Annotated in this window: 181 protein-coding genes, 6 tRNA genes and 6 rRNA genes (2 of these 193 only partly in view); 120 read left to right on the top strand and 73 right to left on the bottom strand. The window is 43.2% G+C overall.

What is annotated here, in order from left to right:
* Positions 1–885 carry the 3' portion of an HlyD family secretion protein gene (locus tag DEO27_RS20745; RefSeq protein WP_112575063.1) on the top strand. It extends 405 nt beyond the left edge of the window, so 885 of the gene's 1,290 nt are visible here — the last part of the coding sequence; the start codon falls outside the window, past its left edge; the stop codon is at positions 883–885.
* A 328-nt stretch (positions 886–1,213) separates the two neighbouring features.
* Here the strand turns inward: DEO27_RS20745 and DEO27_RS20740 are convergent, their stop codons facing one another.
* From DEO27_RS20740 to DEO27_RS20725, 4 genes are all read right to left on the bottom strand, one after another.
* Positions 1,214–1,477, bottom strand: coding sequence for a helix-turn-helix domain-containing protein (locus DEO27_RS20740; RefSeq protein WP_091220957.1), 264 nt, complete (start codon positions 1,475–1,477; stop codon positions 1,214–1,216).
* Positions 1,478–1,634: 157 nt separating this feature from the next.
* The gene (locus DEO27_RS20735; protein WP_112575105.1) at positions 1,635–2,642 is read right to left on the bottom strand and encodes a YhcG family protein; all 1,008 of its coding nucleotides are present in this window, start codon (positions 2,640–2,642) and stop codon (positions 1,635–1,637) included.
* A gap of 45 nt (positions 2,643–2,687) precedes the next feature.
* Positions 2,688–3,902, bottom strand: coding sequence for a site-specific integrase (locus DEO27_RS20730; RefSeq protein WP_112575062.1), 1,215 nt, complete (start codon positions 3,900–3,902; stop codon positions 2,688–2,690).
* 250 nt (positions 3,903–4,152) lie between these two features.
* Positions 4,153–4,240 (bottom strand) — tRNA-Ser (locus DEO27_RS20725).
* Between the two features lie 261 nt (positions 4,241–4,501).
* Here DEO27_RS20725 and DEO27_RS20720 point away from each other — a divergent pair.
* The 4 genes from DEO27_RS20720 to DEO27_RS20705 all read left to right on the top strand — a co-directional run bounded on the left by DEO27_RS20720 (position 4,502) and on the right by DEO27_RS20705 (position 7,735).
* On the top strand, positions 4,502–5,473 hold the full coding sequence (locus DEO27_RS20720; RefSeq protein ID WP_112575061.1) for a polyprenyl synthetase family protein: 972 nt from the start codon (positions 4,502–4,504) through the stop codon (positions 5,471–5,473).
* 77 nt (positions 5,474–5,550) lie between these two features.
* Complete coding sequence (locus tag DEO27_RS20715) at positions 5,551–6,021, top strand: group II truncated hemoglobin (protein ID WP_112575060.1); 471 nt, start codon at positions 5,551–5,553, stop codon at positions 6,019–6,021.
* Positions 6,022–6,123: 102 nt separating this feature from the next.
* The gene (gene cdaA / locus DEO27_RS20710) at positions 6,124–6,915 is read left to right on the top strand and encodes a diadenylate cyclase CdaA (protein WP_112575059.1); all 792 of its coding nucleotides are present in this window, start codon (positions 6,124–6,126) and stop codon (positions 6,913–6,915) included.
* A 97-nt stretch (positions 6,916–7,012) separates the two neighbouring features.
* On the top strand, positions 7,013–7,735 hold the full coding sequence (locus DEO27_RS20705) for a sterol desaturase family protein (RefSeq protein ID WP_223818009.1): 723 nt from the start codon (positions 7,013–7,015) through the stop codon (positions 7,733–7,735).
* Here DEO27_RS20705 and DEO27_RS20700 read toward each other — a convergent pair.
* Complete coding sequence (locus tag DEO27_RS20700; protein WP_112575057.1) at positions 7,725–8,114, bottom strand: hypothetical protein; 390 nt, start codon at positions 8,112–8,114, stop codon at positions 7,725–7,727. The two genes, DEO27_RS20705 and DEO27_RS20700, sit on opposite strands and share 11 nt — an antisense overlap.
* 151 nt (positions 8,115–8,265) lie before the next feature.
* Here DEO27_RS20700 and frr point away from each other — a divergent pair, with 151 nt between their 5' ends.
* Both frr and DEO27_RS20690 read left to right on the top strand, forming a co-directional pair.
* On the top strand, positions 8,266–8,829 hold the full coding sequence (gene frr, locus DEO27_RS20695) for a ribosome recycling factor (RefSeq protein ID WP_112575056.1): 564 nt from the start codon (positions 8,266–8,268) through the stop codon (positions 8,827–8,829).
* A 73-nt stretch (positions 8,830–8,902) separates the two neighbouring features.
* On the top strand, positions 8,903–10,663 hold the full coding sequence (locus tag DEO27_RS20690) for an ABC transporter ATP-binding protein (protein ID WP_112575055.1): 1,761 nt from the start codon (positions 8,903–8,905) through the stop codon (positions 10,661–10,663).
* A 149-nt stretch (positions 10,664–10,812) separates the two neighbouring features.
* On the opposite strand, the gene DEO27_RS20685 is transcribed toward DEO27_RS20690, so the two are convergent.
* The 7 genes from DEO27_RS20685 to DEO27_RS20655 form a co-directional block, all read right to left on the bottom strand.
* Positions 10,813–11,418 (bottom strand): biliverdin-producing heme oxygenase, encoded by a 606-nt coding sequence (locus DEO27_RS20685; protein WP_112575054.1) that lies wholly within the window; start codon positions 11,416–11,418, stop codon positions 10,813–10,815.
* A gap of 13 nt (positions 11,419–11,431) precedes the next feature.
* A complete protein-coding gene (locus tag DEO27_RS20680) occupies positions 11,432–11,788 on the bottom strand; it encodes a response regulator (RefSeq protein ID WP_162997120.1) in 357 nt (118 codons plus the stop codon).
* 4 nt (positions 11,789–11,792) lie between these two features.
* A complete protein-coding gene (locus tag DEO27_RS20675) occupies positions 11,793–12,212 on the bottom strand; it encodes a response regulator (protein ID WP_112575052.1) in 420 nt (139 codons plus the stop codon).
* Positions 12,213–12,214: 2 nt separating this feature from the next.
* Entirely contained in the window at positions 12,215–14,437 is a 2,223-nt protein-coding gene (locus DEO27_RS20670) for an ATP-binding protein (protein ID WP_112575051.1), read from the bottom strand.
* A 270-nt stretch (positions 14,438–14,707) separates the two neighbouring features.
* Positions 14,708–15,445 carry a LytR/AlgR family response regulator transcription factor gene (locus DEO27_RS20665; RefSeq protein WP_112575050.1) on the bottom strand — a complete coding sequence of 246 codons (738 nt, stop codon included), beginning with the start codon at positions 15,443–15,445 and terminating at the stop codon, positions 14,708–14,710.
* 55 nt (positions 15,446–15,500) lie between these two features.
* A complete protein-coding gene (locus tag DEO27_RS31515; RefSeq protein WP_190295159.1) occupies positions 15,501–16,835 on the bottom strand; it encodes a DUF1080 domain-containing protein in 1,335 nt (444 codons plus the stop codon).
* Positions 16,836–16,853: 18 nt separating this feature from the next.
* A complete protein-coding gene (locus DEO27_RS20655) occupies positions 16,854–17,909 on the bottom strand; it encodes a sensor histidine kinase (protein ID WP_112575049.1) in 1,056 nt (351 codons plus the stop codon).
* 241 nt (positions 17,910–18,150) lie between these two features.
* On the opposite strand from DEO27_RS20655, the gene DEO27_RS20650 reads away from it, so the two are divergent.
* From DEO27_RS20650 to DEO27_RS20640, 3 genes are read left to right on the top strand one after another with little or no spacing between them, the layout of a single operon-like run.
* Positions 18,151–18,363 carry a hypothetical protein gene (locus DEO27_RS20650; protein WP_112575048.1) on the top strand — a complete coding sequence of 71 codons (213 nt, stop codon included), beginning with the start codon at positions 18,151–18,153 and terminating at the stop codon, positions 18,361–18,363.
* Entirely contained in the window at positions 18,357–19,256 is a 900-nt protein-coding gene (locus DEO27_RS20645; RefSeq protein WP_112575047.1) for an ABC transporter ATP-binding protein, read from the top strand. Before DEO27_RS20650 ends, DEO27_RS20645 begins: the two co-directional genes overlap by 7 nt.
* A 3-nt stretch (positions 19,257–19,259) precedes the next feature.
* Complete coding sequence (locus DEO27_RS20640; RefSeq protein ID WP_112575046.1) at positions 19,260–20,060, top strand: ABC transporter permease; 801 nt, start codon at positions 19,260–19,262, stop codon at positions 20,058–20,060.
* A 227-nt stretch (positions 20,061–20,287) separates the two neighbouring features.
* Here DEO27_RS20640 and DEO27_RS20635 read toward each other — a convergent pair whose 3' ends face one another.
* From DEO27_RS20635 to DEO27_RS20625, 3 genes are all read right to left on the bottom strand, one after another.
* Positions 20,288–21,634 carry a M28 family peptidase gene (locus tag DEO27_RS20635; RefSeq protein WP_112575045.1) on the bottom strand — a complete coding sequence of 449 codons (1,347 nt, stop codon included), beginning with the start codon at positions 21,632–21,634 and terminating at the stop codon, positions 20,288–20,290.
* A gap of 280 nt (positions 21,635–21,914) precedes the next feature.
* Positions 21,915–25,085 (bottom strand): ATP-dependent DNA helicase, encoded by a 3,171-nt coding sequence (locus tag DEO27_RS20630; RefSeq protein WP_112575044.1) that lies wholly within the window; start codon positions 25,083–25,085, stop codon positions 21,915–21,917.
* Positions 25,086–25,290: 205 nt separating this feature from the next.
* On the bottom strand, positions 25,291–27,003 hold the full coding sequence (locus DEO27_RS20625) for a glycoside hydrolase family 3 protein (protein ID WP_112575043.1): 1,713 nt from the start codon (positions 27,001–27,003) through the stop codon (positions 25,291–25,293).
* 198 nt (positions 27,004–27,201) lie between these two features.
* Here DEO27_RS20625 and DEO27_RS20620 point away from each other — a divergent pair, with 198 nt between their 5' ends.
* Positions 27,202–27,885, top strand: a complete 684-nt coding sequence (locus DEO27_RS20620; RefSeq protein WP_112575042.1) for a porin family protein — start codon at positions 27,202–27,204, stop codon at positions 27,883–27,885.
* Positions 27,886–28,134: 249 nt separating this feature from the next.
* Here the strand turns inward: DEO27_RS20620 and DEO27_RS20615 are convergent, their stop codons facing one another.
* Positions 28,135–29,541, bottom strand: coding sequence for a methyltransferase RsmF C-terminal domain-like protein (locus tag DEO27_RS20615; protein ID WP_223818008.1), 1,407 nt, complete (start codon positions 29,539–29,541; stop codon positions 28,135–28,137).
* A gap of 180 nt (positions 29,542–29,721) precedes the next feature.
* On the opposite strand from DEO27_RS20615, the gene DEO27_RS20610 reads away from it, so the two are divergent.
* The 7 genes from DEO27_RS20610 to DEO27_RS31510 all read left to right on the top strand — a co-directional run bounded on the left by DEO27_RS20610 (position 29,722) and on the right by DEO27_RS31510 (position 36,782).
* On the top strand, positions 29,722–29,904 hold the full coding sequence (locus DEO27_RS20610) for a hypothetical protein (RefSeq protein WP_149301880.1): 183 nt from the start codon (positions 29,722–29,724) through the stop codon (positions 29,902–29,904).
* A gap of 306 nt (positions 29,905–30,210) precedes the next feature.
* Positions 30,211–31,730 (top strand): 16S ribosomal RNA (locus DEO27_RS20605).
* 208 nt (positions 31,731–31,938) lie between these two features.
* Positions 31,939–32,013 (top strand) — tRNA-Ile (locus tag DEO27_RS20600).
* Between the two features lie 85 nt (positions 32,014–32,098).
* Positions 32,099–32,172 (top strand) — tRNA-Ala (locus tag DEO27_RS20595).
* 265 nt (positions 32,173–32,437) lie between these two features.
* Positions 32,438–35,314, top strand: a 23S ribosomal RNA gene (locus DEO27_RS20590).
* Between the two features lie 249 nt (positions 35,315–35,563).
* A 5S ribosomal RNA gene (gene rrf, locus DEO27_RS20585) occupies positions 35,564–35,675 on the top strand.
* Together the 16S, 23S and 5S rRNA genes with 2 tRNA genes alongside form the textbook arrangement of a ribosomal RNA operon.
* Before the next feature lie 291 nt (positions 35,676–35,966).
* Positions 35,967–36,782: a glycine-rich domain-containing protein gene (locus DEO27_RS31510; protein ID WP_190295157.1), complete on the top strand. Its 816-nt coding sequence runs from the start codon at positions 35,967–35,969 to the stop codon at positions 36,780–36,782.
* A 9-nt stretch (positions 36,783–36,791) separates the two neighbouring features.
* Here the strand turns inward: DEO27_RS31510 and DEO27_RS20575 are convergent, their stop codons facing one another.
* The 3 genes from DEO27_RS20575 to DEO27_RS20565 form a co-directional block, all read right to left on the bottom strand.
* Positions 36,792–37,094 carry a hypothetical protein gene (locus tag DEO27_RS20575; RefSeq protein WP_112575692.1) on the bottom strand — a complete coding sequence of 101 codons (303 nt, stop codon included), beginning with the start codon at positions 37,092–37,094 and terminating at the stop codon, positions 36,792–36,794.
* 4 nt (positions 37,095–37,098) lie between these two features.
* Positions 37,099–37,815: a pirin family protein gene (locus DEO27_RS20570; RefSeq protein ID WP_112575691.1), complete on the bottom strand. Its 717-nt coding sequence runs from the start codon at positions 37,813–37,815 to the stop codon at positions 37,099–37,101.
* 157 nt (positions 37,816–37,972) lie between these two features.
* Positions 37,973–38,557 (bottom strand): Crp/Fnr family transcriptional regulator, encoded by a 585-nt coding sequence (locus DEO27_RS20565; RefSeq protein WP_112575690.1) that lies wholly within the window; start codon positions 38,555–38,557, stop codon positions 37,973–37,975.
* A 284-nt stretch (positions 38,558–38,841) separates the two neighbouring features.
* Between DEO27_RS20565 and DEO27_RS20560 the strand changes: the two genes are divergently transcribed.
* Genes DEO27_RS20560 through DEO27_RS20540 form a run of 5 tightly spaced genes read left to right on the top strand, consistent with a single transcriptional unit; the run spans position 38,842 to position 44,207 of the window.
* A complete protein-coding gene (locus DEO27_RS20560) occupies positions 38,842–40,014 on the top strand; it encodes a glycoside hydrolase family 172 protein (RefSeq protein ID WP_112575689.1) in 1,173 nt (390 codons plus the stop codon).
* On the top strand, positions 40,014–40,865 hold the full coding sequence (locus tag DEO27_RS20555) for a fumarylacetoacetate hydrolase family protein (protein WP_112575688.1): 852 nt from the start codon (positions 40,014–40,016) through the stop codon (positions 40,863–40,865). Before DEO27_RS20560 ends, DEO27_RS20555 begins: the two co-directional genes overlap by 1 nt.
* Before the next feature lie 5 nt (positions 40,866–40,870).
* The gene (locus tag DEO27_RS20550) at positions 40,871–42,088 is read left to right on the top strand and encodes a DUF6786 family protein (RefSeq protein ID WP_112575687.1); all 1,218 of its coding nucleotides are present in this window, start codon (positions 40,871–40,873) and stop codon (positions 42,086–42,088) included.
* A 33-nt stretch (positions 42,089–42,121) separates the two neighbouring features.
* Positions 42,122–43,399, top strand: coding sequence for an L-fucose:H+ symporter permease (gene fucP, locus DEO27_RS20545; protein WP_112575686.1), 1,278 nt, complete (start codon positions 42,122–42,124; stop codon positions 43,397–43,399).
* A gap of 19 nt (positions 43,400–43,418) precedes the next feature.
* Positions 43,419–44,207 (top strand): SDR family oxidoreductase, encoded by a 789-nt coding sequence (locus tag DEO27_RS20540; protein WP_112575685.1) that lies wholly within the window; start codon positions 43,419–43,421, stop codon positions 44,205–44,207.
* 231 nt (positions 44,208–44,438) lie between these two features.
* Here the strand turns inward: DEO27_RS20540 and DEO27_RS20535 are convergent, their stop codons facing one another.
* From DEO27_RS20535 to DEO27_RS20510, 6 genes are all read right to left on the bottom strand, one after another.
* Positions 44,439–45,218, bottom strand: coding sequence for a GLPGLI family protein (locus tag DEO27_RS20535; protein WP_112575684.1), 780 nt, complete (start codon positions 45,216–45,218; stop codon positions 44,439–44,441).
* Positions 45,219–45,224: 6 nt separating this feature from the next.
* On the bottom strand, positions 45,225–48,026 hold the full coding sequence (locus DEO27_RS20530; protein WP_112575683.1) for an outer membrane beta-barrel family protein: 2,802 nt from the start codon (positions 48,024–48,026) through the stop codon (positions 45,225–45,227).
* Between the two features lie 290 nt (positions 48,027–48,316).
* Positions 48,317–49,534, bottom strand: a complete 1,218-nt coding sequence (locus DEO27_RS20525) for an ABC transporter permease (protein WP_112575682.1) — start codon at positions 49,532–49,534, stop codon at positions 48,317–48,319.
* 12 nt (positions 49,535–49,546) lie between these two features.
* Positions 49,547–50,296, bottom strand: a complete 750-nt coding sequence (locus DEO27_RS20520; RefSeq protein WP_112575681.1) for an ABC transporter ATP-binding protein — start codon at positions 50,294–50,296, stop codon at positions 49,547–49,549.
* On the bottom strand, positions 50,296–51,621 hold the full coding sequence (locus tag DEO27_RS20515; protein ID WP_112575680.1) for an efflux RND transporter periplasmic adaptor subunit: 1,326 nt from the start codon (positions 51,619–51,621) through the stop codon (positions 50,296–50,298). The genes DEO27_RS20520 and DEO27_RS20515 overlap by 1 nt, the downstream gene beginning before the upstream one ends.
* 12 nt (positions 51,622–51,633) lie before the next feature.
* On the bottom strand, positions 51,634–52,980 hold the full coding sequence (locus DEO27_RS20510) for a TolC family protein (RefSeq protein WP_112575679.1): 1,347 nt from the start codon (positions 52,978–52,980) through the stop codon (positions 51,634–51,636).
* A 383-nt stretch (positions 52,981–53,363) separates the two neighbouring features.
* Between DEO27_RS20510 and DEO27_RS20505 the strand changes: the two genes are divergently transcribed.
* The gene (locus tag DEO27_RS20505) at positions 53,364–55,928 is read left to right on the top strand and encodes a kelch repeat-containing protein (RefSeq protein ID WP_112575678.1); all 2,565 of its coding nucleotides are present in this window, start codon (positions 53,364–53,366) and stop codon (positions 55,926–55,928) included.
* Between the two features lie 744 nt (positions 55,929–56,672).
* On the top strand, positions 56,673–58,592 hold the full coding sequence (gene nagB, locus DEO27_RS20500; protein ID WP_112575677.1) for a glucosamine-6-phosphate deaminase: 1,920 nt from the start codon (positions 56,673–56,675) through the stop codon (positions 58,590–58,592).
* Positions 58,593–58,963: 371 nt separating this feature from the next.
* On the opposite strand, the gene DEO27_RS20495 is transcribed toward nagB, so the two are convergent.
* Both DEO27_RS20495 and DEO27_RS20490 read right to left on the bottom strand, forming a co-directional pair.
* Positions 58,964–61,231 (bottom strand): aconitate hydratase, encoded by a 2,268-nt coding sequence (locus DEO27_RS20495; RefSeq protein ID WP_112575676.1) that lies wholly within the window; start codon positions 61,229–61,231, stop codon positions 58,964–58,966.
* A 366-nt stretch (positions 61,232–61,597) separates the two neighbouring features.
* Positions 61,598–64,783, bottom strand: coding sequence for a S41 family peptidase (locus DEO27_RS20490; RefSeq protein ID WP_112575675.1), 3,186 nt, complete (start codon positions 64,781–64,783; stop codon positions 61,598–61,600).
* 37 nt (positions 64,784–64,820) lie between these two features.
* On the opposite strand from DEO27_RS20490, the gene DEO27_RS20485 reads away from it, so the two are divergent.
* On the top strand, positions 64,821–66,104 hold the full coding sequence (locus tag DEO27_RS20485) for a glycosyltransferase family 4 protein (RefSeq protein ID WP_112575674.1): 1,284 nt from the start codon (positions 64,821–64,823) through the stop codon (positions 66,102–66,104).
* Positions 66,097–66,849, top strand: coding sequence for a glycosyltransferase family 2 protein (locus tag DEO27_RS20480; RefSeq protein ID WP_112575673.1), 753 nt, complete (start codon positions 66,097–66,099; stop codon positions 66,847–66,849). The genes DEO27_RS20485 and DEO27_RS20480 overlap by 8 nt, the downstream gene beginning before the upstream one ends.
* 198 nt (positions 66,850–67,047) lie before the next feature.
* On the opposite strand, the gene DEO27_RS20475 is transcribed toward DEO27_RS20480, so the two are convergent.
* From DEO27_RS20475 to DEO27_RS20450, 6 genes are all read right to left on the bottom strand, one after another.
* Entirely contained in the window at positions 67,048–69,525 is a 2,478-nt protein-coding gene (locus DEO27_RS20475) for a hypothetical protein (RefSeq protein ID WP_112575672.1), read from the bottom strand.
* An 85-nt stretch (positions 69,526–69,610) separates the two neighbouring features.
* Positions 69,611–69,904, bottom strand: a complete 294-nt coding sequence (locus DEO27_RS20470; RefSeq protein ID WP_112575671.1) for a hypothetical protein — start codon at positions 69,902–69,904, stop codon at positions 69,611–69,613.
* A 16-nt stretch (positions 69,905–69,920) separates the two neighbouring features.
* The gene (locus DEO27_RS20465) at positions 69,921–70,175 is read right to left on the bottom strand and encodes a DUF4834 family protein (protein ID WP_112575670.1); all 255 of its coding nucleotides are present in this window, start codon (positions 70,173–70,175) and stop codon (positions 69,921–69,923) included.
* A gap of 266 nt (positions 70,176–70,441) precedes the next feature.
* Positions 70,442–72,466 carry an excinuclease ABC subunit UvrB gene (uvrB, locus tag DEO27_RS20460; RefSeq protein WP_112575669.1) on the bottom strand — a complete coding sequence of 675 codons (2,025 nt, stop codon included), beginning with the start codon at positions 72,464–72,466 and terminating at the stop codon, positions 70,442–70,444.
* 285 nt (positions 72,467–72,751) lie between these two features.
* Positions 72,752–73,231, bottom strand: a complete 480-nt coding sequence (locus DEO27_RS20455; protein ID WP_112575668.1) for a MarR family transcriptional regulator — start codon at positions 73,229–73,231, stop codon at positions 72,752–72,754.
* A gap of 10 nt (positions 73,232–73,241) precedes the next feature.
* Entirely contained in the window at positions 73,242–73,739 is a 498-nt protein-coding gene (locus DEO27_RS20450; protein WP_112575667.1) for a GNAT family N-acetyltransferase, read from the bottom strand.
* A gap of 132 nt (positions 73,740–73,871) precedes the next feature.
* On the opposite strand from DEO27_RS20450, the gene upp reads away from it, so the two are divergent.
* From upp to DEO27_RS20360, 18 genes are all read left to right on the top strand, one after another.
* Positions 73,872–74,516 (top strand): uracil phosphoribosyltransferase, encoded by a 645-nt coding sequence (gene upp / locus DEO27_RS20445; protein WP_112575666.1) that lies wholly within the window; start codon positions 73,872–73,874, stop codon positions 74,514–74,516.
* A gap of 76 nt (positions 74,517–74,592) precedes the next feature.
* Entirely contained in the window at positions 74,593–75,171 is a 579-nt protein-coding gene (locus DEO27_RS20440; RefSeq protein ID WP_112575665.1) for a hypothetical protein, read from the top strand.
* A gap of 132 nt (positions 75,172–75,303) precedes the next feature.
* Positions 75,304–75,999 carry a YjjG family noncanonical pyrimidine nucleotidase gene (locus DEO27_RS20435; protein WP_112575664.1) on the top strand — a complete coding sequence of 232 codons (696 nt, stop codon included), beginning with the start codon at positions 75,304–75,306 and terminating at the stop codon, positions 75,997–75,999.
* Positions 75,996–76,529 carry a DinB family protein gene (locus DEO27_RS20430; RefSeq protein ID WP_112575663.1) on the top strand — a complete coding sequence of 178 codons (534 nt, stop codon included), beginning with the start codon at positions 75,996–75,998 and terminating at the stop codon, positions 76,527–76,529. The genes DEO27_RS20435 and DEO27_RS20430 overlap by 4 nt, the downstream gene beginning before the upstream one ends.
* Positions 76,530–76,786: 257 nt before the next feature.
* The gene (locus DEO27_RS20425) at positions 76,787–77,641 is read left to right on the top strand and encodes a UDP-2,3-diacylglucosamine diphosphatase (RefSeq protein WP_112575662.1); all 855 of its coding nucleotides are present in this window, start codon (positions 76,787–76,789) and stop codon (positions 77,639–77,641) included.
* Positions 77,642–77,764: 123 nt separating this feature from the next.
* On the top strand, positions 77,765–78,757 hold the full coding sequence (locus DEO27_RS20420; RefSeq protein ID WP_112575661.1) for a glycosyltransferase family protein: 993 nt from the start codon (positions 77,765–77,767) through the stop codon (positions 78,755–78,757).
* Positions 78,758–78,817: 60 nt separating this feature from the next.
* Positions 78,818–79,804: a DUF6427 family protein gene (locus DEO27_RS20415; protein WP_112575660.1), complete on the top strand. Its 987-nt coding sequence runs from the start codon at positions 78,818–78,820 to the stop codon at positions 79,802–79,804.
* A 100-nt stretch (positions 79,805–79,904) separates the two neighbouring features.
* Entirely contained in the window at positions 79,905–80,597 is a 693-nt protein-coding gene (purQ, locus tag DEO27_RS20410; RefSeq protein ID WP_112575659.1) for a phosphoribosylformylglycinamidine synthase subunit PurQ, read from the top strand.
* Entirely contained in the window at positions 80,597–81,340 is a 744-nt protein-coding gene (locus tag DEO27_RS20405; RefSeq protein ID WP_112575658.1) for a type III pantothenate kinase, read from the top strand. Before purQ ends, DEO27_RS20405 begins: the two co-directional genes overlap by 1 nt.
* Positions 81,333–82,655, top strand: a complete 1,323-nt coding sequence (locus tag DEO27_RS20400) for a hypothetical protein (protein ID WP_112575657.1) — start codon at positions 81,333–81,335, stop codon at positions 82,653–82,655. The genes DEO27_RS20405 and DEO27_RS20400 overlap by 8 nt, the downstream gene beginning before the upstream one ends.
* A 9-nt stretch (positions 82,656–82,664) precedes the next feature.
* Complete coding sequence (lptC, locus tag DEO27_RS20395) at positions 82,665–83,243, top strand: LPS export ABC transporter periplasmic protein LptC (protein ID WP_112575656.1); 579 nt, start codon at positions 82,665–82,667, stop codon at positions 83,241–83,243.
* A gap of 126 nt (positions 83,244–83,369) precedes the next feature.
* Entirely contained in the window at positions 83,370–85,469 is a 2,100-nt protein-coding gene (locus tag DEO27_RS20390) for a peptidylprolyl isomerase (protein WP_262714149.1), read from the top strand.
* A gap of 163 nt (positions 85,470–85,632) precedes the next feature.
* Complete coding sequence (locus DEO27_RS20385; RefSeq protein ID WP_112575696.1) at positions 85,633–86,148, top strand: DUF2480 family protein; 516 nt, start codon at positions 85,633–85,635, stop codon at positions 86,146–86,148.
* 93 nt (positions 86,149–86,241) lie between these two features.
* Positions 86,242–87,036, top strand: coding sequence for a DUF3108 domain-containing protein (locus DEO27_RS20380; protein ID WP_112575654.1), 795 nt, complete (start codon positions 86,242–86,244; stop codon positions 87,034–87,036).
* A 10-nt stretch (positions 87,037–87,046) separates the two neighbouring features.
* Positions 87,047–87,610, top strand: a complete 564-nt coding sequence (locus DEO27_RS20375) for a DUF3109 family protein (protein WP_112575653.1) — start codon at positions 87,047–87,049, stop codon at positions 87,608–87,610.
* Between the two features lie 146 nt (positions 87,611–87,756).
* A complete protein-coding gene (gene gmd, locus DEO27_RS20370) occupies positions 87,757–88,893 on the top strand; it encodes a GDP-mannose 4,6-dehydratase (protein ID WP_112575652.1) in 1,137 nt (378 codons plus the stop codon).
* Between the two features lie 27 nt (positions 88,894–88,920).
* Positions 88,921–90,507 (top strand): gliding motility protein RemB, encoded by a 1,587-nt coding sequence (locus DEO27_RS20365; protein WP_112575651.1) that lies wholly within the window; start codon positions 88,921–88,923, stop codon positions 90,505–90,507.
* A gap of 703 nt (positions 90,508–91,210) precedes the next feature.
* Positions 91,211–94,546, top strand: coding sequence for a glycosyl hydrolase family 28-related protein (locus tag DEO27_RS20360; protein WP_112575650.1), 3,336 nt, complete (start codon positions 91,211–91,213; stop codon positions 94,544–94,546).
* Positions 94,547–94,632: 86 nt separating this feature from the next.
* Here the strand turns inward: DEO27_RS20360 and dxs are convergent, their stop codons facing one another.
* The gene (dxs, locus tag DEO27_RS20355) at positions 94,633–96,564 is read right to left on the bottom strand and encodes a 1-deoxy-D-xylulose-5-phosphate synthase (RefSeq protein WP_112575649.1); all 1,932 of its coding nucleotides are present in this window, start codon (positions 96,562–96,564) and stop codon (positions 94,633–94,635) included.
* 211 nt (positions 96,565–96,775) lie between these two features.
* On the opposite strand from dxs, the gene DEO27_RS20350 reads away from it, so the two are divergent.
* The gene (locus DEO27_RS20350; protein ID WP_112575648.1) at positions 96,776–98,068 is read left to right on the top strand and encodes a hypothetical protein; all 1,293 of its coding nucleotides are present in this window, start codon (positions 96,776–96,778) and stop codon (positions 98,066–98,068) included.
* A 65-nt stretch (positions 98,069–98,133) separates the two neighbouring features.
* Positions 98,134–98,895: a segregation and condensation protein A gene (locus DEO27_RS20345; RefSeq protein ID WP_112575647.1), complete on the top strand. Its 762-nt coding sequence runs from the start codon at positions 98,134–98,136 to the stop codon at positions 98,893–98,895.
* Between the two features lie 202 nt (positions 98,896–99,097).
* Here the strand turns inward: DEO27_RS20345 and DEO27_RS20340 are convergent, their stop codons facing one another.
* Positions 99,098–99,994: a helix-turn-helix domain-containing protein gene (locus tag DEO27_RS20340; protein WP_112575646.1), complete on the bottom strand. Its 897-nt coding sequence runs from the start codon at positions 99,992–99,994 to the stop codon at positions 99,098–99,100.
* A 151-nt stretch (positions 99,995–100,145) separates the two neighbouring features.
* On the opposite strand from DEO27_RS20340, the gene DEO27_RS20335 reads away from it, so the two are divergent.
* From DEO27_RS20335 to DEO27_RS20310, 6 genes are all read left to right on the top strand, one after another.
* A complete protein-coding gene (locus DEO27_RS20335) occupies positions 100,146–100,997 on the top strand; it encodes an aldo/keto reductase (RefSeq protein ID WP_112575645.1) in 852 nt (283 codons plus the stop codon).
* Positions 100,998–101,011: 14 nt separating this feature from the next.
* Complete coding sequence (locus tag DEO27_RS20330; RefSeq protein ID WP_112575644.1) at positions 101,012–101,470, top strand: cupin domain-containing protein; 459 nt, start codon at positions 101,012–101,014, stop codon at positions 101,468–101,470.
* A 30-nt stretch (positions 101,471–101,500) separates the two neighbouring features.
* Positions 101,501–101,986 (top strand): nuclear transport factor 2 family protein, encoded by a 486-nt coding sequence (locus tag DEO27_RS20325; protein WP_112575643.1) that lies wholly within the window; start codon positions 101,501–101,503, stop codon positions 101,984–101,986.
* An 11-nt stretch (positions 101,987–101,997) separates the two neighbouring features.
* Positions 101,998–102,597: a flavodoxin gene (locus DEO27_RS20320; RefSeq protein ID WP_112575642.1), complete on the top strand. Its 600-nt coding sequence runs from the start codon at positions 101,998–102,000 to the stop codon at positions 102,595–102,597.
* Between the two features lie 260 nt (positions 102,598–102,857).
* The gene (gene glyA / locus DEO27_RS20315) at positions 102,858–104,144 is read left to right on the top strand and encodes a serine hydroxymethyltransferase (protein WP_112575641.1); all 1,287 of its coding nucleotides are present in this window, start codon (positions 102,858–102,860) and stop codon (positions 104,142–104,144) included.
* Positions 104,145–104,147: 3 nt separating this feature from the next.
* Positions 104,148–107,276 carry a PAS domain S-box protein gene (locus DEO27_RS20310; RefSeq protein WP_112575640.1) on the top strand — a complete coding sequence of 1,043 codons (3,129 nt, stop codon included), beginning with the start codon at positions 104,148–104,150 and terminating at the stop codon, positions 107,274–107,276.
* 126 nt (positions 107,277–107,402) lie between these two features.
* On the opposite strand, the gene DEO27_RS20305 is transcribed toward DEO27_RS20310, so the two are convergent.
* Both DEO27_RS20305 and rlmN read right to left on the bottom strand, forming a co-directional pair.
* On the bottom strand, positions 107,403–108,101 hold the full coding sequence (locus DEO27_RS20305; protein WP_112575639.1) for a ComF family protein: 699 nt from the start codon (positions 108,099–108,101) through the stop codon (positions 107,403–107,405).
* 23 nt (positions 108,102–108,124) lie between these two features.
* Positions 108,125–109,192, bottom strand: a complete 1,068-nt coding sequence (gene rlmN / locus DEO27_RS20300; RefSeq protein WP_112575638.1) for a 23S rRNA (adenine(2503)-C(2))-methyltransferase RlmN — start codon at positions 109,190–109,192, stop codon at positions 108,125–108,127.
* A 157-nt stretch (positions 109,193–109,349) separates the two neighbouring features.
* On the opposite strand from rlmN, the gene DEO27_RS20295 reads away from it, so the two are divergent.
* Entirely contained in the window at positions 109,350–110,519 is a 1,170-nt protein-coding gene (locus DEO27_RS20295) for an amidohydrolase family protein (RefSeq protein ID WP_112575637.1), read from the top strand.
* Between the two features lie 191 nt (positions 110,520–110,710).
* On the opposite strand, the gene DEO27_RS20290 is transcribed toward DEO27_RS20295, so the two are convergent.
* Positions 110,711–111,232 carry a YceI family protein gene (locus DEO27_RS20290; protein ID WP_112575636.1) on the bottom strand — a complete coding sequence of 174 codons (522 nt, stop codon included), beginning with the start codon at positions 111,230–111,232 and terminating at the stop codon, positions 110,711–110,713.
* A 227-nt stretch (positions 111,233–111,459) separates the two neighbouring features.
* Between DEO27_RS20290 and DEO27_RS20285 the strand changes: the two genes are divergently transcribed.
* From DEO27_RS20285 to DEO27_RS20215, 15 genes are all read left to right on the top strand, one after another.
* Positions 111,460–111,741, top strand: a complete 282-nt coding sequence (locus DEO27_RS20285) for an acylphosphatase (RefSeq protein ID WP_317132970.1) — start codon at positions 111,460–111,462, stop codon at positions 111,739–111,741.
* A 13-nt stretch (positions 111,742–111,754) separates the two neighbouring features.
* Positions 111,755–113,275, top strand: a complete 1,521-nt coding sequence (locus tag DEO27_RS20280) for a polysaccharide biosynthesis C-terminal domain-containing protein (protein ID WP_112575635.1) — start codon at positions 111,755–111,757, stop codon at positions 113,273–113,275.
* The gene (dut, locus tag DEO27_RS20275) at positions 113,272–113,706 is read left to right on the top strand and encodes a dUTP diphosphatase (protein ID WP_112575634.1); all 435 of its coding nucleotides are present in this window, start codon (positions 113,272–113,274) and stop codon (positions 113,704–113,706) included. The genes DEO27_RS20280 and dut overlap by 4 nt, the downstream gene beginning before the upstream one ends.
* Positions 113,707–113,778: 72 nt before the next feature.
* Entirely contained in the window at positions 113,779–115,578 is a 1,800-nt protein-coding gene (locus tag DEO27_RS20270; RefSeq protein WP_112575633.1) for a tetratricopeptide repeat protein, read from the top strand.
* Positions 115,556–116,341: a DUF4292 domain-containing protein gene (locus tag DEO27_RS20265; protein ID WP_112575632.1), complete on the top strand. Its 786-nt coding sequence runs from the start codon at positions 115,556–115,558 to the stop codon at positions 116,339–116,341. The genes DEO27_RS20270 and DEO27_RS20265 overlap by 23 nt, the downstream gene beginning before the upstream one ends.
* 17 nt (positions 116,342–116,358) lie before the next feature.
* Entirely contained in the window at positions 116,359–117,669 is a 1,311-nt protein-coding gene (locus DEO27_RS20260) for a murein hydrolase activator EnvC family protein (RefSeq protein ID WP_112575631.1), read from the top strand.
* A gap of 59 nt (positions 117,670–117,728) precedes the next feature.
* Complete coding sequence (locus DEO27_RS20255; protein ID WP_112575630.1) at positions 117,729–118,166, top strand: twin-arginine translocase TatA/TatE family subunit; 438 nt, start codon at positions 117,729–117,731, stop codon at positions 118,164–118,166.
* A 32-nt stretch (positions 118,167–118,198) separates the two neighbouring features.
* Positions 118,199–118,375, top strand: a complete 177-nt coding sequence (locus DEO27_RS20250; RefSeq protein ID WP_091219083.1) for a twin-arginine translocase TatA/TatE family subunit — start codon at positions 118,199–118,201, stop codon at positions 118,373–118,375.
* Between the two features lie 103 nt (positions 118,376–118,478).
* A complete protein-coding gene (gatA, locus tag DEO27_RS20245) occupies positions 118,479–119,903 on the top strand; it encodes an Asp-tRNA(Asn)/Glu-tRNA(Gln) amidotransferase subunit GatA (RefSeq protein WP_112575629.1) in 1,425 nt (474 codons plus the stop codon).
* A gap of 66 nt (positions 119,904–119,969) precedes the next feature.
* Positions 119,970–121,247, top strand: coding sequence for a lytic transglycosylase domain-containing protein (locus tag DEO27_RS20240; protein ID WP_112575628.1), 1,278 nt, complete (start codon positions 119,970–119,972; stop codon positions 121,245–121,247).
* Between the two features lie 316 nt (positions 121,248–121,563).
* Positions 121,564–121,932 (top strand): iron chaperone, encoded by a 369-nt coding sequence (locus DEO27_RS20235; protein ID WP_112575627.1) that lies wholly within the window; start codon positions 121,564–121,566, stop codon positions 121,930–121,932.
* A 147-nt stretch (positions 121,933–122,079) separates the two neighbouring features.
* On the top strand, positions 122,080–124,359 hold the full coding sequence (locus tag DEO27_RS20230) for an NADP-dependent malic enzyme (protein WP_112575626.1): 2,280 nt from the start codon (positions 122,080–122,082) through the stop codon (positions 124,357–124,359).
* A 210-nt stretch (positions 124,360–124,569) separates the two neighbouring features.
* Positions 124,570–125,154 carry a Holliday junction branch migration protein RuvA gene (ruvA, locus tag DEO27_RS20225; RefSeq protein ID WP_112575625.1) on the top strand — a complete coding sequence of 195 codons (585 nt, stop codon included), beginning with the start codon at positions 124,570–124,572 and terminating at the stop codon, positions 125,152–125,154.
* A 24-nt stretch (positions 125,155–125,178) separates the two neighbouring features.
* Positions 125,179–132,189 (top strand): cell surface protein SprA, encoded by a 7,011-nt coding sequence (sprA, locus tag DEO27_RS20220; protein ID WP_223818007.1) that lies wholly within the window; start codon positions 125,179–125,181, stop codon positions 132,187–132,189.
* 231 nt (positions 132,190–132,420) lie between these two features.
* Positions 132,421–132,630, top strand: a complete 210-nt coding sequence (locus DEO27_RS20215; protein WP_112575624.1) for a DUF2683 family protein — start codon at positions 132,421–132,423, stop codon at positions 132,628–132,630.
* A 277-nt stretch (positions 132,631–132,907) separates the two neighbouring features.
* Here the strand turns inward: DEO27_RS20215 and DEO27_RS20210 are convergent, their stop codons facing one another.
* Positions 132,908–134,710, bottom strand: coding sequence for a hypothetical protein (locus DEO27_RS20210; protein ID WP_112575623.1), 1,803 nt, complete (start codon positions 134,708–134,710; stop codon positions 132,908–132,910).
* Between the two features lie 259 nt (positions 134,711–134,969).
* On the opposite strand from DEO27_RS20210, the gene DEO27_RS20205 reads away from it, so the two are divergent.
* The 6 genes from DEO27_RS20205 (at position 134,970) to secG (ending at position 141,064) form a co-directional block, all read left to right on the top strand.
* Positions 134,970–135,827: a hypothetical protein gene (locus tag DEO27_RS20205; protein WP_112575622.1), complete on the top strand. Its 858-nt coding sequence runs from the start codon at positions 134,970–134,972 to the stop codon at positions 135,825–135,827.
* Between the two features lie 147 nt (positions 135,828–135,974).
* The gene (gene miaB, locus DEO27_RS20200; RefSeq protein ID WP_112575621.1) at positions 135,975–137,408 is read left to right on the top strand and encodes a tRNA (N6-isopentenyl adenosine(37)-C2)-methylthiotransferase MiaB; all 1,434 of its coding nucleotides are present in this window, start codon (positions 135,975–135,977) and stop codon (positions 137,406–137,408) included.
* 108 nt (positions 137,409–137,516) lie between these two features.
* Positions 137,517–138,776, top strand: coding sequence for a sigma-54 interaction domain-containing protein (locus DEO27_RS20195; RefSeq protein WP_112575620.1), 1,260 nt, complete (start codon positions 137,517–137,519; stop codon positions 138,774–138,776).
* A 98-nt stretch (positions 138,777–138,874) separates the two neighbouring features.
* Positions 138,875–139,306 carry an LptE family protein gene (locus DEO27_RS20190; protein WP_223818006.1) on the top strand — a complete coding sequence of 144 codons (432 nt, stop codon included), beginning with the start codon at positions 138,875–138,877 and terminating at the stop codon, positions 139,304–139,306.
* A 21-nt stretch (positions 139,307–139,327) separates the two neighbouring features.
* Positions 139,328–140,683 carry a hypothetical protein gene (locus tag DEO27_RS20185; protein WP_112575618.1) on the top strand — a complete coding sequence of 452 codons (1,356 nt, stop codon included), beginning with the start codon at positions 139,328–139,330 and terminating at the stop codon, positions 140,681–140,683.
* Between the two features lie 9 nt (positions 140,684–140,692).
* A complete protein-coding gene (secG, locus tag DEO27_RS20180) occupies positions 140,693–141,064 on the top strand; it encodes a preprotein translocase subunit SecG (RefSeq protein WP_112575617.1) in 372 nt (123 codons plus the stop codon).
* 300 nt (positions 141,065–141,364) lie between these two features.
* Here the strand turns inward: secG and DEO27_RS20175 are convergent, their stop codons facing one another.
* The 3 genes from DEO27_RS20175 to DEO27_RS20165 all read right to left on the bottom strand — a co-directional run bounded on the left by DEO27_RS20175 (position 141,365) and on the right by DEO27_RS20165 (position 145,241).
* Entirely contained in the window at positions 141,365–141,703 is a 339-nt protein-coding gene (locus DEO27_RS20175) for a hypothetical protein (protein WP_112575616.1), read from the bottom strand.
* A gap of 88 nt (positions 141,704–141,791) precedes the next feature.
* Positions 141,792–142,661, bottom strand: coding sequence for an aldose 1-epimerase family protein (locus DEO27_RS20170; RefSeq protein WP_223818005.1), 870 nt, complete (start codon positions 142,659–142,661; stop codon positions 141,792–141,794).
* A 132-nt stretch (positions 142,662–142,793) separates the two neighbouring features.
* Positions 142,794–145,241: a bifunctional YncE family protein/alkaline phosphatase family protein gene (locus tag DEO27_RS20165; RefSeq protein WP_112575615.1), complete on the bottom strand. Its 2,448-nt coding sequence runs from the start codon at positions 145,239–145,241 to the stop codon at positions 142,794–142,796.
* A gap of 150 nt (positions 145,242–145,391) precedes the next feature.
* On the opposite strand from DEO27_RS20165, the gene DEO27_RS20160 reads away from it, so the two are divergent.
* Positions 145,392–145,841, top strand: a complete 450-nt coding sequence (locus tag DEO27_RS20160; RefSeq protein WP_112575614.1) for a hypothetical protein — start codon at positions 145,392–145,394, stop codon at positions 145,839–145,841.
* 64 nt (positions 145,842–145,905) lie between these two features.
* Positions 145,906–146,331, top strand: coding sequence for a DUF2846 domain-containing protein (locus tag DEO27_RS20155; protein ID WP_112575613.1), 426 nt, complete (start codon positions 145,906–145,908; stop codon positions 146,329–146,331).
* 6 nt (positions 146,332–146,337) lie between these two features.
* Here the strand turns inward: DEO27_RS20155 and DEO27_RS20150 are convergent, their stop codons facing one another.
* The 6 genes from DEO27_RS20150 to DEO27_RS20125 form a co-directional block, all read right to left on the bottom strand.
* On the bottom strand, positions 146,338–147,228 hold the full coding sequence (locus tag DEO27_RS20150) for a helix-turn-helix domain-containing protein (RefSeq protein ID WP_112575612.1): 891 nt from the start codon (positions 147,226–147,228) through the stop codon (positions 146,338–146,340).
* Between the two features lie 68 nt (positions 147,229–147,296).
* The gene (locus DEO27_RS20145; protein WP_112575611.1) at positions 147,297–148,115 is read right to left on the bottom strand and encodes an SDR family NAD(P)-dependent oxidoreductase; all 819 of its coding nucleotides are present in this window, start codon (positions 148,113–148,115) and stop codon (positions 147,297–147,299) included.
* Between the two features lie 149 nt (positions 148,116–148,264).
* Positions 148,265–149,041: a helix-turn-helix domain-containing protein gene (locus DEO27_RS20140; RefSeq protein WP_223818004.1), complete on the bottom strand. Its 777-nt coding sequence runs from the start codon at positions 149,039–149,041 to the stop codon at positions 148,265–148,267.
* Between the two features lie 101 nt (positions 149,042–149,142).
* Positions 149,143–150,114: an aldo/keto reductase gene (locus DEO27_RS20135; protein WP_112575609.1), complete on the bottom strand. Its 972-nt coding sequence runs from the start codon at positions 150,112–150,114 to the stop codon at positions 149,143–149,145.
* A gap of 134 nt (positions 150,115–150,248) precedes the next feature.
* The gene (locus DEO27_RS20130; protein ID WP_112575608.1) at positions 150,249–151,136 is read right to left on the bottom strand and encodes a DMT family transporter; all 888 of its coding nucleotides are present in this window, start codon (positions 151,134–151,136) and stop codon (positions 150,249–150,251) included.
* Between the two features lie 6 nt (positions 151,137–151,142).
* Positions 151,143–151,667 (bottom strand): GNAT family N-acetyltransferase, encoded by a 525-nt coding sequence (locus tag DEO27_RS20125; protein WP_112575607.1) that lies wholly within the window; start codon positions 151,665–151,667, stop codon positions 151,143–151,145.
* 72 nt (positions 151,668–151,739) lie between these two features.
* Between DEO27_RS20125 and DEO27_RS20120 the strand changes: the two genes are divergently transcribed.
* Positions 151,740–152,603, top strand: a complete 864-nt coding sequence (locus tag DEO27_RS20120; RefSeq protein ID WP_112575606.1) for a LysR family transcriptional regulator — start codon at positions 151,740–151,742, stop codon at positions 152,601–152,603.
* Here DEO27_RS20120 and DEO27_RS20115 read toward each other — a convergent pair.
* The 3 genes from DEO27_RS20115 to DEO27_RS20105 all read right to left on the bottom strand — a co-directional run bounded on the left by DEO27_RS20115 (position 152,584) and on the right by DEO27_RS20105 (position 155,905).
* Positions 152,584–154,119 carry an FAD-dependent monooxygenase gene (locus tag DEO27_RS20115; protein ID WP_112575605.1) on the bottom strand — a complete coding sequence of 512 codons (1,536 nt, stop codon included), beginning with the start codon at positions 154,117–154,119 and terminating at the stop codon, positions 152,584–152,586. The genes DEO27_RS20120 and DEO27_RS20115 overlap by 20 nt on opposite strands.
* 41 nt (positions 154,120–154,160) lie before the next feature.
* The gene (locus DEO27_RS20110) at positions 154,161–154,982 is read right to left on the bottom strand and encodes an AraC family transcriptional regulator (RefSeq protein WP_112575604.1); all 822 of its coding nucleotides are present in this window, start codon (positions 154,980–154,982) and stop codon (positions 154,161–154,163) included.
* Positions 154,983–155,092: 110 nt separating this feature from the next.
* Complete coding sequence (locus tag DEO27_RS20105) at positions 155,093–155,905, bottom strand: class I SAM-dependent methyltransferase (RefSeq protein ID WP_190295155.1); 813 nt, start codon at positions 155,903–155,905, stop codon at positions 155,093–155,095.
* A 153-nt stretch (positions 155,906–156,058) separates the two neighbouring features.
* Here DEO27_RS20105 and DEO27_RS20100 point away from each other — a divergent pair, with 153 nt between their 5' ends.
* On the top strand, positions 156,059–156,958 hold the full coding sequence (locus DEO27_RS20100; protein ID WP_112575602.1) for a helix-turn-helix domain-containing protein: 900 nt from the start codon (positions 156,059–156,061) through the stop codon (positions 156,956–156,958).
* A gap of 49 nt (positions 156,959–157,007) precedes the next feature.
* Here the strand turns inward: DEO27_RS20100 and DEO27_RS20095 are convergent, their stop codons facing one another.
* Both DEO27_RS20095 and DEO27_RS20090 read right to left on the bottom strand, forming a co-directional pair.
* Positions 157,008–159,179, bottom strand: a complete 2,172-nt coding sequence (locus DEO27_RS20095; RefSeq protein WP_112575601.1) for a TonB-dependent receptor — start codon at positions 159,177–159,179, stop codon at positions 157,008–157,010.
* A 53-nt stretch (positions 159,180–159,232) separates the two neighbouring features.
* Entirely contained in the window at positions 159,233–159,631 is a 399-nt protein-coding gene (locus DEO27_RS20090; RefSeq protein WP_146750145.1) for a hypothetical protein, read from the bottom strand.
* Positions 159,632–159,942: 311 nt separating this feature from the next.
* On the opposite strand from DEO27_RS20090, the gene DEO27_RS20085 reads away from it, so the two are divergent.
* The 4 genes from DEO27_RS20085 to DEO27_RS20070 all read left to right on the top strand — a co-directional run bounded on the left by DEO27_RS20085 (position 159,943) and on the right by DEO27_RS20070 (position 166,963).
* Positions 159,943–160,551: an RNA polymerase sigma factor gene (locus tag DEO27_RS20085; RefSeq protein WP_112575599.1), complete on the top strand. Its 609-nt coding sequence runs from the start codon at positions 159,943–159,945 to the stop codon at positions 160,549–160,551.
* Between the two features lie 115 nt (positions 160,552–160,666).
* Positions 160,667–161,752 carry a FecR family protein gene (locus tag DEO27_RS20080; RefSeq protein ID WP_112575598.1) on the top strand — a complete coding sequence of 362 codons (1,086 nt, stop codon included), beginning with the start codon at positions 160,667–160,669 and terminating at the stop codon, positions 161,750–161,752.
* 234 nt (positions 161,753–161,986) lie between these two features.
* Positions 161,987–165,388 (top strand): TonB-dependent receptor, encoded by a 3,402-nt coding sequence (locus DEO27_RS20075; protein WP_190295153.1) that lies wholly within the window; start codon positions 161,987–161,989, stop codon positions 165,386–165,388.
* Between the two features lie 12 nt (positions 165,389–165,400).
* Entirely contained in the window at positions 165,401–166,963 is a 1,563-nt protein-coding gene (locus DEO27_RS20070; protein WP_190295151.1) for a RagB/SusD family nutrient uptake outer membrane protein, read from the top strand.
* A gap of 208 nt (positions 166,964–167,171) precedes the next feature.
* Here DEO27_RS20070 and DEO27_RS20065 read toward each other — a convergent pair whose 3' ends face one another.
* From DEO27_RS20065 to DEO27_RS20045, 5 genes are read right to left on the bottom strand one after another with little or no spacing between them, the layout of a single operon-like run.
* Positions 167,172–167,579 (bottom strand): very short patch repair endonuclease, encoded by a 408-nt coding sequence (locus DEO27_RS20065; RefSeq protein WP_112575595.1) that lies wholly within the window; start codon positions 167,577–167,579, stop codon positions 167,172–167,174.
* Positions 167,580–167,639: 60 nt separating this feature from the next.
* A complete protein-coding gene (locus DEO27_RS20060) occupies positions 167,640–168,272 on the bottom strand; it encodes a hypothetical protein (RefSeq protein ID WP_112575594.1) in 633 nt (210 codons plus the stop codon).
* Between the two features lies 1 nt (position 168,273).
* Entirely contained in the window at positions 168,274–168,903 is a 630-nt protein-coding gene (locus tag DEO27_RS20055) for a response regulator (protein ID WP_112575593.1), read from the bottom strand.
* Positions 168,904–168,907: 4 nt separating this feature from the next.
* Positions 168,908–171,028, bottom strand: a complete 2,121-nt coding sequence (locus tag DEO27_RS20050) for a sensor histidine kinase (protein ID WP_112575592.1) — start codon at positions 171,026–171,028, stop codon at positions 168,908–168,910.
* Positions 171,012–172,121, bottom strand: coding sequence for a DNA cytosine methyltransferase (locus tag DEO27_RS20045; RefSeq protein WP_112575591.1), 1,110 nt, complete (start codon positions 172,119–172,121; stop codon positions 171,012–171,014). The genes DEO27_RS20050 and DEO27_RS20045 overlap by 17 nt, the downstream gene beginning before the upstream one ends.
* Positions 172,122–172,433: 312 nt before the next feature.
* Here DEO27_RS20045 and DEO27_RS20040 point away from each other — a divergent pair, with 312 nt between their 5' ends.
* Entirely contained in the window at positions 172,434–173,390 is a 957-nt protein-coding gene (locus tag DEO27_RS20040) for a helix-turn-helix domain-containing protein (protein WP_112575590.1), read from the top strand.
* A 390-nt stretch (positions 173,391–173,780) separates the two neighbouring features.
* On the opposite strand, the gene DEO27_RS20035 is transcribed toward DEO27_RS20040, so the two are convergent.
* Positions 173,781–173,854 (bottom strand) — tRNA-Met (locus DEO27_RS20035).
* Between the two features lie 163 nt (positions 173,855–174,017).
* Between DEO27_RS20035 and DEO27_RS20030 the strand changes: the two genes are divergently transcribed.
* From DEO27_RS20030 to DEO27_RS20020, 3 genes are all read left to right on the top strand, one after another.
* Positions 174,018–174,398, top strand: a complete 381-nt coding sequence (locus tag DEO27_RS20030; RefSeq protein WP_112575589.1) for an START-like domain-containing protein — start codon at positions 174,018–174,020, stop codon at positions 174,396–174,398.
* A gap of 108 nt (positions 174,399–174,506) precedes the next feature.
* Entirely contained in the window at positions 174,507–175,961 is a 1,455-nt protein-coding gene (locus tag DEO27_RS20025; protein ID WP_112575588.1) for an LptF/LptG family permease, read from the top strand.
* A gap of 138 nt (positions 175,962–176,099) precedes the next feature.
* A complete protein-coding gene (locus DEO27_RS20020) occupies positions 176,100–177,305 on the top strand; it encodes a bifunctional 3,4-dihydroxy-2-butanone-4-phosphate synthase/GTP cyclohydrolase II (RefSeq protein ID WP_112575587.1) in 1,206 nt (401 codons plus the stop codon).
* Between the two features lie 526 nt (positions 177,306–177,831).
* Here DEO27_RS20020 and DEO27_RS20015 read toward each other — a convergent pair.
* Positions 177,832–182,265, bottom strand: a complete 4,434-nt coding sequence (locus DEO27_RS20015; protein ID WP_112574791.1) for a translocation/assembly module TamB domain-containing protein — start codon at positions 182,263–182,265, stop codon at positions 177,832–177,834.
* Positions 182,266–182,468: 203 nt separating this feature from the next.
* Between DEO27_RS20015 and tsaD the strand changes: the two genes are divergently transcribed.
* Both tsaD and DEO27_RS20005 read left to right on the top strand, forming a co-directional pair.
* Positions 182,469–183,470, top strand: a complete 1,002-nt coding sequence (gene tsaD / locus DEO27_RS20010; RefSeq protein WP_112574792.1) for a tRNA (adenosine(37)-N6)-threonylcarbamoyltransferase complex transferase subunit TsaD — start codon at positions 182,469–182,471, stop codon at positions 183,468–183,470.
* Between the two features lie 99 nt (positions 183,471–183,569).
* Positions 183,570–183,755, top strand: coding sequence for a hypothetical protein (locus DEO27_RS20005; protein ID WP_112574793.1), 186 nt, complete (start codon positions 183,570–183,572; stop codon positions 183,753–183,755).
* 18 nt (positions 183,756–183,773) lie between these two features.
* Here the strand turns inward: DEO27_RS20005 and DEO27_RS20000 are convergent, their stop codons facing one another.
* Complete coding sequence (locus DEO27_RS20000) at positions 183,774–184,133, bottom strand: MmcQ/YjbR family DNA-binding protein (RefSeq protein ID WP_190295149.1); 360 nt, start codon at positions 184,131–184,133, stop codon at positions 183,774–183,776.
* Positions 184,134–184,264: 131 nt separating this feature from the next.
* Entirely contained in the window at positions 184,265–184,624 is a 360-nt protein-coding gene (locus DEO27_RS19995; protein ID WP_190295148.1) for an MmcQ/YjbR family DNA-binding protein, read from the bottom strand.
* A 70-nt stretch (positions 184,625–184,694) separates the two neighbouring features.
* On the opposite strand from DEO27_RS19995, the gene DEO27_RS19990 reads away from it, so the two are divergent.
* From DEO27_RS19990 to DEO27_RS19920, 15 genes are all read left to right on the top strand, one after another.
* A complete protein-coding gene (locus DEO27_RS19990) occupies positions 184,695–185,315 on the top strand; it encodes a class I SAM-dependent methyltransferase (protein ID WP_112574796.1) in 621 nt (206 codons plus the stop codon).
* Between the two features lie 175 nt (positions 185,316–185,490).
* Positions 185,491–186,054 carry an adenylyl-sulfate kinase gene (locus DEO27_RS19985; protein ID WP_112574797.1) on the top strand — a complete coding sequence of 188 codons (564 nt, stop codon included), beginning with the start codon at positions 185,491–185,493 and terminating at the stop codon, positions 186,052–186,054.
* Between the two features lie 7 nt (positions 186,055–186,061).
* A complete protein-coding gene (locus DEO27_RS19980; protein ID WP_112574798.1) occupies positions 186,062–186,937 on the top strand; it encodes a sulfotransferase in 876 nt (291 codons plus the stop codon).
* A 263-nt stretch (positions 186,938–187,200) separates the two neighbouring features.
* Positions 187,201–187,839 carry a DUF4291 domain-containing protein gene (locus DEO27_RS19975; protein ID WP_112574799.1) on the top strand — a complete coding sequence of 213 codons (639 nt, stop codon included), beginning with the start codon at positions 187,201–187,203 and terminating at the stop codon, positions 187,837–187,839.
* Between the two features lie 342 nt (positions 187,840–188,181).
* Entirely contained in the window at positions 188,182–190,602 is a 2,421-nt protein-coding gene (locus tag DEO27_RS19970) for a TonB-dependent receptor (protein ID WP_223818003.1), read from the top strand.
* Between the two features lie 143 nt (positions 190,603–190,745).
* Entirely contained in the window at positions 190,746–191,432 is a 687-nt protein-coding gene (locus tag DEO27_RS19965; protein ID WP_112574801.1) for a porin family protein, read from the top strand.
* 54 nt (positions 191,433–191,486) lie between these two features.
* The gene (locus tag DEO27_RS19960) at positions 191,487–192,446 is read left to right on the top strand and encodes a zinc-dependent alcohol dehydrogenase family protein (RefSeq protein WP_112574802.1); all 960 of its coding nucleotides are present in this window, start codon (positions 191,487–191,489) and stop codon (positions 192,444–192,446) included.
* A gap of 86 nt (positions 192,447–192,532) precedes the next feature.
* Positions 192,533–193,366 (top strand): universal stress protein, encoded by an 834-nt coding sequence (locus tag DEO27_RS19955; protein ID WP_112574803.1) that lies wholly within the window; start codon positions 192,533–192,535, stop codon positions 193,364–193,366.
* An 87-nt stretch (positions 193,367–193,453) separates the two neighbouring features.
* Positions 193,454–194,023: an NADPH-dependent FMN reductase gene (locus tag DEO27_RS19950; RefSeq protein ID WP_112574804.1), complete on the top strand. Its 570-nt coding sequence runs from the start codon at positions 193,454–193,456 to the stop codon at positions 194,021–194,023.
* A gap of 139 nt (positions 194,024–194,162) precedes the next feature.
* The gene (locus tag DEO27_RS19945; RefSeq protein WP_112574805.1) at positions 194,163–195,008 is read left to right on the top strand and encodes a class I SAM-dependent methyltransferase; all 846 of its coding nucleotides are present in this window, start codon (positions 194,163–194,165) and stop codon (positions 195,006–195,008) included.
* 69 nt (positions 195,009–195,077) lie between these two features.
* On the top strand, positions 195,078–195,455 hold the full coding sequence (locus DEO27_RS19940) for a hypothetical protein (protein ID WP_112574806.1): 378 nt from the start codon (positions 195,078–195,080) through the stop codon (positions 195,453–195,455).
* A 152-nt stretch (positions 195,456–195,607) separates the two neighbouring features.
* Positions 195,608–196,300 (top strand): helix-turn-helix domain-containing protein, encoded by a 693-nt coding sequence (locus DEO27_RS19935; protein ID WP_112574807.1) that lies wholly within the window; start codon positions 195,608–195,610, stop codon positions 196,298–196,300.
* Positions 196,301–196,407: 107 nt separating this feature from the next.
* Complete coding sequence (locus tag DEO27_RS19930; RefSeq protein WP_112574808.1) at positions 196,408–197,895, top strand: alpha-amylase; 1,488 nt, start codon at positions 196,408–196,410, stop codon at positions 197,893–197,895.
* A gap of 58 nt (positions 197,896–197,953) precedes the next feature.
* Positions 197,954–198,253, top strand: coding sequence for a GNAT family N-acetyltransferase (locus DEO27_RS19925; RefSeq protein WP_112574809.1), 300 nt, complete (start codon positions 197,954–197,956; stop codon positions 198,251–198,253).
* A 1-nt stretch (position 198,254) separates the two neighbouring features.
* Positions 198,255–199,100, top strand: coding sequence for an NAD-dependent epimerase/dehydratase family protein (locus DEO27_RS19920; protein WP_112574810.1), 846 nt, complete (start codon positions 198,255–198,257; stop codon positions 199,098–199,100).
* Between the two features lie 56 nt (positions 199,101–199,156).
* On the opposite strand, the gene DEO27_RS19915 is transcribed toward DEO27_RS19920, so the two are convergent.
* From DEO27_RS19915 to DEO27_RS19905, 3 genes are all read right to left on the bottom strand, one after another.
* Positions 199,157–199,591 (bottom strand): hypothetical protein, encoded by a 435-nt coding sequence (locus tag DEO27_RS19915; protein WP_146750106.1) that lies wholly within the window; start codon positions 199,589–199,591, stop codon positions 199,157–199,159.
* 145 nt (positions 199,592–199,736) lie between these two features.
* Positions 199,737–200,504 carry an SDR family NAD(P)-dependent oxidoreductase gene (locus DEO27_RS19910; protein WP_112574812.1) on the bottom strand — a complete coding sequence of 256 codons (768 nt, stop codon included), beginning with the start codon at positions 200,502–200,504 and terminating at the stop codon, positions 199,737–199,739.
* A 14-nt stretch (positions 200,505–200,518) separates the two neighbouring features.
* A complete protein-coding gene (locus DEO27_RS19905) occupies positions 200,519–202,234 on the bottom strand; it encodes an IlvD/Edd family dehydratase (protein WP_112574813.1) in 1,716 nt (571 codons plus the stop codon).
* Between the two features lie 1,166 nt (positions 202,235–203,400).
* Here DEO27_RS19905 and DEO27_RS19900 point away from each other — a divergent pair.
* The 6 genes from DEO27_RS19900 to DEO27_RS19875 all read left to right on the top strand — a co-directional run bounded on the left by DEO27_RS19900 (position 203,401) and on the right by DEO27_RS19875 (position 209,896).
* Positions 203,401–204,920, top strand: a 16S ribosomal RNA gene (locus DEO27_RS19900).
* Between the two features lie 207 nt (positions 204,921–205,127).
* Positions 205,128–205,202 (top strand) — tRNA-Ile (locus DEO27_RS19895).
* Between the two features lie 89 nt (positions 205,203–205,291).
* Positions 205,292–205,368: transfer RNA gene (locus DEO27_RS19890), tRNA-Ala, on the top strand.
* Between the two features lie 225 nt (positions 205,369–205,593).
* Positions 205,594–208,470, top strand: a 23S ribosomal RNA gene (locus DEO27_RS19885).
* Between the two features lie 249 nt (positions 208,471–208,719).
* Positions 208,720–208,831, top strand: a 5S ribosomal RNA gene (gene rrf / locus DEO27_RS19880).
* Between the two features lie 825 nt (positions 208,832–209,656).
* A complete protein-coding gene (locus DEO27_RS19875; protein WP_146750056.1) occupies positions 209,657–209,896 on the top strand; it encodes a hypothetical protein in 240 nt (79 codons plus the stop codon).
* Between the two features lie 337 nt (positions 209,897–210,233).
* Here DEO27_RS19875 and DEO27_RS19870 read toward each other — a convergent pair whose 3' ends face one another.
* The 3 genes from DEO27_RS19870 to DEO27_RS19860 form a co-directional block, all read right to left on the bottom strand.
* Positions 210,234–211,187 (bottom strand): acetyl-CoA carboxylase carboxyltransferase subunit alpha, encoded by a 954-nt coding sequence (locus DEO27_RS19870; RefSeq protein WP_112572848.1) that lies wholly within the window; start codon positions 211,185–211,187, stop codon positions 210,234–210,236.
* A gap of 47 nt (positions 211,188–211,234) precedes the next feature.
* Positions 211,235–211,738 carry a hypothetical protein gene (locus tag DEO27_RS19865; RefSeq protein WP_112572850.1) on the bottom strand — a complete coding sequence of 168 codons (504 nt, stop codon included), beginning with the start codon at positions 211,736–211,738 and terminating at the stop codon, positions 211,235–211,237.
* Positions 211,739–212,153: 415 nt separating this feature from the next.
* Positions 212,154–213,908 (bottom strand): family 43 glycosylhydrolase, encoded by a 1,755-nt coding sequence (locus tag DEO27_RS19860; protein WP_112572852.1) that lies wholly within the window; start codon positions 213,906–213,908, stop codon positions 212,154–212,156.
* A gap of 186 nt (positions 213,909–214,094) precedes the next feature.
* On the opposite strand from DEO27_RS19860, the gene DEO27_RS19855 reads away from it, so the two are divergent.
* Entirely contained in the window at positions 214,095–216,179 is a 2,085-nt protein-coding gene (locus DEO27_RS19855; protein ID WP_223818002.1) for a beta-galactosidase, read from the top strand.
* On the opposite strand, the gene DEO27_RS19850 is transcribed toward DEO27_RS19855, so the two are convergent.
* Positions 216,180–216,548, bottom strand: a complete 369-nt coding sequence (locus DEO27_RS19850; RefSeq protein WP_112572854.1) for a hypothetical protein — start codon at positions 216,546–216,548, stop codon at positions 216,180–216,182.
* 298 nt (positions 216,549–216,846) lie between these two features.
* Here DEO27_RS19850 and DEO27_RS19845 point away from each other — a divergent pair, with 298 nt between their 5' ends.
* Genes DEO27_RS19845 through DEO27_RS19835 form a run of 3 tightly spaced genes read left to right on the top strand, consistent with a single transcriptional unit; the run spans position 216,847 to position 218,943 of the window.
* Positions 216,847–217,413: a pentapeptide repeat-containing protein gene (locus DEO27_RS19845; protein WP_112572856.1), complete on the top strand. Its 567-nt coding sequence runs from the start codon at positions 216,847–216,849 to the stop codon at positions 217,411–217,413.
* A 46-nt stretch (positions 217,414–217,459) separates the two neighbouring features.
* The gene (locus tag DEO27_RS19840) at positions 217,460–218,185 is read left to right on the top strand and encodes a M23 family metallopeptidase (protein WP_190295146.1); all 726 of its coding nucleotides are present in this window, start codon (positions 217,460–217,462) and stop codon (positions 218,183–218,185) included.
* Positions 218,182–218,943 carry a DUF4846 domain-containing protein gene (locus DEO27_RS19835; protein ID WP_112572863.1) on the top strand — a complete coding sequence of 254 codons (762 nt, stop codon included), beginning with the start codon at positions 218,182–218,184 and terminating at the stop codon, positions 218,941–218,943. The genes DEO27_RS19840 and DEO27_RS19835 overlap by 4 nt, the downstream gene beginning before the upstream one ends.
* A gap of 132 nt (positions 218,944–219,075) precedes the next feature.
* On the opposite strand, the gene DEO27_RS19830 is transcribed toward DEO27_RS19835, so the two are convergent.
* A complete protein-coding gene (locus DEO27_RS19830; protein ID WP_112572866.1) occupies positions 219,076–220,095 on the bottom strand; it encodes an aldo/keto reductase in 1,020 nt (339 codons plus the stop codon).
* A gap of 90 nt (positions 220,096–220,185) precedes the next feature.
* Entirely contained in the window at positions 220,186–220,482 is a 297-nt protein-coding gene (locus tag DEO27_RS19825; RefSeq protein WP_223818001.1) for a GIY-YIG nuclease family protein, read from the bottom strand.
* 298 nt (positions 220,483–220,780) lie between these two features.
* Between DEO27_RS19825 and DEO27_RS19820 the strand changes: the two genes are divergently transcribed.
* Positions 220,781–221,107, top strand: a complete 327-nt coding sequence (locus DEO27_RS19820) for a hypothetical protein (protein WP_112572869.1) — start codon at positions 220,781–220,783, stop codon at positions 221,105–221,107.
* Positions 221,108–221,173: 66 nt separating this feature from the next.
* Positions 221,174–222,784 carry a mechanosensitive ion channel family protein gene (locus DEO27_RS19815; RefSeq protein WP_112572871.1) on the top strand — a complete coding sequence of 537 codons (1,611 nt, stop codon included), beginning with the start codon at positions 221,174–221,176 and terminating at the stop codon, positions 222,782–222,784.
* 159 nt (positions 222,785–222,943) lie between these two features.
* Here the strand turns inward: DEO27_RS19815 and DEO27_RS19810 are convergent, their stop codons facing one another.
* A complete protein-coding gene (locus DEO27_RS19810; protein ID WP_112572873.1) occupies positions 222,944–223,924 on the bottom strand; it encodes an acyl-ACP desaturase in 981 nt (326 codons plus the stop codon).
* Between the two features lie 55 nt (positions 223,925–223,979).
* The gene (locus tag DEO27_RS19805; RefSeq protein ID WP_112572875.1) at positions 223,980–224,987 is read right to left on the bottom strand and encodes a glycoside hydrolase family 5 protein; all 1,008 of its coding nucleotides are present in this window, start codon (positions 224,985–224,987) and stop codon (positions 223,980–223,982) included.
* 178 nt (positions 224,988–225,165) lie between these two features.
* Here DEO27_RS19805 and DEO27_RS19800 point away from each other — a divergent pair, with 178 nt between their 5' ends.
* From DEO27_RS19800 to DEO27_RS19785, 4 genes are all read left to right on the top strand, one after another.
* Entirely contained in the window at positions 225,166–226,512 is a 1,347-nt protein-coding gene (locus DEO27_RS19800; RefSeq protein ID WP_112572877.1) for a sensor histidine kinase, read from the top strand.
* 12 nt (positions 226,513–226,524) lie between these two features.
* Positions 226,525–228,612 (top strand): cellulose biosynthesis cyclic di-GMP-binding regulatory protein BcsB, encoded by a 2,088-nt coding sequence (locus DEO27_RS19795; RefSeq protein WP_112572879.1) that lies wholly within the window; start codon positions 226,525–226,527, stop codon positions 228,610–228,612.
* A 131-nt stretch (positions 228,613–228,743) separates the two neighbouring features.
* Positions 228,744–230,597, top strand: coding sequence for a glycosyltransferase family 2 protein (locus DEO27_RS19790; RefSeq protein WP_112572881.1), 1,854 nt, complete (start codon positions 228,744–228,746; stop codon positions 230,595–230,597).
* Positions 230,594–230,686, top strand: partial view of a hypothetical protein gene (locus tag DEO27_RS19785; RefSeq protein ID WP_112572883.1) — the beginning only. The gene runs 1,476 nt beyond the window's last position; only the first 93 of its 1,569 coding nucleotides appear in the window; its start codon is at positions 230,594–230,596; the stop codon falls past the right edge of the window. The genes DEO27_RS19790 and DEO27_RS19785 overlap by 4 nt, the downstream gene beginning before the upstream one ends.

The raw sequence follows: 230,686 nt of genomic DNA, 5'->3' as shown, positions 1-230,686 counted from the left end.
AATACCGAAAACTTGGGAGAATTGGAAGGGGCCTATCAATCATTTCAGGAAGCAGTACTGTTATATAAGGCCTCAATTGGGGAAGGTTTATATTTAAAGAAAAGAAATTTATTGTATCAGGATTTGAGAAACCTGGCCATTCAAAAAAATCATCTGGAAGATCAGAAAAAGGTTCAACAGCAAGATTTGAAGATTGCTGAAGAGGAATTCGTCATGCACCAAAAGCTGATGAACCAAAAGGTTGAGGCCACATCAGAATTCAGGCAGCAGCAGAGCAAATACCTCAATAAAAAGATGCCGTTAATGCAAACAGAGAGCTCTTTAATTAGTAGCAACGCTGAATTAGCGGCTAAACAAAAAGAGCTTCTGGAATTAAATAATCAGGTCTCTGAAGGAAAAACTAAATTTTTACTGGCGATTAACAGTATGATCAGTCAATGTGAGGACTGGCGAGCTAAATATGTGATATGCTCAACTGAAAGCGGCACGGTAATTTTCAATGGACTTTTGCAGGAAAATCAAATCCTAAATTCCGGACAAACCCTATTTTATATATATAACCAAGGTCAAGAAACATTAGGGGAAATGTATATTCCACAATACAATATGGGGAAAGTCCATATAGGGCAACAGGTATTAATCAAACTAAGGAGCTATCCGTTTGAAGAATATGGCATGTTGCAAGGAAAAATTAAGTCAATTGGAGATGTTCCGTTAAAAGACAGTCTCTATTCCGCCTTTGTTGATATTGATAAGATTGACAAAAAAGGCAATGAGATCACGTTGAAGCAAGGTATGCTTGCAGATGCGGAGATTATTACCAAGGAAGCGTCTTTATTTCAAAGATTTAAATATAACATTATCAAAAGTACAAACACTCGCTAAAAAGACGGTATCCCTCAAAATTGTATTTCAATTTGGTTGCACCGTTAGAGCAGCAGGCGGATTTCAGAGCCTTTATAAGAATTGAAAGAAGGGCGATATTCGAAGTATCCGAAGTCAGTTAAATCTTTTATGCATTTATGATACGTTACAATTGAGTTGATATGTGAAAGTGCCATGAGTTCCTTCCTTGCTATCTTTAATTTTGGTGAAAACTCATTGATGCTCCAAAGCCATATCAGTCCGAAATATAAACTGATATGGCTTGGCAGAAGGCGACTGTCCCGGTTGGCCCTGTCATAAAAGCGCTGCAATTGCCTGAATGCTTGACTCAATTCTCGCCCTCCAATAATTTCAGAATATCGTCATTTTTATAATACATGATCTTGCCGACACGTGAAAACCGGATAGTTCCGTTAATGCGAAGGGTTTGCAATGTGCTTGAAGATATACTGAGCAATTTACGGACTTCCGCGCTTTTAAGCCATTGCTTTGCTTGTACTTTTGGTGCCGAGATGATGGATTTAATATCCTCTAACAATTGCAGCCGAAATTGCTGCAAGTCGTCTCTGGTAAGTAACTCGATTGCCGCCATAATATTTAATTAAGAATTATGAAGCAAAAATCGCAGCAGTGACCGTTCCTGTTATCCGATGTTATCCGAGTCGGATGTGATTTCTTTAAAGTATATTTTAGGTTTAAACATTTGATGCCGCAAACAACCACATCAAATTCGAGGGATTACATAGCATTTATTGGTCATTTAATCTTTGCTGCTTCTTCAATTCCTTTTGAACTTCTGTCAGTAACTGATCCGCAGTAGGCAGATATAATTGATAACGGGTCGCGAAAATGTTGCTGTTTTCCGGCAAAGAAAATTTGACGACAGTATCGTTTTTTTCCAGGCATAAAAGTATACCGACCGTAGGCGTTTCATGTGCCAGCTTTTCAACCCGGTCAAAATAATTTACATACATCTGTAGCTGCCCTATATCCTGATGAGTAATTTTATGTGTCTTCAGTTCAACGATCACGAAACATTGAAGCAGCCTGTTGTAAAAAACCAGATCGATAAAAAAATCATCACCGTTCAGATGTATCCGTTTTTGACGCGCTACAAAAGAATATCCATTTCCGAGTTCCAGCATAAATTCCTGAAGATGCGTGATCAGCGCGGACTCGATGTCCCTTTCAAAGTAAGCTGCTTCCTGTTTGAGGCCCAGGAACTCTAAAACCATCGGGTCTTTGATGATCTCCTGTGGGGCTTCGGATTGCTTTTCATTTCGGGCTACCGAGAGGACTCTGTCTTGATCCGTGCTTAACAGCAGACGTTCATACAACTGGCTATTGATCTGACGCTCCATTTGCCTTGATGTCCAGTTGTTCTTAACTGTTTCACCTATGTAGAAATCTCTTTTTTCCGCTGTTTCCATACTTAAAAGGGAGCGGTAATGCGTCCATGTCAATTGTGTACGCAGTGCGTTCACAATTGGAAAGCTCCTGTAAAATTGCCTGAAGTGATTAAGGTTCCTCGCAGAGAACGCAGTCCCGAATTGAGGCATGAGTTTTTCGGAAAGGTATGGGATCAGGCGTTCGCCATAAATGGCGCGTTCCTGACCATCTTGCTCTTCTTCGAAGATACGTCGGCCAATGTACCAGTACATCCTGACACGTTCAAAATCTACAGAGCGAACTGCCGATTCTCTCGCCGTACTTATTATCGATTGTATATCACCGATGATCGATTTCGATGCTTCCATATAATATTTTGTATTTTTAAGTTGTTGGTAGACAGGCATCAATTTTCATGAGCCAATTTTTGATCGAAGGGCGCTCATGTCCCTGCTTAGTTTCAGATTTAGCACTTTAGCATACTCCTGTGTGGTTTTGATACTCGCATGGCCCAGCATAACAGACACGCTTTCTATAGGCACATCGTTGGCCAGCGTTATCGTAGTAGCAAAAGTATGTCGTGCGATATGAAAGGTAAGGGGCTGCTTGATCTTACAGAGTTCAGCGATCTCCTTCAGGTAGTCGTTGACCTTTTGATTGGAGGGTACCGGGAAGAGCAGCCCGGTATTGGCGCACTTCGGATGATACTCATATTTTCGTATGAGCTCAATAGCCTGCGGTAAAAGCGGGACCCGGGTTGGGATATCAGTTTTTTGGCGATTGGTCATGATCCATATTTCGCCGTCGTAGCGGTTAGTCAGGTGCTCACGGTGTAGATTCTTAATGTCAATGTACGCCAGGCCCGTGTAGCAGCTGAACAGGAAAATATCCCTGATCTGTTCAAGTCGTGCAGACGAAAAGTTCTTTTCGGCAATACGGTTCAGGTCGTCTTGTTCCAGGCATACCCGGTGAACCCGTTTCGTTTTGCCTTTGTATTTCAGGAATGGGTTGCGATCAATCCAGCCGTTATCCAGGCAGATGGTGATGATCTTTTTAAAGTTCCTCATGTACTTAACGGCCGAATTATTGCCGCAATTGCGCTCTGATCTTAGCCAGAAATCATAATCCGTAATGAATTGGTGATCTACTTTTTTGACAGGAATATCTGAAAGATTAAAACGCCACTTGAGAAAGCGCTGTGTATGGCTCAACGATATTTTATACCGGCTTAGTGTACCTTTTGAATTTTCTTTGCCGACGAGCTTACCGAATTTCTGGTTGTGATTTTTAAAGATTTCGATGAGCATTTTCGGGCTTTCTTCTTTGCCCAGGAAACGACATTTCAAACTCTCTGCGGTAATGTCATCTCCCGCTTTGATCATTGCCGAATGCGCGTCATCGATCTTCGCGCGTAGGGTGTCGAGGTAATTATTGAGCGATTTTACGGTTTCTTTCGTTCCCTTCATTCGCCCTGCTGATGGGATCCACTGCGAAGGTTCACATTCACGACCGGTGGTGATTTCTGTGCGCTTACTGTCAATCGTAATGCGCATGTAGATAGGCATAGGACCTGTCTGATAGCCCTTTGGTCTCTTCAAATAAAAGAGCACACTGAAAATTGTCTTCATAATGACTCACTAAATGGTTAAACAAATATCGGTTTGCGGCCATTTTCTGACAAGATGTTCATTTTTTGAACTGGCTGTCAATCAGTATTTTAGTGCCTTTCTGGTGAGTTAATCAATTGATTAACTTTACTCACCGAATTACTCACCAGAATCATGCGAAACGGCGTATAAAACAGCTTGTTGGTTTAAAGCAAAAAGCCTGTTTTCGTGCGAAAAACAGGCTTTCAGTCATTTTTGGTATGAAAATCAGCGGAGAGGGAGGGATTCGAACCCTCGATACCCTTTTGGAGTATACACACTTTCCAGGCGTGCTCTTTCGACCACTCAGACACCTCTCCGTGTAAATAGTGGAGTGCAAAGGTAAAATATTTGCCTTTACAATCAATAAAAAAGCGAAGCCCGTTTTAACCGGCCCCGCTTTCACAAAAACTTAACTCTACTTACAAAAATTGCACTCGCATTAGTATGACGGTAATTGTATGCTTTGGTTTAATTTGAGTAAAAAATAGTAGGCTTTAATGCAGATAAATAATTTTAGCTTATGTTTGCTCCGCACTGTCACATGGCGGTGGTTAACATAAAATACTGTTTTGGTTGCAATGCTGAGCATCAACGACATTAAAAAACCTATTGCTGCTGATATTGATGCGTTTGAGGAGAAATTCAGAACCTCGATGAAAAGTTCTGTCCCGCTGCTTGACCGTATCACGCATTATATTGTAAAGCGTAAAGGAAAGCAGATCCGCCCGATGTTCGTGTTTTTTTCGGCCAGCATTTGCGGGGGCATCAACGAGGCTACGCATCGCGGGGCTGCATTGGTTGAGTTATTACATACTGCGTCGCTTGTGCATGATGATGTAGTTGATAACTCTTATCAGCGTCGTGGATTTTTCTCTATCAACGCTTTATGGAAAAACAAGATAGCCGTTTTGGTAGGAGATTACCTGCTGTCCAAAGGCCTGTTACTTTCTATAGATAATAATGATTTCCAGTTGCTCCGCATCGTATCTGACGCCGTTAAGCAAATGAGCGAGGGCGAGCTGATGCAGATAGAAAAGGTGCGCCGCATGGATATTGGCGAACCTGTTTATTACGATGTGATCAGGCAAAAAACGGCCTCGCTTATCGCGTCATGTTGTGCCTGTGGTGCTGCATCTGCCGGAGCAAGTGATGAGGTAGTTGAGAAAATGCGCCTTTTTGGCGAAAAGATAGGTATCGCGTTCCAGATCAAGGATGATATGTTTGATTTTGGTACCGATGATGTGGGTAAACCATTAGGTATAGATATCAAAGAGAAAAAAGTTACCCTTCCGCTTATTTACGCGCTGGCCAACTGTAGCAGTTCAGAAAAAAAGCGTGTGATAAACTTGGTGAAAAACCATAACGAGGATCCAAAAAAGATAGCAGAGATCATCAAGTTTGTAAAAGATACCGGCGGCCTTCAATATGCCGAAACGCAAATGAAACGTTTCCAGGATGAGGCTTTCGAGATTCTGAATACTTTCCCCGATAGTGATTCGCATCGCGGATTGGAGCAACTGGTAAGGTTTACGACCGAGCGCAATAAATAATTCAATTTATTGCTGCAAGTAATTACTGGCTTTTTAAAATAGGGTACCTATCTTTATCATAACCGGTTTTTACAATTATGACAGCTACAATCCCTACACTGTTTGAATGGGCGGGTGGTACACTTGCTTTTGAACAGCTTTTCAATAAGTTTTATGATAAGGTTTTGGCCGATGAGCTGCTGGAGCCTGTATTTAAGCATATGTCGCCCGAGCACCGGATGCATGTGGCACATTTTGTAAGCGAAGTTTTTGGCGGTCCCAAAACTTACAGTGAAACCGAGGGCAGCCACTACGCTATGATCAATAAACATTTGCAGAAATATTTAACCGAAGCGCATCGCAAACGCTGGATTGAATTGTTGCTGCAAACTGCCGATGAACTTTCACTTCCAGATGACCCCGAGTTTCGTTCGGCCTTTATGGCTTACCTGGAATGGGGGACACGCATAGCCGTGTTGAACTCGCAAACAGATACTACGACAGAAAGCGCCGATACGCCGATGCCTGTATGGGGTTGGGGCGTGCCGGGAGGCCCGTACATTCCCTGAAACAATACCACCGGTATGTAAAATGACTACGGTTACCGGGAGGTTGATCATATTTACCACCCTTCCGGCGTTTATGTTCGGGTAAACTTATTAACTTCGTAAATGCAGTCCTTACAATCCCTCTTCCCTAAAATAGGTTTCTTCTCCATTCTTGATGTATTGCTGGTGGCATTGATCATTTACCAGTTATATAACCTTATCAGAGGCACCATCGCGGCCAATATCTTCATCGGTTTCGCGGTGATATTTGCTTTGAATTTTGTGGTGAAAGCTTTGGACATGAAGCTGCTTACTATTATACTGGGTAAGTTTGTTGATGTGGGGATCATTGCTATCATTGTAGTGTTTCAGCAGGAAGTGAGGCGGTTTTTATTGTTGGTAGGTAAAAATGCTTCTTTACAACGCAATAAGGCCTGGTGGCAATATTTCTTCGGAAAATCTGAAGTAGAGAAAAATAATTATGCCCGTATTAAACCAATAATTGATGCCTGCAAAAGCCTGAAGCAAACCCGTACAGGAGCGCTTATTGTTTTCGCTAAATATTATGACGAACAGTTTTACCAAAACAGCTGCGAGGTTGTGGAGGCTAAAATATCAAAACGTTTGCTGGAAAGCATTTTTCAAAAAACCAGTCCGCTGCACGATGGCGCCGTGGTGATCTCGGAGAATAAGATTAAATCGGCAAGCTGTATTTTGCCGCTTACCGAAAAAACAGATCTGCCGGCACAGTTCGGTCTGCGTCACAGGGCAGGCATTGGTGTAACCGAGGCAAATGAGGCAACGGCAATCATTGTATCTGAAGAAACCGGCGAGATTTCTTATGCCAAACAGGGGCGGGTTAAAATGAATATCAGCTTCGCGGAACTGGAAAAAGTTTTGAATAAGGATTTTTAAAATATCCATCGAAAAAATAATAGAAGTTTCCAGGGTTCTGCTTTCAATAGCCGGACGCTATCTTGTATTTGCAGGTGCGTTTTATCTGTTTTTTTATGTGTGGCGCAAAAGGGCATATTGGTATGCGAAGATTCAGCAGCGTTATCCCGAAAATAAGCACATCCTTAGAGAAATAGTTTATTCCTTTTTTACGATACTGATATTCGGCGCTGTGATCATGCTGGTGATCTTCGCCAGTAAGCAGCATTTAACAAGGATCTACCCAAGCATCAGCGATAAAGGATACGCTTATTATTTTTTGAGTATCGGGCTGATGATCCTGATGCATGATACCTATTTTTACTGGACCCATCGCGCTATGCATTGGAAGCCCTTGTTTAAGCTGATGCACAAAACGCACCATTTATCTACCAATCCAACACCATTTGCCGCTTATGCTTTTCATCCGCTGGAGGCTGTTGTAGAAATAGGTATAGTGCCACTTATTGCTTTTACCATTCCTTATCACGGCACCGCGCTCACTGTATTTTCATTGTATTCGTTATTGCTAAACGTGACCGGGCATTTAGGATATGAACTTTTCCCCCAAGGTTTTACTACGCACAAGTTGTTCAAATGGCATAATACGTCAACCCACCATAATATGCACCACCGCCTGGTGAAGTGTAATTACGGCCTGTATTTCAATATCTGGGACAGACTGATGGGCACCAACCACCCCGATTACGAAAAGAGTTTTGATCAAATAGTAGAGAAAAGGAAAAAAGCGAAGGGTAAGGAAGGCATTGCTTTATTGCCTGACGAGCTGGCTACGGAGTAACTTTTTCTTTCCTAATCCTAACTGTGTCCGGATTAACAATATCTATCCTTTTAATCAGCATATGATATTTTACACCCGGCTCGTCTGTTTTAACAATCGGCATATTGTCCTGCGGATAGGTTTTAACAACCGGCATACGACTGTAAACCGTTTCATCAGCAATAAGCTCACGGGTGTTTAACAAAGCGCTGTTATTATTTAAAAGTCCTTTTTGCGGAAGTACAGGGATTAATTTAGATAGGTTGCTATCTGCCTTTAAAGGTTTCAGGTTAAAAAATTTATCGAAAGCGTTATTGTTGTTAGGCACCTTATTGATGCTTTGTGCTTTGAGCTGGCCTGCACAGGCTATGATTGTGACAAGGAGTAAGGTTTTTTTCATGGCGATAATATTTTATACTAATATACCCATCGTTTAATAATATATAAATGTTAAATAATGTTATTTATTGTTAAATGCTTTTTAATTGAACCCAAATACCAAAGCCGTAAACTGATAGATTTTACTATTTTTGTTGAAAATTTAAAAACCGATGAGCGAACTCATTAAAAAACAAGTGAACGATGCAAAGGCTTTAATGGATAAAGCCATTGACCATGCAGATAGCGAATTAAATAAAATACGTGCAGGTAAGGCAAGCCCTTCATTACTTGACGATATCAGGGTTGATTACTATGGTACCCCAACACCATTAAGCCAGATAGGCAGCGTTAACACCCCTGATGCCCGTACCATTGTTGTTCAGCCTTGGGAAAAATCATTGTTAAACCCTATCGAAAAGGCTATTAAAGAAGCTAACTTAGGTGTTAACCCACAAAACGACGGTATCATAATCCGTATCAATGTACCGCCACTTACTGAAGAGCGTCGTCGTGACCTGGTTAAGAAAGCAAAAGCCGAAGCTGAAACCGGTAAGGTAGCTGTTCGTAACATCCGTAAAGATGCTAACGAGAAGATCAAAAAATTAAAATCAGAAGGTGTTTCTGAAGACGAAATAAAAACAGGCGAAGCTGAAGTTCAAAAACTTACCGATGCTTACATCGCTAAAGTTGATCAACTTTCAGAAGCTAAAGAGAAAGATATCATGACGGTTTAATATTAACCTTATGTCAAATTAAAAGGGAATGAGCTACTTAGCCGTTCCCTTTTTTTATGTTTGCTGTTGAAACATGAATGTATTAATCTCTTACTTAAAAAAACACCGCTGGATTGTAGTATTTGCACTTTTCCTGGCGGCAATGAATATAGGCTTTTCGCTGTTGGATCCATGGATAACCGGTCGTATTGTTGACCGTGTTATTGAGCAACGCACATCTCTCCACTATGACGAATATTTGAACAAAGTATTATTACTTGTTGGGGCGGCCATAGGTGTTGCTATGGTATCGCGGATAGCAAAAAACTTCCAGGATTATTTTACCAATATCATCACCCAAAAAGTGGGTGCCGAAATGTATGCAGACGGTTTAAAACACTCGCTTGAATTACCATACCAGGTATTTGAAGACCAGCGCAGCGGCGAAACCCTGGGCATACTGCAAAAGGTACGCTTGGATTGCGAAAAGTTTATCACCTCTTTTATCAGCATCCTATTTGTTTCGCTCATCGGGATGGTGTTTGTAATTGTTTACTCGGTAAGCGTAAGCTATAAAGTTACGCTGGTGTATTTCGCGGCAATACCTATCATCACATTTGTGAGTATGGCTATGAGCCGCAGGATCAAAAAAATCCAGAAGACCATCGTAGCCGAAACAACTGCCCTTGCAGGTTCAACAACCGAATCATTAAGGAATATCGAGTTGGTGAAAAGTTTAGGTTTGGCCAAACAGGAAATAGCCCGGTTAAACAATACCACCTATAAAATCCTCGACCTGGAACTGATGAAAGTGAAGTACGTGCGCAGTATGAGCTTTGTGCAAGGTACTACGGTAAACTTTGTGCGCAGCGTAATGGTAGTGGTTTTGTTAATGCTCATCTTTAAAGGAACTATTTCACCGGGCCAGTATTTCAGCTTTTTATTTTACTCATTCTTTTTATTTAATCCGTTGCAGGAGTTGGGTAACGTGATCCTTTCATGGCGTGAGGCCGAAGTATCACTTGGTAACTTCAACAGGATATTGAGCATCCCAATTGATAAAAAACCGGAAAAGCCGGTATTGCTTGAAAAGGTAGATACTTTAACTTTTAACGATGTTAGCTTTAAACACCTAACTGCAAACCGTAACGCGCTTAATCATATCAGTTTTGAAACTAATTCAGGCGAGACTATTGCGTTTGTAGGCCCTTCGGGTTCAGGTAAAACAACGCTGGTGAAATTACTGGTAGGCTTGTATCAACCTTTGCAGGGGGATATTTTGTATAACGGCACATTAAGTAAAGAAATTGACCTTGATCAGCTTCGCGAAAAAATTGGTTTTGTAACCCAGGATACACAGTTATTTTCAGGCACCATCCGAGAAAACCTGCAATTTGTGCGCCCGAACGCTACCGATGAGGAATGTATGGATGTGTTGCAGCGTGCCGCCTGTCAAACCCTGCTGGCCCGTGCCGATAAAGGTTTAAGTACAGTAATTGGTGAAGGTGGTGTGAAAGTTTCGGGTGGCGAAAAGCAGCGCCTTTCTATAGCACGAGCATTATTGCGCCGGCCGGATATCCTGGTATTTGACGAAGCTACCTCATCGCTTGATTCTATTACCGAAGAGGAGATCACAGAAACTATCCGTAATGTATCCGAAAGGGAAAATCATATTACTATCCTGATAGCCCACCGTTTGTCAACCATTATGCATGCTGATAGTATTTATGTACTGGAAAAAGGCCGCATTATTGAAGGCGGCAAACATGCCGATCTGATAGCCCAAAAAGGTTTGTATTACGCTATGTGGCGTCAACAGATAGGAGAGAAGGACACAGCTGACGCGCTGGATTAAGATATCCTAAACAAGAAAGGCGATGCTTCAGCATCGCCTTTCTTGTTTAACCTCGTCATTGCGAGGAACGAAGCAATCCCAGATGGGCAGAGCCGCTCTGTATAGTTCGCGATTGCTTCGTTCCTCGCAATGACGGGGGTTAATATTTTTTATACCTCCGGCGGCACAAGCGTTACCGTAGTAGTTGCTACTTTGGTATTTGCCATGTACTCAAATAGGCTTACTGCATTTTGTATCGCGGCTTCGTGTTCAGTTTCAGGTAGCGCGTTGAGCACTTCCAAAAATTGTTTCCATTTTAAACCAAGCTGATCTCCGTAAACCTGGTAATAATGATAGTTCAGATTGTACGGGAACAAATGCTCATTAGTTTTAAGCCGTTTTACGATCACATTGCCTCCAAGGGTGGCCCCCTCCAATACATACATTGGACCAAGGATTGCTGCATCGCTGCTGAGATCAATAAAATCAGGAGTATTTTTAGGAGAACTGCCTGTTGCTGAGTTGATCTCCTCCAAATCGCGGAGAAGAGAAGGTAGTTTTACCCTGTTTCCGATATCCAGTTTTTGACGGAATTCATCGCTGAGACCGTCAAATAAAAACTCTTCTACTGTAAGGTGCGTAGCATAGTTTACCGTCAATATAGTTTGATATTGTTCAAATGTAAGCGAGCCATTCATAATTTGCCCAACAAACATTTTTTGTTCAAGCTGATCATGCAGATGTGCTGTAGCTTGTTTTATTTTTTCATGAAGCATAAAGTATGCGTTTTTACGCCGCTAAAATATTATCAATGCACTTATAAAGATCGTCAAGTGCAAAGGGTTTAGCGAGGTAAGATGTAGCGTTTAGATTTTCAGCCAGTTGAATAATGTTTTCATGGCCTGAAAATAATACAAAGGGTATAGTTCTGTGGTCATCAACCTCGCGGATCTCTTTGATGATTTCCCGGGCCTGCCGTTGTCCTATATAGTTATCAAGTAAAATCAAATCCGGCGCAAAGCGTTCTATTTGTGCTACAACTTCATAGCCGTCGCGTTTTACCTCAACTTCATATTTGTCGCATAAGGCAATTCCCATGATGTCGGCTATATCGGCATCATCCTCAATAACTAATATTTTTTTCAACGTTTTAATTGACATTCAGGTTTTTAGTGAACCAAAAATTGTACAGTGATTCAACGCAGTTCACCAGGTTTAAATAGCCGGCAGGCTTGGTTAAATAAGCATTAGCGCCAAATTCAAGCGATGCTTTGACATCTTTTGGATTATCGGATGTAGAAAAAAATACAACCGGCGTATATTTTAAAAACGGGATTTCACGGATGCGTTTCACCAAATCGAGGCCCGAAAGGCCCGGCAGGTTAAGGTCAAGCAGTATAAGTTTCGGTTTTACCCTTGCTTCGGTAAGCTGCTTTAGCTGTTCCAACGCATCTTTCCCATTGTCAATGATCTTAACGGTAAGTCCGTCTTTCACTTCTTGTACGGCATGCTGCATTATGAATGCAAAATCCTCGTCATCTTCAACATATAATATATCGGGCGAACTCACAACTAACTAATTTTAAAAGATATATAAAAAACCGTGCCAAATCCTAACTTGCTCTCAAACCAAATACGCGCTTTGTGTTTTTCAACAATACGTTTTACAATGGCAAGGCCAACGCCGGTGCCCTCAAATTCCAGAGCATTATCCATGCGTTTAAATAGTTCAAATACACGGTTATAATAATTTACGTCGATACCAACGCCATTATCAGATACCGAATAAACGATCTCGCTGTTCCTGACTATCCCCTCAACCTTAACTTTTGATGGTGTTGATTTTGAAGAGTATTTAACAGCATTGTTAATCAGGTTAGTAAAAACCTGGGTTATCATCACGCTGTCGCCTTGAATGGATGGTGTTTCACCAATGGTAAATTCAATATTTTCGGGATTAAGGGCCGATAGTACCTCCCTTTTAATTTCATTTAGTAACAGGCCCATGTCAATTGGCGTTGTCTCTATTTCGGCACGGCCCACGCGCGAATAATGCAATATCTCTTTAATGAGCATGTGCATTTTATCGGTACCCTTAATGATCCTGTCGAGCATTTTCTTAGCCGGTTCATCCAGACTTTTATTGCTCGCCAGTAAAAGCTCCGAATAGTTTTTTATGGATGACAGCGGGGTGCGCAGGTCATGTGATATGGTATAGCTAAAAGTATCCAGCTCGTCATAGGCCAATTGCAGGCGCTCATTCAGAATCCTGATTTCATTGGCTTTGCGGTTGATGGCATAAATAACATCTTCCCGTACTTTTAAAACCGCGGTGATCTCGTCATGTTTCCACTTTTCGGACGTGTTTTTAACAATTTGAGTCCAGCTGTCAAATGATTTTCGCGGCGAAAGTTGTAACAGACCATCGGCGGTTTCCTCAACCGGTTTTTCGGGATTGCCCGCCCATGTGATAGATTTTACCTGTTCTGGTTTAAACCAGATTATCATTTCGCCAAGTTCGCGCGACAGGCTGCAGGATAAAATGCCAGTGGCAACATCGCTGTAATCTTTTGCCGCCGGGAATATTTCAGGAAAACGGTAAGTACTATAAATAGTATCCACCATATTTACCTTAAGCCATTCAACTATATCGGCAATTTGCCCTTCTGTAGGTGTTTGTCCAATGGTGTTTATTTCGCCGTCATATATCAGTGCCGCCCCTGTGGCGGTAGTAACATCTTTTATCGTGACTTTATTGCGGGTTAACGCGAAAGTAAAATCAGTATCCTTTTTAATATAATCGGCAATGGTGTTGGCAGCCTCGCCCAGTTCATGAAGTTTTGCCGAATCTTCCTCGTCCTGCCGGTACTCCAATGCCGACGAGAGGATCTGGCCTATCAGTTTAGAGGCATCGCGCGATTTATAGTCGATAAACCTTGGCGAATAATTATGGCAGGCGATGAGCCCCCAAAGTTCACCATGAGCGATAAGCGAGATACTAAAGCTCGACCCGACGCCCATGTTTTTTAAATACTGGATATGGATAGGCGACACTGCCCTCAATACCGAATGGGTAAGATCAAGCGGTGCTGCCCCTTCCTCGTAAGTAATAATAGCCGAGCTGTCTGAATTTACATCGGCTATGATACGGGTAAGATTGATCTTATAAAGCTCGCGGGCCTGTTTGGGGATATCCGATGCCGGGTAATGTAAACCTAAAAATGGTTCCAGGTCATCGTTCTTTACTTCGGCAGTAACCTCGCCATGGCCGTCTTCATTAAATTTATAGATCATCACCCTGTCGTAATTGATGATCTTTTTTATTTCGAATGCCGCGTTTTGCAGCAGTATGGATAAGTTTTTACCACTCAGGATCTCGGCTACCGAACGGCCAATGGTTTTCTGAATATCATAACCAAGATCTGATTTGGTTGGCTCAAACTCCAGCACCAGGTCATTTACCGAATGGCTGATGATAAGGTTGTAATTACTTCCCTTTACATCAATAGCCAATGGGTTGATGGTGTCGGAACTTTTTGAGCCTTTTGCCAGGTTTAACAACTGCTGTAATGATGCGGTATCGCTCGCTATAGCTAATTGCTCTTCAAGCTCAGTAATATTTTTACCTAATAACCCGGTGGCATTGACACCGGTATAGCTTTCAATATTTTGGCTGATATAGGAAATGTTGTACGACTTGCTGTTCACAGCGATCAAAAAACCGTGCGATTGAATTTTTCCGGGGATGTGGATGGGTTCTCTGTCGCAATTGGTCAGGTCTACCTGGTAACTCATAGTGTGTTTTATAGGATGAATGACCGCGTAAAATACAAAAAATACACTTCTATGAAATATATTTTTTAAATAGGTAAGTTGTAAAGTAAAGGATTATTTGAAGAATAAATAAATCATGTCATTGCGAGGAGCAGGGGTGGTAAAAGCACTGGGGCGACGTGGCAATCTCGTAGCTATACAGGGCGGATATGCATTGGCTACAAGATTGCCACGCTTCGCTCGCAATGACATATTAATTAGGTATTCGGACTTATCGCGAAAATTTAACCCCTAAATATTCTTATTCTCAATCATCCTGAAAAACTCGTCGCGATAGGTATCGCCTACGGGGATGATCTTATCGCCTATCTGGATGCGGCTTCTTTCAATGCTATCTATTTTATTGAGGGCAACAATGTACGATTTATGTACGCGTACAAAATGTTTTTCGGGCAGGGCATCTTCCATTTTCTTCATGCCTTGCAGGGTAATGATCCGCTCGGCAGAGGTAAAAATGCTGATGTAATCTTTTAAACCTTCTATGAACATGATATCGTGCAGGTAAACCTTCTGAATTTTATGCTCGGTTTTTACAAAGATGAAATCCGTCGAAAAGTCATCCTGCTGCACAGGTTCGGCCTGTACAACCACCTGTTGTGGTTTGGCCTGCACCGGCTGAATAATGCCTTGAGCTTTTTGTACCGATTTGAAAAAGCGATCAAACGCGATAGGTTTCAGCAGGTAATCAACCACATCAAGCTCATAGCCTTCAAGCGCGTATTGCGGATAAGCTGTGGTTAAAATGACCTTGGCTTTGCCGTTGGCAATTTTTAAAAACTGGATGCCGGTAAGTTCGGGCATCTGCACATCTAAAAATACCAGATCAGCTTCGGCGGCCTGCACCATGGTAAGCGCCTCGATAGGGTTGGTTGTGGCTTTAACCAATTGCAAAAAAGGCATTTTGGATATATAATCTTCCAAAATATGCAGCGCCAAAGGCTCATCGTCAACTACCAAACATCTGATCATAGCGTAAAAATAATGTAATAATGGTTATTCTAAATTTTTTAGTGAGCTGTTTTTGTTATAACGGCGTCAATTCAACAGATTTATACCAGATTTCGGCCCCTTCAGATTGTAAAAGGATGCGGCCATGCGATAAAGAGGCTACTCCCCAGTTTACCAGGTGCCCGTTAACATAGTGCTCAATCTGATTGCCGTTACAAATAATTTCAATAGTGTTCCACTCGCCCCGTGGGTTTTCAAAATTGGCGGTTCGGTAAACGCGCTGTTGGTCCCACTCAATAGCCGATTTATTTGGCGTAACAACGCTGGTGTGTTGTACGCACCAGATATCGCCGCAATCGCCCTCCTGGATCTGGCATTCTATTGATCGTGGCCATACCACATCTTTATCCTCTTCGCCAAAATGGTATAAAATACCCGCGTCACGGGCTCCCTTTTCGCGTGGGTGGTATTGTTTGGTCCCCCATTTAAATACCACTTTCAGGTAATAATTATCGTACGATTTTTGGGTGGCCAGGTAACCAAAGTATTTACCCATAACATGCACCATGCCGTTTTCAATAGCAAAGTTATTATGTATGTCGTTATCCTTGCCCAAAGTATCCAGATAGGTATACCAGCCTTTTTTATCCTTACCGTTCAACAACTTTTGAACACCAAGCTCCCTGATCCAGATATTACGGAATGATACCGGAAACTCATGCTCCTGTATTAACAATGGTAAGGCGAAGGGATGTTTTTGATATTTTGGCTGGCCCACATGTGCCACAGTGCCTTTTATAGCTACGTGGTTTTGCACCAATACGCCATTGTGCAGTACCGTAATATAAGCAGGTGTTTTTACCGAGCTGTCAATATTAAAGCGCGGGGCTGTATAAATGATATCATACTTTTGCCACTCGCCCGGTTTAAGCGAAGCATTTACCTGTGGTACGTATTGTTTATAAATAGAACCGGCCTGTCCGTTTGAATAGGTACGGTTTTTATAGCTGTCCAGGATTTGCAATTCGTAATGGCTTTGCATAATTACACCGCTGTTGCCGCGTTCCTGACCTTCGCCTTTAACAACGGCGGGTGTGCGCCATTCGATATGCAGCTGGCAATCGGCAAAGTTTTGTTTGGTAATGATGGAGCCGCTGCCTGGTTTAACGGTTGCAATGCCGTCTTTTACAATCCAGCCCGGCTTATTACCTTTCTGATCTGTCCACTTATCAAGGTTTTTGCCATCAAATAAAATAATGGCATCTGATGGGGCCTTGTTGCCAACACCCGGTAAAACTACTTCGGGTTCCGGGTCCCAAACTTCGGTTGCCTTTGGATCGGTTTGTGCGATAGCTGGAATGGCCGATATCGCTAAAAGCAGGGCTGTAAACAAATTTTTCAGATAGGTCATGGTTATAATGGGTTATAACTATAAATCTATTGATAATTCGCAAGTGTAGGTATATTCTTCATCTCTGATTTTTAAGGAATACCTGTCAGGATAAAGCAAATCGAGCCGTCGTTGTACATTTATTAAACCAATCCCGCCCACCGCGTCGCGGTTATTGTTGTGTTTTTTGTTTTGAATGTAGAAATGAAGTTTGCCATCGGCCACGTTGATAAGCAGTTTAATTGGCGAGTTAATATCATTGGCAACGCCGTGTTTAAAAGCATTTTCAATAAAGGCGATGAGCAACAGTGGCTCTATTTTCTGATCGGTAATGTTGCCATCAACCTTAAAATCAATAAAAGCCTTGCTGCCAAAGCGGATCTTTTGCAGGTCGATATAGTTTTGCAGGTATTGAAGTTCTTTACTCAGATCAACTTTATTATCGTTACACTCATAGAGCATATAACGCATAATTTCCGAAAGCTTTAAAATGGCCTCCGGGGTGGTTTCTGAACGCTGATAGGCCAGTGAGTAAATGCTATTTAAAGAGTTGAACAGAAAATGCGGGTTGATCTGCGATTTCAGAAAAGCCAGCTCGGCAATTAATCGCTGGTTTTCCAGGTCGCGCTGAATCCGTTCGTTCAGGAACCAGTCGGTACTGAATTTTAAGGCCGTGCTCAAAAACACAAATATGAGGCTGGTAAATATGCTGCTGTAAAAATAAGTAGCAAAACCGGTTACATGGCCTTTTTGATGAACCAGTACAATATCTTTAAATATAAGCCCAACACCGTATTTACCTATACCATAAATCACAATGCTTGCCAGCACCGCAGCGGCGTATTTCCAGTATTGTTTTTTATTAAGAAAATTGGGTATGTAAATGAGATAGTTAAGGTAAAACAGACTGATATTGATGGTAGGATATAATAAAAATATCACCAGTAGCTCCTTGCTGCTGAGCTGCGCATCGTTTAATCGGGCAAGGAAAACAAAAAAGGATATAATGGCCGTCCAGAAAAACAGGTGCCAAAAAATTATCCAGGCAGTTTTAATGCCGGTTCTGGGTTTTGGTAATGGTAATGAAGCCTCCATTCGCTGTTTTTAAATCCTCTTTTTGTTTATGGGTATGGCATCTAATTTAATATTTTGATAATGATATCGGCCGGTTATTTATATGTAGCCGCCCTTTTTTTCGATGAACTGGCTTTTATTATCGATGAACCGGTTAAAAGGTATATAAAACCGTTCATCTATAAACAAAGTGAGTTGGTCTAAATGATTTTAGCAGGTTATTTTTTTGATATTCCTTTGTTGTATAAAATCACCACTCACAATGAAAACGCTTATCAAAAATTCAAATCCTTTTATCATGTTATTGATCCCGGTAATGTTTGCCCTTATTTTGGGTGTAACTTACCAGTTCGAGCAAAAAAAGGAAACAGCAATAATTGGCCGCACAGCAGTACATGCTACCTCATTGTTTCATAAAGGTTTTGTAATGGTTAAAACCGTTTGCTCAGTAGCAAAAAACAATAATATATGGTAATTAGTACCGAAGGGCTTTCCTTCACCTTTGGTAAGCAGCAGGTAGTTAAGTCGCTGGCGCTGCAAGTTCCGGAAGGAAGTATATATGGTTTTCTCGGGCCTAATGGTGCCGGGAAAACCACTACCATCAAATTACTGCTCAACTTGCTTAAACCGGATGCAGGTAACATCAACATCTTTGAGCAGGATATCAAAACAAACCGCATCAACATACTTTCAAAAATAGGTTCGCTTATTGAGCAGCCTGCTTTATATCAGCATTTAACCGGGAGGGAAAATTTATTGAACAGGGCCTTATTATTACAGGTGCCTGCTCAGCGCGTTGAAGATATGCTTGACCTGGTGCAGCTAACCCATGCCGCCAATAAAAAAGCCGGGCAATATTCATTAGGGATGAAACAACGCCTTGGCATTGCGCTGGCCCTGCTGGCCGATCCTAAATTGTTAATTTTAGATGAGCCCACCAATGGCCTCGACCCGAACGGGATCATTGAGATTCGTGAATTGCTGAAAAAATTGGTTGCACAACATGGCAAAACCGTTTTTATATCGAGCCACCTGCTGGCCGAAATTGAGCGGATGGCAACCCACGTAGGCATCATCAACAATGGCGCGATGCTTTTTCAGGGTAGCATAGCCGATTTACAAGCCATCAGCAAACCGCTTGTGCGTATTGAAGCGGAAAATACGGTTGATGCCGCCAACCTGCTAACCCGTAACCATATTAATGTTACCGAAGTAACAGACGATCATTTAATGATACCCTACATCTCCAAACAACAAATGGGCGATATCAATACTATGTTGAACAAAGGCGGCCAAACCGTTTACAGCATTGGTAAACAACAAAAAGATCTCGAAAAATTATTCTTAGATATAACCCAAAGCGCCTAAGCCATGAAAGGATTTATATTATCGTTCCGTTCGGAGTTTTACAAAAGCCGTAAAACGCTTGGCTTCTGGGCTTCCGTAATGCTGCCTTTGCTGATAGGCGTTTTGCTGTTTATTGGCTTTTACACTAAAAGCGAAAAATTGACATCAATGCCGCCAATGATGCTTTGGCTGCAGTTTGCAGGTGCTATCCTGGGCATTATGGGCTCGTTGGTGTTGCCGATGTATATCATCTTTATTGCATACTCCGTAAACAGTATTGAGCACAGGGCCGATACCTGGAAAACTTTGTTTAACCTGCCAATCCCGCGCTGGTCGGTGTATGCGGCTAAGTTTTTTTACGCCGTTTTTCTCGTATTTATGTGCCTTGCTTTATTTGTGTTGTTCACCATAGGTTTTGGCAACCTGCTCAGTATAGTAAAGCCCGAATTACGGTTCGATGATTTCCATATGGAAAAAGAACTGGCGCAGATCTATTTCAAACTATTTCTGTCGTCATTGGGCATTCTTTCTATCCAGTTTTTACTCAGTCTGTTTTGGGCCGATTTTTTAAAGCCGATGGGGATCGGTTTTGTATGTACCATAGCCGGTGTTGTGGCCGCTACAAAAGGCTGGGAGTATAGTTACCTGTTTCCGTATGCGCATCCCATGGCCGCCATCAGCAGCATGTTAAAAAATAATCACGGCGATCCAGCTCATTCATTACAAATTGATGTTTTTACCAAAGATGTATTTGTAAGCATGGCTGTAGCCCTGGTGGTATTTATTACCGGATATTTTATTGTTCAGCGCAAGAGTGTGAAGTAGTTGTTGGTGATTAGGTAGCTTGCTTCTGAGATAATGGCTGTTCTCGTTTTCTCTCGGGAGCTGGAGCATAATAATATGGGAAAGATGAAGGTTACTGAAAAAATAAACACAACCATGTCATTGCAAAGCGTGGCAACCGCGCAGAAGCAAAGCCGCTCTGTATAGCATGCGATTGCTTCGTACCTCGCAATGACATCTTTTCGTTATAGCCTCTAATCTCTCTCAAACTATCTAACCGGCTTAGGAAACACCGGTAAACTCTCATGCCCATCCGCATCAACCGACTGTACTGCGAAAAAATAATTGTCCTTTGAATAATTGAGCGTGGCGGCAGTATCTGTTACATAAAACTTCTTTTCCCAATAAGGGCTGATGGTTTCACGCATTAATACATAATAACCGACCGGCTTTTTTCCGGTAGCCGGAACTTCCCATTTCAATTTGGTTTTGTTGGTGAGATCGCTGGTGATAACGCCAACGTTTTGGGGTTCGGCAGGGGCCGAGGCAAGATTGGCCAATACTGATAGATTCATACGCGCCACCTTTTGTACATAATTAAAATCTACAAAGTCGGGCAGATCGCCATATTCAACACCATTTTCGGTACGGATATTCTGGTGCTGGCGGTTAAAGTTCTCGTTCATTTCGGTAAACCTCACAGCTGTAAAGCCCTGCTCTAAAAACGGCAGGTGATCGCCACCGCGCAGGTAACGGTCGCGGCGATAAATAAGCTTCACATCCAACTGATCGACATAGCGTTCCCCAATTTCTTTGGAGTACCTTGCCAACTCTCTCGACGGGCTGTCATTTTCTCCACCTAATGATTTTAGTGCCGCCACTTGTTTATCAGTAGCCGCGGTAGGCACGCCATCACTGAAAACCCGTACACTGCGGTTATCCTTCAGGTCGGTTTCCATGCCATAGGTATTGCCTACAATATCATTATTTAGCATGGCATCCACATTCCAGTTTTCGGCTTTGGCCCGTTTGGCAACATTGGCCGATCCGTAAAGGCCTTGCTCTTCGCCAACCACCGCCATAAAAATAATGGTAGCCGGAAACGGCCGTCTGGCCATTACCCTGGCCAATTCCATAGAAAGTGCCGTGCCCGAGGCATCGTCATTGGCGCCCGGCTCAACACCATTGGTATCCATCACATCATTAATACGTGAATCATAATGGCCGGATACAAGGTACACCCGGGTATCATTAGGATCGGTACCTTTTAATATAGCCAATACATTTTTGAGTTTGATGGGTTTATCAATCCGCGTGCCCTTAGGCTGGGTAAACGTATCAAACTGAACGGTCATTCTCCCGTTGGATTCCGCAGCATATTTCTCCATTTCAGCCTTGATCCAGTTACGAGCCGCTCCGCTGCCGGTAGTTTTGCTGGTGGTATCGCTGAGCGTATGCCTGCTTTTAAAGCTAACCAGTTTCCGAATAGTACCTTCAATGTTTTTGGCCGATACCTCATCAACCATTTGCTTGATCCCCGCATCCTGTTTTACAATGGTTTGCGCGGTGGCCGGGAGGGTTAGGATGAGGAGGAGGAATGGGAGGATGTGTTTCATAAAATGATGTCTGAACCCGAATTTATGGAATTAATGAATTTACAGAATGAAACGTATTGTAATAATCCAGTGATGGTGTTTTTTAATTACGTCGCACGTTCAAGAGGTCACGCAATAGCCGTTAACTCAAGGAAGCAAAAGCGTGGGATTGTGCGATTCCCCTCTTGAGAGGGGCGGAGGGGTGTGTTTCTGCTTTGATAAACTTATAGCAGAAACACACCCCTGCTACCACTCGTTCCTACGCGCCCCCTCTCGAGAGGGGATTTTGAAAATATTCTTTTTATTCTCCTTCCTCCTCTGCAACAATCCCTAAAATCTCATCGGCCTGTTTAAAATTACTTTTTACAAAATGGCACCAGTCGCACTCTTTTTTACCGCATCCGGTGCTGAAGTTGTGGGCCATGATCTGCTCGTACGTATCCTTGATCTGCCCGGTTACTATTTCCACATCTTCGGGTGTAATGACAAATTTTTCGCGGTAATATTCACCATCGTTTATCGGCTCAACAAAATCAAAAATGGTGCTGATCACCTGCCAGTCGGTAGTGCGGTCATGATCTATCAGTATTTTATAAAAAACAGCTTGCCTCCAGTAGTCACCTCCGTTTGGCGCATCGTTGGTTGGGCGCAACAATTTATCTTTTGCATTTTTGGGTTTACCTGTTTTGTAGTCAACAACGGTGGCTTGTTTGCCATCAAATTCAATTTTATCCAGGTTACCTTTAATAGGCACGCCAACCACTTCAATATTTTTTATTGAACGTTCAGTTACTGCTATTTTATTCCAGTGAGGTACGTTTTGTTCATAATATGGCGGCAGGATCTTTTCGCCATAAGCCGAGCGCAGCTTAAACTCATCTTTGGTAAAAGAATCGCGGTTGCGGGCCATGTACCACCTGAATTCGCGCATGAAATTTTCGGTGCTCAGGAACTCGTTATCATTGTCCTTCAACTGCCTGTAAGTTTTATTAAGCGCCCAGTGCACCGCCTGGCCAAAAGTAGCCGACGGACTCTTACCTGCCGGTACACGGATAAGGCATTGAAAATAAAACCTTAACGGGCAATCCAGATAATTGCTCAGGTGGGTTACCGATAGCGTATAGTTTTGCAGCAGCTGGTTAATGTAGTTTGTGTCCAGTAGTTCAACTTTTGGTTTATCGGTTTCACTGAACTGCGTTGCCTGAAAATCAATCATCGTATCGGCATCAACCTTAGGATATTGTACCTGTATGCTGGTACTGGCCAGTATTTCGCCTACAAATTGGCTCGCTTCCTGATCTTTATCTTTTTTATCCTTGGCCGCATATGATATCACAAGGTGCTGCTTAGCGCGGGTTACTGCTACATAAAATAAGCGGCGGGCTTCCTCTTTCTGTGCGATCTCATCTGATGCCGATTGGGTAAGTGTATCCGGGTAGCTGAAACCGCTGTTCCGGCCTTTGCTGTCCCAGGTACGTTTATCGCAACCAATAAAAAACACATCTTCAAATTCAAGGCCTTTGGAGCCGTGTGCTGTAAGGAAGTTAACACCATTTTCAGAAAAAATGCTTTGGTTAAGCTCCATCCGTATTTGGTGCTTCTTCATCATCTCAATGGTCTGGATCAAATCATTGAGGCTGATGTCGGGCTTCTTGCGGCTTTCATCCTTCAGGAAATCAAAAAAGCTGGTAAGCATTTGCATGTAACTTCCTTTGTCCTGCTGCTGCATGATGTATTTCAGGATACCCATTTTAGAGATAACGCTCTGAAAAAGCTGTTGTAGCGTAACGCTTACAGCTTCTTTCAACAGGTAATCCACATTGTTTATGAGGTACCGCATCTCCTGTTGCTGATCTGGTTTAAAGAGGTCAGGCTGTGCGAGCGGCTTCATTTCACTCACATAACGGCGAATAGATGTTTTAGGCTGATTATAAGCCAGGGTACCAAAGTTTTCTTTAAATACTGCTACACTTGCCTTGGCAATTTCGATAGGAGGGATGTTAAAGAAATCATAGTGCATGATCTCGAACAGCAGTTCGTCGCCGCTGTATGGCGAGTCGAGTTCCATGGCCAGGTAACGCAATATGTTGATGATCTTTTCGCCAAAGGGCTGGGTAAGTACATCTATCTTGCGTTTGGTGTTTACCTGGATCTTTTGCACATCCAGGAATTTGATCATTTCCTCAACCTGGTTGTGGTTGCGATAGATCACGGCTATTTCGCCCGGAGGTACATTTTGTTCCACCAGCTTTTTGATCTGCAGGGATACATCAACCAGTTCTTTATCCGGATTTTCATATTCGCGGATCACTGGATCGACCAACAAATCGCTAAATCGCGGATGTGACGATTTTAATGCCTTATCTAATTTAAGCTGACTGGTTAATCGTTCAAAGTTATTATCGATAAGGGCTTTTGAAATATCAAGGATCTGCTGGTTGGAGCGGTAGTTGTGTTTCAAAACCACGGTATGCAGGGTGTCTACATAATCGTTGGCGAAATCAAGGATGTTTTTCATGTTGGCACCCTGAAACTTAAAGATCGACTGATCATCATCGCCCACCACAAAAACGTTTGGCGTATCCCAATAATTAAGCAGGAAACGCAGTAGCTCGTTTTGCGATCCGCTGGTATCCTGAAATTCATCAACCAAAATATATTGGTAACGCTCCTGGTAACGGCGCAAAATTTCCTCATTATCCCGGAAAGCACGAAGCACCCAAATGATCATGTCGTCATAATCATAGCGACCGCGGGTCTTCATCTTTTCGGTATAATTTTGATACTCGCCTACGGCTGCCAGCAATTTTTTCATTACCTCGTGCGCCGCATCGATATCTTTTTGTTTAGGATCTCCGACCTTAATACCTGCTTTAGCGTTGGCGCGTTTATAAATAAACTCCTCACGATTCGGTATATCCTCCAAATACTCGCCTACCGCCCGCTCAATCATAGCGGCATCCCAGTTTTCCCGTTTCATAGTACTGAACAGGCTTTTGAGGCGGGGCACGTCGTAATAAATATCGCCGGTGAAGCGCTTCAGCAGGTGATCGTTCGGGAACTCATCAACCAGCTCACGAAAAAGCATGGCCGATTCCAGATCCGACAATGACTCCAGGTTCAGCTTGCCAAAATATTCCAGGTTTTCCTGGATGATCTCGTTACAAAAAGCATGAAAAGTATATATATTAATACGGTAAGCATCGGGCCCTATAAACTCAAACAGACGTTTGCGCATGGCCACCGCACCGGCATCGGTATAGGTCAAGCACAATATCTCGCTGGGCGAGGCATCAGTATCGGTCAGGATTTTGCCAATGCGGGCCGCCAGGATCTGGGTTTTACCCGTACCGGGGCCTGCTACCACAAGCACAGGGCCATCCATTTTATTTACTGCCGCTAACTGCTCGGGGTTTAGCCCGGCCAGCGCCTCTTGAAACTTGTTATTATATTTATTGAATGTAGATTGCATAAGCCCCCTCTAAATCTCCCCCTAAAGAGGGGAGACTTCTAATTTGGTTATTAAAATTCTTTGTATTCTGATGTTTGATAACCTGGCATACTTAAGGTACTTATTCGAACCTAAAAGCCGCCGATACCAAAATTAGGACTTAAAATGGAAATTGATTGCCTCCGCTATTATTATACTTGAACTCCCCCTTTAGGAGGCTGGGGGGCTACAACCCCATCCCCGTTGTAAAAAACGCGTTCACACTTACAGGCAGCTTCCCCGTAGGTTTTAAACGACCGCTAAGCACTTTGGCTGCAGATTGCTGCAACTCCGGCGACATCTGATAGCAAACTATTAAGTTGCCAGCTTTTTCAAGCCCCGGTAAACCGGCTATAGTATAAGCATTGGCAAATACGCTGAATGCTGTATTTTTCCTCGATGCCAGATCGGCAATCAGCAGTTTTACATCGCTGCTGTAATCAAGTTTGCTTTGCGGGCGCAGGCGGGTATCATGTATGCCCACAATGATCTGCTGGTATTGTTTAAGCCAGTTAAGGATATTGGTAACTTCAAGTGCCGGGGCATCTTTATTAACTATAAATATACGGCTGTTAGGAAAGCTTTTTACAACCTCCATCTGGAAAAGCGTTGGCGAGCTCACACCGATACTTACTATCGCTGTTTTTAAAAAAGGATTAAATGCCGGGTTATTGTTTTTTAAACGGGTTACCGAGGCATCGCTCAATTGCTGCACCAATGTTTTAGCGGCGTCGCTGTTGATGTCCTGGCTTAAATTGTTGAGGGCAGTTGGTTTGTATTGATTAAGCCCTGCCCAGTATTTAGCAACTAAAATCTTTTTGATGCGGGCTTCAAATTCGGCCGCGCTAACACTACCGTGCCTTACAGCCTTACGGATCAGGTCGATGGCCCGGTCGGAGTTTTCAGACAGCTCGATAATATCATTACCGGCAATAAAGGCCCTTACATCGGCTTCGCCATTTGGGAAATATTTGGTAACGCCTTTCATTTCCATCGCGTCGGATATCACCAGGCCTTTAAACTTCAGTGAATCTTTCAAGATACCGGTGATAATAGGGCGCGAAAGGGTAGAAGGGAGTTTTGGCGTGTTATCTAACGAAGGTATATTCATGTGCGCTATCATCACACCACTAATACCGGCGTTGATAGCTTCCCGAAATGGGTACATCTCCAATGAATCTAACCTCGCACGGCTGTAAGGTAGTAATGGCAAATCAAAATGCGAATCGACATTGGTATCTCCGTGCCCCGGAAAATGTTTGGCCGAAGTAAGCAAGCCTGCATCCTGCATCCCCTTAAAATAGGCGATGCCCTTTTTTGCTACGTTATACATGTTGTCGCCAAAAGAGCGGTAATTGATAACCGGATTGTTAGGATTGTTGTTCACATCCATATCTGGCCCGAGGTTCATTTGCATGCCCAGCCGCTTAAAATCATAGGCTACCTGCTGACCCATTTTGTAGATCAGGTTGTTATCCTGTATAGCGCCAAGCGTCATTTGATACGGATATGATATGGTAGAGTCCAGGCGCATGCCCAATCCCCATTCACCATCCATAGTTACAATTAAAGGTACTTTGGCCAGTTTCTGGTATTTATTAATAAGGTTAGCCTGGCGCACCGGTCCGCCTTGGAAGAAAACCACACCACCTAACTGCTGCTCTTTAATTACTTGCCCAACCGAGTCTTCATAAACTTTCCCCTTATTGGTATGCGCCCTTACAAACAGTAATTGTGCTATCCGTTGCTTGCGGCTCATTTTATTATATACCGAATCAACCCAACGGTTTTGCTTACCCAGTAATTGGATATAACTCTCCTTTTGAGCGAAAGCATCGGCAGTAAAAAATGTGAAGATGATAATTAAGGGGTAGAAAAAACGGTTTTTAGAAGCTTGCATAGGTCAAATGTAGCGTTATTCTGAATTTTTGATGAAAATGATGTTACAACTATTACAAAAAACAAACCACAAATAAACCTTTACGTTTTTCAGTAATCTATCAATTTATTAACATACATACAGGGAGAAGTTAATGGCGGCCCATGCACAAATCGGCCTGAGGCTTTTCCCGTCACTTATTTAAAACAGAGAAAAACGATGAAAAAATTACTTTTTTTGGCGATGTGCCTTTTTACCGTTGGTACAGTTAGTGCGCAGGGATATTATTATGGCCCGCGTCACCGCCGTCCGCCACGCAGGGTTGTTGAACGGCAACAGCCACAGCGCCGTTATGATGATTTTTATACGCCGAAGGTAGGTGTTGCGGTAGGTTTAAATGTTTCAAACACGGTTGATGCTTATAACAGCAATTACAGTTCAAGCTCACTTGCCGGCTGGCATGCAGGTTTAACGTTTGACGTGCCTATTATCTACCCGCTATCGTTTGCGCCCGAAGTATTGTTTTCGCAAAAAGGTTATGAGGTAAATGACAGGGACGGGAAATTTACGCAACGTACCAATTATATCGATGTGCCGTTGCTGGCTAAGTTTAGGGTAGTACGAGGTTTTAACCTATTGGTTGGTCCGCAACTTACCTTTTTAACATCAACCAAAAATACTTATGAAAGCGCTGTAGGTACCAGCATCGATCATATCGACAATGATGCCGAACATAGTTACGTGGCCGGTGTAGTGGGAGTGAGCTTTGATATTAACCGTAATGTGGAGATACGCGGCCGTTACAATATCGACCTTGGCGAAAACCGTCCTTATGCCGATCAAAATCTGCCTAACTATCGTAATCAGGTATGGCAAATAGGTTTAGGTTTTAAATTTCAATAAGCAATAAAGTATTTAAATCAGGAGTAAATCTCCCAGTAATTGATTCATGCAAAGGTTTAAAGGGAAATAACCCCGTTGATTTGAATCTTTGCATGAATTTTTAATTTTAAGGCATTGAGAGCCAGCATACTCATATGGGCGTTCCCGTCAGCTGACGGGCGGGCTATTCGCTCATACTGCACAGGCATTAATCACGGGCCGGTATCCGCTACTATCCCTAACGCTGGAATCGGTTTGATTTATAATTGATTACCATTCCCTCGGCGGATGTGCAGACAGGATCCTTATTTCTTTAGGGTAATAATTATTGATACGGTTAGGCAAAAGTTTGGCCCAACCAAGCGGGTGTCCTTCGTAGGTCATCAATGTCCAACCTTTATCAGTTGTACTTAAATCTATATTATCCCGGCGCAGGTATTGGATGGCCTGGTCTTTATTAAGGGGCGTTTCCAGAACGGCATCTTTATTCACTATCAGACTTAGCGCCAGTTCATGATCCGGAATCAAGTCTTTCCCGGCAAGCTTTCCAATAATCACCCCTGATTTTTTAATATAAAGGTGTCGCTGTAATATATTCAGGCTTTCTTTGTGGGCACGGTTAATAGCCATCCAGTCGTCGTTTACTTTGAAATAGTAAAAATCATCCGGTTCATTGATATATGAGCGTACCTGGTCAAGCTCTTTGCCCGGTAACTTTTGCTGAGTATTATTTTTAAATGATGCCAGATCGCCGCTGTGTTCTTTTTTACGCAAACAGGAAGCAAATAAGCCCTCGCCTTTTACTTTACCGGGATAGAAACGATAGCCCCAGGCTTTTTGCTGCGGCGATTGGGTTTCAACAATTCCCCATTCATTATGAACAGGTATACGAACGCTTTCCAGTTCAAACTCGGCACAAAGCCAATCCAGAATATCCTCGTTTTCCTGGTGCGAGTAGGAACATGTACTATATATAAGATAGCCATCTTCTTTTAGTGCCGGATAAATGTCGGCCAGGATACGTTCCTGTCGCTGGTGGCAAAGGTTCACGTTGCTTTCCGACCATTCGTTCATCGCGTCTGGATCTTTGCGGAACATGCCCGAACCTGAACATGGCGCGTCAACCAGTATGATATCAAAAAAGCTTTTCAACCTTCCGAAATCTTTGGGATCATTATTGGTAACAATAGTATTGGCCGTGCCCCAGCGGTTTAAATTATCTGTTAATATAGGTACGCGGGTTTTGATGATCTCGTTTGCCACCAACAAATCGGTAGGCTGCAGGGCCGAATTAAGGAGTGTGCTTTTACCTCCGGGCGCAGCACAAAGGTCAAGTACTTTGATCTCTTCGTCACTATTTGAGTTGATAGTTTTAAAAATATGATCAATAAACATCGACGATGCTTCCTGTACATAGTAGCACCCGGCATGAAAAAGAGGATCAAAAGTGAACGACGGACGGCTCTCCAGGTAATATCCATTTGCACACCAGGGTACATTTTGTGTGCTTTTTAAGGTTGATGGCTTAAAAGGATTCACCCTGATAGAGGTTGGAGCGTCTTCAAACTGGTGCGCTTTTACAAAGTTTTCTTCGTCAAAACCGTTTTCTGCACCTAATGACGCGATGAAATGCGGTGGAAAATTAAGCTCGTTCATATTCATTTCAAATATACGCATTAGGAAAATGACCGTCCTTGCCTAATTATAACAGTAACTTCACATTTATTTAACGTTAATTTTCAGTGAGTTGCGAAAGGGGTATCGATTATTTGAAAATATGTCTTGGTTGGAAGCTGGTTTTCTGCGTACATTTGTGACCGCCTTTGAGAAAAAGGTGTTGTTTTTTGAAGATTAAGGTTGAATGAAAAGGTTTTAAAAAGTAAAATTTTACTTGCTAAAACAAAATATAATTCACACCTTTGCAGCCCGCAAACGGGGAGAAGAGAGAAGGGATTGAGTCCAAAACAAAAAGAAAAAAAAAGTTTTGGAAAAGAGAAAAAGGTTGTTACCTTTGCAGCCCCAAGCGGGGAAGAAGTTTAAAAGCTTCTAAAAAGAAGAGGATGAGGGTTTTAGGCCTTTGGAATCAAAACGGAAAGAGAGCGATTCTCACCGGATAAACTGACAAATCAAAACGGTTAACACCGAAAGATTATATAGCTGAACTGAGATGGGGAAGCGAGCAAGTTCTTTTAAGAAATGGAAATCATGTAGCGTAACGGGAGGCGCGTAAAGGCTAAGGCCAATACAAGCTGAAGAGTTACAAAAAAAGCAAGCGAACTGTATAAAGATATAATAATACAGATTCTATTAATTAATAATAGGGTCAGTGAACAAACAAAACATTTTACAATGGAGAGTTTGATCCTGGCTCAGGATGAACGCTAGCGGCAGGCCTAATACATGCAAGTCGGACGGGATTTGGGAGCTTGCTCCCGATGAGAGTGGCGCACGGGTGCGTAACACGTATGTAACCTACCTTAGTCAGGGGGATAGCCTCTCGAAAGAGAGATTAAGACCGCATAACATCATTGAATGGCATCGTTTGATGATCAAATATTTATAGGACTAAGATGGGCATGCGCAACATTAGCTAGTTGGTGTGGTAACGGCATACCAAGGCTACGATGTTTAGGGGATCTGAGAGGATGACCCCCACACTGGTACTGAGACACGGACCAGACTCCTACGGGAGGCAGCAGTAAGGAATATTGGTCAATGGACGGAAGTCTGAACCAGCCATGCCGCGTGCAGGAAGACGGCCCTATGGGTTGTAAACTGCTTTTGCAGGGGAATAAACCTCGGTACGTGTACCGAGTTGAATGTACCTTGAGAATAAGGATCGGCTAACTCCGTGCCAGCAGCCGCGGTAATACGGAGGATCCGAGCGTTATCCGGATTTATTGGGTTTAAAGGGTGCGTAGGCGGCCTGTTAAGTCAGGGGTGAAAGACGGTAGCTCAACTATCGCAGTGCCCTTGATACTGATGGGCTTGAATGTACTAGAGGTAGGCGGAATGTGACAAGTAGCGGTGAAATGCATAGATATGTCACAGAACACCAATTGCGAAGGCAGCTTACTATGGTATGATTGACGCTGAGGCACGAAAGCGTGGGGATCAAACAGGATTAGATACCCTGGTAGTCCACGCCCTAAACGATGAACACTCGATGTTGGCGATATACGGTCAGCGTCTAAGCGAAAGCGTTAAGTGTTCCACCTGGGGAGTACGCCCGCAAGGGTGAAACTCAAAGGAATTGACGGGGGCCCGCACAAGCGGAGGAGCATGTGGTTTAATTCGATGATACGCGAGGAACCTTACCCGGGCTTGAAAGTTAGTGAATGTGACAGAGACGTCACAGTTCTTCGGAACACGAAACTAGGTGCTGCATGGCTGTCGTCAGCTCGTGCCGTGAGGTGTTGGGTTAAGTCCCGCAACGAGCGCAACCCCTATGTTTAGTTGCCAGCATTTAAGGTGGGGACTCTAAACAGACTGCCTATGCAAATAGAGAGGAAGGAGGGGACGACGTCAAGTCATCATGGCCCTTACGTCCGGGGCTACACACGTGCTACAATGGATGATACAGAGGGCAGCTACCTGGCAACAGGATGCCAATCTCACAAAGTCATTCACAGTTCGGATCGGGGTCTGCAACTCGACCCCGTGAAGTTGGATTCGCTAGTAATCGCGTATCAGCAATGACGCGGTGAATACGTTCCCGGGCCTTGTACACACCGCCCGTCAAGCCATGGAAGCTGGAAGTGCCTGAAGTGCGTAACCGCAAGGAGCGTCCTAGGGTAAAGTCGGTAACTGGGGCTAAGTCGTAACAAGGTAGCCGTACCGGAAGGTGTGGCTGGAATACCTCCTTTCTGGAGCAGATTTGCGAGCAGTGACTCAGGACTGTTACCTACATGATAATTTCTTAAAACACAAAAAAAAGACAAAAGGAAACCCAGAAGATGAAGCCATCGATGTGGGCCGGCCGTTGAGGCCAGGACACGAGTGGCAGTAAGCAGTGGCAGCAGCAGTAGGCAGAAAAGTCCTGCGTACTGCAACTGATAACTGCAACTAAAAAAAAGTCCTGTAGCTCAGCTTGGTTAGAGCACTACACTGATAATGTAGGGGTCAGCAGTTCAAATCTGCTCGGGACTACTATAAAGGCGGAAAGGGAAAAGGATAAAGGCGAAAGGTAAGAAACCTTTTAGCTTTAACCTTTCAGCTTTCACCTCATCCGAAAGGGGGATTAGCTCAGCTGGCTAGAGCACCTGCCTTGCACGCAGGGGGTCAACGGTTCGAATCCGTTATTCTCCACATTGAACCGGAAGTCATTAAATCATCAGGTCATTGAGTCATTGAAAAATGATTTAATGAAAGAATGAAAGAATGACGGAGGATCAAAACGTTCTTTGACATATTGGAAGAAGTAATTGAAAACAAGAGAAAACAACAGATAGAGACGTTGTTGAGTTCAGAAGCTTCAGGAGATCAAAACCGCAAGGTAATGAGCAAATGAAACAATGACTTAATGACAGATCTAAATAAAGACATACCTTGCGGCGCAAAAGGCGCAAGAGTAGAAGAAAGTAAGAAAGGGTACACGGGGGATGCCTTGGCTCTCAGAGGCGAAGAAGGACGTGATAAGCTGCGATAAGTACCGGGGATTTGCAAATAAGATTTGATCCGGTAATTTCCGAATGGGGAAACCTAGTTATTTGAAGAATAACTGCAGAATGCGCTAACCTGCCGAACTGAAACATCTAAGTAAGCAGAGGAAGAGAAAACAAAAGTGATTTCCAGAGTAGTGGCGAGCGAAATGGAAGAAGCCCAAACCTATATTGTTACGGCAATATGGGGGTTGTAGGACCACAACATGAATATTAAAGAGAACCGGAACGGGGTGGGAAACCCGGCCATAGAGCATGAGAGCTGCGTACGGGTAATTGATAGTAGGATAGTGGAATCCTGAGTACCGCGAGGTCGGAGACGCCTTGTGGGAATTTGCCGGCACCATCCGGTAAGGCTAAATACTCCTGAGAGACCGATAGTGAACCAGTACCGTGAGGGAAAGGTGAAAAGAACCCGAACAGGGGAGTGAAATAGAACCTGAAACCGTGTACTTACAAGCGGTCGGAGCCTGGCAACGGGTGACGGCGTGCCTTTTGCATAATGAGCCTACGAGTTACTCTTCCCTGGCAAGGTTAAGTGTTTAAGACACGGATCCGAAGCGAAAGCGAGTCTGAAAAGGGCGTATAGTCAGGGGAGGTAGACGCGAAACCTTGTGATCTACCCATGGGCAGGTTGAAGGTGCCGTAACAGGTACTGGAGGACCGAACCGATAAACGTTGAAAAGTTTCCGGATGACTTGTGGGTAGGGGTGAAAGGCTAATCAAACTGGGAAATAGCTCGTACTCCCCGAAATGTTTTTAGGAACAGCCTGGCGGTTGAGTTATAAAGAGGTAGAGCTACTAATTGGGTGCGGGGGAGTCAAATCCTACCAAATCCAGATAAACTCCGAATGCTTTATAATATACGCTGGAGTGAGGCTATGGGTGCTAAGGTCCATGGCCGAGAGGGAAAGAACCCAGACCATCAGCTAAGGTCCCTAAATTATTGCTAAGTTGAACTAACGAGGTCCGATTGCACAGACAGCTAGGATGTTGGCTTGGAAGCAGCCATTCATTTAAAGAGTGCGTAACAGCTCACTAGTCGAGCGATCGGGCATGGATAATAAACGGGCATCAAGCAGTATACCGAAGCTATGGATTCACAGTAATGTGACTGGTAGGGGAGCATTCTATTATCCGGCGAAGCAGGAAGGTAACTGACTGTGGAGGGAATAGAAAAGCAAATGTAGGCATAAGTAACGATAAGGCGGGAGAGAAACCCGCCCACCGAAAGACTAAGGTTTCCTGATCAACGCTAATCGGATCAGGGTTAGTCGGGGCCTAAGGTGAAGCCGACAGGCGTAGCCGATGGACAACTGGTTAATATTCCAGTACTTTTTAATACTGCGATGCGGTGACGGAGTAGTGACACTGACGCGAACTGACGGAATAGTTCGTTAAAGGCTGTAGGTATAGAGTTTGTAGTTAAGTACGCAAATTTTGCTGAAAGCTGATAGTACACCAAATCTTCGGACGAGGTGATAGTTCAGGTAATCAGACTTCCAAGAAAACCCGCTAAGCTTCAGGTATTAAAAACCCGTACCGTAAACCGACACAGGTAGTCGAGGAGAGAATCCTAAGGTGCTCGAGTGAATCATGGCTAAGGAACTCGGCAAAATGGCCCTGTAACTTCGGGAGAAGGGGCGCTGGCAGCAATGTCAGCCGCAGTGAAAAGGCCCAGGCGACTGTTTAACAAAAACACATGGCTATGCAAAATCGCAAGATGACGTATATGGCCTGACACCTGCCCGGTGCTGGAAGGTTAAGAGGGGATGTTAGTCGCAAGGCGAAGCATTGAATCGAAGCCCCAGTAAACGGCGGCCGTAACTATAACGGTCCTAAGGTAGCGAAATTCCTTGTCGGGTAAGTTCCGACCTGCACGAATGGTGTAACGATCTGGGCGCTGTCTCAGCCATGAGCTCGGTGAAATTGTGGTATCGGTGAAGACGCCGGTTACCCGCAACGGGACGGAAAGACCCCATGCACCTTCACTATAGCTTAACATTGATATCGGATACAGGATGTGTAGGATAGGTGGGAGACTGTGATCCAGCTTCGCTAGGAGTTGGTTAGTCAACGTTGAAATACCACCCTTTCTGTATTTGGTGTCTAACTCTACGATGTGGAGAACATTGTTTGGCGGGTAGTTTGACTGGGGTGGTCGCCTCCAAAAAGGTAACGGAGGCTTTCAAAGGTAAGCTCAGTACGCTTGGTAACCGTACGCGGAGTGCAATAGCATAAGCTTGCTTGACAGTGAGACAGACAAGTCGAGCTGGGTCGAAAGACGGATATAGTGATCCGGTGGTTCTGCATGGAAGGGCCATCGCTCAAAGGATAAAAGGTACGCTGGGGATAACAGGCTGATCTCCCCAAGAGCTCATATCGACGGGGAGGTTTGGCACCTCGATGTCGGCTCGTCACATCCTGGGGCTGGAGAAGGTCCCAAGGGTTGAGCTGTTCGCTCATTAAAGTGGCACGCGAGCTGGGTTCAGAACGTCGCGAGACAGTTCGGTCCCTATCTGTTGTGGGCGTAGGAAGTTTGAGTGGGGCTGACCTTAGTACGAGAGGACCGGGTTGGACTAACCTCTGGTGAATCTGTTATGCCGCCAGGTGTACTGCAGAGTAGCTACGTTGGGAATAGATAAGCGCTGAAAGCATCTAAGTGCGAAACTAGCCACAAGATGAGACTTCCATTGAGGGTCGTAGGAGACTACTACGTTGATAGGTTACAGGTATAAAGGTGGTGACATCATAGCCGAGTAATACTAATTGCCCGAAGCTTTCTTCGTGAAGAAACGTTCACTGGTTCATTTGTTCAGTAGTTCATTGGTAGTAATATTGATGATAAGCAGGATAGATGAGCCGGTGAGAAACACAAAAACAGATAATGAACAACAAGTGCTGTTGTTTTCTCTTAAATTCAATCACTTCTTTCAATAATATGTCATTTATAAAGGCTGAAAGGCCCAAGGATAAAGGCGAAAGGTAATAAACCTTTGAACTTTAACCTTTAAGTTTTCACCTTAATAAAAAGAAATTCAGGTGCCTATATCGGCGGTGTCTACCTCTTCCCATTCCGAACAGAGAAGTCAAGCCCGCCAGAGCCGATGGTACTGCGGTAAAACGTGGGAGAGTAGGTCGGTGCCACCCTTTATCACCTTTAATGGTGCAACATTGCAAAAGCCTTAGCTAATCACTAAGGCTTTTTGCGTTGATAATACTTTCCTATTCCTACTACTCCAACAGCTATAACAACCATCCAACCTAATCAACTACTGACTATTCTCCACTCACCCGCGACAGCGAAGAAGATCCTTCGCGCCTCAGGGTGACAATAAAATTGATAATGGCAAGCGGTGAAAAACATCATCATATAACCCAACCATTCACCATTTATTTGTGAAAGTAATTTTGCTACCTTAGTGCATATACCTAAACAATATGCTCACAGCACAACAAGCCTTACTTTGGCAAAAGATCCTCGATTTTCAATTGGATGACGCTGAGGCTGCTTTTAAATTTTCAGAACGTCTTGCCCGTGAAAATGGCTGGAATGTTAATTATGCTCTCCGCGTTATATCCGAGTATAAGAAGTTCATTTTTCTTTGTTGCATATCTGATAACGGTGTAACGCCATCCGATGCTGTTGATCAGGCCTGGCACCTGCATCTGACTTTTACGCACTCATATTGGATTGATCTTTGCCGTGATACGCTTGGCCGGGAGATTCATCATAATCCTACTAAGGGTGGGGATAGTGAGGCTGTTAAATATGATGCTTTTTATACAGATACCAATAAAATATATACAGATGTATTTCAACAATACCCTCCACCCGATATTTGGCCTGAAAATAATGCCCGGTTCTCAGATATTGATTTTCAGCGCGTTAACAAACGACGTAATTGGGTAATTCGTAAACCCAGGGCAAATAAGATATGGCCGGTACTTTTGATTTTTACTTTTGGTTTCGGCGTGATCGCGATGAAGTCGGGAGATGGGGCGATGTTTGTTTTATGCTTTTTAGCGTTTTTTGTTGTTCTTCTGGTAGTTGTTTTTAAACGGGAAAGTTGGAACAAAAACGATGCCGGCGAAACTTCTGGTTGTAATACCGGGGGCTGCGGAGCTTACGGCAATCTGGATACGGGCCATCATGGGCACTCCGGTCATGGCTGTCATAGTGGCTGCAGCGGGCATAGTGGATGCGGTAGTGGCTGCTCCGGATGTTCGTCATCAGGGTGCAGCAGTGGACATTAATTTAATGTGTTATTTGCTCAAGGCTTCAAATATTTCGGCACTAAGCAGCCCGCTACCTCCGCCAAAATGTTGCACTACCTTAATGTTGGGGTTTCTGTTATAAAAGTACTCGTTCAGTTTTCCTTCCGATCTTTCATCAACTCCACCACCCATCAGAACCACTTTAAAGTCTTGCGTAGGGAACGCCGCAATGGCTTCCTCATCGCTGAGGCAGCCTGTTGCGTTCCAGTCAGGATTATTGTTTACCAGTCTTACTACAGTGGCCAGTATTTCGGGGTGCCGGCCAATTACCAGTATCTGCGTCTTTTCCATGATTTTAAAATTTCATTGGTACATCTATCAGTAAAAACTCAGCATCGGTGCCGGCCCCAATAGTGAATTTATCAGTATCCCAAATGCCTAATGCATCGCGGCTGCTTAATGTTTCGCCATTGATGATCACTTCTCCACTTAAAATAAAAACGTAAACACCGTTACCTTCTTTTTTAATGGTATATTCAGTACTTAAGCCTTTGTCAAATTTTCCTAAATGAAACCAGGCATCCTGGTGAATCCATACACCAGCGTCGTTGGGATTTGGAGATAGTATCTGTTGCAGTTTATTATGACGGTCTTCAAGATTTAGCGAGATCTGATCATAACGCGGTTCAACATTCCGTTTGTTAGGATAGATCCAGATCTGTAAAAATTTAACTTCGCTGGTACGGTCAAAGTTGTATTCGCTATGAAAGATCCCGGTGCCAGCACTCATGGCCTGAATGTCGCCGTTTTTAATAACAGCCACATTGTTCATGCTGTCTTTATGCTCCAGGTCACCTTCCAGCGGAATGGAAATGATTTCCATATTATCATGTGGGTGTTTGCCAAAGCCCATGCCCGGATCAACTGTATCATCATTTAATACCCTTAAAGCACCAAAGTTCATTCGTTGAGGATTATAGTAACCTGCAAAACTGAATGATTGATAACTATGCAGCCATCCGTGATCTGCATGTCCACGGGTATTAGCTTTATGTAAAATGGTTTGTGCCATGATGTGTTTCCTTTAAATTATAATACAAATTTAAGGGAGCGTTATCCGGGGGCACTTGATGTAGGTTAAGAAATGGTGATTGGTTGATTAGGTGAGTGGAGAATAGTTATTTATGGCGCATAAACCACTCACCTAATCAACCCAATCAACCATTCACTTACTTCTTCCTCACTATCACACTTTTCATCCGGCTAAAAAACTCGGGGGTTACACCAATGTATGATGCTATTTGTTTTTGGGGCAAATGATCGATCAAGGTGGGATAACGTTTGCAAAAGTTGTTATAGCGTTCTTCGGCAGTTAAGCTTAGGCTATCAATTAGTCGTTGTTGGCTGGCTACTAAGGAGTTTTCGGTCAGGATCCTGAAAAAATGCTCAAACTTGGGGATTTGTGTATATAGCTTTTCCTGGTTTGCCTTAGAAAGTAGCAGCACATCGGTATCTTCTAAGGCTTCAATATTCTGGATGCCTGGCTTTTGCGAAATGAGGCTGTACATATCGGCAATCCACCAATCGGCGGGGGCAAAACTCAGCACATGTTCAATTCCACTTTTGTCTACCGTATATCCCCTCAAGCATCCTCCTGTAACAAAAGCCGAGTACTTGCACACTTCGCCATAGGTGAGCAAAAATTGCTTGCGTTTTATCTTTTTCGGTTGCAGATAGGCCGTGAAAATTTCCTGTTCTTCGCGGGTTAAGTGGATGTGTTTTTCGAGATTATGTAGTATCAGATCAAGCGGCATATGCAAAAATGTGTTTTATTTGGCTCATTATCGAAGATTGGTCAATTAATCTATCCGGTTTTTTACAGGATGGGGCATGTATTTAATAAATTTTAAATTAGCTTTATCAACCGCCAAACAAGCCATGCCAAAATATGCGCATGTTATGCTTATAAAGCGGTATGGATAGCGAAAAATTATCAATATGATTGTGAATGGCTTTTTAAACAAGGCCTGAAGCATAAACAAATAAACCTGGAACGCATTACCAATTACTGCGTTAATTGATTTTAAAGATAAATTTTATGGTGAAAAATTATTTTTTAACGATCTGCCTGTGTGTTATTGTGGCTTCATTTGCTAATGCGCAACAAAAATTTAATGGGCTTGACGTAGGGCTTGGAAATCTTTACCGTACGTCTGATGCCAAAACAAGATCTATCAGTCCGGAAAATTTTACGGGCGAAAAGGGTAAAGGCGGCATGGCTACAATCGGAACCGGTGCTAACGCTTCGCGCGATTTGGGCCAAACCTGGAAGGTAAGCCCAAGCGTTATCATCAAAAAGCATACAACATTTACCGTTGCCGAAATTAATGGCTCAGGAGCTATCCAACATATCTGGATGACACCTACCGGTAACTGGCGTTATTCGATACTTCGTTTTTATTGGGATGACGAAACTACTCCATCGGTTGAGGTGCCGGTAGGCGATTTCTTTTGTATGGGCTGGGGTAAATATGCGCCGGTAACTTCGTTAGCCGTGGCGGTTAATCCAGGCAGCGCTTTTAACTGTTACTGGCCAATGCCATTCCGTAAAAAGTGCCGCATCACCATGGAAAACATTGACGATGAGGATATGGTGCTCTATTACCAGGTTGACTATACGCTGACCGATGTACCTGAAGATGCAGGTTATTTCCATGCGCAGTTTCGCCGCGTAAACCCATTGCCTTATAAAAAGGATTTTGTTTTAGTAGATAGCATTAAAGGAAAAGGACAATATGTTGGTACTTATATTGCTTACGGCTCAAACAAAAACGGATGGTGGGGGGAAGGAGAGATCAAGTTTTTTATGGATGGCGACACTAAATTCCCTACCATAAACGGTACAGGCACCGAAGACTATTTTTGCGGATCGTACGATTTCGACACCCGTCATAAAGATGCAGATGGCAAAGAGAAACCAGGTACCGAATACACCGAGTTTTGCAGCCCTTACAGCGGTTTGCCACAGGTGATCCGGGGCGACGGACATTACAATATCGCCCAGCGCTTCGGTTTGTACCGCTGGCATATTGTTGACCCTATCCGCTTTGAAAAAAGTTTGAGAGTTACCATACAGGCTTTGGGCTGGCGGCATGATGGCCGTTACATGCCTTTGCAGGATGATATCGCCTCAACCGTGTTCTGGTATCAAACCGGCGAACATGGCCCTTTCCCTAAATTTCCCTCAAAAGACGAATTGGAAGTAAACTGATGAAACTATATAAACTGGCAAAAGGCAGCTTACTGCAACATAACGGTTCATCATTCATAATTGATGATGAATGGGACAAACTGATCAACCGTGATGATTTGGCTGCTTACCTGGAATCGGTTACCACCGATACGACAGCTTTAAGCACCGAAGTAGAGGCCGAACATTTAAATGGCAACATATTGCCGCCGATAGGCAGCCAGGAAGTATGGGCAGCCGGTGTCACTTATTTACGCAGTCGTGATGCACGGATGGAAGAATCTGAAACAGGCGCAAGTTTGTATGATAAGGTTTATGACGCGCTCCGGCCCGAGTTGTTTTTTAAGGCGCTTGCTCATCGTGTATCCGGACATAATGATGAGGTTTATATCCGCAAAGATTCGGAATGGAATGTGCCTGAGCCTGAGCTTACGCTGTTTGTGAATAGTAGCGGCAATATCCAGGGATATACTATCGGTAATGACATGAGCTCACGCAGTATTGAGGGCGAAAATGCCTTGTACCTACCGCAAGCCAAAGTATACGAAAAAAGTGCTGCCCTTGGACCTTGTTTATATATTACGTCGTCGCCAATCCCTGGTGAAACAGTGATTAGTATGAATATCAGGCGTGCCGGTGAGCTTGTTTTTGAAGATGAAACTACAGTTTCCCGTATTAAACGTTCATTTACCGAACTCACCGGCTATTTATACAGCGAATGTGATTTCCCTCACGGATGCTTTTTAATGACAGGCACTTGCTTAGTACCGCCGCCAAGTTTTACTTTACAGGCCGGCGATGTGGTAGAGATCTGTATTGATCATATAGGTACGATGGTGAATGTGATTGGTTTAAACCCTAAACATAAATAAGCGGTATGGTGCAGCTTTTAAAAAAGTCATCATTAGTTTTGCTGCTTGGCGGTTTAGCGTCATGTACAATGCGCAACCCTCAATTACCTATGAAAGGCACTTTTGGATCAGATCTTGATTTTTTAAAAGCAAAGGATAGCGTTATCGTTTTAAGAGACGACAGCGGTTTGGGGCAGGTTATTGTTTCGCCCAAATACCAGGCAAAGGTTTTTACATCGACTGCTGATGGTTTAAATGGGAAAAGCTTTGGCTGGATCAAATATGAAACTTTTGATCTGAAGCAGCCCGATCCGCATATGAATGCCTTTGGTGGTGAAGACCGCCTGTGGCTCGGTCCGGAAGGCGGGCAGTTTTCGCTCTTCTTCAAGCCAGGCACCAAAATGGAATTCGATAACTGGCATACACCAGCTGCGGTTGATAATGAAAGCTGGGAGCTTGTTTCATCCTCGCCTAAAAAGGTATCGATGAGCAAAAGCACACATCTGCAAAATTATGCCGGCACCGAATTATCAATAAAGCTGGAGCGGGATGTAGAGATAATGGAGCCCAAAGCAATACAGCAGCTATTGGGTATTGATGCCGATGCAGCTGTAAAATCGGTTGGGTTTAACACCGTAAATTCCATCAGTAATGCAGGGGATAAAGCCTGGGACAAAACAACGGGGGCACCATGCTTGTGGAATTTAGATATGTTTACCCCTTCGTCAAAAGTGGTGATCGTAGTTCCGTACGATGAAAATGCTGCGGGTAAAGTTGCTACAACCAATTATTTCGGTGAGATTCCGAAAGACAGGATCACGTATAAAAACGGGATACTATTGTTTAAGGCTGATGGCAAAAGCCGGGGCAAGCTGGGTATTCCACCTCATCGGGCAAAAAATATGGCCGGTAGCTACGATGCGGAGAATGATGTTTTAACAATAACTATGTTTGATGTGGATAGCACTGCATCGTACTTAAACCAGGAGTGGAAGACGGATACCGCACCTTACAGTGGCGACGCGGTAAATGCCTATAACGATGGCCCACTGGCTGATGGTAAACAAATGGGGCCGTTTTACGAAATAGAAAGTGTATCGCCTGCCGCTTTCCTAAAACCGGGCGAAAAGCTAATACATAAACACAGCGTATTCCATTTTACAGGTGATAAAGCCGCATTAAATAAAATAGCATTAAAAACGCTGGGGATTTCCTTAGATGACATCTCGGCAGCATTTAAATAACAGATCAATATATAACCAACCAATAAATACTCAATGTCAAAAAACAAAGCCCTGTTCGCAGTAGCATTAATTACCTCCCTGTTCTTTATCTGGGGATTTGCACTCAATCTTAATCCGATACTTATTCCACACTTAAAAAAAGCCTGTCAACTTAATGATTTTCAATCGTCACTAATCGATTCGGCATCCTATATTGCTTATTTTCTGTTGCCAATTCCTGCAGCCCAGTTTATGAAGAAATACGGCTATAAAGGCGGAATCCTTTTAGGTCTTGTGCTGTTTGCCACCGGCGCATTTTTGTTTTATCCGGCGGCCGCTGTACGCAACTATGCATTTTTCCTCGGTGCATTGTTCGTGGTATTTTCGGGTGCGGCTTTTTTAGAAACAGCTGCAAACCCATACATTACTGTATTGGGCGATCCAGCAGGAGCGACAACCCGTATCAACTTTTCGCAATCATTTAACGGACTGGCCGCAACGCTTGCTCCTTACCTGGGCGGCTTGTTCATATTGTCGGGCAAAAATTTAACTGAAGCCGAAACAAAAAGCATGTCGGCAACAGAATTGAACAATTATTTAAATAAAGAAGCGTCGTCGGTACAGCTGCCTTTCATTATAATTGGCATAGTTGTATTGGTGGTTGCATTCTTGATCTATAAAACCACTTTCCCGCCAATTGTTGAAGAAACAAGCCATGAGTTGGAGGACGATAAGCGTTCGCTGATGACCAGGATTGGTGAACTGTTGAAAGAAAAACAATTGATGCAGGGTGTACTGGGCGAATTTTTTTACGTAGGTGCACAATCATGTATCAGCAGCTTTTTTATCCGCTTTTCAGAAAAGGTAGCAGGTTTTGCTGAAAAACCGGCATCTTTCTATTTATCGATGGCTTTGCTGAGCTTTATGATTGGTCGTTTATTAGGCACAGCACTTATGCTGATTATTAACCCGGTTAAGCTGTTGATCACTTATGCAATTATCAATGTTGCATTATTGTTTGTGGCCGTATCTGTACACGGTGCTTTGGCGGTATACGCTTTAATGGGCGTGTTCTTCTTTATGTCCATCATGTTCCCTACTATATTCTCGCTTAGTATCCGCGGCCTTGGTGCTAAAACCAAATTAGGTTCATCACTGGTGATCATGGGGATTGTTGGTGGCGCTATCTTCCCGCCAATTATGGGGCGTATTTCTGATTTAACCAACATTCAAACATCTTATTTGGTACCTGTGGTTTGCTTTGTGTACATAGGTTATTTTGCGATAATAAACCTTAAAGTAAAAAAAGTGGAGATGGTTACAGCTCATTAATATATCTATCATAAATAAAATGAATTTACAACTTACAGATAAGGTAATTATAGTTACCGGCGGCGCCAAAGGCATAGGCGAGGGCATAGTGAAGGTGTTGGCAGCTGAAGGTGCTATTCCTGTTGTGTTAGGTCGTAACGAGGCTGATAACCTGAAAACAGTTGAAGCTGTTGAAGCGGCAGGGCACAAAGCCCACCAGGTTGTTGCCGAGTTGACAGAACCCAGCGCTTGCGAAAAAGCGGTAAAAGAGGTTGTAGCCAAATTTGGCCGTATTGACGGTTTGGTGAACAATGCCGGTGTAAACGACGGTGTTGGTTTGGAAAGCGGCGATTACGAAGGTTTCATGGCATCGTTACATAAAAACGTAGTACATTATTACCTGATGGCGCATCATGCCCTGCCCGAACTAAAAAAATCAAAGGGCGCTATCCTGAACATTACCTCAAAAACTGCTGATACTGGTCAGGGGAATACTTCAGGTTATGCAGCCTCAAATGGTGGCCGTAACGCACTAACCCGCGAGTGGGCCGTTGAGCTTTTAAAATATGGTATTCGCGTAAACGCGCTGGTAGTAGCCGAATGCTGGACGCCGCTATATGCCAACTGGATTAAAACCCTGCCCGATCCGGAAGCTAAGCTAAGAGAGATTGAATCAAAAATTCCGCTGGGTAACCGCATGACCACTGCCGAAGAAATTGCCAATACCGTGGCGTTTTTATTATCGCCGGCATCAAGCCATACAACCGGTCAGTTAATTTATGTTGATGGCGGTTATGTGCATTTGGACAGGGCGCTCGCTAATGCGTGAGGAATATCCCTAAACAAGTCCTTTCCCCGTTGACCGTGTCCTCACGGTCAACTTACTTATATAAAAAAAGCGCCCGTGGGGACACGGGCGCCGGGTATGAGTTTCAAAAAGGCTTCTCCATCACGTCATTGCGAGGTACGAAGCAATCCCCATTTAGCAGGTTCGCTCTGTAAAGTTTGGGATTGCTTCGTGCCTCGCAATGACGTAATTATGAATGAAGCGCTCTTCTTTCTACAACGAAAATCCTTTTAAATACTGTTTTGCATAAGTTTCTCCCCAGTCTTTCATGGCGTTTTGCAGTACAGTAAGAAAGCTTTTATTATTTCCCGCTTTTCCTTTTTTGGGTGCCATGAACGATTTTTCGTCTACCGGTTGTTCGGTAACTTTGGTAGCAAACCAGGTTATGTTTTCATGTGGTAAGGCAACACCCAATATCATGCCGGGTAAACCATTAAATGATTCCGGCCCGCCGGAAACAGGAATTTCATCGGTATAAAAAGCAACTACATAAATTGAATCGAGAATGAGGCCGTTTGCCCGGCGGCAGTTATAGCCTGCAATCTCCCTGCTTTCGCCGGTTAGTTTCCATTTAATGTGCCTTGTGGTGTCCTTTACCAGGAAAGTTTCTTCAAATACCTTTTTTTGGCTGGTGCTTATTCCCGTATTGTAGTCGGTGAATATGGTATTATTCTGCACGGCCATTGGCAGCTCATCTCCAAAATTGTTGGGTGTGTATTCCGGTTCTATAGGGGTAAATAGTGTTTGATTATCGGCAAATTTTAACGTGCTTTTCAAAACCTTAAACTGCGGTTTGTTTTTCTTGTACTGATCAAACATGGGCTGGTACCAGCTTTCATTATCCTTATTGATCAGTTTTTGCAGCATAGCCCACATATTTGATGATTTATCATACTCAATGGTGCCGTGAAAAGTGAAGTGCTTATTGCCCTGTGCCAACAAAAGGTTTGCACTCAGGAACAGTATGGTTGTTAGGGTTAAAATCTTTTTCATGATAGGTTATTTTTTAGGTGCTCCGCCGCCAACTTTGTTAAAATCCCAGGTTAGTGAAAACATAAAGTATCTCCTGATAGTGGTATAACGTTCCTGGGTAAGTACATTGGCCGATCCCGTGCGGTTATAACCGGTATTTTGGTTTAACAGGTCATTGCCCGTAACAGAAGCTTTTAAAGCATCTTTAAAGAATGTTCTTGAAATGTTCGCGTTCCACAAAAATCTTTTGAAATCCTGCGGGAACGATTTTGTTGGCGCGTTATAAGTATAGTTGCCATCTGAACCAATCTGGAATTTGCCCGGCAGATAGATATTAAATCCTCCGTTGGCATTAAATCCTCGGCCGTTATTGTTAAGTACGGTATTAAGCGACGATGAGTTGATGGTATAAGTGGGCCCGGCTGATACCCATGCGTCATACTTCTTTTCCTTGTATTTAGATAGCCTGACACTGCCCGAATAGCTGTATGATTTGGTTTCGTTCAGTACATCGTTAGACATATTGTAATAGGTATTACCATTAGCATAAACCTCCAGGCCTGCATTAATTCCTATTCCCGGAATCTTCCTTTCAAAATAAGTATTCACCCAGAAATTGTTTGTCGATTTATTTTTTAGGTTTGATGATTTATAGGTGCTGATACCGGTTGTAGTATCGCGCATAACATTGCTAACGATAGGGTTGCTGGTAGTTGAGTATGATCCGCTGATCCAGATATATTGATTACTGATCACCTTGTACGAGTTATAGCTGATGTTATATCTGTTGGTGAAAGACGGCTTTAAATCAGCGTTACCCTCCTGTATATTCAGCGGGTCGGTATTTATTCTCACCGGCTGAATTTGATCGATATTAGGTTGGGTGGTATTACCATTATAGCTTACACGGATGCTTGATTGCTTGGAGAACTTGTACTGGAAGGAAGCCTGCGGATACCAGTTGGTGAAGTTGCGCACCAGGTCAGAGATTCGTCCAAACTCATCAACCTGTTTAAACTTCACGCTGGCTACCTTGGTGCCAAAGTTGAACGAGTATTTTTGCTTTTGCATGTTAAATACCGCGCCTCCCTGGTTTGAAAGCTGGTTCAGTTTATAATCACTGCTGTAAACACTGTCTAAAGCGGTGTAAATGGCAGCCGAGCTAACCGGTTTGTTGAACGTGCGCCTGTCGGCGGTGGCATTATTAACCGCTAAGGCATAGCTTAGGGCAAGGGTGAAATCCTTGGCCAATGGTTCGGTATAGGTGATGTTGGTATTGATATTGGTGCTTTTGGTTTTATTTACCTTGTACTGGTCAATCGTGTCTTTGTTTACATAGGTACCAACAGAATCATAGAATTGGGTGTTTGACTTTAAGAAACCTTTGGAGTCACTTTCGTTATAAGCAGTTCTGAAGTTTACCGAAAGTGTACGGCTTTTTTTCTTGAATTTTTTGGTGTAGAAAGCATTCGCGTTAAATACTTTGCCATCAACATTGGCGCTGTTTTCACGATCATTGCTGTTGATCAGACTTCCATCCAAACGACGGGTTTGCGTGGCGAAATTGCTGCGGGTATTACTGTTTTTTAATGTTCCGTCGGCGGTAATCTTCAGGTTCTGCATCGAATCGATCTTTACCTGGTAATTTACATCCAGCTTTTGGCGGAACATATAATTATGATTGCTCTGATCGCTGTTAACGTTTGATATATTACCAGGGAAGTTATTTTGCTGCTGGGTGTTCTTGGTACCGTCAACAGTAAGCGAGCCTATTTTATAGTTGGTGTTTATCGATTCCTTATCATTATTCCATTTAGTATCATAATGTGCGCCACCGGTGCGGGCTACAGGTTTACCTTCGCCATTGTACCTGCCATCGAAGCTATCAAGGTCATCACCACCGCCGAAGATATAGAAGCCACCATCATCGCCAAACTCCATGCCGCCACCGCCGCCGTACTTGTTATTGTCTTCCCAGCCTAAACCTGTTTTGCCGGTATTGCCAAGCGTGCCGTACACCGAAAATTTCTGTTTGCCCTTAAAACGGTTAAACAAAGCCTGGCCCTGGTAATAACCATCGGTACCTATGCCACCATCCAGCTTACCGAAGTAGCCGTTCTTTTTATCTTCTTTAAGTTTAATGTTAATGGTTTTATCTTTCACGCCATCATCAATGCCGGTAAATGCGGCCTGGTCACTTTTTTTATCATAAAGTTGTACTTTATCCACCATATCGGCACGCAGGTTTTTGGTGACAAGGGTAGGGTCATCCCCAAAAAATTCCTCGCCGTCAACCAATACTTTTTTTACGGTTTGCCCCTGAGCGGTGATTTTACCGTCTTTATCTACCTCGATGCCAGGCAACTGTTTCAACAGGTCTTCAACTTTTGAGTTTGGCTGGATATTGTAAGCGGCAGGGTTAAACTCGGTGGTATCCCCCTTTATTTTGATAGCCGCGGCTTTGCCTTTTACAATTACTTCTTGTAAAAGCCTTTCTTTAAGCAGCATGCTGATACGACCGAAATTGTGAGTAGTGTGTGCCGAATCCAAGGCGAAATGTTCAACAAAATCGGCATAACCGGGGTATGTTGCCACCAAAATAAACTTGCCTTTATTAAGATTGTTGATGGTAAATGTACCATCGTCCTTAATGCGGGTGAATTTTTGCAGGATAGAATCTTTGGCGGTAATTACGCTTACGCTGGCGTTGATAAGGTTTGTGTTGGCTACCGTGTCGGCTACTTTTCCTTTAATACTATAACCGGTTTGAGCAAATGAAGTTGTCCAGCTCAGGCAAAGCAGGAGTATTCCAATAAATGTGATTTTCATAAGGTTCGTTATGAAAGCCAAAATATAACTAAATGGTTAGTTATGCAAGCGATTTAACATTTTATACTGTAGATTTAACATTTCATCGCTAAAATTTAACATTTGGTCGTGGATGGAAGTGTTAAATATTTATAAATGATTGGGGTAGATTGGTCGGAGGCATATAACGTTATGTCATTGAGGAGGGACGACGAAGCAATCGCACGGAAGCATAGCCGCTCTGTATAGCATGCGGTTGCCACGCTTCGCTCGCAATGACATGATGGTGAGCACGCCCCCCGCCGGCGATTTTATTCATATCTCAACGCCTCAATAGGATCAAGTCTTGCGGCTTTTTGTGCCGGGTAATACCCAAAGAAAATCCCCGTAATGGCACAAACCACAAACGACAGCAGCACCGATGATTCAGATACGATAGTTGGCCATGATAAGGTGAGCGTAACCAGGTTTGATGATACAATACCAAGCACCACGCCAATAATACCGCCTGTAATACTGATCAGGATAGCTTCCATTAAAAATTGGAGCATAATATCTTTTCCGCGGGCACCGATAGACATGCGCAGACCTATCTCGCGGGTGCGCTCCGTTACCGAAACATACATGATATTCATGATGCCTATGCCTCCTATCACCAGCGAAATGCCCGCGATTACGGTAAGCAATACCGTAAGTAAGCCGCTGGTTGAACTCAGGGTATTGATTAGCTCGGCCTGGGTACGAACGGTGAAATCATTATCCTCACTGTCGCGCAAACGATGTGAATCGCGGAGGATTTGCGTCATTTCGGATACGGCTGCATCGGTTACCTGCTCGCTGGCGGCAGAGGCGTAAATGTTTTGGTAATAAATAGTAGCCAGGATCCTTTTTTGAATAGTAGTATAAGGCGCTATCAAGATATCATCCTGATCCTGCCCGAAGGCGTTTTGCCCTTTAGGGTTAAGAATGCCAATGATCTGGAAAGGGATTTTATTAAAGCGGATCACTTTTCCTATCGGGTTTTCGCCGTTGGGGAATAAATTATCGATCACTGTCTGCCCGATCAAACAAACTTTAGCCGAGGTTAAGATATCTTCTTCGGTAAAAGCTATACCATCCTTCAGGCTTAATTTGCGGATATCTAAATAATCCGGACTTACGCCCTGGATACTGGTAGGCCAGTTAAGGGCACCATTAATTGCCTGTCCTTTTGACGTTATTGATGGAGATAGCTCGGTGATATACTGAGCCTTTTTTAAGGCCACGATATCTTTTTGAGTAAGGGTTTGAAAGCTTGATCCGGCTATCCTCACACCGCCGTTAAGGTTACTGCTTGGCAACACGGTGATCATGTTAGATCCCATGCTTGATAGCTGGTCGTGAATGCTTTGCTTCGATCCCTGACCAATAGCCACCATTGCTATCACAGACGCTACGCCGATAATGATACCGAGCATGGTTAAAAAGGCCCTTAGCTTGTTGCGCTGCAGGGCTTTGTAAGCTATCCGTATCAGGTTAAAAAAATTCATAGCTGCTTCGCTTTAATAATCATCGGTAATAGGCAAGCCTGCAAGTACTTCTTTTGCCGACCGCTTGTTGGCATTTTGTGTATCCTTCTGGATCCTGCCATCGCGCAACTGTATAGTACGGCTGCTGAATGAAGCTATATCCGGTTCGTGGGTTACAAACACAATGGTTTTGCCCTGCTGCGAGTTGAGTTCCTGCATCAGCGACATAATTTCGTACGATGTGCGGCTATCCAGGTTACCCGTAGCTTCATCGGCCAGGATCATCACCGGCTCATTCACCAGGGCCCGTGCAATGGCCACACGCTGCTGCTGCCCGCCCGAAAGCTGGCTTGGAGTATGATCTAAACGCTCGGCCAGTTTTACGGCTTCCAAAGCGTGAATGGCCCTGTCGCGGCGTTCACTTACGCTGATCTCCTTATTGTACAAAAGTGGGAGCTCTACATTTTCAAGAGCAGATGTACGTGGCAGCAGGTTATAGGCCTGGAACACGAAACCTATTTTACGATTGCGTAATTGTGCCAGCTCATCTCGCGAGAGTTTTTTTACATCTACACCATCCAAAAAATAATCGCCTATAGAGGGTTTGTCCAAACAACCTAAAATATTAAGCAGGGTGGTTTTGCCGCTGCCGCTGCTGCCCATGATGGTTACAAATTCACCGGCTTCTACTTCAAAAGAGATCCCTTTAAGCGCACGTACGGTTTCGCTTCCCATCTGAAACTCGCGTTTCAGTTCACGTATATCTAAAATTTTCTTGCTCATTACCGGCGTCCTCCCCCTCCGCCACGTGGCCTTTGCGGCATAAACGGACTTGCCCCCGGTTTAGCTGCCGCTGTTGATGAACTGGATGATCCGCCGGTAACACCAGTGATCACAGCGTCATCAACTGTTAAGCCCGATAAAACTTCAACCTGTGTATTATCATTCAAGCCGGTCTGAATTTTTTTGCGGACTATCTTTTTACCCTGCAATACCCATACTATAGCTGTTTGTTTATTTACACCACTGCTATCCTTGCGGCTTTTAGCAGTGTGCAGTGCCTGGGAATTATCATTGGCTCCACCATTCCCCGCACTACCCGCAGGGGCATTTCCGCCTTGTCCGCCACTTCTTTTCTTGTTCCCTTTATGTCCTACTTTACCTACTATTTCATAATCTTTCATTAATGCCGAATCGGGAGTAAAGCTCAATGCTTTGGCCGGGATCAGCAGGGCATTGTTAACCTCTTTGGTGTAAATAATGATGCTGGCCGTCATGCCGGGTTTCAGTTTCATATCATCATTAGGAGCATTGATAATGGTGGTGTAAGTAACCACGTTTGACGACACCGATGGGTGCAGCCTGATATCTTCAACAGTACCTGCAAACTGGTCGTTAATAAAAGCATCTACCGTAAATGAAGCACGGTCGCCTGATTTTACATCACCGATATCAGCCTCATCAACATTAGCCTCAACTTCCATTTTGGTAATATCTTTTGCCAGTACAAAGAGCGTAGGGGTACTGAAACTTGCTGCAACGGTTTGGCCTACACTCACGTTTCGGTTAAGCACCACACCATCAATGGGCGAATAAATATCAGCATAAGATAAATTCTTCTCTGCCGAGCGGACCTGCGCTTCTGCACTTTTAACCTGGGCTTTTGCAGCGTTTAAGGTGTTAAGGGCGGTATCATAATCGGCCTTGCTAATGGCGTCGGTTTTAAATAGCAGGTTTTGCCTGCCAAAGTTGTTTTGTGCAAATACCAGCTGACTTTGGGCATTAAGCAAGGTTCCCCGTGCCTGGTCAAGCGTGGCCTGTAACAGCGATTTATCAAGCTCGGCAATAAGCTGGCCTTTCTTCACTTTTGAATTAAAATCGGCATAAACATATTTAATAATGCCCGACACCTGGGTACCTACTGTTACAGTATCAACCGGCTCAATGCGGCCTGTGGCGGTTACACTTTGGGCTATATAACCTTTAGCCGGCTTTTGAGTTTGCAGCACAACAGGCTCCTCTTTTTTCCTGATGAACAGGAACCAGATGAGCACCAGTGCCACCACTATGCCTGCAATAATGAGTATCTTTTTATAACTGCTTTTCATGATAAACCGGTATTATAATGTAATAGGTACTCCCCTGTAAAAGTCATAGATTTTTAATGTAAGCAGGGCGTTATATTTGGCCTGCACAAATGATTGCTGCGCCTGTACAAACAGGTTTTTCTGCAACAAAAAGTCGACGGTATTGGCTACGCCAACTTTAAGTTGTTCGCTGGCAATGCGGTAGCTTTCCTTGCTGAATTTATATTCTTCGGCAGCGGCACTAAACTGGCTGCGCGCGTTTTGTACATTGATGTAAGCCCGCTCAACAGTTTGCGAAAGTGTGATCTTGGTGTTTTTTAGATCAAGCTGCGATTGCTTGACGTTGATCTTCGCTTCTTCGACCTGCGTTTTTACTACGCGTTTGGTGAATATGGGTATCGACAGGTTGACCCCAAGTTGCTGATAAAAGTTATTATTGATCTGGTTGCCGAATGAAACACCTTGTCCGTTGGCATACCCCGTATTAAGTGAAGCACCGGCAGTAAGTGTGGGTTTATAACCTGCTTTGGCTTTATCTACATCAAACTGCGCAATCTTAACGCCTAACTCACCATTTTTTACTTCTGGTCGATTTTGCAGGGCTGTTTGCTCTGCTTCGGGGAAGGAGGAAACACTGTCTATAGGGGCCATCACTGTATCGGGCTTCATAATGTCGAAACTCAGATCGGTTGGCAGTACCAGTAATTGTTTCAGGGTAAGCAGATCATTACGGACGGCGTTTTGTGAATTAACCAATGTGTATTGATCAGTTGCTTGTTGTGCCTGTAACTGGATCAGGTCCTTACGGGCTACGCTGCCCACGTTATACCGTTGTTGCTGTAATTTAACCTGCGCCTGAGTGGTACTGAGCAAATCGGTGTTATAAATAACGGATTCCTTATCCAGCAGTACGGTAAGATACGCCTGGGTTATCTGCAGTACAATATCATTTTCCTGTTGCAGGATACTCAGGTTAGCCGATTGTACCTGCAGGTTTTTTTGAGAAATGTTATTATTAATATAACTGCCGTTGTACAGCGTTACGTTGGAGCTTAAGCCATACGAGCCGGAAACGTTGTAACCCGAATGCCTGCCATTATCGCCATTGCTGAAATTATTGCCGTGCGCAAAGGTTTGTGACCCCGTAGCCGAAAGATCGGGCAGGCGGGCGGCTTTGGCCAGTAAATATTCCTGCTGACTGGTTTGCTGCGACAGGCGCAATGAATTGATCTGGATGTTGTTCTTTTTTGCATAGTCGATACACTTAGCCAGGTCCCATTTGAGTGATTGCCCAACCAGCGTGCTATCCTGTGCACGGAGTTGCGAACCAACTGCGAGCAAAAAAAAGAACGTTATGATATGTTTTACTTTAATTGGCATAGTTTTAAAATTATACCTGTAGCGGCTAATACCTGCTCATTTTGCAAGTAAGAATATCGCCTTTGGGCAAAATGTTTTAGTATGACTACGCTTATCCCCGTAAGTAATGTATTATTTTTATTACTGTAAATAGCTGATAAGTAGGTTTGTAGCTAATAAAGTGCCTTTGAGCATATTTGAAGCAGGTTTAGTGTGATTATGTAAAAAGTTTTTTACGCTTGATAAAAAAGAGTTTCGGAGGTTGATAAAATGAATGCCAGTACAATAAGGCATAGCCGAAATGATGAAAATCTACCTCGTCCGATACCCAAAAAATCTATATTTTAGCACATTATTCTAACCTACAACGCTGCCTGATCAGCGAGTTTAAACATGTATTGTAAATGATAAAAAAAAGTAAGGTTTTAATGCTTTCCAAAAGGGCATATAAGCTTGTATTGCTTTTTGTTTTACTGCTGCCCGCGATGAAAGGCATGGGGCAGGGTTTACAATTCGGTTCAAACGATAGCCTGATGAGCAAACGCACCTCGTACCAGGTTTTTAAAGAAGATTTACCTACTTTTCATGATCGCCTGGTTATCGGGTTTGATCTTTCACTGTGGGATAACCAACATCTCGGCTATATTTTAAATTTAACGGACGATAAGGGCAACTCATACAGCCTGAGTGCTATTTACGATCAGGGCTCGTTCCTTAATTTTAATATTGACAGCCGGAGCAATAAACTCAACATTCCCCTTGCCAATGCCCTGCTGAAAAGGCGTAAATGGTTTAAGGTGATTGTTGATCTTGACCTGAAAGATGATAAGGTAGGGATCTCCGTGAACGGGAAATGGTACCGGGCCAATGAACTGGGTTTTACCGGTAAAATAAAGGCCAAGATCACGTTTGGTAAAAACGAGCATTACTCGGATGTGCCCAATATGGCCATTAAAAACCTGGTTGTTAGCAATGATGATAAAACCTATACTTTTCCGCTTAACGAATGGGCTGGGAATGATGTTTTTAACAGCGATGGCGACAACTTGGGCTATGTGGATAATCCCGCCTGGCTTATCAACGAATCCTATTATTGGAAGCAAAAGTTTGTACACACTTTTAATGAGGTGGCGGGTATCAACTTTAATGAAAAAAATGAGCAGTTCTTTATTTTCAAAAGTGATTCGCTCATGTTTTATGATGCTGAACGTGACGCGGTCTGGTCGAAACCGTTTAAAAGTAAGTTGGAAGTGCCTTTGCATTTGGGCAAGAGTATTGTAAACCTAAAGGAGAATAAATGTTATCTGTATGAAGTACTCCGTGCTTCGCAACCGGCGCCAAGTATCGCATCCTTCAACCTTGATAGCCTTAACTGGGATTATTATGGTAAATCTACTATAATGGAGCAAAGGCATCACCACAACATTTTTTATGATAAGGACTTTAATAATTTTTACCTGTTTGGTGGCTATGGGTCTTTCAAATACTATAATAACTTTTTCAAATACGATAAGGCGACCGATAACTGGCAAAAACAAAGCTTTACCGGCGATGTAATTAATCCCCGTTTTTTCTCGGCGGCCAGTACTGCCGATCAAAATAATGATGTTTATATCTTCGGTGGATATGGCAATCAGTCAGGTAACCAGGTAGTAGGAGGGATGCATTATTATGACCTGTACAGGGTAAATCTTGGCAATCATACCATTAAAAAGTTATGGGAGATCAAGCCCGATGAAGAAGCATTTGTACCGGCTAATAATCTCATTGTTTCAAAAGATAAGCAGTTTCTTTACGTGCTGTGCTATCCGCACGAGCGGCCAAAAACAAGTTTGCGCCTGTATAAATTTTCAATAAAAGATGGTTCATACCAGGTGGTAAGTGGCACTATCCCGGTTGTATCTGAACGTATCGAAACAGATCATAACCTGTTTTACAACGCTAAACAGGATGTGTTTTATTGTACAACGCAAGAGTTTGAAACCCCATCCCGGTCAACCATAAAAATATTCGCGCTTTCTGCGCCACCTGTAAGCCAGGCCGAGTTTACGGCTGCACATCAGCCTAAAAGCAAATCTTTTACTTTGTACAGGGTATTAGGTGGGGCATCTGCATTGATTTTACTGGGTGGTGTTGTGGCGTTTTTCTTAAGGAGGAAAAAGGCCGATGATGAATCTGCACCTGCAGCTCCGGAAGAAATTATTGTTGAAGAAGTTACCGAAGCAGTTGTAGATAATAAAGCCAACGCGGTTTACCTGTTAGGCGAGTTCACCGTATTTGATAAGAATAAGCGGGATATTACCTACCTGTTTAGCCCCAAGATTAAACAGTTGTTCATCCTTATTCTGTTAAACAGCCGAGAAAAAAATGGGGTTGTATCTAAAAAGATCTCGACTACGCTTTGGCCTGATAAAGATGTGGTTAAAACCAAAAATATCCGTGGCGTAACCATCAATCACCTGCGCAATATTCTTTCGGATATTGAGGGACTTGAGCTCGCGTTTTTGAACGATACCTATAGCTTTATTATTACCGAAGGCTTTTACTGCGATTACTTTGTAGTTAGGGATTCACTTAAACAAGCCGGCAATGTCGAACCCGCTGTGTTTAATTCTTTTGATCTGGTTTCCCGCGGCGGTTTGCTGCAGCATATTCCGGAAATATGGCTCGATGATTTTAAACAGGATTATGAGGAAGCGCTGATGCCTGTTATTTTACCGGTGATAAAAAAGGTTTATGATGCCCAGGATTATAAAAAGGCGCTGGAAATTTCACGTGTTGTATTGAACATTGACCCTTTCAATGATATTGGCATTAAGTTTAAACTCAAAGCCCTGCGCCGTACCAAAGGCATTGAACATGCCCGGAAAATTTACGAGGAATTTAGCGCCGAGTATGAGAAATCATTAGGTGAAGAATACCCTGTTCCTTTCGAAAAGATTTGCTCCAATAAGTCTGACCAGCGTTAATTATAAAATTAAAATGCCTGATAGTTAAGAGGTTTTTAGGAAGGATGAATGTTTTATGAATAAATTCTATTAAGTATATAGATTTAATAGAATATTTATATATTTGCAACAGATTAGTTTGCAAATGGGGTTCATTTTTAAACTAAATGGCAGGTGCTGGCCGGCAGCAAGCGGATGGTTCGACTCCACCCCTGCATCTCTTCTCCTCTCATGATTTATGTTTTATAATTGGTTAGCAAAAAGAGTATTCCTGCCCATCAGGAACTCTTTTGCCTTTTTGGAGAAGTTTCTATTTATAATAATTGTCATTTCGAACCAGGAAAGAGGAAAAATCTTATACCATATGTAGGCGAACTAATTGGTTGGATTTTCATGGCGTATAGGATTTCTCTTTCGCCCCATGTTTATGCCCTCGCTTGTTCAATCGAAATGACAATTTCGGATGAGAAGAGATGAAATCTATAACAATGCAAATTTTAACCAAACTCCTTATCAAAACACATATTTCCGGATAAAATACTTATTAAAAAAATTTAAAAAGTTCTTTTAATTCAAATTTTGTTTTAGTAAGTTTGTGTTGATAATGCACAGCATATTATTATACGCACTTTACTTTACCCTCATGTCGGTGAGGATAAACATTTTTGTTAATTGGTTTGATAAAAATCCTCGCCCATGGCGGGGGTTTTTTGTATAGTGACTTTTTTAAACTTTAACATATAACATATAGGTTCTGAACAAATTATGGCACGATTAAATTTATTGGAAGAGACGCGTTACGAGAAGTTACCTGTGAGCGTGTACAACAACCAGCAAGAAGCCTCAGTGGCGGTAGCGAACCGGATAGCAGATCTGATCCGCTCAAAACAAGCCAAAGGCGAAAAAGCGGTATTGGGACTTGCTACCGGTGTAACTCCTATCGGCGTATATGCCGAATTGGTAAGGCAACACAAAGAAGCAGGTTTAAGCTTTAAAAATGTGATCACTTTCAACCTGGATGAGTACTACCCGATGAAACCCACAGCAGCGCAAAGCTATGTGACATTCATGTACGAAAATTTGTTCAGCCATATTGATATTGAAAAGGAGAACGTTCACATTCCCGACGGTACACTGGATAAAGACGAAGTTGTAGCATTTTGTTTAGCCTATGAAAAGCAGATTGAAGAACTGGGCGGGTTAGATCTTCAGATCCTGGGGATCGGTCGTACAGGTCACATCGGTTTCAATGAGCCGGGCTCTGCACCGAACTCTGGTACCAGGATGGTTACTTTAGATGACCTGACCAGGCGTGACGCCGCCCGCGATTTCGGTGGTAAAGCTGATGTGCCAACTAAGGCCATCACGATGGGTATCGGTACCATCTTCAAGGCAAGGGAAATCATATTGATGGCCTGGAACAAAAAGAAAGCCCCGATCATCAAAAAAGCGGTAGAAGGCGAGATCTCTGGTGAAGTACCTGCAACTTACCTGCAATTATCACAGCATGTGGAGTTTGTACTTGATGCAGATGCGGCTTCAGAATTAACCAGGTTTGATACCCCATGGTTGGTAAAAGATTGCGTATGGGAAAATACGCTGAAAAAGAAAGCTGTAATTTGGTTAGCAAATGAGGTTAACAAACCTGTGCTAAAACTAACCGAAGAAGATTACAATAACCATGGTATGGCTCAACTTGCGGTAGAGCAGGGCCCGGTATACAATATCAACATTGATATCTTTAACCAGATCCAGCATACCATAACCGGCTGGCCAGGTGGTAAACCGGATGCGGATGATTCACAAAGGCCGGAAAGGGCATTGCCAGCCAAAAAACGCTCAATTATTTTCTCACCACACCCTGATGATGACGTGATTTCAATGGGCGGTACATTCATTCGTTTGGTAGACCAGGGGCACGACGTTCACGTAGCTTACCAAACTTCAGGTAATACCGCGGTATGGGATGATGATGTTTTGAGGTATATGGAATTTGCCATCGACTTCACAAACAGCATTGGCGAAGATACCACTCATCTTCAAAAATCATATGAAGATATGCGTGCCTTCTTCCCAACAAAACAGCCTAACGAAATTGATACGCAAGAAATCAGGAATGTAAAAGGTTTCATCCGGAAAACAGAAGCGATTTCAGGTGCAAGGTATGCAGGCTTACAGGATGATCATATCCACTTTATGGCCTTACCATTCTATGAAACAGGTAAAACCAAAAAGAACTCAGTCGGCGAAGAAGATATCCAGTTGACTATTGAACTGCTTCAGAAAATTAAACCACAACAGATTTTCGCGGCAGGCGATTTTGCGGATCCTAACGGTACCCACCTCGTGTGCTTCAAGATCATCTTAGCTGCATTAGACAGACTGAAAGGTAAAGAAGCCTGGGTTGAAGATTGCTGGTTATGGATGTATCGTGGTGCATGGCACGAGTTTGAAACCTACGAGATAGAGATGGCCGTACCATTATCTCCACAAGAGGTGATCCGCAAACGTAACGCTATCTTTAAGCACCAGTCGCAAAAGGATACACCTGTATTCCCGGGTGATGATGCAAGGGAGTTCTGGGTACGTGCAGAAGACCGCACCCGTGACACGGCCCAGCGCTACGACCGCCTTGGCCTTGCCGAATACGAAGCTATGGAGGCGTTTGTTAGGTATAAATTCTAATATTTTAATACATATCCAGACTTAAGAAGTTTTAATAACTTCGTAAGTCTTTTCTCCGAGCGTCATTGCGGTACGAAGCAATCCCCGATCAGCAGGTTCGCCCTGTATAGTTCGTGATTGCTTCGTACCTCGCAATGACGTTTTTTCTTTCCCCAGCGCCCGTATCCCCACGGGCGCTTTTTTATTGAAGATAGTTGGCCGTGGGGACACGGCCAACGGGAGAACGAGCACCAAACTATATTTTTCCCCAGCGCCCGTGTCCCCACGGGCGTTTTTTTAATTACAACGGGGAAAATAACCAACAAAAAAGCCTCCCCAATAGGGAAGGCTTTCAAATATTAAATCCGAAATCAAAATTCCGATATCCGAAATTAAGATGCCATTTGTTTACGGATGATGTTTAATGCACCCCCTGCTTTAAACCACTCAATTTGCTGCGCATTGTAAGTGTGGTTTACAGGGAATGATTCGGTTGAACCATCTTTGTGGTGTAATACAACGGTTAACTGTTTGCCAGGAGCAAAAGTAGTTAAGCCGGTGATATCGATGGTATCATCTTCCTGGATCTTATCATAATCGTTGTTATCAGCGAAAGTGATACCAAGCATACCTTGTTTTTTAAGGTTGGTTTCATGGATACGGGCAAATGATTTTACCAATATGGCACGTACACCAAGGTGACGAGGCTCCATAGCCGCGTGCTCACGTGATGAACCTTCGCCATAGTTTTCGTCGCCTACTACTATCGAACCGATACCTGCTGCTTTGTAAGCACGCTGAGTAGCCGGAACCGGACCGTACTCGCCGGTTAATTCGTTTTTAACGCTATCGGCAGTAAGGTTAAAGTAGTTGATAGCACCGATCAGCATGTTGTTTGAAATGTTATCAAGGTGACCACGGAATTTCAACCATGGACCGGCCATTGAAATGTGATCGGTAGTACATTTACCTTTAGCTTTGATCAGCAATTTCAGACCTGTAATGTCGGTACCTTCCCAGGCTTTGAATGGCTCAAGCAATTGTAAACGTGATGAAGTTGGAGAAACGATAACTTCAACTTTGCTGCCATCTTCGGCTGGTGCCTGGTAGCCTGCGTCTTCAACCGCGAAACCTTTTACCGGTAATTCGATACCCTGAGGCTCATCAAATTTAACCTGCTCACCGGCTTCGTTAGTTAACGTATCGGTAAGTGGGTTGAAAGTTAAATCGCCTGCGATAGCAAAAGCGGTAACAATTTCTGGTGAAGCTACGAAAGCATGTGTATTAGGGTTGCCATCCTGACGTTTAGCGAAGTTACGGTTAAACGAAGTGATGATAGAGTTTTTACGAGTAGGATCATCAGTATGACGAGCCCACTGGCCGATACATGGTCCGCAGGCGTTAGCCAATACCACACCGCCCATTTGAGCAAATGTATCAAGGTAACCGTCACGGTCAACAGTGTAACGTACTTGCTCAGAGCCCGGAGTGATGGTAAACTCGGCCTGAGTTTTTAATTTTTTATCGATAGCCTGTTTAGCGATAGAAGCTGAACGGGTGATGTCTTCGTAAGATGAGTTGGTACATGAACCAATCAAACCAACCTCTAATTTAGTAGGCCAGCCGTTTTCTTTAACAGCAGTAGCAAATTTAGAGATAGGCCATGCTAAATCCGGAGTGAACGGGCCGTTTACGTGTGGTTCAAGCTCGCTCAGGTTGATCTCGATAACCTGGTCGAAATATTGCTCAGGGTTAGCGTAAACTTCGTCGTCGCCGGTTAAGTGTTCAGCAATGGCGTCAGCTAACTCAGCGATATCAGCACGTTTAGTACCTTTTAAGTAAGCGGCAGCTTTTTCGTCGTAACCGAAGATAGAGGTAGTAGCACCGATTTCGGCACCCATGTTACAGATAGTACCTTTACCGGTTGCAGACATTGAACGCGCGCCTTCGCCAAAGTACTCAACAATAGCACCGGTACCACCTTTTACAGTAAGGATACCAGCAACACGTAAGATTACGTCTTTAGCTGAAGTCCAGCCAGAAAGTTTACCGGTTAGTTTAACACCGATCAGTTTAGGGAATTTAAGCTCCCATGGTAAACCGGCCATTACGTCGCAGGCATCAGCACCACCAACGCCAATAGCAATCATACCTAAACCACCTGCATTAGGTGTATGTGAGTCGGTACCGATCATCATACCACCCGGGAAAGCGTAGTTTTCTAACACTACCTGGTGAATGATACCCGCACCGGCTTTCCAGAAACCGATACCATATTTATCAGATACTGAAGCCAGGAAGTCATAAACTTCGCGGTTAACGTCAACAGCAGTGCTTAAATCTTCAACAGCGCCAATTTTAGCTTGTATAAGGTGATCGCAATGCACGGTAGACGGAACGGCAACCTGCGGGCGGCCAGCTTGCATAAACTGCAAAAGGGCCATTTGTGCCGTAGCATCCTGCATAGCTACACGGTCTGGTGCAAAATCAACATAGTCCACTCCACGACCGAATGCTTTTTGAGCATCGCCTTCGCTAAGGTGGGCATATAAAATCTTTTCGGTTAAAGTTAGGGGTTTACCGGTCGCTTTACGGGCAGCATCAACACGTGTGCTGTAGCGGTCGTAAACCTTTTTGATCATATCTAAATCAAAAGCCATTTGTATTTGATTTTTAGGTGAAAAGTAAAAGAAATTGACGTTAAGCCCATTAACTGGTCTTAGAGCGGCGAATTTACAAAAAATAACATTTGAAAGCGGTTAGTGCTTTATACAAATGTTATTTGGATATGTTCTAAATAAGTTATTACAGGTTAGTGGCAGTTTGAAGTAGCAGTTGCAGTAAGGATTGGTTAGTTGCAGGTTTTAGTGGCAGTGACAGTAAGAATTAGTTAGTTGCAGTTTTAGTAGCGGAGCTTGAATTGCTGCTACTTTGAACTGCAACTGCCACTAAAACCTGCCACTGCCTGTGCGGAGGCTAAATCACTGCTACTGCGAACTGCAACTGCCACTAAAACCTGCCTCTAATTATTTCAACTGTTTCAGAATCTCCTCAATAGCTCTGTCCAATTGCGGATCTTTATTTTCAAGCCTGTCGGCGAAATCTGTTTTTACATAAATGTCGGGTGTTACACCGGTTTTTTCAATGTCTTTACCATCAAGTGTATAGCATCCCCAGGCCGGGATACGGTAGAACGAGCCATCAACCAAGCCTTTGCCGCTGGTGAAAATGATCCATCGGTAGGTTTCGGTACCTATGATCCTTCCCAAGCCCAATTGTTTAAAGCCCTGCGATGTCATTTCGCCGTCGCTCAGGGTTTGCTCATTCATGAGCAGGATAATTGGTTTTGCTGCCGGAGCAAAGTTTGATTGCTGTGCTTTTTTGCCATCACGATAAGCCCATTGCAAATAAGGTTTTTGCGACAGAAATTTCAAAACATTATCATGCACATTTCCGCCGGTATTATACCTCAGGTCAAGGATGAGGGCATCCTTGTTATAAGCATCATCAACCATATCCTCCAGGAAATCTTCCAATGCGCCATCACCCATGTTTTTCATGTAGGAGTAAGCTATGCGGTTTTTGCTTTTTTCGGCAACAGTTTTGGCGTTGGTCTTGATCCAGTCGTCGTAGAGGTTACCTGACAGGTCACCGGTTGATTCGGGGTGTAGCTTTACCTTAATTTCTTTACCACCCCGGTTAAAGGTTAGTTCAATTTCTTTATCAAGTGATGGTTTGCTGAAGTAATAGTTGCGGTCTTGTTTTTCATCAACGGTAACACCATTAACTGCTTTTAATATATCGCCTGATTTTACGTCAACACCTGCTTTATCGGCATTACTGCGGGTGGCTATGCCGCTAACTTTGTATGGCGAATCGTTATCAAAAATGATCCCCGTTTCCATGGTGCGGTAGGAGAGTGTTTTCTTTTCCTCACTGCCATTGGAATAGAAGCCCTGGTGCGATGAGTTGAGCTCACCAAGCATATCATTCAATAACAGGCGCAGATCCGAGCGGTTATTGATGTAAGGCACAAAAGCTTTATAGGTGTCATGTACCTTTTTCCAGTCGGCTCCATGAAAATTGCCGTCATAATAGTTTTCATCCAAGCCTGCCCAGGTTTCATCAAACATCTGCGCAAATTCGCCGGCCATGTTGCGGGTGAAGCTGTAGTTGATTTCTACTTTATCAACTTTATTGGCATCAATATTTAGGGTGTAAATATTACCGCCTGCCAGTAAAAAGTATTTATCGCTGTTGCCAAAAATGTCAAAACTGCCAAAGTCGCCACTGCCAACTTTTTCGGTTTTAGGCTGCTCAAAGTTTTCGAGGGTTGTGCGATAAAGTGCTGCTTTGCCCTCGCTGTGGTTGGATGCGTAGTATACCAGCGTTTTATCGCCTTTTTGAATTACATATGAACCTTGTGCCTGTCCAAATTCCGGGCTGATACGCTCCAGGCGTTTCATCGGCTCTTCGGTATCTATGGTGATATCGTCTGGTGCTTTAGGAGTAGGCTGCTCAGATAAAGGTTTCTTTTTGTTAGATGCTTTTTTGTCTTTATCCTTTTTGTCTTTATCGTCGTCTTTTTTCTCTTCCTTAAATAAAGCAGTGAACTTATCCATCTTAAACGGATCGTCATACTTTTGCAAAGGCATCCGGTAGATGTGAGAATCTTTTGAGCCGTAAGGGTATTCCGGTTGAGTACGCGATGAAGTAAAATAAATATACTTACCATCTGGCGACCAAAACGGTGCCGCCTCAGTAACACCGCTGTTGGTAAGGTTAATGATCTTCCCGGTTTTTATCTCGTAAACAAAAACATCCATTTCAAAATTGCGGTATGCGTTATAAACCACATACTCTCCATTCGGCGAAAACCTCGGCGCGAGATTTTCAAAACCCCAAAACTCATCGGTAACAATAGTTTTTGATGTAAGCGTTTTGCTGTCTAAAAGCTTCAACTCGTTTCGGCCGCTCAAATAAATAGCTTTTGATCTGTCTTTATTCATGCTTAGCATACGGTTGCTGCCTTTATCGGTAGTAAGCTGTTTTTCTTCGCCCGTACCGTCGGCAGCTATGGTGTACCAGTTTGGAAAGCCACCCAGCGTTTGACCAAAAATTAAGGTTTTATTGTCGTTTAGCCACTCAACTTCGGTAACACGTTCGCTGGTATTACGCTCCAGTTTTTTTATGAATTTGCCTTCAGCGTCGCTTACAAATAATTCGCCGCGTGATACAAAAGCCAGTTTTTTACCGTCCGGCGATAAATCCGCCGCTCCAATTTTGCCGCCTGTTTCAAACGATTGGTCTTTAGGTAATACATTGTTACGGAACAGGTTTAAGCTTAACTTCTGCGTTTGTTTGGACGCGACATCGTAAACAAAAATCTGGTAATCTTTTTCAAACACCACCTTGCTGCCGTCGGCACTTACCTGCGGGCGTTTAATAGATGTTGGGAACTGGGTTAAAGGAGTTTTTTTACCATCGATAAATGTGTACAGGTTATATTCCTCGTTACCCTCGTCGGATACAAAATAGATGTTGCCTTTTTGATCAATAGTAGTCCAGAAATCCTTACCCTGCCAGTCGGTATATTTTTTATATGCTTTAGTTTTAGGATTGTATGATTGAATATCGGGGTTATAAGCTCCTTTATAATGTTTGCGGGTTGGGAAATAGATACTTTCCCAGGTATTGCTGAAAAACAGTTCGCCGGTTTGCGGGTGCTCAACTACCCCATGTATAGTATTGAAGTAATGGCCAAACAAGCGCACCGGTGTGCCGCCTGTAGCGGCTACCTTATACTCGCTAAAGCCGTTATAACGGGTGGAGTTAAAGTAGATAGATTTAGAATCCCAGGTCCACGAGTCCACATTGTCGGCCCCATCATTAAAGGTGATCTGTTTGATATCGCCACCGGCAAGAGGCATTACGTATACATCATTGTTGCCAAACTGGTTTGACGAAAAGGCCAGCCACTGCCCATCCGGAGATACTCGCGGATTGCTTTCATCGCCTTGCATGGCGGTTAATCGTGTGGCGGCGGGACTATTGATATCGGCTTTCCACAGGTCGCCCTCGTAAGTGAAAATTACGGTTTTGCCATCGGGTGTAAGGGTTGGGTTGGATGTGAAATAGTTTCCAGCGGTTTGTGCTTTAAGATTTGTTTGACACAATACTGCCGAGAACAATACGATGTATAGTTTCTTCATATGGTTTAAGTGTTATGAATAAATGTATTTTTGAGCCATGTTAAAAGTGGTGCACCTCAATACGTATGACGGCAATGGCGGCGCGGGCAGGGCCTGCATGCGCCTTAACCGGGCATTACTAAGCCAAAATATCAATTCTAAAATTATAGTACATTATAAATTTGGAAATAATCCTGATATCAAGACTTTTAACCGTAGTATTATCCAGAAATCATATGCCGCCGCTACTATTATTCTTGAACGGATTTTGGCTAAACGGTTTTTAAAACCCGATAGCCGTACACCGTTTTCCTTCACCTGGTTTGGCCGTTCGGTAATTAAACATCCCGATCTTAAAAATGCTGATGTTATTCATCTGCACTGGATCAACCATGGATTTTTAGATCCTAAACATTTAGCCGAAATCAAAAAGCTGGGCAAGCCCGTGGTGTGGACTTTTCATGATAGCAACGCCTTTACCGGCGGATGCCATGTGCGCTACACTTGCGATCATTATCAGCAGCAATGCGGTAATTGCCCGCTGTTGATCAATGCCGGAGATAATGATATTTCGCACCGCATCTGGCAGCAAAAAAATAAGGCCTACCAGCAACTCGGCTTTAACATCATAGCACCAAGTTTATGGATGCAAGCTTCTGTAAACAAAAGTAGTCTGATGCAGGGGAGGGCTGTCAGTAATATCCCCAACACGCTGGAGACCGATATTTTTAAGCCTATTGATAAAAAGCTGGCAAAACAACAAGCCGGGTTACCGACTGATAAATTCATTTTTTTAAGCGGATTTATGCCATCGCGCAAGGATCTGCATAAGGGTACACAATATCTGCTGGAAAGTATGGAGTTGCTTAGGCAACGTTTAGGTGCAGATACAGATCAGATAGAATTGGTGGTGTTTGGAAACCGGGGTACAGAAAACCTGCCCGATTTTCCTTTTAAAACCAGTTTTTTAGGAACCATCAATAACGATGAAAAACTGGCCCTGCACTATGCCGCGGCCGATGCCTTTTTGATTCCTTCGCTTGAGGATAATTTGCCTTACACCGTGATGGAAAGCCTGAGTTGTGGTACTCCGGTAATTGCCTTTACTACCGGCGGGATCCCCGACATGGTGCAGCATCAATATAGCGGCTACTTAGCTACCTATCGCTCGTCCGAAAGTTTTACAGATGGGATGGAGTGGATCATTAAACATCCTGAAAAGGACAAGTTGAACCAGCAGGCCCGGCAAGCCATTATGGATAACTTTTCGGAAGATGTGATCGCAAAAAAGCACGTCGAAGTTTATCAACAATTACTGAATAATGGAGGTAATAATGTCTAATCCCCGGTTAAGCGTTATCACCATTGTTTATAATAATGTAAGGGATATTGAGCGTACTATCCGGTCGGTGGTTAATCAAACTTACCCCAATATTGAGTATGTTATTGTTGATGGTTTATCCAACGATGGCACTTTACAGGTAATTGATCGGTACAAAAGCCAAATAACAAAATTCATCAGCGAAAAAGACGAAGGTATTTATGATGCCATGAACAAAGGCCTTGCTTTGGCTACCGGCGATTACGTGATCTTCATGAACTCGGGCGATGAGTTTTATGATCGTGAAACTGTAGCCGCGGTTTTTGCTTCGGCAGATGATGCCGATATTTACTATGGCGAAACCGAAATGATTGACGATGATGGCCATAGTTTAGGCCAGCGTCGGCATAAAGCCCCCGCTAAGTTTACCTGGCGCGGTTTTAAATATGGCATGAGCATTAGTCACCAGGCTATTTATATCAGGCGTTCGCTGGCCGAACCTTACGACCGCCGCTATCAATTAAGTTCGGATATCGACTGGATAATCCGTGCGGCAAAAAAGGCCAAAAATATTGTCAACGTTAACCGTTACGTAGCTAAATACCTGGTAGGGGGCATGTCGAAGAAAAAGCATCGCCAAAGCCTGATGGAGCGCTTTGACATCATGAAAAGGAATTATGGCTTAATCCCCACTGTTTTTAACCATGTTGTTATTGCCTTTAATTTAGCCTGGTACTGGTTGAAGAACAGGAGGACGAATGATTAACCGAATATAACAATTTAAGATCTGGCGCAAGTATGTAGGGCCGTTTGTGGGCAATCGCTACTTGTCGACGATGGCACAAGTAGCCTTTACGCAATTCCCATCCCTTCATACTTGCGCCAGTAAAAGAGTTGATTGAGTAAATCCCACAAAAAAAGCGATGAGCATTGCCCATCGCTTTTTTCTTTCTAAGCTTAATGTTTATGCTTTTTTATCAGCCGGTTTTGCAGCCGGAGTTTTCTTTTTGTTTTCGGTATAAGCGGCACCACCTAAGGCAAGTACCAGCAGGATTGAACCTGCTAAAGAGATATTCTCGCCGGTGTAGTATGATGCCGGGTGGAATATAAACTCAATTTTGTGGTTACCAACAGGGATCTGAGCGGCGCGTAAAAGGTAATCGGCACGGAAATAAGGTTTTTCAACACCGTCGATATACATTTTCCAGCCTTTATTATAGTATACTTCAGAGAATACCGCTATCTGTGATGCAGTAGAACCACTTTGGTAAACCATGTGATCTGGTGAGTAGCTGGTAAGCTCAATTTTTCCTTCACCGGCTCCGGCACCTAAAGTTTTTTCGTCGATAATGCTTTTGTATTGTTTATCAACAATGGCCTCATCTTTTGGTGTAAAGCTGCTGATGGCAACCATTTCCTGATCGGCATTATCAGCATATTTAATACTCTTAACAAACCACGCGTGACCACAAGCGGTTTGGTTTACCTGCATGCCTACATTTTGTGTTTTTGGATCAGAATTGATGATGTATTTAACGTTCATCATATCCAAAACATCCTGGTTAATACTTTTGCTTAGCTGGTTGTCAACAAGTTCTTCCCAGCGTTTTAACCTTGCGGCCGAATAGCCACCTAATGATTTATAGAAGAACGGTGTCAGTCCATCGCCCTTGATTGATTGGGTAACGTCAAATACTCTGAAATCAGGATCTTTATCTTTCATGATAAACTGGTCAACCTCGCGTGGCTGTGGTGTTTCGTTATCCTGTTTTGGCGCAAAGCTATCATGGTTTAAATAGCGTTTATCGATACCCCAAAGATCAACAAGGATCAAGGCTAAGAAAGCAAGAGAGGCAACTGTTGGGTTGATCTTCTTTTTAAGGAAAGCCCATGCAATACCAAATGCCACCGCAAGGAAAATAAGCGAACGGATAGCATCAGCCTGTGCCATTGATTCCCTGTCGGCAATTAACGCACGGGTTATCGCTGAGCTATCGGTTTTCAATGCCTGGCCAATTTGAGCGATAACGCCAGCCTGTTGTTCGCTAACGCTGAATGATAAAAGCAGGGATGGTACCGCGGCTACAATCAGCACAATGCCACCAGTTATATAAAACGCGATTTTTAGTTTTTTGAACAGGTTTGCCTTGTCTTCATTCACTATAGCTTCGTTAACTGCCAGCACGGCAAGAATTGGGAAGCAGAAACCGGCAACTGCCAGTATAGATTCAACCGCGCGGAATTTATTATAAAGCGGGAAGTAGTTAAAGAACAGATCAGATAGATAAGGCCAGTTCCTGCCGAATGACAGCAACATCGTTAATACAACCGCACCCAATAACCACCATTTAATGCGGTTTTTAACGATCATTAAGCCCCATACAAACAGTAAACAAATTACAGCGCCAAAATAAAACGGACCTGCAGTAAATGGTTTGTTACCCCAGTACAGTGGCAAATAATTAGCAGAGATACCGGCAACCTGGTTAGGATCAGCACCACTTGCACCAAGTGTTTTGATAACGTGCGAATCCGGATCAGTAGAACCTTGTTCGCCGCCACCGTAAGCGTTAGGGATCAGGAAGGTGATACACTCGCCAACACCCTGGCTCCATTCATAAGCATAGTCGCGGGCTAAACCGTTGTTGGGCTCTGCCGCTTGCCTGGTAAGGTTTGATTTACCACGAATGGTTTCATTACCGTAATCAGCAGTGCTCCACAGGATAGACGCATTTACAGCAACGGCAAGTAGTACCGCAGCAGCAACATAGCCTAATGATTTTAAAAAGTCATTCAGCGTTTTGTTTTTTATAGCATGGTAAAGCTCAATACCCACCATGATTAATAGGGCCAGCATCAAATAATAGGTCATTTGTATGTGGTTGGCCCTGATCTCTAATGCCAGGAACAACGCGGTTACTGAAAAGCCTAATAAATGTTTGCCGCGAAGTGTAAGGATAATACCTGCGAGTATCGGCCCGAAAAATGCAATAGCAAAGGCCTGGTTTGCGTGACCGGCAACCAGCAAAATAATATTATAGGATGAAAAGGTGAACGCTACCGCACCCGCCGCCGCAAGCCATGGATTCACCTTTAACACTATAAATAAAAAGTATGTACCTAATAAGAATAACAGTACTGTACCAACAGGGGTTGGGAAAGTGTAATTAATAGCGCTAACTACCCATGTAGTTAAATTAGCTTTATAAGGCGCCCATACCTGGTAGGTTGGCATACCCCCATAAATCTGGTTGGTCCACAATATGGTGGTATCTTTGGCCTTATAATCATTAATTTCTTTTTGGGTTGATTGTGCCCTTGTAACGTCATTACCGCCTAACGTTTTTCCCTGGAAAGCCGGGGTTAAAAATATAAAGCAGATCACTAAGAAAATTGCAGCTATGGCAAAATGAATGCCGTTACGCTTAAACCAGTTATTCATTTAAATTTTTTGAAATGGATATTATATTCCTCAAAAATAGAAATTACAATGAGAATAGGAATTATAAGTTTTGTTAAGGAATTTGTTAGCAGTGTTGTGCGTACCGCAAAACAAAATATAAGCCTATCATTACAACAAGGCTCACCACGTAGGCTATGACCTGGGGTTTGTCATAATCTTCGCGGTATTTACGAATGGTAAAGTAATTATATACAGCCAAAGCCGCCAAAACCACCCAGAAAAAAGTGTTAATGCCGGCACACGAAGTGAACATTTGGGTGGACAGGCCAAATACAATAAAGTTGGTGATAATAAGTGTTACCGAGGCGGGCGTATTGTTATGGTTATGACGCCTGTTAAATACCGGGTTGGTGTCCATGATTTATTGATTTAGGTTATTTTACTTCTTCGTAATCAACAAACTCACCTTCGCTATCGGGCACACTGCCTTTTTTAGGCTGCGGAATATGGTCAATCCTCACTTTGCCGTCAGGTTTTGGACCTTCGTTATAATTACGTTGCTGCTGTTGATATTGTTGTTGCGCTTTATTTACAACGCTTTCAAAAAGGAATGGCAACAGGTAACGCGCCAGGCTGCGTACTATGTATAATATACAGATAGATATGATCAGGAAACGAATAAGAATCATACTGTTAATTTTGAGCTTACAAATATAAGGTATATAACGTTAAAAATGTTTTATTATGATTTGAGTCGTTAATGTGCAAATTTCAAATGTGCAGATGTGCAAATTAATGGATATGCAGATTATAGATGTGCAAATATGCAAATGAAAAAAACAGCTGCTAATTCTATCAATCCAAAAATCCGATAAATCCAGGTTCAGACAATCATCTGCACATTTGGAATTTGCACATCTGAAATTTACCTATTTGCACATCTGAAATCTGTAATCTAAAACTTCTCCTCCATCATTTTTTCCAAAGCAAACATTTCGTCGCGTAGCTTGGCTGCCAAAAGGAAATCCATATTTTTTGCGGCGGCAAGCATATCTTTTTTGGTATTGTCGATTGATTTTTTCAGATCGGCCTTGGTCATGTATTGAACAATAGGGTCGGCAGCAAGGGTAACGGTATCTGTTTCCACATAGGCCTGTTGTACGCCACCTTTAAAGTCAACCACCGATGTTTGCTCCATAATTTCCTCGCGCGTTTTGCCAACGGTTAGCGGTGTAATGCCGTGTAATGTGTTGTAGGCTATCTGGATTTCACGGCGACGATTGGTTTCATCCATCGTTATCTGCATCGAATCGGTTATGGTATCGGCATACATGATCACCCGGCCACGGTCATTACGGGCGGCGCGACCGATGGTCTGGATCAATGAACGTTCCGATCTTAAAAAGCCTTCTTTATCGGCGTCTAAAATGGCTACTAATGATACTTCTGGTAAATCAAGGCCTTCACGAAGCAGGTTGATACCTATCAGTACATCAAATTCGCCAAGGCGCAGGCCCCGTAAAATTTCCACACGCTGCAGGGTTTTAACCTCTGAGTGGATGTAACGGCATTTAATGCCCAGCCTGTCCATGTATTTGGCCAATTCTTCGGCCATACGTTTGGTAAGCGTAGTTACCAATACACGATCACCTTTTTTAATGGTTTTATCTACTTCGTCAAGCAGGTCGTCTACCTGGTTTATTACCGGGCGAACATCGATAACCGGATCAAGGAGTCCGGTAGGGCGAATAACCTGTTCAACCACAACACCACCCGATTTTTCCAGCTCAAAATCGCCCGGGGTAGCACTTACGTAAACAGTTTGCGGGGCCAGGTTTTCAAACTCCTGGAAATTAAGCGGACGGTTATCCAAAGCGGCCGGCAAGCGGAAGCCATAATCTACCAATGAGATCTTGCGCGAACGGTCACCGCCATACATGGCCCTGATCTGCGGAACGGTTACGTGACTTTCGTCAATCACCATCAGGTAATCTTCCGGAAAATAATCAAGCAAGCAGAATGGCCTTGCGCCGGGCTTACGTCCGTCAAAAAAGCGGGAATAGTTCTCGATACCTGAACAGTAACCCAGCTCACGGATCATTTCTAGGTCGTAATTAACCCTTTCTTCCAATCGTTTAGCTTCCAGGAAACGGCCATCGTCAATAAATTGCTTTTTACGGGTTTCCAGTTCTTCCTGTATGGCCCATATGGATTGCAGGAAACGCTCACGGGGCGCCACGTACAGGTTGGCCGGATAAACCACCATGTGCGTCATTTTTTCCAGGGTTTTCCCGGTGCCAATATCAAAGGTGCTTAACTCTTCAATGTCATCGCCAAAAAAGGAGATGCGGTAGGCGTAATCCAGGTAGGCCGGAAAAATATCCACCGTGTCGCCTTTTACCCTGAATGTTCCGCGTTTAAAATCGGCAGTGGTGCGGGCGTATAAAATCTCCACCAAGCGGTGCAAAAAAGCATTCCTGCTGATGCGGGTACCCACGGCAAATTTGAAAACCGAATCTGCAAAGTCGTCAGGGTTACCCATACCGTAGATGCATGATATAGAGGAAACCACGATAACATCGCGCCTGCCCGACATTAAAGCTGACGTAGTACGTAAACGGAGCTTTTCTATCTCTTCGTTGATCTGCAGGTCTTTTTCGATGTAGGTATTTGTAGTCGGGATAAACGCCTCCGGCTGATAATAATCGTAATAAGATACAAAATAGTTCACAGCGTTTTCGGGGAAAAACTGTTTGAATTCGCCGTACAGCTGTGCCGCCAGTGTTTTATTGTGGCTCAGGATGAGTGTAGGCTTTTGCGTTTGTGCTATAATATTGGCAACTGTAAACGTTTTGCCCGATCCGGTAACACCCAAAAGGGTTTGATACTGGTCGCCATTGTTGATACCTTCAACCAGCTGCCGTATAGCTTCGGGCTGATCGCCGGTGGGTTTATATTGAGATGTTAATTGAAAATCCATGTTGTTATGTAAAAATACAAATAATCCAGAAACAGGGTTTGTAAATCAAAATAAGTACATGGTAATGACAACCGTATGTCAACATTGTTGTGCCGGGGGTAATAAAATAGAAAGTTATGTCATTACGAGCGATAGCGTGGCAATCTCGTAGCTATGCTTAGCGGCTTTGCATACCGCACAGGCATAACGACGAGATTGCCGCGTCGCCCCATTGCACGGCCCTGTCTGCTCCTCGCAATGACATGGTTTTTAAGATGATTTTAACTTGTGACCAGTGGTAATCATTTACATCTTCGCTTTCAACCGCAGTGCCCTATCCAAAAAACTTTGCTGTTTTAATTTTTCTTCGGCTTCGGTAATGGCCTTCATCAGGTTGTTCTGGGTATCGGCAATTTCGGCGGCGGCTGCTTTTATAATTTCCCAAACCGGTTTCATACGTTCTATAAGTTCCTGGCCTTTTGTTGTTAACGTAATAAGCCGCTTCCTTTCGTCGGCCTTATCTTTTTTTGAGCGGATGAGTTTTTCTTTTTCCAACTCTTTTAACAGGCTTATTGTTGAAGGATGAGTGTATCCAATTTCGGCTGCAATTTCTACCACGCTCAGCATCGGCTTAAAATGCAACGTATAAATAACCGGGAACCATTTGGGTTCAAATTCAATATTGTTGGCTTTGTAAATGAGTACGCCTTCTTTACGCAGCTGCTCGGCCAGGCGCTGCAGCCTTGTTGAAATCGCTAAAATTCCCGATTCGTCAATAACATTCATTATTCCGTTGTTAATTGTTCAAATGTAATTCATAAAAAATAGTATCCGCAGCCATAAGCGGGAATGATTCTGGTAAATCATGCTTGGCAAGCCGTGTAAAGCCATTTCTTTCATAAAAGCGATGAGCGGCTTTCAGCACTTCAACAGTCCCTAAGTAAATGGATGTAATATTGTTTTGCCTGCAATAGGCTATGAGATTATCCAGCAATAGTTGCGCAATGCCCAGCTCCTTGCCGCGGTATTCTTTAAGCACAAACATTTTGCGGATAGCCGCGGCATTATCTCCAAAAGCAATCAGGGCTATAGTGCCAACAAGTTGTTCATTATATGTAGCTCCCCAAAAATTGCCGCCGGTTTGGTGGTAGTTTGATTCAATATCCAACAAGTCGGGCTGGGCTTCAAGTGTAATGGGCACGTTAAACTCTATTTGCTGAATTGGCAAAATGATATCAATGATTTGCTGGCAATAGGTATTGTTTAATGAGCTTATAACCGGTGTAGTATTCATGACTTTAATATTTATGTACAAATCTACGTAGTTGACTACATATATTCAAAATAAAATTTGTTACGGACGACCCGATATGACATTTAATAAACAAATAATGATGCTATTGCCGAAAAACGCTTAAATTTAAGCATGATTTTCGTCCTCAATAAAACCGATACCATTGCCAACCAGTTTCTGGCCGAATTGCGGGATGCAGTTATCCAGCAGGATAAAGAGCGCTTCAGGCGCAACCAGGAGCGGTTGGGCGCTATACTGGCTTATGAGCTAAGCAAATCATTACATTACGAAACAAAAGAAATTCAGACCCCGCTTGGCACTGCCAGCGTTAACATGCTGGCCGACGAGCCGGTATTGGGCATTATATTAAGGGCTGGTTTGCCGTTTCATCATGGCTTTATGCAATTTTTTGACCAAGCGTCATCGGCGTTTATTACCGCGTACCGCAAAGTGAAACGCAATGGCAGCTTCCTGATCCAGGTTGATCATATCGCTACACCTAACCTTGATGATAAGATTTTTATTTTGTGCGATACCATGCTGGCCACAGGGCAAAGCGTTGTAGCCGTTTGCAAGGAGCTGATGGCCCAATACTCCATAAAAGAACTGCATATTGCTGCCGTAATTGCCAGTACCGAAGGCGTGGCGCACGTAAAAGCAAATCTGCCCAAAGCCAAAATTTGGGTTTGCGCTGTTGATGACGAAATGACCAGCAAAGCTTACATTGTACCAGGCTTAGGCGACGCCGGAGATCTGGCCTTTGGAGAGAAAGCGTAGGTTTGATTTTAGAGTTTAATATTGCTGTTTAATCGTATTTTGTTTTCCATTATATTGATCTTATGCCTAAATCTTCATGAAACCTATTTTCGCGTTTATAATTATTGTTGTTTGTTTTGTCAGTACTTGTGATGCTCAGGGTAAAAGCAAAAGCCTTCAGGACATTGCAAACCTCGTGCAAAAGAAACTCACCTGGGACGTTCAAACAGAAGCTAAAGGCTCAATTATGTTTTTAGATGTGCCGTTTGATTATGATGGAGCAGCAGAATATTTGACAATGACGGTAGCCAAAAATAAATCAGTTGCCCGGCCCGCATTTATATCCGTCATCATACCGAGCGATATAAATCAAGCCAACGGCATTTTTATAACCTTTGCCCGTACCGTAAAAAATTCAGCAGGGGAGTTTAATATACAGATTGAGAAAGGCTTAACGGCAAGATTGAAATTTGAGAAATGTGATGATAGCGACTGTACCGCCAGAATGGTTAATGGTTATGCGAATGATAAAGAAGGTAATAGTCAGATAGATGTATTGAAAAACTTCTTAAACTATGACCATGTCGTGTTTTTGTTTCTTTATAAAAATGGTACACATAAATCAGTAATAGTGCCATTATCATCATTTAAGCAGCAATACAAGAAGCTATTGTAGTTGCTGATTTATTTGGAATTCAAATTTCGGAATTTGGATTTCGGATTTAGCAATTAAGATTTTTTAATTTTGGACTTTCGATTTTAAATCAAGGAATTAAACAAATCCGAAATCGAACATCCGAAATCCGATATGAAACAATATAAACACATCTTCTTTGACCTTGACCATACCATTTGGGATTTTGATAAAAATGCTGAGGAAGCTTTGCAGGAGTTATATGTTATCCATCAACTTGGTGAGATAGGGCTGCAATCTGCCGAATTGTTTATTGAAACTTATACCCGCAATAATCACCGGCTTTGGGCGCAATACCATGTTGGAGAGATCACCAAAGATGAATTGCGCGAAGCCCGTTTCAAGTCAACTTTTATTGATCTTGGCCTGCACCCCGACCTGATGCCGCTTGATTTTGAGGATGAGTACGTAAAACTTTGCCCTACTAAAACCAACCTGTTTCCGCACGCGCACGAAACCTTGCAATACCTGCAATCGAAGTATATCCTGCACCTGATCTCAAATGGATTTAAAGATTCAACCCGCATAAAAATCGCTGGAACAGATCTTGCAAAATATTTTCAAAACATCATCATTTCTGAAGATATAGGTGTCAATAAACCCGATAAAGCGATATTTCAGTATGCGCTTGACCTGGCTGGCGCGTCAAAAGCCGAAAGCGTAATGATAGGGGATAGCATAGAGGCCGATATTCGCGGGGCGTTGAATTTTGGTATGGACGCCATTTATTTTAACCCTTTTAACCTCGAAAAGCCGGATGATGTAACCGTGCAGATTGCTCATTTAAAAGAGTTAACTTTACTTTTATGAGTATTGCCAAAGAACGTAAAGCTATTGATGCAGCCCTTGATGAATACCGCAAACAACTGGATATCATACCCGATGAGTTGTTTGATGTTACTCCGCCAAACGGCGGCTGGTCGTTTGCGGAGGTGTATAGTCACATTATGCAGGCTACGCTTGGTTCATCAATAGCGCTTGAACGTTGTACGCATGGTAATTGCGAGCCCACCAAAAAAGGCATTAACTGGGAAGGTAGGATCTTGCTGCTGCTGGGTAAGTTTCCGCCCGTTAAAACAACCGTTCCTAATACGGTAAGCGATAAAATGGCTGCCAATAAAATCAGTAAGGAAGATGCTAAAAACCTGATCATAAAATGCCGTAAACGGGTTGACACTACCATGCCGCTTATTGCAGGTTCTTCGCCGGCCAATAAATACAAACATCCCCGCCTGGGTATGCTTAATGCCAAACAATGGTTTAAGTTTATCCGCATCCATTTACAGCACCACTTAAAACAGCTCGACAGGATAAAAAATAAATTTAGCGCAGCAAAGTAACCTTTTACATTTAATGTAGTCTTAACAGTAGGATAATGTTAGATTTCAGACATTTGTAAAAATCTTTGTAATGAATTTTGAGTATGCTTATTTGGTAGTTATAGGGTTGCTGATACTTGTCGGCTGCTTCTACGCAAGTCCATATGAATTGACAGTTAACGAAGATGAGGACGACGAGTAATCGTTGCTTTATTAATAACATATTGTTTTTCCGGCTAACCAAATCATGCCGGCCTGTAAAATAGCCCCTTAATTTAATGGCAAAACGCGAAGTTGATATTGTAGTAATATCTGATGTGCACCTTGGTACTTACGGCTGTCACGCAAAAGAATTGCTTAAATATTTAAAAAGCATCAAGCCCAAAATCCTTATCCTGAACGGCGATATTATTGATATTTGGCAATTTAGTAAATCGTACTGGCCCGAAGCACACATGAAAGTGGTGCGCCGTATCCTCAAGTTTGTTACTGATGGTATCCCGGTTTATTATTTAACCGGCAACCATGACGAAATGCTGCGGAAGTTTACCGATTTTAACATGGGCACTTTTCAGCTGCTTGATAAACTTGTGCTCAATATCGACGGAAAAAAAGCCTGGATTTTTCACGGGGACGTGTTTGACGTTACCATGCAGCACTCTAAATGGCTTGCCAAACTGGGTGCGGTGGGTTATGATACGCTTATTTTGATTAACAGTTTTGTGAACTGGTTCCTGACAGCTATTGGCAGGCAGAAAATGAGCTTTTCGCAAAAGGTGAAAGCCAGTTTTAAAGAGGCTGTAAAATTCATAAACCAGTTTGAACAAACCGCGGCCGACCTGGCTGTTGATAAGCAATACAGCTATGTAATTTGTGGCCACATTCACCACGCCGAGATCAGGGAAATTACATCAACCCAAAATAACGGTTCGGTACTTTATCTAAACTCTGGCGATTGGGTAGAAAGCCTGAGTGCACTGGAGTATAACGACGGAAAGTGGGAAGTATTCAGGTATAAGCCTGATGATTTCAATACCGATGCGGATGAAGAAGATAAAACCGATTCGGAAGATTTGAACGCCATGCTTGATGTTAAAAACCTGCTGGAGCGTTTTAAGCACGAACACGATTAAATTACACGGCGAAAACATTTTTCTTTACTAAATTAACGCCCTGAATATTGACGGAGGTAAACCAGCACGTCTGCTACACCTGTGCCGCGCAATCATCATCCTTTTTGAAAAGAAATTATTTTAATGAAGATACTGTTTGGTATACAGGGAACAGGTAATGGCCATATCAGCCGGGCAAGGGAAATTGTGCCCCTGCTGCAACAATACGGTGAAGTTGATCTGCTGGTGAGCGGCACCGAAGCGGAAGTCTCGTTATCTCAGCCCCTGAAATATAAGTTTCATGGCGTAAGTTTTGTATTTGGCACTAATGGTGGCGTAGATAACTGGGCCACCTGGAAAATCATGAACCTGCGCCAGTTTCAACGCGATTTGCGGAGCCTCCCCCTGAAACAGTATGATCTTATCATCAACGATTTTGAACCTGTAAGTGCCTGGGCCTGCAAATTAAAAGGCGTGCCGTCTGTTTCATTAAGCCATCAGTGTTCATTTGTTTCACCCAATACGCCGAGGCCCGAAAAAAAGGACCCTTTTGCGCAATGGCTTTTAAAAAACTATTCACCTACTACTTATCATGTAGGGTTCCATTTTGAGCGTTATGATACTTTTATCAATACGCCCGTGATCCGCAGCGAGATCAGGCAGATGGAAACTTCTGATCTGGGGCATTATACCGTTTATTTACCGGCATATGACGATAAAACCCTGCTGAAGTACCTGAGTACACAAAAAGAGGTTAAATGGCAGGTGTTTTCAAAACGGCAAAAACAAGCCTATCAGTCTGGTAACGTGGAGATCTTCCCGGTAAATAATGAGGCTTTCAATAAAAGTTTGGCCAGCTGCACCGGCTTGCTTACCGGCGGTGGCTTTGAAGGCCCTGCCGAAGCTTTGTTTTTACAAAAGAAGGTAATGATGATACCCATGAAAGGGCAATATGAGCAGCAATGCAACGCGCTTTCGGCGTCTAAACTGGGCGTTCCGGTGGTGAGTGAAATCAATGAAAAATTCAACGGCCATTTAAGTAATTGGATAAACGACAGCAAAAAAATCATCGTTGATTTTCCTGACGAAACAGCCGCTATTGTTGATAAACTGGTAAAGCAATACGCAAGAGTTTAAAGCATTGCAACGTAAGCTGTTTTTCTGCTAATTTTGCAACCGCAAATACGGCCGCATAATATGATCAATCTTTTCCGGAACTATAACCCCCTTAATATTTTATGGCTGGCTATTTTGCTGTTCGTGCTCCGGGTGGGTTATATGGCACAAGTCCCCGAAAAGGTTGAATTTATTTTTGTTGAACCATTTGCCCGGCTGCTGGTCCCGGTAAAATATGAATACGCGTTTTCGCCCCTGTTGAATGTGATAATCGCGGGCGGACTTGTATTCGCGCAAGCATTATTGCTTAATTCACTCATCAATCACCACAACTTATTAGGCAAGCCCACATTTTTACCCGCGCTAATGTATATTACGCTGTCGGGACTGTTCACACCTTTTTTAACGCTAAGCGCCCCGCTCATTTGTAATTTCCTGCTCATCTGGATGCTATTTAAATTATTCAACCTTTATAAGGGGGAGGATGTTAAATCGGCTACTTATGATGTGGGCATGATTGTAGCGGTGGGCTCGCTTGTGTATTTCCCGTTTATTTATTTGTTTTTAGCTATCTGGGTCGCGCTTATCGTGTACCGTCCGTTTAACTGGCGGGAGTGGGTGATTTCGATACTGGGCTATGTAACGGTATTCTTTTTCCTGGCGGTTATCTATTTCCTGAACGATATGCTGCCCCGCTTTACACATATCTGGCTGCCTTTAGGTAAAAAGTTTCCGGATCATATCAGCATAAACTCTTATAACTACCTTTTGCTGGCACCGGTTATTTTGATATTGGTGTTGTGTTTTTTTAAACTGCAGCAAAATTTCTTTAAAAGTTACGTACAGATCCGCAAAACATTTCAGTTGTTGTTTTTTATTTTTCTGACTACGGCGCTTTCATTTTATCTTAATTCAGAGTTTCGCCTGAGCCATTTTTTGCTTTGCGCGGTACCCGCAACGGTGTTTTTTGCCTATTATTTTTTGTATGCAACAAAGCGCTGGTTTTATGAAATACTGTATTTACTGTTGTTTATCAGCATCATTTACTTTCAGTTTAACAAATTTTAACTTTTACATTCGTCCTTATTTCGGCGGTTATGTTAGTTTTGTAGCCTGAAACTATAATAATTAGCTATTTAGGTTCAACCCATTTTAAAAAATAATTCTGATGAAGTTTGGAGTAGTTATATTTCCCGGTTCTAATTGTGATGAAGATATCATTTATGTATTAGAGAAAGTAATGGGTCAGCAAGTAGTAAGGTTATGGCATAAAGACCATGATTTGCAAGGTGTTGACTTTGTTGTTTTACCCGGTGGTTTTTCATTTGGCGATTACCTGCGTTCAGGCGCTATTTCCCGTTTTTCGCCAATTATGCAGGAGGTGATCCAGTTTGCCGCAAAAGGTGGTTATGTGATGGGTATTTGCAATGGCTTCCAGATCCTGACCGAAGCTGGTTTGTTGCCAGGTGCTTTATTGCACAACACCAACCGCAAATTCATTTGCCGCAACATTTACTTAAAACCGCAAACATCACAGTCGCTGCTTACAGCGCAACTTGATCCTCAGCAACCATTAAGGATCCCGATTGCGCATGGTGAAGGTAATTACTTTGCCGATGCCGATGTAATTAAAGCCCTTAATGATAATGACCAGGTAATGTTCAGGTATTGCGATGAGGCCGGTAATATCACCGCCGATTCAAACCCTAACGGATCATTGGAAAACATAGCTGGCGTAACCAACCTAACCAGGAATGTGTTTGGCTTAATGCCGCACCCTGAGCGTGCTGCCGATGGTTTGTTAGCCAACGAGGATGGTTTAGCTATTTTTGAATCAATATTATCAATAGTTAGGGCCTGATGACCAGTTTGGTTATCGATATTGGTAATACCCTCATAAAAATCGCGGTTTTTAAACTGGATGTAATGCTCGAGGCGAACCAATATGAAACCATTGACGAGCCGGCTCTTGATGTTTTACTTAGCAAATACAACCCTGTTAAGGCAATTGTATCATCGGTAAAAAAAAGTAAAGAAGCCTGGCAGGTCGTACTGGGGCAAAAAATCCCGCTGATTCAGTTTAATACAGTAATGACCAGCGGAATAAATAACCATTATTTAACCCCCGAAACCCTTGGGCCCGATAGGCTGGCGGCTGTTATAGGCGCATATCACATGTTCCCGGGGCAAAACAGCCTGGTAATAACCGGCGGTACGGCCATTACTTATGATGGTGTTGATGCCGAAGGGAATTATTTTGGCGGGAGTATATCGCCGGGCTTAAATATGCGTTATAAGGCTTTGAATCATTATACGGCAGGTTTGCCGCTTATTGAGGCCGACGCTGATTTTGATACAGCATACGGTAATAATACAACAACCGCCATCCGTTCGGGAGTACAAAACGGAATAAAATATGAGCTTACCGGTTTTATTGAAAGTTATAAAACCGGCGGGGAGCAACTGAACATTATACTAAGCGGGGGCGACAGCATTTTTTTTGATACTCTATTGAAAAATAGCATCTTTGCCCGCTACATAAAAATTGAACCATATTTGGTTTTAAAAGGATTAAACGCAGCTATACAAAAGCATAATGATTAAATATACCCGGTTTTTTATAACACTTTTATTGGCTGTTGCCGCTTTTTCTGCACACGCGCAATCAACGGCAACTTCAAGCTCTCCATATTCACGTTACGGTATTGGCGATATTGATCCTCAACTCATGGGCCAGAATATAGGTATGGGCGGTATAGCTGTTGCTACCAACAAAATAGGTTTTTTCAATAACATCAATGTTATAAACCCGGCATCATATGGTGCGGTTAACCTTACCACTATTGATGTGGGCTTGTATGCAAACTTTTTAACACTGAATCAAACAGGCGCGGCAAGTCAAAAAAATAGCAATTTCAGGCTTAATCATATCGCGTTCGCTATCCCTACATCAAAGCGTTCGGCATTAAGCTTTGGTTTGTTGCCATACAGTGAGCGTGGTTACAACTATAAAAGAACGGTTAATAAAATGGGAAATTCAGGCTCGCCTGCTGATACCAACGTAACCAATTACAGCTACAGCGGTGATGGTAGCTTATCAAAAGCGTATTTTGGATATGGTTTTGGTATAGGCAAGCACTTGCTATTAGGCGCAAACGTGTCATACATATTTGGTAATATCAAGGATATTGCCACCACCGAAATCCCTAATCTTGCAGGTGCAATAAATTCAAAAATTGAATCGAGCAATGCCATTGGTGGTATCAACTACGATTACGGTTTGCAATATTCATTTGATTTTTCTGAAACAAAACACCTGGTTTTTGGCTATTCGGCTTCGGCAGGTACAAAGCTGCATACGCAAAGCAGCTTTGTTGTTAGCCAGTATTTTAATGATGCCAACGGTAATCAGGACATAGCTGCCGATAGTGTGGTGAGTACAACCGGCCCAAAATCAAAACTGAAACTACCGCAGATCAACAGGTTTGGTATCTCTTTTCAAAACGACGGCAAGTTTCTTGTTGGTGCCGATTACTCGATGGGTAAATGGTCTGATTTGTCAATTGCCGGTGTAAACCAGGGCTTACAGGATAGCAAAACATTCAATATTGGTGGTTCATATACACCTAATATCTCAACCATCAGAAACTACCTTGCCACTGTTGATTACCGTTTAGGCGCTCTTTATGATGAAACCTATATGCACATCAATGGCCGCACCATTAAAAGGTATGCCGGTACTATTGGTTTAGGCTTACCGCTTCGCTCAAACAATGGTAGTTACTACAAAATCAACATCGCTGCAGAAGTTGGTCAGCGAGGTTCATTGGTTAATGGTTTGGTTAAAGAAAACTACGTTAACATCCACCTTGGCTTTACGCTTAACGATAAGTGGTTTACCAAGTATAAATTTGACTAATTCGCTGTCATGAGCCGCCCTGCAGTTAACATACCGGCACTATGCCTGTTATTGTTGCCATTGGCGGCTTTCCTGTCCTCGTGCGAAAACGATCTGAAAAAAGTTAGGGAAATATCGGCTAATGAAGTTGATACCGTAGCCCAGCGCACTACCGGGCTCGATGTGATCATGAGCGATTCGACCAAAGTAGAGATCCATCTTACGGCGCCGCTTATGGTTGAGTACCAGATCAAGAAGCCTTATAAAATTATGCCTAAAGGTGTCAAGATCGATTATTATGATCGGGCTACAGGCGATTTTGCGGGAAATATCATTGCCGATACCGGCATTCAGCGGGAGAAGGAAAAGCTCATAGAATTTCATGGCAACGTGGTTGCAACCAATGCCAAAGGCGAAACCTTTAAATCAAAAGAATTATTTTGGGACCAGGTAACCAAACGTGTTTACTCCAATAAACCGGTACAAGCCACCCTTAGCGGAGGCAATGTCATGAACGGCGATACCTTTGAAAGCGATGACAAGCTATTAAATCCTTCCTTTAAAAGTAGTACGGGCATATTCCATGTGGATGAAAAAGCGACACAATAATGACTTTTTTTAACGAAAATTTTGTGTTATAGAATTTTAGTAAAAATTGTATCTTGCGCCCTCTTTAAAAAAGAATAGAATAATTATAAATGTAATATGGGTATAATGGGTTTTTTGCGCGAAAGAATGGGGAAGATTCTCGCATTCTTTATTGGCCTCGCGCTGCTTGCATTTATTGTGAGCGAAGTTGTAAGATCGGGCGGTTCCTTTTTCAGGGACGATAGTAACGAGCTTGCCGTTGTAAACGGCGAAAAAGTGCCCTATGACAAATTCAACGAAAAGCTGGAGCAAAATTCAGCACAGTTTAAACAACAGGGACAGAGCATTTCTCCGCAGATAGCAAGCTATTTGCAGGAAACTACCTGGAACCAGTATTTAAGCCAGATGCTGATAGGCAAAGAAATTGAAAAACTTGGCCTTACAGTTGGTGACGACGAAATGAGCGTGATGATTGGCGACAATAATCCCGACCCTCAGATTGCCCGTCAGTTTGCCGATCAGCAAACAGGCCAGTTTGACCGCAGCAAGTACAACCAGTTTAAAGCCTACCTTCAATCAGGTAAAGCCGATCCTGCTCAAAAAGAAGCATGGCATAACTTTGTTGTTGATTTAATTGAAGCTAAAAAAGCAACCAAATACATGACATTGGTTACCAATGGCCTTTATGTAAACTCGCTTGAAGCTACGGATGACTACGAAGCAAAAAACAAGCTGGTTAACTTTAAATATGTATCACTTGATTATGCTTCAATCCCCGATGCTAAAGTTACTTTAACCGATGGCGATTACAGCGCATATTATGATGCTCACAAAGCCCAGTTTAAAACTCCACAGGAGTTAAGGGACTTTGAATACGTTACTTTTAACGCCGCTCCTTCAAAAGAAGACTCAGCTGCTGTTAAACTACAGGCAGAAAAATTAGCGAACGAATTTAAGACAACTAATAACGATTCGCTTTTTGTTCAGATCAACGCCGAAACAAAAGCACCTTTAGCTTATCAGCGTAAAGGCAGCCTTGATCCTAAACTGGATACAACCATGTTTAGCGCTGCCAAAGGATTTGTATACGGGCCTTACATTGAAAACGGAAGCTACAAAATAGCTAAACTGGTTGACAGCAAAACTACTTTTGACTCAGTTAAAACAAGGCACATCCTGATCGACCTTGCATCTGCAGGTGGCGAGGATAAAGCAAAAGCTAAAGCGGATTCAATCAAAAAATTAATTCAGGGCGGTAAGTCATTTGCCGAATTGGCAACAACTTTCTCTGCCGATAAAGGCAGCGCTGTAAAAGGCGGTGAAATTCCATCATTTGATGCCAATGGCGTTATGGGTGGTGGCCAGGGCGCATTAGTTCCTGAATATTACAATGCTGCTTTCAAAGCAAACAAAGGCGACATCCTTGTTGTAAAATCGCAATTTGGTTACCATGTTATCCAGGTTGAAGATCAAAAAGGCTCTGTAAAACTGGTTAAAGTTGGTGTGGTTGATAAACCTTTAACTGCAAGCAGCAAAACCCAAACTGTAGCTTACAGCAAAGCACAAGCATTTTTAGCTTCGTTAACATCTGATAACTTTGAAGCTGAGGCAAAAAAAGAAGGTTTAAAATCTCGTACTGCCGAAGATGTTACCGCTATAGCTTCTGGCCTGCCAGGTTTGGATAACGCCCGTGATGTAGTTAGATGGGCTTACAAAGCCGAAAAAGGCGATATCACTGATAAAGTATTTACTGTAGGCGATCAATATATCGTAACCCGCCTTACCGAGATCAAGCCTAAAGGTACATTAGCTCTTGAAGCTGTTAAAAAGCAAATTGAGCCAATGGTACGTAACGAGGTTAAAGCTAAACAACTGAAAGAGAAATTTGACTCTGCCCTTGGCGGTGGTGCTTCTATCGATCAGGTTGCTCAAAAGGTAAACAGCAAAGTGGTTCCGGTTGAAAACATTGTTTTCGCTAACCCGATCATCCCTGGCCAATCTGCAGAATACAAAGTTATTGGTTCTGTATTTGGTTCTGCGGTTAACAAAATTTCAAAACCGGTTGACGGTACTCAAGGTGTTTATGTGTTTGTGGTTAATGGTTTCACTAACCCACCTGCACTTGGTAATGCCGTTAAACAAAAAGAACAAATTGGCCAGGCCTTGTTACAACGTTCACAAGGCTTAGTTCTGGATGCATTAAAAGATAATGCAATTGTAAAAGATAACAGAGCTAAATTTTTCTAAATAAAATTTAAAGTAAATTTGTATCCGGGAGTAGCGTTAAGCCGCTCCCGGATTTTTTGTTTTATATAGTGCCTGTTATTAGGGGCAAATAATTAATATTTAAAATCAAGCTAAGCAGCTTTAGGCTCTACGCATTCGGCTTTTGGCTTTCATGATAAACGGTATGGATATCCAGGAAAACATAGTAAATAAGGTAGCCCAGAGTGGCTTGGTTACCTTAGACCCGGCAGACTTTTATCCGGCAGGTGATCGCGTTATATACGATATAAAAGATAACCTTTTCCACGGCCTTATTTTAAAGGAGAAGGATTTCAGGGACTTTATAAAAGAATATGACTGGGCGCAATACGAGGGCAAGAACGTGGGTATTACCTGCTCTGCCGATGCTATTGTACCTGCATGGGCGTATATGCTGCTGGCTAACCGTATGGCCCCTTACGCCCGCGAAATAGTTTTTGGTGATAAAGAGGTGCTTGAAACTGTGCTTTTTGAAAAGGAGATAGCTAAAGCCGATTTTGAGCAATACCGCGGGCAGCGCATTGTACTTAAAGGTTGCGGCGATACGGAGGTGCCGGTATCTGCTTATGTTGAGATCACTAAAAGGCTAACTGCCGTGGTGAAAAGCCTTATGTTTGGTGAGCCATGCTCAACCGTTCCTATCTATAAGCGTAAGGACTAAGTTTTTAAGCTGCAGCAGGCAATAAAAATAGATTTAAACCATTTATAATAGCAGTTGTCTTATCACCAGTCCCGCAAAAGGGGCTATTAATCAATGAAAAAACTGCTGATAAATAAATATTTTTTTACTGTACTGCTTTTTATAGTCTGTTGTTCCGGGGGTTCTGCCCAGGAGTTGAAGAAGATCAACGAATCGATTTTCAAGGCTGGCGAACAACTGGATTACAAGATGAAGTACGGTTTTTTTACGGCTGCCGAGGCTACCATTAAGGTAGAGGCCAGCGATAAGAAATATAATGACCGTCCAACTTTCCACCTTGTTGCTGAGGGAAAAACTGCGGGCTCTTTCGACCTGTTTTACAAGGTGCGTAACCGTTATGAGTCGTACGTTGATCAAACAACGCTGATGCCTTATTTTTATACCGAGAACAGGAGGGAAGGTAAATACAGGCATACAGACAATGTTACCTTTGATCAGAAAGATAAAAAGGTAACGGCGAATAAGGGAACGTTCGGGTATAAGGGAGAGTCCTTTGATTTTGTATCGGCCTATTATTTCGCGCGGGCTATCGATGTTTCAAAATTGCACGAGGGTGATACATTTGATCTGCAATACTTTTTGGAGGATGGCTTTCACAGTATGCAGATAACCTATGTGGGTACCGAAACGGTTGAGTGTTCGCTTGGTAAGTTTAATTGTCTTAAATTTAGCCCGGCAATTATTCCGGGACGTATTTTTCGGAAAAACAGTAAGTTGTACCTTTGGGTTACTAATGACAAAAACAGGATACCGGTAAAAGCCCATGTTGAAGTGCTGATTGGTAGCGTAACGATGGACCTGAAATCGGCATCGGGACTTAAGTATCCGTTAAATCCTATTAAAGATTGATTTTAAAAAGATGATTGAGGTTGGCAATGTGTTATTACACGAGGATGTAGTAAAGGAAAATTTTGTATGTAACTTAAATAAGTGCAAGGGAGCCTGCTGCCTTGAAGGTGATTCGGGTGCCCCGCTTAATGCCGACGAGCTTGATATCCTGAAAGAGATCTACCCTAAGGTAAAACCTTATCTTACTGCAAAAGGCATCAAAACCATTGAGCAGGACGGTGTATATGTAACCGATTTTGAGGGCGATTATACAACTCCTTGTGTTGATACCAATAAAGAATGCGCTTACGTAATATGGGAAAATGGTATAACAAAATGTGGTATTGAAAAAGCCTACGAAGAAGGTGCCGTTAGCTGGAAAAAACCTATCTCCTGCCATTTGTATCCTATCCGTATCACCTCATATCCTGAGTTTGATGTTTTAAACTACGACCGCTGGAATATCTGCAGCCCAGCATGTTCATTTGGCGACGAGTTGAAAGTGCGTGTTCACGAGTTTCTAAAAGATCCGCTTATTCGTAAATACGGTGCCGATTGGTATAAGGAACTGGAAGATACCGTAGCCGGAATTTAATTATCCCGCAAGCTTATTTTAATATCCTTATCAGTCATTTAACAGTAGCATCAACCGCTGCCTGTCTTATATATTAAGCGTTATGGACGTAATTACAATAAAATTGGATATTATTGTATTGCACAATACATGTGCGCTATTTATTAATGAAAAAGGCTTTAATAACAGGAATAACAGGGCAGGATGGCGCTTATTTAGCAGAGTTTTTGCTGAAAAAGGGTTATGAGGTGCATGGAGTTAAACGCCGATCGTCATTATTAAATACAGATAGGATTGATCATTTATACCATGATCCGCATGAACCCAACGTTAAATTCAGGCTTCATTACGGTGATCTTACCGATTCAACTAACCTGATCAGGCTTATACAAGAAGTTCAGCCCGACGAAATTTATAACCTTGCCGCTCAAAGCCACGTGAAAGTGAGTTTTGAAACACCCGAATATACCGCCAATGCCGATGGTGTTGGCACTTTGCGCATTCTTGAAGCCGTCCGGCTTCTTGATCTTACTAAAAAAACGCGGGTTTACCAGGCTTCCACGTCTGAGCTTTATGGCTTGGTGCAGGCAGTACCGCAAAGTGAAACTACCCCTTTTTATCCACGCTCGCCGTACGCTGTAGCAAAACTATATGGTTATTGGATTGTAGTTAACTATCGCGAAGCTTATGGCATGTACGCTTGCAACGGGATCCTTTTTAACCATGAGAGCCCGGTACGGGGCGAAACTTTTGTTACCCGTAAAATTACACGTGCGGCATCCAAAATAGCGCTTGGCCTGCAAAATTGCCTGTATGTTGGCAATCTTTCGGCGCAACGTGATTGGGGGCATGCCAAAGATTATGTAGAAGCCATGTGGCTGATGCTGCAGCAGGAAACTGCCGAAGATTTTGTAATAGCGACAGGTGTAACAACCACCGTACGCGACTTTATCAGGATGGCATTTTTGGAACTGGGTATAGAAGTTGAGTTTAGCGGGAAGGATGAAAACGAACGTGGCGTGATCATTGATATTGATGAGGAACGTGCCACTACGCTTGGATTGAATTTGGATGCCTTAAGATTTGGGCAGACAGTAGTTAAGGTTGATCCCCGTTATTTCAGGCCAACAGAAGTTGATCTGTTAATTGGTGATGCTGCCAAAGCGTATAATAAATTGGACTGGAAACCTAAATATGACCTGCAGGCGCTGGTAACTGATATGGTACTTGCCGATTTGCATTTGGTGAAAAAAGACGAATACCTGAGAAAAGGCGGTTTTAACACGCTTAATTATTTTGAATAATCAACGACCAAAACATATAACCTACATATGAAGAGAATATTTACAAGCATTATTTTACTGTTTTTGATAAGTGGATTGGCGGAAGCACAGTCCGAATATCAATCTTATAATTACCAGTTTTACCAAAAACTTAATGAGGATGTTTATTCAACCAAAACAAGGGTACATAGTTCACTAAAGCCTTTTATGGTTGATGATTCGCTTTTGAAGGAGCACTACGATTCATTAATGAACCTGAACGGGCTTAAAGGTCGTTTTTTTAACGAACATCAGATTGATGTTAAGAGCAAGAACTCCACTTTTTATGCCGATCTGTTGCCCGACTTTAACGTTAGCCGCGATTTTTCCGGGAAAAAGAATACCAATTTTGGTACGCTTGGCATCCAGTTCGGCGGTACTTTCGGTAAAAACTTTTCATATAATGTTGCAGGTTATGAAAACCGTGCAGAATTGCCCAATTACCTGCAAACCTACGTTAACCAGGTTGGCATAGCTCCAGGGCAGGCGTACGCAGGTATTTATGGTAACGAATACCGCTGGTCATACATCACAGCCAATGTTTCTTATACGCCTGTAAAGTTTTTGAATATCAGTGCCGGTCGTGATAAAACCTTTGTGGGCGATGGGTATCGCTCATTGCTGTTATCTGATTATGCGTCACCATATCCCTTTTTTAAATTAACGGCTACACTGGGTAATGTGCGGTATATGGCCATGTGGGCTTATTTCGATGACCCGCTTTCCATAAAAGTGGATAATGGCGACAGGAAGAAATTTGGTGTGTTCCATTACCTGGACTGGAATGTAACTAACAGGTTATCGCTCGGTTTCTTTGATGCTGTAATCTGGGCCGCTAAAGACGACTTGGGTCATCAGCGCGGCTTTGATTTCACTTACATAAACCCGGTGATATTTTTGAGGCCGGTTGAAGCCTCAAACGGTTCGCCCGATAATGCTTTGATTGGCTTTACCGCTAAATATAAATTAACCGATGGTATTACTGCTTACGGACAGTTTGCGCTTGACGAGTTTGAGTCATCAAGCTTTTTTTCAAGTAAGGGCAGCTCACGTAATAAATATGGCTTTCAATTGGGTATAAGAGGAGCAAACCTGTTCAATGTTAAGGGTTTAAACTATTTGCTTGAAACAAACAATGTTAAACCTTATACCTACTCAGAACGTACATCTGTAATTAACTATACTGAAAATGGAGAGCCAATCGGGCATCCGTGGGGTGCTAATTTCCGTGAGGCGGTAGGCTTGCTGAATTATTCATATAAAAGGTTTGACTTTACAGGCGAGATTGACTATGGCCATTATGGCCTCGATGTCAACGGTCTAAACTATGGTAAAGATCCTTATCAGGGCTATCGCGACCCGGCGCGCGAATTTGGCAATTATACAGGTCAGGGTTTAACTACAAACATGGTTTATTTTGAAGGAAAGGTAGCTTATTTAATTAATCCTAAATACAACTTAAGGTTTGAGCTCGGCGGTTTAATCCGCAGGGATAAAAATGATCAGTTTAATGACAAAACATCTATGCTGACTTTTGGTATCCGCAGTTCTTTCCGTGCCATATACAACGATTTGGCAAGTTATAAGGTTCATTGATAACCGTATCCCGCAGGATTAAATCTTGCAAATGACAATTGACTGAGCAAGCCCTCTTAGGAGGGCTTGCTTGTTTTATTAGAATCTTGACGCGCATTAAGTTAGACAATTGAAACTCGCTTCATTAGCTACCCGTGCTTTGCGGTTAATCAAAGCTGCGCTTTGGTCTAAAGAGTTATAGCTGTATAAGTAATAAACAGTATACCGCAAGCCAGCTCAAATAAGCCTACCTGTACCGGGACATCTTCAGGCAAACGTACAAGGGGATTTTTCGACACTATTCCTGATCCGGAAATGTTAACGTAGTATAATATCGCATCTTAATTGCAGAGCTCTCCCCGGCCTGTAAGCGATTAGTAAAACTAAATTTGGTCACAAAGGCCCTGTGTAAAAACACATAGTCTTTGTTGTTAAATTGTGTTAACTTATTAATTTTAAGTTGCACGAAACAGAAATCTTTACTACATTCATAGTATAAAATTAAACCTAACCTACTTCTTAAAACAGCCCTTCTGTTTATGTATCACAAATTTTCACCCCAACCACTCCGTTATTTAAAATTTGATATAAAGGATGATATCTTACGTCTGATCACGTGGCCGAATCTTTCCCCATAGATGCTCAGTTACAATTAATTTCAAGTTCGAGGCAGCATCTGCCATACTCAACAGCGAATTATCAATTCATAAATTAATACTATACCATGACAACAATTGCTAACTATGCAGCCTTGCGTAGCTATGTCTACAGCGCGGGCAATGAATCAGTATTTGTACAAGGAAGAGCAGCGACCGGAGACGGCGGCCAGGGAATATTTTTCTGGGACTCGGGTAATACCTTGACAGACAATGACGGTTTTATCATCAAGGTGAGTTCTGTTACTACCGGCAGATGGAAACGTGTTTATGATGATTATATCAGCGTGGCCTGGTTTGGTGCTATAGGTGACGTTAAAACTGTAACAGGGACAATAGTTGCAACAGGCACCGGTGCCACCCCGACCAAACTTACATGTACCGGATCAAATTTTACATCGGCAGATGTTGGTAAAAAGATAACAATTAACGGCGCCGCTGCCCCGGTGAATATACTTAACGAATTCGGTTCAGACGATATTCCGCAAGCACTTTCAACCACTATTGTAACTGTAAATTCGGCAACAGAAGTAATATTACAAGATGCGGCCGCTACCAACGTAACAGCCAGTGAGGTAAATTATGGTAGTGATAATATTACTGTACTTCAAAGTGCCATCAATGCAGTGGCTGCGATAGGCGGTGGGAGTGTGTTTTTTCCTGCGGGTAAATATGCGATATCAGGAAAATTGCAGATCAAAAATTACACTCACATCTTGGGCGAAAGTAAATACAACAGTATCATTTATGCAATTTCAGACAATTTCACACTGATTGAATGGGATTACATGGCTGCCTTGCCGGCACCGGGAAATATATCCGTTAAAAATATATGCCTTTGGGGCTACGCCGACAGGTTTACATATCAAAATGTGCCTGCTACAGCTACAGTAGTTAGATGCTATCTGATGAAATTGAGTAACTACCAATTTGTCGAAATAGATAATTGCTATGGCAAGTGGTCACGGGAAATGGGCTTCGCGCTAAGTGGTGGCACAGTTACTATTACTAACAATATTCTTGAGAATATATTAAGGGATGGTATAAATGCAGGTGATGCACAAAAGGTTATTATGACCGGGAACAGGGGGAGGTTTATTGAAGATGATTTCCTTGCAGTAGATTGTTCAGGAATGTCAAATGGGTCGGATCCAACAGGGGCTGTGGATAATATAGCTATTGTATGTGATAATGAAACGTTCGGTTCGCAGGGTATAACTGTTGGCGGAGCCAGAAATGCTATAATCGCAAATAATAATCTGTCCTTTATAAAAGGTCGGGCTATCAGATGTTCGGTGGAAACTGCCTCGGGCGGCCAGATTGAATCATTAAATGTGGTAATAGCTAACAATAACATAAAAGATGTGCTAAAGCTGTGTACACCGGAGTTGAATTATGGTGTTGTAGATGGCCATAATACATACCCTAACGAGAATAGTACGCCAAGATATATTCCGGGTGCATCGGCAGATGGTATTGAGTTAGGATTTACGATAATGAAATCAACTTCATTAAGCAATAATGTATATCCTGGTACCTTTAGCACTTTGCTTAAACAATACGTAAAACCTGAGATTTTTTGGAATCTTGAAGGGGTTAATCTGGCTCATGGACAAAGTAGGGGGGTAATTGTGGCTCACAATTCTATTATGCAATCGTTTAGTGGATTAACTAAAATATCAGATGCTTATGGCTATGGTTTGTGGACAAGAAAAGGTAACACTGACGTTTTAGGATACCAGGGAACTATTTGTATGGCTAACGGAGGTTCGCAGCAAAATGCTTATTATAAATCATATGGCATCACTGTGGGCGGGCCTAATAAAGGATTAAAAATTATTAATAACTACATTTATGGTTTTCAGCGGAGTATTTACTTTGACCCTCAATACTGGAGAGAGGATATCACTATCAGCGATAATACCATAGAAAGGACACTGGAAGGTATTTTTCTGGATGTTAATGTTAGTTCTCCCGCGCAATATCCTGTTGACATGAATATCACCGGGAATAGTTTTGATCCTGATCCGTATTTAGAAGCCACAGATAGGGCCGATACCACTTCAGCAGGAGGTACCGGTATTGCTGATGCTAATATTGTTGCCGGGACTACACTATTGACCACTACCACATCTACGCCGTTTTCATCATCTGATGTAGGGAAAATTGTTCAGATTACGGGGGCGGGTTTTTTGGGGTTGTTAAACGGACCAACTGCCGATCCTTTAGTTGCTCAGATTGTTGCCTATAACGCCAATAACAGTGTTACTTTATCTACGCCCGCAATGACTACTGTTAATGGGCAAACGTTGACTAAATTTGGGATGCTAACCGGGGGGTGGGCAAATGATACCGGAACGTTTTATCATGCGGTTTTTGCACTATATGCAGTTGGCCTTAAGGTAACTAATAATAACTTTAAGAACACCAAGGATATTGTTGAGGTAAATACATATACCCAGGCATTTGTTTATTCAAATAATTACTACTGTGATCCGGTTAGCCAATATGGTATTAAAACGCTTACTAATATTACCTCAAATCGGGTTTTCTGGATAGACAGCACTCCCGGGAATTTTAGTGACCAATTACTTGCCATCAAAAATACCGATTTGCAAGAGGCGGCAGCGCAACCAACTTCGGGTTATTTTATCAAAAATCAGATAGTCAGGAACACTAACCCAGTTATTGATGCAAACGGATTTATCCTTTATGGCTGGCTGCGTTTAACAACAGGCTCTGACCCTGCAGACTGGCAGCCGATGTATATCTCAACTACCAGCTTAAAAGGCGCCATCTTTAATCAAACGGCAACAACGCAAACAGCTGCATTTAAAATTTCAGGTGCCGGAACAATACTTGGAGGGCTTACGGTTGGAACAGGCTTAAATCCGTCTGTTGATAATGGATATAACTTTGGGGGCCAGACTTTAAGGTGGCGACAAATTTGGGGCGGATTTGGGCATATCGGCGATCCGAATGCACTTGACAACTCAGCGATGTTCCAGATCGACTCGGGCACAAGGGGGTTCCTGCCGGTAAGAATGAACAAGGCTCAGCGTTTAAATGTAACCAGTCCTGCCGATGGTCTGTTGATCTATCAAACGGATGACCTATCCGGTTTGTATGAATACAATGCGGCTACATCAGCATGGAGGCGCATTTACCAAAATGTTCCTGCTATAAAAGCCGTAACAGCATCAGGAACGGGAAGCGCAACAGTTATCAGCATTCCTCATTCGTTAGGAACCACCCCAAGCTGGTTTACAGCGGTTGCTACGAACGGTGCAGCTGGTAATATCGGCTACATAACTGCGGATTCAACTAATATAAACATCAACTATGCTGTGGCACCCGTTGCGGGGACTAATAATTTAGCATATAATATATCTTTTATAGCCTGATTATTATTGGGTAGAAATTTAAAAAGCCGCCTCATAAGTAATTATGAGGCGGCTTCATTATATCGGCGTACTATAGTCGTATTTGATTACGACGCAATAGTATTCATGCTTCTTTTTTCGGCCATGTTACGTACCTGCTCAGCTATCCCGTTGGCATTAAAACCACAATCGGCCCAAAGCTCGGGCTGGTCGCCATGTTCAATGAAAGTATCGGGAATGCCCAGGCGTTTCACCTGAATATTGGTGTAACCATTATCTGCCATAAATTCAAGCACCGCGCTACCTGCACCGCCTTCAATACAGCCGTCTTCAACAGTAATTACTTTATTAAACTTGCTGAATACATCATGCAATAAAGCTTCGTCAAGCGGTTTTACAAACCGGAGATCGTAATGGGCCGGGTTATAACCTTCGGCATTAAGTTCGGTAATAGCTTTAACCACTTCATTACCGATAGCGCCGATAGATAGGATTGCTACATCGTCGCCATCGCAAACCTTACGGCCTTTGCCTACCGGGATGGCTTTGAACGGACGCTGCCAATCAACCATAACACCGTTGCCACGAGGGTACCTGATCACGAATGGCCCCATGTTTTCCTGCTGGGCAGTGAACATCAGGTTACGAAGTTCTTCTTCGTTCATTGGGGCAGAAACTACCATGTTTGGTATGCAGCGCATGTATGCCATGTCATAAGCTCCGTGGTGTGTAGCGCCATCAGCCCCGGCAAAACCGGCGCGGTCAAGACAAAATATAACGTTGAGCTTTTGTATTGCCACGTCATGGATCACCTGGTCATAAGCCCGCTGCATAAAGCTGGAGTAAATGTTACAGAACGGAACAAGCCCCTGGGTGGCTAAACCCGCTGAGAAAGTTACGGCATGCTGCTCGGCAATGCCCACGTCAAACGCGCGGTTTGGCATGGCCTTCATCATAAGGTTTAATGAACAACCTGAAGGCATGGCCGGAGTGATCCCCATGATCTTTGGGTTTTGCTCTGCCAGTTCAATTATGGTATGCCCAAACACATCCTGGAATTTAGGAGGTTGAGGCTTGTCGTATTTAGTTTTCTTGATTTCGCCGGTAATTTTATCAAACAAACCGGGAGCGTGCCATTTGGTCTGGTCTTTTTCGGCAAGGGCATAACCTTTACCTTTTACCGTGATACAATGCAGCAGTTTTGGCCCTGGAATATCGCGCAGGTCTTTCAATACTTTTATCAGGTGGTTTACATCGTGCCCATCGATGGGGCCAAAATACCTGAACTTAAGTGCTTCAAAAAAGTTACTGCGTTTAAGCAGGGTGCCTTTAATGCTTTTTTCAAGCTTTTGGGCGATTTTAAACGCATCAGGGCCAATAGATGATAGTTTGGCCAATACATGCGCAATATCGTCTCTGAAGCGGTTGTATGGCTTTGAGATAGCGATGTCTGTCAGATATTCTTTCAAGGCACCAACGTTAGGGTCGATGGCCATGTTATTATCGTTCAGTATCACCAGTAAGTTTGAATTCTCGATACCTGCGTGGTTAAGGGCTTCAAAAGCCATACCCGCGGTCATAGCGCCATCGCCAATTACAGCTACGTGCTGCCTGTCGGTTTCGCCTTTGTATTGAGATGCGACAGCCATACCGAGCGCCGCAGATATTGACGTTGATGAGTGTCCTACACCAAATGTATCATATTCACTTTCCGAACGTTTTGGGAAACCGCTGATACCACCGTGAATACGGTTTGTATGAAACTCATCCCGGCGGCCCGTAAGTATTTTATGGCCGTAAGCCTGGTGGCCAACGTCCCAAACCAACTGGTCGTAAGGGGTATTAAGCACATATTGTAGCGCTACCGTAAGTTCAACTACACCCAGGCTGGCGGCAAAGTGCCCGCCATTAACGGATACCACGTCAATAATATACTGGCGTAGTTCTTTGCATACCTGTTCAAGCTCATTTTCGTTAAGTAGCTTTAAATCAGATGGATAATTTATTTTTTGTAATAAATTCCCGGCCGGTACCTGCATTGACATTCGTAAGGATATTTAACCTGCAAAATAAGGTAATTATTGTTAAAATAAGGACATATAAATGTATTAATTGTTTTGCGACTGTGCCGAATACGGTATAAAGTGCAATAATAGCCTCATAGCTACAGGCTATAAACATTTAGCTCACAGATGCTACCGCAAATTATTATATTTAGCTTTCCTCAAACCATTGACCTTGTTATAATTTATGACGGAGACAAATGCCAGCCCGATTTATTGGTCGGCCCCGCAAAAAATAGCTTTTAGGTTTATCCTGCAGCTGTTTACTTTGTACATTATTTTTAATCCAAATGGCGTACTGCCGTACACCGAAGTTATCGCCGAATACTACATTAAACCGTTCCATACGCTAATCCCCTGGCTGGCCCAACACGTTTTGCATTTAGCACAACCCATAATCGTTTTTACTAACGGCAGCGGTGATACTACTTACGATTACATGATGATTTTGTTTATAGCAACTGTTGCAGCAATAGGAACCCTAATATGGTCAATTGCCGACAGGAGGTCCCGGAATTATAATAAGCTGTTTTATTGGCTGTGTGTTATTGTAAGGTATTACGTGGGGATAACCATGCTGAGTTACGGTTTTGTGAAAATTATTAAATTACAGTTCCCCTCGCCGTCACCAGGCCGGCTGGTGCAATCAATAGGTAATGCTTCGCCCATGGGATTGGCCTGGACATACATGGGATACTCAAGGGGCTTCAATTATTTTACTGGTATAGCTGAGGTGAGCTGTGGGTTATTGCTGTTTTTTCGCAAAACTACCACGCTGGGCGCTGTGTTGGGGCTGGTAGTTGCCGGCAATATTATGGCCATCAATTACTGCTTTGATGTGCCTGTTAAATTATTGTCGACCACACTTGTGCTTATGTCGCTGTTTCTCCTTTCAAAGGACGCAGGTAGGCTCATTAACTTCTTTTTTCTTAATAAGACTGCGCCACCGTCAGAGATTGAACCACATCGTTTCCGGCTTAAATGGAAAAATGTTACGCTTTCCGTTTTTAAATATATTTTGCTGGTTTATCTGTTGGTGTCAAATATCAATGATGATATTAAAGCAGCCACCCAATACGGCGATGCCGCTGTAAAGCCGCATCTCTATGGCATTTATGATATTCAAACCTATGTGTTAAATAAAGATACTGTTGCTCCCTTAACTACTAACATCAACCGCTGGCGTAAACTGATGGTAGGCGCTTCGGGCCGTGCCATGGTGAAAAAGATGAATGACAGTACGGAAAATTACACTTTTAGATCAGATATTAAAGCGCATACCATAGTGATGTTTACTGATGCCGATACGGTAAATAAATACTACTTTAATTATGCGGAATCCGGCAAAACCAAATTGATTTTGACCGGGAAGTGCGGCATTGATTCGCTCCACATCAGCCTCGAAAAATTTGATCTGAATAAATTCAGGCTGAATAACCGTGGCTTTCATTGGATTAATGAATATCCGTACAACAAGTAAGGGTTTGGTAAAGGCGGCTGATTTGTAATTATTTGATGTTGTAAAATGTTTATTTTTGACGCTTTATGACCGACGATAGTTTTGCCATTAGGTTACCCCAGTTTGAAGGCCCGTTTGACCTGCTGCTGTTTTTCATTGAGCGTGATGAACTGGATATTCACGATGTCCCTATCGCAAAAATTGCCGATGATTTTCTGAGCTACCTGCACCAGATGACGAGCCTTAATATGGAAATTGCCAGCGAGTTTATTTTCGTTGCGGCAACGCTTATGCGTATCAAGGCCAAAATGTTATTGCCGCGTTACGGTACCGAAGAAGCGGGCGATGATCCGGATACCAAAGAAAACCTGATCAGGAAGCTCATCGAATACAAAAAGTTCAAGGAGGTTTGTGAAGAGATAAGGCCCATGGAAGATGAGCGCTTTAAACAGGAAAAGCGCGGTAACATTAAGCTTGACCTGGAGCAGGTTGAAAAAGTAGCTGTTCCCGGCGAAGAACTATCTGAACTAACCCTTTACCGCCTGATGGTGGTTTATGAGCGGATGCTCCGCAATTTCACCCGCCGCAGCGAAGAGGTGAAACATACGGTAGTACAGTATCCCTATACCATCGAAAAGCAAAAAAAGGCGGTTGCCGATCTGCTCCGGATCAATAAAATGCTCGACTTTAAGGCCATCGCCAAAGAGTCTGAAAACAAGGTGCATTTTGTATACAACTTTTTAGCAGTGCTTGAAATGCTGCAGCAGGATTTGATAGACATTCAGATAGGATTAGGGTATAATAATTTCTGGATTTCACCTAAAGGCGAGCTGGAAGCAGAAGGCTAAAAGCCTAAAATTCGGCGCTTTTTTGGAACTGATGTAGAAGCTTTATGCTTTCAATTTTTTAAACATATAAATTAAAAATGTTCCGGATCTCAGCCCGGAACATCGTTACCGTTCGGAAATCAACTAAGTCACCAATCTCACACTAATGATACCTTGATACTTATCACAGACAAAACTCATTTATCTGATAAGCATTTGTTTTTTAATTTAATGACCGGTACTCCTGTGGTGTATGGCCTACTCTTTTTTTAAACAGGCGGGCAAAGTGTTGTGGGTATTTAAATCCTAATTCATAAGCCACCTGGTTGATGGTTTTATTTCCGTCAAAGATTTTCTCCTTTGCCATGTCAATCAGTTTAGCCTGGATATATTCCTGGGCAGTTTTCCCTGTTTCTTTTTTAACCAGATCGCCAAAGTAGTTTGCCGAAAGGTTCAGTTGCTCTGCACACCAGGCAACGGCAGGTAAACCAATAGTTTGCGGCTTGTCTGATCCAAAATAATCGTTCAACAGGTTTTCGAACTTTGCTAAAATGCCTTGATGCACATGATCGCGAGTGATGAACTGGCGATCGTAAAAACGGGTGCTGTAATCCAAAAGCAATTCAATATTGGCAATAATCAGGTGTTTGCTATGCTTATCTACGCCCCGCTCCAGCTCATAATCTATTTTGGAAAAACAATCTAAAACGATGTTCCGTTCACGTTCGGACAGGTGCAATGCCTCGTTCGACTGGTAACCGAAAAAGCTGTATCCGTGGATTCGTTTGCCGAGCGAAGTGCCATGTATGAGGTCGGGGTGGAAGGCCAGGGCATTACCTTTTGGCTGATAGGATTCGCCATTGCTGTTTATACCGGCTACCTGCCCCGGTGCAAGTAAAACCAATGTTCCTTCCTGGTAATCATAGGTGTTTCTGCCATACACCATATCGCCGCATTTAACATCTTTTAAAAAGATAATGTAAAAGCCGAAATACATTTTGGAGCCCTGCCTTGGATCGGCTTTGGACAGATCGACAACACTTACCAATGGGTGTTTGGTTTCGTTGTTGTTAAATGCATTATACTCACTTATTGTATTGAAACGGCGCATGCTATCCATATCCACTCTGTTTTAATTCCCGAATTTACGCTATTAATCAATGTATTGACACCACAATGGGCCCGATCAGTAATAATGGTATAAACATCCGTAATCTGTATCCTGTTTCTACAGGCAAAAGGCCTCAACTTTGTCTTAGTAAATATCAGCTATGCAAAAAGTTAAATTAAATAATGGTGTCGAAATGCCAATTCTCGGATTTGGTGTATTCCAGGTAACGGATCTGGCGGAGTGTGAAAGAAGTGTAAGCGATGCCATAGAAACAGGCTATCGTTTGATTGATACCGCGGAGTCTTACATGAACGAAGAAGCTGTGGGCCGGGCTATCAAAGCAAGCGGTATAGCCAGGGAAGAATTATTTATTACCACTAAGCTTTGGATCCAGCGGGACGGTTATGCAGGGGCAAAAAAGGCTTTTGAAAGTTCATTGAAAAAGCTGCAGTTAGATTACCTGGACCTATACCTGATGCATCAGCCGTATGGCGATGTGTACGGCGAATGGCGGGCTATGGAAGATTTATATAAAGAAGGCAAAGTAAGAGCTATAGGTGTGAGTAATTTCCACCCCGACAGGTTGATTGACCTTATCGTCCATAACGAGATTGTTCCGGCTGTAAACCAGGTTGAAACACACCCTTTTCATCAGCAAAATGAAGCGCAGCAGTTCATGATTGATAACAGGGTACAAATAGAATCGTGGGGCCCATTTGCCGAGGGCAAGAACAATATTTTCCATAACGAATTGCTGCAATCTATTGCCGGGAAGTACAATAAATCAATAGCTCAGGTTATCCTTCGCTGGCTTACGCAAAGGGGAGTTGTGGCCATTCCCAAGTCGGTACGCAAAGAGCGAATGGAAGAGAATATCAACATCTTCGATTTTGAACTGAGCGCCGAAGATATGGATGCTATTAAAGCATTGGATACTAAAACAAGCAGCTTTTTTGACCATCGCGATCCGGCAATGGTGAAATGGCTTGGAGAAAGAAAATTGAATAATTAAACCTGCAAAAAATCATGAAAAAAGTTTTGTATGTAATGATGTTGTTGGGAGTTGTTACTTCTAACCGCGTGATGGCCCAAACGGCCGCCATCTTCACAAAAGGCGAATTGTCTAAAACCAATAATCATACGGGGGATGTGTGGCTTCGGGAATTAAATAAGGCTGATAGTGTAATTGATTGCAATGTAGCTACCGCGACGTTTGCACCGGGTGCTAAACTCGACTGGCATATCCACCCGGCAGGGCAAATTCTGATGATTACAGAAGGAACAGGTTATTACCAGGAAAAGGGAAAGCCAATTCAGGTGGTTCATAAAGGGGATGTGATTAAATGTGTTCCCGGTGTAGCCCACTGGCACGGCGCATCGCCTGAATCAGCCTTCACGTACATTGCGGTTAGCACCAATGGGGCAACAAATAAAACCCAATGGCTGCAAAGGGTAACCGACGCGGAATATAACAGCGCGAAATAGTTTATTAATACCAATAAATCCTGTAAAATCATGAGAGTATCAATTATCACATTATTCCTGTTAATTGCCGGGGTGCGGTTAGCCGGTGCGCAAACGCAAAGTACATCACCTGCACCTACAAAAGCAGAGCAGGAGATCATTAACCTGTCTAAAGCCAAGTGGACATGGATGGCCGACAAAAATGTTGATTCGCTAAATGTGCTGTTTGATGAAAAAGCTGTGTTTGTTCATATGGGCGGAAGCTGGGGGAAACCACAGGAGATCAATGTAATCAAATCAGGAGGGATCTGGTATAAAAAGGCAGACGTCTATTCCACTTCAGTAAATATTTTTGGTGGCACGGCCATCCTGTTAAATGATATCGACTTGCTGGCGGTAGTAGGCGGAAACGAAGTTGTACATGCTTTCATGGTAACAGAGGTATACGTTAAAGAAAACGGTAAATGGAAGATGGGGTCACTCACCTTTTCGCAATTGTTGAGGCCGGTTAAGATGGAAGTGCCGGGCAAGAAATAAAAATTGGGTGTATGAAAAAAGTGTGTTTTGCTTTGATTTTAATTGCGCTCTGCAGTATTTCTGCCTGTTCTAACGCGCAATCTATATCAACAAAAAAAGTGCTGATTGTATACCTGTCCCGCACCAATAACACAAAGGCCATAGCCAATATAATCCACGATGAGGTTGGGGGAAAACTGGTAGCATTGGAGTTGGAAAGGCCGTACCCGGAAAACTACCAGGCCATTGTTCAGCAGGTTGCCAAAGAAAATGAAACCGGCTACCTGCCGGCATTAAAAACAAAGATCGATAGTATCGATCAGTATGATGTGGTGTTCGTTGGCTTTCTTACCTGGGGAATGAAACTGCCGCCTCCTGTAAAAAGCTTCCTGAAGCAATATGACCTGAGCGGAAAAACAATCGTTCCATTTAATACCAATGCCGGTTACGGCATTGGCAGCACTTTTGAAACGGTAAAAGAACTGTGCCCCAAAAGCAAGGTATCAGATGGCTTTACCACCAAAGGCGGCATTGAACGCGACGGCGTTTATTTTGTTATACAGGGCGAAAAGGAAAAACAGGTACGTGAGGAGGTTAAAGCCTGGTTGAGGAAAATAAAAATCCAGAATTAACAAATCGTTTACATGTGCTTAAAATGAAACTTTGATGTATTCATGAAATAAGATACGTAAATCCTACATATATCAGCCTTTACCTGTTTTAAGCTTGGTGTCTATTTTGCAGTAATTAGTTCGTTGTAAAGAGTTGAGTAGCAAATAATATTGTGTTTACTTTTGAATAAGTAAAATCTAACATTGCTTACCTCTCAAATCTCATATCTCATATCTCAAATCTATCTTTTTCGCTAACTTAGCGCCGTTAAAAACACACAATGAAAAGAGACAAACTGATATTTAAGCTATTGGATGAAGAGCAACAACGCCAGGAAGAGGGCATTGAGCTTATTGCATCTGAGAATTTTGTAAGCAGGCAGGTTATGGAAGCTGCAGGTTCTGTTGCAACCAACAAATATGCCGAAGGTTTACCGGGCAAGCGCTATTATGGCGGCTGTCAGGTGGTTGACGAAATTGAAACCATAGCTATCGAGCGCGCTAAGCAATTGTTTAATGCCGAGTGGGTTAACGTACAGCCACACTCTGGTGCACAGGCAAACGCGGCAGTTATGCTTGCGGTATTGCAGCCGGGCGATAAAATATTAGGTTTCGACCTTTCTCATGGTGGTCACTTAACACATGGTTCACCTGTTAACTTTTCGGGTAAATTATATGAGCCTCATTTTTATGGGGTTAACAAAGAAACAGGTTTGGTTGACTATGACCAGCTGAAAGAAGTTGCCCTGCGCGAAAAACCAAAATTGATCATCGCCGGTGCTTCTGCATACTCACGCGATTGGGATTATGAGTTTATCCGTAAGGTAGCTGATGAAGTTGGAGCTTTGGTACTGGCCGATATTTCACACCCTGCCGGTTTAATTGCACGTGGTTTGTTAACAGATCCGCTTCCGCATTGCCATATTGTTACTACTACCACCCACAAAACATTACGTGGCCCACGCGGTGGCTTGATTATGATGGGTAAAGATTTTGAAAATCCATGGGGCCATAAAACACCAAAAGGCGAAATCAGGATGATGTCGTCATTATTGGATATGGCTGTGTTCCCGGGTACACAGGGTGGTCCGCTTGAGCACATTATTGCTGCTAAAGCCGTTGCTTTTGGCGAAGCTTTGAGCGAAAACTACATGAAATACATTGTACAGGTTAAAAAGAATGCCGATGCTATGGCCGAGGCATTTGTGAAACTGGGCTACCAGATCATTTCTGGCGGTACCGATAACCACTTAATGCTTATCGACCTGCGTAATAAAAACATCACCGGCAAAGCAGCAGAAAATGCTTTGGTAACTGCTGATATCACCGTGAACAAAAACATGGTGCCTTACGATGATAAATCACCATTTGTAACTTCAGGTATCCGTGTGGGTACTGCCGCTATTACAACCCGTGGCATGAAGGAAAAGCACATGGAGCACATTGTTGAATTGATAGATGCTGTAATTTCTGATCCTGAAAATGAACATTCTATCAAAAAAATCCGTAAAAGGGTTCACAAGTTAATGTACGATTTTCCGTTGTACAGAGATAAGGACTCAGAATAAAAAATGACACTAAGGCAGGAAGATCCATTAAACATAGAAGATAAGCGTTTAGCCGCGCTCCAATCATATCATGTTTTGGACACCATGCCCGAAAAGGAGTATGACGCTATTACGCGTTTAGCTTCTTATATATGCCAGGCTCCTATAGCGTTAATTACGCTGCTGGATGCCGACAGGCAATGGTTTAAATCAACATACGGCGTCGACGCGGAGGAAACACCCCGCGCCGACGCTTTTTGTAACCGCACCATCCAATCTGACGCGCTTCTTGAAATTCCAGATTCGAATGAAGATGAAGAATTCAGAGATAACCCTATTGCTAACGGAATGGGCGTACGCTTTTACGCCGGTGCGCCACTGATTAATCCCGACGGTCTCCGCTTGGGCTCATTATGCGTAGTTGATACCAAACCCCGCAAGCTTACTGCCGAACAGCGCGATGCCTTACGTGTACTGGCCGATGAGGTAATGTCTCACCTGGAGCTCCGCAAGCAAAAGCTTAAGCTGGAGCAAAGCCTTGCCGTTCGCGAAGAATTTTATGACCTTTTTGATAGTTCGCCCGATATCCATTGCATTATGGACAGGGATTTTAAAATCGGACATATTAACCGCGCGGTAAAATCTGTTTTAGGTTATTCCGCAGACGAGGTATGCGGGATGCCTATCTGGAATTTTTTTCCGGAGGAGGCGCGTGAGCAATCATTAGCTGTATTAAAAAAGGGCATCAGCAAACAGCAACGCAAATTTGAAATTGAAACTCCCGTAATTACTGTTGAAGGGGATAATAAGTGGATAAGCTGGTCGGTAACTTTTAAAGACGATAAATGGTTTGCCAGCGGGCGCGATATTACCTATCAGAAACAGGTGGCCCAGGATCTTGAACTACTTTCATTGGTGGCCAGTAAGGTGAGCAATGGGGTAGTGATAAGTGATGCCGATGACCAGATATTATGGACAAACGACGCGTTTGAAAATATAACGGGTTATGCTTATGCAGATGTTAAGCAACTTCGCCTGCGTGATGTTATAAAGGGGAAGCCGTTAAGTCCTGAGGCTATGGAAAAGCTGGAAGAGGCTATCCGAAACAAGATATCATATGAGGTAGAGCTTTTTTTTAATGCAAAGGATGGTTCGCCAAAGTGGATCTCGGTAATGAATTCGCTCATTTATAATACCGATGGTAGCGTTGATAAATCCATCAGGGTAATTATAGATATCACCAAACGTAAACTGGCCGAACAGGAGGTAGAGATATTATCGTTCGCGGCACGTAAATCACCAAGCGGTATCCTGATCCGTGATGCCGAGGGGAAAGTGATCTGGATGAACGAGGCCCTTGAAAACATAACAGGTTATACATTTACCGAAATGCAGGGCCGGGCCTTTGGCACCATGTTGCTGGGTGAGGATACCGACCTGGAGGTTTTTAAAGATGCTGTTAAAGCAGTTGAAGAAAAGCGTTCGTACGAGGTAGAGATCAAGATCTATAAAAAAGATCAAACTCCTATCTGGGCATTCCTGTCAAACAGTCCTTTGCTTAACGAGACCGGCCAGGTTGAACGGCAGATAGGGGTGATGGTTGATATCAACGAGCGTAAAGCTACCGAAGAGCAGTTGAAGCAACTATCGTTAGTAGCAAGCAATACTACCAGTGGAGTAGTGATCAATAACAGCGATGGTAAGGTAGAGTGGGTTAACCGCGCGTTTGAAAATATTACAGGTTATACCCTTGATGATGTAAAAGATGTGCACCTGGGCGATATATTGAAGGGTGAGCTTACCGATGTATCTATCATACAAAAAGCCCGGGAACTGTCCAGGCAAAAGCAATCATTTGAGGTGGACCTGCTGGTTTACCGTAAGGACAGGCAGCCTTTGTGGATCTCGGTTATCAACTCGGTTATACTGAACAGTAAAAACGAGGTTGACAAATACATTGAAGTAATCATCGATATCACGGCTAAGAAGAAGGCCGAGATTGAGCTTATTTCGGCAAGGGAAGAGGCAATACAGCTTAACCGGGCCAAAGATATGTTCATATCAGTGATGAGCCACGAAATCCGTACGCCGTTAAATGCCGTAATTGGTATGTCGCACATATTGCTGGATGATGATCCTGCCGAGTCGCAAAAGGAAAATCTTAATATCCTTAAGTTTTCGGCCGAGAACCTCATGACGTTGATTAACGATGTGCTGGATCTGGCTAAAATTGAAACAGGCAACGTTGAGCTTGAAAAGGCCACGGTTAACCTGCGCGAACTGGTTAATAGTATAACAAGTTCGATGCAGTTTAAGGCTGCCGAAAAAAAGATTTATATTAGCAAAAGCGTTGAGGAGGTTGTTCCCGATGAGGTGATTGGCGACCGGACACGCCTTATCCAGATATTACTTAACTTAGTAGGTAACGCGGTTAAGTTTACGCACCATGGCGGCGTTAACATCGATTTAAAGGTTATTCAGGAAACGGAGCGGGATGTACGCATCAGGTTTGCCGTAACTGATACCGGCATTGGTATTCCGGCAGACAAACTGGGTACCATATTTGAACAATTTAAACAGGCCGATACGGATACAACCCGCAAGTATGGTGGTACCGGTTTAGGTTTGGCTATCAGTAAACGCCTGATCGAATTGCATGATTCACGGATAAACGTGGATAGTGTGCCGGGGAAAGGTTCGACATTTTGGTTTACCATTGGATTTAAAAAAGCTGATATAAAGCAACAGAGAAAAAATAATAACGTGGAAGAAGGACTTAAAATAAACGTTTTAGTAGTAGACGACAACCAGATAAACCGCTTGCTTATCAATAAAATATTAAAGAAGTGGGGTGCTCATGCCGATTTTGCTGAAAACGGTATTGAAGCTATTGAAAAGGTTGAAGCCAACCGCGGCTATAACGTGGTGCTGATGGATATCCACATGCCTGAAATGGGCGGCCTGGAGGCTACCGGCATAATCCGTTCTAAAACCGATCCTTATTTTAAACAGTTGCCCATTATAGCACTTACCGCATCCATGCTCAGCAATCAAATGGGTGAGATCAACAACGCCGGCATGAATGACTATATTCTTAAGCCTTTCGATCCAAGGGTGCTTTACGATAAACTAAGCAGGTATCAGCAGCAGTAGGTAAAAAGCTATGTCATTATAAGCGAAGCGTGGCAACCGCAGGGAAGCACGGCTGCTCTGTATAGCATGCGATTGCTTCGTCGTTCCTCCTCGCAATGACATGGAAAATAAAGCTTTAATACACTTCTACACCGCATAAGCAATCGCAGCAATACTCAATTTTACTCCGGGAACTTTCAATAACTCCGCTCCGCAGGCCTCAACGGTTGAGCCGGTGGTTACAATATCATCAACCAGCAATATATGCTTGCCCTCAAGTGCGGCAGGATCTTTAACAGCGAATACATTCTGCATATTTTCAAACCGGGCAAAGCGCGACCGTTGGGTTTGTGTTTTGGTAGCCACCGTTCGCACAAGGCTATGTTCATCAACCGAAGCATTTAGTTTCTCGGCAAGGCCATGAGCAAAGCAGGTACTTTGGTTATAACCGCGTTCGCGTAGGCGGCGTTTGTGCAAAGGGACAGGGATAATGAGATCTGTCGAGCTGAAAATGTCATTTGAGGCAAGTTGCGCGCCTGCAATGGTGCCAAGCAAATTGCCTATCTGCTGCATACCCTTGTATTTAAAGTGATGCATCAGGTTTTGGATTTTGCCACCTTTATGAAAATAATAAAGCGCATAGGCAGCCTCAACGTTAATTTTACCCCAAAACTGCTGGGCAACAATGTTGGCAGGCTGTTGATGGAAATTGGTAAAAGGCAAATTAAAGCGGCAATCGCTGCAAATGATATACTCGCCCGCCACTAAACTTGCCTGGCAGGCCGGGCAAAGCTCCGGAAATAGCAGGGCGGCAAAATCAGCAAGGTAGGCACGCAGTAATTTCATGCCCTCAATTTAAGTCGGATTTTTTAAACTTCGGCCAGTTTATCTTTTTCTTTGATGGCAAGCTGTCCGCAGGCAGCATCAATATCTTTACCGCGGCTTCGGCGCAGGTGGGTGTTGATACCCTGTTTGGTAAGGTAATCGGCAAATGCTTCAACCTTATCTTCGCCGGCGTTAATGTAGCTTGCAAAAGCAATGGGGTTATATTCAATGATATTAACCTTGCAGGGCAGGTGCTTGCAAAATTTGGCCAGCTCCATAGCATCCTGAATGCCGTCGTTTACACCATCAAAAATAATGTACTCGTAGGTTACTGGGTTTTTGGTTTTGGCGTAGTAGTATTTTAAAGCCTCGGCCAGTGCCTTTAACGAGTTTTGCTCGTTGATAGGCATAATGGTATTACGCTTTTCGTCGTTTGCGGCATGCAGGGAAAGTGCGAGGTTAAATTTAACCTGGTCGTCGCCCAGCTTTTTGATCATTTTGGCAATACCGGCAGTTGATACGGTGATCCGCTTGGCTGCCATGTTAAGCCCATCTTCGGAAGTGATGCGTTCGATTGACTTCATCATATTGGCATAGTTGAGCAGTGGCTCGCCCATACCCATGTAAACAATATTTGATAAAGGCTGACCGTAGTTTTCACGCGCCTGCTGATCAATCAAAACTACCTGGTCGTAAATTTCGTCGGGGTTAAGATTTCTTTTACGCTCCATATATCCGGTAGCGCAAAATTTACAGGTGAGGCTGCAACCTACCTGTGATGATACACAGGCTGTCATACGGCCGGGGGTGGGAATCAAAACACCCTCAATTAAGTGGTTATCGTGTAAAATAAAAGAATTTTTTATAGTTTTATCAGCACTAACCTGTGAAGAATTAATTTTTACATTATTAATTACAAAATTTGCATCCAGTTTAGCACGGAGTTCTTTTGAAATATTGCTCATCTCGTTGAAAGAAAAGCAAGATTTTTTCCAAAGCCATTCATATACTTGTTTTGCCCTGAAGCCTTTTTCATCCATGCGGATGAAATGCTCCTGTAAAGCATTCAGACTCAGGCTACGGATGTCAATTTTATCTTTTGTATTGTTCACAGTGCAAAAGTACTTAAATTTAAAAAAATCTATCTTTTTTTAAAGTCATTCTTTTTGGCTGAATAAAAAACAATAACTAAAAGTTAATTGTACTTATTTTTGCAGGATAGTTTGTTTTGAAAAACGTTATGTGTTACGATACCAAGTTTAAATTTTAATGAAAAGTTTTAGAGCCGATTACGTTTTTCCTATTTATGCCGATCCGATTAAAAATGGAGTAGTCACTGTTGATGATCATGGTAAGATCATATCCGTTTCCGATAGCAGCAAGTCCCCCGGCGGGAATGTACAGCAGGTAAGCGGTATCATCTGCCCCGGCTTTGTCAATACCCACTGCCATACCGAACTTTCTCATTTAAAAGATAAAGTAAAACCCAAAGGCGGTCTGGTAAATTTTATAAAGGATATTCAATCTTTACGTAATGCCGATCAGCAGGAGGTTCTTGATGCCATAGCTAAAGCCGATCAGGAAATGTATGATAACGGCATTGTAGCCGTTGGCGATATCTCCAACACCAATAATAGTGTTGCGATGAAAAAGCAAAGCAAGTTGTACTACCATACCTTTGTTGAAACTTTTGGCTTTTTACCTGAAAAGGCCAACGAGGTTTTTGAAAAGGCATTGGCTTTAGTTAATGAGTTTAAACCAGGCTCATGCTCGGTAACGCCCCACGCTCCTTATTCGGTATCAAAGGAGTTGTTCAAGCTCATCAAAAAGCATAGTGATACTGCCGACGATAACCTCATCAGCATTCACAACCAGGAATGTGAGGATGAAAATAAATTTTACCGTTATAAACTTGGCGCGTTTTTAGAGCTATATGAGCATTTTGGTATGGATATATCCTACTTTAAGCCCCAGGCCCGTAACTCGGTACAATCCATCATTCCGCTGCTCACCAATAAACAAAAAGTACTGCTGGTACATAATACCTGTACCAACCTGAAGGATATTTATTTTATCAAACGGTTTGACAGGAAAATCAACTGGTGTTTTTGTCCTAACGCCAACCTTTACATTGAGGGCCGTTTACCTAAAATAGATCTTTTTGTTGATCAGGGCTTTAATATTACCCTGGGTACGGATAGCCTTGCATCTAACAATAAATTATGTATCCTGAGCGAGATGCGTGCTATTCAGCAAAAATTCCCGTCGATAAGTTTACCTCGCCTCGTTGAATGGGGTACCCGCAATGGTGCCGAGTACCTGGGTATCGACGATGAAAAAGGGACGCTTGAAGTTGGCAAAACTCCCGGTCTTAATCTCATCAGCGGTTTGGACGGATTTAAGATCACACCCGAAACCAAAGTGAAGAAATTGATATAAAACGAGAAACCGGCGAAAAGCCGGTTTCTTTGTTTTATATCAATGTATTTTTATGTCATTGCGAGCGAAGCGCGGCAATCTCGTAGCCAATACATCTCCGCTCTGTAAAGCTATGAGATTGCCACGTCGCCCCGTGCTTTGCCCTTGCCGCTCCTCGCAATGACATGGATTTTTGCCTTTACCGTTTTTACTTACCCCTTACTCACCGGTACAGTCAAATGAATAGTAACCTCGGGCGGGGTTCCGCTTCTGTCGATGCCGTATTTTGGAGGCAGCACTTTAAAATCTCCTTTAAATACACCTTCGTTGCCTTTATCTTCAAATGTGAAATGGATAGATTCAGGGTTGGTTTTCCCTTTCATGGTTAACTTACCATTGGCCACATAACCATTGCCGCTTTTTGATACCGAGGTCGATTCAAATTTAATTGTCGGGTAATCATCGGCACCTAAGGCCGATTTTACGTGGCTGGTTTTAATGAAAAAACCAGTTGCCGCTGTAGTTACATCAATGGTAGCCGAAATTTTAGCAGCCTCGGGATGGTCCTTGTCAAAACTAATCTCGGCTTTTAGTCCGCTGAATGAGCCGCTTACCCTGTGCCCTTCAAAAGTTACCTGGGCTTCGTCTCCCTTAACCTTCCAGTTGCTAAAAATCGCGAATGCCGAAAAAGCTGTAAAAGCGACGATCAGCGCGGAAAAAATAATTTTTTTCATAAAATAGATTTTTTAATGTTATGTCGATCCCGTTTAAATTGTGATACTTTTACTGTAAGTACGCTTGTTAAGTTAAACGGGTTGCTTAGCAGGAAAAAAGTTAACTTTGCAACAGTTGTACATAATCTGTTAACGTTTTTCAGATAACACAATTGTCAATACCGGTCTGTTAGCTTTAGGCTTTGTGCATTAAGCTTTCAGCTGCTATCAAATATCTATAAATACTGATGATAAAACATCTTAATATTACAGTTAAAGGCAAAGTACAGGGCGTTTTCTACCGTAAATCAACCAAAGCGGTTGCCGATCAGCTTGGTGTACGTGGCTTCATATTAAATGAGCCTAACGGCGATGTGTACATGGAAGCCGAGGCCGATAATTCCACACTTGATATGTTTCTGGACTGGTGTAATGAAGGCCCGGAAGATGCCGAAGTAAGCGCTGTTGAAAGTCATGAAGGCGAATTAAAAAACTATCGTAATTTTGAGGTTGTTAAAAGACGCTCATAAATAAATATCATCATTGTCTACTATAAAAAAATTTGCCGGGCAAACCGCTATATATGGTTTAAGTACCATTATTTCCCGGATGATCTACTTCGTTTTAACGCCTATTTATACTCGTACTTTACCGGTTAATGCCAACGGTGTTTTTACGTCTGTATATGGAAGCGCTTCTATCATCAATGCTATTTTGGCCTTTGGGATGGAGACCACCTATTTCAGATATCTTCAAAAGCGTTCGGATAATAAGCAGCAGGTTTATAACAACGCATTTGGGGTTGTTATTATGGTGTCAGTGCTATTCTTGATTTTTTGCTTGCTGTTTTTAGATCCCATAGTTAATTACATGCAGGCCGGTGTAGCAAAAGATCATGCCGACTACACTTTTTATGTAAAATGCTTTCTGGTGATCTTAGTATTGGATGCTTTTTGTGTTATCCCATTCGCGCGTATTCGTGCCGAAGGCCGTCCGGTTAAGTATGCCGTAATTAAGTGCTCAAACATTGGTTTGGTAATGGCGCTCAATCTGTTTTTTCTTTTCGGGGTTCCGTTTATATTAAGTCATCATTTACCTGGTGCAACTTGGATGGCTGGTTGGTACAGGCCAAACTGGGTTGGGTACGTATTTTTAGCCAACGCCATAGCAAGTGGACTTACCGTTTTGTTGTTGTTACCTGAGGTAATACAACTGAAATTGAAATTTGACGGCACTATGTTAACAGAAATGTTTTCATACAGCTGGCCCGTATTGATAGCCAATATATCGTTTATCATAAACGAATCCCTGGATAAGGTGATGTTGAAACAGATGCTGCCTCAAAGTATTGCTGATACGCATGTTGGTATTTATGGTACCTGCGCTAAAATAGCATTGTTTTTGAGCCTTTTTGTGCAGGCCTTCAGGTTGGGAGCCGAACCATTTTTTTTCAGCCATTCCAAAAACAAAAACTCTGGCGAAACCTATGCCCGCATCATGACCTACTTTGTAATTATGATAGCGGTTATTTGTGTAGCGCTTACCGCCAATGTTGATATCCTGGCAACTATTATTGTTGGGAAGGAAACACATATAATAAAACATCACATAGTTCATAATCCGTTTTGGCAGGGCTTGGGCGTTGTGCCGCCGCTATTGTTTGGTTACCTGAGCCTTGGTATTTATATGAACCTTTCGGTGTGGTATAAATTATCTGATCAAACCAGGTATGGCTTATATATATCAGGCATAGGAGCAGTACTTACCATAGCGTTAAACTGGTTGCTGATCCCTAAATACAGCTACATCGCTTCGGCATGGATCTCCTTTGCGGCTTATGCAACTATGATGGTGCTTTCGTATTTATGGGGGCAAAAAAATTATCCAATTCCTTACAACATAAAAAAGAACCTTGCGTATATAATTGTCTCAATAGTGTTTGTTTTTCTGTCGTTTACGGTATTTAAACGTAATATTTTTGTTGGTAACGGGCTTTTATTGTTATTTGCGGCCGGAGCTTATTACTTTGAACGCAAGGAGTTAAAAGCTATATTTAAACGATGAACATCAGGGTAATTAATAAATCAAAAAATAGTTTACCGGCCTATGAAACCGCTCACGCGGCAGGTATGGATTTGCGTGCCGATGTAGAAACTGCCGTAGTGCTTAAACCAATGGAGCGTAAACTCATTCCAACAGGTTTGTATATCGAATTGCCCGAAGGTTTTGAAGCGCAGATTCGCCCGAGAAGTGGTCTGGCATTTAAGCATGGTATCGGCATTGTTAACTCGCCGGGTACTATTGATGCCGACTATCGTGGTGAGATCAAAGTATTGCTGATCAATTTTTCGACCGATGATTTTGAGATCAATACCGGCGACCGCATAGCCCAGATGGTAGTTGCCAAACACGAGCGTGTTAACTGGGAACAGGTAGAAGTACTGAACGAAACCCAAAGGGGCGAAGGCGGTTACGGACACACAGGGAAAGTTTAGAACCAAGACTTTAAGAGTCAAGAGACAAGAAAGAAATAGAATCAAGACAGTTAGAGTAAAGACGCAAGAAGAATGAAGATTAAGGAAGAGAATATTAGGTTGAGCGGTATGCAGAAAGCACGTTTGTTTTCTACTCCGTTTTTTGCTTCTTTATTCTTGCCTCTTGCCATCTTGCCGCTGTCCTTACGCGCTCAGCATAAAAAAACTGCCGATAATAAAACGCTTGCATCTGCGGGTAAGGTAATGAGCTATCAGGATAGCGCTCTGGTTAAGCAGCTTTTCTTTTCGGCCCTGCGCGAAAAAACAATCGAGAACTATAAGCTTGCTACAGAAATGTTTGAGCGTATTTTACAGGCCGATCCTGCTAATGACGCATCGATGTATGAGTTGGCAAATCTTAAACGTCAGCAAAATGATTTTGCAGGATCTGAGCCGCTTCTGGAGCAGGCTGTAACTTTAAATAAAGATAATGAATGGTATTGGGCGGCACTGGCTGATAGCTATGAGAAAACCAATACCATTGATAAACTCGAAAATGTTTTCAATCAACTTATCAGGCTTAACCCCGACAGATCGGAATATTATTTTGATAAGGCAAACGCGTTAAATATCCTGAAAAGGTATGATGATGCACTAAAAGTGTATGATCAGATTGAAAAGCTTTACGGCCCGAGCGACGACCTTTTAGCAAACCGCCAAAAGATCTATTTAAAACAGGGCAAGGTTGACCTTGCCGCTTCCGAATTGGAAAAGCAGATAGCCGCCAATCCTAATGAAATTCGCTATTACCTGGCGTTGGGCGAAATCTATAATTCGAACGGGTTTAGTGATAAGGCACTCAAAATATTACAGCAGGCCGAAAAGCTTGACGCGCGTAATGGCTTAGTTCATTTTGCCCTTGCCGATATCTATCGCGATAAAAAAAATAACGAAGCCAGCTTTAATGAGCTTACACAGGGATTTGCCATTCCTGATATCGGTATCGACCAGAAACTGAATATCATTTCGGGGTATTTTCCAAAATTTCCGGATGCTAATGCCAAGGCAAGCGCCCTTGAGCTGAGTCGCATTTTAACTGTTGCACACCCGGGCGATGCCAGGGCTTTTGCCATTTATGGCGATATGCTGATTCAGAATGCCAAATACAAAGAGGCAAAGCCTGTGCTTAAAAAATCGGCGCAACTTAATGACCAGGTATATAATGTTCAGGAGCAACTGGTACGACTGGAATTGGGCGATAATGATCTTGACGCTGCTATAAAGGATGGCGAAAACGCTTTGTCGTTATTTCCGAACCAGGCCTGGATGAATTACCTGGTTGGTGTGGCCTGGGCGCAAAAAAAGGATAATAACAAAGCTGTTGGTTACGTTAAAAACGCTACTTCATTAGAACTTCAGGATAAGGAACTACTTTCGTTAAGTTTTTCATTATTGGGCGATTGCTATCATGAGTTAAAGAATATTAAAAGTTCTGACGAGAGTTATGATAAGGCCTTGACCTACAATCCGGATAATGCATTCACTTTAAACAATTATGCTTATTATTTATCGTTAAGGAATGAGCAATTGGAAAAGGCGGCTACTATGTCGGCACATTCCAATGAGCTACAGCCTAACACAGCATCGTTTGAAGATACTTACGCCTGGATCCTGTTTAAACAGAAAAAGTATGCCCAGGCAAAAGAGTGGATGGAGAAGGCCCTGGCTCATGATAAAGAAAATAGTGCGGTTAAGTACGAACATTATGGCGATATATTGTTTTTTGTAGGGAATACCGATGCTGCCGTAACTAACTGGAAAAAGGCTAAAGGCTTTGGTGAACAATCACCTGTTTTAGATCGTAAAATAAATGAAAAAAAATATAGCGAATAGTTTACTTATAGTTTGCTGCCTGCTGGTAATGGCAAGCTGTAAGGCACGTAAGCAGGTGTTGGTTGCCCGCAAGGCAGATTCGACAGCGAAGCCCAATGATGTTGCCAGTAAACTGGCGGCCATACGGGCAAGCCAGGTGAATTTTACCACATTTGCAGGTAAGGCAAAAAGTAAGCTCAGCATTAATAATAACAGCAATGATGTTACGCTGAACATCAGGATTGCAAAAGATAAAATGATCTGGGTGTCCATTACCGCGGTATTGGGCATTGAAGCCGCCCGTGCGGTAATAACTCCGGATAGTATTCTGGTTATTAACCGCCTGCAAAGTGTTTATATTAAAAAGCCGTTCAGCTACATATATACTTATGCAAGTAAACAGGTTAATTATAAAACGCTGGAATCATTGCTGATAGGCAATGCCGTGCCCGAGCTTGTTAACGAGCAGGCAAACATTGATCATGCCGAAGGTAATACCACCTTAAGCGGCACGCTGAATGACCTGGTATACAAGCTGATACTTGGTCCGGATAATAAGGTTACGCAAACCAATCTGGATAATCAAAGCCAGTCCCAATCGTTACAGGTAACCAATAATGCCTTTATCCAGGCAACAAACAGGATACTGCCATCACAAATAGATATAGCTTCAGTAGTAAAAGATAAAAAAATACAAGTTAATTTGCATTATACTAAGGCCGATTTTGAAGTACAGCAAAACTATCCTTTCAGCATTCCTGAAGGATACGAGCCTGGCAAATAATTAATAAAGTTTATTTGATGAAGTTTTTTAAAGCAGTTTTCTTTTTATTATTGGTGTTTGCAGCGGTTACAGTACGTGCCCAAAGCAGTGACGAATTAAAACGCCGCAAAGCTCAGCTAAACAAAGAGCTTGAACAATTAAATGAAGATTATCAGGAAACTTTAAATAATAAAAAAGCTTCATTGAAGCAGTTAAGCATCCTCAAGGCGCAAATAAACCTGCGCCAGGAAAAAATTGAGAATATCAACTCGGAGGTAAGAAATTTGGATAACCAAATCTCTGAGAGTAATAATAACGTACGTAGTTTACAATCACAGTTAGACCAACTTAAAAAGGAGTACGCGGCCATGATCCTGTTTGCATACCGCAATCAGAGCGCGTATAATAAAATGATGTTCCTTTTTGCATCAAAAGACTTTAACCAAGCCTATAAGCGTTTAAAATATTTACAGCAGTTTGGTACCTACCGCGAGCGGCAGGCCAATTATATACAGGGAACGCAAAAGGAGCTGCACGTTAAGATCAATGAGCTTGATCGTACAAAAGATGAAAAAAATAATCTTTTAAAAGATCAGCAAAAAGAAAAAGAAACGCTGGGTAATGAGCGCACCAACCAGGTTAAGCTGGTAAGCGATTTGTCGCAGCACGAAGGGATCCTGAAAAAACAACAAAAGGACCTGCAGGCTAAGATTGTAAAAACCAACCGTGCTATAAACGACGCGATCCGGAGGGAAATTGAGGAAGCAAGGCGCAGGGCTGAAGAGGAAGAAAGACGCCGTGCGGAAGAAGCTGCAAGGCTGGCTGCTGCCAAGGCAAAGGCCGAAAACAAACCGGCTCCTGCCGCACCTGCTCCGGTTAAACCAGCTGCAACACGCAGTACATCAAGCGTGCTGAATGCTACGCCTGAAGCAGCCCGATTGTCAAACGACTTTTTGGGTAACCGTGGTAGTTTGCCATGGCCGGTTGCTAATGGTATTGTAACGCAGGGGTTTGGTATTTATACAACCCCTGAAGGTATCCGCAGTGAAAGCAATGGTCTGGATATCCGGACTAACTCGGGTAGTGCGGTAAGGGCTATATTTGACGGTACCGTTGTAAAAGTGATGGATGTGAGCGGTACTTACCTGGTGGTTATTGTACATGGTGAATACTTTACCGCATACAGTAATTTACGCTCGGTTAGCGTTGCAAGGGGCCAAAAAGTAAGCACCAAACAAGCCATTGGTGTGGTGGCAACAGATCCATCAACAGGCGAAACAGAGGCTCACTTTGAAATTTATAAAGGAGCTACACCTGTTAACCCTAAGATCTGGCTGGCGCCTAACTAATTAGTTATGAACGATAAGAAATTTTAATTGTATATATTTGTATCCTTAAACAGAATGCTATGTTAAGTTCAGTTTTGTTATTTTTAAATATTGGTACAGGCGAGATGGTACTGATACTTTTTGCAGCATTGATGCTATTTGGCGGCGAAAAACTGCCTGGCCTGGCAAAAAGCCTGGGTAAAGGCATCCGCGAATTCAAAGACGCCTCCGAAGATGTTAAACGTGAGATCAACAACCAGATCAATAATTACGAAGACAAAAAGCCGGAACCTAAAAAAGAGGAAACTCCGCTTTTAGATGAAAAAGCTTCAGAAGCCCCTGAAACAGCCGAGCATCACGTGCCCGTTGTTGAAAACAATGTTCCAAACACAATGCCAATGAGCGGTTACCATGTAAATACTCCTGCCGAGCCGGAACATGAGAGCCATATTAATTTAACTAAAGCTACTACTGAAAATCATTCGGAGGCAGAAAAACACGAAGAGTACAAATCTTAATATAATTTAATCATACATAAAAACTTAAAATCATGGGTGGATTAGGCGCACCAGAAATTATTCTGATCATCATTGCGATACTTTTATTATTCGGCGGTAAAAAAATCCCTGAACTAATGAGAGGCTTAGGAAAAGGCGTTAAGGAATTTAAAGACGCGCAAAACGGCGAAGGATCATCTTCATCATCATCTGAAGAAAAAAAAGCTTAATTCCCTAACAGGGATTAGGTTTTAATGCCGCTTTTACTTAGTATATGAACTTATCTGTTGATTTATTTCTTATTTCAACAGATAAGTTTTTTATTTTAGCCCCATGGCTAATATTTATTCCACTTTATCCGAGATAAAGAGTGGGTTACAACGTGCGGAAATTACTGTTGAAAGTCTTGTAAAAGGCTATTTGATCGAGATTGAAAAAAATGCTCATCTGAATGCTTTTAATGAAGTGTTTGCTGATGAGGCTTTACTTGCCGCACAACATGTTGACAATAAAATAAAAAATGGCACTGCCGGTAAGTTAGCCGGTATGGTTATCGGCATAAAAGATAATATCTGCTACAAAGGACACGAGGTTAATGCCTCCTCAAAAATCCTGACCGGTTTCACCTCAATTTTTTCATCAACTGTGGTTGAACGCCTGCTGGCCGAAGACGCGGTGATCATCGGTCGTTGCAATTGCGATGAATTTGCTATGGGCGCTACCAATGAGTCATCATATTTTGGCCCGGTAAAGAACCATGCAGATGAAACTAAAGTTGCCGGCGGTTCGTCTGGCGGTTCGGCTGTGGCCGTGCAGGCCGGGATGTGTCACGCGGCATTGGGTACCGATACCGGTGGCTCGGTAAGGCAACCTGCCTCTTTTTGTGGCGTTGTTGGTTTAAAGCCAACTTACGGAACAATTTCAAGGCATGGCATTATCGCCTATGCATCATCGTTTGACCAGGTTGGCCCAATCACCAAATCGGTTGAAGATGCTGCTTTATTGCTTGAAGTACTTGCCGGGCCTGATGAGTTCGACAGCACACTATCGCAAACGCCACCTCCTGCATCATATACCAATCTTCAAAAGCCGGGCAAAAAGAAAATAGCCTACCTTCAAGAAGCTATATCAAGCCCTGGTGTTGATAACGAAGTAAAAGAAAACCTCATACAATATATAGACAAGCTGCGTGCCGATGGCCACACGGTTACCCCAATTGCTTTTGAACTGCTGGAATACCTTGTGCCGACCTATTACATCCTGGCGATGGCCGAAGCCTCATCAAACCTGGCAAGGTATGATGGTGTGCATTATGGCTACCGCAGTCCGCTGGCTACCGATCTGCAATCGACATATAAACGTTCGCGTTCTGAAGGCTTTGGTAAAGAAGTGAAGCGCCGTATTATGACGGGCACCTTTGTACTGAGCGCGGGATATTATGACGCCTATTATGCCAAGGCACAAAAAGTACGCCGACTGATACAGGAAAAAACCAACCAGATACTGGAAGAGTACGATTTTATATTGGTGCCATCGGCTCCTGAACCGGCCTTTGAAATAGGTAAGGAAGAGAAAGATCCGGTGGTAATGTATCTTTCTGACATATTTACCGTACAAGCCTCTTTAACCGGTGTTCCGGCTATATCAATCCCTACGGGCAATAACAGCAATGGTTTGCCGTTAGGTTTACAGTTATTAACAAAGCACTTTGGCGAGCAGCATCTATTAGATTTTGCCAAATATTTTCTTGAACTGTAATAAAAATGATATTTTAGTAAAATGCTGATGCTTTGGGCATTATAAATTAATCAAATCCCTGAATAAATGAAGAGATTATTTACGCTGACCATTTGCCTTTTATCACTCCAAATTTTACAGGCCGAATCGATAACAACCAATTCGGCAAAAACAGTTAAGCAAGTAAACCTGGTAACCAGGGTTAACTCAGATGCTATAAATGCTGATACCACCATTTTACCGGTACTTAATCAGCCAATGCCCTTAAGTTCATACGGTGGTATCTATAAACGCAGGTTAGATTCTATCCGTAAGGATATCCAGCTTGATTACAACGAATATGTACAGGCGTATATCGACTTGTATATGCACAACCGCGATGAAATGGGACAGGTTGCCGGCTTAACCAAATATTACTTCCCCATTTACGAAAAAGCTTTTCGCGAGGCCGGTATCCCCGATGAAATAAAGTTCCTGTCTATTGTTGAATCAAAACTTGATCCTAACGCCGTATCAAGGGTTGGGGCAACAGGTCTTTGGCAATTTATGGGTACTACGGCAAAAATTTATGGCCTTAACATGGATAACTATGTTGATGAACGTCGTGATCCAATCCAGTCGAGCTATGCGGCTGCGGCCTACCTAAAAGATGCCTACCAGGAATTTGGCGACTGGCTGCTGGCCATCGCATCGTACAATTGCGGTAAAAGCAATGTAGAGCGCGCTGTTGAAAAAGCAGGTGGCGTAACTGATTTCTGGAGTATCCGCCAGTACCTGCCAGTTGAAACCCGGGGCTATGTACCGGCTTTCATTGCCATGAATTATGTAATGAACTATTTTAATAAGCATAACATTGTGGCGCAGGCCTGTAACTTCTCTACCCGTACCGATACGGTAATGGTAAAAAGGGTAGTGCCTTTGAGCAATGTTGCCCAGGCACTTGATGTTAGCTTAAGGGAAATCACTATCCTTAATCCATCGTACCGAATGGCTGTAGTTAACGGAAGCCCTAAAACACCACGCAGGCTTATTATTCCGCAAACTGCAAAAGGTAATTATGCTGCTTTGTACAATGTATTAAACGGCGTTGATGCTCCAATATCAACAGTTGCGGCTAAACCGGCTACATATGCTGCTGTTCAATACTCACCTGCTAAATCTGAGCGCCATATTCCAACCCATCATAAAGTAAGAAAAGGCGAAACCCTTGCCTCTATAGCTGATAAGTTTGGCTGTGAAGTATCAGACCTGAAAGTATGGAATCATCTTAAAACTAACCGCGCACCGGTAGGCGCTATGCTGAAAGTATCAGTTGGTGAAGTTGCCGCCAATGTGCAGGATGACGGAGGATATTCGAAGAATTAAGTTTTTATATTAGTATATAATAGAGTTATAAAAGGCGTCATTGCGAGGAACGAAGCAATCCCCGATCAGCAGGTCTGCCCTGTATAGTTTGGGATTGCTTCGTTCCTCGCAATGACGCCTTTTTGAAGAAAGTTTATTGGAAAATAAGAACCTTCCGCAACTGTTATCTGGGATGTAAACAAATCCATGTCATTGAGCGAAGCGTGGCAATCGCACGGAAGCATAGCCGCTCTGTATAGCATGCGGTTGCTTCGTCGTTCCTCCTCGCAATGACATGTTTTTTTTGTAGATTTATTTCAACCAATCACCCATCAACATGGAAAAGCCAAAGGAGAATATTGATGAATATATTGCCGGTTTCCCGGAGGATGTTCAACAAAAACTACAATTGGTACGGGCCACGATAAAGGCAGCTGCTCCGGAAGCCGAAGAGGCTATCAAATACGCTATTCCCACGTTTATCCTTGACGGCAACCTGGTACATTTCGGCGGCTTTAAAAATCACATTGGTTTTTACCCGGCCCCGCAAGGCCTGGAAGAATTTAAAGAAGAACTTTCGGGCTACAAAGGGGCCAAAGGCTCGGTTCAGTTTCCGTTAGATGAGCCGATGCCATTGGAACTGATCACCAAAATTGTAAAGTTCAGGGTACAAAAGAACATGGAGAAAGCAAAAAAGAAAAAGTAGATATTTTGCTAAATACAATCTTTTAAACGCATCTTATCAAAACATTAACCGTATTTTATCCTCTTTTTAACATAATCGTAAAAAGGGGCTTTTTTATGCTTGTTCCGTAAAAAGAATTGTAATTTTGGGCGCTTCAATTTGAAAAAAATGAATAAAACTAACCGAAAACAGGACGCGCTGAATTACCACTCTCAAGGCCGTCCCGGGAAGATACAAGTTGTACCTACCAAACCAACAAATTCGCAGCGCGACTTAACTATGGCCTACTCCCCGGGGGTAGCTGAACCATGTTTAAAGATTGCCGATAATACCGAAGATGTTTATAAATATACCGCCAAAGGCAATCTGGTTGCTGTGATCAGCAATGGTACCGCCGTGCTTGGTTTAGGCAATATCGGTCCTGAGGCCAGCAAGCCTGTAATGGAAGGTAAGGGGCTGCTTTTTAAGATCTATGCGGATATCGACGTTTTTGACCTTGAGCTTAACGCCAAAAGTGTTGATGATTTTGTAAATATAGTTAAGGCGCTTGAACCCACTTTTGGTGGTGTAAACCTTGAAGATATCTCGGCCCCAACCTGCTTTGAAATCGAACGCAGGTTGAAAGCGGAAATGAATATCCCGGTAATGCATGACGATCAGCATGGTACCGCCATTATATCGGGCGCAGCTTTGATGAATGCCTGCGAAATACAGGGTAAAAAGCTGGATAAGATAAAAATGGTAGTTAACGGCGCGGGTGCCGCCGCGGTATCATGCTCAAAAATGTATTTGTCATTAGGAGTTAAAAAAGAGAACCTGGTGATGTTTGACATCAATGGCGTTTTAAACCATGACCGTACCGATCTTGATGATATCAGGATGGAATTTGCTACCACCCGCACCGATGTTAAAACACTGGCCGATGCTATGAAGGATGCCGATGTGTTTGTTGGTCTTTCGGCTGGTAATGTGGTAACGCCGGATATGTTAAAGGCGATGGCTAAAAAACCTATTGTTTTTGCAATGGCCAACCCGGTGCCCGAAATTGATTATGACCTTGCAGCCGGCACCCGCAACGATATCATTATGGCAACTGGTCGTTCAGATTTTCCTAACCAGGTAAATAATGTACTTGGTTTCCCTTATATTTTCCGCGGAGCACTTGACGTTAGGGCAACTGCTATTAACGAAGAAATGAAAATAGCGGCCACGCACGCTATCGCCGAGATGGCTAAAAAGCCGGTTCCGGAAGCTGTTAACCTGGCGTATAACCTTACCAACCTTAAATTTGGCAAGGATTATATTATCCCGAAACCGATGGATCAAAGGCTGATCACCGAGGTATCTATGGCGGTAGCAAAAGCAGCTATAGCATCTGGAGTAGCCCGTAAGGTGATCACTGATTGGGATGCTTATCAGGAAGAATTAAGGTCACGTTTGGGTACAAATGATAAATTACTACGTAACCTTACCGCTAAAGCGAAACAGGACCCTAAGCGTGTTGTATTTGCCGAGGCAGATAATTATAAAATCCTGAGATCTGCTCAGATTGTAAAAGAAGAAGGTATTGCTACTCCTATTTTATTGGGTAATGAAGCAAGGATCAAAAAGATTATCCAGGATAACGACCTTGATTTAGGAGATGTTCACATCATCGACCCGCGCGAGGGTTGTGAACATATGGACGAGTACGCTGAGTTTTTATACAATAAACGCCAGCGCAGAGGGATAACCCTGTACGAGGCTAAAAAGCAATTGGTAGACCGTAACTACTACGGCGCATGTATGGTGCAGTTTGGCCGTGCCGATGCTTTAATCTCCGGCTTAACCAAAAACTATGTAACTACAGTGAAACCTGCATTGCAGATTATTGGTACAGAGGAAGGGGTGAACCGTGTTGCAGGTATGTATATGATGATTACAGCTAAGGGGCCGGTGTTTTTTGGCGATACCACGGTGAACGTAAACCCTTGTGTTAACGACCTGGTAGATATTACAGTACTCATAGAACGCTCGGTAAAGCAATTTAATATCAGCCCAAGAATCGCGGTGTTATCTTACTCAAACTTTGGTTCAAATGAGGGTGAGGTTCCTGAAAAAACGCGGGAGACGGTAGCTATCCTGCATGAAAAGTATCCGGATATGGTAGTTGATGGTGATATGCAGGCCAACTTTGCGCTCAATGCAGATTTGCTTGCAGATAACTTTCCGTTCTCAACGCTTAATGGAAAACCGGCAAATACGCTGATTTTCCCTAACCTGGAATCGGGCAATATAGCTTACAAACTTTTGCAGGAGATAGGTGGCGCCGAAGCGGTAGGGCCGATATTAGTTGGCTTGAAGAAGCCGGTACACGTATTGCAATTAGGCAGTTCGGTGCGCGAAATTGTAAACATGGTTACCATTGCTGTGGTTGATGCACAGGCAAAAGCCGCTGCTAACAGTTAATATTTAACTTAATAAATAAGTATATCTTTTGATAAAGACGCTGGCATTGAAACGCTTAGCGTCTTTATTTTTTTAACTGATGATACCGCAGCTTTTTGTTTGTCTTTATATTAATATAATGACGCCGGAATTTTATCTTTGGATAATCACTGTAGAGGCAGTTTAGCCTGCAAAATCTTTGTTTTAATAAACTTAATAAAGTAATAATATATGTATGATTATATTAGTGGGAAACTAATGTTTAAAAGCCCGTCGTATGTGGTTATAGATGCAGGAGGGGTAGGGTATCATATCAATATTTCTGTAAATACCTATTCGGGTATAGGCGAAGACGAAAAATGCAAACTCTTTGCGTGGTTACACGTAAAAGAGGACGCGCACACCCTTTACGGTTTTGCTACCGAAGGTGAGCGCAGGTTGTTCTTACATTTGATCTCCATTTCGGGCATAGGGCCAAATACGGCAAGGATGATGTTATCATCCATAACCCCGGCCGAAATCCAGGCGGCTATTGTAAACGGTAATGTTTCGTTGATCCAGCGGATAAAAGGCATTGGCCCTAAGTCGGCCCAGCGTATTATCCTGGAGCTTCAGGATAAGCTGCGCAAGGAAGGACCAGATACATTAACCGTTGTACCGGTAAGCCAGACCGTTAAGGATGAAGCCTTGTCGGCATTGGTGATGCTGGGTTTTGCGCGCAACACGGCCGAAAAAGTATTGGATCAGGAGATTAAGAAAAATAATGGCGAATTAACGGTTGAAGAGCTTATTAAGTTCGCTTTAAAAACTCTATAATTACGGATATATATCTACTAACTTTTGACCAAAGTATTTACTTATAAGACACTTATAAGTGTGTTGTTCATTGTGGTGTTCGGGGGGCTGGGTAATGTGTATGCACAACAAAAGCCTACTCCTGCGGCCAAAAATGATACAACCAAATCAAATGTACCAATAAACCTAACCGCGCCACGAAGCCAGCGGATGAGGGAAGGTATTTTCAATGCTGACCCGGCCAACCTGGTGCGTACCATTGAATATGATCCGGCCACAAACCGTTATATTTTATATGAAAGAGTAGGGAACCTGCTCTATCGCCCACCGCAATACCTTACGTTTGAACAATATTTAAGACTTAAGGAACGGTCAACGCAGCGCGGGTATTTTCAGCAACTGGCCGATAATTATGCTTACGACTCTCAGCAACCGGGCTTTATACCGCCTATAAAAGTGAGGAGCCACACGTTTGAACAGATCTTTGGCAGTTCGGTGATTGATATCCGGCCGCAGGGTTCGGCGGAAATGATATTGGCCGGGCAGGTAAATAAAAATCAGAACCCGCTTTTTAATACCCGTCAACGGAGCCAGTTTAATTTTAATTTCGATCAGCGTATCCAGCTTAATGTAACAGGTAACATAGGCGATAAATTAAAAATTACGACCAATTACAACACCGATGCGCAGTTCCAGTTTGAAAACCAGATCAAGCTTGACTATACAGGTTCGCCCGATGAGATCATTCAAAAAATTGAGGCTGGTACGGTTAGCATGCCGCTTAATACAACATTGATTACCGGTAGCCAGGCGCTTTTTGGCGTTAAAACCAAACTGAAATTTGGCCGGTTAGATGTTACCAGTATCTTTTCGCAACAGCGGTCGCAATCAAAAACTATCACGATTACCAATGGCTCTCAGCAGGGCGAGTTTAGGTTAACACCTGCGGATTACGAGGCTAACAAACACTTCTTCCTATCACAATATTTCAGGAACAATTACAACCGGGCCTTAGCCAACATCCCGATCATTAGCTCCAATATCAACATTACTAAAATTGAGGTTTGGACAACCAACCGTACCAACGTAACAACTGACTCCCGCGATATATTAGGCTTTATTGATTTGGGCGAAAATAACCCGTACAATAAAACAAGGATTGTTGGCGGTGGCAGCGCCTTACCTGCCGGTTTTAAAGGCCCTGGTTTTGCACAGCAGTCTAATAACCTGTTATCGGTTTTGCCTCAAAATGCAAGGCTTACCAACTCTAATGATGTCGCTAATTTTTTCCAGGGATCGGGCAGTACAGATAACTATTCAAAACTAACCTACGCCCGCAAGCTAACTGATAAAGAGTATACCCTGCACCCGCAGTTAGGTTATATCTCCCTAAATTATCCTTTAAATAATGATGAGGTACTGGCAGTGGCCTACCAGTACACAGTTAACGGTGTACAGTACCAGGTAGGCGAGTTCAGTAGCGACGTTGCTGTTAACCCCAATACGCCAAACGTACTCTTTGTAAAGTTGCTGAAAGGCGAGTTGCTGAAAACCAACCTGCCAACCTGGGATTTGATGATGAAAAACATTTACTCCCTTGGTGCTTTCCAGATAGCTCCAACCAACTTTAAATTAACTGTTACCCGTCTTGATGATAAATCGGGTATCGAAAAAACGGTAATGGAAGAGGGGCAAAATACCAAAGGTAAATTATGGTTGCAGATAGCAGGGCTTGATAACCTGAACCAGCAAAGTGATAAAAAGCCCGATGGTTACTTTGACTTTTTGGAGGGCATCACTATCGATTCGCAAAACGGACGCATTTCATTCCCGGTAGTGGAACCTTTTGGTTCGGATCTGGCCGCACAATTTACCCCCGGCGAAACCGACCTGACTAAACGATATGTTTACCAGGCCTTGTATGATTCAACCAAAACCATCGCGCAGCAATATTTCCCGGCTTTAAACAGGTATGTTATTAAAGGTACGTATACTTCAACGGGAGGTTCAGAGTATCAGCTGAACGCGGTTAATATTCCGCAGGGCTCGGTAAACGTTACTGCCGGTACAGTGAAATTACAAGAGGGAAACGATTATACAGTTGATTATAATGCCGGTCGGATCAGGATCCTGAACCAGGCGCTGTTATCGTCCGGTCAGCCTATTACCGTGAAGTTGGAGAATAACGAGCTGTTTGGTGTTCAGCAAAAATCGTTATACGGTACAAGGCTTGATTACCATGCCAGTGATAAGCTTCAATTAGGTGCCACCCTGATGCACCTTACCGAGCAGCCCCTTACCCAAAACGAAGTGGCAGGCGAAGAATCTATTTCAAATACAATCTGGGGTTTTGACGCTAACTACAGTTCAAACTCACGTTTCTTAACAAGGCTCGTTGACAAGATCCCAGGTATCCATACCAAAGTGCCGTCATCTATCAATTTCTACGGTGAGTTTGCCAAACTGATGCCGGGTAGTCCCGGAGCGTTGAACTTCGCAGGTTCAAAAAATGGAACATCGTATCTTGATGACTTTGAAAATAGCCAGTCGGTAATTGATGTTAAGGCCGCCAACGCCTGGCAAATTTCGGGTACCCCGCAACTGTTTACCGAATCGACTTTGTTTGATAACCTGAGCTATGGTTACAACCGTGCGAGGCTGGCTTTCTATAATATCGACCCTATATTTTATACCAATACAGGTTCTATCCCAGTGTCAAGAAGCGAGCTTTCCAATCACTACGTAAGGCAGGTGATTGAGCAGGAAGTATTTCCTTACAAGCAATCGGCCACCGGCCAGCCGCTTAGCCTGGCCACGTTGAACATGGCTTTTTACCCAACCATTCGTGGCCCTTACAACTATACAACAACAGGCATTAATCCCGATGGTACCTTACAAAATCCTAAAACCCGTTGGGGCGGTATGTTCAGGAAATTGGAAACCAACGATTTTGAATCATTAAACGTATCATACATTGAGTTTTGGGTGCTTGATCCATTTATTTACAAGCCAAACTCGGCAGGTGGTGATCTTTATTTTAACCTGGGATCCATCTCTGAGGATATCTTGAAGGATGGACGCAAAAGCTTAGAGAACAGTTTACCTGTTGATGGCGACATGACCAAGGTTGACGAAACCAACTGGGGCAGGGTATCTAAATTACAACCGGTTGTTAACGCTTTTGATAACAATCCCGATGCCCGTAAACTGCAAGACGTTGGTTTAGATGGTATGAACGATCAGGACGAGCAAACTAAATTTGCGCCCGTTGTTCAGCAAATAAAAGGTCAGCTGAACGCGCAAGCTGCAAATACTTATGCGGCCGACCCTTCATCTGACGATTATCAATATTACCAGGGCCCCGCGCTCGATCAGGCCCGCGCCGGCATTCTTGACCGTTACAGCAAATACAACGGTACCGATGGCAACTCTAAAACGGCTCAGCAATCGCAGGCCGAACTTGGTTTGCAAAACTCGGCCTCAACCTCACTGCCCGATGGCGAGGATATTAACCGCGACAATAACATGAGCCAGGAAGATTCCTACTTTCAGTATAAAGTGTCTATGCGTCCGGCCGATATGGTGGTAGGTCAAAATTATATCAGCGATAAAGTTACCGCACAGGTAAAGCTGCCCAATGGTACAACGCAGGCTGTTAACTGGTACCAGTTCCGGATCCCAATTACCGATTATCAGTCGAGGGTGGGTAACATCCAGGATTTTAAGGCCATCCGCTTCATGAGGATGTTCATGACCAATTTTGCCGATACCGCGGTGCTCCGCTTTGCGACCCTTGAACTGGTGCGTGGCGAATGGCGTGCTTTCAACACCGAAAAAAATCCGCTGAATGTAATTGCTGATCCGGCAATTCAAAACCCGCCTATAGACAATTCGACCATTGACGTACAGGCTGTAAATATTGAAGAAAACGGTAACCGTACGCCTATTCCTTATGTGGTGCCACCGGGTATCAACCGTCAGCGTAATTACAATAACCTGCAAACCAATACCAAGCTTAACGAGCAATCTTTATCGATCAACGTAAAAAGCCTGCGCGATGGTTATTCAAGAGCCGCCTTCCGCACGTTTTATAACGACCTGCGTAAGTATAAACGGCTGCAAATGTTTATCCATGCCGAGGGTGATTACGTAAAAGATAATGATCTGAACGCGTTTATCCGTTTGGGAGTTGATTACCAGGATAACTATTACGAGTACGAGTTGCCACTAAAAATAACCCAGCCGGGTACCAGCGATCCGGGAGCTATCTGGCCCGATGTTAACGAAATGGACCTGGAACTTGACCTGCTTGTACGCGCCAAGCTTGCACGCAATCACTCCAACGTGGCGTACAACCAGTTGTTCAAATACACAGAGGGAGATAAGGTGGTTTACATAAAAGGCCAGCCCGATTTAAGTAAACTGCGTACCATTATGCTGGGCGTACGGAACCCTTATAAAGGCACTAATGCTATTCCGGATGATGGTTTGGATAAATCAGGAACGGTTTGGTTTGATGAGTTGCGCCTTACCGATTTTGATCAGCGTGGTGGATGGGCGGCCACCGCAAGGATTGATGCCAAGCTTGCCGACTTTGCCGATATCACCGTATCGGGAAGTAAAACAACCATTGGTTTTGGTACTTTGGATTCAAGGTTGAATGACCGTAGCCAAAGCGATGATCAAACTTATGATGTATCAGCTAATGTGGAGCTGGGCAAGTTTTTCCCGGATAAAAGTGGTATTCATATTCCGGCGTATATCAATTTATCATCGCAAAGGAGCATGCCGCAATACGATCCCGGCGCGCCGGATGTTGAATTAAAGGCGTCGCTGGCGGCTGCTACCAGCACCAAAGAACGTGACTCTATCAGGAACGCGGCTATTGATATTACTACCCGTAAAAGCATCAATTTTACCAATGTGCATAAGGCCAGAACAAACCAAAATGCCATTAACCACATTTGGGATATTGAAAACTTTAACGCCACTTACGCCTATACCGAATACAACCATCATGATTTTGTGACGCAGAACGATGTGGAGAAAACATATAATCTTACACTCGCTTATAACTATACCAATCAGCCAAAATATTATAGTCCGTTTGCCAAGATCATTAAAAGCAATATGTTGGCCCTGTTCAGAGATCTTAACTTTAGCTTGTTGCCGTCGAGGTTGAATTTCAGTATTAACTTCGATCGTTTTTACTCGGAGAATACCCTGCGCGATAATGATCCTAATAATTATATCCCTATCCCTACAACTACATTCAATAAGTATTTCAACATAACCCGTGTATATGGTATCGGCTGGAACCTGTCGAAATCTTTACAGATGGATATTGACGCTACCAATTTATCGGTGGTGGATGAGCCTGCCGGCCGTATCAACGGTTTAAAACGTGATACCCTTTGGGACAACCTGAAAAAGCTTGGCCGTACTACCAATTATAACCACACCATCAACTTTAACTATACTGTACCTATCAATAAAATTCCGGGGTTGGATTGGGTATCGGCCGTGGCGCGTTACAGTACGCACTTTAACTGGCAAACCCAGCCATTGTTTGCTATTAACAGCACCAATTATGATGTGGGTAACAGCATTCAAAACTCAAGAGCTATTCAGCTTAACCCAACCTTAAACATGGTTTCGCTGTATAATAAGTTTCCTTTTATCCGTAAGGCAAATAATCCTAATAAAAAGAACAACATCCTGATTGGCTTGCTAACCAGTGTTAAAAACCTAAGCGCCACTTATACCCGTACGCAGGGCACCTTTTTACCGGGATACTTACCACAGTCGGGCTTTTTTGGCGCGGACGGCAGCGCTCCTGGATTGGGCTTTTTGTTAGGCAGCCAGACAGATATCAGGACCAAGGCAGTTGCCAACGGCTGGATTACTAAAGATACCCTGCAAAATCAGCTGTATACTACGTCGCTTAACGAGGATATGCACTTCAGGGGTATCATAGAGCCATTTAAAGATCTACGGATTGAGCTTACCGCATTTAAAACGCAGGATCATAATTACCAGGCTAACTTTAAATACCTGGCATCAAGTAATAGTATTGAAACACTGAGCCCGGTTACATCGGGGAACTATAGTGTATCATTCCTTACCATTGGTACAGCGTTTGAATCGGCAAAGGGGATTAACAATGTATCCAGTACCTTCCAGAAATTTTTGGATGCCCGTACCGTGATCTCACAAAGATTGGGGCGTACCAATCCAAACTCAAGCGGCGTTACCGACGGATATGCGGATGGTTACGGGCCAAATTCACAAAACGTATTGGTGCCGGCGTTTCTGGCAGCTTATGCGGGTAAAAATGCTTCGGGTAGTAACCTGTCGCAGTTTCCTAAAATCCCGATACCTAACTGGCAGGTTACTTACAACGGCTTAAGTAAAATCTCCTGGTTCCAGGATATTTTTGATTCGTTTGATTTAAGCCACGGCTACCGCTCCTCATATAACGTAAGTGGCTTTACCTCTTTATTGCAATACCAGCAAGCCAACGGAGCTTCGTCTGCCCGCGACCTGAATAATGATTTCCTGCCGCTGTACCAGTTTTCGCAGGTTACCATTTTTGAACAATTTGTACCATTACTGGGCGCAAGTATGCGTTTCAAAAACAGCATGACCGCCAATGCCGAGTACCGCCAAAGCCGTTCGTTAAGCTTAAGTATGCTTAACAGCCAGTTGGCGCAGCAAAATGAAAAGATCATTGTTTTGGGCTTTGGCTATCACACTAAAGATTTTCATTTCCCGTTTGGCTGGTTTGAAGGCATTCAGCATAAGGACGTAAACTTTAAGCTTGATTTTTCGCTCCGCGATAACAAAACACTCATTTACCGTGCAGATGTTGAATCGGCCGAGATCTCATCCGGAGCCCAAAATATAACCGTGAGGCCGTCTATTGATTATGTGATCAATCAGCGTTTCAACCTGAATTTATTTTACGACTCGAACCTTACCAAGCCTTACACTTCGCAAACCTTTAATACGTCGTTCACCAACTTTGGCATTAATTTGAAGTTGTTGTTGCAGTAGGACTGAGCGAAACGTGATGTATAATGTCAAAGCGTCATTGCGAGGCACGAAGCAATCCCCGATTTACAAGGCCGCTTTGTATAGTTCGCGATTGCTTCGTGCCTCGCAATGACGCTGTTTATGATCTCTTTCAAAAGGTATACCATCTCATCAGAGGTCTCAGAGAGGATTCTGATAGCACGCGCGTTGTACCAAGCTTAAATTTTTTCTATCATTAGTATATTTGTTAATATGGATGCATTAATTGTTTACCCAAAGAATAAGGAACAGATGGCAGCTTTAAAGGCAGTTATGAAAGCCATGAAAATTTCTTTTGAGCAAAAAAGTGAAGTTTACCCCGATTATGTGATTAAAGGTGTCAAAGAATCCTTAAAGCAAGCAGAAGAAGGTAAGCTAACTCCATATATCGGATTTAGAGACGTGCTTAAGGTTTTCCGTTAATTCAAAATTTCAGTAGGAGACACCTACGGAGTCAAAAAGGTATATTTTTATTGCTATAAACACGTTGCCCCGCTGGGGCTGGTAAATGTTTATTATATAATCTGCATGCTTGATGAGATGTTGGGCCTCAGAGAGGCCTCGTGTTTATAGTCGAAGTTCAAAGAAAGGGTGGACTCCAGCGGAGTCTCGTAGTCGTAAACTTCTATTGTCCCTCAGGCTCTCTGAAACGACTCAAAGGGGCTTCATTTTCAAATCTTCGAACCGGACAATTTTCAAATCAAAACTTCCCCTGATCCATCAGCTTCTTACGCTCTGCTTTTCTTTTCTGGCGTTCTGCTTTATTCTTTAAGCGCTCCTCTTTGTTTTTATTATGCTCGTCAATGCGGTCTTTGGTGGCTTTTTGTTTTTCCTCGTCAAGGCCGATGCATGGCTTTATGCCGGTAAGCAGCGTTTTCCAGATGGTTTTAAAAAATGGCGAATCTTTTGGACGTTTATAGATCACTAAGGATGAAGTAAGCTTACCCTTATCATCCGGATTGCTGCGCCTGATCACAAACAGGTTGGCAAATATCGACATGATCGATTTTCTTTTGAAGCGGTCGTTAGCCGTGTCGGGCTTTAGCAAAACCACCTTTAAATCGTTATATAAAAAATCAACTTTTCCTTTAAATACTTTGCTGTTGGCCTGGATATCAAAACTGAATTTTTTAACGCTGCCCGATGTCATTTTTACCATGGCTAACGGCATTGTGGCTGGGTTTAGCCGGCTAAATTCCATAGGTCCTAATGTGCCTTTGTAGCTGAAGGCAGCATCATCGTCAGTTAAATTAAATTTCATCTGAACATCGAGCCGGCCGCGGTTCATGAAATATGTTGTCAGATCAATAGTGGTAAAATTATTTTTGGCTATGGCCGATGGATTATTGGTAATGTTATAAATATTGCCGCTGGTATTGTTAAATGCAACCGTACCTGTTTTCTGTGACTTTTTATCAAATTCATTATAGATCACATCCATATGACGGAGTTTCAGGGTGTCGATCCGCAGATCAAGATTTAATTTCCTGATCATCATGTTAGGAAAGGTTTTAACCTTATCCGTTAGTGAATCGGGCTTTTTACCAGGGTTAGTGAAAGCGGTTACCTTGCCATTGGCCAGGGTTAAACTTGATGCAGAAACGGTACGGTATTTATGATAATTTAAATAATCAAAATTATTGAGCTGTACAGAATCGGCCAGCAGGCCCAGCCGGTCTTTTTGACTTTTGCCAAAGAATACATCTGATTTGGCCGGTTGCATGGCAAGCCCTTCGATATTAAGCTTTGAAGTAAGCGTTGAAAGTTTAAGATGCCTGATCTTATAGGTATATAAGCCGCTCGGCGTTTCTCCGGTGTAATTATTTACTTCGGTTATAATATCCTTACAGTAAAGCAAGCGCGATTTATCGTACTGCGTAGCCGAGTCTATCAACAGGTCGGTAGCGCTAAAGTTCAGCTCTTTCAGTCGGGAAATGGCTACTTTATTACCCGAGTAATCCTCATATTTTAAGTTAACATCATTCAGTAAAATAGTACCGATTTGGATACATTTCAGGCTTTTGGAAATGCGCTGCCAGGCAGTACGGCGGTCTTTAACAACAGTATCTTTAGTATGGTTTAGCTGGTAACTTACGTTCAGTTGCGGCTCATTCAGGATGATCTGGCCAATATTTAATTTTTTCTGAAAATACAGGCTAAAGGGATGCACGTGGTTAAGCACCAATCGCTTTACCTTAAGTTCAACCAGTGTATTTGGCGCCAGGCGTAAGCGTTTTTTTTTATTGTAAACGGCGGTATCCGGCTTGAGCGTTATATTATAAATGATAATTTTCCCCTGTAGGATATGCAATTCCGCATCCGAAAAATCGGCTTTATAAAGGCTGTCGCTGCTGCTTAATACAACATCCTTTACTTTTCCGGCCAATATGGGCGACCAATACCTGTTTACAACTACGGCCAGCAGCAATATCACGATTACCGGTATCAGCACAAATTTAAATGTCCTTTTTTGCCACTTGTGCTTTAAAAAATTTAGCGCCATTTACCGGTTATTAATTTTACTTGTGTCTTAATGCTTTAACAGCAAGTTAGCAACTTTTGTTACAGTGTGATGGAAGGATAGGTTAAATTTTGTTAAAACTCATACTTAATTCATCGTTCGTCAGGAATCGTTTCAATATGGTTTACAGCTGCGAGGATAGCTAATGTTGTGGTTTTGCTTAACCACGAAGCAACCCCCGGGAATTTCATGGCGTTATATCTAAACAATAACCATTATTAACATCTAATTAGGACTCCCGATGAAAACAAAAATGTACTTAGCCCTGACGGGCTCAATTGCCTTAACTTTACTAACGGCATCGTGTAAAAAGAATCACGACAATAACCCAACCAAGTCTACCGTTGTTACCGGTGTGCAGCTTACTTCAAACAGCACTTTTGGTAGCATTATTACAGACAACAACGGCCGTGCGCTTTATTTTTTTTCTGACGATGCTGCTAACGTTTCAACCTGTACCGGCGGCTGTGCTGTGGTTTGGCCCGCCTTTTACAAAGAAAATCCATCAATAGGCACCGGCCTGGCGGCTACCGATTTTGGTGTCATCACCAATACGGATGGAAACAAACAAACCACCTATAAAGGCTGGCCTTTGTATTATTATTCAAAAGATGTTGCAACTACAGACGTTAACGGCGATGGCGTGGGCAAAACATGGTTTATTGCTAAAGCGGATTATAGTGTAATGGTTTCTTACGCGCAGCTGATAGGCAACGATGGAAACCAATACACCAGCAAAGGTATTGCCGGTACCGAAAACTCGCAGTACATTACCGATGTTAACGGCCGTACTTTGTACATGTTTACAAAAGACGCGTTTAAAACAAACAAGTTTAGCACCGGCGTTGCGGCGCATGATGCAAACTGGCCAATTGATGGGGCAACGGCAGTTCAAAACGTTCCATCTATTTTAAATAAGGCCGATTTTGATGTGATCACCGTATTTGGGCAAACACAACTGGTGTACAAAGGGCATCCGCTGTATTATTTTGGCCAGGATAACGGTGTTAAAGGTAGTACCAAAGGTGTTAGCTTCCCTACCCCGGGTGCAGCTATATGGCAAATTAATAATACAACTACCGTGGCTTTAACACAGTAAGCTTAACTGAAACCGAATTTAATGAACGGGTAATACAAGCGTATTACCCGTTTTTTGTAAAGTAACCCATGATTTTATTTAATACTGACAATATGTCATTTAGGTATTTAAATTTTGTTTATTTTTGCAAACTAATTTTTTATATAAATGATGGATTTGCTTATTCCGGATAAAACACATGATGAGAGCAGGCAGGGTGAGGCGTTAATGTTAAAAGCCGAAGCAGCTAAAAATAATGGCCGTAAGCTTTATATTGAAAGCTATGGCTGCGCCATGAACTTTTCTGATAGTGAGATCGTAGCTTCTATTTTAGCCGAGCGTGGTTTTGAAACCACGTCCGACTATAGCATTGCCGATGTTATTTTCATCAATACCTGTTCTATCCGCGAAAACGCCGAACAGCGTGTTCGCAACCGTTTAAAAGAGTTCACCGTTGCCAAAGTAAAAAATCCGGGATTGGTTGTGGGCGTACTGGGCTGCATGGCCGAACGTTTGAAATCAAAATTCCTGGAAGAAGAAAAATTAGTTGACGTTGTTGTTGGTCCGGATGCTTACCGCGATTTGCCAAACCTGATTGACCAGGTTGATGATGGGCAAAAGGCAGTTAACGTATTGCTATCGCGCGAGGAAACTTACGCCGATATTAGTCCGGTGCGTTTAAACAGCAATGGCATCAATGCCTTTGTATCTATTATGCGCGGATGCGATAACATGTGTTCGTTTTGCGTAGTGCCATTTACCCGTGGCCGTGAGCGCAGCCGCGATCCTTTATCGATAGTAGCAGAATGTCGCGATCTGTTTGATAAAGGTTACCGTGAAGTAACCTTGTTGGGCCAAAATGTGGATTCATACAAATATTCAACCACCGGAGAAGAGGTTATAACTACAAACTTTGCTAACCTACTGGAGATGGTAGCGCTGATAAATCCCGACCTGAGGGTTAGGTTTTCAACCTCGCATCCGAAGGATATTACCGATGATGTGCTTTATGCCATCAATAAATACGATAACATCTGTAATTATATCCACCTGCCGGTACAATCGGGCAATAGCCGCATCCTTGATCTGATGAACCGCACTTACGATCGCGAGTGGTATATCAACAGGATAGACGCTATTCGCCGTATCATCCCTGATTGTGCGATATCAACCGATGTAATTACCGGTTTTTGCAGCGAAACCGACGATGAGCATAAGGAAACGGTAAGCATGATGGATTATGTGAAGTACGACTTTGCTTACATGTTTAAATACAGCGAAAGGCCAGGTACTTTGGCTGCAAAACGTTATGCGGATGATATTCCAGAAGAAGTGAAGCAAAAGCGCTTAACCGAAATAGTAGCAAAACAGCAGGAATATTCATTTTACAGGATGCAGGCCCGCATAGGCAGGGTAGAGCGCGTGCTGATAGAAGGTTTTTCTAAAAAATCTGATAAAGACTATTGCGGCCGCAGCGATCAAAATGCGATGGTAATTTTCCCGGTTGGCGAAAATTACAAGCCAGGTCAATACGTAAACGTACTTATCGAGCGCAGCACAACGGCTACTTTGATAGGGAAAGTTATCCCCCAAACCCCCTAAAGGGGAGTTACATCCTGATGGTTTGGGGTGTAACAAAAAACGTGGGGACTATGATAAACAAGAATTATAAACATTTACAATAACTCCCCCTTTAGGGGGCCGGGGGGCATGGAAGTACAGGAAATTAAACAACGCTTCGGGATCATTGGCAACTCGCCATTGCTTAACCGGGCTATAACTATAGCAAACCAGGTTTCGCCTACAGATATTTCGGTGTTGATTACCGGGGAGAGTGGTAGCGGTAAGGAGGTTTTTTCGCACATCATACACCAGATGAGCCCGCGTAAGCACGGCCCTTTCATCGCGGTTAACTGTGGCGCTATACCAGAAGGTACTATCGATTCAGAACTTTTTGGCCACGAAAAAGGCGCTTATACGGGTGCTGTTGGCGAACGTAAAGGTTATTTTGAAACTGTAAATGGCGGTACCATATTTTTGGATGAGATTGCCGAAATGCCGCTGGGCACGCAGGCCCGTTTGTTAAGGGTGCTTGAATCAGGCCAATATATTAAAGTAGGCTCGTCAAAGGTTGAAAAAACTAACGTGCGCGTTATTGCAGCAACTAACGTTGACGTGTACGAGGCGGTAAAAAACGGCAAATTTCGTGAAGACCTTTATTACCGTTTAAACACTGTTCCATTAAAAATACCACCATTGCGCGACAGGAAAGAAGATATCTTTTTGCTGTTCCGCAAGTTTACCGCCGATTTTACCGATAAATACCGTACGCCGCCAATTCAGCTGGATGATGAGGCCCAGCAGGTGTTATCAAACTATTCGTGGCCGGGTAACGTAAGGCAGCTAAAAAATATGGCCGAGCAGCTGGCCGTATTGGAGCGCGACAGGATCATTACCGCACAAACACTGCTTACTTATATTCCGCATGAGGCCGGTGCCCGTAACCTGCCTATGCGCGTTGAAAATCAGCCTAAGGAAGATTTTTCTGAACGCGATATATTGTACAAAGTACTGTTTGATATGAAACGCGATATGGTGGAGTTGAAAAAACTGGTAGCCGATATTATTGAACATGGTGGTGTTTCGCCGCATTATGCAAATAATCCGCAGACCTTAAACCAGCTTTATCGTGATATTGAGCTGCATGGTAATAACGAGCCACAATTTACTTTACAACAACCCGTTAATACGGTTACAAATAGCAGCAGTAACAACTCCAACACTATCGATGGCTTTAATATAACGCATGATGCCGAAGAAGTAGAAGAGTCGCTGTCGCTGATTGAAAAGGAATCAGATCTGATCCGTAAGGCTTTAAAAAAACATAAGGGCAAACGCAAGCTGGCCGCTAATGAACTGGGAATATCTGAGCGTACGTTATACAGAAAAATAAAAGAACTAAACTTATAAAATTGATGAAAAAACTTTTGGGAATTATTTCTGTGTGTGTGCTGGTACTTATATGCCCATCATGTTACACCCTCAAAAATCAATCAATCCCGCCCAGTTTGAAAACCATTAATATACAGTTTTTTGAAAATAACGCGGCTTTGGTGGTAAATAACCTGAGCCAAACTTTCACCGAAGCGTTAAAAGACAGGGTCCGTACACAAACCAGCCTAAGCTTAGTCCGCGGTGAGGCCGATGCAACCATGTCGGGCGCTATCACCGGTTATTCTATCGCTCCGGCATCTATTCAGGCTACTGCAAATAATGTGGCTCCAATTGCTGATGCTAACAGGCTTACTATCACCGTCAGGGTTAAATTTTCATTTGATGCCGCGAAAACTCCGGCAGATAAAAAGCTTAGTTTTGAGCAAAGTTTTACTAAGTTTGCCGATTACCGGGGGGATATTTCTTCGCAGGAACAGAACCTGATACAGCAAATTAATAAGCAGTTAATTGATGATATTTTTAACGCAGCCTTTTCTAATTGGTAGGCAATTTGTATTTTCAACCACGTGGATCAATATTTGAATAGCAGGCAATACGAAATATTAGATGAACTGTTGGCCAATCCGGCCGAAACAGGTTCTTTTTATGGTTATAACCTGCAGCAGTTGGTTGATGCCTATCCTCAAAGCGGGATTTTGCGCGCTTTACTTGCGCATGCCGGTACAAACAAAGATGTGCAGAAGGCGGCCGTTTACTATCAGCCTGTTTTACTACATAAACTGATTCACGAACCCGATGGGCTTGCTCCAATAAACGCGTCGCAGATCATTAACCTGGTTAAGGCTGAGGCCACCGTTAATACCCCGGTTACCGAAAACTACTTTAATATAGGCACGGCTGACGATCAGGAGGACACTTTACCTCCAATACCGGAAGATACATCATCTGGTTCAACTGAGGATCCAACCAGTTTTGATTTCAGCATTGCCGACGAGCCTGAACAGGATGTTATAGTCGATGCACCGGTAATAACTGAACCGGAAGTTGTTGCATCTGCACATGATATAGATGACGAGGTTTACGATGAAATTGTTGGGATTGAAAGCATAAGTATCGCTCAGGCTAATGCGAACGAGCTTGTTAACCATGTTGAGGCAGAGCCGGAACCAAGCAATAAAAATGAAGACGTTGCCGATCCTGAACTTTTGACGCCGCCGCCGGTTCCAAATGAAACCAGGCCGGTAAAAGACGATGTAACTGAAAAATGGATCATAGGCAATATCGCATCAACCGATTACTTTTTATTTGATAATTCGGTTGCTGATACACGCATTGAGGATAAGGCCACAGCGCAGGAGTATGTTTCGCAGTTGGCAGAGATCGGAGCTCCCGAACAGCCGGAAGTTGTATCAAAATATCATGATGAAAAAATGCCGTATACCTTTATGTGGTGGTTAGATAAAACCCGTAAAGAATACGCATCTACTTATCAGCCTTATAATATTGAAACCATTGCACCGGCAAACGCACAGGTTGCCTCGGATGATCGGCCTGCCGACGCTTTACAGCATCAGTATTATGAAAATATTTTCCATGCACAATCGCTGGAAGAACTGGAGAAAACCCCTCAGCCCGATGTTCCGGAGATAAAAAGCAAAGAAGATCTTATTATTGAGAAATTCATTAAGGAAGAACCTCAGATCAGGCCACCATCAATTGAGAAAATTGATAATGAGAATAAGGCAAAGAAAAGTTCGGAAGACAGAAATGACCTGGTAAGTGAAACTTTAGCGCAGATTTACATCGATCAGATGCTATATCACAAGGCTATTGCAACTTACAAAAAATTGATGTTGAAATTCCCGGAAAAAAGCCGTTACTTTGCAAGCCAAATTGAGCAGTTAGAAAAGAAAACTAATTAATATAAAGAAATGTATATCGTTTTAATCATTGTTACCGTAATTGTATGCGCTCTGTTAGGGCTTATCGTACTTATCCAAAACCCTAAAGGCGGTGGTTTGGCATCAAATTTTTCAAGTTCATCACAATTAATGGGTGTACAAAAAACTGGCGATTTCTTAGAAAAAGGTACCTGGGTGTTAGCTATAACCCTTATGGTATTGTCACTGGCTATTAACGTAGCTGTAAAAGGTGGTTCATCATCAAGCAATAATGATAACCCGGCTTTGCGTGAGCAAATTGAAAAAGCTTCAAAACCAACTAACTCGGTTCCATCAGCAACTCCGGCGTTAACGCCATCTGCTACACCGGCTCCAAAACCGGCAGACAGCAGCAAAAAATAATAAAGTAATTAACTAAGATATATTGAAGGCCTCTGGAAATATCCAGGGGCTTTTTTGTGTTTCTTTTAGAAGAGGGTAGTGGTATTCGTTGTATCTGATAAGGTGTATAAAAGACGTCATTGCGAGGCACGAAGCAATCCCCGACTTTACAAGGAAACTTGCATGGCTACTCTGCGAATTGGGGATTGCTTCGTGCCTCGCAATGACGTAGGGGAAATGCTTTTGTGAAATAACCCCAACAAAAAAACGCCCCTGACGAAAATCAGGGGCGTTTTTTTGTTATTATATAAGTTATTCAGATTATAATATCAGGATCAATACTAAAATAATGATGATGATAGCGCCCAGTGAAAGGTAAATGCCGCCGCCGCCAAGGGCATTAGCTTCTTTTTTCATGCTTTTAAGCTCGGTACGCAATTCTTTACGCTCTTCTTTGTTAAGCTGCGATTTGTCCATTGCTTTGATCTCGTTTACACGGGCTTTTATCTCCTCAACACGGGCTTGCTTTTGCTCGGTTGTCATGGTTGAAATCTCTTCTTTGCTTAGCGGGGTAAGCGCGTGACTATCGGCAGCAAAAGTATTCAAGGCTGTAAATGACAGCAATAAGGTGAGGGCTAATAAATAAACTTTCGTTTTCATAGTTTTAATATTTAAGTGATTTCTCTATGAAAGAGAAAAACTGTGAAAAATGTTTTAACCAAATCTAAATTTTTTGTAACGCCAATGTTTACAAACAAATAAAATAGGCCGATTCAAACACGTGGCCAACACTTAGTTTTTGAATAGCTTCTTTCTCTTTAATATCAACATGTTTGCCCTCGGTATCAGCACAGCCCAACCACGGTTCTATGCAAATAAAATCGGCCCCGGGTTTGGCCCATAAACCAAGATAATTGAAATGCGGAAACTCAAGCGCAAGGGTTTGGTCATGCTTGTCACTTTTGATGGTTATCATGCGCGATTTCACATCTTTAAAAACAAGGGCATCGTCATTAAACAGATCGCGGGTTAAATAAAGTTTTTTATTGGGAGTAGGTACCGGATGTGTTACGCCATTAAAAAAGCCATCTTTCGATAAAAGGTGGGTGTTAAAATGTTCTTCGGCTTCAAACTCAAGATAGTAATCCTCATAATTTTCGCCCTTGTTGAACGGTACGTTAAAAGCCGGGTGCCCCCCAACCGAAAAATATATTGATTTTTTATCAAGATTGATCACTTTATAGGTAACACGGAGGGCATTGTCAATAAGGTGGTACAGGATCTGGAAATCGAATTTAAAAGGATAAACTTTTAGGGTGTTTTCGCAATTAGGTAACGAATAGCTTGCTGATGTTTCATCCGACTCTAACAAAAAAAACTCCGACTGCCGCGCAAACCCATGACGGGACATGGCATATTTTTCACCACCTACCAAAAGCTCATTATTAATGAGGCCGCCAACCACCGGGAAAAGGTTTGGTGCATGCCATGGCCAGATTTTTTCATCGGCCTGCCACATATGCTCAACGCCGGTGGCTTTGTTAATAAATGAACTTAGCTGTGCGCCTTTGGTGTCAATAGCTACTTTAATGTGCTCGTTTTCTAAATGAGTGATCATAGGAGTATAATTAGTTATCTGAACCGGAATTTTAAGAAATTATTCGAATTTCACGAATTTTCAATTGCTATTAAATTTAATTCGATAAATTCTTTAATTCTAAAAATTCGAGTTCAGACACAAGTTAACAAATCAATCATCATCCTGTTCTTTTTTAGGTTCTAAAATTACAAAGGCGCTCCTTTTTGGCGCAGGCATGACAGACGACTCGCCTTTTACGTACTTCCAAACCACCTCATTCAACTCAATATCCGGTGCCGCGTCTTCTTTAGCAAAATTAAATAGCTCGGAGCGTTTGCTGCTTTCGTTTACAGCTATGTTGCGCTGTTCAAGGTCAACCTGTGCTGCTTTTGCGGTGTAAGGTGTAAAGTCGGGCTTGCTGGTAAAGCAATCATATAACGGCATAGCTGCGGCATCATACTGGCTCATTGGCGGAAGGCCTAAAATAAGCTCCATGGTACGCAAAACGCCCGAGGTTGAATACATCCCATGAATCACCGCGTTCCGCTTTACATACGGCCCTGCAACAAACACAGGCGAACGGTGAGCGTCGATATGATCGGGGCCGTTTTGAGCGTCATCTTCCAAAATAAAAACTACCGATTCTTTCCAGATAGGGCTGTGCGATAAATGCTCAATAAACTGGCCTATGGCAAGGTCATTATCGCCAACCGCTGCAATAGGAGATATGGCACCTTTACGTTGTCCGCTGGTATGGTCGTTCGAAATACGTACCGTGTTGAAATGCGGTACAGCATTTATAGTCAGTAACGAATCAAAATCATGCGCCCAGATCTCAGTACGTTTTACATCTTTAACATTTAGATCGAATCCCGGCGATTTTACACAAAAATGCCCTTCAAGCGATTTTAAGTTTGCCTTGCCCGGGTTGCCATCGCTCACAAACTCGCCATAAGTACGGTAGCTTACGCCTGCACGTTTACAATAATCCCATATAAAGCCATCGCGTGGATAGGCTGCTTTGCGGGTGCCTTCAAAATCATAATTACCACCGCGACCGCCATAACTGGTTGGCCAGGTTTTTTCCACAAAATCCGTAGCATAAGCCGCCATGCTCCAGTTGTGGCCGTCGGCACTTACCTCGGCATCAACATAAAAGTTATCCAGCAACACAAACTCGTTGGCTATGGCGTGGTGATTAGGTGTTACTTTATTACCGAAAATACACAGCGATGTATCACCGTTACCCTGTGGCATGTCACCTAAAACCTGGTCGTAAGTACGGTTTTCTTTAATGATGTAGAACACATATTTAATTGGCGATTTTTCACCTACCCGGCGGGGGATTGGATTGCCTTCTTCGCCCTTGGCTGTTTTTTCAACTTTGGCGGTAAATGGTGTATTGGCATAAACCTGCTTGGTATAAGTTTTCAGCTCGGCATCGGTTGGCGTATTGATGAAGGATAAGGTACCTTTAAACAAGCCACCGATATACTGCTCACGGCTGTTTATTGCGCCTTGTTTGTAACCGCTGTTATCCGTTTTTTTCACAGGTTGTGGCCCTCTTGGGTTAGCCATTGATGAAAAGCCTTTGCCGTTTGATACCAGGATTTTATCACCTAACATTTTTACGTTGGTTGGGTACCAGCCAACCGGGATAAAGCCCTTGCTTTTGCTGCTGCCGGGCATAGTAACGTCAAATACGGCAAGGCAATTGTTATCGGCATTGGCTATGTATAATGTTTTTCCGTTAGCTGAAAGCGCAAGGCCGTTACTGGTTGAACCGGTAAGGCGGGTAGGATAAAGGGCCGTAGAAATGGTTTCGATTATTTTATGTGTGGTTGTATTTACTACAGATACCGCATTGTCGTTAGCATCGGCCACGTACAGGAATTTTCCTTTTTTATCTAAAAGCAGTTCGTTGGGGTGGCTGCTGGTTTTGATAGTACTAAAGCTTTGGGTTGCAATGTTATAAAAGCCAAGCATATCGCCACCCCATAAAGAAATATAGAGCGTTTTTTCATCCGGAGATAAAACGCAGCTGTAAGCTTCGGCCGGAAGTTTTACCTGTTTAAGGATCTCTTTTTTATCAGGATCGATAATATAAAGGGTACTGTCTTCTTTGGTAACCGAATACAGGCGGCTGTTGCTTTTGTTGGTTACCATGCCTGTAGGGCATGCCTTGTTTTTAGGCCATGCATTTGGGGCTAACTTAATGGTATCAGGTGTTCCCAGTTTGTTATTGGCGATGTTGAATACCAGGATCCAGTTATCGTTTCCGCCCGATGCATACAATTTTTTCTCGTCGCGGCTGAAAGCAAGGCCATACCATGATTTTTTTACCACCACTTCGTCAAGCAGTTTTTCATTTTTAGGGTCGATCAGCTGTACCGATTGTGTGCTTTGGCCGTTATTGGTAACTGCCAGTAATTTGCCCGATGACGATAGCTGCATATTAAGCGGCAGGTCGCCAAGAGGCAGTGAACGCCCGGCGGGACTAAGCTTCCATCCGTTAGGTAATAATACCTGTCCTGTTTGCTCGATTTTACCCGGAGTTTGGGCGAACGATTGTAGCGCCGCACTTAAAAGGGTAATGCCGGCGATGAATTTTAGTTTCATAAGAAAACGATTGTAGCCAAAATTACAAATTCGTTTTATTCTGAAAGGCTTATTAACGGAAACTTAACATGACTTTTGAACTACAGATTTCCTACAGAATTTAAAATGGTTATTTTAGTAAACTTGAAATGTTGAACAAAAGTCCCTGCCATGTTTAATTTATTCAGAAAGAAGCAAATACCACTCATAATACATCAATATAAAAACTTGATTATTGCCCTTCCTGCGCATTGGCAGTATGAATCTGAAGGCGAGGATCAGGAGGCTTGTTTTGACCCGAAATCGAATAGTACCCTGCGTTTTAATATTATTGAGGCAATACCTCCACCGGGAATAACTGAAGAGGAAAATTTGAAATTGCTGATCGCTGATCTGCCTTACGCAACCACAGTACATGGAAACCTTTTAGCAGGGCCTGCTTATAAAGAGTCGGGCGATAATGGTACGATGATTACGCTTATTACCTGGCGATTGATAAAGCCTGAAAGAACGATGGCGGTTATTACCTATACTGTTTTATCTGCTGAGAAGGATTCATCATCAGAAAATGAAACGCTTAAGCTGATCAGAACCTCGTTGCTAAATGCGCAATTAACGTAGTTAACAAGGTTTTGAAGTTTTAAAATGCTATATTGAACATACTTACTACTTAAACTTTATATCTATGAAAACTATTAAATTCTTCGCTTTTTTAACATTTATGCTGGCTGTGTCCTTTAAAGGTTTTTCACAAACTAAAACAGGACAGGTCTACCTGATCCGGGTAACGGGGTATGCAGGATCGGCGGTTAATTACAGGTTTTATGTTGATGATAAACTTGTCTGCAAAATGAAAAATAAAACTTTTTCCATACATGATATAGCTCCCGGTCAGCATACGGTTAGCGTAGTTAGCGGCGGCCTGTCAAATGGAAAAAAATCGGCACCATTAACAATAACTGTTGAAGAAGGAAAAGTGAATTATGTAAGCGTTGTTAGTACCGAGGCCGGATATGTAAACAAAATAACCTGCCAGGAAATTACCCAAAACTCAGCGGATCCGCTATTAGCAAAGGTCAAACAGAAAAAAGATTGTGAAACAGCAGAGTAAAAGCCGTTAATTAACCAACTGCTTTTTAAACTGGTTGGGGCTGATGCCTGTTTCCTTTTTAAACAACCGCGAAAAATATGGCAAATTTTCAAAGCCGAGTTCATACGCAATTTCAGAAACGCTTTGGTAATCACTTTTGAGGCGGTTTTTGGCTTCGTTTACCAGGTAAATATGGATCAGTTCAATAGCTGTTTTCCCTGTTTCCTGCTTAAGTAAGTCGCTTAGGTAACGCGGCGACAGATTGAGTTGCGAAGCTAACACGTTAACAGATGGCAGTCCCTGGGTTAACAGTAATCCATTTTTAAAGTAGGCGGCCAACACTTCATTGAATTTTGATACAGTTTTACCCGAAAGTTCGGTACGGTTAATAAACTGGCGTTTGTAAAACCGTTGGGAGTATTTCAGGATCGAGTCAATATGGGTGAGCATAATATCGCGGCTGTACTCGTCGGTATTATTGCGGTATTCGGCTTCTATCTTGTAATAAAGGTCCCACATGATCTGCTCTTCTGAGGGCGAAAGGTGCAGGGCTTCGTTGGCCTCGTAATCAAAGAAAGCATATTTGCTTATCTCGGTATGCAGAAAGTGCCCGTTCAGAAAATCCTCATGAATGAACATGATAAACGCATCTTCATCATATTCAACACTGTTAAACTGAATTACCTGCCGGGGTTTGATAAACATCATGCTGCCGTTATCATGGTCATATTTGGTGCGGCCATACATGATCTGCCCTGCTTTAAGCTTTTTAAACCCGATCATATAAAAATCGGATGTAAATTCCCTCTCGCCAAACCCGCAGGTATGGGTACACCTGTACAAACTGAAAAGCGGGTTCTCCGGCATCGGAAAACCGTTAGACCGGTGCATGTCGGTCAAATTTTTAAAATGCTGCATGATGAATAAAGTTAAACAAATCTACGCCGGAATACGGCGTAGATTATGTCAGGATAATACCATTTATATTATTTACCGTGTGCTGCCGAGGCAACTTCATTCCAGCTGTCCCATTCTGTAGTACGGCCTTCATAAGTTTGTTTAACCCAAGGGTAAGCGTATTTACCAAGGAATAAACGCAAAGGAGGATTATCGCTGTCAATCAATTGAAGTACAGCATCGGTAGTTGCTTCTGGTACACCGAAAATTTCGTCGGTTAAACCAGCCTGGAAAGCAGCGCGTACAGCGTCATACTCCGGCATTGCCACAGTTTGCGCGGCAGATGCACCTGCCCAGTCGGTTGCAAAGCCATTTGGTTCAATTAATGATACCTTTATCCCAAAGTCTTTTACTTCGGTAGCTAATGTTTCACTTAAACCTTCCACTGCAAATTTAGAGGCATTGTATATACCCAGCACAGGCAGGGTAATGAGCCCCAGCACGCTTGAAAGCTGAATGATATGGCCGTGACCCTGCTCACGCATAACCGGTAATACGGCTTGCGATAACCATAGCAAGCCAAAAAAGTTGGTTTCCATCTGCTCGCGGGCTTCCTGCTCGGTGGTTTCTTCTATGCTACCAAATAAGCCGTAACCTGCGTTATTGATCAGTACATCAATGCTGCCGAAATGTTCTTTGGCTTTGTTGATAGCTGCAAAATCAGCAGCACGGTCATTAACGTCTAACTGTAGCGGTAAAATATTGTTGCCATATTTGTTAACCAGATCGTCCAGCGAGCTTAAGTCGCGGGCGGTTGCTACTACTTTATCGCCTCTTTGCAATAGTGCCTCGGCCCATAGTTTACCGAAGCCACGTGATGCGCCGGTAATGAAAATTGTCTTTGCCATTTTTGTTGTTTTTAAATGATAAGACAAAATTAAAGCGGCAACTGCAGAGCCATTTATACAGAAGTAGGGAACACTGATACATTTTTACGCAGGCGCTTATAATTGGTAATGGGAGTGTCATTAGCGTGAAAAGTAAGCGGTAAAGCTTATCAAATTAAAGAGCTTCCTGGCTCCAATATCCATTCGGTAGGGGCCTTGCCGAATTTTTTCTTGAAGGAGTAGGAAAAATGAGCGAGGCTTTCGAAGCCAAGGTCGAGGTATATGGCGGATGGTTTTTTGTTTCTTTTTTCTATCAAACGGCGGGCTTCCGTTAGCCGCTTTTCCTGCAGCCAGTGCCGGGGCGCCATACCGAATATTTTTTGAAAATCGCGCTTAAACCCGGCAAGGCTTCTTCCTGTTAACCTCGCGAATTTTTCGACAGGGATATTGAAATGGAAATTGCTGTGCATAAACTTTTCCAGGTCCATTTTATAAGGCTCCGAAAAATCAAACAGGAAATTCTTTAGTTCGGGCATCATATTGATAAGGAGGTATACCGCCTCCTTTACTTTTAATATGCCCATGGCATTGGTAATCTGTTCGTTCGGGTGATGAACGTACGGGATTACTGATTGAAAAAAAGCATGCAGGAAATCATTTTTAGGAATAAGTATGTTGGGCGGGCCATCATACTTATTCCCTATTTCTATTTGTTCGTCAAGCGCGATTTTCCTGAGCAGGTCTTCTTTTAAACAAATAACAATAGTTTGATATTCCTCCCCGTCAAGCGGTGTCTTGGTGAGCTCGCCCAACTGGTTTCTATGGATCAGCAGCATCTGGCCTTTTTCCATCGAAATTTTCTCGCTGGCAGTCTCCATCGTAAAACGACCGGAAACCTGCAATACCAGGGTAGTATGTTCCAGGAATGCTACTTTATCTTTTCTCATTGCAGAGAGGTAAGAGTAAAAGAGCACGCCCGGAATAATTTCAGTTGGGTTAACCATTAATGTAAAGATATAAAATGAGGAGGGCTTATCGTAACAAGCTGTTATCGCTGCAAATAGGTACTGCCCAATATCGCGCCAGGCGCAAAGGTTGTATTAAGCGCGTCCATTTCTGCCGCAGTAAACTCAATACCCATGGCCGCTATGTTTTCGGGCAGGCGCGAACGGCGGCTCATGCTTACCAGTGGCATCATATGATCGCCCTGCGCGTTAACCCAGGCTATGGCTACCTGCGTAGGCGTAAATCCTTTATCTTTTGCTATATGTTTTAATACCTCAACTTTCTCCAGGTTTTTAACCAGGTTTTCGCCCTGAAAACGTGAAAAATGGTTATGATAACTATCGGCCGGAAGAGGTGCTTTCATGTCGCCGGTCAGCAGGCCTTCGGCTGTGTTGGCAAAGGCAACAACGCCAATGCCTAACTCTTTTGCAGTTGGCAGCAGGTCGCTTTCAATTTGCCTGTCGGCTAAAGAATAGCCTATCTCCAATGCTGATACAGGATATACACTATTGGCCTTGCGCAATTGCTCTGATGTGATTTCAGAAACGCCAAGGTGACGCACTTTTCCTTCTTTAATGAGGTCGGCAATGGTGCCTATCACATCTTCTACCGGAACACTGTTATCTAACCTGCATGGCTGATAAAGATCAATAGTATCTATACCCAAACGTACTAAAGAGTAATTGATGAAGTTTTTGATAGCTACCGGGCGCAGATCAAGCCCAAGCCATTGGCCGCCATAAAATATCGCGCCAAATTTTACGCTGATAAAGGCATCATCCCTGCGGCCTTTAATGGCTTTACCTACCAGCAGCTCGTTATGGCCCGCGCCATAAAAATCGCCGGTGTTCAGAAAATTAATGCCATTATCCAATGCCTCCTGAATGGTGGCAATACTTTCATTTTCGTCGCCGGCGCGGCTTCCCCAAACTGAAGACATGCGCATGCAGCCTAATCCAAGTTTAGAAACCAATGGTCCGTTTTTGCCAAGGGCTATTTTTGATATTGTTGTCATCGTTGTTTTGTTTTATGAATAACAATACAAAGATGCAGGTTGTTCGCTCCCGGCCGATTTCTTCTACGGCTCAAATTACTTACCTGTATGGCTCATGACTGTAGCGCGTATCCCACTGTAGTTATTGTTGATTGCTACAATGAAGATTTTTTAAGGCTTGCCTGCTTCCCGAAAAACTTAACTTCGGATATAAGTGTTGCCAAAAAAATAAGGCTGCCACCTAAAAGTAAACGCCAGGTAAACCCTTCGCCCAAAATGAAAAAGGCGGCTATAGCTCCGAATACCGGTTCAAAAAGATAAATGATGGATACCCTTTCGGCGCTGATATGTCGTTGCGCGATATTTGATACCGTGTACATGTAGGCCGTAGAGAACAGGGAACAGTAGGCAATCCCTATCCAGAAGGTGTTGCTTTCCGGCAACCAGTTGGTATTAACATCGCTTACAGCAATGCAACCGGTAAATAATGCACATGCGGCAAACATCGGCACAATGGTGTTTACTATATCTTTTGACCGGGAATGCGTTTCTACTTTGATGAGGTAAACGGCAAAGGCAACAGCCCCGGCAATGGTGTATAAATCGCCAATGTTAACCGAAAAATCTTTATTGATTGAAATGATGGATAAGCCGATTAGAGCAATAGTTGCCGCAATCCAGATTTTGGCCGGGGCGACGGTTTTGTACAAAATAATTTTGAGTAAGGGAATAATCACCACACACATACCCGCCACAAATGAGCATTGCGAGGCGGTACTGTACTTAATACCCAGTGTTTGAAAATAGATGCCGGCAGTGAGCGGAACAGCTAAAGCAACCCCTATTTTTACAGAAATCCACTTGATTGCTTTTAAACGTTTCCAAAAGATGATGGAAAGTACTGTTGTTGCAGCTAAAAAACGATAAAACAAAAACGCCGATGACGATGCCTGGCCTATAGCCAGTTTGGTCACCGAAAATGAGATACCCCAAAACGCGGTACCTAATATCAATAAAACAAGCAATATATTTTTTTTACCCATCTCTTATCAGTCTGTTAATATTTTTTTCATCATTAAATCAATTTGCTCATCAGCACCTAACCGGAAGATATGCTGATCAAATTCTATAAAACCATTCTTTTTATAAAAGCTGATAGCCCTTTGATTTTTTTCCCATACCCCAAGCCATACATATTTAGCGCTGATCTCGTTTGCTATCTGGATAGCCTTGTTGTAAAGCAGTTGGCCTACTTTTTTACCATGAAAACCCTGCAATACATAGATCCGCTCAATTTCGAGCGCGTAGGTATCTTTAATTTCTGTTTGCGCCTCCCCGAGGTTTAGCTTCAGGTAACCAATTACTTCGCCGTTTAATGCCGCGAAGTAAAATTGAGACAGGTCGTTACTTAGTTCGGTGGTCAATTTTTCTGCGGAAAGGCTTTCGTTGAGATAAGTATTCATATCCTCTTCAGTATTAACTGCCGAAAAGGTTTCAAAGAATGTATTTACACTTATTTGCTGAAGTTGAATGACATCGGCTTGTTCAACCTTATCAATCGTTAAATTTTCCATAGCACAAATTTACTGTATCGTTATATGCTATAAAATGCTATTTTTTGATCTATTAATGCGTAAATTGCATTAATGGATTTTCAGCAGATCAGATATTTTTTAGCCTTAGCACAGGAACTTCATTTTTGGAACACGGCCGGTAAAATGAATATTACCCAATCGGCGCTTAGCCGTCAGATCCAGTCGCTTGAGAGTGAGCTGGGGGTACTGTTATTTGAGCGTAATAAGCGAAATGTTAAACTAACCCCGGCGGGTAAGTTTTTAAAGGATAAGTGGGAGGTGGAGCTGAACGAACTGGAATTTATTCATCAGTTTGCCCGTCAAATACATTTGGGCGAAAGGGGAACGATAAGGATAGCACATCCTGACTCTATCTCCGCGTCGATTATTCCCGATATTATGGCGAATATCTCTAACGCGTTTCCTAAGTTGCAGATAGAACTGGTACAGGTACTGTATGAAAATCAGCAGGAATTTTTACTGAACTATAAAATTGATCTGATCATTACCCGGGATATGAATAGCGCTCCCGGTATCCGGTCGGAGAAAATTTACACCGATAACCTGTCGATCGTTGTTCCGGAAAACCACCCATATCGCACTATAGACGATCTTTCTAAAGAAACACTCCGGCAACAAAAATTTATACTGCCAATAAAAGATGAGGGCAGCAGCTATAGTGATATTATTCATCAAATGTTTAAGGCGCTGGAGGTTGTGCCTGATGTTTACCTGCATTCAGAATTCGGGTCGACCATTATAGCGTTGGTACGGAAAGGCCTTGGCGTAGCGATACTGCCCGATTCTTATATGTATCATGAAAGCCCGGGATTACGGTTTATTAAACTGCCTTTTAAAACCGATCTGTATCTTAACTGGCGTGCCGAAGACCATAATCCCGTGCTGTCAAATGTGCTTAAATTGATTTTGAATTAATAACAAACCATCGGGCTGCGGCTTCTTCAAGTCCATTCAAATCGAAAGATTTATCGGAAGCCCAGGCGATGATGCCGTCGGGGCGTATCAACAAAGCGCTCAAGCCTAATTGTTCTTTAGCGCTGCCGGAAATATAGCTGATCTGACTGCTATATTCAGTTGCAAAGGTTTTAAGCGAATCATTGCCGTCGAAATCAAGCAGGATGCCTTTACCATCGTGCATTAATTCACCAATGGCTGAACCATCTTCAAACTCAAAATTGGGAACGCTGTGACCGGTTAACGGATGGTTACCGTTAAGCCTGTAATGTGTATGAATCCCCCATACCCGGCCTGCAAAATAGGTAGCGCCGTCTCGCGTATTGATCAGATCACGGATCACAGCGTTCAGCGCACGGGCACCCGGATCAGGTTTCATGATAGCTACCTGGGCACGCGACCAATCTAAAACCTGTGTGCCAATGGGGTATCGTTCGGTATAATAACTGTCCAGCAAACCTTCGGGGGCTTCCTCCCGGATAGTTGCGGCGAGTTTCCAGCCCAGGTTCATGGCATCGCCCAGGCCAAGGTTTAATCCCTGCCCACCCAGCGGCGAGTGGATGTGCGCGGCATCGCCGGCTAAAAGTATCTTGCCATTACGGTAAGTTGTAGCTTGTCGTGCGCGGTCGGTCCAGGTGGTGGCGGTGTGAAGGGCGTTGATGGTAACATCGGTGCCTGATACGCGGCGCAACACCTCCTGAACATGTTCAAGCGTAATTGGCTTGTCCGAACTATGAAATGCACCGCCATCAAAATCCTGGATCACCACGTAACCCGGTTGCGACTGCATGTACATGCCTCTTTCTGTCACATTTCGACCGGGCTTAAGCTTTTCCGGGTCAGCTATATCGATCCGGGTAGTGTAGCCCGTAAATTCGGGTTCGGTACCGGCAAATTCAAAACCACCCAGTTTGCGCACAACGCTCCGGCTGCCGTCGCAGCCTACGAGCCATTTGGCTTTAAAAGATTGATGGCCCGCCTCAACAGTAACTTCATCGGCGTTTTGCTGAAAGCCGGTAATGGCGAGCCCGCGCTTGATCTCCACACCCAGTGATTCTGCCCGGCGGGCGAATACCGTTTCAAGTTCCTGCATTTCAGAAATTAAACTTGTTGCGGGAGAGCCTGGCAGGCGGTATTCCCATTGTGAAGTGTCAACGTTACCTTCCAAAAACGGGATACCGGCAAAATGCCCTACCTGGCGTTGTGCTCCCTCTTTGGCATGTAAGTGAGGGTTTTTAATGCGTTTATGCACCTCAAGCTGTTCAAGCAAGCCCCGGCGATAAAGCGCCTCAATGGTAGGTGCCGAGAGGCCACGAATGCCGAAAGGCAATTGCTTTAAAGGAGTATTGGGGGCTTCGGCTTTTTCCAGTATCAGGACTGAGCATTTGGCCAAAGCGAGTTCGCAGGCAAGGAACAGTCCTACAGGCCCTGCTCCGGAGATGATTACATCATATGTAGATTGATCTTGTGCTTTCATTTTAAATAAATTGATGCACAAAATTGTGAAATGCCGCTGGATCAGGATTGTATAAACGCGACAAAATCATTGCTGCTTACTGCCTGTTTCCTTTTATTGGCTTTGCGGGCAAAGGCAGCAGGCGTGGTGCCGCTGTAGCGCTTAAATTCACGGCTCAGGTGCGATTGATCAGTATAGCCTAACTCATGGGCCAGGCCCGCGAGATTGATATCCGGATTATGCCATAATTGGTTTCGCACCTGCTCAAAACGGATCAGTGCGGATACATCCTTAACTGTATGGCCGGAAGACTGCTTAAAGTTCCGTTCCAATGTACGGACGGTGGCATGTGCCGCCTCTGCTATCTGGCTCACAGGTATGGTGCCATTTGCTTTCCGCATGGCAGAGCCGGCTTTAAACAGCATATTGTTTGTAGCAAGTTGCAGACGTACATCCAGGAAGTACTGTTTTATTGTAGCTATGGCTTCATCTATCTTTCCGGTATTAACCAGTTCATTCAAAGAGGGTTGAAGCCGGGCGACAGGATGTTCAAACACGTGCATACCACCTTTGCCGGATGGCAGGCCGAGCAGATCAAATACCGTCCAGGGAAAAAAACGCACGCCGATGATCTCCAACCGGTTTTTTGTGTAAAAAATAGCCGGTTGATTGAGCAGTCCCATCATAAACGGGGAAGGTAAAGGTTGCAAGCCCTCCTTATATGAGACACTAAAAATGCTGCCGAAATAAAAGATGATTTCCACATAGCCATCAGGTTGTACTTCAAAGGCCGATTGTTGTTCGCCAAAATCGCCGGTGTTGTACCAAAAGCATTTTATGATATCCTTAAGCTCTTCGGGAGGTTCAAATTCCTGGTGCTGCATTTTTAAAGATAGGGTATTTTGTTTGCAGTAGGTGTTGATAGCCGGATCCTGAGCTACAAAATAACTTAGGAAAAAGCCTCAGATCTTTTGATCTAAGGCTTTTTCCTGAATTACTTAATCACCGTAACTTTTAAGTATTTGGCGTTTATGGACGTACTGTTTTCGGTATCGCTTTTGTTTTGACTGTTGAACAGTGTTTCCAGTTCCTGCTGTAGCTCTGCGCTTTTGTTATTTTTTTCGGCGGCTTCAAATGCATTCATGGTAGGGCCATAATAGTTTTTGAAAGCCTCAACAAACTTTGTTGGGCTATAAGGAGCCTTGAAAGTAAATGTTTCTTTAGCAAAGTAAATATTTTCCTTCCTGATGCCCGCGTTAACGAAGCGCTCTATCACACTTTCTTCAACTCCCCACAGCATCGGACTGATAAAGCCCTCGGGTGGCGGTGGCATATAAGCCGAACTGATTTTGAGTATCTGCGCTACCAGGGTAGGGTCGCCGGGAATCCAGTTACCCATAACAATTTTACCGCCGGGACGTACCACGCGCACCATTTCTTTTGCAACATCCAAAGGTTTTGGTGCGAACATAGCGCCAAATATGCTAACCACAAGGTCAAATGAATTATCTTTTAATTGGTTCAGATCACTTGCATCGCCTTCGCTGAATGTGCATTGAGTTAGTCCTTCTGCCTTGGCGCGCGCGTTTCCTGCTGCCACAAGGTTCGCTGCTATATCAACGCCTGAAACATCGGCGCCAAGCCTTGCTTCCGGAATGGCGGTTGTACCATCGCCGCACCCAAGGTCAAGTACCCTGAGGTTTTTGGTGATTCCTAATTTACTAACCAGCTCTTCGCCACTCTCTCGCATAGTTGCTGCAATTTGTGTGAAGTCGCCTTTTTCCCATAGTGCTTTGTTGGGGTTCATAATGTTGATGATTTAAATATTTGATTTTCAAATTGTTTATTTGTATTTAGTAATATCAAAGGTAGCTTTGAAAGCAAAAGAGCGTTTGTCTGAAAAGTCCAGATAAATGACTTTGAAGTCCAAATGTGATAAAATTTAGGTTTTAGGTGTTTTATGAAAAATCTGTATGAAAGTGTGCTGCAGCATCCGAATTATCACCGGCAGTTTAGCTGTAATGACTCACTGATCACCATATTTAGTTGCCCGGCAGAAGCGCGTTTGATGAAGAACAAGTTTTCTACACTTTGGACGCAATTCAATTACCTTTTTTATGTGGTGGAGGGTAAAAAGATCTGGCATACATCTGAAGGTTCTTACAGTATTGAGGCCGGCAATTGTGTATTTGTGAGGAAGGGCGCTTTTGTACTGGAGCAATTTTTCGATATCGGCTTTTGCCTGGTGCTGTTTTTTATTCCGGATGATTTTATTTGCCAAACACTTGGTAAAAAATTTAATCCACCTGTTAAGCAATCCAGCCATCGGCAGGTGATCAGGTTAAACTCCTCCGATACGCTGGCCGGGTTCTTTCATTCTATGGCTTCCTATTTCAGCGAAGCAAGGGAGCCCGCGCAATCCTTACTGGAATTAAAATTTAAAGAACTGATTTTAACCATAGCGGATAAGCCCGTTAACGCCGAGTTGTTATCTTATTTCTGTACGCTGGTAAACGAGCCAGGCACGGCGGCCCTGGAACGGATCATGACTGATAATTTTCGTTATAATCTGAAGATAGAAGAATTTGCCCAGCTCAGTAATCGCAGCCTCTCTGCATTTAAACGCGACTTTCATGCTGTTTTTAATGCTACGCCGGGCAGGTGGCTACTGGAAAGGCGTTTGTTTTACGCCAAAAGCCTGTTAAGTATTAATAGTAAGAAAGCGGTAAGCGATGTAGCTTTTGAAAGCGGGTTTGAAACATTGGCCCATTTTAGCAGGGCATTTAAACAGCGCTTTGGCGTAACCCCGTCGTCGATGGCTCGTATACCGACGGGAGCAGAAGTAGCCCCGGAAGAGTAAAAAAATAAAAAGCCTCAGATCGTACGATCTGAGGCTTTGATCTGAGCTATCAATTCAGGAGTTTGATCCTTATTCCAGCATTTATCACAGCGCCATCCAGCGGCGCGTAAATGTCTTTAAAGATCGGGCTCGACATAGGGCCGGTATAGATGGTGCCCCATCTGCTTTGCCGCTGATCGGTCAGGTTTTCTCCGTTAATGAATATATCGAAGTGTTTCCACATTTTTTGAACCAGCAGTCCGAATGTCCAGTAGGAGCGGCCGGTAGTACCATCGCCCAATAATTGAGCTCCGGTGTAAAAGCCTTCTATACCTGCGCGGAAACTATTCTCAATTTCATAAGTCATATCCGCATTCAGCTGGTGTTTAGGCGTTAATGTTTGCGCTGATGCCAAGCCGTTAAAGTGGCGCTGAACATCTGTATAGGTATAACCCAGGTAAATACCCAGTTCGTCCATGAGTAGTTTCATATTGGTTTCGGTGCCTTTGCTTAATAGGTAGCCTGGCGCGTTGATGAAAGCATTATGCTGCAAGATCAGCGGATCGTTTACCCGGGTCAGGAAAAATAATTGATTAACCTGCAGAAAAGCATCGCCAACAACACCCTTATAATTAACATCCCAATTTGCCCCTGACGAGCGCTCGGCTTTGGTTGCTCCTATGTTCAGGGGCTGCAAATAACGATAGCCTTGTTCTTCGGCATCGTCATTAAATATATCGGGCATCTTATAACCAAGGCCACCGCCAATACGGCTGGTCCAATGTTCGTTCAACCTGAAAAGGCCATTTACGCGGGGCAATAAAAACAAACCGTTTGACGGCGTAGCAGGTGAGGGGGAGTTTCCGTCAAGCCGCAAGCCACTTTCAACCGCGAACCATTTTGCCGGTTTAAAAGTATTTTGTGCAAACAACCCGTAGGTATTGCGGCTATAACCCAGATTGGCGCTGCCATCTTTTGGGGTTAAATGATCTGTCCAAACATCCGCTCCGGCTACCCAATTGGCAACTTTGCCATTGCGCACATAATTTGCCTCTGTGTAAGATGAAACCTGAACGCCCCTGAAATTGAATTGAGGCTGACTGAGCTTGCGGTTAAAATAGCCCACAGTATTTTTGAAGTTGAACTGACTGTTGCTATCGAGCTTATGGGTGTAAGAAAATTGCGAAGACAAGCGGTCGCTGATGTTATGTTCAAAATACTGATGCAGGTTATCAGGGTGGCCACGAAGAACCTGCATATCGCCGCCTTTGCGATCCTCGTGCAATATATTTACACCAAACCACAGGGAATCTTTACTTCCAGGCTTCCAGAAAATCCTGGGGTTAAGCAAAAAACGGTTGGTTTTAGGGATTGCCGAAAAACCGGTGCTGCCAGGATCATAAGCTCCGTTATAATTATAGACACCGAAAATGGTTGTGCCTACCTCGTGCCATTGCTGGCTATAAAATCCGCTTGCATCAGTTCCTTTGGCTGTGTTTTGGTTAAGCAGGAAGTTAAGCTCCGGCTTTTTGCCCGGAGTTTTGCTGATCAGGTTTACCAGGCCAGCTATAGCGCCGCCACCATATAGGGTAGAAGCGGAGCCTTTGATGATCTCGACCTGTTTCAAGTTTAGTGGCGATACCTGTACCAGGCCCAGTCCGCCCGAAAAACCATCATAAGTTGGCAGACCGTCCTGTAGTAATTGTGTGTACCGGCTGTCAAGGCCTTCGATACGGAAACTGGCAAGGCCGCTCACCGCCGAAGTGGCTTGTATATGCACACCTGTGATTTCCCCCAGCAGCATTTTAATATCGCCGGGGCGCATGGTGCCTTTTTCGTCAAGCTCTTCGGGAGGCAAGGCTTCAATGCGGGTAGGTATCTCACTGCGGTTTCGGCCGGTGCGGTTGGTTTGTATAACCACTTCGGCCAGCTCGCCGGCCATCGGTTCCAGGTAAACTTCTACCGTTTCATCAAGTGACTTTAACGGAAATGCCAAAGTCTTATCTGCCGGCAAGTATCCCACCATGCTCAGCTTTATCTCGTATTTGCCGGAGGGAATATTCTTGATAATAATATGACCGCTGGTGTCGGAAACACCACCTTTTTTAAGATCGGCGATATAGGCCGTGACGCCGGTCAAGGGTAGTTTGCTCTGATCGTCTTTCACAACCAGGTGTAAAGTATGTTGTGCGCGTGCCGAAAAAGAAAGCAGCAGCACAACCCATAAAAGTAGTTTGCGCATGAAAAATTAGCGTGTAGCGTAAAAAAATAAATAGATTAGGAATGTGGGGTGGCTTACGCTAACGGAGGGCGGAATAAGGATGGGTGATAATCACTTAAGGCAGCAGGAGGCAGGTAAACAGCATGATGGTCGGGTCCTGCCGGGGCTGGTAATAACCTGATCAAAGGCACACCGGGCTGGATAATGGTAGCGAAAGCGGCCGAACGCTGAAACTGGAGATCGCCTGCTTTGGATGGCTGGTCATGCTGATTATGACCCAACAGATCTTTGCCGTTCAGCAAATAATCGCCGATGAAATCGAGTACACCTTTTTCGTCGGGCGAAACCACTTTTTCATACGCCTGATACATGCGGGGCAGTTCTTTCAGCAGGGAAAAATCGCCCAGTGGCAAAGCTACGCTGCCAAAGAGTAAGAGCCCGGCCATTAAGAAAGCTGTAATCCTTCTGATCATCGCGCCTAAGATAAACAGCAATTCTGAATAAAATCGGGGGATTTTAGCTGGCCAAGCCATGGATAACGTTCATGCAATATTAAAGCGATACAAATTTTATTGGGTTGTGTTTACATCGCGAAGCAATTGATAGCGCTTTCGATTGACCCCGTAAATTGTAACTTTTGTCTCAGTTGTAAGATGTTCAGGTATTTTAATTGATTTTTATCTAACTTTCGTTTTATTTTGTTGAATCCGTTTTCCGGTAAACCGGAGATCAACCAATTAATTTAGCTATTTATCTTCCCGGGACGCAGAAAGTGACGAGATCAATGGGTGCAATAAAGGATTTCACGGCCGCCGTTAAAGAAACAGATCTTTGGGATCTTTTCAGAGCGGGTAACCGGGATGCTTATACCGAGCTGGTGAGCAGGTATGCCAAAGCCCTTTTTAACTATGGTTACCGTTTTAACCAGGATGAAGCTTTTATTGAAGATTGTATACAGGACCTGTTTTTTGATCTTTGGGAGGGACGGGAGCGCATTAACGCCACGCCGGCGGTAAAAGGCTATCTTTTTAAAGCTATGCGCCATCGTGTTTTTCGCGAACAGGCAAACTGGCAACGAAACCAGGCGCTTGACGAATCCTATGATTTCCTGGTTGATTTCAGTATTGAAACCCGGCTGATTGCTGAGTTTGATGTCACATTACTTAGCACACGGGTACAACAGGTACTCAACGAGTTGCCGCCACGCCACAGGGAGGTACTTTATCTTCGCTTTTTTGAAGAACTGGATTTTAACGAGATCGAACAGATCATGGGTATTAACAGGCAATCGGTTCACAACCTGCTGCAACGTGCCTATAAAAGCTTCAAAGCCAACTGGGCGGTGTTTGTTTTTGTATTGATGCTTATAAAAACTTCTAAATTAATTCATTGATATTTAGTGTTTTATATATTAAATTAAAATTCCTTCATTTTTTTTGCCGGTAAGTGAGTATTCCGGGGCGGTTTTCTGATATATAGGGTGTAACCAACTGTACACCGACGCCCAGATGACCGATTATTCGAACTTCGAAGTTGAAGACTTTCTGCATGATGATTTTTTTATTGCCTGGGTTTTGAAAAAAGAACCGGATCATGATGCTTTTTGGGCGGAGTGGCTGAGCCAATACCCGGAAAAACAAAAAACAATTGATGAAGCAGCTGCGATAGCCGGATCAATCAGGATCAAGCCCCTGAAAGTTAGCCTGTCTGACGAGAAGGTAAACGCAATGATTGCCGGTCTGCAGCAAAGGATCAGTGTACCGGAAAAAAAGAAAACCGCTATTTACCGAACAATGTGGGTCAGGGTAGCCGCGGCTATTTGCCTATTTGCTACTGTTGGAGTATGGTTTTATCTGTCAAACTATAAAAAGATAAATCAGGGGCCGGTAATCGAGATCGTCAATATGCTGAATGTCTCCAACCAAAGTCATGTGGCTAAACTGATCCGCATGAGTGATGGGAGCCTGGCGGTTATAAAACCAGGATCGTCATTGCGATATCCCGCTACATTTGGTGATACCAGGGACGTTGTGTTAACCGGCGAAGCTTTTTTTGAAGTACATAAAAATCCCCATAAACCATTTCTTGTCCACAACGGAAATATCATTGTTAAAGTGCTTGGTACCAGCTTTACAGTTAAAAGCATAGCCGGAAAGCAGGACGTTAAGGTAGTAGTAAACACAGGACGTGTTTCCGTATATGATGGTGCCGCGGATGAAAAGGATCCCGATCGGCCTAAAGAAGTTATTCTTACCCAAAACCAGCAGGTGGTTTTCTCGGCCGGTAAGCAGAATAATGAAAAACAATTGCTCCCCCGTCCGCTCATCTTGTCGCAGGTACGGGCCCTTAAAGAATTTACGTTTGATAATGCCCCGGTTATTTCAGTTATAGAGAAGATCAATAAAGCCTACGGCGTAAACATTGAGTACGACCGCGAGAAACTGGAAAAACTTACCCTGACAACCTCAATTTCAGAAAAACCATTGGATGAAAAGGTGAGGATCATTTGTAAAGCATTAAATATGGAATGCAGTTTTAAGGACGGACGGATCATCATAGGTTCGCCGGATGATAAAATTAGCGCCGGCAGATAATCAATTAGTACAATTTAAATCAAATTATGAAGAAAAGCAGATCACCCGACATCAACCCTCAATAAACAAAAACCGGCAATATTTGCGGTACTGCCGGTTAAGTTGTTTGCCCCATTTTTCACACGTTCAAATGTTTCTTGGCCCAGGGCCGAGGTGGGGCTTTTTTTGCCAGTTACCAAATCAATAACTAACCAAAACTAAAGTATGAAATATAAACCTATACTCCTAAAAATAATGAGAATTACGCTTGTACAGTTAACTATAATTCTTACATTATTCGGAAGTGCTTTTGCCAAAACTTCAAGAGCCCAGGCGGCTCTTGAAACCCGTGTTTCGATATCAGAATCAAATAAATCGCTTAAAAGTGTCCTGAGGACGCTGGAAAGCAAAAGTCATGTTTCCTTTACCTTTGTGTCAGAACTGATCAATGCCAATCAAAAGGTTAATTTATCGGTAAGCGACCTTAAATTAAGCGAAGTGCTTGATTTGCTTTTATCGCCAATCAATCTCAGTTATGAGGCTTCGGGTAATGTCATTGTGATCAGCAACAAAGATATTCAGCAAAACGTCATGACTATTATCCGCCCGGAAATAGATTTATCACGGGCACCTGTAAAAGGCAATGTGGTTGATGAAAAAGGCCTGCCGCTTCCGGGTGTATCTGTCAAAATCAAAGGCACCCAAACCGGAACAGTGACCGACGTAAATGGCGACTTTTCTTTAAATGTGGCTCCGGGTACGGTGTTAATAGTAAGTTATATCGGTTTTGAAACCCAGGAAGTTACTGCAGGTGCTGAACCGGTGAAAGTTAAACTGGTATCCAGCAGCAGCAGCCTTAACGAGGTTGTAGTTGTAGGTGCTACGTTTAAAAAATCAGATTTAACCGGTGCGGTAGCCAGTATCGAATCAAAAACACTTGAAGAAAGGCCGGTTACTAACGTAGGTGAAGCTTTGCAGGGCCGCGTTTCGGGTGTTTTTGTAAGCGGAGGTTCAAAGCCGAGCGATGATGCCAGCATCCGTATCCGTGGCATCAATACCATTAACTCCGGCTCAAGCCCGATATATGTGGTTGATGGTTTGGTTATGGAAAACAACCTGGGCGGCTTTAAATCTATTAACCTGAATGATGTTTCATCGGTTCAGGTGCTGAAGGATGCATCTGCTACCGCTTTATACGGTTCAAGAGGTGCCAACGGCGTTGTGATCATCACTACTAAAAAAGGTAAAAGAAAAGCAGGCGACGGCACGGTTACTTATGAAGGCTGGGCTGGTTTTACAAACATCATGCGCATGCCTTCAACCATGAATGCCAATCAGTTATTTGACCTGCGTACCGATGCCTACGCCAATGGTTACCTAAAAGATAATCCGACTGCCAACCGCCAGGACTATATCAACAACACGTTGCTGAAAACCAATATCGCTTTTTCGCAGCAGGAATTTGATACCCATAACAGTGGTCAGAGTTTTAACTGGCTTGATCAGGTAAAACAAACAGGCTATCAGCAAAATCATTCGGTTGCGTTTTCGGGTGGTTCAGAACGTGGTACTTTTTATTTAAGTATGGGTTACGCGGGCACAAAAGGTATTATCGACGAAACCAAACAGAATAAATATACCGGCCGCTTTAATGCCGAATATGATGTTAAACGCTGGTTAAAAGTTGGTACCAATACCGGTTTTACCCGTACTGATGATAATATACCTACCGATGATGTGTATAACAAGGCGCTTAACGGCAACCCGCTTTTAAATTATAATCCTTATAAAGATCCGGCAACCCGTTATAACAGCGATTATCTTACGGTATATTACCGGTCGCACGGAGAACAGAATAATAACGATTTCAACCCTTTCAACTCGCTTGACATCACCCGTCAGCAAAACAGGAACAGGTTGGTAACATCAAATTATCTGAACATTAACCCGATCAAAGGCCTGGATATCCGCTCAACTTTTGCCGTTGATTATGCGCAGCAAACGTTCTTTACGTTTACTCCTAACAATATTCAGGAGGCTATCCGTAATTATAACGGCGACGCGCGTGCAAAACACGAGCGCTGGAGCGATCTTTACTGGCAGTGGGATAACACGGCTACCTACAACACCACCTTTGCCGGAAAGCATCATTTTACCGGCTTGTTAGGTACAAGTACCAGTAAACGCAGCTCGAATTATACCCTTGCCCAGGGCGATCGTTTTGCCAGCAATGATCTTTCATACTATGACCTTGGTGGCGCTGCAGCGGTAGAAAAATCGGTACTTGGATCGGATTTCTATGCCTATTCATTGTTTTCGGTAATTGCCAGGGCTAACTATGATTACGACAACAGGTATTATTTAACAGCTACCGCCCGTCGTGACGGTTCATCAAGGTTTGCTGCTGATAAACGCTGGGGTACATTCCCTTCAGTTTCTGCTGCCTGGGCTGTTACCAATGAAAGCTTTTTTAAAGGTCAGAAGGTTTTTGATCTGTTGAAACTTCGTGTTGGTTACGGTGTGGTAGGTAACCAGGATATTGGTAACTACGCTTACCAAACGCTTTATGGTTCAAGGATTGATAACGGCAGCGCTTTGATCGTAAATGACGGCCGGAGAGGCAACCCGAATATCACCTGGGAAAAGCAGAAACAAGCCAACGTAGGTTTGGATATGGCGTTCTTTAAATCGCGCTTAAACGTAACCGCCGACGCGTTTTACATCAACAACGACAATCTGCTGCTTAACCGTTCATTAGCCACCACAACCGGCTATACGCAGGAGTGGGAAAATATCGGTCGTATCAACAACAAGGGTATAGAGCTATCCATTAACGGTCAAATTGTTCAAAGTAAAGACTGGAACTGGAACCTGGGTGGCAACATTTCCTTCACCAGGAACAAGGTTGAAAAACTATATGGGGGCGCTACAGAGATCTATAACCTGTACGAAAACGTTATCCAGCGTGAAGGCAATATCTTCCTTGGTCAATCGCTGCATACCATTTATACCTATGTTTCGGGTGGTATTGCGCAGGAATCAAATCGTGCCGAATGGCAGGGGCTTAATTACAACGGAAAAACAGTTGGCCTGGGCGACCTGTTTGCCAAAGACGTATCTGGCCCGAACGGTGTAAAAGACGGTGTTGTTGACCAGTATGACCGCCAGGTTGTAGGTAAATCAGATCCTAAATTCTTTGGTGGTTTCTCAACAGATTTTTCTTACAAGAATTTTGCTTTAAACGCGGTATTTGTTTACTCGGTAGGCGCTAAAAAGGTGAGCAGCTACTATGAAGGTTTGATCAACAGTTATGGCGAAAGCATGGCTTCAACAGACCTGCTTAACCGCTGGACGCCTCAGAACACGAACACTAATATCCCGAAAGTGATTGCTAATACCAGCTATAACAGGTACAATCCATCGGATCTGGATTACAGCATACAGAACGCGTCGTACCTGCGCCTTTCAACCTTGACCTTATCTTATAATTTTTCGGATAAGCTGTTAAGCCAGTGGAAGGTAAACCGTCTGCGTGTTTATGCAACCGGTTCAAACCTGTTCCTGGTAACCAAGTACAAAGGCATAGATCCGGAAACCGGAGATTATGGCTATCCGCCGGTTAGAAGCTTTGTTTTAGGCGTCAACTTTGGATTTTAAACCTGAATGATTATGAAAAAGACATTATTTACCATATGCCTTGCAGGCGCATTATTAAGTACTGTTTCCTGCAAAAAATTCCTGACCGAGGATAGCCTGACCAAACTGGATGAGTCGAAGGTATATTCCGACGTAAATTTGATCGAAACCAGCCTGAAAGGGGTGTACTCCAACTTTAAGAACTTCCGTACCGACGAGCAAGGCCTGATCACGATGATGGGTACCGACGAAACTCAGCAGGGCGCTTTTCAAATGAAAAGCGATCCGCAAAAGGGTGGCCTCGACAGGTATGACCTTAACCTTAACTCTTTATTGCCTCACCTGGCCAATCAATGGAATATCCGCTGGCCGGTGGTTAATGAGTCGGCCAAGATCATCAATGGTTTGGAAAAACTGAATGCAAAAGCAGGTACCCGCGAAGGCAATTTGCTGGGCGAGGCTTATTTTGTACGTGGTTTTGTTGACTTTGAACTGGCGATGTACTGGGGTGAGATCCCGATCCGCGATATCAGCAGAGAATCTACGTTGGGCTTTAAACGTCAGCCGCTTAAAGATGTGTGGACATTTATAATCAATGACTTTACTAAAGCCTCTCAACTGTGTCCGCAAACCAACACTGCCGGAAGGGCCACCATTGGTGCAGCTTTTGCCATGCTTGGAAAGGCATATATGTCGGCCCCGGAAAGTACCGGTTTAAGGAATTTTGACAGTGCAAGGCTGGCCTTTGAGCAGATGATGGGCAAATACTCGCTGGTGGCTTACAAGGATTTGTGGGACTATACTAAAAGCAATACGGCTGAGTCGATATTCGAGTTTCAGTTTAGTCCGGTTTACCCTAACAACAATAAACTGCAGTTCCAGATTGGCTCACGTGCAGTACAGGCAGCCTTTGGTGATGGCTGTTACTATTCGGGTTATGATAAGATTGTGCCAACAGTTCATGCTTATGAAACTGTTGCCAACGGCGGTATTTGGGAAGATGGTGACTTGCGCAAAGACGAAAGCATTCGTTATGATTTCACTTATTATGGAACCACGCCTACTTTAGACCCAATCCTGTGGGAAGACCTCGGAACAAATTACGACGAGCTGAAACCTCACGTGAAAAAATATGAGGATTTCCGTACGGATAAGCATTCTGACCAGAAGATCAACAACGAGTGGAACTCAGGAAAGAACATTCCTGTGCTGCGTCTCGGCGATATCAAACTTTGCTACGCGGAATGTTTGAACGAACTCGGAAAAACCAATGATGCCGTTAACGTGGTGAACGAAGTACGTACCCGCGCCTGGGGCGGAACCTTGCCGGCAGATAAACGCTGGACAGCCCTATCGCAGGATGCTTTCAGGACCGCGATCATGGACGAGCGGATCCGCGAGCTTTTTGCAGAAAACTGGCGCCGTATTGACCTTATCCGTACCGGTAAGTTTATCGAATACGTAAAGACACGTAATAAGTGGGCAAAAGAGTCCGGCTCATTACAAGCCTTTCAAATGCTTTACCCAATCCCCGACGTAGAGATGAAGCTAAACGATCAGATCACCCCGGAGGATCAGAATCCTGGTTATAAATAAAGCAAAAAATCCCGGCGCGATAGCGCCGGGATTTTTTTATGATGCACCGGACAATTTCACGAGTTTTTTGACGCCATTTTAGTTTAGAGCAAATTCAACTGTCACCGTCAGGTCTGGTCTAAATGAAATTGTTGATTCCAATTTGATCTTTCTTTTTAGCATCCATTTTTTTAACAAGGTAATTCGTTTCTAGGGCGTGTAGTGATATTTATTTAAGCTTCTCGGCAATATCCGATATAACTGACGATAAATTCGTTTTTAGCTTGCACTCCCAAATAATAATAACATTCCATCCCGCCGCTTCTAAGCTTTTCTGGTGCGCGCTATCACGGGCTACGTTTGCTGCAAATTTTGGGCTCCAATACTCTAGATTTGATTTTGGCGTGGTAGCTGCCCGACAATTTTCGTGTCGATGCCAAAAGCAACCGTGAACAAAAATTACCGTTCGATATTTGGGAAATACAATATCCGGACGGCCAGGCAGGTTTTTGTCATGTATCCGATATCGATACCCTAGGGCGAATAGGGCTTTGCGTAATTTGATCTCTGGCTTGGTATCTTTGGAGTGGACCAAAGCCATAACCTCGCTGCGTTTCTTTGGTGGCCAAATATCCATAATAGATTGATCTGATTGTCTTTAGAAAGACAGGCGCAAGCGAGTTTTGTTGTCGAATTATTAATTTTCTAAAGTATCTCGTGTAAGAGTTCCGCTCTCATGAAAGGTTAGACAGTTTAAATTTCGTAGCAAAAATGCGGCAGCAACATTCATTTTTTGATCAAGAAAAGACCTGGCCTGTTCCCGGTATTTAGTCTTCATTGCCTCGACAGATGCGGTTAGAGGGTCTCCGGTGGTTAGAAAATGGATCAGCCCGCTATTTTCGCACGCGATAAAAAGAACATCGTCATCCGGGTTTCTCGGCAGCCTCACTTCGTCATTGTAGCCGACATAGCCCAGGCAACCTTCAGCGATCAATGAATCTTTAAGCTTAATTCCTGAATAGCAGCAATTGGTGTAAACCAGGCTCGATCCAAAATAGTAGGAATTACCGCCATGAACATAACCGCTGCCGTCTGCCGTAGATGTCAGAGCATCTTCGCAGCCGTGCGAAAAAGCTGCGAGGATAAATTTGCCACCGTTAAAAGTACCTATTGTTTTCTCGACTTCTGCAGAAGTGCAAAGATCGCCGTTCAAAAGCACGACATTGTTGCCTTGCAGATCGACTTCGTTTGTTAAATGATTATGCGAGAGAGCGCAATTAGTACCAATATCGGCGTCCTTATCGTCCGAAACAAATATTACATTAAGCATGTTATTCGCCTCCGCCTATTTTGGTTTGATCGGTAAGCAAAAGATCGACCGCTAATACTAAAATATCGTTTGCTATCTGCTGGCCAATGCCATTATTGTCGCCTCCGCGAAGCGATTGCAAGATGTCAAGGAGAGAGTAGGTGCTTCCGCTTCTCGATTTTAAGAATGGCCTTTGCTGCTCATCAGGAGTATGCCGCAGTATCCACTCTTCCAGTGCACCGTCGACGCGAAGATTAATATGATTTTCGGCATCCTTGACAATATTTAAAATTTCCTTTGCCGGCTTATCGCGCTGAACGATATACCATGCATGGCCGTTGACCAGGCTGGTAAGGCCTTTTTTGGACACTTGCTCGATGTTGCCGGTCATCACAATAAAGCAAACAAGCGCGCTTTGCTTTGCGATAGCATTAAAAACATCGACGCCTACTTCTTGGCCGTTAAACATAATATCAAGCAGTACAATAACTTTACGTGAAAGGCTCTCTTCAATGAATTTTACGCCGTCCGAGGAATTTTGAAATAAATGCACATTATCGGCAGTGTATTCATTTTCCAGAAAGCCGTATAATGGTTGGCTTTGGGTAAAATCGTCATCAATAATTACAATAAGCGGCTTTGTGGTTGCCATAATACTATTTCTTTAAAGGTAAGGTCAATTTGAAGGTGGCCCCTTTCGGCTCAAATACGCTTGAAATCAATTCAATGGTGCCATTAAGCGCTTTCATTCGCGACCTGGCGATAAACAGCCCTAGCCCTGCACCTCCTTCTTCAGCTGTTGTGGTCTTGAACATTTCGAACATTTTATCCCGTATTTTTGAATCTACGCCATGTCCGTTGTCCGAAAACAAGATAGTTAGCTTATCTCCGTCCGCGTAAGTTTCGCAAAGTATTTTTTTATCGTTTTCTTTAACAAGCGCCTTGCGCGAATTGGAAATCAAATTCGCTAAAACGTCTTCTAGGAATTTGCGCTTGCCGGTCAACCTGATATTATCCTTAATATTTGTTTCGATCATTATGCCCTCTTTCTCAAATATGATCGAATGAGCGCCTTTTAATACCCCGTCTATAACCTCTTTAATTGAGAATTCACTATCTTCAATATCAACCTGTGCATAGCTCAACATAAAATCAACGAGCGTACTGATGACCTCGGTTTGATTATATATCAGCTTGGCGTATTCTAAAAATCGATCATTTAATTTAGGATCGGGGAAAAATTCGACGATATACTCGGCCCCTTGCTTTGCAGGCGCCAATGCAAAACGAATCCCGTGGGCCAACTCGTTAGCAAAGTCCTGTAAGGACATCAGGCTTAAATACAGCTCTTCTTTTCTTAAAAACTCCTGTTCTGATGTTTCGCTTTCCTTAACGCCTTCCGTTACTTTATCCGAAGCGTCCTTTGCTTTGGCAATAGCCGGCGCAAGGACGGTTTTCAGTTCAGGGCGCTCCCGTACGATCTGGTTCAGGGTTCTAGATACATCCTTAACATCTGCCGACGCCCGCTTCAGGTTATTTTGAACCCGGGTCTTGTTCTCTTTTCGAATAACCGCTCGATATTTCGCGAGCTCGTCGATTTGCCCGATAATGAAAGTTTTGAGATTGCGGTATTCCGGCGTATCGTCGAAGTCCTGCCTGTTCGTAGCGTCAAGTATGGCCGGGTTACCATCCCTAGTAATATGTATGATACCAATAAGCTCGCGCGTGCTTAATTTGTCGAATGCTTCCTGGTACCTGCGCTTATCGATTCCTAGCACGTCCCGCCGCTTATCTAATACTTGCTCGTACTCAGCAAAAGGAGTACAAATCACTCCATCGCGATATATCTTAACACCCTCGATATAATTCGCAGTATTCTTGTATTTGGCCTTGAATTGTTTTTGTGCCTCCGCATTGAAGTAATAGAATTCCATTGAGATTGGGCCAAAATCCTGCGGCTCGATATACCGCGGAACAAATTCTTGCAGTTGCTCGTCAAAATGAACTACGCCCTGTTTTTGAGTTTCATAATCAAATTTAACTTCAACATGCACTGTGGCCAATTCTTCTATAGGCTCTGGCTTGATGGGCCTATGCGGCAATTCGAGCGAAGCAGCTGCTAAAAAGATATTGAAAGGTGGATCTAAATTGAAGACTGGCGGCAATATCCGCCCCAATTGATTTTCGAGCCGTAGCAGCATTTCTTTGTCCCAGGCTTCATGCAAAAGCGTTATTACCAGTTGCGTGCCGTGACCGTCCTGGAACAATTTTTCATGTTTAACATACTCATAATCGTTTTCCAGGTCGGTGAACAATCTTTTTTGCACACCCTGCTGTTGCTGCAAAAGCTCTTGTTCGTAGCTGGCCCAATCGATAGTTACTTTTAGGACCTCGGCATCGCTTTCTCTTTTAGTCAGAATCTGAAGATGTCCACCTAATTTATCAGTGGCAAACCTACCGACTCCTTTTTCACCTATATAACGGCGTTTGAAAGGTTCTGCCGAAAATGTAGCATCTCTTTTACTTGATGTGCCAACCACGAGCCACTTGTCTGTAATATCCGCTAAAGACATGCCCTGGCCATTGTCGCGGATAATGATGGTGCTTTTGGCGCTTCTTTTTTCTACACCGAGAAATTCAACATCGACCTTTGTTGCGTTGGCATCATAGCAATTCTTAACCAGCTCGTAGATCGCGGTTATCCTGTCTGTAATTAAGCCGCGACCGAGTAACTTAAAAGTACTGGCGTCAAATCTCCATTTAAGCTTTCCGCCCATCAATGTTATGTTGTTCTAGATGATTTAAAATACTCAAACCGATAGACTCTCCCAGCTTCGGCGGCACGGCATTTCCAATCTGCCGGGCTAAAACAGAGATGTTGAGGTCTTCGTCTTCTTTGACAAATTTATAGTTAGCCGGAAAAGATTGAAGCAACGCTGCTTCCCGCAATGTGATGGCTCTGTTCTGAACGGGATGTCCATAGCAACCATTGCTCAAACCAACGCAGTGCGTGGTCAAGGTTGGCGATGGCTTGTCCCAAGCCATCCTGCCGTAGGCGCTGGTAAATGTTTTGCCAATGCTGCTTTCGCGACACGTGAGCCCTTCAAGTAAATGTTCAGGCCACTCGGTCCAATTTCCGCCTTCCGAGGTTGCCATGATACGGGCCTTATTTTTAGGACTTAGCTTGCGTGCCCGGTGCAGTGTATCTTGTGGATGTATTTCGCCATCTTCCACAGGCGGCAAATGTTTGATAGCATCGGCAACTGTTGGAAACTGTTCCTTTTCGAACATTTTAGGCACTAATTCAATCTTTCCGAATTTTGAGGCAAACAAAATAAGTCTGTAACGTCTTTGAGGAACTCCATAATGGGCAGCATTAACTTTGTATGTCGTTACTTTATAGCCCAATGATTCCAATTTATTTACGAAGTCTTTAATTACAACTCCATCTTTATGGCTCATAAGTTGCGGAACGTTTTCCATCGAAATAATACTCGGCTTTACTTTTTCGATCATTTCGGCAAAAGAATACAACAGTCGCCATTTCCCTTCTTTATCCTCGCGCTCGCCCGGTACCTGCGAGAACGGCTGGCATGGCGCGCAACCTACCAAAATTTTTAAGCTATGTTTAGGGTAAAGTTTTGAGACTTCTTTAGCATTTATGGTTGTTACGTCGCGATGCAAAAATTTTGAATTATTATTATACTCAAAGGCATAATCGCAGGTTTGATCGTAGTCAATACCGGCGACAACATTCAATCCAACGTCTTGCATACCCCGTGTTAAGCCCCCGACCCCGCAAAAAACGTCAATTACCGCCACGTCCCTTTTTCTAGGTTTTCTTGCAATAATTTTGTCTTTCTGTTTCATCAAAAATTAGTACTTAAAAATTATAAATTCGCAAATAAAAACCTGCACACAAAGGTGTTACCAGGCCATTTAAGCCGATTTGACTACGAAAATAGCATATTTCTACCCAATTAATAAATTGAGATTGACTGTTCGCGGGTTGTAAGAGCAATTTTTAGATAGGGTGCTGTCGTTGTGCTTCGGTTTTTGCGGTCGTTAAATATTAAAACAGCGTCAAATATTAGCTATTTTTTATAAAAGTATGAAATATTGGGGACTACTACATTTTAAAAATATATTATAACACAATTTGCTACTACTCAAATTACCACGATGTTTGACCATAATTATCTCTTGCAACTAATAGCCAATGGCGTAGAAGAAAATACGGAATTAGAATATAAGGCCGCAGCAGCATTGCAACGGGAAGACAAGAAAATAACTGAAGCCACCAAAGACGTTTCTGCTTTTGCCAACTCCAACGGCGGTATATTAATCTACGGCATTCGTGAGAATCAAACAGCTAAGCATTTACCCGGTAACGTCGATCCGATTGACCGAAAAATTATTACCAAAGAATGGCTTGAGCAGATCTTAAACGCCAGGATAAAGCCCCGCATACATGGTATAAAAATCCACGTGGTAACAATTGCGGGTGATAACGTAGTCTATATATTAGAAATACCCAAAGGAGAAACCGCTCACCAAGCGGACGATCGTAAATATTACCGGCGACACAACTTTAGTGTTGAAGCTATGTATGATTCTGAGATACGCGATGTCATGAACAGGCAAAAGGCGCCTCAAATCAAAATTCATTTTAAGGTTGAAAAAAAGCCCAACATACTGATTGCGCCTAATGATAGACCTATACTCCACCAGCAAAGGCCAATTCTTTATTTTTTAAATGTTCATATTGAAAATGTAGGCAAGATGTACGCTACATATATCAACATCGTGCTAATCCTTCCGGAGCGCGTACTTGACGCAATGTGTGATGAAGGGGAAAAAACAACCGTACAAATTGCACTTGACAATAAAGTTAGGGACTTAATTGAGCCGCCCGACGATAGCCGTTCGATGTTCTTCATAGCCGAAATGAACAAATCCAAACAATATGGGCCAGCACGGAATGAGCCACTGTTGCCCGGTATGAAGATGGCTCTGAAATCTTTTCCTCTGTATATCGATAATATAGAGGATGGGGATATATTAAGCTGGACACTACATGCCGATAACGCAGAACCCCAAATCGGTGTGTTAGAGTTTGATCAGATAGAAATAATTTGAACTTAAATAACTATAGACTATCAAATCATCAAAATGATAAAAGTCTGACTTCAAAAACCAGGCATTATTACCCCTTATCTTGACTAACATTTGATCATTCGTATTTCTCCCTTTCAATGAAATTATTGATAGCTTCGAAATCGTCATAAAGGTTAGAGATTTGACCTGTTGCTTCTATATCAAAGAGGGGGCATTTGATATAAATTCGTGTTTTAGGTTAAAAGACCACCTTAAATCTTCCAAAAAAACAATAAAATTCAGTATTTTATATAGCGCCGCTCGGGATAGTGGCGTTCGTTAATTAACTTCTTACAGTAGCTGTTGTGTATGAACATTGTATGACCAAAAATAAAAGCAGCTACATTTTTACGTAGCTGCTTCATCTTCAAGTAGCGGGGAGCAGGATCGAACTGCCGACCTTAGGGTTATGAATCCTACGCTCTAACCATCTGAGCTACCCCGCCGTTTTTATGTATGTGACTCTTTTTGTGGTTAGTAAAAAGAGTGGCTTTGCTTTAAAACAAGTGGCCGTCCCTAAAAAGGTTTGCAAATATAGCAGAAATTCGTTTTCTTTAGAAAAAATGTTAAACATTTTAATTTTGTTCCTCTTTTTTAAGTGTAAACCGAATGTCCGAAAAGAAAAAATTTACCATTGAGTACGAGATAAAGTCATCTCCGCGTATCCTGTTCAGCTTCTTAAGCGAGCCTAACGGCTTGTCTCAGTGGTTTGCCGACGAGGTTAATATTCGTGACCATGTTTATACTTTTACATGGGATGATGAATCGCAAAAAGCCAAACTTTGCTCCGTCAAGGAAAACAAATCTGTACGTTTTAAATGGATTGATGATGATGCGCAGTATTATTTTGAAATGGAAATACTGCAGGATGAGCTTACAAATGATGTAGCGCTCGCCATTACCGATTTTGCCGCCGAAGATGCCATTGCGGAAAGAAAGCTGATCTGGGATAACTCTATCGATTACCTTATAAGTGTATTAGGCGCCTGATAAAAACTTTATTTTAGCTAATTTTGTACGCTTAACTATGTTTTGCACGTTAATGGGTTTAACTGTGCGGCTAACTGGTTTTGCCCCTGTTAATTGCAAATAGCACTAATGAAGAAAATCCACCTTTTACTCCTTAAATCGTTTATAAGGCCTTTTTTGGTTACACTTTTCATAGTGATGTTTGTGCTGCTGATGTTGTTTTTGTTTAAATACATTGACGACCTCATAGGCAAGGGTTTTGCCTGGTATACCATACTGGAGCTCATGATGTATAATTCGGCCACCAACGTTCAGATGGCGCTGCCCTTATCCATCCTGCTTTCAACCATCATGACCTACGGCTCGCTTGGCGAAAACTATGAGCTGGTAGCTATCAAGGCTGCCGGTATTTCGTTAAAACGTGCCATGTATCCCATGATCACTGTGGTTACCATACTCAGTATTGCAGCGTTCCTGTTTTCGGATTATATGCTGCCGGTAGCCAATTTGAAATATTTCTCGCTGCTGTATGATGCCCGGAAACAAAAGTCGGCCGATTTGCTGCCGGAGGGGGTATTCAGCAACAGTTTTCCTGGCTATACCATTCGTGTAAAACGTAAAGATCCCGATGGGCAGCGTTTGTACGATATCATGATCTATCAAAAAAGTCCGAACGGCGAAAATAACAATATTGTGATCCTGGCCCGGGAGGGTACCATGTTTCGTACCATGGGCGATAAATACCTGGTATTACGGTTGAAGGATGGAGTGAGGTACGAAGAATCGGCCCCGGAAAACGCCACTTATAATACCCGGCAGCGCCTCATGCGCCAGCGCTTTAAGGAAACTGAAACTAAATTTGATCTTTCTACTTTTAAGATTACCCGGACAAATGAAAGCGAGTTTAAGCAGGCATCACAAATGATGAACGTTAAACAGCTGACACATTACCTGGATTCGTCGCAGCATTCTGTTGATAGTAATGTGATGGTGAATTATAAGCTGGTAACACCATATATCAAATACTATTCGATACCAACCCAATCAAAGGTTATTAAAAAGTATAAGGAGTTTGATCCTAAAAAGGATGTTTTTCAGGGGCTTACCTTATCTGAGCAACAGATGAGCCTTAGCAGTGCCGCGTCTGAGATCAGATCAATCAAAGATGTGATCAAAAATCGGAGCGACAGGTATAAAGGCGATTCGGAAAATATCCGCAGGTATTTTGTAGAATACCAGAAAAAGTATAACCTTTCGGTAGCTTGTTTGGTACTGTTTTTAATTGGCGCACCGTTGGGTTCCATCATCCGCAAAGGGGGCCTGGGTTTGCCGGTGGTAGTTTCGGTTGTGTTTTTCCTCATCTACTATATTATTACCACCATTGGCGAAAAATCAGTTAAGGGTGGTGATATCAACAAGTACCTGGGTATGTGGATCTCCATTATCACGCTGTTGCCTATAGGGTTGTTCCTGTCATATAAAGCGGCTACTGATTCAGCCTTATTTGATATGGACATTTATAAACGTTTTGTAAACCGTGTTATAGCAAAATTTAAGCCCAAGGCAACCCACCGCAGTCATTAACGGTATTATTAATTAATAAACGCCATATTATAGAAGCAATATCATTTTACACAACGCCGACCCAAGTCTTGGTAATATGCGTTAAATTTGATTTAGATTAAACAAGCGTTTAAACGCACCCCAATAAGCAAGTATATAATGTTAAACACCATACAAGAAGCGATCGAAGAGATCAAAGCCGGTAAAACAATTATCGTAGTTGATGACGAAGATCGTGAAAACGAAGGCGACTTTTTAACGGCCGCCCGTAATGCCACCCCCGAAACAATTAATTTCATGGTTCGTCACGGTCGCGGCCTGGTTTGCGCTCCTATTACAGCACAGCGTGCACGTGAGCTCGACCTAATGCCTATGGTAAGCCACAATACCACATCGCACGAAACTAACTTTACGGTTTCGGTAGATTTGCTTGGTCATGGTTGTACTACCGGGATCTCTGCAAGCGACAGGTCTAAAACTACTTTGGCGCTTATCGATCCGGCTACCAAGCCTGAAGATCTGGGTCGCCCGGGGCATATTTTTCCGCTGATAGCTAAAGATGGCGGCGTATTGCGTCGTACAGGGCATACCGAAGCAGCTGTTGACCTGGCCGTTTTAGCGGGTTTTGAACCTGCGGGAGTCATCTGCGAAATTATGAAGGAAGACGGCGAAATGGCCCGCCTGCCCGATCTGCTGGAGATTGCGAAAGAATTTAATCTCAAAATAGTATCCATTAAAGACCTTATCGCTTACCGTTTAGAACATGAATCGATGGTAAGGAGGGAAGTGGCTGTTAAAATGCCCACCGAGTGGGGAGATTTTGATATGATAGCCTACACCCAGGTTGATACCGGCGAAAATCACCTTGCTTTGGTAAAAGGCACATGGGAACCGGGCGAGCCTATTTTGGTACGCGTGCATAGCTCATGCATGACCGGCGATATTTTCGGTTCATGCCGTTGCGATTGCGGTCCGCAGTTGCATAAAGCTATGGAGATGATCAGCAAAGAAGGTAAGGGCGCTATTGTATATATGAACCAGGAAGGCCGCGGAATTGGACTTATCAATAAATTAAGAGCCTATCATTTGCAGGAAAATGGTTATGATACTGTTGATGCAAACCTGAAGCTTGGCTTTAAAATGGATCAGCGCGATTACGGTATCGGCGCACAGATCCTGCGTAGTCTGGGTATTACCAAAATGCGTTTAATGAGCAATAACCCTAAAAAACGTGCCGGCCTTATCGGTTACGGTTTGGAAGTTGTTGAAAACGTACCTATCGAAATTGCATCAAACCCACATAATGAAGCTTACCTGCGCACTAAACGCGACAGGATGGATCACGCTATTATGCGCGATCATTAATTTTTGAAGCTTAAAGCTCAAGGCTAAAACAGATAATAGAACAAAGGCTTAAAGCACTCCGCTTTAAGCCTTTTGGTTTTAAGCATTTTCTGGAAAGCTGTTTAAAACGATTTAACAAAATCGATACCCCAACGTCATTGCGGGGCACGAAGCAATCGCACAGAGGCAGGTAACGACTATTGTTATAATGAACTTACATCGTCGCGCTCCTGGCCGCGCGGGGCCAGGTACTTTTGTCGCCACAAAAGTAGCCAAAAAGGCTTGCAGCAGAAAGGCTTCTTTGCGCACACCCTACCATAAGTCCACCGCACGGCCTTTGCCCTGCAAAACGAACAGAACCACGGGCTGCAATTATTTTGCCCCGATTCGCCCTATCCCCAGCTTCTGCAAAAACTTGCTATGCCCCTGCAGCCACACGTTCCCCGCATTGTTCTGCCCGTTTTCACCCGAAGCTGATCTGCTGCGAAAAACATCCGGTTTTAATTATGTCATGGGTAGGAACGAAGCAATCCCCAGCTTTTTAGCTTTACTGGTCATCATCCTCATCAGGCTTTGTGGCCGGTGTTGTTGTAGTTGAATTAGGAATAGGCGCGGGGGTAACCGGTGCAGTTTTGCGGCGGCTCTGTCTGAATATGTTCCGGATAAACTCACCAAAGGTGTCAAAGTCACGTTGGTAAACCAAACCAAACCCATTTACATACTGCGGTGCCAGTACGTCTGTAAGGCTGCTTAGCGTTACGTTATTTAGGGCCCTGTATGAATATCTTGCCGTTAAATTGCCGTCACGGCGTATTTTGTATAATGCTTCAAAGTCTTTGGTAAGACTGTTAAACCGTTGATTAAAGAGGTTGTTGTTATTGTTATTGAAGATATCGTTTGATCCATTATTGCTAAACAAGCTGCCGTTAAACGATAGGCGGCTATCAAAGAAACGCAGCGAAGCGCTGGCCTCATTAAATGAACGGATATTTAAATCGAAGTTTTTGATGTTTGATTGCGATATCAGACTGTTTAATTTATTAAATGCAAACTCGCTCACGGCCTCGCCCGCGGTGCCCAGTACCTGGTTAGTTAAGTTATTACTGTTTGATGTAAAGTTACGGCGTACAATAATACTGATAGCCTGCTGACTTCTGTTATTGGCATCAGCAAGATAGGTTGACAGATCGTCCTTAACTGATGGATCGGTAGGGAAGTTAAAGTCAAAATCAATATTGGGTTGTAACAGCGATTTGGTTAGGATAAGTTCGGCCTGTACCAAAGTTTGCTGTCCTGAAGTTGGTGTTTGCAGGCCCGCTGCTGTGTAAAGTGGCGCTTTGCTGGTACGCACCTCATACAGGGCCTTAAGGTTGATCTCCGCGTTTGACGGGTTACCTGTCCACCTGATGGTACCGCCCTGGCTTACCGTAAAGTTTTTACTGATAAAGTTTTTGGCGGTAAACTCAAATTTACCCGACGATATCAGGAAGTCACCATACATCTCAAAATCGCCAAGACTGTTAATATTCAGCTTTAAATTTCGGGCAACACCGCTACCTTCCAACTGGCCGTAATCTGTAGCAATTTTTACGATAGTTTTTTCGTCGGCACTTAAATCAAAGTTTAGGGTAACACCATTAAACGCGCGTGTTTTAGGTACAACTTTGGCAGTATCGCTATGGCTTACAAACTTAATAAAGTCGTAATCGCTGGCGGTTGATGAGGTGTTAAGCGGGATATTGAAAACCGTACCGGCATTGGTGCTGGCTGTGATATCAATTTTCATGTTATCAACCGGGCCGTTAAAGGCGAAAGTGCCGGTACCATAAGCTGTACCAAAATAAAGGTGGTTATCTTTAAATGTGGTGTTCAGGGCCATCAGGTTATCGGCCTTGAGTGTTACATTAATATCCGGGTTATTCAGGTTGTTAAGGTTTACGGTACCATTGGCGGTTCCGGTACCTTTATGAATATCCTTAAGCACCATATCCTTGAGGGTGATAACACTGTTATTAACATCAAGTTTGTTATTAACGGTATAGGCTGTTTTCAAATAATTAACAGTAAGGCCGGTATTAACAAGTGTCACGGTTCCATTAAGCTGAGGATTTGACGGTTTGCCCGTAAGCTTTAGGTCCGTTGAAACATGGCCTTTTATATCTGAAACAAGGTCTTTTATAAATGGTTCAAATATGATGGCTTCGGTTTGGTTCATCTTGATATCAAAATCAAGGTTATCATCGGTTTCTTTACCAAACGAATAGGTACCGCCAATATTCATGGTTTCCAGCCCGCGGTTAATAATATTCATATTAACATCGGCCTGTTTGCGGTCGTTTCCGAGTGCTGCAACCAGTTTTACATCACCCACCAGTGTTTTGTTCATGGTAAGTGAGTCGACAGTTAAGTGCGAATCTACCCCCGGCGATTTAAGTACCGAGCTCATGTTGATATCCCCGTTAAGATAGCCCTTTAAGTTTACCCCAGAGGTACGCGTTAGCTGGTTAAACGTACGCATGTTAAACTTCTGGAACTTAAGTTTTAACTGATCGGCCGGGTTGTCGGAAATAAAACCATCGATAAATACTTTTTGTGCACCGTTTGAAAGCTCGAAGCCCGATACCTGGGTTTTACCATCAAGTAAGCGGATCCGTACCTGCTCCTGGATCTTCCATTTTTCTTTTTCCAATATCACATCTGATGGAAGCAGTTTCAACTTAGCGGTAGTATCCCGCCCAAATTCAACCAGACCGTAAAGGTCCAACTGGTTAACAGCGTTTTTATCCGATAGCTTAACGTTAAAGTTAAGGCTGTCGTTTTTCAGGAAGTTGGTAATATTGATATCCTTAATAAAAAGGCTATCGGTAAGGTCAACCCGCTTCAGGGATAAGTTGAGGCCGAGCATACTCTCGGTTGTGTTTTCGTCGATAATGAAATCATGGAAAACCGTTTTGCCGTATTTGAGCGTTTTGATATATCCCGATAAGGTAGCCGTTTTCTTTTCCGAATTAAATTGCCCGACAAAAGTTCCCTGGTCAGGGATTTTCAGATCAGGCAGGAATATCGCCGTAAGCGGGTCGAGGTTTTTGAGGTTAAGGTTAAAATCAAACTCCTCCGGCTTAGGCGGTACTATAGTAGTTTTGATAGACGGGATGTACTTTTTAACGATGGTTTTAAAGTATGACGGCAGGGTAGCCAAATCGTATTTTCCTTTAATACTGCCATCGGCAAAGTCAGATTTCAGCGCGATAGTACGGTTGTTACCAAAACCTTCGGCAGACAGGTATAAGGAATCAACCACATAGTTATTCCGCGGATCAACAACTCTTGCAGGCGAAAACAGGATATTGCCCTGCAGGTTGGCCAGGTCATCACCTTTAAACTGGGTTTTAAGAAGTGTAGTTATGGTTAAAGTATCTTTAGTAAAGCCAAGTTTGTTCAGGTTGGCATCTTTGATATCGGCAGTAAGATCATAAGTAGGCAAGGCGGGCTTAAGATCAACCTTGCCTTTCAGGTCAAGCTTTACATTCCTGTCGTTAATGGTAATATGGGCGTTGGCCAGTTTATTGATAAAAGTACCCTTAAGGGTGAGTTTATTATAGGTGTAGCCAGAGTAGGTAACTGAAGCTATCCTCGCGTCCACTTTTTCGGTAAGGCTTTTAAGCTGATCGCCGCTGCCTTCAATGGTTGACGACAATGTGGTACGGCCCAGGTCTTTTTCATCAATCAAAGTACCCATATCAAAAGCATAGGTATTGATCCTTCCGCTATAGCTTGGGCGGTCGTTTTTATCAATCTTAAGGTTGATATCTGAATCAAAACGACCAAGCGCTGTTTTAAAAACACCATAAGCCACAAAGTCATTTTGTGAACCTGTGAACCTGCCCGTGAAATTAAAATTACCAAATTTGGATAGGATAGCAGGAGCCTTTTCAGTAGGAGTTCCCGAAAAATGACTGATCAGGTAATCAAGATCTTTTTTGTTTGACGCGACCTGTTCAAATTTCAATTCAAGGAAAGCGTTATCCCAATCGGTAAGGTTATGCAGGTTAAAATCTCCCTTAACAAAGGTAGCCTGTCCGCCGGTGATGGTAACTTTCTTGGCTTTGAGGTTATTCACATAACCTTTAGCTTGTCCATCTATACCTAAATCAAAACTTACTTTTTTAAGCGCGCTGGTAAAGTAGGCGATATCAGATGATGAAATGCGCGACGATTTAAAGTTGGCGTCCATGTGCACCTTGTTCTCAAAATCATCAAAGTCATCAAATGTTTTAAACTTCATCCGGAAATAATCTTTCAGATCTGAGCGCGGTGTTTGAATGGCCAGGTGCTTAAGCATAATCTGGTTGGTATCAATGGTAGCATCTGAAGCAAAGTGTTTTACCGTAAAACCGCTTTTTTCATGCAGGCTCAGACTTTTAATGTTGCCTTTAAACAGGTGGTTTTTTAAGTCCATACCCTGTATTTCGGTGCTGAAATGCTGAACATCCAGGTCATTAAAGTTAACACCTGCAATTACGGTATCCCTGAGGCTGTTTTTATATCTGAAATGGAAATTCTTGATAGCGATAGTGCCAAAGTTAAGCGTCCATGGCTTTCCTGCAGGCGTTTTGGTGGTATCACCCGAATTAAAATAATCTATAACAAACTGGAGATTGGTAGTGCTGTCCTTTTGTTTTTTGAGGTAGAAGGAACCGTTATCCAATTCAATATTGGCAAAGTTGATGGTGCGGCGCTTTATACTGCTAAAAAGATAAAAATCATCAATATCAACGGCCAGCTTTGGAGTGCTTAAAATAGTATCCTGTTTTTTATCTAAAATATAAAGCCCCTCAATTACTACCGAGCGAAACGGCCTGAGGTAAAGACTTTGGATGCCTACTTTGGTATGGAGCTCGCCGGCGAGATATGTTGCCGCTTTTTTTGCAGCCCAGGTTTGTACCGGCTTAAACTGAAACGTGAGTAAAAGTATGCTCAATGTCAATAAAATGAACAATACCAGGCCCAGGAATATTTTGAGTACTTTTTTAATAACTTTGCCTTTTAAACTATTTAATGATTTGGTGAATTATTGATTTAGCAAGTTCTTTACTATCCCTCTACAATTTTGCAGAAAGATGGTTTGCCGCTAAATAATAAATCACTGATTCGCTAATTCAATAACTCAATAATTAAACAAACGTGCCCGTAATTTTAGGAATCGAATCATCATGTGATGAAACCTCAGCTTCGGTTTGTGTTGATGGTGTGATCATGAGCAATGTTATTGCCAATCAAACCATACACGAGGCCTATGGAGGCGTTGTCCCGGAGTTAGCCTCAAGGGTTCATCAGCAAAATATTGTTCCGGCTGTTCAGCAGGCATTATTGAACGCAAAAGTAAGCAAAAATGATATTGATGCGGTAGCTTTTACACGCGGTCCCGGACTTTTAGGTTCTCTTTTAGTAGGAGTTTCATTTGCTAAGGCTTTTGCCCTGGCTAAACAGATCCCGCTTATTGATATTAACCACATGCAGGCCCATATCCTGGCCCATTTTATAGGTGATAAAAATCCATCGTTCCCCTTCCTTTGCCTTACGGTATCGGGCGGGCACACACAAATTGTGCTGGTGAAAGATTATTTTGATATGGAGATCATAGGCCAGACGCTTGACGATGCCGCCGGCGAAGCCATGGATAAAACCAGTAAAATTTTAGGCCTGCCGTATCCCGGCGGACCGCTCATTGACAAGTACGCACGCCAGGGAAACCCGGATGCTTATAAGTTCCCCGAGCCGCAGATACCTGGGTATGATTTCAGCTTTAGCGGTTTAAAAACTTCTATCCTGTATTTTATCCGCGACAACGTAACTACAAATCCAGATTTTATCCGCGAGAACATGGCCGATATCTGTGCTTCTGTAGAGAAACGCATTGCCACCATTTTGCTTAATAAACTGCAAAAAGCAGCACAGGCTTATGGTATAAAAGATATAGCTTTGGCGGGTGGAGTATCGGCCAATACCGGTTTAAGGTTAGGCCTGCAGGCCATGGCCCAAAAAAACGGCTGGAACAGCTTTATTCCTAAAATGGAATATTGTACAGATAACGCCGCCATGATTGCCATAGCAGGTTATCACAAATACCTAAAAGGCGAATTTATAGGACAAGACGTTGCCCCAATGGCAAGGATGGCCTTTTAGCCCCCGGCCCCTAAAGGGGAGGCATGGAGGGATAAGCTTAAGTTTATAATTATATACAAATAACACATTAACATCCCCCTTTAGGGGGTTAGGGGGCATATGAACGCATCAGGATATATTTTTTACATTGTTTTTGTTATCCCATTAATAGCCGCTATGGTTTGGCTTATACGCCAGGATAAAAAAAAGGGAAAGATTGGGCTTATTGTGCTGGCTGCATTGGTAGTTGGAGTTTTGATCTACGTTTACCTTAACCGTGAGGCGCTGAATGGCATAAAACCATAAAGCAGGGCATCTCCGACTTTATTTATTTGCCTTCAATTCTTCATATTCTTTAATCAGCTTTTTGGTGGCCCTGGCAAGGTAGGCTGTTATCAGCAACTGCTTCAGATCATCGGGCAATACGGTTTCGAGGCGTACCAGCATGTACTTGTAGTTTTGGTAATGTGGCGTAATGAAAAAAGTATGCGGATCAAGCGCTATCCATTTTTCCCGCTCAACGGTATGGATGGCCAGTAACTCGTCCTTCTCTTTTATATTGCAGAAAATCTTGTTATTAACATAGAAAGCCGGGTCTTCAAAGCACATCTTATGCGTAACACCCGGTAGTGGCAACAGCGTGCTTTTCAAGTACTGTAAAAAGATGTGCATATCGGTAGCCATAGTTAATTTATTTGAAGAGATTTTAGGTAGAGATACCTCACATGCGTCTCCCGTATGATAAGCTCTCTTGCAAACCTTTAACTGCAATAATTTGCAATTAAGACGCATGTGATGCGTCTCTACATTAACCTTTAATTATTTGCCTTCATTTCTTCATATTCCCTGATCAGCTTTTTGGTTGCCCTGGCAAGGTAGGCTGTTATCAGCAATTGCTTCAGGTCATCGGGCGATACGGTTTCAAGGCGTACCAGCATGTATTTGTAGTTTTGGTAATGCGGCGTCATGAAATACGTATGCGGATCGTGTGCTATCCACTTTTCACGCTCGGTGGTATAAATGGCCAGCAGTTCATCTTTTTCATGTATGTTGGCGAAGATCTTGCCGTTAACATAAAACGCCGGGTACTCAAAATGCATTTTGGTAGTAACACCCGGCAGCGGCAACAACGTGCTTTTCATAAACTGCAAAAAGATGTGCATATTGGTAGCCATAGTTAAAGTTAATAAGTTTTCCCCACAGCATTTAATAAAACAGTAATTTCGGGTTGAAAACAGCTTGGTCATGAACAGCAGCAACCTCCGCAATTTATACGGTAATATCGATATCTATTTGTTCGATCAGTTATTGAAAGGTCGTTTTGATAATTGCCGTACTGTACTTGATGCCGGTTGTGGCAGCGGCCGTAACATTACCTATTTTTTGCAGAACGGGTATAAGGTGTACGGCGTTGATCAAAGCGAGCATGCTGTTGAATTGTCCAAACGCCTATCGGCCGATTTATGTCCCGATCATTCTCCTGATAATTTTAAGCTGTCGGCTGTTGAAAATCTTCCTTTTGACGATGCTCAGTTCGACCTGGTGATTTGCAGCGCGGTGCTGCACTTTGCCAATGATGCCGAGCATTTTGACAATATGCTGCGTTCGTTGTGGCGCGTACTGAAACCCGGCGGTTACTTTTTTGCAAGGCTGGCATCCGACATCGGGATCGAAACCCTGGTGCAACCTCTTGGTAATTACCGCTATTTACTGCCGGACGGCTCCGAACGTTTTTTGGTAAATGAAGACATCTTGCTTGAGTATACCCGCGAACTGGGTGCGCAACTTTATGAACCTATTAAAACTACCAACGTGCAAAACCTGCGCTGCATGACAACCTGGTGCATGCAAAAAACAAACGCATAATTGCCGCCAGGCTTTTTCCCTTCTCTCCGTCTGCGTCATTTACCGGTTCATCGATACAATATACCTGTGTATCGATACACAAAGTGTTAACGGCAATTTCGCTCGAAATATTTGCGTTAAGCCTACAATAACGGGTTAAACAACGATTATTATTTAACGCTTAACACACCACCTTATGATTATTCTGCTTTGCGGTTTATCCGGATCGGGTAAAACTACTCTTGCTCAAAATGTCAAAATACGGCTATCAGATACCGATGTTCCTGTTGAAATTATTGATGCCGACGTATATCGCCAAAAGCTGTTCCCAAATTTAGGTTATACCAAAGAAGATCGTTTCGACAACATCCGCAGGCTTGGCTTTATCGCCGGTAAACTATCCGGACATGGCGTGGTAACTATTATCAGTGCTATAAATCCTTATGATGTTATTCGTCGTGAACTGATAGCCACATACCCTGATGTCAAGCTTATACATATTGATTGCCCTGTTAAAACGCTGATGCAAAGAGATACCAAAGGCCTTTACAAACGCGCGTTGTTACCAGAAGGGCATCCGGATAAGGTAACCAATTTAAGCGGCGTTAATGATCCTTTCCAAATCCCGTCGTCGCCCGATTTGTATATCAATACTCATGTTACCAAACAGGGCGACGCTACAGAAATGCTGGCAGGTTTTATTCTTGAAAATTATCAGCAGGCGCAAATCAAACAACTATACCAAACCGGTCGCTATTAACTAAACCATGATCAATACAACAGTCAAATTCACACCCCGGCAAACCTTAATTATTGCCGGCATGCACCGTTCAGGGACATCGCTTGTAACAAATTGGCTTAGCCGTTGCGGGCTGCAAATTGGCGAGCGCCTTTGCGGTAGCGGTACAGGCAATGTTGACGGGCACTTTGAAGATATGGAATTTTTGAAGCTGCACGAAGAGATCCTTGATCGCAACAGCCTGGAAACATCGGGGCTGATTGACAAAAAAGATATTGAGATCCCGCTTTACCAGTTGGAAAAGCTGAAAGCGGTTATCGGTATTAAACAACAGCTTTATGAACAATGGGCCTGGAAAGACCCGCGTACCTGTTTGTTTCTGGATACCTACGCCAAGTTGTTGCCCGGTGCAAGGTACCTGGTGATTTTGCGTAACTACCAGTCGGTGGTTACTTCATTGCTCAGACGCGATTTTGTTTACGTTGATAAAAAATACATGGCCCGTAAATATATTCAACGATTGGTTTGGGTTCATTTCAGACGGGCCCGGAGACTTAAGGCATTTTACCATGATCATGCCGAAAATTATTTAAAAGTGTGGATCAGCTATAATGAAGCCATTTTGAACTCGCTCAAAAAACTTCAGCCGGATGATTACCTGGTGATAAACTATTCCCAACTGCTTGAAAATGACAGCGAGGTTTTTTCATTTTTAACTGATAAATGGAAGTTTTCACTCAATTATTTTGATTTTAAAGACGTGTACAAACAGGAGCTCATGAATAAAGCCGATGATATCAGCGATTTTGTTGCCGATAAAACCCTGCTGATAAAGGCTACCTACCTGCTTAAACGCTTGGGAAGCTATATGCGGGGCAGCGAAAGCTTTCCGGGTAAGGTATAATTTTTCCGTCTGTAAGAAGCTGTTTATTTTTACAAAATATTCATTGCCGTTGGTTTTAACCAACGGTGAAGAATAATGAAAAATCCTGGCTTTAGCCCAATTATGCAAGTGGATTTGGGCTGAAGCCCTCTCATCGCTCTCTATTACTCCGTTGGTTAAAACCAACGGCAATGAAATTTATCTATCTGTAAAAGATATTCATCAATTCAAAACAACTTCTAAGGGCCTCTTGATATTGTCCTGAAAATTCGTTATATTATAGTATGAATATTATAACAGAATTTTACAATCAGGGCCTCGAACATTGGCCCAAAACGGGGCAGCATATTCTTGCCCATCAAACAGACGAAGAAATTGTGGTTTACCAGGCCTACAAAAAAAGTATTGCAAAGTTCGCCGTCGAAAACCAGTTTTTGGGTGGAAGCGAATACAGCTACAACCGCATGTCGTGGATTAAGCCCAATTTTTTATGGATGATGTACCGCTGCGGCTGGGCCGAAAAAGAAAACCAGGAAAGTGTACTGGCTTTGTGGATCCAGAAAAAAGATTTCGAGGCTATATTAAATGAGGCCGTGATCTCGTCCTTTAGTCCCCAATATCATGACAGCCATGAACAATGGCGGACCGAGTTAAATGGGAAAGAAGTACGCCTGCAATGGGATCCGGATCATGACCCTTACGGACGTAAACAGGAACGCCGGGCAATACAATTAGGATTAAAAGGGGAGATGCTTGAAAACTTCGGCAAAAAGCAAATTTCCCGCATTGAGGATATCACCGGTTTTGTAAAGCAACAAAAACAATTGCTGGATACCGGCAGACTTCATGAACTGGAAATCCCCCTTGAACGGTTTTACAAAACAACCAATGAAGCTTTGAATAAGCGAGTTGGTATAGATTGATAGTTGGAGCCCCCGAACTCCCGGTGCCTTACCTGCAAACAGCCACTCTTTTCTTAAACTTTCCCATCCGGGAGGGTAAGGCAAATAAAAGCCTCGCTTTTACTCAATTTTAAATAACTCTTCAGTTTACTTTTTACCGTATTTTAATGATTTACGGTTACCATTCTGTTTAATTGTTAGGTTCTCTTTATCAATTGAATAGCTTCTATTTTAAAACCTTATTTGTAATTAATCTAAATAAATATACCTTTGCGCCCGAACCCGGTCTTGCTGGTCGCCAAAACTTCATGGCCGGGATTCAATTAATGCTGATCCTTTAATCAATTATTATTTAAGTAAAATATGCGTTTTACAATTACCCCTATTTGCACGTTTGGCAAGTCTGCCGTAATGAACGTTAAAAATAATTTCTTTAAAGCTTTTACCTGTTTGCTGATGATTTTGCTGTTGGGTAACGATGTAAAAGCTCAAACAACTACCGGTTCAATAAAAGGTACCGTAAAAACAGCTGACGGTAAAGCTGCCGAGTTTGTGAATGTAGTTTTAACCAATACGCAGTTTGGTGCCACCGCCGGGCAAACCGGGCATTTCACCATTAAAAATGTTCCGACAGGCACCTACACCATTGTTGCCAGCTTTATGGGTCTACAGACCCAAACCAAAGAGGTTACCGTTGCCGCAGGCGAAACCACCACCGTGAACTTTGTTTTATCCGAGGGCGCAAAAGACCTGCAGGAGGTTTATGTAAAAAGTGCAAAACACAACAAATTCCTGAAAAAGGAGACTGAAGATGTTGCCCGTTTGCCGTTAAAGAACCTCGAGAACCCACAGGTATATAGTGTAGTGACCAGCGAGCTGATGAAAGAGCAGGTGGTAACCAGTTATGTAGATGGTTTTAAAAACATTCCGGGTACTGGCGTGCCTTTGGTTTACAATAATGGACGTACAACCTTATTATCGCGCGGTTTTGTTACCGGTAACTTTATCCGTAACAGTGTTGCCGGCTATAACTTTAACAGCATTGACCCTGCCGATATCGAAAAGATAGAAGCTATAAAAGGCCCTACCGGTACATTGTATAACAGCAGCCTTGCTTCATTTGGCGGTTTGTTTAACCGTGTTACCAAACAACCTAATGAAACGCCACGCACCGAAATTGCCTATCAAACCGGCAGTTTCGATCTTAACCGCCTTACTGCCGATGTTAATATGCCTTTAAATAAGGATAAAACCGTGCTGTTTCGTGTAAACGCCGCATTGCACAACGAGCATAGTTTCCAGGATGCAGGCTTTAATCGCAGTTTTTTTGTTGCGCCAAGTATTACTTACATTGTTAACGACCGCTTAACTGTTGATGTAGACGCCGAAATAGGTAATTCAAATGCTACATCGGCATACAGGCTTGCTCCGGATGCCAAAGGGAAAATTTTTAATATCAAAGATCTCGGCATCGATTATAAACGCTCATTTGCCAACAACAGTGTTGATTACCAGAGCAGGCAGATTGATCTTTACTCGCTGATCAACTACAAAATTTCGGATCACTGGAAATCGCAAACCATGTTTAACAAAACCTACTCATCAACCAAAGGTTATGTTACGCAGCTAAGCTTGGCCGATACCCTGATTAAGCAACAGGCCATCAGCCAGGATTATCCTTACTATATCACCAATGTTCAACAAAACTTTATCGGCGATTTTAAGATCGGTCATTTTCGTAACCGTATAGTTGCCGGTTTGGAATATTATAATCAAAGAAGCAATTGGACAAACTACACAGTTACCCTGCCTGGTATCAGCTATAAAAACCCTGGCGCGGCTTACAATAACTTTAATGTTGATAAAATATCGTCGCTGGTAGCGGCTTTAGCTCCCAACGCTAATTCGTACGTGCAGAATAATCAAAGCTCATACGCAGCCTATGTTTCGGATGTGTTTAATATTACCGAAAGATTGAACGCGATGGCCAGCCTCAGGATAGATAGGTTTATAAACAAAGGTGCCTATACACCGGCCAATGGTAAAACTACAGGCAATTTTAGCCAAACGGCATTATCGCCAAAATTTGGTTTGGTTTACCAGTTAGTTAAAGACCAGATCTCATTATTTGGTAACTACATGAATGGGTTTAATAATGCTACGCCTACTGCCACGGCCTTTGATAATTCAACCTTTAAACCACAGTATGCCAATCAATGGGAAGTTGGTGTAAAGGTTGATGCCTGGGATCATAAAATAAGCTCAACCGTAAGTTACTATAATATTAATGTAACCAATACCATCATGGACGATTTGGCCCATCCGGGTTTTATAACACAGGCTGGTACCCAATTAAGCAAAGGTATCGAAGCCGAAGTTATAGCCAATCCGTTTAGTGGCTTTAACATTGTCGCCGGTTTTGCTTATAATGATAGCAAAATAACTAACGGCGCTGCTTCAGTTCAGGGTTTACGCCCGGCTAATTCCGGCCCGGCCAGGTTGGCAAACATTTGGATGAGCTACCGTATTATGCATGGCAGCGTTCAGGGTTTAGGTTTTGGTGTGGGTGGCAATTACGGCAGCGATTCGTACCAAACCAATACGCAAACATTCAAGTTTACTATACCGTCATATACTACAGTTGATGCTACGGTATTTTACGATCAGCCTAAATACCGCGTAGGCTTTAAACTGGATAACCTTACCAACGAAAAATACTGGTCGTTCCGTTTGGCCCCGCAAAACCCAACCCGCGGAACATTGAGCGTGAGCATTAAGTTTTAAAAGCGATAATAATTAACAGAAAAGGCTTACTTCATTTATGAGGTAAGTCTTTCCTGTTACTAAATATCTAAAATGTTCCGGACAGTGTAGCATTCTTTTGTGTATGCCCGTATTATTGGTATACAAACCAAACTTACACAAATATGAAATTACCTTTAACCTTATCATTCCTGTTATTATTGGCATGCTTAAAATTATCCGCTCAAACCAAAGCCATTCAGTTTGGTATTAAAGCAGGAATTGCAACAACTTCGTTATCGCGCACTCCCGGTACAGATATCAAGCTTGATAAGGCCGATAAAAGCGGGTTCGGTTATTTTGCAGGAGCTTTTGCCAGCCTCAATTTTAATCGGTTTTCTTTGCAGCCCGCTGTTATTTTCAATTCATCTGTAAATAAAACCACCGAAAATATAATAAGCGGCGACATCGTTTATCGTCAGTATGGTAAATGGCATTTGTATTACTTACAGGTGCCCGTTAACCTGGTATATAATATTCCGGTACAGGGGGGCAATTTTTATATGGGCGCTGGCCCATACATAACCAAAATTTTATCGGGTAGATTTACACCAGATCCTAACCCGGCTTTACCCTATGCATACGGAGTGCCGAATTTTCCTCCTTTTAATGCGAGTTTTAGTGGCATCAACAGCAATTTTAAATCGTTTGATTACGGCGCGAACGCGGTTGCCGGTTTCGCCCTGGATAACGGTTTTATGATCAACGCTGTTTATAACTTAGGGATAACTAATATCCAGGGAAATGACAGGTATCTGTACGAAAGCACAAAAACCAGGAGCCTGGGTATAGCTTTGGGCTATAAATTTTAGGCTCCGTATATTGGCATAACTCAAACTTTCATAGCTGAAAATTGTATTTCAACTATGAAAGCATTGGTTTTTGAGCAGGCGGGCAATGCCGCTGATGTGATTCAACTAAAACATTTGGCTTACCCCAAACCGGCCCGCGGCCAGTTACTTGTCAGGGTAAAGGCCAGTCCTATACACCCGGCCGATCTGCTTTTCATCGAAGGGAAATATCGCTATAAACCTGCGTTACCTCAAATAGCTGGCCTGGAAGGTGCAGGTTATGTAGAGGAAGCAGGTCACGATAGTATTATCCCCAAAGGGAGCCTTGTAGCATTTAGCAAAATAGGGGCATGGGCGCAATACGTGATAGTTGATGAGCAGGATGTAGTATTATTACCCGATACTTTCCCAGTACAAAAAGCAGCTCAGCTCACGCTCAATCCTTATACCGCTTATGGTTTAATACAGGAAGCAAAAGTTAAAAGTGGCGATTGGCTACTGCTCACCGCAGGCCACTCTACAGTATCGCGCATAGTAATACAACTGGCCGCCGAGAAAGGCATTTGCGTAATAGCCACCGTACGGCACGAAGAACAAAAACAAGAGTTACTGGCGCTAAAGGCCGAACAGGTAATTGTTCCCGCCCCGGGGGAGCTTAAACAAACTATTAATGAGCTTACTAAAGGCAAGGGGATCAAAGCCGCAGTGGATGCGGTTGGCGGTCCCCTGGCTACCGAAATAATTTCGTCATTATCTCCCGGCGGACGCCTTATTGCTTATGGATTACTTGATCCTAAACCAACATCTTATTTAAATGCCGAGGTCGTTTTTAAAAACCTGATGATTAAAGGATTTGGTGTAAGGGGCTATGTTGAAGGCTTATCGCACGAGGAAAGAACACATATGATCAGCCATCTGGTACACTCTATTGGCCGGGCCGAATTTAAGCTTTCGCCGGCGGCAACCTACCCGGTTGATGAGTTTGGGCAGGCTTTGGCTTATGATAAAGGAGGGAAGGTTTTATTGGAGTTTTAACAACAAAATAATGTATTAAAATAGTTAAACAAATCGTAAATTTAGCATTAAGCGCACGGGTTTCGTACGTACCTAAATTGTTTGTTATGAAAACTATATTAATACCCGTAGATTTTTCCGACACCAATACCAACGCCATTAAATATGCAGCCGATATGGGTTGTGATATGCCGGTCAAGAAAATTATCCTTCTTAAAAGCTATTACACATCGGTATATGAACAAATCCTTCCCTCCCCAGACTATTTGCTGATAAGCCCGGATGATATTGAAAATGAACGGCAAAAAATTGAAGTTGAGCTTAAGGAGCTCATGAAAAAACTGAAAAACCGCTGTCATGAAAATATAGAGATCGAAACAGTAGTTAGCACCGAACCAATTATCAGGGCCATACATGATGTAGTTGAAGATCAGCATCCCGATTTGATGATTGTTGGGGGCGATATGGGGCACGAACTAAGCATGATTGGCGAGCAGGTGATCGAAATTGCAAAAAGCAGTTCGGTAAAAGTATTGATCATTCCACCCAATTGTAATTATCAGAAAATAGAGCAGGCGTTGGTGCCCTGTGATCTGGAAGCCGTTGCCCGGCTTGGCGTTTTACAAGGACTTAATACCTCACACAGTTGGCTTAACCCCAAACTGATGCTGCTTTATGTCGACCCGAAAAACAAACACATCGGGCGCGAAGAGGAGTTTGAGGCTTCGGTAAAACAACTCGTAAATTGCTATGAGTGTAAGCTTCACTACTCGGACGATAAAAATATTGTACGGGGGATACTCAATTTTGCCAAAGAGCAATCTGTACAACTGATCATCGCTTTGCCGGGCAAACATAGCTTTTTCTATAATTTAACTCATAGCAGTATCACCGAGGCCTTGTCAATAAACGCTACAAACCCGGTGCTGATACTTAAATAGCATTTGTAAAGTTTTTATCAATCTTGTTTTTTGTTTAGGTGTAGTTGCAGTGAATTGCCAATATTTACAGCAACTAAACTGATAAACATGTATAAACTCAAAGTAATAACTTCTACCGTACGTCCGGGCCGTAAAGGGCCTGCTGTTGCCAAATGGATAACTGAGGTGGCTAACAATCATGGCTTTGAAGCCGAAATGGTTGACCTGGGCGAGCTTAACCTACCCCTGATGAACGAGCCTGTTCACCCCGCCCTTAAGCAATATGAACACGAACACACTAAACAGTGGAGCGCTAAAATTGAAGAAGCCGACGCTTTTATTTTTGTGACTGCCGAATATGATTACAGCTATCCCGCACCACTTAAAAATGCCATAGAATACCTGGTACACGAATGGGCTTATAAGCCGAGCGGTATTGTAAGCTATTCTATTGGTCCGTTTGCAGGTGTAAGGGCGGTTATGAGTTTAAAAACAGATCTGCTTTCGTTAAAGAATGTTGCACTTGCCGAAATGGTCAATATTCCTCAATTAAACCAGTTTGTTGACGAGGATAATAATTTTACCGCGGATGAAAGGCTTGACAAAAACGCCAAGATCATGCTTGACCAACTGCTGCGCTGGACTAAAGGCATGAAAGCGATACGGGAAGATAAATAGCATTTGTAGTTAAGAACTTTAAAACCCTTGCCATAACCGGCAGGGGTTTTTTGTTTTAAATAATGAGGGGATTTTTGATGTAACATATTGACGGTAATTGTGTTAAATTTATGCTGATCATACTGTATTATTATTGGCTATGGAAAATCAATTGGAACAGATCCGCGATCAGCAAAAGCAATCATGGAATAAGTTTTCGCCCGGATGGAAAAAGTGGGACGAGTTTAACATGCGTTTTTTGAAACCCATGGGCGATGCCATTATTGATAGCCTAAAGATAAAAGATGGAGACGATGTGCTGGACATAGCTGCCGGAACCGGCGAACCCGGCTTAACCATTGCTGCTTTAACACCTAATGGAACAGTAACAGGTACCGACCTCGCCGAAGGTATGCTGGAGATAGCCAGGGCAAATGCCGCGGCTAAGGGAGTAAAAAACTACAAAGCTCAAATTGCCGACGTAAGTGAATTACCTTTTGATACCGAATCATTTAATGCCGTCAGTTGCCGCATGGGGTTCATGTTTTTTCCGGATATGCAGCTGGCTGCCAATGAAATTTACAGGGTGCTAAAGCCAGGTGGTCGCTTTGCCACTGCCGTATGGGCAGGCCCCGAACAAAATAACTGGGTTACCACCATTATGAGTGTTATCCAGAAGCACGTGATATTGCCTGCCCCGCCTCCGGGTTCTCCGGGAATGTTTCGCTGTGCAAAGCCGGATGTTATTGCCAATTTGTTAAAGCAGGCGGGTTTTAATGATATAACACCAATTGAGCTAACCGGACAGGTAGATTACGGAAGCTTTGACCGTTACTGGCAAATGATGATGGAAGTTGGCGCCCCAATAGTAGCTGCGATGTCGCAGGCCGATGAGCCAACTAAAAATAAAATAAAGGAAGAGGTTGCGGCATTGTTCCAATCGCAGAATACCGGAGGAACGGCGCTGCTCCATTATGGCGCGCTTGTAATTAGTGCGCAAAAATAATCTTCAGATAACTTTGATGTAATCTGAAATTTAACATTGAGGTTAAATTAGAGATATAACTTTACGTTAATGAAACCGCAATATAAACTTAAGCTTGTCTTATTGTTTGCTACACTAATGTTTGTGGCCAAGCCTTTTGTTGGTTTCATGATTTTTAACAGGCAGCACCCTCCGGTAAAAATCAACATCTTCCTGCTCGATAAATCATTTAGCAAGCGGATCATTCAATACCGGGATGGTAGCCTGTCCATAATGACGGCCATTCAAAAAAAATTGGCACACCCCGTTGTCAGTTTGCGTTTGAGGCTCTCCTTCTTTTTACTGCTTCTATATCCTTTTCTTTTCGGGTTCAGGAAGCGGGTTACCTACCGGCATATCAGGTTCTTAAACCTCAGTAAAACTTTATCCCATCCTCTGTATCTGGTCAACCGGCAAATTATTGTTTAACGGATGGCAAAGCCGTGTATTATCAGTAATTGATAACCTATCTGCGGTAACTCTATTTTAGTTGATCATCGGTTTATTTTATCCGGCTTCTGGGCCGTGTCACCATTGTTTATCCGCGGTTTTAAGCGTGATAAACTTTCATATTTATTAAAATGCCAGTTTCCTATTCATATACCAATTTTGACGATAACGATAAAGAGTTATCAAATTTTGCCAAGGCCCTGGCGCTGCCGGTAAGGGTAGCCATTATCAGGATAATTATTGAACATAATAATGTGGTAAAGCGCGAAATGCTTTACGAGATCCCCTTCAACATCGAAACCATAAACAAACACGTGGCCGAGCTTAAAAACCTGGGCATCCTGAAGGTTTACGGGATAAAGGGCAATGTCAATTACAGTATAGACGAAAGCTTATTCGATCAGATGGCTTATCGTTTTTCTATGTTGTTTAAAAGTGCAAGGCATCTGTTTGTACAACATATCAATTCCGATTATGAGGTTGCGGAAGTTACCCCGGCGGTTAACATCAGCAACGTAATGCCCACTTTAAGCCATTTTGGCCTTTTCATTAGCCAGCAACGAAATTTACTTAACATAACACAACCGGCACTCGCCGAAAAACTCGGTTTAGAAACGGAAAATTTAAACCAGATAGAACGGGGCGAGGTTGCTTTCAACCCAGAAAAATTGATGCTGCTTGCCAATGCGTTTAATATTGCACCTGCGGTATTAAAGCGCGAATATTACAGCTACCGTATTGCCGAGCTTGTTGACGAAAGCGGTTGCAATGAGTCATTGCTGGATAGCGCCAAAGAAAAGATCCATCAAATGCACGCTTCCTGAGTTTTTTGATTTACAGTGATTTAATATTGGGGTTAAGGTCCGATAAAACCTTTCTGCGTATATTTAGTTAAGTATCAACTATAAAATGGCATACTTAATTTAAACGCATGGAAAATTTTACAATGCTGCAGTTTTTTGAATGGTATTACCCCGCCGGAGGCAGATTGTGGAATCAGTTAAAAAATGACGCGCAAAATCTGAAGAAAAAAGGGATCGACTCGGTTTGGTTGCCACCGGCTTACAAAGCAGCAAGCGGTGGCTATTCGGCCGGGTACGATGTTTATGATATTTATGACCTTGGTGAGTTTGATCAAAAAGGTACTATCCCCACAAAATACGGCACAAAACAGGAATACCTTGACGCTATTGCTGCCGCGCAAAAAGCGCAGTTGAAGGTTTATGTTGATGTGGTGCTAAATCACATGGGCGGTGCCGATGAAATTGAGAAAGTGAACGCCCGAAAGGTTGACCCGGCTAACCGTAACGAATTTATAAGCGATGTTTACGAGATAGGGGCGTACACCAAATTCACATTTCCTGGCCGTAAAGGCAAATACTCCAAATTTATATGGGACTGGCAATGCTTTTCGGGTATCGACTATGATGCCTATAAAAAGGAAACCGCCATCTTCAGCATCCAAAACCAATATGGCGAAGGCTGGGAGGATGTGCTTGACGATGAAAATGGTAACTACGATTACCTCATGCTTTCAGATATTGACACCCGCAACCCAAGTGTGAGGCAGGAGCTCAAAAACTGGGGTAAATGGTATTTTGAAACCGCGAAGTTCAATGGCTTCCGGCTCGATGCTATTAAACATATGGATCATGGCTTTTATAACGAATGGCTTGATTATATGCGCAACGAGTTTAAGCATGAGTTTTTTACCGTTGGCGAGTACTGGGCCTTTGATTTGCCCAAACTGTTAAAATATATTGAGGCAACAGAAGGGCGTATGTCGCTTTTTGACGCGCCATTGCATGATAATATTCACCAGGCTTCAAAGGCAGGTAAAGATTATGATCTCACTACAATTTTTGATAATACCCTGGTAAGTGCCAATCCCGAGCGTGCCGTTACACTGGTTGAAAATCATGACACCCAGCCGCTGCAATCGTTGGAGCAGCCGGTTGACGCCTGGTTTAAGCCGCTTGCCTATGCGCTGATTTTGCTGCGCGAAGCCGGTTATCCCTGTGTTTTTTACGCCGATATGTACGGCTCAAAATATACCGATAAAGGCGGGGATGGAAAGGAATATAGCATTGAGCTGCCAATAGTTGCTGAACTGGAAACCTTACTTTATGTAAGGAAAAACCTTGCCTACGGTACTCAGCGCGATTATTTTGACCACCCTAATTGTATAGGCTGGACACGCGAGGGCGATACAGACCATGAAGACTCGGGATGTGCAGTTGTACTATCAAACAGCGAGGATGGCTACAAAGAAATGGAAATTGGGGCTGGGCACGCGGGCAAAGTATTTGTTGATTATCTGAACAAGCACGATGGTGAAGAAGTAATTATTACTGCTGATGGCTGGGCCGAGTTTAAAGTTAAAGCGGGAACGGTCTCGGTGTGGGGAATTAAAAAGTAATTTACATTAAACGGGGGTAACATTTTATACATTTGTTAACCCCGTAATAAATACAGCTATGAAATACGAAGAAATTCCCCTGGTAAATAATGAGGCCATCCATAATTTTGAACTGCATGTCGAAGGCCGCCGCGCTTTTATCGATTACAAGCAAAAGGACGATAAAATTTACCTGATCCATACCGAAGTACCGGTTGAACTGGAAGGTAAAGGTGTGGCGTCGGCTATAGTCGAAAAAGCATTCAACTATATCGAAGAACATAACCTGAAGCTAGTTCCTCTTTGTGTTTACGTTGCATCATATCTTAAACGTCACCCAGAGTGGTCACGAATACTGGCTATAGCTCCGGGTCATTAATATGCGTGTTTTAGTTACAGGTTCATCGGGTAGGTTAGGGGCAGTTACGGTTAAACATTTACGCTTGCATGGGCATGATGTTACCGGTATTGATGTGATTTCCGCCGAAACCACTGATGAGCAGATCGATATCCTGAATAAAGAGGCCGTTTTAGCCGTCACCAAAAATATCGATGCAATTATTCATACTGCAGCCTTCCATGGTAAGCACTATGAATTGAACTATCCCCGCGAGGCATTTATCGATGTAAATATTTATGGCACGCTTAATTTGCTCAATGCATGTATAGCCAATGGGGTGTCGAAGTTATTGTATACCAGTACAACATCTATTTATGGCGATGCGATGGTTGATGACAGTCGGGCTGTTTGGGTTGATGAAGAGTTAATGATTAAACCCCGCGATATCTATGATATCACCAAACAAACTGCCGAACAGCTTTGTAAAGATTTTTTTTATAGCGAAGGATTGCAAACATCAGTTTACCGGGTTGGTCGTTTCCTGCCAGAGGCTGATAATCTTAAACTAAATCATCGCCTTTACCGCGGGCTCGATGAACGTGACGGTGCCGAAGGATTACGATTAGCCCTGGAGAAAACTTTTCCGGAATTTGAGATCTTTAATATCACCAGCAGTTCGCCTTTTAAAAAAGATGAACTGGTTCAGCTCAAGCAAAACCCTGCCGAAGTAATAAAAAAACACTATCCGGATGCTGAAGCTATTTATAAAGCAAAAGGCTGGGAGTTCCCGAAAAGTATAGACAGGGTTTATGTAAGCGAAAAGGCCAAACGGTATTTTGGCTATGAGCCAAAGTTTACGTTTGATTATCTGTTGAATGATCTCTAAATGCTAACAGACTTACGAAGTTTTTAAAACTTCGTAAGTCTGTTCTTACTGCAATATTAACAAAGGATATCTAAAAGCATCTCGTTAACAACACCTTTTATTATATTGATTTTTAACAGGAATTGAATCAAGAGGGTAAAGCCTACAATGAGTGCAGGTAGTGCTCCGAAAATGGCTCCTAATAAGCAGATTGATAACAATATAATTTCAAAAAATACATCAAAGTAATAGGTCAGTTGAATTGTTGCTCCTTTTTCTGATGTCAAAATTTCAAACTGGCCTTCTTGCATCATTTTAAATCCTTTTTCTCCTCTGAGACTCCATCTATTATCCCCGGTATCATCAAACATGATCATTGAATCGGTAACCCTAATAACTTTATAACCTGAGTTAGTTAATACCTCAACAATAGTTTCCTTCAGGTTTTGAGGATCAAGATTTGTTTCCTGACTGATTGTGAATTTTATTTTCACTGAGTCTAAATGATCCAATTTCTTAGTGTGATAGGTTTTTGCCAACAAATTTAATTCAAAAATCCTTTTAGCGGGATGTTTTATTAATCTGCCTGGAACAGGTATTGCTTTGTTAACGAAAATGAAACCATTCACCTAATCAACCCAATCAACCACTCACCACCTAATAAGGCGAAGTACTAACCGCTGTCCATCCGCCATCAACTACAAGGTTTTGCCCGGTAATGTGTCTCGCATCGGGAGATACTAAAAACAACACGGCATTTGCCACATCTTCAACCGTAGCCGCGCGACCCATTGGCGTAATGCGGGCCCATGTTTTTTGATACCCGGCATCTTCCAGGGTGCGCTCGGTTAACGTAGCGCCGGGAGCAACGGTGTTTACGGTAATTTGATGTTGCGATAGTTCAACAACCAAACTTTTGGCCAGCATTTCCAAAGCCGCTTTGGTCATGCCGTAAGCCGCAAGGTCCTGATGGGCCTGGTGCCCCGTAACCGACGACATGAACAGGATACTTCCCCCGCTTTTTTGTTTTACAATTTGCCGGGCTGCCCTTTGCGCCAAAAAGAAACTGCCCTGTAGGTTAAGGTTCATGACACTTTGCAGCGATTGGGCCGGATAATTCAAAAAATCGCCAAACAAAGTGATGCCTGCATTAGCAATAGCAATAGTAAGTTTGCCATAACGTTGCACCGCTTCGTCAATCATTTGCTGTATAAAATCAATGTTTGAAGCATCGCCATGTATTGGGTAACAATTACCGCCCATGCTGTTTATAGCATCTGCCGCCTGGGTTGCCAGTTCTTTGCTCAAATCGTTCAATAATACAGAAGCACCGGCAACACTTAATTGTTTCGCTATTTCAAAACCTATCCCTTGTCCGGCTCCGGTTACTATGGCTACCTGCCCGCTAAATTTATTCGTTATCATTTTTTAGATTGATATTAATGCGAATCCCTCAAAACCTCGCTCCCTGAACTTCCCTTTAAAAAATCCAGATCTGCACCAAGGTGCGCTTGTTCCACATGGGTTTGGTATAAATGAGTGTATCCGCGTTTGCTGATATTGTTATTTAATACCAGTTTCGATTTTCTTTCGGCAATTTCCTCGTCGCTTACTTCAAGGTGCAAAGTTCCAGCCGGTACGTCAAGTTTAATCATATCACCGTCCTGTACTATGGCCAATGTACCGCCAATGGCAGCCTCGGGCGATACATGCAATACTACGGTACCAAAACCGGTGCCGCTCATCCGTCCGTCCGAAATGCGTACCATATCGGTAACGCCCTGATCGGCCAGTTTTTTAGGGATAAGCATATTGCCAACTTCCGGCATGCCTGGATAGCCTTTTGGTCCGGCATTTTTTAATACCAGTACACTGTCTTTATCTACATCCAAAGCCGGATCGTTGATCCGATGGTTAAAATCCTCAATATTTTCAAAAACAACTGCCTTGCCGGTGTGCCGCATTAAAGCGGTACTTGCTGCCGACGGTTTGATCACAGCCCCGTTTTGGCAAAGGTTGCCTTTAAGTACAGTTATGCCTGCTGTTGGGTTAAAAGGATTATCAACCGGAGCTATGAGATCGCGATTAAAACATTCGCTGTTTTCATAGTTTCGCGATATCGGATGCCCGCTTACCGTTATTGCATCGCTATTAAGTTGTTCGTGAAGCTCTTTCATCAAGGCTGGCAAGCCTCCGGCGTAATAAAAATCCTCCATAAAATACTTGCCCGATGGCTGCAGGTTGGCCAGTAAAGGTATTTTACGGGCGGAGGTATTGAAATCATCCATATTTAAATCAATACCAATACGGCCCGCTATGGCCAGCAGGTGAATAATAAAATTGGTAGAACCACCAATGGCCGCATTAACGGTAATGGCGTTTTCAAAAGCCTGCCGGGTAAGGATGTCTGAAGGTTTCAGGTCTTTGCGCACCATGTCAACAATTCGGTTGCCGGATAAATGCGCCAAAACTTTTCGCCTGGAATCGGCAGCGGGGATGGCCGCGTTCTCTGCCAGCGAAAGCCCCAGCGATTCCACCATGCAGGCCATGGTTGATGCCGTACCCATTACCGCGCAATGCCCCTGGCTCCGGGCCATACAGGCTTCGGCGGTATAAAGGTCCTCGTCGTTCATTTGCCCGGTTTGGTGATCGGCAAAAAAGCGCCAGATATCTGATGTGCCTATATCCCTGCCCCGGTATTTACCGGTTAGCATAGCCCCACCCGAAACAACAATAGTGGGAATATTAACACTGCAGGCCCCCATCACCAATGCGGGCGTGGTTTTGTCACAGCCGCAAAGTAACACTACGCCATCCAACGGGTTGGCACGAATGCTTTCTTCCACATCCATACTTACCAGGTTTCGGTAAAGCATGGCAGTAGGCTTAACCAAAGTTTCGCCCAGCGACATCACCGGAAACTCGACCGGGTAACCACCTGCTTCGTAAATGCCGTTTTTTACAGATTGCGCCAATTCCCGGAAATGAGCATTACAGGGTGTAAGTTCCGACCATGTGTTGCAGATCCCTATCACCGGTTTCCCTTGCAGCTGATGTGCCGGAATGCCCTGGTTTTTCATCCATGCGCGATATATGAAACCATCCTTGCCCTTTTTGCCAAACCATTGCCGGCTCCGTAGCGGTTTATCCTCCATAAAGATGTATTGTGTTTAAACTGGTTATTTAACAAATATAGATTTCTATAAATCGTTTTAGGTTATTGTAAATGAAAAGTTAGGAACTCTTTTAAATTAATACGGATACACAAAGTATAATTAATTGTAAGTGATTAGTACGATGCGCCAGAGCTGCAAACGGTTTGTGAAAAATCAAACGGCTCAAATGTGGTGTGCCGGAGGTCAATGTTATTAAATTAAGAGATTGACAGGCTGCACCGGAGGTGCAAAAGGTTTGTAGAAATAAAATTCAACAGATTTTTAGTGTGCGTACTTAGCGTCAGATGAGCTATCGGCGATTATCTTTCTATATATTATATAATAGATAGAGCATTGCAAATGCTAACCCGATGTTGATGATTTCCGGTTTTTTTCTGAGTGCTAACTGCCTGCTGAAAACTGCCAACTGAATTAAGGGCGTTCCCTCCGGTCGGGCTATCCGCTCATACTGCGCAGGCCTTAGCCACGGGCCGGTATCCGCTGCTATCCCTAACGTGGGTTTTACGGTCAGTATGAAACTTTTTCTCCTTGAGGAATAGCGAGTTAAAGAAAGTGCAGGGCGAATACTCAGAAATAATTTGGAAGAGGGTAAAAAGTGACTACCTTTGCAGCCCGCAAACGAGGAAGCGGGGGCAGGTTCTTTAAAGGTTGAGCGTGAATGAGGAAGGGAGAAAAAAGATTGTTAAAATCTTTTGTGAGACTGGAAAATAATTCACACCTTTGCAGCCCGCAAACGAGGAGAAGAGAGAGGTTGAGCGGGTCCAAAAAAAAGAAAAAAAAGTTTTGGAAAAGAGAAAAAGGTTGTTACCTTTGCAGCCCCAAGCGGGGAAGAAGTTTAAAAGCTTCTAAAGAGAAGAGGATGAGGGTTTTAGGCCTTTGGAATCAAAACGGAAAGAGAGCGATTCTCACCGGATAAACTGACAAATCGAAACGGTTAACACCGAAAGATTATATAGCTGAACTGAGATGGGGAGGCGAAAAAGTTCTTTTAAGAAATGGAAATCATGTAGCGTAACGGGAGGCGCGTAAAGGCTAAGGCCAATACAAGCTGAAGGGTTACAAAAAAAGCAAGCGAACTGTATAAAGATATAATAATACAGATTCTATTAATTAATAATAGGGTCAGTGAACAAACAAAACATTTTACAATGGAGAGTTTGATCCTGGCTCAGGATGAACGCTAGCGGCAGGCCTAATACATGCAAGTCGGACGGGATTTGGGAGCTTGCTCCCGATGAGAGTGGCGCACGGGTGCGTAACACGTATGTAACCTACCTTAGTCAGGGGATAGCCTCTCGAAAGAGAGATTAAGACCGCATAACATCATTGAATGGCATCGTTTGATGATCAAATATTTATAGGACTAAGATGGGCATGCGCAACATTAGCTAGTTGGTGTGGTAACGGCATACCAAGGCTACGATGTTTAGGGGATCTGAGAGGATGACCCCCCACACTGGTACTGAGACACGGACCAGACTCCTACGGGAGGCAGCAGTAAGGAATATTGGTCAATGGACGGAAGTCTGAACCAGCCATGCCGCGTGCAGGAAGACGGCCCTATGGGTTGTAAACTGCTTTTGCAGGGGAATAAACCTCGGTACGTGTACCGAGTTGAATGTACCTTGAGAATAAGGATCGGCTAACTCCGTGCCAGCAGCCGCGGTAATACGGAGGATCCGAGCGTTATCCGGATTTATTGGGTTTAAAGGGTGCGTAGGCGGCCTGTTAAGTCAGGGGTGAAAGACGGTAGCTCAACTATCGCAGTGCCCTTGATACTGATGGGCTTGAATGTACTAGAGGTAGGCGGAATGTGACAAGTAGCGGTGAAATGCATAGATATGTCACAGAACACCAATTGCGAAGGCAGCTTACTATGGTATGATTGACGCTGAGGCACGAAAGCGTGGGGATCAAACAGGATTAGATACCCTGGTAGTCCACGCCCTAAACGATGAACACTCGATGTTGGCGATATACGGTCAGCGTCTAAGCGAAAGCGTTAAGTGTTCCACCTGGGGAGTACGCCCGCAAGGGTGAAACTCAAAGGAATTGACGGGGGCCCGCACAAGCGGAGGAGCATGTGGTTTAATTCGATGATACGCGAGGAACCTTACCCGGGCTTGAAAGTTAGTGAATGTGACAGAGACGTCACAGTTCTTCGGAACACGAAACTAGGTGCTGCATGGCTGTCGTCAGCTCGTGCCGTGAGGTGTTGGGTTAAGTCCCGCAACGAGCGCAACCCCTATGTTTAGTTGCCAGCATTTAAGGTGGGGACTCTAAACAGACTGCCTATGCAAATAGAGAGGAAGGAGGGGACGACGTCAAGTCATCATGGCCCTTACGTCCGGGGCTACACACGTGCTACAATGGATGATACAGAGGGCAGCTACCTGGCAACAGGATGCCAATCTCACAAAGTCATTCACAGTTCGGATCGGGGTCTGCAACTCGACCCCGTGAAGTTGGATTCGCTAGTAATCGCGTATCAGCAATGACGCGGTGAATACGTTCCCGGGCCTTGTACACACCGCCCGTCAAGCCATGGAAGCTGGAAGTGCCTGAAGTGCGTAACCGCAAGGAGCGTCCTAGGGTAAAGTCGGTAACTGGGGCTAAGTCGTAACAAGGTAGCCGTACCGGAAGGTGTGGCTGGAATACCTCCTTTCTGGAGCAGATTTGCGAGCAGTGACTCAAGACTGTTACCTACATGATAATTTCTTAAAACACAAAAAAAGACAAAAGGAAACCCAGAAGATGAAGCCATCGATGTGGGCCGGCCGCTGAGGCCAGGACACGAGTGGCAGTAAGCAGTGGCAGCAGCAGTAGGTAGAAAGATCCTGCAAACTGCAACTGATAACTGCAACTAAAAAAAAGTCCTGTAGCTCAGCTTGGTTAGAGCACTACACTGATAATGTAGGGGTCAGCAGTTCAAATCTGCTCGGGACTACAAGGGTAAGCAGCAGTAAGAAGTGGCAGCAGCAGTAATAAGAGAAAAACTGCAACTGCAAACTACAAACTGCGAACTTTCATCCGAAAGGGGGATTAGCTCAGCTGGCTAGAGCACCTGCCTTGCACGCAGGGGGTCAACGGTTCGAATCCGTTATTCTCCACCAAGTATTCTACAGTAACTATAATATAGGTTACGCTACAGATGAAAACTAACGTTCTTTGACATATTGGAAGAAGTAATTGAAAACAAGAGAAAACAACAGATAGAGACGTTGTTGAGTTCAAAAGCTTCAGGAGATCAAAACCGCAAGGTAATGAGCAAATGAAACAATGACTTAATGACTAATCTAAATAAAGACATACCTTGCGGCGCAAAAGGCGCAAGAGTAGAAGAAAGTAAGAAAGGGTACACGGGGATGCCTTGGCTCTCAGAGGCGAAGAAGGACGTGATAAGCTGCGATAAGTACCGGGGATTTGCAAATAAGACTTGATCCGGTAATTTCCGAATGGGGAAACCTAGTTATTTGAAGAATAACTGCAGAATGCGCTAACCTGCCGAACTGAAACATCTAAGTAAGCAGAGGAAGAGAAAACAAAAGTGATTTCCAGAGTAGTGGCGAGCGAAATGGAAGAAGCCCAAACCTATATTGTTACGGCAATATGGGGGTTGTAGGACCACAACATGAATATTAAAGAGAACCGGAACGGGGTGGGAAACCCGGCCATAGAGCATGAGAGCTGCGTACGGGTAATTGATAATAGGATAGTGGTATCCTGAGTACCGCGAGGTCGGAGACGCCTTGTGGGAATTTGCCGGCACCATCCGGTAAGGCTAAATACTCCTGAGAGACCGATAGTGAACCAGTACCGTGAGGGAAAGGTGAAAAGAACCCCGAACAGGGGAGTGAAATAGAACCTGAAACCGTGTACTTACAAGCGGTCGGAGCCTGGTAACGGGTGACGGCGTGCCTTTTGCATAATGAGCCTACGAGTTACTCTTCCCTGGCAAGGTTAAGTGTTTAAGACACGGATCCGAAGCGAAAGCGAGTCTGAAAAGGGCGTATAGTCAGGGGAGGTAGACGCGAAACCTTGTGATCTACCCATGGGCAGGTTGAAGGTGCCGTAACAGGTACTGGAGGACCGAACCGATAAACGTTGAAAAGTTTCCGGATGACTTGTGGGTAGGGGTGAAAGGCTAATCAAACTGGGAAATAGCTCGTACTCCCCGAAATGTTTTTAGGAACAGCCTGGCGGTTGAGTTATAAAGAGGTAGAGCTACTAATTGGGTGCGGGGGAGTCAAATCCTACCAAATCCAGATAAACTCCGAATGCTTTATAATATACGCTGGAGTGAGGCTATGGGTGCTAAGGTCCATGGCCGAGAGGGAAAGAACCCAGACCATCAGCTAAGGTCCCTAAATTATTGCTAAGTTGAACTAACGAGGTCCGATTGCACAGACAGCTAGGATGTTGGCTTGGAAGCAGCCATTCATTTAAAGAGTGCGTAACAGCTCACTAGTCGAGCGATCGGGCATGGATAATAAACGGGCATCAAGCAGTATACCGAAGCTATGGATTCACAGTAATGTGACTGGTAGGGGAGCATTCTATTATCCGGCGAAGCAGGAAGGTAACTGACTGTGGAGGGAATAGAAAAGCAAATGTAGGCATAAGTAACGATAAGGCGGGAGAGAAACCCGCCCACCGAAAGACTAAGGTTTCCTGATCAACGCTAATCGGATCAGGGTTAGTCGGGGCCTAAGGTGAAGCCGACAGGCGTAGCCGATGGACAACTGGTTAATATTCCAGTACTTTTTAATACTGCGATGCGGTGACGGAGTAGTGACACTGACGCGAACTGACGGAATAGTTCGTTAAAGGCTGTAGGTATAGAGTTTGTAGTTAAGTACGCAAATTTTGCTGAAAGCTGATAGTACACCAAATCTTCGGACGAGGTGATAGTTCAGGTAATCAGACTTCCAAGAAAACCCGCTAAGCTTCAGGTATTAAAAACCCGTACCGTAAACCGACACAGGTAGTCGAGGAGAGAATCCTAAGGTGCTCGAGTGAATCATGGCTAAGGAACTCGGCAAAATGGCCCTGTAACTTCGGGAGAAGGGGCGCTGGCAGCAATGTCAGCCGCAGTGAAAAGGCCCAGGCGACTGTTTAACAAAAACACATGGCTATGCAAAATCGCAAGATGACGTATATGGCCTGACACCTGCCCGGTGCTGGAAGGTTAAGAGGGGATGTTAGTCGCAAGGCGAAGCATTGAATCGAAGCCCCAGTAAACGGCGGCCGTAACTATAACGGTCCTAAGGTAGCGAAATTCCTTGTCGGGTAAGTTCCGACCTGCACGAATGGTGTAACGATCTGGGCGCTGTCTCAGCCATGAGCTCGGTGAAATTGTGGTATCGGTGAAGACGCCGGTTACCCGCAACGGGACGGAAAGACCCCATGCACCTTCACTATAGCTTAACATTGATATCGGATACAGGATGTGTAGGATAGGTGGGAGACTGTGATGTGGCTTCGCTAGGAGTCATTTAGTCAACGTTGAAATACCACCCTTTCTGTATTTGGTGTCTAACTCTACGATGTGGAGAACATTGTTTGGCGGGTAGTTTGACTGGGGTGGTCGCCTCCAAAAAGGTAACGGAGGCTTTCAAAGGTAAGCTCAGTACGCTTGGTAACCGTACGCGGAGTGCAATAGCATAAGCTTGCTTGACAGTGAGACAGACAAGTCGAGCTGGGTCGAAAGACGGATATAGTGATCCGGTGGTTCTGCATGGAAGGGCCATCGCTCAAAGGATAAAAGGTACGCTGGGGATAACAGGCTGATCTCCCCAAGAGCTCATATCGACGGGGAGGTTTGGCACCTCGATGTCGGCTCGTCACATCCTGGGGCTGGAGAAGGTCCCAAGGGTTGAGCTGTTCGCTCATTAAAGTGGCACGCGAGCTGGGTTCAGAACGTCGCGAGACAGTTCGGTCCCTATCTGTTGTGGGCGTAGGAAGTTTGAGTGGGGCTGACCTTAGTACGAGAGGACCGGGTTGGACTAACCTCTGGTGAATCTGTTATGCCGCCAGGTGTACTGCAGAGTAGCTACGTTGGGAATAGATAAGCGCTGAAAGCATCTAAGTGCGAAACTAGCCACAAGATGAGACTTCCATTGAGGGTCGTAGGAGACTACTACGTTGATAGGTTACAGGTATAAAGGTGGTGACATCATAGCCGAGTAATACTAATTGCCCGAAGCTTTCTTCGTGAAGAAACGTTCACTGGTTCATTTGTTCAGTAGTTCATTGGTAGTAATATTGATGATAAGCAGGATAGATGAGCCGGTGAGAAACACAAAAACAGATAATGAACAACAAGTGCTGTTGTTTTCTCTTAAATTCAATCACTTCTTTCAATAATATGTCATTTATAAAGGCTGAAAGGCCAAAGGATAAAGGCGAAAGGTAATAAACCTTTGAACTTTAACCTTTAAGTTTTCACCTTAATAAAAAGAAATTCAGGTGCCTATATCGGCGGTGTCTACCTCTTCCCATTCCGAACAGAGAAGTCAAGCCCGCCAGAGCCGATGGTACTGCGGTAAAACGTGGGAGAGTAGGTCGGTGCCACCCTTTATCACCTTTAATGGTGCAACATTGCAAAAGCCTTAGCTAATCACTAAGGCTTTTTGCGTTGATAATACTTTCCTATTCCTACTACTCCAACAGCTATAACAACCATCCAACCTAATCAACTACTGACTATTCTCCACTCACCCGCGACAGCGAAGAAGATCCTTCGCGCCTCAGCATGACATGTTTAAAAACGCGTGTCATTCTGAGCGAAAGCGAAGAATCTTCTTCAATATACGGGCCGCCACGCATGATGAAGAAGATCCTTCGTTCCTCAGGATGACAACCGGAGCTGATGTCATTTGATCTTCACAGATCCTGATTTTCTCCCACTCAGGATGACAACGCTGAACTCAATTCATAGCGGAATCAACTACTCTCCACTCACCATTAACCCGCGTTAGGGATAGGAGCGGATACAGGCCAGTGGATAAGGCCTGCAGGCGTATGAGCGGATAGCCCGGCCGGAGGCAACGCCCCTTAAATATCATTTCACTTGTTTTAACATGCTACTTAAGCAGGACTACATGCCTCCCTTTAATCTATAATCTCTAATTATTCGCAATAGCAAGTGGCTTGGATATCGAAGAAGATGCCTAGTACCTCGGCATGACAGATGTTGAAATGGGAGATAGCTTTCATCATAATGTCGCAGAGTTGCGAGATAGTTTCTTGCATTAATCTTAAATTGTTTGCCAACTGGCAGAAATGAAAACAGGAAATTTCTGTACCAACAAAAATTATCAGTTAACACACATACTTTTTATTGCGGTAATAATAACTTAGAATCATTTTTTTATGTTTGCGCTTCCTAAAAATAGCCCCATGGAATTTGAAAAATTAGCAGCCCAAATTAAATTAGAAATAGCCAAACTGGATACCACGCCCGAGCTTGATAAGATCAACAAAGCTTTTGACGAGAAGATCCGTAAAGTGGAGGAAGCCCGCCGCGAAAAGCTGGCTACCGTGCCCGATAATGCTGTAGAACGTAAGAAGCTTATTGCAGCACTGGAAGCCCTCGGCGAGAAATATGTTGAGCCGGCTAAAAAGAAAAGCAAAGAGTAAGGCTTCTGGTTCAAAAAAATTTAAAAGGTCTGCCGGGTTTTGGCTGGCCTTTCTTGTTTATTGGCGGTGAGATATCGTTCCGCTTGGGGAATGGTATTGCAGCCAGTTGCTGCCATCCCGCCACGTCGCCCCTGAACTCACCAGCGTCATTGCGAGGCACGAAGCAATCCCCGAATTACGGAGCAGCTGTAGGAGGATCTCTCTGTGCAGTTCGCGATTGCTTCGTGCCTCGCAATGACGTGATAGAGGAGATGCCATAGGGGTATTCGGTAAAATCTGCCTATAAACAACAAGAGCTGCCTTTTAGGGGCAGCTCTCTTGCTATCAAAAAAATATCTTATTCGTTAACCACGCCCATTGAGCAAAATTTGTCGATACGCTCGGCTACAAGCTCATCGATATTGCGCTCTTGTAGGGTTTTGAGGTCTTTTAGCAATTGTTTTTTCAGGATACCGGCCATAGCAACAGGATCCTGGTGTGCACCACCAAGCGGTTCTTTGATCACACCGTCAATCAGCTTGTTCTTCAACATCTCTGTCGAGGTTAATTTAAGTACTTCGGCTGCACGTTCTTTGTTTTCCCAGGTTTTCCAAAGGATGGTTGAGCAGTTTTCGGGCGAGATCACCGAATACCAGGAGTTATCCAGCATCAGTACCTTGTCGCCAATACCAATACCCAGCGCACCGCCCGATGCACCTTCGCCAATGATAACACAGATCACAGGAACTTTTAGTACAGACATTTCGAGTAAATTGCGGGCAATGGCTTCACCCTGACCGCGTTCTTCGGCCTCTAATCCCGGATAGGCTCCCGGGGTATCAATAAGGGTAACAACCGGCTTGTTGAATTTCTCGGCCATTTTCATGAGCCTTAATGCTTTGCGGTAACCTTCGGGGTTTGCCATACCGAAGTTACGGTACTGGCGCTCCTTAGTGTTACGGCCTTTTTGGTGACCGATAAACATTACTGTTTGGCCATTCAGTGTACCGAAACCGCCAATGATGGCTTTATCATCGCCTACGGTACGGTCGCCGTGCAGTTCAATAAAATCATCGCACATCAGCTCGATGTATTGCAGGGTATACGGCCTTTCGGGGTGACGCGAAATTTGTACTTTTTGCCAGCCTGTAAGGTTGCTGTATATATCTTTTTTGGCTTCTTCCAGCTTGCCTTCCAGTTCGGCAACGGTGGCCGACATGTCGAGTTTATTTTTTTCCTCAACCTGTTTTACCTTCTCTATCTGCTGCTGTAGCTCAGCCAGTGGTTTTTCAAAATCAAACGTAATCTTCATACACTTTATTTGGAGGCGCTAAATTAAGCAAATCAAATGGTATATTTTCAATTATGAGCGTTGAGTGTTTCTAACTTGGTAATTTGCTGTGGCGCAAGGGCGTTCCCGGTACTCAAACAGGCCTGTAAAATGGCATTCCGGAGCTCACCGTAATACAATCCCGAGCGGTTGGCGTAAAATATGATGCTGCCGTTGTCCGTTCCGTTTTTCATCAGTTTATCCAGCGTAGTTTCGTTGGTAATTATAAAATTACCCATCTCTACCCGTTTTCTGTGCAGCGCGGTAGCTATAGCGGTTATTTTGGTAACCTGTACGGGGCTCAGGCTAAGCTCTTTTTTAAACTTCAAAGCGGCATCGGGCATGGGGTAATGGTTAAGCCGGGCTACCTGTTCTATATCATCAAACAAATACTCGCCGGTAATTAGCTGGGTAAACTGTTTATCATTAAGTGTTTTTATGGGCGATTTTTTCAGGGTGCTATCAGCTTGTTGGGCTTTGGCAGTAATGCCGAGCATTACGGTTATAATGATGGGGAGGATGGTTTTTAGCATGGGGGAGTTAACGCCTTATGTTGAAGAATATTTGAATATGTAAGATGCTGTTTAAATATACATTCATTGCCGTTGGTTTTAACCAACGGTAAAAAAGCAAAAAAGGTCCTGGCTTTAGCCTAATTATACAAGCGGATTTAGGCTAAAGCCTCTTTGAATTGCTCATTATCCCGTTGGTTAAAACCAACGGCAATGAAGTTACCTATCCGAAAACCATATTTATTAACTTAAAATAGCTTCTAAGAAACGCTAAATTTAGCAATAATCTTATACGATGCATAGTTTACTCACCCGGCATGCGCTTCGCTGGACCACCCTCTCTTCACCTTTGGCGGAAAGAAGGTAGGTAGTAAAAATCCCCCTCTTTGCGAAGCAAAGAGGGGGACGAGCGCAGCGATGTCGGGGTGAGTCAACATTACTCCACCTTCACAATTTTGGTTCTTGCCGAAATGCCGTTTTCATTAAACGCTTCTATCTGAAAATAGTATGGCAGGCTTTTATCCATTCCATTAAAATAGTATTCGTTTTTGCCGTAAACCATCATGTTGTTGTACAGTTTATCGGGCGCTATGCCGAAGTAAACGGTGTAACCTGTTGCATTATCATTAGGTTTCCATTTAAGCCAGGCGTTGCGGCGTTCGCTGTCGCCACGCAGTACAATCAGATTTTGTACGGTATCGGGTTTTGCGCCTGCGCCTTTACCAAATACCCTTAAGCCCGATAAGGCAAACTTACCTGTTGGCATGTGTAGGTTCACCATTTTTATATAGCGGGCTTTGGCTGGGGTTTTTAGTTCGATGTAATCGTGCGGTACGTCTTTACGGTTTTTGCTTTTGTTGATAAGGGGTTGCCATGTTTTGCCGTTAAGCGATGAGTAGATGATGTACTGGTGGTAAACGCCTAATGATTTACCCATAAATCCGGCATCCTGATCGGCATAGTTTATCTGGATGGCGTTTACGGTGCTTACCTCGCCAAGGTCGGTTTTGAGCCATTCGCCTTTGTTGGCTGTTTTGGCGCTCCAGTAGGTTTTAATATCCTCATCCACCACGTTGTTGGCAGCATAGGCGCCAAGGGTTGATGAAACCTCGACAGGTTTATTGTAGTTAAGGATCATCCAGCCGGTGAAGTTGCTTTTCAGGTGGTCTTCGGGCCCATTAGATAAATAATGTGGGTAATCGCCATAGGCGGTGTTGCTGTACAGCACACCATCCTGATCAAATCCGGCAGGCCAGAAACCGATGCGGCGCTCAAAGTTATTTTTTACCGAGATGCCCATCGTGCTGATATGCCAGTAATTACCATACTTATCGGCCCAGGTAGCGCCATGACCTGCGCCTTTGGCAAAGCCACCGGGTTTGTATGAGAAGGGATTATGCTTTTGATAAGTGAAAGGCCCAAGCGGATGATCGCCTACAAAAACGCCATCGCCGTAGCCGCTTTGCTCGGTGCCGGGGGCACCAAATTGCAGGTAATATTTGCCTTTATACTTGTTCATCCATGAGCCTTCGATAAACGGCAGCAGGAACACGTTATCATTATGTTCGCCAAAACGTTCCCAGCCGTGTTCTTCGGGGTTAAGCTTTACCATTTCTTTTTTAGGGCCAATAGGCTCGAAGGTATGCCTGTCTATCTCCTGCCCATAAAGCGGCAGCGTATTGCTGGAGCCATGATAAATATAGACCCTGCCATCATCATCGGCAAACATACCCGGATCCCATGCGCCTACCTTAAAATAGTCTTTGGCGGCTTTCCAGTCGTCATGCGTAGGGTTGGTGCTCATCCACAGGGTAAAATCTTTATTATAGGTAGATCCTATCACCAGCAGGGTGTCGCCCAAAACCAATGTAGCGGGTGCGCAAAGCTCATCGCCTTTTACTTGGTTATACGGGCGGACAAATTTGCGGTAAACAAAGTTCCAGTTTAGCATGTCATCGCTCCACCAGTAACCAAACTGGTTGGTAGAGAAGAGGTAATATTTACCTTTAAAAAGGGTCATGGTTGGGTCGGCAGTGGCGCGGTGCTTACCCCAGCCCGCAAAGGTTTCAAAGGGGGTATAACCATAATCAAGGTTAAGCGGGTTACAATAAGTAAGGCGCTTTTGTTGCGCATTGGCGCTCATCGCGCAGCAAAACATCAGGATGAGCAGATAACGGGTAACTGTTTTCATAAAGTATACTAACAGGTTATAATGGTATTACAACAGGGCGCTAATATCAGTTTTTAAACAGCAATAAAAATGTTGTGTACTACTACATCTGTTTCACATCATAAAATATTTTATTAATGTGTGTTAAAAATACAATTAATTCGTACTTTCATCAGCACAAGCCAATTATCTTAAATACCGCTTTTTATGAACAAGAAATACCTGCTGTTCGTCATCGCGCAAATAGTTTTTGCCGCGTCTGCATTTGCTCAATATCCTAAAATGGATAAGTTGCTTTACGGGGTAGCTTACTATGACGAATATATGCCTTACGAAAGGCTGGACAAGGATGTGCAAATGATGAAAGCCTGCGGCATTAACGTGGTGCGTATCGCCGAATCGACCTGGAGCACGGAAGAGCCACAGGACGGTGTTTTCGATTTTACGCATATCGACAGGGTATTAAGCGCCATGCAAAAAGCCGGGATCCATGTTATTATAGGTACACCAACCTATGCTGTACCTACGTGGATGGTTAAGAAACATCCGGAAATATTAGCTATCACCCCATCTGGCCAAAACCAGTACGGGCCAAGGCAAAATATGGATATCACCAATAAAGATTATCGTTTTTATGCCGAGCGTGTGATCCGCAAGATAATGGAGCATGTGAAAGATAACAAGGCGGTGATAGGTTACCAGGTAGATAACGAAACCAAATCGTACGGAACGGCAGGGCCAAATGTGCAGGCGCTGTTTGTTAACTATATGAAAGCGAAATATAAAACGCTGGATAACATTAACCACATTTTTGGGCTCGATTACTGGAGTAACCGCATTAATAACTGGGACGATTTTCCGTCGATGGTAAACACCATTAATGGTAGTCTTTCATCGGAGTTTGCCAAATTTCAGCGCCAGCTGGTTACCGATTATTTAGCGTGGCAGGCTGCTATAGTGCGCGAATATAAACGGCCCGATCAGTTCATCACCCAAAACTTCGACCTGGAATGGCATGGCTATTCGTTCGGTATCCAGCCCGATGTAGATCACTTTGCGGCAGCTAAAGCTTTAGATATTGCAGGCATCGATATTTATCATCCCAGCCAGGATAAACTTACCGGCGTGGAAATTTCTTTCGGTGGCGATGTAGCCCGCTCTATGAAAGGTGGTAAAAACTACCTCACTATCGAAACCGAGGCACAGGGCTTTCCGCAGTGGGTACCATATCCTGGTCAGCTGAGGTTGCAGGCTTTTAGTCACCTGGCATCGGGTGCAAACATGGTAAGTTACTGGCCATGGCATTCTATCCATAACTCTGCCGAAACTTATTGGAAAGGTTTGTTAAGCCATGATTTTGAACCTAACCCTGTTTATGATGAAGCTAAAACGATAGGTAAAGATTTCGACAGGTTAAGCAGCAAACTCATCAACCTGAAAAAGAAAAACGATGTGGCTATCCTGTTCAGCAACGAAGCCCTTACAGGCTTTAAAGCTTTCGGCTTTGGGTGGGGAACACGAACCGGCTATAATGATGTATTACGTCAGTTTTATGATGGCTTATACCACATGAACGTTGGCTGCGATTTTGTAGACCCGACAAGTAAAAACATTGAAGACTATAAGCTACTTGTAGTGCCCTTGCTGTATGCCGCGCCCGACAGTTTATTAAAACGCCTTAACGCCTATGTTAAAAACGGCGGTCATATCATTTACACCTGTAAAAGTGGCTTTGCCGATGAAAATGTAAAGGTGCGCACCACGCATCAGCCGGGCATTATTGACGAGGCTTGCGGTATTTACTACAGTCAGTTCACCGAGCCAAGCAACGCCTCGTTAAAAGCAGATGACTGGAACCTGAAACCCGAAGATAAAAAGCTAAACACCTGGATGGAGCTGATCACCCCAACCACGGCCAAAGTATTAGCTTACTACGATCACCCGGTTTGGGGCAAGTACGCGGCCATTACCCAAAATAAGTACGGTAAGGGCGTAGCTACTTATATTGGTACGCTCACCACCAACGCTGTTACTGACAAGCTGCTTGCCGATGAGGTAAAATCCATTGGCTTATGGGGTGCGGATCAGCAAATAGCCTGGCCTATTGTAACCAAACAAGGGGTAAACCAGGGAGGCAAAACGGTACATTATTATTTTAATTATTCGGCCAGTGAAACCAGCTTTACCTATCCTTATAACAATGGTAAAGAGTTGTTATCGGGCGATAATATCAGCAAAGATGCAAGCTTAAAACTGGAGCCCTGGGGCATCAAGATCATCGAGGTAAATTAATTAGGGATTAGCTTTGCGGGTTCGGCGAAGGAGGATCAGCGCGATAAGGCCGATAAAACTAAAAGCACCCAAAATCCAGTATCCCGTCATCTGTGATGGGTTCACCGTTTTTTGGTCGGTAGTTTGTTTTACGCCAGCATCGCCGCTGGGTACGCTGGTTTTATCGCTATCCTGCAAAGTGCCCGTTCCGGTACCCGATACAGTGGCCGTTCCGGGTGCGCCCTGGCTCACCCCGTTTCCGGCACCCGCACCATTGGCTTTGGTAGTGGCTGATGACGTATCTTTGGATGATTGTGCCAAAACCGGGACAGTAGCGCCTAATGTTAAGCCTAATAACATCATAGCCAGTTTTATCTTCAATGTTTTCATAGCGTATAGTTTTGATGCAGGTTAGTTAAAACAATAGCTGTGCCAGCGATGGAGAGGATAAATAATATGTTAATTCCTTAAGTAGCCGTTCTAACTATATTGGGCTGAAGCCCGCATATCCGGCATTTCCAACCCGTTCCTTAAAAGGAACGGCAATGAATCGATTATTCGCACCCACGTATTTCATTGCCGTTCGGCTTTAGCCAACGGGAACAATTCATACCAGATAGTGGCTTTAGCCTAATTTAAATATGCAGATCAAACCATTCGATTACTGTTAAACTTTACATTTGCTACCATGCAAACCATACCCTTCGAAGACCAAACTTTCACCAAAATAACTGCCGGGCAGCTCACCGGCGCCACTTACGAAAACTGCAAATTCATCAGCTGCGATTTTTCTAACGCTCAATTCACGGGCATCACTTTTGTTGACTGCCTGTTTGATACCTGTAACCTGCTTCTTGCAGACTTAGGCAATACCGGTTTGCAGAATATCCGCTTTAAACATTGCAAAATAAGCGGGGTAAACTTTGGTAAGGCCAACGACTTTTTGTTCGAGGTGCATTTTGAGGATTGTATTTTGGATAATGCCGTGTTTTACAAAAAGAAGAACAAGAAAGGTACATACACCGATTGCTCCATGATCGAAACCGACCTGACGGAAGCCGATCTGACCGATTGTAAGTTCAACAACTGCAATCTTAAAAATGCGTTCTTTAGTCGCACTATACTTAAAAATGCCGACCTGAGTACGTCTTACAACTTCATTATCGACCCGGATGATAACGTTATCAAAAAAGCAAAGTTCTCGCTACATGGCTTGCCCGGACTGCTTAATAAATATGATATCCGGATAGGATAGCAATATTTTAACTGTTTATTAGTTAATGTTGTTGATTATAAACCTTATGCAAAAAATCATCCTGTTTTTTTCTTTGTTATTGGTAAGTATCGGGGCTTTGGCTCAGCGTGATACTGCTGCTTTCACCAAATTCAACAGTTTTAATAACGCGGTTTTAAACGGCGGCATAAAAAAAGTGGAGGCGCAGAAGCAATTCGATATGGTATTAAAACGAATTGCTTTGCTTGAAATGCTGCGGGCCGAATTTATTCAGCCCAAACTGCAATGGGTATTCCCGCTTAAAGGATATAACAGCAGCGCGATAGGCGGCACTCACGGGAATGGTTATTTTGATAAAGGTTACCGTTATCTGGATGGAAACAAGCATGGCGCTCATCCTGCCCATGATATTTTTATTAACGATAAAAACCAGGATTGTATTGATGACCGTACCGGTAAACCTGTTAATGTGCTTAGTGTAGATGACGGCTGGGTGATAGCCTGCTGCAATGAATGGGAACCTAACAGTAATATGCGGGGCGGAAAGTTCATCTGGATCTATCATCCTAAGGCGGCTGTTTTTACTTATTATGCTCATAACAGCGCCATTTTTGTTAAACCTGGCAGCTATGTTACGCAGGGGCAGAAAATAGCCGAGGTTGGCCGTACAGGTTATAATGCTTATAAAAAACGTTCGCCAACGCACCTGCATTTTTCGGAATTTAAACTGGTTGACGGGATTCCCGTACCTTTTAATCCATATGAGCAGTTAAAAAAAGCCCGAACACTATGAACGCTATGATCGCCTGCCTGCTGCTGTTTTTGAATATCAACATTGCTCCACCTCCGGATAATGTAGTTAAAAGATTTGCAGTACCCGCAGGTTATCATCGTATCCCGGCCTCGCCCGGTAGCTTCGGGGCCTGGCTGCAGTCTTTACCCTTAAAACCTGCAGGTACGCCAACTAAAACCTATAAAGGGGATATTGCCCGGACAGACATTTACACTGCCGCCGTAATCGATATGAGTGTGGGCAATCAGGACCTTCAGCAATGTGCCGATGCTGTGATGCGCTTACGTGGCGAATACCTTTATCAGCAAAAAAAGTACAGCGAAATCTCTTTCAACTTTACCAGCGGTTTTAAATGCGATTATGAGCACTACACCAAAGGTTACCGTTATAAAAACGACCATTGGGTTTTAAAAGCCAAACCCGATTATTCATACCAAACGTTTTTAAATTACATGAACCTGGTGTTCAGCTATGCAGGTACTATATCATTGCAAAAGGAGCTAAAAGCGGTGTCAAACCCTAACGATCTTAAGCCGGGCGATGTATTTATCCGAGGCGGTTCTCCAGGGCATTGTTTTATTGTACTGGATGTAGTGGAAAATGCTGCTCATCAAAAGCAGTTTTTGCTGGCACAGAGTTTTATGCCGGCACAAAATATCCAGGTGCTGCAATACGGTTCACCATGGTTTGCGATGGATCAGCACAGCGGAATACTTTATGGCGAACTGATCAGCAAGAATTATTTGAAACGGTTTTAGTGTACATAAAAAAGCGTCATTGCGAGGTACGAAGCAATCCCAAAGTATACAGAGCGGACTGGTAAAGCCCCTCAACTAATCGGGGATTGCTTCGTACCTCGCAATGACGTAGTAGTCGGTAGACAGGGGTAATTACCTTTTCTCCACCTTGTCATAAAACCCACCGAAGCTGTTCATTTTTACAGCATCCTCATTGAAAAAATCGCCGGGGAAACCCAATTCGATAGCGCTTACCTCGTTAAGTTTTTTGAAATGTTCGGGAGATAATTTAGTGTCTACTGCTCTCAGGTTATCGTTTAGCTGGTCAATTTTAGTAGCGCCTACAATAGGGATGCAGCTAAAGTCCCTGTCCATCATCCACTGCAGGGCAACGTGACTTTCGGATACGCCAAGCTCTGTAGCTATGTCAACAACGGCTTCGGTGATAGTTTGCGCCCTGTTGTTACGGCGGTTACTTTCAGCTTTTACACGGCCTTGTTCGCCACGCAGGTATTTGCCCGTTAAAGCACCACCAGCCAGCGGGGCCCATGGAGTAACTGTCATGCCATAGTGTTTCGCCATCGGGATTAGCTCACGCTCTGCCGTGCGGGCAAGTAAGCTATATTCAACCTGTAAAGCAATGAACTGGCTCCAGCCCATCAGCTCGGCAAGGGTATTTCCTTTTGATACTACCCAGGCTGGGGTATCACTGATAGCTGCATAGGTTACTTTACCCTGTTTAATCAGGTCGTCCAGGCCACGCAGCACTTCGTCAATAGGGGTGATGTTATCCCAGATGTGCAGATACAGCACATCAATAAAATCAGTTTTTAAACGCTTAAGGCTTTCCTCCACACTGCGCATCATGTTTTTGCGGTTATTGCCCGACGCGTTGGGATTGGTGATGTTATCTTTTAAAGTGTATTTGGTTGCCAGCACAAAATAATCACGATCATGATTGCCCAGGTATTCACCGATGATCTTTTCGCTGGTGCCCAGTTTGTATACGTTGGCTGTATCAAAAAAATTGCCGCCTGCTTCGGCAAAGGCATCCATAATGGCAAAGCTGGCCTCCTTTTCGGCTCCCCAGCCGCCTTCGGTACCAAAGCCCATAGCCCCAAGGCATAGTTCAGAAACTTTAAGGCCCGAGCGGCCCAACAATTTGTAATTCATATATGGTGATGTTTTGTGTATTATTAAAAAAATATGTCATTGCGAGCGAAGCGTGGCAATCTCGTAGCCAATGCATTACAACTATACAGATTAATCATACCAGTCGATACTTAAATCTACCCAAGATGGATTAGTCGCTACTATCAAATCAATTTTCTTTTGTCTCGATCCTGCTTTTAATTGTTTTTCTCTGGCTATAGCATCATATATCCACTGAAACTGTTCAAAGTAAACTAATTTATCGCACGAGTACTTAGCCGTATATCCTTTATATATCTTTCCCTTGTGTTCTAATATCCTATTATGTAAGTCACTCGATACACCTACGTATAATGCCGTATTAGCTTTGTTTGTTAAAATATAAACGAAGTATTGGTGTATCTGCATTGTATAAGGCGTTGCACGAATCTAAAAGATTGCTTAAGGCTTTGCAATTATTGTTTAAATTATATCAGGCGATAGTTATAAAACTCATTTCATTGTGAGGAGCGGCATGGAGAAGTGTGGGCGCGAAGTGGCAATCCCGTAGCCATTGCATGTACGATCTGTATAGCTACGAGATTGCTTCGTCGTTCCTCCTCGCAATGACATATTATTATAGCCTAATTGGGTGCGAAGCTCGTCTTCCCAAACAATCCCTCCCTCAATTTTGTACTATTTAAATACATCGCTAATATACCAAATTATGAAAATCATCACCCTTCATACCGATATCGACCTTAACCAGTTATACCTGCTACTACACGAAAAACTGAACACCTTATTTCACGAACAGCGACAAAGCGATTTAAATTTTACAGTTGAGCGTAAAGGCGAAGAAGTGACCATTTCGTTGCCCGCTGTTTATGATGGCGTTCTGTTTAGCATCGTGATCAATGGTCATGAACTTTGGATCACCCGTAATGAGCATTATGTGGATGATGTAAATTCCCTCACTGTGGAATCTATCCTGAATGACCTGTTTGGTAAGGTTGCCGGCAATTTGGGTACAGACCTGGTGCAGGAGGGATAAATACGCTAATGGTAGGCAGGTTGAAATGAGCTAAATAATTTTTAGCTTTAACAGAAAAACATCCCTATGCCTAAATTTTTCAACCTGCTCATCCTTTTTCTGTTTGCCATACTTACGACACAGGCACAAAAACTCCCCGAAAAAACTGGCGAACCGGTAATTGTTAACCAGGATACCCTGTTTAAGTTTTATGCCCCACAGGGCTTGTTTGATCCAAAGGAACGGGCCGGAATTGTTACCAAACGTATTGAAGCCCTGATGAGTCGGATAGATTTTAACGCCGATTCACTGACGCTTAAAAATGATACTTCCATATCCCTGATAACCTACAACGGGCAAATGATCATGGGCGTTAACGATGCCGATGCCGCTTACTCCGAATTAACCCGGCCGCAACTGGCAGCGAGTTATCTGTCGATATTAAAAAATAAACTGGGTAATGTTTTTGAAAGCAATAGTCCAAAGCAACTGATTACAAACGTGTTGGAAGCCGTTGCTGTTATCATATTGCTTATCGTGTTGATATGGGTTGTTAATAAAGGATTCAGGTGGATAAAACTAAAAAGCATACAGGGCTGGGAGCGTAGGGTTGAAAAGCTGGCGGCAAAAGGTGCGCCTGTAGCTTATGCTTCGCGTCTGCTTCCTTTTATCAGCGGACTGATCAATATCGGGCGCTTGCTTATTATCCTGTTGCTGGTTTACCTGGCTTTGCCGGTGTTATTTTATATTTTCCCTTCGTCACAGTCTATCGCTACACAACTTATCGGTTTTGTGGTCGACCCGTTGAAAAGTATCTTACTTGCCATTGTTCACTTTATACCTAACCTGCTTACCATAACGGTTATTTATTTGGTTACCCGGTACATCGTGAAGCTGGTAAAATTTGTAGCTACCGAAATTGCCAATGGTGCCATCACCTTAAAAGGCTTTTACCCGGAGTGGGCTATCCCTACTTACAATATCATCCGCGTGCTGATGTATGCTTTTATGTTTGTGGTGATATTTCCCTATCTGCCCGGCTCTCAATCCAAAGTATTTCAGGGAGTGACTGTTTTTATTGGTGTGCTGTTTTCATTGGGATCATCATCTGCTATATCTAACATGGTTTCGGGGATTGTACTTACCTATATGCGTCCCTTTAAAATTGGCGACAGGATAAAGGTTGGCGAAATTATGGGCGATGTAATTGAGAAAAATCTGCTGGTTACCCGTGTGCGTACCATTAAAAACGAAGATGTAACTGTGCCCAATGCCACCATTTTAAGCGGCGCTACAGTTAACTATACCTCGTCGTCAAAAACTTTGGGTTTGATATTGAATACCAGCGTTACTATTGGTTATGACGCGCCCTGGCAAACTATTCATAACCTGCTCATCAGTGCTGCAGAGGCTACGGAGGGGATCCTTGCCGAGCCTAAACCATTTGTGCTGCAAACCGCGCTGAATGATTTTAACGTAAGCTACCAGATAAACGCCTATACCGATAAGCCCGGTAAAATGGCGGTCATCTATTCTGCTTTATACCAAAACATACAGGATAAGTTTAATGAAGCAGGCATGGAGATCATGTCGCCGCATTTTACAGCAGTGCGTGATGGAAGCCATATCCAGATCCCCGAAAATTATGTTGCCGAAGGTTATAAAAAGCCGGGTTATAAAATTGAGCGGGAGGAGTAGCGTGAATTGTGGGCCAAGCTTAATAGACCTTATAAAAAAGGCGTCATTGCGAGATACGAAGCAACCACCGATTTGCAGGTTCGCCCTGTATAGTTCGCGATTGCTTCGTACCTCGCAATGACGCGTGGATAGAATCTCTCCTTAAAATTATTTGATTGCTTACCCGTTGATCCAGGTAAATTTGTACTCCAGCATTGGGTTTTTCATACGTTCGGCTACACGCAGTAGGCGGGCCGGAAGGTTTACCACGTAATCGCGGGCTTTTTCACCTGCTTCATCCAAACCTGTTATGCTTTCGATATGCCAGTCGGTTAAAAGCTCTTTCAGGATATCAACATAGTCGATAGCTGTGTAAATGCCCAAGCGCTGTGCAGCATCGGTAAAGTGACCAAAAGTTTGACCAACCTTTAAACCAACTTCACGCAGGAAGTGGGCAGGCATCACAATCTTTTTGCGCATCATATCTTCAAAAGCTATCATAGCCTCGCTTGGGTCTACCTCAAATATTTTTTCGATAAAGTATTTGTAAGCTTTGGCGTGACGAGCTTCGTCAGATGCGATAACACCGCACATTTTTGATAGCAGGGGATCACCGTATTTTTTTGCCTGTGAAGCTACACGACGGTGCGAAACATTGGTTGCAAGCTCCTGAAAAGAGGTGTATATAAAGTTACGGTAAGGGTCATGACCAGTACCGATATCAAAACCATCAGAAATAAGGTATTGGGTAGAGATCTCCATCATGCGCATATCCACACGACCAGACAGGTACAGGTATTTGTTAAGCAGGTCGCCGTGACGGTTTTCCTCACCGGTCCAGTGGCGGGTCCATTTCATCCAGCCACCTTCTTCGCTGTCAGATACGCCTTCAACCATGGTTAGCCATGACTCGTAAGTAGGCAGGGCCTCTTCGGTAATGGTATCGCCAATTAAAACGGCAATCAGATCGTATGAAAGGCCGGCAGCACTTTCCTGCAATTCCTTAATTTCAGTAAAGAAAGAATCCCTCGAAGAATCAGGCAAAAAATCAGATGGTTGCCAGATGGTGTCAATCGGTTTCAGGTATTCATGTATTTTTTCTAACATGAACTTTTCGATATGCACCATTACTTCTCTGCGCTTTTCTTCAAAAAATCTCATAACTGTATATTAGTGAGCAAAGGTAACTAAATTTGTTACATTAATGTTTAAAATTTCACTGTGTGGCGCTAATTGCGTCTTTCATACACAGGGGCAAATTCTCTATAGACGGCCTGCCTGCAAACAGCGAAAAACTACTATTATAATCCCAAAGCATGCCGGGAATATCAAGCCGCTTTAACGCTTTACGAACCGCTTTGATGTAACGACACCGGCTATCCAAATCCGCATATTTATTATACACGCCATATTCGCCACATATAACAGGAACATCATATTTAAGCGCCCAGTTTTTAACAATTTGTAATTTATCATTTATTGATTGTTCATTGCCATCGCGCGGGTACATATGGTAGTTACTTTCGCCTGAAGTATTTTTTGCTTTGGGATTAAGTGCAGGAAAATTTTCCGCATTGTATGGAAATGATACCCCGGTGGTAGCCGCCTGGTCGCCCACCCAGCTTGCACCCTGATGGGTAAAAAAGAAAGGTTCGTAGAAGTGAAATGTGTAAATAATATTTTCGTCGGCAAGCCTTTCAAACCTGCTTAACTCATAGATACTGTTATAGTTTGAAGCGCCAACAATCAGCGTACGTTGCTTGTCTATTTTACGGATGGCTGTTACAATATTGTACGCGGCGTCTTTCCACACTTTGGGGTTGATATGGGGCGGCTCGTTGTAGATCTCGAAATAAAGGTTGTTATAACTTGCAGATTTATACCTTTTGGTTAATTTTAGCCACAAATCAATTATCAGTGGTGTTTCGGTAAGATAATTATTATCGCTTAAACAGCCATAATGGTAATCTATCACCAGCCTAAATCCGTAAGTTTCGCACTGCCCAATAACTTTATCTATATAGGTAAACAGTTGTGCATTTGTTTTAGGATTAAAGGAAGTAAAAGCCACAGGCAACCTGATGCTTTTAAAGCCCAGCTTTTTGAGCAGTAGAAAATCAGATTTTTTAGGCGCGTTTTGAGCCAGCGAACTTTCATTCCAGGTTTGCTCGAGCCATGAAATACTGATGCCATTATTTAGATTTTTGGCACGTTGAAACGCCATTAAACGCGCTTGTTCAGGATTTGGACGACTTTTTGCAACGGAGGTTATTGCTATTGACACCAGCAACAACAAACTTGTTTGAATTATCGTATAACGAATATTTTTATTAACCAATATTTTAACCGGATTAATTTAAACAACGGCCTTAATTTTTAATTACAATTCAAGATAACGAATAATGTTTGTTCAAATTACTAACGAAGAATTAATTAGAGAGACCTCAAAAAAAGCATGGTACCAAACCAATAATATAATCTGGACAATTATATTCTTATACCCGCTTTTCAGCATTGTTGATTTTATCTACGCTACAAATTTTTGGCTGCAGTTTTTCATTATCCGCATTATTACCATCCTGATCATATATGGTCTGTTTAGCTACTTTCAGCATAAACAGTTCAGTTATCGCATATTGCTGCATATCAGCTTTTTTATGCTCTCGGTAACGGCAGCTATATTATGCAACCTCGTAAATATTCAGTTTTTGACCATTTACTTTATGTTGTTTGCTACTACACTGCTGTTTTTTAACCTGCAGGTGTTTTGGGAGCCGTTAAACTCAATCATCCAAACCTTAATGGCGTTGCTGTTACTTGCCATTTTCTTTAACCTGCTGAGCGAGTATAACCTGGATCTGGTGCTAAGCAACGGCGGGCAGATCTTCTTCATCATTGCAGGTATTTCCTGCTTAATACCGGGTGCACGTTACAAAGTTATCCAGCGTGAGGTACGCTCGCAGATCATGATCGAAAAATCAAACGAGCAGCTTAAACAGCAAAACAAGGATATCGCCGAAAAAAATAACCTGATCGATTTGCAGTACGAGCAGCTGCGCAAGCTCGATAGCCAGAAAAACAGCTTCATTAACATAGCCGGACACGATCTTAAAAACCTCATTGGCTCTATAGTAATGAGTAACAACATGATCAAGGAGGAAGATTTCAGGCTCAGTACCGATCAGAAAGAGTTTGTTGGCTATATCTCCGAATCGGCCGAGAAGATGCAATACATGCTTAACAAACTGATGGATGTTAAGGAGATCGAATCGCCGGAGATGAAGTTTAACATGGAGATCTTTGATATCAACGTTGAAGTAATGCACGTTTATAAAGGCTTGTATGAAACGGCCCAGATGAAAAACATCCACCTCGTAGACAATATCCTGAAACTGCCCCTAAACGTAAGGCTCGACAGGGTTTTTACCGGTCAGGTGTTTCAAAACCTGTTATCAAACGCTATTAAGTTTTCGCAAACCAATAATACAGTTAAAGTAATAACCAGTCTGCAACGTCAGAAATTTGTTTTCGAGATCATTGACGAAGGTATAGCCATTGGTCAGCAGGAACTGGAGATGATGTTTAATAAGCTTAAAACCCTTAACGACACCCATGGCATGACCGAAAGCCGTTTGGGTTTGGGTTTATCAATTGCCAAACTGATGACACAGGAAATGGGCGGCGAATTAACCTACCGCAGCGATGACAACGGCAATTATTTCAGAGTAGAATTTTACGTAATAAATTAATATTTATACCCAATGAATAAGTTTTTTACCTTATTAGCCTTTATTTTATTATTCAGCACGGCTTCACAGGCTCAGGGCAACAGCATTGCATCCTTTAAAGCTTATGGCCATGAAGATGACATGATATATGGCATGAGCGGTGCAACTTCATTTTATTTCAAGATCACGCCTTTGGTTGAAATGAATGGCAGTAAGCTGGTGTTATTCTTTGAACCATCGCAGGCACTGATAAAATCACATTCATACATTAACCTGGTTATTAATAATAAACCGGCGTACAGCAGCCGTTTAGGTCCCGATTCTATTCAGAAGATTACCCTTAACCTGAGCCGTGCCGACCTGAGCCCTGATAAGTTCCTGAAAATTCAGGTTAAAACCCTGCTTACCATTACCGACGACCAGTGTAAGGACCTTGATAACCCGGCCATGTGGTTAAAGATCAAGAACTACTCCTACCTGAGTTTGGTTAAAAGCAATAAAAACTTCTTCGATAACGTAAATATCAGCAACTGCTTCGATTCAAAAAAAGCTATTGTTTATCCTTCAAACCCAAGCCTGCATGACCTTAAGGCTGTGGCCTGGGCTTATTCGAGGTTAAAAAAGACCCAAACTCGTGAAATAGCGGTTTATGAAGAAAGCAAACTGCCCGATAGCGTGCGCAACTACATCAGGGTAGGTACTGTAGATAAACTGCCTGCAGATCAGCGTGAATTGGTAAAAGTTACGCCGCAGGCTTCGCAAGGGTTGTTTTACCTGCACAAATCGGTGAGCCTTATAACGGATACCATTACCCGCATGATTGATGTTAAAGGCCAGCTTACCCCTGTTAAAACAGTAACACAGGAGCAAGCCCCTAAAGAGATCTTGTTTGTTACCGGTGGCGATCCTACAGGTTATGAAAAAGCCATTACCGCTTTGGGTAACATGAATATCCTTAACTCAACCTATGGTGATTACCTGCTGATTGAAAAAGCCGAGAATACCTTCTTCAAAACCATTGATGAAAACCGCTCCAAATTATCGCTGAAACAAATTGGTGGTGTAAGCGATTTTCTATCAGGTATTGGTTCGTTAAAAAGCGCTTACAGCTTTAAGAATAGTGATTTTAGCTTCACCCCTAAAGAAGTGGAGATCCGTTTTGTAGCTAACTACAGCGGTCTTGCCCCTGGCGACCGTGGTTTCTTCAACATATACCTGAATGGTTTACTGATCAGCAGTGAAAAGCTTGATGCTTCAGGTAAGCTCAACAGTTCTATTACCATTAACCGCTATCAGCACCATAAATACAACACGCTTGAGGCCGAATTCAGGTTTTACCCAACCAATGGCAACTGCCGCAACAGCTTCACCAACTTTTTTGCCGAGGTTGATGTTGACAAATCATACCTGGAATCAAAAAACCCGTTTATCACCAGCGACCTGAGCTTTTACCAGTATCCGGAAGCGTTTAACAGCGGTACCACCAAAATTGTGGTAAGCGAGCAATACGCTAAATATGCCGCCGCTGCTATGGGCGAGATCATTTATGAGCTTAACAATAACATCAACGCCAATAACTTCCCTGAGTTTGTTTACTCTAAAGATATTGATGTTAACGAACTGAAGAAAAATAACATCATAGCCCTGCTTTCAAAAGACGACAAGATACTGAAGGAGTTTGCCGATGCGCCAATTCAGTTTGATAAAGATTTCAGGTTGTACTATACCGATAACAATAAACCGGTGTACTCCCTGTCTGATACGGTATCAAACGGTTTAGCCCAGATCTTTTACGGGCGAAGTAATAATGCCACACTGGTGCTTACCGCAACGGGTAGTCATGTTGCCGAAGCTTTTCTGGCGGTATCAAAATCAATTACCGAGCAGCTTTCAACCCTGTCAAGCAACGTTTGTATCTCTGATGTTAACTCTAACAAATACCTGTTCAACATCAATAAATCAAGCGAAAACCTGGAATATATTGATACCAAAAGCGGCCTTACCCGTTTCTGGGACAGCTATAACCTGTACATTTTGTTAGGCATCCTGATCCTGATCCTGCTTTCGTTCCTGTATGTGCGTTCGAAAGTTCAAAAATCGCAGGATCTGTTTAACGATTAATACCTTACCCTGCCCTCTCCAAAGGAGAGGGTTTTAAGAAAAAAAGCTTAGAGAGGGCTTAAAAAAAGAGCTCCCTCTCCTTTGGAGAGGGCCGGGGTGAGGCTCTTTTAGCTTTTGTTTAGACACCTTATATGGATACACTGAGTATTTCTATTCCTGAAATTTTGGTTGCCCACGGATTTATTTCGCCGGCCGACCAGGAAAAGATCCACGCTTTTTCGGAAAGATCGGGTATGTCATACCTTAAAATAGCCCTTAACTTTGGCTATGTTTCCCGTAAAAATTACGAACGCGCTTTAGGCAATGCCGGCTACCAGTTTGCCGACATCCGCAATGAAGCCTTCGACCAAAATGTTCTGGACAAGGCAGAGCTGAAATTTGTGAACGATCAACTGGGCCTTCCGCTCCGTATCGAAAATAATAAGGTGGTTACCATTATGGCCGACCCTGGTAATGACCTGTTCCTGGATTTTGTAAGGTTTACTTACGATCTTGAACCTGAAGTTATTGTAGCGTCTGACCTTGAAATTACCTGGCTAAGCCACAAGCTTCTGGGTGATAAATATGTTAAGGCGGCAGTTTTTGACCTGGTTAAACGCGATCCTAAAAGTTCGGCATCAACAACTTTCACACCACGGCAACTCGCCTTTATTTTTATCATATGGGGCATTATCGCCATTGGCCTGTTCCTTAACTTTAAAACAGTATCCATCGGTATTAACCTTGTCATTAGTTCGTTTTTCCTGGTAGCGATAATATTTAAGCTGTTTTTAGCACTGGTAGGCTCGCGCTTTGAACTGCATCAGGCCGTTACTAAAAAAGACCTCGCCAATATTATAAACGACGAGCTGCCTATATACACCATACTGCTGCCCGTTTACAAGGAAGATAAACTGATCAAAAAACTTATCTGGAACCTTCAAAGTCTCGACTATCCGCGCGAGCAGCTGGATATTAAACTGGTTATTGAAGAGGATGATGAGAAAACATTAAACGCAGTAAAAAATCTCGACTTTCCATCGGTGTTTGAGGTTATTGTGGTGCCTTTCCACATGCCTAAAACCAAGCCAAAGGCCTGTAACTACGGTTTGCATTTTGCAAGGGGGCAGTACCTCACCATTTATGATGCCGAGGATATTCCCGATACCGATCAGCTTAAAAAAGTGGTGGCCCTATTTAAAAAGCTGCCCGAAAACTATATCTGTATCCAAAGTGCGCTGAACTACTTTAACCGGAACGAGAACTTCCTTACCCGTATGTTTACCCTGGAGTATTCGTACTGGTTTGATTATATGCTGCCCGGTTTGGATACGCTTGATATCCCCATCCCGCTTGGCGGCACCAGTAACCACTTTAAAATGGATGCACTGGTTGAGCTTGGCGCCTGGGACCCATTTAACGTAACCGAAGATGCCGATCTTGGCGTTCGTGCTTATGCCAAAGGTTATAAGGTAGCCATCGTAAACTCATCTACCTACGAGGAAGCCAACAACAACTACTGGAACTGGATCCGTCAGCGTTCGCGCTGGATTAAGGGCTATATGCAAACCTACCTGGTGCACATGCGTAACCCTGTAGGCCTTATAAAAAGGATAGGTTTCAAGGGCTTCCTGGGTTTTAACTTTTTTATCGGTGCTACATCGGCAACATTCCTGATTTACCCGGTGCTGCTCATCATTTTTGTGTGTTACCTGATATTTGATTTTTCAACCATCCGCAACTTGTTTCCGGATTGGGTGCTGTTCATGTCGATATTTAACCTGATGGTGGGTAACATCCTCATGATCTATATCAACATGATGGCCGTATTTAAGCGCCGTTATTTTGAGCTTATTTTGTTTGCTATAGCTAATCCTATTTACTGGCTGCTGCATTCGGTTGCCGCATACATGGGTTTGTATCAGCTCATCACCAATCCGTTTTACTGGGAAAAAACCAACCATGGTTTAAGTAAGGTTAATAACCCCACAAACGTTGTTAAATGAAAATTGCCAAAAGTACATACTTGTTTATTTTTACCCTTACACTGGCAGGCTGGTACCTGTTTATAGGTATCTACCTTAACCAGTTGGGC

Origin of the sequence: Mucilaginibacter rubeus (assembly GCF_003286415.2) — a bacterium.
Classification (GTDB): Bacteria; Bacteroidota; Bacteroidia; order Sphingobacteriales; family Sphingobacteriaceae; genus Mucilaginibacter; species Mucilaginibacter rubeus_A.
Note: the sequence above shows the minus strand (reverse complement) of the source record. Positions and strands in the feature narration are given on the sequence as shown.

Coding starts and splice junctions, on each gene's coding strand:
- DEO27_RS20740 (WP_091220957.1), bottom strand. CDS start 1,477: ATGGCGGCAATCGAGTTACTTACCAGAGACGACTTGCAGCAATTTCGG.
- DEO27_RS20735 (WP_112575105.1), bottom strand. CDS start 2,642: ATGGAAGCATCGAAATCGATCATCGGTGATATACAATCGATAATAAGT.
- DEO27_RS20730 (WP_112575062.1), bottom strand. CDS start 3,902: ATGAAGACAATTTTCAGTGTGCTCTTTTATTTGAAGAGACCAAAGGGC.
- DEO27_RS20720 (WP_112575061.1), top strand. CDS start 4,502: ATGCTGAGCATCAACGACATTAAAAAACCTATTGCTGCTGATATTGAT.
- DEO27_RS20715 (WP_112575060.1), top strand. CDS start 5,551: ATGACAGCTACAATCCCTACACTGTTTGAATGGGCGGGTGGTACACTT.
- cdaA (WP_112575059.1), top strand. CDS start 6,124: ATGCAGTCCTTACAATCCCTCTTCCCTAAAATAGGTTTCTTCTCCATT.
- DEO27_RS20700 (WP_112575057.1), bottom strand. CDS start 8,114: ATGAAAAAAACCTTACTCCTTGTCACAATCATAGCCTGTGCAGGCCAG.
- frr (WP_112575056.1), top strand. CDS start 8,266: ATGAGCGAACTCATTAAAAAACAAGTGAACGATGCAAAGGCTTTAATG.
- DEO27_RS20690 (WP_112575055.1), top strand. CDS start 8,903: ATGAATGTATTAATCTCTTACTTAAAAAAACACCGCTGGATTGTAGTA.
- DEO27_RS20685 (WP_112575054.1), bottom strand. CDS start 11,418: ATGCTTCATGAAAAAATAAAACAAGCTACAGCACATCTGCATGATCAG.
- DEO27_RS20670 (WP_112575051.1), bottom strand. CDS start 14,437: ATGAGTTACCAGGTAGACCTGACCAATTGCGACAGAGAACCCATCCAC.
- DEO27_RS20665 (WP_112575050.1), bottom strand. CDS start 15,445: ATGATCAGATGTTTGGTAGTTGACGATGAGCCTTTGGCGCTGCATATT.
- DEO27_RS31515 (WP_190295159.1), bottom strand. CDS start 16,835: ATGACCTATCTGAAAAATTTGTTTACAGCCCTGCTTTTAGCGATATCG.
- DEO27_RS20655 (WP_112575049.1), bottom strand. CDS start 17,909: ATGGAGGCTTCATTACCATTACCAAAACCCAGAACCGGCATTAAAACT.
- DEO27_RS20650 (WP_112575048.1), top strand. CDS start 18,151: ATGAAAACGCTTATCAAAAATTCAAATCCTTTTATCATGTTATTGATC.
- DEO27_RS20645 (WP_112575047.1), top strand. CDS start 18,357: ATGGTAATTAGTACCGAAGGGCTTTCCTTCACCTTTGGTAAGCAGCAG.
- DEO27_RS20640 (WP_112575046.1), top strand. CDS start 19,260: ATGAAAGGATTTATATTATCGTTCCGTTCGGAGTTTTACAAAAGCCGT.
- DEO27_RS20635 (WP_112575045.1), bottom strand. CDS start 21,634: ATGAAACACATCCTCCCATTCCTCCTCCTCATCCTAACCCTCCCGGCC.
- DEO27_RS20630 (WP_112575044.1), bottom strand. CDS start 25,085: ATGCAATCTACATTCAATAAATATAATAACAAGTTTCAAGAGGCGCTG.
- DEO27_RS20625 (WP_112575043.1), bottom strand. CDS start 27,003: ATGCAAGCTTCTAAAAACCGTTTTTTCTACCCCTTAATTATCATCTTC.
- DEO27_RS20620 (WP_112575042.1), top strand. CDS start 27,202: ATGAAAAAATTACTTTTTTTGGCGATGTGCCTTTTTACCGTTGGTACA.
- DEO27_RS20615 (WP_223818008.1), bottom strand. CDS start 29,541: ATGCGTATATTTGAAATGAATATGAACGAGCTTAATTTTCCACCGCAT.
- DEO27_RS31510 (WP_190295157.1), top strand. CDS start 35,967: ATGCTCACAGCACAACAAGCCTTACTTTGGCAAAAGATCCTCGATTTT.
- DEO27_RS20575 (WP_112575692.1), bottom strand. CDS start 37,094: ATGGAAAAGACGCAGATACTGGTAATTGGCCGGCACCCCGAAATACTG.
- DEO27_RS20570 (WP_112575691.1), bottom strand. CDS start 37,815: ATGGCACAAACCATTTTACATAAAGCTAATACCCGTGGACATGCAGAT.
- DEO27_RS20565 (WP_112575690.1), bottom strand. CDS start 38,557: ATGCCGCTTGATCTGATACTACATAATCTCGAAAAACACATCCACTTA.
- DEO27_RS20560 (WP_112575689.1), top strand. CDS start 38,842: ATGGTGAAAAATTATTTTTTAACGATCTGCCTGTGTGTTATTGTGGCT.
- DEO27_RS20555 (WP_112575688.1), top strand. CDS start 40,014: ATGAAACTATATAAACTGGCAAAAGGCAGCTTACTGCAACATAACGGT.
- DEO27_RS20550 (WP_112575687.1), top strand. CDS start 40,871: ATGGTGCAGCTTTTAAAAAAGTCATCATTAGTTTTGCTGCTTGGCGGT.
- fucP (WP_112575686.1), top strand. CDS start 42,122: ATGTCAAAAAACAAAGCCCTGTTCGCAGTAGCATTAATTACCTCCCTG.
- DEO27_RS20540 (WP_112575685.1), top strand. CDS start 43,419: ATGAATTTACAACTTACAGATAAGGTAATTATAGTTACCGGCGGCGCC.
- DEO27_RS20535 (WP_112575684.1), bottom strand. CDS start 45,218: ATGAAAAAGATTTTAACCCTAACAACCATACTGTTCCTGAGTGCAAAC.
- DEO27_RS20530 (WP_112575683.1), bottom strand. CDS start 48,026: ATGAAAATCACATTTATTGGAATACTCCTGCTTTGCCTGAGCTGGACA.
- DEO27_RS20525 (WP_112575682.1), bottom strand. CDS start 49,534: ATGAATTTTTTTAACCTGATACGGATAGCTTACAAAGCCCTGCAGCGC.
- DEO27_RS20520 (WP_112575681.1), bottom strand. CDS start 50,296: ATGAGCAAGAAAATTTTAGATATACGTGAACTGAAACGCGAGTTTCAG.
- DEO27_RS20515 (WP_112575680.1), bottom strand. CDS start 51,621: ATGAAAAGCAGTTATAAAAAGATACTCATTATTGCAGGCATAGTGGTG.
- DEO27_RS20510 (WP_112575679.1), bottom strand. CDS start 52,980: ATGCCAATTAAAGTAAAACATATCATAACGTTCTTTTTTTTGCTCGCA.
- DEO27_RS20505 (WP_112575678.1), top strand. CDS start 53,364: ATGATAAAAAAAAGTAAGGTTTTAATGCTTTCCAAAAGGGCATATAAG.
- nagB (WP_112575677.1), top strand. CDS start 56,673: ATGGCACGATTAAATTTATTGGAAGAGACGCGTTACGAGAAGTTACCT.
- DEO27_RS20495 (WP_112575676.1), bottom strand. CDS start 61,231: ATGGCTTTTGATTTAGATATGATCAAAAAGGTTTACGACCGCTACAGC.
- DEO27_RS20490 (WP_112575675.1), bottom strand. CDS start 64,783: ATGAAGAAACTATACATCGTATTGTTCTCGGCAGTATTGTGTCAAACA.
- DEO27_RS20485 (WP_112575674.1), top strand. CDS start 64,821: ATGTTAAAAGTGGTGCACCTCAATACGTATGACGGCAATGGCGGCGCG.
- DEO27_RS20480 (WP_112575673.1), top strand. CDS start 66,097: ATGTCTAATCCCCGGTTAAGCGTTATCACCATTGTTTATAATAATGTA.
- DEO27_RS20475 (WP_112575672.1), bottom strand. CDS start 69,525: ATGAATAACTGGTTTAAGCGTAACGGCATTCATTTTGCCATAGCTGCA.
- DEO27_RS20470 (WP_112575671.1), bottom strand. CDS start 69,904: ATGGACACCAACCCGGTATTTAACAGGCGTCATAACCATAACAATACG.
- DEO27_RS20465 (WP_112575670.1), bottom strand. CDS start 70,175: ATGATTCTTATTCGTTTCCTGATCATATCTATCTGTATATTATACATA.
- uvrB (WP_112575669.1), bottom strand. CDS start 72,466: ATGGATTTTCAATTAACATCTCAATATAAACCCACCGGCGATCAGCCC.
- DEO27_RS20455 (WP_112575668.1), bottom strand. CDS start 73,231: ATGAATGTTATTGACGAATCGGGAATTTTAGCGATTTCAACAAGGCTG.
- DEO27_RS20450 (WP_112575667.1), bottom strand. CDS start 73,739: ATGAATACTACACCGGTTATAAGCTCATTAAACAATACCTATTGCCAG.
- upp (WP_112575666.1), top strand. CDS start 73,872: ATGATTTTCGTCCTCAATAAAACCGATACCATTGCCAACCAGTTTCTG.
- DEO27_RS20440 (WP_112575665.1), top strand. CDS start 74,593: ATGAAACCTATTTTCGCGTTTATAATTATTGTTGTTTGTTTTGTCAGT.
- DEO27_RS20435 (WP_112575664.1), top strand. CDS start 75,304: ATGAAACAATATAAACACATCTTCTTTGACCTTGACCATACCATTTGG.
- DEO27_RS20430 (WP_112575663.1), top strand. CDS start 75,996: ATGAGTATTGCCAAAGAACGTAAAGCTATTGATGCAGCCCTTGATGAA.
- DEO27_RS20425 (WP_112575662.1), top strand. CDS start 76,787: ATGGCAAAACGCGAAGTTGATATTGTAGTAATATCTGATGTGCACCTT.
- DEO27_RS20420 (WP_112575661.1), top strand. CDS start 77,765: ATGAAGATACTGTTTGGTATACAGGGAACAGGTAATGGCCATATCAGC.
- DEO27_RS20415 (WP_112575660.1), top strand. CDS start 78,818: ATGATCAATCTTTTCCGGAACTATAACCCCCTTAATATTTTATGGCTG.
- purQ (WP_112575659.1), top strand. CDS start 79,905: ATGAAGTTTGGAGTAGTTATATTTCCCGGTTCTAATTGTGATGAAGAT.
- DEO27_RS20405 (WP_112575658.1), top strand. CDS start 80,597: ATGACCAGTTTGGTTATCGATATTGGTAATACCCTCATAAAAATCGCG.
- DEO27_RS20400 (WP_112575657.1), top strand. CDS start 81,333: ATGATTAAATATACCCGGTTTTTTATAACACTTTTATTGGCTGTTGCC.
- lptC (WP_112575656.1), top strand. CDS start 82,665: ATGAGCCGCCCTGCAGTTAACATACCGGCACTATGCCTGTTATTGTTG.
- DEO27_RS20390 (WP_262714149.1), top strand. CDS start 83,370: ATGGGGAAGATTCTCGCATTCTTTATTGGCCTCGCGCTGCTTGCATTT.
- DEO27_RS20385 (WP_112575696.1), top strand. CDS start 85,633: ATGGATATCCAGGAAAACATAGTAAATAAGGTAGCCCAGAGTGGCTTG.
- DEO27_RS20380 (WP_112575654.1), top strand. CDS start 86,242: ATGAAAAAACTGCTGATAAATAAATATTTTTTTACTGTACTGCTTTTT.
- DEO27_RS20375 (WP_112575653.1), top strand. CDS start 87,047: ATGATTGAGGTTGGCAATGTGTTATTACACGAGGATGTAGTAAAGGAA.
- gmd (WP_112575652.1), top strand. CDS start 87,757: ATGAAAAAGGCTTTAATAACAGGAATAACAGGGCAGGATGGCGCTTAT.
- DEO27_RS20365 (WP_112575651.1), top strand. CDS start 88,921: ATGAAGAGAATATTTACAAGCATTATTTTACTGTTTTTGATAAGTGGA.
- DEO27_RS20360 (WP_112575650.1), top strand. CDS start 91,211: ATGACAACAATTGCTAACTATGCAGCCTTGCGTAGCTATGTCTACAGC.
- dxs (WP_112575649.1), bottom strand. CDS start 96,564: ATGCAGGTACCGGCCGGGAATTTATTACAAAAAATAAATTATCCATCT.
- DEO27_RS20350 (WP_112575648.1), top strand. CDS start 96,776: ATGACGGAGACAAATGCCAGCCCGATTTATTGGTCGGCCCCGCAAAAA.
- DEO27_RS20345 (WP_112575647.1), top strand. CDS start 98,134: ATGACCGACGATAGTTTTGCCATTAGGTTACCCCAGTTTGAAGGCCCG.
- DEO27_RS20340 (WP_112575646.1), bottom strand. CDS start 99,994: ATGGATAGCATGCGCCGTTTCAATACAATAAGTGAGTATAATGCATTT.
- DEO27_RS20335 (WP_112575645.1), top strand. CDS start 100,146: ATGCAAAAAGTTAAATTAAATAATGGTGTCGAAATGCCAATTCTCGGA.
- DEO27_RS20330 (WP_112575644.1), top strand. CDS start 101,012: ATGAAAAAAGTTTTGTATGTAATGATGTTGTTGGGAGTTGTTACTTCT.
- DEO27_RS20325 (WP_112575643.1), top strand. CDS start 101,501: ATGAGAGTATCAATTATCACATTATTCCTGTTAATTGCCGGGGTGCGG.
- DEO27_RS20320 (WP_112575642.1), top strand. CDS start 101,998: ATGAAAAAAGTGTGTTTTGCTTTGATTTTAATTGCGCTCTGCAGTATT.
- glyA (WP_112575641.1), top strand. CDS start 102,858: ATGAAAAGAGACAAACTGATATTTAAGCTATTGGATGAAGAGCAACAA.
- DEO27_RS20310 (WP_112575640.1), top strand. CDS start 104,148: ATGACACTAAGGCAGGAAGATCCATTAAACATAGAAGATAAGCGTTTA.
- DEO27_RS20305 (WP_112575639.1), bottom strand. CDS start 108,101: ATGAAATTACTGCGTGCCTACCTTGCTGATTTTGCCGCCCTGCTATTT.
- DEO27_RS20295 (WP_112575637.1), top strand. CDS start 109,350: ATGAAAAGTTTTAGAGCCGATTACGTTTTTCCTATTTATGCCGATCCG.
- DEO27_RS20290 (WP_112575636.1), bottom strand. CDS start 111,232: ATGAAAAAAATTATTTTTTCCGCGCTGATCGTCGCTTTTACAGCTTTT.
- DEO27_RS20285 (WP_317132970.1), top strand. CDS start 111,460: ATGATAAAACATCTTAATATTACAGTTAAAGGCAAAGTACAGGGCGTT.
- dut (WP_112575634.1), top strand. CDS start 113,272: ATGAACATCAGGGTAATTAATAAATCAAAAAATAGTTTACCGGCCTAT.
- DEO27_RS20270 (WP_112575633.1), top strand. CDS start 113,779: ATGAAGATTAAGGAAGAGAATATTAGGTTGAGCGGTATGCAGAAAGCA.
- DEO27_RS20265 (WP_112575632.1), top strand. CDS start 115,556: ATGAAAAAAAATATAGCGAATAGTTTACTTATAGTTTGCTGCCTGCTG.
- DEO27_RS20260 (WP_112575631.1), top strand. CDS start 116,359: ATGAAGTTTTTTAAAGCAGTTTTCTTTTTATTATTGGTGTTTGCAGCG.
- DEO27_RS20255 (WP_112575630.1), top strand. CDS start 117,729: ATGTTAAGTTCAGTTTTGTTATTTTTAAATATTGGTACAGGCGAGATG.
- DEO27_RS20250 (WP_091219083.1), top strand. CDS start 118,199: ATGGGTGGATTAGGCGCACCAGAAATTATTCTGATCATCATTGCGATA.
- gatA (WP_112575629.1), top strand. CDS start 118,479: ATGGCTAATATTTATTCCACTTTATCCGAGATAAAGAGTGGGTTACAA.
- DEO27_RS20240 (WP_112575628.1), top strand. CDS start 119,970: ATGAAGAGATTATTTACGCTGACCATTTGCCTTTTATCACTCCAAATT.
- DEO27_RS20235 (WP_112575627.1), top strand. CDS start 121,564: ATGGAAAAGCCAAAGGAGAATATTGATGAATATATTGCCGGTTTCCCG.
- DEO27_RS20230 (WP_112575626.1), top strand. CDS start 122,080: ATGAATAAAACTAACCGAAAACAGGACGCGCTGAATTACCACTCTCAA.
- ruvA (WP_112575625.1), top strand. CDS start 124,570: ATGTATGATTATATTAGTGGGAAACTAATGTTTAAAAGCCCGTCGTAT.
- DEO27_RS20215 (WP_112575624.1), top strand. CDS start 132,421: ATGGATGCATTAATTGTTTACCCAAAGAATAAGGAACAGATGGCAGCT.
- DEO27_RS20210 (WP_112575623.1), bottom strand. CDS start 134,710: ATGGCGCTAAATTTTTTAAAGCACAAGTGGCAAAAAAGGACATTTAAA.
- DEO27_RS20205 (WP_112575622.1), top strand. CDS start 134,970: ATGAAAACAAAAATGTACTTAGCCCTGACGGGCTCAATTGCCTTAACT.
- miaB (WP_112575621.1), top strand. CDS start 135,975: ATGATGGATTTGCTTATTCCGGATAAAACACATGATGAGAGCAGGCAG.
- DEO27_RS20195 (WP_112575620.1), top strand. CDS start 137,517: ATGGAAGTACAGGAAATTAAACAACGCTTCGGGATCATTGGCAACTCG.
- secG (WP_112575617.1), top strand. CDS start 140,693: ATGTATATCGTTTTAATCATTGTTACCGTAATTGTATGCGCTCTGTTA.
- DEO27_RS20175 (WP_112575616.1), bottom strand. CDS start 141,703: ATGAAAACGAAAGTTTATTTATTAGCCCTCACCTTATTGCTGTCATTT.
- DEO27_RS20170 (WP_223818005.1), bottom strand. CDS start 142,661: ATGATCACTCATTTAGAAAACGAGCACATTAAAGTAGCTATTGACACC.
- DEO27_RS20165 (WP_112575615.1), bottom strand. CDS start 145,241: ATGAAACTAAAATTCATCGCCGGCATTACCCTTTTAAGTGCGGCGCTA.
- DEO27_RS20160 (WP_112575614.1), top strand. CDS start 145,392: ATGTTTAATTTATTCAGAAAGAAGCAAATACCACTCATAATACATCAA.
- DEO27_RS20155 (WP_112575613.1), top strand. CDS start 145,906: ATGAAAACTATTAAATTCTTCGCTTTTTTAACATTTATGCTGGCTGTG.
- DEO27_RS20150 (WP_112575612.1), bottom strand. CDS start 147,228: ATGCAGCATTTTAAAAATTTGACCGACATGCACCGGTCTAACGGTTTT.
- DEO27_RS20145 (WP_112575611.1), bottom strand. CDS start 148,115: ATGGCAAAGACAATTTTCATTACCGGCGCATCACGTGGCTTCGGTAAA.
- DEO27_RS20140 (WP_223818004.1), bottom strand. CDS start 149,041: ATGAGAAAAGATAAAGTAGCATTCCTGGAACATACTACCCTGGTATTG.
- DEO27_RS20135 (WP_112575609.1), bottom strand. CDS start 150,114: ATGACAACAATATCAAAAATAGCCCTTGGCAAAAACGGACCATTGGTT.
- DEO27_RS20130 (WP_112575608.1), bottom strand. CDS start 151,136: ATGGGTAAAAAAAATATATTGCTTGTTTTATTGATATTAGGTACCGCG.
- DEO27_RS20125 (WP_112575607.1), bottom strand. CDS start 151,667: ATGGAAAATTTAACGATTGATAAGGTTGAACAAGCCGATGTCATTCAA.
- DEO27_RS20120 (WP_112575606.1), top strand. CDS start 151,740: ATGGATTTTCAGCAGATCAGATATTTTTTAGCCTTAGCACAGGAACTT.
- DEO27_RS20115 (WP_112575605.1), bottom strand. CDS start 154,119: ATGAAAGCACAAGATCAATCTACATATGATGTAATCATCTCCGGAGCA.
- DEO27_RS20110 (WP_112575604.1), bottom strand. CDS start 154,982: ATGCAGCACCAGGAATTTGAACCTCCCGAAGAGCTTAAGGATATCATA.
- DEO27_RS20105 (WP_190295155.1), bottom strand. CDS start 155,905: ATGAACCCCAACAAAGCACTATGGGAAAAAGGCGACTTCACACAAATT.
- DEO27_RS20100 (WP_112575602.1), top strand. CDS start 156,059: ATGAAAAATCTGTATGAAAGTGTGCTGCAGCATCCGAATTATCACCGG.
- DEO27_RS20095 (WP_112575601.1), bottom strand. CDS start 159,179: ATGCGCAAACTACTTTTATGGGTTGTGCTGCTGCTTTCTTTTTCGGCA.
- DEO27_RS20090 (WP_146750145.1), bottom strand. CDS start 159,631: ATGATCAGAAGGATTACAGCTTTCTTAATGGCCGGGCTCTTACTCTTT.
- DEO27_RS20085 (WP_112575599.1), top strand. CDS start 159,943: ATGGGTGCAATAAAGGATTTCACGGCCGCCGTTAAAGAAACAGATCTT.
- DEO27_RS20080 (WP_112575598.1), top strand. CDS start 160,667: ATGACCGATTATTCGAACTTCGAAGTTGAAGACTTTCTGCATGATGAT.
- DEO27_RS20075 (WP_190295153.1), top strand. CDS start 161,987: ATGAGAATTACGCTTGTACAGTTAACTATAATTCTTACATTATTCGGA.
- DEO27_RS20070 (WP_190295151.1), top strand. CDS start 165,401: ATGAAAAAGACATTATTTACCATATGCCTTGCAGGCGCATTATTAAGT.
- DEO27_RS20065 (WP_112575595.1), bottom strand. CDS start 167,579: ATGGATATTTGGCCACCAAAGAAACGCAGCGAGGTTATGGCTTTGGTC.
- DEO27_RS20060 (WP_112575594.1), bottom strand. CDS start 168,272: ATGCTTAATGTAATATTTGTTTCGGACGATAAGGACGCCGATATTGGT.
- DEO27_RS20055 (WP_112575593.1), bottom strand. CDS start 168,903: ATGGCAACCACAAAGCCGCTTATTGTAATTATTGATGACGATTTTACC.
- DEO27_RS20050 (WP_112575592.1), bottom strand. CDS start 171,028: ATGGGCGGAAAGCTTAAATGGAGATTTGACGCCAGTACTTTTAAGTTA.
- DEO27_RS20045 (WP_112575591.1), bottom strand. CDS start 172,121: ATGAAACAGAAAGACAAAATTATTGCAAGAAAACCTAGAAAAAGGGAC.
- DEO27_RS20040 (WP_112575590.1), top strand. CDS start 172,434: ATGTTTGACCATAATTATCTCTTGCAACTAATAGCCAATGGCGTAGAA.
- DEO27_RS20030 (WP_112575589.1), top strand. CDS start 174,018: ATGTCCGAAAAGAAAAAATTTACCATTGAGTACGAGATAAAGTCATCT.
- DEO27_RS20025 (WP_112575588.1), top strand. CDS start 174,507: ATGAAGAAAATCCACCTTTTACTCCTTAAATCGTTTATAAGGCCTTTT.
- DEO27_RS20020 (WP_112575587.1), top strand. CDS start 176,100: ATGTTAAACACCATACAAGAAGCGATCGAAGAGATCAAAGCCGGTAAA.
- DEO27_RS20005 (WP_112574793.1), top strand. CDS start 183,570: ATGAACGCATCAGGATATATTTTTTACATTGTTTTTGTTATCCCATTA.
- DEO27_RS20000 (WP_190295149.1), bottom strand. CDS start 184,133: ATGGCTACCGATATGCACATCTTTTTACAGTACTTGAAAAGCACGCTG.
- DEO27_RS19995 (WP_190295148.1), bottom strand. CDS start 184,624: ATGGCTACCAATATGCACATCTTTTTGCAGTTTATGAAAAGCACGTTG.
- DEO27_RS19990 (WP_112574796.1), top strand. CDS start 184,695: ATGAACAGCAGCAACCTCCGCAATTTATACGGTAATATCGATATCTAT.
- DEO27_RS19985 (WP_112574797.1), top strand. CDS start 185,491: ATGATTATTCTGCTTTGCGGTTTATCCGGATCGGGTAAAACTACTCTT.
- DEO27_RS19980 (WP_112574798.1), top strand. CDS start 186,062: ATGATCAATACAACAGTCAAATTCACACCCCGGCAAACCTTAATTATT.
- DEO27_RS19975 (WP_112574799.1), top strand. CDS start 187,201: ATGAATATTATAACAGAATTTTACAATCAGGGCCTCGAACATTGGCCC.
- DEO27_RS19970 (WP_223818003.1), top strand. CDS start 188,182: ATGCGTTTTACAATTACCCCTATTTGCACGTTTGGCAAGTCTGCCGTA.
- DEO27_RS19965 (WP_112574801.1), top strand. CDS start 190,746: ATGAAATTACCTTTAACCTTATCATTCCTGTTATTATTGGCATGCTTA.
- DEO27_RS19960 (WP_112574802.1), top strand. CDS start 191,487: ATGAAAGCATTGGTTTTTGAGCAGGCGGGCAATGCCGCTGATGTGATT.
- DEO27_RS19955 (WP_112574803.1), top strand. CDS start 192,533: ATGAAAACTATATTAATACCCGTAGATTTTTCCGACACCAATACCAAC.
- DEO27_RS19950 (WP_112574804.1), top strand. CDS start 193,454: ATGTATAAACTCAAAGTAATAACTTCTACCGTACGTCCGGGCCGTAAA.
- DEO27_RS19945 (WP_112574805.1), top strand. CDS start 194,163: ATGGAAAATCAATTGGAACAGATCCGCGATCAGCAAAAGCAATCATGG.
- DEO27_RS19940 (WP_112574806.1), top strand. CDS start 195,078: ATGAAACCGCAATATAAACTTAAGCTTGTCTTATTGTTTGCTACACTA.
- DEO27_RS19935 (WP_112574807.1), top strand. CDS start 195,608: ATGCCAGTTTCCTATTCATATACCAATTTTGACGATAACGATAAAGAG.
- DEO27_RS19930 (WP_112574808.1), top strand. CDS start 196,408: ATGGAAAATTTTACAATGCTGCAGTTTTTTGAATGGTATTACCCCGCC.
- DEO27_RS19925 (WP_112574809.1), top strand. CDS start 197,954: ATGAAATACGAAGAAATTCCCCTGGTAAATAATGAGGCCATCCATAAT.
- DEO27_RS19920 (WP_112574810.1), top strand. CDS start 198,255: ATGCGTGTTTTAGTTACAGGTTCATCGGGTAGGTTAGGGGCAGTTACG.
- DEO27_RS19910 (WP_112574812.1), bottom strand. CDS start 200,504: ATGATAACGAATAAATTTAGCGGGCAGGTAGCCATAGTAACCGGAGCC.
- DEO27_RS19905 (WP_112574813.1), bottom strand. CDS start 202,234: ATGGAGGATAAACCGCTACGGAGCCGGCAATGGTTTGGCAAAAAGGGC.
- DEO27_RS19875 (WP_146750056.1), top strand. CDS start 209,657: ATGGAATTTGAAAAATTAGCAGCCCAAATTAAATTAGAAATAGCCAAA.
- DEO27_RS19870 (WP_112572848.1), bottom strand. CDS start 211,187: ATGAAGATTACGTTTGATTTTGAAAAACCACTGGCTGAGCTACAGCAG.
- DEO27_RS19865 (WP_112572850.1), bottom strand. CDS start 211,738: ATGCTAAAAACCATCCTCCCCATCATTATAACCGTAATGCTCGGCATT.
- DEO27_RS19860 (WP_112572852.1), bottom strand. CDS start 213,908: ATGAAAACAGTTACCCGTTATCTGCTCATCCTGATGTTTTGCTGCGCG.
- DEO27_RS19855 (WP_223818002.1), top strand. CDS start 214,095: ATGAACAAGAAATACCTGCTGTTCGTCATCGCGCAAATAGTTTTTGCC.
- DEO27_RS19850 (WP_112572854.1), bottom strand. CDS start 216,548: ATGAAAACATTGAAGATAAAACTGGCTATGATGTTATTAGGCTTAACA.
- DEO27_RS19845 (WP_112572856.1), top strand. CDS start 216,847: ATGCAAACCATACCCTTCGAAGACCAAACTTTCACCAAAATAACTGCC.
- DEO27_RS19840 (WP_190295146.1), top strand. CDS start 217,460: ATGCAAAAAATCATCCTGTTTTTTTCTTTGTTATTGGTAAGTATCGGG.
- DEO27_RS19835 (WP_112572863.1), top strand. CDS start 218,182: ATGAACGCTATGATCGCCTGCCTGCTGCTGTTTTTGAATATCAACATT.
- DEO27_RS19830 (WP_112572866.1), bottom strand. CDS start 220,095: ATGAATTACAAATTGTTGGGCCGCTCGGGCCTTAAAGTTTCTGAACTA.
- DEO27_RS19825 (WP_223818001.1), bottom strand. CDS start 220,482: ATGCAGATACACCAATACTTCGTTTATATTTTAACAAACAAAGCTAAT.
- DEO27_RS19820 (WP_112572869.1), top strand. CDS start 220,781: ATGAAAATCATCACCCTTCATACCGATATCGACCTTAACCAGTTATAC.
- DEO27_RS19815 (WP_112572871.1), top strand. CDS start 221,174: ATGCCTAAATTTTTCAACCTGCTCATCCTTTTTCTGTTTGCCATACTT.
- DEO27_RS19810 (WP_112572873.1), bottom strand. CDS start 223,924: ATGAGATTTTTTGAAGAAAAGCGCAGAGAAGTAATGGTGCATATCGAA.
- DEO27_RS19805 (WP_112572875.1), bottom strand. CDS start 224,987: ATGGCGTTTCAACGTGCCAAAAATCTAAATAATGGCATCAGTATTTCA.
- DEO27_RS19800 (WP_112572877.1), top strand. CDS start 225,166: ATGTTTGTTCAAATTACTAACGAAGAATTAATTAGAGAGACCTCAAAA.
- DEO27_RS19795 (WP_112572879.1), top strand. CDS start 226,525: ATGAATAAGTTTTTTACCTTATTAGCCTTTATTTTATTATTCAGCACG.
- DEO27_RS19790 (WP_112572881.1), top strand. CDS start 228,744: ATGGATACACTGAGTATTTCTATTCCTGAAATTTTGGTTGCCCACGGA.